The 220668-nt window shown below is 66.3% G+C and carries 206 protein-coding genes, 1 tRNA gene and 1 riboswitch (1 of these 208 only partly in view); of the genes, 86 read left to right on the forward strand and 121 right to left on the reverse strand.

From position 1 onward, the window contains the following. The 4 genes from AB0280_RS02800 to AB0280_RS02815 all read right to left on the reverse strand — a co-directional run. Positions 1–833: the 5' portion of a serine hydrolase domain-containing protein gene (locus AB0280_RS02800; RefSeq protein ID WP_366366140.1), read on the reverse strand. Its footprint begins 277 nt before the window's first position; the window shows 833 of its 1110 coding nt (coding positions 1–833); its start codon is at positions 831–833; its stop codon lies beyond the left edge, outside the window. Positions 834–876: 43 nt separating this feature from the next. Then, positions 877–1965, reverse strand: a complete 1089-nt coding sequence (locus AB0280_RS02805; protein WP_366366141.1) for a glutathione S-transferase family protein — start codon at positions 1963–1965, stop codon at positions 877–879. A 29-nt stretch (positions 1966–1994) separates the two neighbouring features. Then, on the reverse strand, positions 1995–2735 hold the full coding sequence (locus tag AB0280_RS02810; RefSeq protein ID WP_224026081.1) for a M50 family metallopeptidase: 741 nt from the start codon (positions 2733–2735) through the stop codon (positions 1995–1997). A gap of 202 nt (positions 2736–2937) precedes the next feature. Further along, the gene (locus AB0280_RS02815) at positions 2938–3240 is read right to left on the reverse strand and encodes a DUF4193 domain-containing protein (RefSeq protein WP_018761323.1); all 303 of its coding nucleotides are present in this window, start codon (positions 3238–3240) and stop codon (positions 2938–2940) included. 204 nt (positions 3241–3444) lie between these two features. Here AB0280_RS02815 and AB0280_RS02820 point away from each other — a divergent pair, with 204 nt between their 5' ends. The 4 genes from AB0280_RS02820 (at position 3445) to AB0280_RS02835 (ending at position 6219) form a co-directional block, all read left to right on the forward strand. Next, positions 3445–4587, forward strand: coding sequence for a glycosyltransferase family 9 protein (locus AB0280_RS02820; RefSeq protein WP_275180110.1), 1143 nt, complete (start codon positions 3445–3447; stop codon positions 4585–4587). Next, positions 4584–5555 (forward strand): glycosyltransferase family 9 protein, encoded by a 972-nt coding sequence (locus AB0280_RS02825; protein ID WP_224026083.1) that lies wholly within the window; start codon positions 4584–4586, stop codon positions 5553–5555. The genes AB0280_RS02820 and AB0280_RS02825 overlap by 4 nt, the downstream gene beginning before the upstream one ends. Positions 5556–5629: 74 nt before the next feature. After that, positions 5630–5860 carry a hypothetical protein gene (locus AB0280_RS02830; protein WP_159632003.1) on the forward strand — a complete coding sequence of 77 codons (231 nt, stop codon included), beginning with the start codon at positions 5630–5632 and terminating at the stop codon, positions 5858–5860. 167 nt (positions 5861–6027) lie between these two features. Beyond that, positions 6028–6219, forward strand: a complete 192-nt coding sequence (locus AB0280_RS02835) for a three-helix bundle dimerization domain-containing protein (RefSeq protein WP_142133845.1) — start codon at positions 6028–6030, stop codon at positions 6217–6219. Between the two features lie 14 nt (positions 6220–6233). Here AB0280_RS02835 and AB0280_RS02840 read toward each other — a convergent pair whose 3' ends face one another. From AB0280_RS02840 to AB0280_RS02850, 3 genes are all read right to left on the reverse strand, one after another. Further along, positions 6234–7259, reverse strand: coding sequence for an NADPH:quinone reductase (locus AB0280_RS02840; RefSeq protein ID WP_366366142.1), 1026 nt, complete (start codon positions 7257–7259; stop codon positions 6234–6236). An 86-nt stretch (positions 7260–7345) separates the two neighbouring features. Beyond that, positions 7346–7837 (reverse strand): DM13 domain-containing protein, encoded by a 492-nt coding sequence (locus AB0280_RS02845; RefSeq protein ID WP_366366143.1) that lies wholly within the window; start codon positions 7835–7837, stop codon positions 7346–7348. A gap of 29 nt (positions 7838–7866) precedes the next feature. Then, positions 7867–9474 (reverse strand): phospholipase D family protein, encoded by a 1608-nt coding sequence (locus AB0280_RS02850; protein WP_366366144.1) that lies wholly within the window; start codon positions 9472–9474, stop codon positions 7867–7869. Positions 9475–9654: 180 nt separating this feature from the next. Here AB0280_RS02850 and AB0280_RS02855 point away from each other — a divergent pair, with 180 nt between their 5' ends. Then, on the forward strand, positions 9655–10116 hold the full coding sequence (locus tag AB0280_RS02855) for a GatB/YqeY domain-containing protein (RefSeq protein WP_275180115.1): 462 nt from the start codon (positions 9655–9657) through the stop codon (positions 10114–10116). Between the two features lie 206 nt (positions 10117–10322). Further along, a complete protein-coding gene (locus AB0280_RS02860) occupies positions 10323–10685 on the forward strand; it encodes a hypothetical protein (RefSeq protein ID WP_366366145.1) in 363 nt (120 codons plus the stop codon). Between the two features lie 41 nt (positions 10686–10726). Here the strand turns inward: AB0280_RS02860 and AB0280_RS02865 are convergent, their stop codons facing one another. The 4 genes from AB0280_RS02865 to AB0280_RS02880 form a co-directional block, all read right to left on the reverse strand. Continuing rightward, positions 10727–13069, reverse strand: coding sequence for a hypothetical protein (locus AB0280_RS02865; RefSeq protein WP_366366146.1), 2343 nt, complete (start codon positions 13067–13069; stop codon positions 10727–10729). A 507-nt stretch (positions 13070–13576) separates the two neighbouring features. Next, positions 13577–14428, reverse strand: coding sequence for a hypothetical protein (locus AB0280_RS02870; RefSeq protein ID WP_366366147.1), 852 nt, complete (start codon positions 14426–14428; stop codon positions 13577–13579). Between the two features lie 2 nt (positions 14429–14430). Beyond that, positions 14431–14991 (reverse strand): hypothetical protein, encoded by a 561-nt coding sequence (locus tag AB0280_RS02875; RefSeq protein WP_366366148.1) that lies wholly within the window; start codon positions 14989–14991, stop codon positions 14431–14433. 267 nt (positions 14992–15258) lie between these two features. Continuing rightward, positions 15259–15341, reverse strand: a tRNA-Leu gene (locus AB0280_RS02880). A 170-nt stretch (positions 15342–15511) separates the two neighbouring features. Between AB0280_RS02880 and AB0280_RS02885 the strand changes: the two genes are divergently transcribed. Then, complete coding sequence (locus tag AB0280_RS02885) at positions 15512–16816, forward strand: M20/M25/M40 family metallo-hydrolase (RefSeq protein ID WP_159631993.1); 1305 nt, start codon at positions 15512–15514, stop codon at positions 16814–16816. A 12-nt stretch (positions 16817–16828) separates the two neighbouring features. Then, entirely contained in the window at positions 16829–17989 is a 1161-nt protein-coding gene (locus tag AB0280_RS02890; RefSeq protein WP_366366149.1) for an acyl-CoA dehydrogenase family protein, read from the forward strand. 50 nt (positions 17990–18039) lie between these two features. Here AB0280_RS02890 and AB0280_RS02895 read toward each other — a convergent pair whose 3' ends face one another. Then, positions 18040–18273, reverse strand: a complete 234-nt coding sequence (locus tag AB0280_RS02895) for a DUF5703 family protein (protein ID WP_018771130.1) — start codon at positions 18271–18273, stop codon at positions 18040–18042. A gap of 40 nt (positions 18274–18313) precedes the next feature. On the opposite strand from AB0280_RS02895, the gene AB0280_RS02900 reads away from it, so the two are divergent. Beyond that, a complete protein-coding gene (locus tag AB0280_RS02900; RefSeq protein WP_364399391.1) occupies positions 18314–18580 on the forward strand; it encodes a hypothetical protein in 267 nt (88 codons plus the stop codon). A gap of 48 nt (positions 18581–18628) precedes the next feature. Here AB0280_RS02900 and AB0280_RS02905 read toward each other — a convergent pair whose 3' ends face one another. Further along, positions 18629–19564, reverse strand: a complete 936-nt coding sequence (locus AB0280_RS02905; protein ID WP_366366150.1) for an aldo/keto reductase — start codon at positions 19562–19564, stop codon at positions 18629–18631. Positions 19565–19615: 51 nt separating this feature from the next. Between AB0280_RS02905 and AB0280_RS02910 the strand changes: the two genes are divergently transcribed. After that, entirely contained in the window at positions 19616–20449 is an 834-nt protein-coding gene (locus AB0280_RS02910) for an undecaprenyl-diphosphate phosphatase (RefSeq protein ID WP_366366151.1), read from the forward strand. A 15-nt stretch (positions 20450–20464) separates the two neighbouring features. Then, on the forward strand, positions 20465–21742 hold the full coding sequence (gene mshC, locus AB0280_RS02915; RefSeq protein WP_366366152.1) for a cysteine--1-D-myo-inosityl 2-amino-2-deoxy-alpha-D-glucopyranoside ligase: 1278 nt from the start codon (positions 20465–20467) through the stop codon (positions 21740–21742). 91 nt (positions 21743–21833) lie between these two features. Here mshC and AB0280_RS02920 read toward each other — a convergent pair whose 3' ends face one another. Beyond that, entirely contained in the window at positions 21834–22739 is a 906-nt protein-coding gene (locus AB0280_RS02920; RefSeq protein WP_159631987.1) for a PAC2 family protein, read from the reverse strand. Positions 22740–22890: 151 nt separating this feature from the next. Between AB0280_RS02920 and AB0280_RS02925 the strand changes: the two genes are divergently transcribed. The 18 genes from AB0280_RS02925 (at position 22891) to AB0280_RS03010 (ending at position 43408) form a co-directional block, all read left to right on the forward strand. Further along, entirely contained in the window at positions 22891–23622 is a 732-nt protein-coding gene (locus AB0280_RS02925) for an HAD family hydrolase (RefSeq protein ID WP_370871774.1), read from the forward strand. Then, positions 23615–24805, forward strand: coding sequence for a site-2 protease family protein (locus AB0280_RS02930; protein ID WP_366366153.1), 1191 nt, complete (start codon positions 23615–23617; stop codon positions 24803–24805). Before AB0280_RS02925 ends, AB0280_RS02930 begins: the two co-directional genes overlap by 8 nt. Before the next feature lie 95 nt (positions 24806–24900). Continuing rightward, positions 24901–25965 carry a tRNA (adenine-N1)-methyltransferase gene (locus AB0280_RS02935; protein WP_366366154.1) on the forward strand — a complete coding sequence of 355 codons (1065 nt, stop codon included), beginning with the start codon at positions 24901–24903 and terminating at the stop codon, positions 25963–25965. A gap of 82 nt (positions 25966–26047) precedes the next feature. After that, positions 26048–27799 carry a proteasome ATPase gene (gene arc / locus AB0280_RS02940; protein ID WP_159631983.1) on the forward strand — a complete coding sequence of 584 codons (1752 nt, stop codon included), beginning with the start codon at positions 26048–26050 and terminating at the stop codon, positions 27797–27799. Between the two features lie 50 nt (positions 27800–27849). Continuing rightward, on the forward strand, positions 27850–29469 hold the full coding sequence (dop, locus tag AB0280_RS02945) for a depupylase/deamidase Dop (RefSeq protein WP_275180278.1): 1620 nt from the start codon (positions 27850–27852) through the stop codon (positions 29467–29469). Between the two features lie 84 nt (positions 29470–29553). Further along, complete coding sequence (locus AB0280_RS02950) at positions 29554–29757, forward strand: ubiquitin-like protein Pup (protein ID WP_015937113.1); 204 nt, start codon at positions 29554–29556, stop codon at positions 29755–29757. 79 nt (positions 29758–29836) lie between these two features. Beyond that, on the forward strand, positions 29837–30658 hold the full coding sequence (gene prcB, locus AB0280_RS02955; RefSeq protein WP_224026099.1) for a proteasome subunit beta: 822 nt from the start codon (positions 29837–29839) through the stop codon (positions 30656–30658). A 1-nt stretch (position 30659) separates the two neighbouring features. Beyond that, positions 30660–31370, forward strand: coding sequence for a proteasome subunit alpha (gene prcA / locus AB0280_RS02960; RefSeq protein WP_224026100.1), 711 nt, complete (start codon positions 30660–30662; stop codon positions 31368–31370). 9 nt (positions 31371–31379) lie between these two features. Continuing rightward, entirely contained in the window at positions 31380–32744 is a 1365-nt protein-coding gene (pafA, locus tag AB0280_RS02965) for a Pup--protein ligase (protein ID WP_159631981.1), read from the forward strand. 130 nt (positions 32745–32874) lie between these two features. Beyond that, positions 32875–33843 carry an FKBP-type peptidyl-prolyl cis-trans isomerase gene (locus tag AB0280_RS02970; protein WP_275180126.1) on the forward strand — a complete coding sequence of 323 codons (969 nt, stop codon included), beginning with the start codon at positions 32875–32877 and terminating at the stop codon, positions 33841–33843. A 64-nt stretch (positions 33844–33907) separates the two neighbouring features. After that, positions 33908–34303 (forward strand): FKBP-type peptidyl-prolyl cis-trans isomerase, encoded by a 396-nt coding sequence (locus AB0280_RS02975; RefSeq protein WP_159631980.1) that lies wholly within the window; start codon positions 33908–33910, stop codon positions 34301–34303. A gap of 114 nt (positions 34304–34417) precedes the next feature. Next, positions 34418–36403 carry a helix-turn-helix transcriptional regulator gene (locus tag AB0280_RS02980; protein WP_366366155.1) on the forward strand — a complete coding sequence of 662 codons (1986 nt, stop codon included), beginning with the start codon at positions 34418–34420 and terminating at the stop codon, positions 36401–36403. Positions 36404–36413: 10 nt separating this feature from the next. After that, complete coding sequence (locus AB0280_RS02985) at positions 36414–36758, forward strand: hypothetical protein (protein WP_224026103.1); 345 nt, start codon at positions 36414–36416, stop codon at positions 36756–36758. A 32-nt stretch (positions 36759–36790) separates the two neighbouring features. Next, positions 36791–37063, forward strand: a complete 273-nt coding sequence (tatA, locus tag AB0280_RS02990; RefSeq protein WP_159631977.1) for a Sec-independent protein translocase subunit TatA — start codon at positions 36791–36793, stop codon at positions 37061–37063. Between the two features lie 48 nt (positions 37064–37111). Then, positions 37112–37906 carry a twin-arginine translocase subunit TatC gene (gene tatC / locus AB0280_RS02995; protein WP_224026104.1) on the forward strand — a complete coding sequence of 265 codons (795 nt, stop codon included), beginning with the start codon at positions 37112–37114 and terminating at the stop codon, positions 37904–37906. Positions 37907–37926: 20 nt separating this feature from the next. Then, positions 37927–40848, forward strand: coding sequence for a DEAD/DEAH box helicase (locus AB0280_RS03000; RefSeq protein WP_366366156.1), 2922 nt, complete (start codon positions 37927–37929; stop codon positions 40846–40848). Positions 40849–40907: 59 nt separating this feature from the next. Next, the gene (locus AB0280_RS03005; protein WP_366366157.1) at positions 40908–42569 is read left to right on the forward strand and encodes an amidohydrolase; all 1662 of its coding nucleotides are present in this window, start codon (positions 40908–40910) and stop codon (positions 42567–42569) included. Between the two features lie 95 nt (positions 42570–42664). Continuing rightward, entirely contained in the window at positions 42665–43408 is a 744-nt protein-coding gene (locus AB0280_RS03010; protein ID WP_159631973.1) for a polyprenol monophosphomannose synthase, read from the forward strand. A gap of 101 nt (positions 43409–43509) precedes the next feature. On the opposite strand, the gene AB0280_RS03015 is transcribed toward AB0280_RS03010, so the two are convergent. The 5 genes from AB0280_RS03015 to AB0280_RS03035 all read right to left on the reverse strand — a co-directional run bounded on the left by AB0280_RS03015 (position 43510) and on the right by AB0280_RS03035 (position 47304). Further along, positions 43510–43857 carry an RNA polymerase-binding protein RbpA gene (locus AB0280_RS03015; RefSeq protein WP_026266052.1) on the reverse strand — a complete coding sequence of 116 codons (348 nt, stop codon included), beginning with the start codon at positions 43855–43857 and terminating at the stop codon, positions 43510–43512. Positions 43858–44099: 242 nt separating this feature from the next. Next, positions 44100–45047 (reverse strand): SPFH domain-containing protein, encoded by a 948-nt coding sequence (locus AB0280_RS03020; RefSeq protein ID WP_159631972.1) that lies wholly within the window; start codon positions 45045–45047, stop codon positions 44100–44102. Positions 45048–45069: 22 nt separating this feature from the next. Next, entirely contained in the window at positions 45070–45543 is a 474-nt protein-coding gene (locus AB0280_RS03025; protein WP_366366159.1) for an NfeD family protein, read from the reverse strand. 129 nt (positions 45544–45672) lie between these two features. Further along, on the reverse strand, positions 45673–46554 hold the full coding sequence (locus AB0280_RS03030; RefSeq protein ID WP_366366160.1) for a methyltransferase domain-containing protein: 882 nt from the start codon (positions 46552–46554) through the stop codon (positions 45673–45675). 69 nt (positions 46555–46623) lie between these two features. Beyond that, positions 46624–47304, reverse strand: coding sequence for a peptide deformylase (locus AB0280_RS03035; RefSeq protein ID WP_307490702.1), 681 nt, complete (start codon positions 47302–47304; stop codon positions 46624–46626). 53 nt (positions 47305–47357) lie between these two features. Between AB0280_RS03035 and AB0280_RS03040 the strand changes: the two genes are divergently transcribed. Continuing rightward, complete coding sequence (locus AB0280_RS03040; protein ID WP_224026108.1) at positions 47358–47771, forward strand: nuclear transport factor 2 family protein; 414 nt, start codon at positions 47358–47360, stop codon at positions 47769–47771. Between the two features lie 28 nt (positions 47772–47799). Here the strand turns inward: AB0280_RS03040 and AB0280_RS03045 are convergent, their stop codons facing one another. From AB0280_RS03045 to AB0280_RS03055, 3 genes are read right to left on the reverse strand one after another with little or no spacing between them, the layout of a single operon-like run. Continuing rightward, complete coding sequence (locus tag AB0280_RS03045; RefSeq protein ID WP_366366161.1) at positions 47800–48951, reverse strand: FAD-dependent oxidoreductase; 1152 nt, start codon at positions 48949–48951, stop codon at positions 47800–47802. 1 nt (position 48952) lies between these two features. Next, positions 48953–49648: a class I SAM-dependent methyltransferase gene (locus AB0280_RS03050; protein ID WP_366366162.1), complete on the reverse strand. Its 696-nt coding sequence runs from the start codon at positions 49646–49648 to the stop codon at positions 48953–48955. A gap of 15 nt (positions 49649–49663) precedes the next feature. After that, positions 49664–50905, reverse strand: coding sequence for a type III polyketide synthase (locus tag AB0280_RS03055; protein ID WP_366366247.1), 1242 nt, complete (start codon positions 50903–50905; stop codon positions 49664–49666). Between the two features lie 471 nt (positions 50906–51376). On the opposite strand from AB0280_RS03055, the gene AB0280_RS03060 reads away from it, so the two are divergent. From AB0280_RS03060 to AB0280_RS03090, 7 genes are all read left to right on the forward strand, one after another. After that, positions 51377–52459, forward strand: coding sequence for a tyrosine-type recombinase/integrase (locus AB0280_RS03060; RefSeq protein WP_366366163.1), 1083 nt, complete (start codon positions 51377–51379; stop codon positions 52457–52459). Next, positions 52453–52791 (forward strand): helix-turn-helix domain-containing protein, encoded by a 339-nt coding sequence (locus tag AB0280_RS03065; RefSeq protein WP_366366164.1) that lies wholly within the window; start codon positions 52453–52455, stop codon positions 52789–52791. Before AB0280_RS03060 ends, AB0280_RS03065 begins: the two co-directional genes overlap by 7 nt. A 499-nt stretch (positions 52792–53290) precedes the next feature. Beyond that, positions 53291–54298, forward strand: coding sequence for a recombinase XerD (locus tag AB0280_RS03070; RefSeq protein ID WP_366366165.1), 1008 nt, complete (start codon positions 53291–53293; stop codon positions 54296–54298). A 353-nt stretch (positions 54299–54651) separates the two neighbouring features. Continuing rightward, positions 54652–55047 carry a hypothetical protein gene (locus AB0280_RS03075; RefSeq protein ID WP_366366166.1) on the forward strand — a complete coding sequence of 132 codons (396 nt, stop codon included), beginning with the start codon at positions 54652–54654 and terminating at the stop codon, positions 55045–55047. Positions 55048–55713: 666 nt separating this feature from the next. Beyond that, positions 55714–55941 carry a hypothetical protein gene (locus tag AB0280_RS03080; RefSeq protein WP_366366167.1) on the forward strand — a complete coding sequence of 76 codons (228 nt, stop codon included), beginning with the start codon at positions 55714–55716 and terminating at the stop codon, positions 55939–55941. Positions 55942–56015: 74 nt separating this feature from the next. Further along, the gene (locus AB0280_RS03085) at positions 56016–56426 is read left to right on the forward strand and encodes a DUF3054 domain-containing protein (RefSeq protein ID WP_366366168.1); all 411 of its coding nucleotides are present in this window, start codon (positions 56016–56018) and stop codon (positions 56424–56426) included. Between the two features lie 121 nt (positions 56427–56547). Continuing rightward, complete coding sequence (locus AB0280_RS03090; protein ID WP_141160402.1) at positions 56548–56829, forward strand: Lrp/AsnC family transcriptional regulator; 282 nt, start codon at positions 56548–56550, stop codon at positions 56827–56829. A 16-nt stretch (positions 56830–56845) separates the two neighbouring features. On the opposite strand, the gene trpD is transcribed toward AB0280_RS03090, so the two are convergent. Beyond that, positions 56846–57901, reverse strand: coding sequence for an anthranilate phosphoribosyltransferase (gene trpD, locus AB0280_RS03095; RefSeq protein WP_159631965.1), 1056 nt, complete (start codon positions 57899–57901; stop codon positions 56846–56848). Between the two features lie 112 nt (positions 57902–58013). Between trpD and AB0280_RS03100 the strand changes: the two genes are divergently transcribed. From AB0280_RS03100 to AB0280_RS03115, 4 genes are all read left to right on the forward strand, one after another. Next, a complete protein-coding gene (locus tag AB0280_RS03100; RefSeq protein WP_217509392.1) occupies positions 58014–58688 on the forward strand; it encodes a cytochrome c oxidase subunit 3 in 675 nt (224 codons plus the stop codon). Positions 58689–58774: 86 nt separating this feature from the next. Further along, a complete protein-coding gene (locus AB0280_RS03105; RefSeq protein WP_224026114.1) occupies positions 58775–59563 on the forward strand; it encodes a c-type cytochrome in 789 nt (262 codons plus the stop codon). A 98-nt stretch (positions 59564–59661) separates the two neighbouring features. Beyond that, entirely contained in the window at positions 59662–60732 is a 1071-nt protein-coding gene (locus tag AB0280_RS03110; RefSeq protein WP_159631963.1) for a ubiquinol-cytochrome c reductase iron-sulfur subunit, read from the forward strand. Then, a complete protein-coding gene (locus AB0280_RS03115) occupies positions 60710–62380 on the forward strand; it encodes a cytochrome b (protein WP_364402946.1) in 1671 nt (556 codons plus the stop codon). Before AB0280_RS03110 ends, AB0280_RS03115 begins: the two co-directional genes overlap by 23 nt. Positions 62381–62491: 111 nt before the next feature. Here the strand turns inward: AB0280_RS03115 and AB0280_RS03120 are convergent, their stop codons facing one another. Then, positions 62492–63262, reverse strand: coding sequence for a GntR family transcriptional regulator (locus tag AB0280_RS03120; protein ID WP_159631961.1), 771 nt, complete (start codon positions 63260–63262; stop codon positions 62492–62494). Positions 63263–63421: 159 nt separating this feature from the next. Here AB0280_RS03120 and AB0280_RS03125 point away from each other — a divergent pair, with 159 nt between their 5' ends. Next, a complete protein-coding gene (locus AB0280_RS03125; RefSeq protein WP_159631960.1) occupies positions 63422–63715 on the forward strand; it encodes an HPr family phosphocarrier protein in 294 nt (97 codons plus the stop codon). A 76-nt stretch (positions 63716–63791) separates the two neighbouring features. Here AB0280_RS03125 and AB0280_RS03130 read toward each other — a convergent pair whose 3' ends face one another. The 5 genes from AB0280_RS03130 to AB0280_RS03150 all read right to left on the reverse strand — a co-directional run bounded on the left by AB0280_RS03130 (position 63792) and on the right by AB0280_RS03150 (position 69013). After that, entirely contained in the window at positions 63792–64193 is a 402-nt protein-coding gene (locus AB0280_RS03130; RefSeq protein WP_159631959.1) for a cytochrome c oxidase subunit 4, read from the reverse strand. Next, positions 64190–65917 (reverse strand): cytochrome c oxidase subunit I, encoded by a 1728-nt coding sequence (gene ctaD, locus AB0280_RS03135; RefSeq protein WP_366366169.1) that lies wholly within the window; start codon positions 65915–65917, stop codon positions 64190–64192. The genes AB0280_RS03130 and ctaD overlap by 4 nt, the downstream gene beginning before the upstream one ends. A 10-nt stretch (positions 65918–65927) precedes the next feature. Next, positions 65928–66800, reverse strand: coding sequence for a cytochrome c oxidase subunit II (gene coxB, locus AB0280_RS03140; RefSeq protein ID WP_366366170.1), 873 nt, complete (start codon positions 66798–66800; stop codon positions 65928–65930). A 185-nt stretch (positions 66801–66985) separates the two neighbouring features. Continuing rightward, positions 66986–67372 carry a HesB/IscA family protein gene (locus tag AB0280_RS03145; protein ID WP_159631956.1) on the reverse strand — a complete coding sequence of 129 codons (387 nt, stop codon included), beginning with the start codon at positions 67370–67372 and terminating at the stop codon, positions 66986–66988. Between the two features lie 183 nt (positions 67373–67555). Further along, positions 67556–69013, reverse strand: a complete 1458-nt coding sequence (locus AB0280_RS03150; RefSeq protein WP_366366171.1) for a dipeptidase — start codon at positions 69011–69013, stop codon at positions 67556–67558. Positions 69014–69105: 92 nt separating this feature from the next. Here AB0280_RS03150 and AB0280_RS03155 point away from each other — a divergent pair, with 92 nt between their 5' ends. After that, the gene (locus tag AB0280_RS03155; protein ID WP_159631954.1) at positions 69106–69708 is read left to right on the forward strand and encodes a DUF3043 domain-containing protein; all 603 of its coding nucleotides are present in this window, start codon (positions 69106–69108) and stop codon (positions 69706–69708) included. 98 nt (positions 69709–69806) lie between these two features. Here AB0280_RS03155 and AB0280_RS03160 read toward each other — a convergent pair whose 3' ends face one another. Next, positions 69807–70877 (reverse strand): quinone-dependent dihydroorotate dehydrogenase, encoded by a 1071-nt coding sequence (locus tag AB0280_RS03160; RefSeq protein ID WP_366366172.1) that lies wholly within the window; start codon positions 70875–70877, stop codon positions 69807–69809. A gap of 93 nt (positions 70878–70970) precedes the next feature. Between AB0280_RS03160 and AB0280_RS03165 the strand changes: the two genes are divergently transcribed. Further along, positions 70971–71936, forward strand: coding sequence for an alpha/beta hydrolase (locus AB0280_RS03165; protein WP_366366173.1), 966 nt, complete (start codon positions 70971–70973; stop codon positions 71934–71936). Here the strand turns inward: AB0280_RS03165 and AB0280_RS03170 are convergent. The 3 genes from AB0280_RS03170 to leuA all read right to left on the reverse strand — a co-directional run bounded on the left by AB0280_RS03170 (position 71933) and on the right by leuA (position 75352). Beyond that, positions 71933–72772: an isoprenyl transferase gene (locus AB0280_RS03170; protein WP_366366174.1), complete on the reverse strand. Its 840-nt coding sequence runs from the start codon at positions 72770–72772 to the stop codon at positions 71933–71935. The genes AB0280_RS03165 and AB0280_RS03170 overlap by 4 nt on opposite strands. Before the next feature lie 2 nt (positions 72773–72774). Then, entirely contained in the window at positions 72775–73527 is a 753-nt protein-coding gene (gene recO / locus AB0280_RS03175) for a DNA repair protein RecO (RefSeq protein ID WP_224026121.1), read from the reverse strand. Positions 73528–73612: 85 nt separating this feature from the next. Then, positions 73613–75352: a 2-isopropylmalate synthase gene (leuA, locus tag AB0280_RS03180; RefSeq protein WP_366366175.1), complete on the reverse strand. Its 1740-nt coding sequence runs from the start codon at positions 75350–75352 to the stop codon at positions 73613–73615. Between the two features lie 253 nt (positions 75353–75605). Here leuA and AB0280_RS03185 point away from each other — a divergent pair, with 253 nt between their 5' ends. Then, complete coding sequence (locus AB0280_RS03185; protein ID WP_366366176.1) at positions 75606–77558, forward strand: M13 family metallopeptidase; 1953 nt, start codon at positions 75606–75608, stop codon at positions 77556–77558. An 82-nt stretch (positions 77559–77640) separates the two neighbouring features. Here the strand turns inward: AB0280_RS03185 and AB0280_RS03190 are convergent, their stop codons facing one another. The 5 genes from AB0280_RS03190 to AB0280_RS03210 form a co-directional block, all read right to left on the reverse strand. Continuing rightward, positions 77641–79227, reverse strand: coding sequence for an LCP family protein (locus tag AB0280_RS03190; RefSeq protein WP_224026124.1), 1587 nt, complete (start codon positions 79225–79227; stop codon positions 77641–77643). A 97-nt stretch (positions 79228–79324) separates the two neighbouring features. Further along, positions 79325–80284, reverse strand: a complete 960-nt coding sequence (era, locus tag AB0280_RS03195; RefSeq protein ID WP_159631946.1) for a GTPase Era — start codon at positions 80282–80284, stop codon at positions 79325–79327. Beyond that, the gene (locus AB0280_RS03200; protein ID WP_366366177.1) at positions 80268–81599 is read right to left on the reverse strand and encodes a hemolysin family protein; all 1332 of its coding nucleotides are present in this window, start codon (positions 81597–81599) and stop codon (positions 80268–80270) included. Before AB0280_RS03200 ends, era begins: the two co-directional genes overlap by 17 nt. After that, complete coding sequence (ybeY, locus tag AB0280_RS03205; protein WP_159631944.1) at positions 81596–82069, reverse strand: rRNA maturation RNase YbeY; 474 nt, start codon at positions 82067–82069, stop codon at positions 81596–81598. Before ybeY ends, AB0280_RS03200 begins: the two co-directional genes overlap by 4 nt. Beyond that, on the reverse strand, positions 82066–83154 hold the full coding sequence (locus AB0280_RS03210; protein ID WP_159635493.1) for a PhoH family protein: 1089 nt from the start codon (positions 83152–83154) through the stop codon (positions 82066–82068). The genes ybeY and AB0280_RS03210 overlap by 4 nt, the downstream gene beginning before the upstream one ends. Before the next feature lie 442 nt (positions 83155–83596). Between AB0280_RS03210 and AB0280_RS03215 the strand changes: the two genes are divergently transcribed. Next, positions 83597–84514: a GerMN domain-containing protein gene (locus tag AB0280_RS03215; RefSeq protein ID WP_366366178.1), complete on the forward strand. Its 918-nt coding sequence runs from the start codon at positions 83597–83599 to the stop codon at positions 84512–84514. On the opposite strand, the gene AB0280_RS03220 is transcribed toward AB0280_RS03215, so the two are convergent. From AB0280_RS03220 to hrcA, 3 genes are all read right to left on the reverse strand, one after another. Beyond that, positions 84507–85280 (reverse strand): 16S rRNA (uracil(1498)-N(3))-methyltransferase, encoded by a 774-nt coding sequence (locus AB0280_RS03220; RefSeq protein WP_224026127.1) that lies wholly within the window; start codon positions 85278–85280, stop codon positions 84507–84509. The two genes, AB0280_RS03215 and AB0280_RS03220, sit on opposite strands and share 8 nt — an antisense overlap. A 2-nt stretch (positions 85281–85282) precedes the next feature. Next, a complete protein-coding gene (dnaJ, locus tag AB0280_RS03225; protein ID WP_366366179.1) occupies positions 85283–86410 on the reverse strand; it encodes a molecular chaperone DnaJ in 1128 nt (375 codons plus the stop codon). Between the two features lie 88 nt (positions 86411–86498). Continuing rightward, a complete protein-coding gene (hrcA, locus tag AB0280_RS03230) occupies positions 86499–87512 on the reverse strand; it encodes a heat-inducible transcriptional repressor HrcA (protein ID WP_366366180.1) in 1014 nt (337 codons plus the stop codon). A gap of 171 nt (positions 87513–87683) precedes the next feature. Between hrcA and AB0280_RS03235 the strand changes: the two genes are divergently transcribed. After that, positions 87684–88535: a DUF3097 domain-containing protein gene (locus tag AB0280_RS03235; RefSeq protein ID WP_159631939.1), complete on the forward strand. Its 852-nt coding sequence runs from the start codon at positions 87684–87686 to the stop codon at positions 88533–88535. Positions 88536–88654: 119 nt separating this feature from the next. Continuing rightward, positions 88655–89065 (forward strand): DUF4870 domain-containing protein, encoded by a 411-nt coding sequence (locus AB0280_RS03240; RefSeq protein WP_366366181.1) that lies wholly within the window; start codon positions 88655–88657, stop codon positions 89063–89065. Positions 89066–89124: 59 nt separating this feature from the next. Here AB0280_RS03240 and hemW read toward each other — a convergent pair whose 3' ends face one another. Together hemW and lepA are read right to left on the reverse strand one after the other, a co-directional pair. After that, positions 89125–90354: a radical SAM family heme chaperone HemW gene (gene hemW / locus AB0280_RS03245; RefSeq protein WP_366366182.1), complete on the reverse strand. Its 1230-nt coding sequence runs from the start codon at positions 90352–90354 to the stop codon at positions 89125–89127. Positions 90355–90379: 25 nt separating this feature from the next. Beyond that, on the reverse strand, positions 90380–92236 hold the full coding sequence (gene lepA, locus AB0280_RS03250) for a translation elongation factor 4 (protein WP_043454334.1): 1857 nt from the start codon (positions 92234–92236) through the stop codon (positions 90380–90382). A 173-nt stretch (positions 92237–92409) separates the two neighbouring features. On the opposite strand from lepA, the gene AB0280_RS03255 reads away from it, so the two are divergent. After that, complete coding sequence (locus AB0280_RS03255) at positions 92410–92958, forward strand: type II toxin-antitoxin system PemK/MazF family toxin (RefSeq protein WP_366366183.1); 549 nt, start codon at positions 92410–92412, stop codon at positions 92956–92958. A 169-nt stretch (positions 92959–93127) separates the two neighbouring features. Continuing rightward, positions 93128–93388 carry a 30S ribosomal protein S20 gene (gene rpsT, locus AB0280_RS03260; RefSeq protein WP_018761400.1) on the forward strand — a complete coding sequence of 87 codons (261 nt, stop codon included), beginning with the start codon at positions 93128–93130 and terminating at the stop codon, positions 93386–93388. 133 nt (positions 93389–93521) lie between these two features. Here the strand turns inward: rpsT and holA are convergent, their stop codons facing one another. The 7 genes from holA to leuS all read right to left on the reverse strand — a co-directional run bounded on the left by holA (position 93522) and on the right by leuS (position 103334). Continuing rightward, positions 93522–94538: a DNA polymerase III subunit delta gene (gene holA, locus AB0280_RS03265; RefSeq protein ID WP_366366184.1), complete on the reverse strand. Its 1017-nt coding sequence runs from the start codon at positions 94536–94538 to the stop codon at positions 93522–93524. Then, the gene (locus AB0280_RS03270) at positions 94472–96331 is read right to left on the reverse strand and encodes a ComEC/Rec2 family competence protein (protein WP_366366185.1); all 1860 of its coding nucleotides are present in this window, start codon (positions 96329–96331) and stop codon (positions 94472–94474) included. The genes holA and AB0280_RS03270 overlap by 67 nt, the downstream gene beginning before the upstream one ends. A 394-nt stretch (positions 96332–96725) precedes the next feature. Then, a complete protein-coding gene (locus tag AB0280_RS03275) occupies positions 96726–97691 on the reverse strand; it encodes a ComEA family DNA-binding protein (protein ID WP_224026134.1) in 966 nt (321 codons plus the stop codon). 196 nt (positions 97692–97887) lie between these two features. After that, on the reverse strand, positions 97888–98325 hold the full coding sequence (locus tag AB0280_RS03280) for a hypothetical protein (protein WP_366366186.1): 438 nt from the start codon (positions 98323–98325) through the stop codon (positions 97888–97890). A gap of 180 nt (positions 98326–98505) precedes the next feature. Continuing rightward, positions 98506–99573: a hypothetical protein gene (locus tag AB0280_RS03285; RefSeq protein WP_366366187.1), complete on the reverse strand. Its 1068-nt coding sequence runs from the start codon at positions 99571–99573 to the stop codon at positions 98506–98508. A gap of 161 nt (positions 99574–99734) precedes the next feature. After that, complete coding sequence (locus AB0280_RS03290; protein WP_366366188.1) at positions 99735–100721, reverse strand: DegV family protein; 987 nt, start codon at positions 100719–100721, stop codon at positions 99735–99737. An 87-nt stretch (positions 100722–100808) separates the two neighbouring features. Further along, positions 100809–103334 carry a leucine--tRNA ligase gene (gene leuS, locus AB0280_RS03295; protein WP_366366189.1) on the reverse strand — a complete coding sequence of 842 codons (2526 nt, stop codon included), beginning with the start codon at positions 103332–103334 and terminating at the stop codon, positions 100809–100811. Between the two features lie 288 nt (positions 103335–103622). Between leuS and AB0280_RS03300 the strand changes: the two genes are divergently transcribed. Continuing rightward, positions 103623–105140 carry an FAD-dependent oxidoreductase gene (locus AB0280_RS03300; protein ID WP_366366190.1) on the forward strand — a complete coding sequence of 506 codons (1518 nt, stop codon included), beginning with the start codon at positions 103623–103625 and terminating at the stop codon, positions 105138–105140. Positions 105141–105256: 116 nt separating this feature from the next. On the opposite strand, the gene glpK is transcribed toward AB0280_RS03300, so the two are convergent. From glpK to AB0280_RS03315, 3 genes are all read right to left on the reverse strand, one after another. Next, complete coding sequence (gene glpK, locus AB0280_RS03305) at positions 105257–106771, reverse strand: glycerol kinase GlpK (RefSeq protein WP_366366191.1); 1515 nt, start codon at positions 106769–106771, stop codon at positions 105257–105259. Positions 106772–106813: 42 nt separating this feature from the next. Further along, the gene (locus AB0280_RS03310; RefSeq protein ID WP_159631930.1) at positions 106814–107563 is read right to left on the reverse strand and encodes an MIP/aquaporin family protein; all 750 of its coding nucleotides are present in this window, start codon (positions 107561–107563) and stop codon (positions 106814–106816) included. A 91-nt stretch (positions 107564–107654) separates the two neighbouring features. Then, positions 107655–109478 carry a glycerol-3-phosphate dehydrogenase/oxidase gene (locus AB0280_RS03315; protein ID WP_224026141.1) on the reverse strand — a complete coding sequence of 608 codons (1824 nt, stop codon included), beginning with the start codon at positions 109476–109478 and terminating at the stop codon, positions 107655–107657. Between the two features lie 125 nt (positions 109479–109603). Between AB0280_RS03315 and AB0280_RS03320 the strand changes: the two genes are divergently transcribed. Genes AB0280_RS03320 through AB0280_RS03335 form a run of 4 tightly spaced genes read left to right on the forward strand, consistent with a single transcriptional unit; the run spans position 109604 to position 113473 of the window. After that, positions 109604–110569: a sugar-binding transcriptional regulator gene (locus tag AB0280_RS03320; RefSeq protein WP_159631928.1), complete on the forward strand. Its 966-nt coding sequence runs from the start codon at positions 109604–109606 to the stop codon at positions 110567–110569. Between the two features lie 19 nt (positions 110570–110588). After that, positions 110589–111458, forward strand: coding sequence for an aldo/keto reductase (locus AB0280_RS03325; RefSeq protein ID WP_224026142.1), 870 nt, complete (start codon positions 110589–110591; stop codon positions 111456–111458). A gap of 9 nt (positions 111459–111467) precedes the next feature. Continuing rightward, the gene (locus AB0280_RS03330) at positions 111468–112397 is read left to right on the forward strand and encodes an alpha/beta fold hydrolase (protein ID WP_366366192.1); all 930 of its coding nucleotides are present in this window, start codon (positions 111468–111470) and stop codon (positions 112395–112397) included. After that, a complete protein-coding gene (locus AB0280_RS03335; protein WP_224026144.1) occupies positions 112394–113473 on the forward strand; it encodes a glycosyltransferase family 4 protein in 1080 nt (359 codons plus the stop codon). The genes AB0280_RS03330 and AB0280_RS03335 overlap by 4 nt, the downstream gene beginning before the upstream one ends. Here AB0280_RS03335 and AB0280_RS03340 read toward each other — a convergent pair. From AB0280_RS03340 to pyrR, 13 genes are all read right to left on the reverse strand, one after another. Then, positions 113470–115554, reverse strand: a complete 2085-nt coding sequence (locus AB0280_RS03340; RefSeq protein WP_366366193.1) for a primosomal protein N' — start codon at positions 115552–115554, stop codon at positions 113470–113472. The genes AB0280_RS03335 and AB0280_RS03340 overlap by 4 nt on opposite strands. Positions 115555–115678: 124 nt before the next feature. Then, the gene (gene metK / locus AB0280_RS03345; RefSeq protein ID WP_159631923.1) at positions 115679–116914 is read right to left on the reverse strand and encodes a methionine adenosyltransferase; all 1236 of its coding nucleotides are present in this window, start codon (positions 116912–116914) and stop codon (positions 115679–115681) included. A 76-nt stretch (positions 116915–116990) separates the two neighbouring features. Continuing rightward, on the reverse strand, positions 116991–118229 hold the full coding sequence (gene coaBC, locus AB0280_RS03350; protein ID WP_366366194.1) for a bifunctional phosphopantothenoylcysteine decarboxylase/phosphopantothenate--cysteine ligase CoaBC: 1239 nt from the start codon (positions 118227–118229) through the stop codon (positions 116991–116993). Positions 118230–118267: 38 nt separating this feature from the next. Next, on the reverse strand, positions 118268–118528 hold the full coding sequence (gene rpoZ / locus AB0280_RS03355; RefSeq protein ID WP_026264487.1) for a DNA-directed RNA polymerase subunit omega: 261 nt from the start codon (positions 118526–118528) through the stop codon (positions 118268–118270). Between the two features lie 15 nt (positions 118529–118543). Further along, entirely contained in the window at positions 118544–119137 is a 594-nt protein-coding gene (gene gmk, locus AB0280_RS03360) for a guanylate kinase (RefSeq protein ID WP_366366195.1), read from the reverse strand. A 44-nt stretch (positions 119138–119181) separates the two neighbouring features. Further along, entirely contained in the window at positions 119182–119499 is a 318-nt protein-coding gene (gene mihF / locus AB0280_RS03365) for an integration host factor, actinobacterial type (RefSeq protein WP_201302514.1), read from the reverse strand. Positions 119500–119609: 110 nt separating this feature from the next. After that, positions 119610–120470, reverse strand: coding sequence for an orotidine-5'-phosphate decarboxylase (pyrF, locus tag AB0280_RS03370; protein WP_366366196.1), 861 nt, complete (start codon positions 120468–120470; stop codon positions 119610–119612). Next, a complete protein-coding gene (carB, locus tag AB0280_RS03375; protein WP_366366197.1) occupies positions 120463–123777 on the reverse strand; it encodes a carbamoyl-phosphate synthase large subunit in 3315 nt (1104 codons plus the stop codon). Before carB ends, pyrF begins: the two co-directional genes overlap by 8 nt. Continuing rightward, the gene (gene carA, locus AB0280_RS03380) at positions 123777–125030 is read right to left on the reverse strand and encodes a glutamine-hydrolyzing carbamoyl-phosphate synthase small subunit (RefSeq protein ID WP_307490609.1); all 1254 of its coding nucleotides are present in this window, start codon (positions 125028–125030) and stop codon (positions 123777–123779) included. The genes carB and carA overlap by 1 nt, the downstream gene beginning before the upstream one ends. Then, positions 125011–125529, reverse strand: coding sequence for a hypothetical protein (locus AB0280_RS03385; RefSeq protein ID WP_366366198.1), 519 nt, complete (start codon positions 125527–125529; stop codon positions 125011–125013). The genes carA and AB0280_RS03385 overlap by 20 nt, the downstream gene beginning before the upstream one ends. After that, positions 125529–126869 (reverse strand): dihydroorotase, encoded by a 1341-nt coding sequence (locus AB0280_RS03390; RefSeq protein ID WP_366366199.1) that lies wholly within the window; start codon positions 126867–126869, stop codon positions 125529–125531. Before AB0280_RS03390 ends, AB0280_RS03385 begins: the two co-directional genes overlap by 1 nt. Continuing rightward, positions 126869–127894, reverse strand: coding sequence for an aspartate carbamoyltransferase catalytic subunit (locus AB0280_RS03395; RefSeq protein ID WP_366366200.1), 1026 nt, complete (start codon positions 127892–127894; stop codon positions 126869–126871). The genes AB0280_RS03390 and AB0280_RS03395 overlap by 1 nt, the downstream gene beginning before the upstream one ends. Then, entirely contained in the window at positions 127891–128478 is a 588-nt protein-coding gene (gene pyrR, locus AB0280_RS03400) for a bifunctional pyr operon transcriptional regulator/uracil phosphoribosyltransferase PyrR (protein WP_224026151.1), read from the reverse strand. The genes AB0280_RS03395 and pyrR overlap by 4 nt, the downstream gene beginning before the upstream one ends. 179 nt (positions 128479–128657) lie before the next feature. Between pyrR and AB0280_RS03405 the strand changes: the two genes are divergently transcribed. After that, a complete protein-coding gene (locus AB0280_RS03405; RefSeq protein ID WP_366366201.1) occupies positions 128658–129935 on the forward strand; it encodes a PrsW family intramembrane metalloprotease in 1278 nt (425 codons plus the stop codon). 70 nt (positions 129936–130005) lie between these two features. Here the strand turns inward: AB0280_RS03405 and nusB are convergent, their stop codons facing one another. From nusB to AB0280_RS03475, 14 genes are all read right to left on the reverse strand, one after another. Beyond that, positions 130006–130416, reverse strand: coding sequence for a transcription antitermination factor NusB (nusB, locus tag AB0280_RS03410; protein WP_141160348.1), 411 nt, complete (start codon positions 130414–130416; stop codon positions 130006–130008). Continuing rightward, positions 130416–130979: an elongation factor P gene (gene efp / locus AB0280_RS03415; protein ID WP_141160347.1), complete on the reverse strand. Its 564-nt coding sequence runs from the start codon at positions 130977–130979 to the stop codon at positions 130416–130418. The genes nusB and efp overlap by 1 nt, the downstream gene beginning before the upstream one ends. Before the next feature lie 172 nt (positions 130980–131151). Further along, entirely contained in the window at positions 131152–131670 is a 519-nt protein-coding gene (locus AB0280_RS03420) for a tetratricopeptide repeat protein (protein WP_159631913.1), read from the reverse strand. After that, positions 131670–132761, reverse strand: coding sequence for a 3-dehydroquinate synthase (aroB, locus tag AB0280_RS03425; protein ID WP_366366202.1), 1092 nt, complete (start codon positions 132759–132761; stop codon positions 131670–131672). Before aroB ends, AB0280_RS03420 begins: the two co-directional genes overlap by 1 nt. Then, a complete protein-coding gene (locus tag AB0280_RS03430) occupies positions 132758–133327 on the reverse strand; it encodes a shikimate kinase (protein ID WP_159631911.1) in 570 nt (189 codons plus the stop codon). The genes aroB and AB0280_RS03430 overlap by 4 nt, the downstream gene beginning before the upstream one ends. Continuing rightward, the gene (gene aroC, locus AB0280_RS03435) at positions 133327–134526 is read right to left on the reverse strand and encodes a chorismate synthase (protein WP_366366249.1); all 1200 of its coding nucleotides are present in this window, start codon (positions 134524–134526) and stop codon (positions 133327–133329) included. The genes AB0280_RS03430 and aroC overlap by 1 nt, the downstream gene beginning before the upstream one ends. Positions 134527–134549: 23 nt before the next feature. Beyond that, positions 134550–135410, reverse strand: coding sequence for a shikimate dehydrogenase (locus AB0280_RS03440; protein WP_366366203.1), 861 nt, complete (start codon positions 135408–135410; stop codon positions 134550–134552). Further along, complete coding sequence (mltG, locus tag AB0280_RS03445; RefSeq protein ID WP_366366204.1) at positions 135407–137161, reverse strand: endolytic transglycosylase MltG; 1755 nt, start codon at positions 137159–137161, stop codon at positions 135407–135409. The genes AB0280_RS03440 and mltG overlap by 4 nt, the downstream gene beginning before the upstream one ends. Next, the gene (ruvX, locus tag AB0280_RS03450) at positions 137158–137757 is read right to left on the reverse strand and encodes a Holliday junction resolvase RuvX (protein ID WP_159631908.1); all 600 of its coding nucleotides are present in this window, start codon (positions 137755–137757) and stop codon (positions 137158–137160) included. Before ruvX ends, mltG begins: the two co-directional genes overlap by 4 nt. A gap of 7 nt (positions 137758–137764) precedes the next feature. Further along, positions 137765–140443, reverse strand: coding sequence for an alanine--tRNA ligase (gene alaS / locus AB0280_RS03455; RefSeq protein ID WP_366366205.1), 2679 nt, complete (start codon positions 140441–140443; stop codon positions 137765–137767). Positions 140444–140569: 126 nt separating this feature from the next. Continuing rightward, on the reverse strand, positions 140570–140800 hold the full coding sequence (locus tag AB0280_RS03460) for a DUF6167 family protein (protein ID WP_307490592.1): 231 nt from the start codon (positions 140798–140800) through the stop codon (positions 140570–140572). Between the two features lie 17 nt (positions 140801–140817). Next, complete coding sequence (locus AB0280_RS03465; protein WP_141160339.1) at positions 140818–141192, reverse strand: DUF948 domain-containing protein; 375 nt, start codon at positions 141190–141192, stop codon at positions 140818–140820. 144 nt (positions 141193–141336) lie between these two features. Then, positions 141337–141963: a 30S ribosomal protein S4 gene (gene rpsD, locus AB0280_RS03470; RefSeq protein WP_009357431.1), complete on the reverse strand. Its 627-nt coding sequence runs from the start codon at positions 141961–141963 to the stop codon at positions 141337–141339. A gap of 169 nt (positions 141964–142132) precedes the next feature. Further along, positions 142133–143602, reverse strand: coding sequence for a replication-associated recombination protein A (locus tag AB0280_RS03475; RefSeq protein WP_366366206.1), 1470 nt, complete (start codon positions 143600–143602; stop codon positions 142133–142135). A 63-nt stretch (positions 143603–143665) separates the two neighbouring features. Here AB0280_RS03475 and AB0280_RS03480 point away from each other — a divergent pair, with 63 nt between their 5' ends. Then, positions 143666–144334, forward strand: a complete 669-nt coding sequence (locus AB0280_RS03480; protein WP_366366207.1) for an acVLRF1 family peptidyl-tRNA hydrolase — start codon at positions 143666–143668, stop codon at positions 144332–144334. 17 nt (positions 144335–144351) lie between these two features. On the opposite strand, the gene AB0280_RS03485 is transcribed toward AB0280_RS03480, so the two are convergent. Together AB0280_RS03485 and aspS are read right to left on the reverse strand one after the other, a co-directional pair. Then, positions 144352–145116 (reverse strand): GNAT family N-acetyltransferase, encoded by a 765-nt coding sequence (locus AB0280_RS03485; RefSeq protein WP_366366251.1) that lies wholly within the window; start codon positions 145114–145116, stop codon positions 144352–144354. Between the two features lie 138 nt (positions 145117–145254). Then, positions 145255–147051 carry an aspartate--tRNA ligase gene (aspS, locus tag AB0280_RS03490; RefSeq protein WP_201302421.1) on the reverse strand — a complete coding sequence of 599 codons (1797 nt, stop codon included), beginning with the start codon at positions 147049–147051 and terminating at the stop codon, positions 145255–145257. 98 nt (positions 147052–147149) lie between these two features. Between aspS and AB0280_RS03495 the strand changes: the two genes are divergently transcribed. Further along, positions 147150–148397, forward strand: a complete 1248-nt coding sequence (locus tag AB0280_RS03495) for an APC family permease (protein WP_366366208.1) — start codon at positions 147150–147152, stop codon at positions 148395–148397. Between the two features lie 9 nt (positions 148398–148406). Here the strand turns inward: AB0280_RS03495 and hisS are convergent, their stop codons facing one another. Beyond that, complete coding sequence (hisS, locus tag AB0280_RS03500) at positions 148407–149777, reverse strand: histidine--tRNA ligase (RefSeq protein ID WP_159631900.1); 1371 nt, start codon at positions 149775–149777, stop codon at positions 148407–148409. A gap of 228 nt (positions 149778–150005) precedes the next feature. Between hisS and AB0280_RS03505 the strand changes: the two genes are divergently transcribed. From AB0280_RS03505 to AB0280_RS03515, 3 genes are all read left to right on the forward strand, one after another. Further along, a complete protein-coding gene (locus AB0280_RS03505; protein ID WP_307490579.1) occupies positions 150006–150824 on the forward strand; it encodes a peptidylprolyl isomerase in 819 nt (272 codons plus the stop codon). Between the two features lie 66 nt (positions 150825–150890). Continuing rightward, positions 150891–152516, forward strand: coding sequence for a DUF349 domain-containing protein (locus AB0280_RS03510; protein WP_364402829.1), 1626 nt, complete (start codon positions 150891–150893; stop codon positions 152514–152516). Between the two features lie 116 nt (positions 152517–152632). Then, positions 152633–153406: a hypothetical protein gene (locus AB0280_RS03515; RefSeq protein WP_366366209.1), complete on the forward strand. Its 774-nt coding sequence runs from the start codon at positions 152633–152635 to the stop codon at positions 153404–153406. Here AB0280_RS03515 and AB0280_RS03520 read toward each other — a convergent pair. The 9 genes from AB0280_RS03520 to pdxT all read right to left on the reverse strand — a co-directional run bounded on the left by AB0280_RS03520 (position 153287) and on the right by pdxT (position 163248). Beyond that, on the reverse strand, positions 153287–155677 hold the full coding sequence (locus AB0280_RS03520; RefSeq protein ID WP_224026167.1) for a RelA/SpoT family protein: 2391 nt from the start codon (positions 155675–155677) through the stop codon (positions 153287–153289). The two genes, AB0280_RS03515 and AB0280_RS03520, sit on opposite strands and share 120 nt — an antisense overlap. Positions 155678–155826: 149 nt before the next feature. Beyond that, the gene (gene secF, locus AB0280_RS03525; RefSeq protein ID WP_366366210.1) at positions 155827–156843 is read right to left on the reverse strand and encodes a protein translocase subunit SecF; all 1017 of its coding nucleotides are present in this window, start codon (positions 156841–156843) and stop codon (positions 155827–155829) included. Continuing rightward, positions 156843–158600 (reverse strand): protein translocase subunit SecD, encoded by a 1758-nt coding sequence (secD, locus tag AB0280_RS03530; RefSeq protein ID WP_159631894.1) that lies wholly within the window; start codon positions 158598–158600, stop codon positions 156843–156845. The genes secF and secD overlap by 1 nt, the downstream gene beginning before the upstream one ends. Before the next feature lie 100 nt (positions 158601–158700). Continuing rightward, positions 158701–159108 (reverse strand): preprotein translocase subunit YajC, encoded by a 408-nt coding sequence (gene yajC / locus AB0280_RS03535; protein ID WP_159631893.1) that lies wholly within the window; start codon positions 159106–159108, stop codon positions 158701–158703. Positions 159109–159318: 210 nt separating this feature from the next. Next, positions 159319–160404, reverse strand: a complete 1086-nt coding sequence (gene ruvB / locus AB0280_RS03540; protein WP_159631892.1) for a Holliday junction branch migration DNA helicase RuvB — start codon at positions 160402–160404, stop codon at positions 159319–159321. Further along, positions 160397–161041 carry a Holliday junction branch migration protein RuvA gene (gene ruvA / locus AB0280_RS03545; RefSeq protein ID WP_366366211.1) on the reverse strand — a complete coding sequence of 215 codons (645 nt, stop codon included), beginning with the start codon at positions 161039–161041 and terminating at the stop codon, positions 160397–160399. Before ruvA ends, ruvB begins: the two co-directional genes overlap by 8 nt. Positions 161042–161131: 90 nt before the next feature. After that, positions 161132–161710, reverse strand: coding sequence for a crossover junction endodeoxyribonuclease RuvC (gene ruvC / locus AB0280_RS03550; protein WP_307490564.1), 579 nt, complete (start codon positions 161708–161710; stop codon positions 161132–161134). Between the two features lie 68 nt (positions 161711–161778). Then, on the reverse strand, positions 161779–162534 hold the full coding sequence (locus AB0280_RS03555; protein WP_159631889.1) for a YebC/PmpR family DNA-binding transcriptional regulator: 756 nt from the start codon (positions 162532–162534) through the stop codon (positions 161779–161781). A 3-nt stretch (positions 162535–162537) separates the two neighbouring features. Further along, positions 162538–163248 carry a pyridoxal 5'-phosphate synthase glutaminase subunit PdxT gene (gene pdxT / locus AB0280_RS03560; RefSeq protein WP_159631888.1) on the reverse strand — a complete coding sequence of 237 codons (711 nt, stop codon included), beginning with the start codon at positions 163246–163248 and terminating at the stop codon, positions 162538–162540. Between the two features lie 88 nt (positions 163249–163336). On the opposite strand from pdxT, the gene AB0280_RS03565 reads away from it, so the two are divergent. Both AB0280_RS03565 and AB0280_RS03570 read left to right on the forward strand, forming a co-directional pair. Continuing rightward, a complete protein-coding gene (locus AB0280_RS03565) occupies positions 163337–164629 on the forward strand; it encodes a MurT ligase domain-containing protein (RefSeq protein ID WP_366366212.1) in 1293 nt (430 codons plus the stop codon). Continuing rightward, complete coding sequence (locus AB0280_RS03570) at positions 164626–165381, forward strand: type 1 glutamine amidotransferase (RefSeq protein WP_366366213.1); 756 nt, start codon at positions 164626–164628, stop codon at positions 165379–165381. The genes AB0280_RS03565 and AB0280_RS03570 overlap by 4 nt, the downstream gene beginning before the upstream one ends. 16 nt (positions 165382–165397) lie before the next feature. Here AB0280_RS03570 and AB0280_RS03575 read toward each other — a convergent pair whose 3' ends face one another. After that, a complete protein-coding gene (locus tag AB0280_RS03575) occupies positions 165398–166771 on the reverse strand; it encodes a ferredoxin reductase family protein (RefSeq protein ID WP_366366214.1) in 1374 nt (457 codons plus the stop codon). 163 nt (positions 166772–166934) lie between these two features. Here AB0280_RS03575 and AB0280_RS03580 point away from each other — a divergent pair, with 163 nt between their 5' ends. Then, positions 166935–168947 carry a M3 family metallopeptidase gene (locus AB0280_RS03580; protein WP_366366215.1) on the forward strand — a complete coding sequence of 671 codons (2013 nt, stop codon included), beginning with the start codon at positions 166935–166937 and terminating at the stop codon, positions 168945–168947. A gap of 280 nt (positions 168948–169227) precedes the next feature. Here the strand turns inward: AB0280_RS03580 and pdxS are convergent, their stop codons facing one another. The 6 genes from pdxS to AB0280_RS03610 form a co-directional block, all read right to left on the reverse strand. Beyond that, the gene (gene pdxS, locus AB0280_RS03585) at positions 169228–170154 is read right to left on the reverse strand and encodes a pyridoxal 5'-phosphate synthase lyase subunit PdxS (RefSeq protein ID WP_159631883.1); all 927 of its coding nucleotides are present in this window, start codon (positions 170152–170154) and stop codon (positions 169228–169230) included. Positions 170155–170291: 137 nt separating this feature from the next. Beyond that, positions 170292–170915 carry a phosphatidylinositol phosphate synthase gene (pgsA, locus tag AB0280_RS03590; RefSeq protein ID WP_275180195.1) on the reverse strand — a complete coding sequence of 208 codons (624 nt, stop codon included), beginning with the start codon at positions 170913–170915 and terminating at the stop codon, positions 170292–170294. Beyond that, on the reverse strand, positions 170905–171492 hold the full coding sequence (locus AB0280_RS03595; RefSeq protein WP_159631881.1) for an HIT family protein: 588 nt from the start codon (positions 171490–171492) through the stop codon (positions 170905–170907). Before AB0280_RS03595 ends, pgsA begins: the two co-directional genes overlap by 11 nt. An 18-nt stretch (positions 171493–171510) precedes the next feature. Further along, positions 171511–173520, reverse strand: coding sequence for a threonine--tRNA ligase (thrS, locus tag AB0280_RS03600; protein WP_307490550.1), 2010 nt, complete (start codon positions 173518–173520; stop codon positions 171511–171513). 127 nt (positions 173521–173647) lie between these two features. Further along, positions 173648–177163, reverse strand: coding sequence for a DNA polymerase III subunit alpha (locus AB0280_RS03605; protein ID WP_366366216.1), 3516 nt, complete (start codon positions 177161–177163; stop codon positions 173648–173650). Between the two features lie 10 nt (positions 177164–177173). After that, entirely contained in the window at positions 177174–177524 is a 351-nt protein-coding gene (locus AB0280_RS03610; RefSeq protein ID WP_366366252.1) for a DUF6504 family protein, read from the reverse strand. 132 nt (positions 177525–177656) lie between these two features. Here AB0280_RS03610 and AB0280_RS03615 point away from each other — a divergent pair, with 132 nt between their 5' ends. Further along, a complete protein-coding gene (locus AB0280_RS03615; protein ID WP_159631878.1) occupies positions 177657–178046 on the forward strand; it encodes a hypothetical protein in 390 nt (129 codons plus the stop codon). Positions 178047–178052: 6 nt separating this feature from the next. On the opposite strand, the gene AB0280_RS03620 is transcribed toward AB0280_RS03615, so the two are convergent. Continuing rightward, positions 178053–178376: a chorismate mutase gene (locus AB0280_RS03620; protein ID WP_159631877.1), complete on the reverse strand. Its 324-nt coding sequence runs from the start codon at positions 178374–178376 to the stop codon at positions 178053–178055. A 16-nt stretch (positions 178377–178392) separates the two neighbouring features. Here AB0280_RS03620 and AB0280_RS03625 point away from each other — a divergent pair, with 16 nt between their 5' ends. Beyond that, positions 178393–178815, forward strand: coding sequence for a VOC family protein (locus AB0280_RS03625; protein ID WP_159631876.1), 423 nt, complete (start codon positions 178393–178395; stop codon positions 178813–178815). Positions 178816–178839: 24 nt separating this feature from the next. Here the strand turns inward: AB0280_RS03625 and AB0280_RS03630 are convergent, their stop codons facing one another. Next, positions 178840–179601: an SOS response-associated peptidase gene (locus AB0280_RS03630; protein WP_366366217.1), complete on the reverse strand. Its 762-nt coding sequence runs from the start codon at positions 179599–179601 to the stop codon at positions 178840–178842. A 133-nt stretch (positions 179602–179734) separates the two neighbouring features. On the opposite strand from AB0280_RS03630, the gene AB0280_RS03635 reads away from it, so the two are divergent. Continuing rightward, the gene (locus AB0280_RS03635; RefSeq protein ID WP_141941622.1) at positions 179735–179992 is read left to right on the forward strand and encodes a mycoredoxin; all 258 of its coding nucleotides are present in this window, start codon (positions 179735–179737) and stop codon (positions 179990–179992) included. A gap of 28 nt (positions 179993–180020) precedes the next feature. Here the strand turns inward: AB0280_RS03635 and AB0280_RS03640 are convergent, their stop codons facing one another. The 4 genes from AB0280_RS03640 to AB0280_RS03655 all read right to left on the reverse strand — a co-directional run bounded on the left by AB0280_RS03640 (position 180021) and on the right by AB0280_RS03655 (position 184073). Continuing rightward, entirely contained in the window at positions 180021–180770 is a 750-nt protein-coding gene (locus AB0280_RS03640; protein ID WP_366366218.1) for a lipoate--protein ligase family protein, read from the reverse strand. Positions 180771–180892: 122 nt separating this feature from the next. Next, positions 180893–182605 carry an ABC1 kinase family protein gene (locus AB0280_RS03645; protein ID WP_159631873.1) on the reverse strand — a complete coding sequence of 571 codons (1713 nt, stop codon included), beginning with the start codon at positions 182603–182605 and terminating at the stop codon, positions 180893–180895. A 5-nt stretch (positions 182606–182610) separates the two neighbouring features. Next, positions 182611–183150: a PadR family transcriptional regulator gene (locus AB0280_RS03650; RefSeq protein WP_159635460.1), complete on the reverse strand. Its 540-nt coding sequence runs from the start codon at positions 183148–183150 to the stop codon at positions 182611–182613. 119 nt (positions 183151–183269) lie between these two features. Continuing rightward, positions 183270–184073 carry a thioesterase family protein gene (locus tag AB0280_RS03655; protein WP_275180199.1) on the reverse strand — a complete coding sequence of 268 codons (804 nt, stop codon included), beginning with the start codon at positions 184071–184073 and terminating at the stop codon, positions 183270–183272. Between the two features lie 161 nt (positions 184074–184234). On the opposite strand from AB0280_RS03655, the gene AB0280_RS03660 reads away from it, so the two are divergent. Next, positions 184235–184912 (forward strand): endonuclease/exonuclease/phosphatase family protein, encoded by a 678-nt coding sequence (locus tag AB0280_RS03660; RefSeq protein WP_224026180.1) that lies wholly within the window; start codon positions 184235–184237, stop codon positions 184910–184912. Between the two features lie 33 nt (positions 184913–184945). Here AB0280_RS03660 and AB0280_RS03665 read toward each other — a convergent pair whose 3' ends face one another. Then, positions 184946–185461 carry an NUDIX domain-containing protein gene (locus AB0280_RS03665; RefSeq protein WP_159631870.1) on the reverse strand — a complete coding sequence of 172 codons (516 nt, stop codon included), beginning with the start codon at positions 185459–185461 and terminating at the stop codon, positions 184946–184948. Positions 185462–185510: 49 nt separating this feature from the next. Next, positions 185511–185702: a DUF1918 domain-containing protein gene (locus tag AB0280_RS03670; RefSeq protein WP_275180200.1), complete on the reverse strand. Its 192-nt coding sequence runs from the start codon at positions 185700–185702 to the stop codon at positions 185511–185513. 73 nt (positions 185703–185775) lie between these two features. On the opposite strand from AB0280_RS03670, the gene AB0280_RS03675 reads away from it, so the two are divergent. Together AB0280_RS03675 and AB0280_RS03680 are read left to right on the forward strand one after the other, a co-directional pair. Then, complete coding sequence (locus AB0280_RS03675) at positions 185776–186282, forward strand: metallophosphoesterase family protein (protein ID WP_366366219.1); 507 nt, start codon at positions 185776–185778, stop codon at positions 186280–186282. A 151-nt stretch (positions 186283–186433) separates the two neighbouring features. Further along, the gene (locus tag AB0280_RS03680) at positions 186434–187327 is read left to right on the forward strand and encodes a glucose 1-dehydrogenase (RefSeq protein ID WP_159631869.1); all 894 of its coding nucleotides are present in this window, start codon (positions 186434–186436) and stop codon (positions 187325–187327) included. Between the two features lie 42 nt (positions 187328–187369). On the opposite strand, the gene AB0280_RS03685 is transcribed toward AB0280_RS03680, so the two are convergent. The 4 genes from AB0280_RS03685 to AB0280_RS03700 are packed head-to-tail and all read right to left on the reverse strand — an operon-like array spanning position 187370 to position 190100. After that, entirely contained in the window at positions 187370–187816 is a 447-nt protein-coding gene (locus tag AB0280_RS03685) for a DUF1810 domain-containing protein (protein WP_275180202.1), read from the reverse strand. A gap of 20 nt (positions 187817–187836) precedes the next feature. Then, positions 187837–188367, reverse strand: a complete 531-nt coding sequence (locus AB0280_RS03690) for a DNA alkylation repair protein (RefSeq protein ID WP_366366220.1) — start codon at positions 188365–188367, stop codon at positions 187837–187839. Then, complete coding sequence (locus AB0280_RS03695; RefSeq protein ID WP_275180204.1) at positions 188364–188723, reverse strand: TraR/DksA family transcriptional regulator; 360 nt, start codon at positions 188721–188723, stop codon at positions 188364–188366. Before AB0280_RS03695 ends, AB0280_RS03690 begins: the two co-directional genes overlap by 4 nt. Before the next feature lie 21 nt (positions 188724–188744). Next, positions 188745–190100 carry a coiled-coil domain-containing protein gene (locus AB0280_RS03700; protein WP_366366221.1) on the reverse strand — a complete coding sequence of 452 codons (1356 nt, stop codon included), beginning with the start codon at positions 190098–190100 and terminating at the stop codon, positions 188745–188747. A gap of 252 nt (positions 190101–190352) precedes the next feature. Continuing rightward, positions 190353–190524, forward strand: a riboswitch (cyclic di-AMP (ydaO/yuaA leader). Between the two features lie 3 nt (positions 190525–190527). Between AB0280_RS03700 and AB0280_RS03705 the strand changes: the two genes are divergently transcribed. Next, complete coding sequence (locus AB0280_RS03705; protein WP_159631865.1) at positions 190528–191373, forward strand: C40 family peptidase; 846 nt, start codon at positions 190528–190530, stop codon at positions 191371–191373. Positions 191374–191481: 108 nt separating this feature from the next. On the opposite strand, the gene AB0280_RS03710 is transcribed toward AB0280_RS03705, so the two are convergent. From AB0280_RS03710 to AB0280_RS03725, 4 genes are read right to left on the reverse strand one after another with little or no spacing between them, the layout of a single operon-like run. Further along, the gene (locus AB0280_RS03710) at positions 191482–192942 is read right to left on the reverse strand and encodes a protein adenylyltransferase SelO (protein ID WP_366366222.1); all 1461 of its coding nucleotides are present in this window, start codon (positions 192940–192942) and stop codon (positions 191482–191484) included. Further along, entirely contained in the window at positions 192926–193873 is a 948-nt protein-coding gene (locus tag AB0280_RS03715; RefSeq protein ID WP_224027156.1) for a ribonuclease Z, read from the reverse strand. The genes AB0280_RS03710 and AB0280_RS03715 overlap by 17 nt, the downstream gene beginning before the upstream one ends. Then, complete coding sequence (locus AB0280_RS03720) at positions 193866–194390, reverse strand: mycothiol transferase (protein WP_159631863.1); 525 nt, start codon at positions 194388–194390, stop codon at positions 193866–193868. The genes AB0280_RS03715 and AB0280_RS03720 overlap by 8 nt, the downstream gene beginning before the upstream one ends. Before the next feature lie 51 nt (positions 194391–194441). Next, positions 194442–194873 carry a hypothetical protein gene (locus tag AB0280_RS03725; protein ID WP_224026189.1) on the reverse strand — a complete coding sequence of 144 codons (432 nt, stop codon included), beginning with the start codon at positions 194871–194873 and terminating at the stop codon, positions 194442–194444. Between the two features lie 100 nt (positions 194874–194973). On the opposite strand from AB0280_RS03725, the gene AB0280_RS03730 reads away from it, so the two are divergent. From AB0280_RS03730 to AB0280_RS03770, 9 genes are all read left to right on the forward strand, one after another. Next, positions 194974–196119: an AI-2E family transporter gene (locus tag AB0280_RS03730; RefSeq protein ID WP_366366223.1), complete on the forward strand. Its 1146-nt coding sequence runs from the start codon at positions 194974–194976 to the stop codon at positions 196117–196119. Between the two features lie 109 nt (positions 196120–196228). Then, positions 196229–197095: a universal stress protein gene (locus AB0280_RS03735; RefSeq protein ID WP_224026191.1), complete on the forward strand. Its 867-nt coding sequence runs from the start codon at positions 196229–196231 to the stop codon at positions 197093–197095. Positions 197096–197158: 63 nt separating this feature from the next. Beyond that, entirely contained in the window at positions 197159–198775 is a 1617-nt protein-coding gene (locus tag AB0280_RS03740; RefSeq protein ID WP_366366224.1) for a DUF4389 domain-containing protein, read from the forward strand. Positions 198776–198849: 74 nt separating this feature from the next. Continuing rightward, positions 198850–199317 (forward strand): universal stress protein, encoded by a 468-nt coding sequence (locus AB0280_RS03745; protein ID WP_224026193.1) that lies wholly within the window; start codon positions 198850–198852, stop codon positions 199315–199317. A gap of 43 nt (positions 199318–199360) precedes the next feature. Then, complete coding sequence (locus tag AB0280_RS03750) at positions 199361–200359, forward strand: polysaccharide deacetylase family protein (RefSeq protein ID WP_224026194.1); 999 nt, start codon at positions 199361–199363, stop codon at positions 200357–200359. A gap of 17 nt (positions 200360–200376) precedes the next feature. Further along, positions 200377–203235 carry a cation-translocating P-type ATPase gene (locus tag AB0280_RS03755; protein ID WP_366366225.1) on the forward strand — a complete coding sequence of 953 codons (2859 nt, stop codon included), beginning with the start codon at positions 200377–200379 and terminating at the stop codon, positions 203233–203235. 141 nt (positions 203236–203376) lie between these two features. Next, entirely contained in the window at positions 203377–203634 is a 258-nt protein-coding gene (locus AB0280_RS03760; protein ID WP_275180210.1) for an SHOCT domain-containing protein, read from the forward strand. A gap of 40 nt (positions 203635–203674) precedes the next feature. After that, on the forward strand, positions 203675–203989 hold the full coding sequence (locus AB0280_RS03765; protein ID WP_159635445.1) for a DUF3040 domain-containing protein: 315 nt from the start codon (positions 203675–203677) through the stop codon (positions 203987–203989). Next, positions 203986–204510, forward strand: coding sequence for a hemerythrin domain-containing protein (locus tag AB0280_RS03770; protein ID WP_275180211.1), 525 nt, complete (start codon positions 203986–203988; stop codon positions 204508–204510). The genes AB0280_RS03765 and AB0280_RS03770 overlap by 4 nt, the downstream gene beginning before the upstream one ends. A gap of 86 nt (positions 204511–204596) precedes the next feature. Here AB0280_RS03770 and AB0280_RS03775 read toward each other — a convergent pair whose 3' ends face one another. After that, positions 204597–205109, reverse strand: a complete 513-nt coding sequence (locus tag AB0280_RS03775) for a universal stress protein (protein WP_275180212.1) — start codon at positions 205107–205109, stop codon at positions 204597–204599. A 248-nt stretch (positions 205110–205357) separates the two neighbouring features. On the opposite strand from AB0280_RS03775, the gene AB0280_RS03780 reads away from it, so the two are divergent. Continuing rightward, entirely contained in the window at positions 205358–206032 is a 675-nt protein-coding gene (locus AB0280_RS03780; protein WP_159631855.1) for a response regulator, read from the forward strand. Between the two features lie 19 nt (positions 206033–206051). Here AB0280_RS03780 and AB0280_RS03785 read toward each other — a convergent pair whose 3' ends face one another. Then, the gene (locus AB0280_RS03785) at positions 206052–207704 is read right to left on the reverse strand and encodes a GAF domain-containing sensor histidine kinase (protein WP_366366254.1); all 1653 of its coding nucleotides are present in this window, start codon (positions 207702–207704) and stop codon (positions 206052–206054) included. 271 nt (positions 207705–207975) lie between these two features. Here AB0280_RS03785 and AB0280_RS03790 point away from each other — a divergent pair, with 271 nt between their 5' ends. From AB0280_RS03790 to AB0280_RS03805, 4 genes are all read left to right on the forward strand, one after another. Next, complete coding sequence (locus AB0280_RS03790) at positions 207976–208434, forward strand: pyridoxamine 5'-phosphate oxidase family protein (protein WP_224026199.1); 459 nt, start codon at positions 207976–207978, stop codon at positions 208432–208434. Between the two features lie 53 nt (positions 208435–208487). After that, positions 208488–209348 carry a universal stress protein gene (locus AB0280_RS03795; protein ID WP_275180213.1) on the forward strand — a complete coding sequence of 287 codons (861 nt, stop codon included), beginning with the start codon at positions 208488–208490 and terminating at the stop codon, positions 209346–209348. A gap of 62 nt (positions 209349–209410) precedes the next feature. Then, entirely contained in the window at positions 209411–211891 is a 2481-nt protein-coding gene (locus AB0280_RS03800) for an HAD-IC family P-type ATPase (RefSeq protein ID WP_425328578.1), read from the forward strand. 13 nt (positions 211892–211904) lie between these two features. Beyond that, positions 211905–212327 (forward strand): Hsp20/alpha crystallin family protein, encoded by a 423-nt coding sequence (locus tag AB0280_RS03805; protein ID WP_275180215.1) that lies wholly within the window; start codon positions 211905–211907, stop codon positions 212325–212327. Between the two features lie 95 nt (positions 212328–212422). Here the strand turns inward: AB0280_RS03805 and ppsA are convergent, their stop codons facing one another. The 4 genes from ppsA to AB0280_RS03825 form a co-directional block, all read right to left on the reverse strand. Then, positions 212423–214861 (reverse strand): phosphoenolpyruvate synthase, encoded by a 2439-nt coding sequence (gene ppsA / locus AB0280_RS03810; RefSeq protein ID WP_366366229.1) that lies wholly within the window; start codon positions 214859–214861, stop codon positions 212423–212425. A gap of 64 nt (positions 214862–214925) precedes the next feature. Continuing rightward, entirely contained in the window at positions 214926–217481 is a 2556-nt protein-coding gene (locus tag AB0280_RS03815; RefSeq protein ID WP_366366230.1) for a cation-translocating P-type ATPase, read from the reverse strand. Continuing rightward, positions 217478–217939 (reverse strand): universal stress protein, encoded by a 462-nt coding sequence (locus AB0280_RS03820; protein ID WP_159631847.1) that lies wholly within the window; start codon positions 217937–217939, stop codon positions 217478–217480. The genes AB0280_RS03815 and AB0280_RS03820 overlap by 4 nt, the downstream gene beginning before the upstream one ends. 131 nt (positions 217940–218070) lie before the next feature. Beyond that, complete coding sequence (locus AB0280_RS03825) at positions 218071–220002, reverse strand: heavy metal translocating P-type ATPase (RefSeq protein ID WP_224026206.1); 1932 nt, start codon at positions 220000–220002, stop codon at positions 218071–218073. 188 nt (positions 220003–220190) lie between these two features. Between AB0280_RS03825 and AB0280_RS03830 the strand changes: the two genes are divergently transcribed. Next, complete coding sequence (locus AB0280_RS03830) at positions 220191–220559, forward strand: DUF5655 domain-containing protein (RefSeq protein WP_224026207.1); 369 nt, start codon at positions 220191–220193, stop codon at positions 220557–220559. Positions 220560–220668: the final 109 nt, after the last annotated feature.

Below are 220668 nucleotides of genomic sequence, written 5' to 3' on the forward strand. Positions count from 1 at the left end.
AGGGTCCCCGCTGTGAGGAACGGCTCACTGCCCTCCACGCCGGTGGTCGCTGCCGCATACAACCGCGCCAGCCCGTCGGCGGACCCTACCCCGCCCGCCGCGGACATGCCCGCGGCGCGCACCGAGCGGATGTTGGGCAGTTCCATGATGGTGCTGACCGGGGCGTTGCCGTTCATGCCATCGAGGCTGAGTGGGTCGACCCACGCCTCCGCCGGGTCTGCTTCATAGAGGACATCCCGATATCTGGCGTCCTGGTCCTCCGGCAGCCCCAGGAAGAAATCCACGTCCCGCGGCTTTCGGATTCTGTGGTCATAGATGTCCTGCAGGGACTCACCCGTAGTCCGCCGGCACAGTTCCTCCATGAGGATGCCGATGGTGAGCGCGTGGTAGCCGAACTGGCGGCCGGGCTCCCAGGAGGGAGCGGCATCCGCGAGTCGGGCGGCAGCCCTGGACGTGGTGAACTCGTCCAAGCCAAAGCCGCCCTCGACACCCAGCAGCCCCGCTTGGTGCGACAGCGCCTCCCTGACCAGGAGCCTGTCCTTTCCGTGCGCGGCAAACTCGGGCCAGTAATGCGCCACGGTCTGGTCCAGGTCAAGGGCGCCGTCCTGGACCAGCAGGGCGATGACCAGTGCGGCGACGCCCTTGGAACAGGAGTAGGCGCCGGTCAACGTATCCGGTGCCATGTCCGGGCCCCCGGTCAGGCGTACCACCGGCACCCCGTTCCGGTAGGCGGCCAGCTGCGCGCTGTAGCGGGAGTCCTCCGCGAGAAAGGACTCAAACAGTGCCAGGACGCCCTCGTACCCCGGCGCCACGAAACCCAGAGAAGTCTGCATGCCTTCCAGTGTAGGAGGAAAGCGGTTTCCTTCAGGGTTTTGCTCAGGCGGCCGCGCCGTGTCCCGCAGCGACTTCCTCGCCCGGCCGGACCGGCCCCGGCGGCGTGCCCCCGCCAAACGGCCGCCCGCCCAGCGACTCCCGCCCGTGGTCCGTCAACCATCCGGACAGGTCCGGGCCGGCCGGCACGATCCCCGTAGGGTTGATGTCCTCATGCACGACGTAGTAGTGCCGCTTGATCTGCACGAAGTCGATGGTGTCTCCGAAGCCGGGTGTCTGGAACAGGTCCCGTGCATATCCCCACAGGTTGGGCATCTCGCTCAGCTTCTGGCGGTTGCACTTGAAATGACCGTGGTACACGGGATCAAACCGTGCCAGCGTGGTGAACAGCCGCACGTCCGCTTCGGTGATGGTGTCGCCCACCAGGTACCGCTGCTGCGAGAGGCGCTCCTCAAGCCAGTCCAAAGCGGTCCACAGCCGCTGGTACGCCGAATCGTAAGCCTCCTGCGATCCGGCGAAGCCGCAGCGGTAGACGCCGTTATTGACCTCGGTGAACACCCGTTTGTTCACTTGGTCGATTTCTTCGCGGAGATGCACCGGGTAGAGCTCCGGGGCACCCGGCCGGTGGAACTCTGTCCACTCGGTCGAGAAATCGAGGGTGATTTGGGGGAAATTGTTGGTCACCACTTCACCACTGTGCACGTCGACGATGGCGGGCACGGTGATTCCCCTCGGGTACCCCGGGAAGCGCTTAACGTAGGCTTCCTGCAGGCGCTCTATGCCCAGGACCGGATCCACTCCGCCCGGATCCAGGTCGAAGGTCCAGGAACGCGCGTCGTGGGTTGGCCCGGGCTGGCCCAGCGAAATGGCTTCTTCGAGCCCCAGCAGCCTGCGGACAATGACCGTCCGGTTCGCCCACGGGCAGGCCCTGGCGGCAATCAGGCGGTAGCGCCCTGCTTCCACTGGCCACCCCGGCTCGCCGTTGCTGCCGGGAGAAGCATCCCTGGTGATGCGGTCCTCTATGTAGTTGGTGTCCCGGGTGAATTCGGCTCCGCCTGTCACATAGGCGCCGCGGGTGCTGTGCCCGTTGGTGTGGTCGGTCGCTGCGGTGGTGCTTTCCGTTTCCTGGCTCATGCCACAAGCCTATGCGCCACCCCTGCGCCCTAGGCGCCTTGCAGCAGGATTACCGAAATGGGCTGCCAGGCCACCAGCCATGCGCCGGCGACCAGGAGCGTGAACAGGCCAATCCAGATTCCGGACGGAACAGACGTGGCACGGTACAGGAGATACGCGTCCGAACTGCTGAGACGGTCCCGGCGGCGGAGGTGCACATGGGTGAGTTTGAGCAGGTCCCGCACCGCGGCGACGAGCAGCGCAAGGCCGAAAATGACGGCCACATGCCCCACGGCGGGAGGCGGCGCAAGGAAGGTGAGGGAGCCTGCTCCGCCGATGGCAGCGCCGGTGATGACGAATCCGGCAAGGTTGCGGAGGAACAGGAGCGTAGCGGCCAGCACCAGCGCACTGACGGCCATGGCGGCGGGTCCCCACCCGTTCAGCCCGCACCAAACAAAGGCGGCGCCCGCCAGGGCGGGCACGGGGTACCCCCAGAAGCAGGACCAGGCGGCGGCCAGCCTGCTTCTGCTGTAGGTGGTGGTGGTTCCGGAGTGGTCAAGCCGGAGGCGGATACCGGACAACCGCTGCCCGGAGGTCAGGGCAGCAAAAGCATGGCCAAGCTCGTGCGTCACCGTGGCGAGGAGGCCGAAGTAGCGCCAACTGCGCCGGGGGATGGACAACCCGACGGCGGCCGCCACCGACAGCAGCATCTCCACCCACGTGACGGTGGGAACGTTCGCCTGGGTGAATGCCGTGGCGAACGTCTCCCATAAGCTGGCGGGGCTGGCCACCGTTGCCTCCTGGCTGCCGGGTAGGCATGGTAGGTGTCGACGTCGTCTGTACTGTCCCCAACGCTACCCAGCTGAGCTGGGTGAAGGCTTAACGGGCACGGGGGCCGGCGGCCGGGCCAGCGTTTAAAGCCGAAAGGCACGCCTGATGCGGCGTGCCTTTCGGGCGGGACCGGGCGAACCTGCCCCTCGGAAAGCTTCTGGACTAGCCTTCGCACTCGGTGCAGTAGCTGTGGCCGTCTTTTTGCCGGGCAATCTGGGACCGGTGGCGGACCAGGAAGCAGGAGTAGCAGGTGAATTCATCCTCAGCCTGGGGGATGACCTGGACTACGAGCTCCTCAGCGACGAATTCGCCGCCAGGGACCCCGGCGCCGTCCAGCCCGTCAGCCTCGTCCAACTCCTGCACAACACTGCGGGCGTCGGGAGCATTCGCTGACTGGAGCTGCTCGAGTGAGTTGTCCTGCGATTCCTTGACGTCGGAACGCAGTTCATCGTAATCGGTTGCCACTTTAGGTGCTTCTCTTTTCTTTGATTGGCTGTCGGGTATGAAACGTACAGCATCAAGCCGGTATTCCCCAACAGGGAGCGTAGATCCACTGCCGATTGGGTAAAGGTTCTAAGGAGCGGCCGCGGGTTTAGAACCGCTGTGCGGCTGCATGGGCAGTGGAGGGGCGGCCGGGCTGTTCCCTCCCGGTGACGGAAGGGGCGGTTTGTGGAGCAACTCACTGCAGAGTTTGGCGGTGCCGAACAAATTGGTGTGGGCGTCGGTCCCGTGCTGGAAAAGTTTGATGATGTGTCCAGGATCGTTGTCCTGCGCGGAGGCGGCCTGGGGGACCTGCTCTTCGCGGTTCCGGCAATGGCTGCGTTGAAGGCGGCCTATCCTGCATCGAGGATCACCTTGTTGGGCACGCCGATCCACAAGGCGCTGCTCGGAGCGGTGGAAAGCCCGGTGGACGAGGTCGTTGTCCTGCCGTTCGCGGAAGGCGTACGGCCCGGGGAAGAGGACGCCGGCGAACTGGACCGTTTCTTTGCTGATATGCGCGCGCGCCACTTTGATGTGGCCGTCCAGCTCCACGGCGGGGGACGGTACTCGAACCCCTTCCTGCTGCGGCTGGGGGCACGCCACACGGTGGGGACCCGGACGGCCGACGCCGCAAGCCTTGAGCGCACCGTCCCGTACCTCTATTACCAGCACGAACCCCTCAGGGCCTTGGAGGTGGCCGGGTTCGCCGGCGCGTTCCCCGTGGACCTTGAGGCGCGGCTTGAACCCTCCCCGCCGGCAGCACCCTCCCAAGTCGACGGCGGCGACGGCGACCAGCCGCTCGTGGTGATCCACCCCGGCGCCACCGACCCCCGCCGTCGTTGGCCCGCAGCCAAGTTCGCGGAACTTGCCGCTGCCTGCGCGGCTGATGGTTCGCGGGTGGTCATTATCGGCGATTCCAGTGAACAGGAGCTGGCAGCGGAAGTTGCCTCCCGGGCGGCCTCCGCGGCAGTTCATTCCGCGGCAGGCGAACTGGAGATGGCAGGCCTGGTGGCGCTGCTGGCGGAAGCCGGCGTTGTGGTGGCCAATGACAGCGGACCGAGGCATCTGGCGCAGGCCCTCGGTGTGCCGACGGTCGGCATCTTTTGGGCGGGCAACGTGATTAATGCGGGGGCGCTGGGGCGGAGCCTTCACCGCGTCCACGCCTCATGGGTCACGGCCTGCCCCACCTGCGGCATCGACGTCACCCAGGTGGGCTGGACAGCACCGCGCTGCGTCCACGACGACTCGGCGGTGGCCGGTATAGGCGTCACGGAAGTCTATGAGGACGTCCGCAGCCTCACCGCCACCACGTTCGCGAAGCAGGACGCATGAGCGGCGCGGTTATGGCGGAGGAGGCCGGTGCTCCGATACCCTCAGACGGCAAACCGGAGCTTTTGGTCCTGCGTGCCTTGAAGCTGGGCGACCTGTTGGTGGCCGTACCGGCGCTGAAGGGCATCCAACGCGCTTTTCCCGGGCACCGGCTCCGCTACGCCGCGCAGGGGTGGCTGTCGGAGGCCCTGGGACTGGTGGGTGGCTATGAGCTGCTGCCTACGCACGGCCTCGACGAACCGCTGGCGATGGATCCCGGCGTGGTGGACGTGGCCATCAACCTGCACGGCAGCGGCCCGGAGAGCCAGGGGAGGATCGAGGCGTTGAGGGCCCGCCAGACCCTGGGCCATCGAAGCGCCTACCGGGACGGGCCGCCCTGGCGGCCGGAGCTGCATGAGCGCGAGCGCTGGGTCCGGCTCCTCGAATGGCATGGAGTGGAAGCCGATCCGCTGGATGTGCAGTTGAACACACCGCACGTCCCCAGTCCCGTCCCCGGCGCAACAGTCCTGCATGTGGGAGCCGCCTACGGCAGCAGGCTGTGGCCGGCGGAGCGGTTTGCCGCGGTGGCGACGGCACTGACCGAAGCCGGACACCAGGTGGTCTTCACCGGAGGTACGTCCGAAAGGGAGCGCGCCGGGGAAGTGTGCCGCCTTGCAGGACTGCCCGGCACGGCCGTACTGGCAGGGGTGCTGGGCCTGGGGGAGTTCGCTGCCACGATTGCCGCCGCGCGCCTGGTGGTCTCGGCCGACACAGGGGCTGCACACCTGGCATCTGCGTACGGCACCCCATCCGTGGTGCTCTTTGGTCCGGCCCCGCCTGAGATCTGGGGACCGCCGCCGGGACCCCATGTTGTCCTGACCCGGGCCGAACTGCGGCGCGGGGACACCTTCGCGGCCCAGCCGGACCCTGCCCTGCTGGCTGTCCAGGTCTCCGATGTCATGGCTGCTGTCAAAGGACTGGGGTTGCTCTGAACCCTGTGGGTTTACGCGTCCATGCTGTGGGTCTGCAGGGGCTGGATCCTGCGCCGCGGGCCTAAAATTGATGCATGAGCACTGAGCTGGAAATCGCTTTGGTGTTGGGGACGGCGTTCCTGTGGGTCACCGTGACGCTGACCATCCTGTCCGCCATCGACCGGCCCGAAAGGAAGGCGCGGCGGCAGGAACGGCGCGACATCCGGACGGAAAAGCGGCGGATTGAGTACCGTCCAGTGGCGGCGGGGCCGCATGCCCAGGGACGGAACCGGCACCCGCGGTCCCGGAGGCTCCACCCGCACTGACCGACGACGTGACTGTCGCGGGTGGGCCGGCGTGGAGCGCGGGCCCGGACCTCCGCGCGCGGCCGCCCGGCCGTCGTCGTACTCTGCCCTGTGGTGGGCGCGCTCGACGTCCCTGCCCCCGTTAGTCAAGTCTTGACGGGGTTGGCCGGATCCCTGACACTTCCCCAATGGGAGTAAGCGAAGAGTTGCGGGCTCTGGGCGATGTGGTGGACAGGCTCGCGGCGAAGTTTCCCGCCCTGTCCAGGGAGCACATTGAGGATGTAGTGCAGCAGGAACACAGCCTCCTGGACACGGGCAGGGTCCGGGCGTTCATACCGGTCCTGGTTGAGCACGCAGCCAGGGACCGCCTCTCGCGTTGATTCGCGGTAAGGCCTCAGGTGGCCGGCATGACGTCGATAAGCACCTTTCCGATGGTCTCCTGTTCCACCGCATCATGGGCTGCGGAAGTCTGCTCCAGCGGGAACCGCGTCAGTGGCAGCCCGTGTTCTTCACCCACCCGGAGCGCACCGGCGGCGAGCGCTTCGGCGACGGCGGCCACGGCGTGCTGCTTCTGTTCGTCGGTGACTGTGTACGTGAGGATGAACTGGTACCGGACGTTCTTGGTCATGCTCTCGCGGATGGGGACCGTCAGTGATTCTCCGGGGTTCGCGGCGTAGATGGAGATGGTTCCGCCCGGCTTGAGGATCTGCAGGTCCGTTTCTATGTTGGCGGGCGCGTTGACGTCCACAATGATGTCGACGCCCTCCGCGGCCACTTGGTGGACGGCGTCGACAACCTCGTCCGTCCGGTAGTTAATGACCGTTCCGGCGCCGGCACGGCGGGCAAGCTCAGCTTTGCGGTCCCCGCTGACGGTCGTGATGACGGCGGCACCGGCCCATCGTGCGAGCTGGATGGCCGCATGGCCTACGGCTCCGGCGCCTCCCGTGACCAGGACGGTGCGCCCCGCCAGGGCACCGGGGGAGAGCCGGGCCGGCCCGTCCTCGTTCGAGGTCAGGGCCCGGTGCGCCGTCAGGGCCGGGATCCCCAACGAGGCGCCGGTGTCGAAGGACTCGGCGTCGGGAAGGGCCACTGCTTTGTGGCTCGGCACCACCACGTATTCCTGGGCGGTACCTTCGTTGCCGCCCCAGGCGACATCCCACAGCCAGACGCGATCGCCCACGGTGAAGCCGGCCACTCCGGCACCCAGCTGGTCGATGACTCCGGCTCCGTCCTGGTTTGGAACCTTCGGGGCATCCAGCTTCCTGCTTCCGCTTCCGGACCGCGACTTCCAGTCGGTGGGGTTCACTCCGGACACCACCACCCGGACGCGGACCTCTCCCGCTCCTGGCTCCGCCAATGGCCTGTCCTGGAGCTTCAGCACGGATGCGGGCCCTGTTTCCTCGTACACGATTGCCTTCACGTTGTCTCCCATGTCCGGTTGCGGATGCCCTACCGCTCCAACCTACCGAAAGCGCCGCACGGGAGCAGCGCCCAGTCCATGGGCGTTCAGTCTTCCTGCAGGTTGGCGGTGCCCACGGCGGCCTTCCCGGCGCAGTCATAGATCACTACGCTGCGAATGGGTTCCCGCAGGGCGGCCCACCTGGCGGCGTCCATTTCCACCCGCTGGCCCGCGCCCGTGAGCGGCCCCAGTTCGATCAGCTTGGCGGAGGACAGTCCAGCGCCGCCGCCCGTCCCTGGGACCAGCACGCCCGGGCTCAACATCAGGCGGAGATCGTCGCCGGCGCCGGTTGCAAGGTTCTCCAGTCGCAGGACAGCGCCGGCCTGGGTGATGTGGATCGTCACCGTTCCCGTCGTGACTGCTCCCTGGGACTGGAACTGCCCCCTCAGAGTCACGGGCCCCGCAGAGGAGGGAACACCGGGAGCAGGTTCCACCGTGGGGCCTTGCTGCTGCGGCCCGGGCGCCGGCCCGGAATCAGTGCAGCCGGCCAGGCCGGCCGCCAGCACCACCGAGAGCGCCGCGGACTGTATCGCCTTCATTTTTCCCCCAATGATTTATTCCCGTCTTCCTAGAACCGGGTCGTGCCACGCAGCGTGCGCGGCCGGCCATCCGGGTCCACAATGAACCGGTAGATGGGCTCGGCCCACAAGCGGTGAAACGGCGGGACGGGCTGGGGTGTGTGGTGACGCACCTGCCCGGCCGGGCGGGGTGTGGAACGGCCGGTGCGGTGCCACTGGTCCAAGCCATCGGCCGCGCTGTTCCACAGCTCCAGTTCGCCCCCGTCCGCCAGGAGACGGGGGTCGTCCTGGTCAAGGCCCAAATGCTCGGCCCAGAGCTGGAGCCGCAGCTTCCCCGCGAGCGGGTGGGTCCCCATCCCGCCCTTGTTGTCGCCGGGCGTCCCGCCGGCCGATGTGTCGATTACCGCACAGGTGAGCTCGCTGTCGGTTGTCCAGGACCGGCGGTTGAAGTTGTCCGACCCGCAGGTGAACCAGGTGTCGTCGATGATGCAGATCTTGGCGTGGACGTAGACCGGCGTCCCGTCGCTGTTCTCCAGGTCGAACACCCCCACCCGGTCCGGAGCGGCCCGGCGGAGCATGCCGATGGCACGCAGTTGCCCCAGGCGCCTGGGCGGTCCGCCAAGGAAGCCGTCAGAGTCCGGGTACCGGGGCACCACGACGATGACGTTGAGCCTGTGGTTGCGCTGTAGGGCGTCTGCAATGCCGGCGGCGACTTCCGTTGACCACAGGTACTGGTCCTCGATGTAGATGAGCGAGCGGGCCTGGGCGAAGGCCTTCGCATACGCCCTGGCTATGCTTCGTTCTCCATTGGGGGCGAACGGGAAGGGCGGATGCTTCACACCGTAGGTGCGCAGCAGTTGGACGGCGTGAGGGCCGGCCGGCGGCGGGGGCGGAGCGGCCTCCGGCAACGGCTTGGGGTGCCTCGGCATGCGGGCCAGGCGCTGCAACAGCATCCGGTAAGGAGTTTTGCGGTCCAGCGGGTGGGGGTCGTTCCACCGTTCTGCGAACACTGCGAGCACATCGGCAACGATGGGGCCGCGCAGTTCAAGGGCGGCATCGTGCCAAGGAGGCCGCTGCCCGTAGCGGGAATCCATCTTCACTGCCTGCGGGTCTCCGGCATGGCCGGCATCATCGCGGCGGCTGTGTGAAAGGTCGATTCCCCCGACGAAGGCTACGTCGCGGGAGGGGTCGTCACGACGGCGGATGACCACCAGTTTCTGATGGTGGGAACCGAAGATCCGGACGCGCTGATCCAACAGCGCCTCCCCGCCGGCGTCGTTGATCTGGCGGCTGAGGAGCTCGTTTGAGCGTCCACTGATGGGGGCTGACACGCGTTCGCCGTGTGACCTCCAGACAAGGCCGCGTACCTCGACGCCGGACCGGGCCAGTTCCGCGAGCAACCCGCCAATCGTCGTGCCACCCGGTTCCAACTGCTCGTCACCGTCGCCGCGCCAGTCGGTGAACCATACCCGGTCTCCGGCCTTCAGGCCGGACAGTTCCGCGTGCAGCCTGGAGAAATAGGCAGCTCCATGCACCAAGGGCCTGACCAGGTTGCCTTCCGACCAGGGTGGAGATTCTGCACCGCCGGCATGGATCAAGGAGGCCGGGTTTCCGCGCTCGGCCCGGTTCAGGAACCACTTGCCAACAGTGCTGTCCACTCGGTGCTCCTTTCGGGGCCCGGGGGACCAGGCCGCTGCGGATTCCAAACTAGCCTATGGCCGCGCGCAAACTGTCTGTTCCCCGGGGGGCCGAAGAAGCCACGATGCGGCAGTAGTCCGGCCAAGTGGGAATAGGCTTGTCCAAAGCCGCTTCCACACCCCTGAAGAATGAGGCAGAACATGTCATTGAAGGAAAAGCTGAAGGGCGACGTCGTCGCCCACATGAAAGCCGGCAACAAGGTCGCCCTCACCACGGTGCGCAACGTCCTTGGTGAGATCGAAACGCGGGAGAAATCAGGAAAGACCCCGGTTGAGCTCGATGACCTCCAGGTCACGGCGTTGCTGCAGAAAGAGGCCGCCAAGCGCCGTGACACGGCCGCCACCTATACCGCCGCCGGGCACGACGACCGGGCACAGGCCGAGATCGCCGAGGCTGAGGTCATCGAGGCCTACCTGCCCAAGGCCTTGACCCGCGAGGAAGCTGAAGCCATCATCGACGGGGTCATCGCTGAATTGGGAGCCGGGGGCACCGCCCTGACCATGCGTTCCATGGGTACGGTCATGAAGTCCGTAACCCCCAAAATCGGCGGACGCTTCGACGGCAAAGCCGTCAGCGAGATCGTCAAGGAACGCCTGGCCTGACGACAGGGCGACAATGCAGTGCGGGCCTGACGGATTTCCCGCCGACCTGCGCATAATGCCGACCTGCGCATAATGAGGCCATGGGGTTCCGGGCTCACCGAGCCGATCAGTCGCGGAAAAGCTTGGCAGTGATGGCCACTGCCGGTGTGATTGTGTCGTGTCTGTCGTCTGCCTGCGGCGGGTCGTGGCAAGGGGAGCCGCCCTGTTTGCCCCCAAGCTATGCCGTAACCCCGGCCGTCGCGAAACCCGGTGACGCCGTCACAGTCCACGCGGCCGACGCTGACTGCAATCCCCGGTACGGCCAGGACGCCCGGATTTACGTCTCGGTCACCGACGCCGCCGGCCACACCGTCTTCAGCACGACTGCCGCGATGAACGATGCCGGCGGGTTTTCTTACCAGTTCGACGTGCCGCTGGCGGCAGCGCCGGGGGAGGCCAGTGTTGAGGCCTACCCTTTCGGCGTGGATTGGTGTGACGATACCGGGACGAACAACCGTGTTCGCCATGCGGAAGGTTTCAGCCGGGCCTCGTGCGCTGCAAGGACGAGGCCGCTGACAATTACCCCCTAGCCGCCCAGTCCGCGCAGGGATCGCATCCCTGTGACGGGGGTTCAGGAGGTGCCGTAATCGATCCTGGCCGTGCCGTCCTTGGGAACGGTGATCCGTCCGCCCTGGAAATCCTGGACGGTGCTGCCGTCTGCCGTCACGTAGTTATCCGTGGTCGGGTAACCAAGCCTGCCCCACTCGAAACCGGTCCCTGCCCAGGCGTCGCGGGTCTTGCCGACGGAGAGGCGAACTCCGGTGGCCGGGCTGGAGATCAGGGCGCCCTTCTGGAAGTTGATGAAGGAGCCACCGTCCTTCAGCCCGGTCACCCGGTTGGTTCCGGGAAACCCCAGGGTGGCTGGACCGTTCACAGCATCGAATGCGGCGCTGAACTCTGACGGCATGGAGAAGGCTCCGAGGGCTGCGGTCCAGTAGATGGATCCGCCCTGGTAGGTCTGTTTGACGCCACCGCTGACCGGTATTTCGTCACTCGTGGGGTAGCCGAGGAACCCGTTCTCGTAGCCGGCCTGGGCCCAGGCTCCGCGGGTGGCACCAATGGACACGTGGGCGCCGGTGGCAGGGGACCAGAGGATGGAGCCGTTCTGGAAGTTCTGGTACAGCCCGCCGTTCTTGATGGCCACCTGGGGACTGACGGCAGCGCCGAGTGAGCGGCCCATTGCCTCATGCTTTGTGAAGATGGCCCCGGATACCGCGTAGGTTCCGACGTTGGGCACGAAGCAGATGACGCCGCCCTGGTAGTTCTGGGCAACAGCGCCTCCTGGCGTGCCGTACTCATCCGTGGTGGGGTAGCCGAGGACACCGTGCTCGAAGTTCTGTCCGGCCCAGACGTTGCGGATGGCTCCCACGGAGATGATGGCGCCGTTTGCCGGGGTCCACAGGATGGAGCCTCCCTGGTAGTTCTGGAAGGCACCTCCTTCTTTTAGGCCGGTGATCACATCGGTGACCGGGTAGCCCAGGCTGCCCCACTCAAAACCCGTGGAGGCCCATTTGTCACGGATCGGGCCGGCGCTGACTGCGGCTCCGGACGCTGGGGAAAACATGATCGCCCCGCCCTGGAACCCCTGCCAGGAGCCGCCATTGCGGAGCCCGCGGAACTCATCGGTTGTTGGGTATCCCAGGGGGCCACCTTCGGCCCCCTGGGAGCGCCACTTGCCGTAGATGCCGGCTGTGACGGCGTGCGTTCCCGCAGCGGGTGAGGAGAAGATCGCGCCATTCTGGTACGCCTGATAGGAGCCGCCGTCCTTCAGGCCGGTGATGACGTCACTGACGGGGTATCCCAAGGCGCCGTATTCGAATCCGGTTTCTGCCCACTTGTCCCGGATTGGCCCGAAAGACGAAAGGTAAGCGCCGCTGGCGGGGGAAAACATGATGACGCCGCCCTGGTACACCTGGTAGACGCCACCGCCACGCAGGCCTCCAACTTCGTCCGTGACCGGGTAGCCGAGGGGGCCGTTTTCATAACCGAGGGAGGCCCACTTGCCGCGGGTGGCTCCCCACGAGAAATGGGCTCCGGAGAGGGGAGACCAGATGATGGCTCCTCCCTGGTAGTTCTGGAAGGCGCCACCGTCCCTCAGTCCACCCACCTCGTTGGAGACCGGGCTGCCAAGCTGGCCGGCCGGCCCTCCGCCCTGGCTGTATTTCTGCGTGATGGCGCCAAAGGGATCCGCTGAATACGGGGTGAAGATGTCATCGACTGCGCCCATGATGATTCGATCGCCGGGGCGGCTGCTGCGCAGGAATCTGTTGACCGTCTCAAGGCTGGTGGACAGGCAGCCGGCGGACGTGGTGCGGCCGGCGTGCAGGAAGATTGCGTAGGAGGCCCCCTGCACGGTATTCATGTCCGGCTGGCGGTTGTAGTTGATGACCGCCGCCTGTTCGTAATACCCCTGGTTCATGTAGGTGTAGAGGTTCTCGTCAGAGGGACCGCCGCTGCCTTCGAAGTACTGGTTGTAGGTAGGTCCGTACTCACCGCCCCAGCGGGAGTTTGCGTTGACCGTATGGTAGGCAAGGGCCGTGCCCGGGTTGGAGCGGCCCAATGCCTCGGTGACGCTGTACGAACCGGTGGGTGACTTGAATGTGTCCTCCCAGGTCAGTCCCGGCGGAGCGAAGCCTTTTAGCCCCGCGTAGCCCCAGTCCTGCCATTCCTGGACATAGCCATTGCCGGAACGAACGCACCCGGTGATGGTGACGACGTTGGATTCACGGCCGGTGGCGGTAGCGAACGTTACCCGGTTAGCACCGAAGCTGTTGTACTTCACCTGTCCCGCAGACAGCCGCTGGCAGGGGTTGTTCTCCTGGGGCCCAGCCTGGGCACTGCCGGTGCCAAGGAAAGCACTGCCCGCGACTGCGATCACCGCCAAGGCGAGTGATAGTGGCCTGGTCCTCTTCACGGGTCCTTCTTCCTGGAAGGCGCAGCATGGCGCCTTGGTGACAAATAGTCCATGCCAGGACATAAAACCCGCGTTGACGTGGGACGATGCCGTATCTGGCGCGGCTGCCCCTAGGCTACCGGGCTGATTGCGAATCCCACGGCACCAGGTGTGGATACGCGAATGAGCGAGTCGGCCCGCGCTGTCCACCGTTGTGCTGATGAGGCAGGACATCAGGCTCGCTTTAGGCCATCTGCCTGGCGCTTGCGGCGCTCGCCGAATTGGCCCCGGGTGTGGACTACGGATGGCGACGAGCCTGTCGCTACCGGTGCCTAGGGCCAACCGCTGTAGGGATCGGCGTTGTAGTTCGTGGGCGGCGGGTCCTTGCACACCCGGCCTCGTTGGGACTGCGCATTGCCCCGGTGCCTGGGCGGCCGGGTACGCCAATGCTTGCGTTGCCAGTGGGCGTCAGCAGCCGTAGCACCACCACGGCAAGAATGACGGCAAGGAAGCCGTAGAGGTACTCCATCAGTTCCCCTGTCCGTTCGTTTTTTCCCGTTCGCGCAGCCAGCGGCGGCGCTTCACGGCGGTCCTGAACGCGAAGGCGGACATCACCAGGCCACCGGTCCCCACGCCAAGCCCAAGGAGGGCGGTGCTCAGTTCGCCGCCCTGCGCGACGACGAGAATCCCGACCGCCAGCATTCCCCCGCTGAGGAGGGCGGTGAAGACAGCAATGCCCGTGATCAGGGCTGGGCTCTGGACGGGTGTGGTGGCTGCCATCGACCATCCCTCGGGGACACCGCCGGGGCCGTACTGTTCCTCGTACTGGCGCACGTTGAAGCTGCTCGGGTCGTAGGGCGTTCCGTCGGGCTTGCGGAATTGCTTGTCCTGGTTGAACACGGGTCGAATCCTACCGGGACGCGCCGGCTGGTCGCCGCGGTTCTGGCCCAGCTCAAGGAGGTTGATGTCGACGCTGCCGCTGGAGCTCGGCTTCGGGGAACCTCGGAGCTTGCGCAACTGGGTGGCCTTGTACTCGTCACGGGCGAGGAAGAACGTATAGAGCGTCAGGAACCCGGCGAAACCGATCAGCCACAGAGCGCCCCACTCCGGCAAGTCGCCATCCCACAGCGGACGCTGGAACAGCCACACGCCGGTGGCCAGGATAAGAACCATGACGACCATCACGATTCCCATGCCCCACCAGGTGCTGACCTGGGCCTGTCCGCCACCGGGCGTGAACCCGATCTCATCGGCCGGGTAGCTGTGCAGCTCGCCCGTGCTGGTCTTGCGCAGGACGCGCTTCTCGCCGGCGGCGACCGCCTGCTTGTGTTCGGCGTAGACGGCGTCCTCGCGTGCAAACCGTTCCCGGTCGTAAACCATCGTCAGGCTCGTTTCTCTTGGCTGGGCAGGTACTCGGGTTCATCCGGGAACGGGCGGGTGCTGAGCGGGAAGTTTTCCCGGCTGATCTCCAGGGTTCCTGGGTGCTCCTCGAACCAGCGCCGGGCCTGGTCGTCGGTGACACCGTGCGTTGGCTTGGGCAGGCCCCTGCCCTTGCGGAGCTTTCGGGCCTTGAGCTCTCGCCGGAGGGCGTGGAGACTCAGCAGCCAGCCGCCGGTGAACAGGACCGTGCAGACAACGGACATGGCGAACCAGATCAGTCCCATGCCCATGTCGCCCAGGTCAGGGGTGGAGGTGATGATCGCGTAGATGCTGACCAGGATGAAGAGTGGAGCGAGGATTGCTGGGATGGTTGCAATCAGGGCGACGATGGCCAGGCCGGTGAATGTCCTTGCCTGGTAGTTGCCTCCGCTGGGCAGGGAGCCGCCAAGCCCCCATTCTTCCTGGGTGTAGGCGTAGATGACCGTTTCCCTGCCCCACCCACCGGTGGCGTAGAAGTACTTGGGGACCTGACCGTCCCTGGTGTTCCGGGTGCCGGCCATCATTCCCCCCTGCTTCCGTCCCGAGGGCCCGCGTTAAGTGCGGGCTGCGAACTCTGACGCGTGCGGCCCACAGGGGCCGTTCCCCTGGCTTCCGGTGTAGCTCCCACCCTAACGAAAACCAAAGCGAAACTATGTTCCTGGAGACCTCCGGTTCGATGCTCCGCTCGTGTAGAGAATCAGGAACGGGGCCACGGTTGGATTCCGGTTGCGACGTGGTTGGAGACACAAAAAAGCCCCGGAACATCATTGATGTTCCGGGGCTTCCCATTGTGCGCGGAGGGGGACTTGAACCCCCACCCCCTTTCGAGGACTAGCACCTCAAGCTAGCGCGTCTGCCATTCCGCCACCCGCGCAGGTGGTATTTCGGGAAGCGTCTCCGCCTTTCAGCGTTTCGCGCCTCTCCGAAGCAGCGAGAAAAACTCTAACACGAACTTTCCGGGAACAACGAATCGGGCCAAGTAGGTAGGCTGAGGGCAGCGATTCAGCTCGTGCCAACCAGTCATTCCCTACCAAGGAGCCATCAATGCCTGACGTCCTGCCCGAGGATGAAGTTGTCCGGATCTGCCAGGAACTCATCCGGATCGACACTTCCAACTACGGCGACGGATCGGGGCCGGGGGAGCGGGCTGCGGCAGAGTATGCCGCCGGGCTCATCGAGGAAGTGGGGCTGGACGCCGAGATCTTCGAGTCGGCTCCCGGCCGTGCGAACGTTGTCACCAGGATGGCGGGGGAGGACCCCTCGGCCAGTGCGCTGGTGGTCCACGGCCACCTGGACGTCGTTCCAGCGCTCCGGGACCAGTGGTCCGTTGACCCGTTCGGGGCAGAACTGAAAGATGGCCTCATTTGGGGACGCGGCGCCGTCGACATGAAGGACATGGACGCCATGATCCTTTCGGTGCTGAGGAGTTTTGCCAGGGAGGGCCGGAAGCCCAAGCGGGACATCATCTTCGCTTTCTTCGCGGATGAGGAGGCCGGCGGCGTGTATGGCGCCCGCTACGCCGTCGACAACCGGCCCGAACTTTTCGAAGGCGCCACCGAAGCCATCTCCGAGGTGGGCGGCTTCTCGGCCACTATCGGCGGCCAGCGGACCTACCTGCTGCAGACTGCGGAAAAGGGCATCTCCTGGCTCCGCCTCGTTGCGCACGGACGTGCCGGCCACGGTTCGCAGATCAACACCGACAATGCCGTGACCCGGTTGGCCGCTGCCGTGACCAGGATTGGTGAATACAAGTGGCCCATCGAACTCACTCCCACCACCCGGCAGTTCCTCGACGGGGTGACTGAACTCACCGGAGTTGAGTTCGACGCCGACAACCCCGACCTGCTGCTCAACCAGTTGGGTACGGTGGCACGGTTCGTCGGCGCGACCCTGCAGAACACCACGAACCCCACCCTCCTCAAGGGCGGCTACAAGCACAACGTCATTCCCGAGTCCGCCGAAGCACTGGTTGACTGCCGGACCCTCCCGGGCCAGGAACAGCAGGTCCTCGAAATCGTGCGCGACCTCGCCGGCAACGGCGTGGACGTCAGCTACGTCCACAACGACGTCTCGCTGGAGGTCCCGTTCGCCGGCAACCTGGTGGACTCGATGATCGACGCTCTCCACAAGGAGGACCCCGGCGCCAAGGTGCTGCCCTACACGCTCTCCGGCGGTACGGACAACAAGTCACTCAGCCGCCTGGGCATCACCGGCTACGGGTTTGCACCCCTCATGCTGCCGGATGAGCTGGACTTCACCGGCATGTTCCACGGGGTGGACGAGCGCGTCCCGGCGGATTCCCTGAAGTTCGGTGCCCGGGTCCTGGACACCCTGCTCACCAACTACTAAGAGGAGCCCGCCGTGAGCCCAGAGGAACTGCTGCCGGATGAGCTCCTGGAGCGCATCCGCAGCCGCGCCGCCGGATATGACCGTGACAACGCCTTCTTCCACGAGGACCTGGAGGAGTTGGCAGCGGCAGGCTACTTGAAGCTTTTCGTACCAGCGTCCGACGGCGGCGCAGGGCTTGGGCTCGAAGCGGCGGCGCAGTGCCAGCGCAGGCTGGCAACGGCTGCCCCGGCCACCGCTTTGGCCGTCAACATGCACCTGGTCTGGACCGGCGTCGCGCACGTCCTGGCGGCGCGGGGCGACAACTCGCTCGATTTCGTCCTCAAGGAAGCTGCCCAGGGCGAGGTCTTCGCCTTCGGCAACTCGGAAGCCGGAAACGACTCGGTCCTCTTCGATTCACGGACCACCGCCACACCGGAACAGGATGGCGGCTACTCCTTCACCGGTACCAAGATTTTCACCAGCCTGTCGCCGGCCTGGACCCGTCTGGGCATCTTCGGGAAAGATGCTGGAGCCCGGGACGGTGCCGGGGAACTGGTCCACGGATTCATCACGCGGGAAACTCCCGGCTACCGGATCCTGGACGACTGGGACACCCTGGGCATGCGGGCCAGCCAGTCCGCCACCACGGTCCTGGAAGCCGTCAGAGCTCCAGCCGACCGCATCTTCCGCAAGCTGCCCGTCGGCCCCAACGCCGACCCCCTGATCTTCGCGATCTTCGCCTGCTTCGAGAGCCTCCTGGCTGCCGTCTACACAGGTCTCGGCGAACGCGCCCTGGCCGTGGGCGTGGAGAACGTGAAGCGGCGTACCTCCTTCAAAAACGGCGGGCGAAGCTACGCGCAGGACCCCGACATACGCTGGAAGGTGGCAGACGCCGCCATGGCCATGGACGTCCTGTACCCGCAACTCAGGACCGTCACTGCCGACGTCGACGCCCTGGCTGACCACGGAAGCCAGTGGTTTCCCAAACTTGTTGGACTGAAAGTGAACGCCACCAAGACCGCCCGCCGCGTGGTGGACCTGGCCATCCGGGTCAGTGGGGGATCAAGCTATTTCCGGGGCTCGGAACTGGAACGGCTCTACCGGGACGTGCTGGCGGGGATGTTCCACCCCTCCGACGACGAATCAGCCCATAACACCGTAGCCAACGCGTGGCTGGGACCGTTGGAAGACTAAACGATCCGCTGGACCGCGCATTTCTAAACGGTCCGCTGGACCACACATTTCTAAACGGTCCGCTGGACCTGCATCACCCGGCGCCGCAGCCAAAAGCGCCTGCCGCCACCCACGTACAGCTTGCTGCGCTCCAGCTCCCACTTGCCGTATTCGGAGTGTTCAACGAGCCGGCGCCGAGCCTCCGGCAAGGAATCATCAGGGCTGACGGTCAGTACGAGGTACTCGTACTGCCGCAAATAATCCCGCTCCCGCTGGACCGAGCTGGTGAGAAATTGTTCCTTCATTTGCTCTCCATTTTCGTCCTTTTCCGGCTAACGTGAAGTCATGAGCATCGATCCGCGTGTCGCGCTTTCGTCCCTGACCACCGCTTTGGAAGAACACCTTATAGCAGCATCGAACCGCCGCGGGGACGGTGATCCCTCCGTTGAGGCAGCGTTTTTCGCGGTTGCCGATGCTTTCGAGGTTTACGAGGACGCCCTCTACGAGGCCTACAACGAAGTAACGCCCCTGCAGGTCTTTGACGACGAGGATGAAGAGGACGAAGAAGCCGACGTGGACGAGGACGAAGATCTGGAAATCGTCGACGAGTAGCAGGGCCGCCCGAACCGCCCCAGGACCAGGGAAGTTGCGGAGCAGAAGCTAGGACACCGCGGAAACATCCTCCAGCGCGCGTGCAATCTGCGGCGGCAGGGGCGTCAGCTGGGAATCGAGGATCTCCTTCAACTGCACCGGTGTCCGGGCGCCAACGATCGCCGTGGCAACTCCGTGCTGTGACAGCAGCCAGGCGAGCGAAACATCCTGCGGAGTCCGGCCCAGCCCGTTGGCAGCCATGCACACCGCATTCACGATCCGCGACGGCTTCTCCTCCAGATACGGCTCCACGTAGGCGGCTTCGCTGACCGAGGCGCCCCGTGAACCGGCGGGGATGCTGCCACGGTACTTCCCCGTGAGCACCCCCCGGCCCAGCGGAGCCCACGCCATCAGCCCCAGGCCGGCATCCTCAACGGCGGGGATCAGTTCCGCTTCCGCCCGCCGGTTAAGGAACGAGTATTCGGCCTGGATGGCCACCAGTGGCACACTGCTCGTGGCGGCGGCCTTGGCGGCCTGCCAGCCCCTGTAGTTTGAGATGCCCGCGTACCTGGCCCGGCCGGTGCGGACCGCGAATTCCAGTGCCGCCAGGGTTTCATCGAGGGGAACGTTGCTATCCCACGCTTCGGCGAACCACAGGTCCACATAGTCGGTGCCTAGCCTGGCCAGGCTTGCATCCAGCCCGGTGAGCATCGCATTGCGTGAGGCGTCCACCGCACGCCGGCCATCCGGCGTCGTCATCCCCGCTTTCGTGGAGATGGAAATCTCCGTGCGGGACACCACATCGCCCAGGAGTGAGCCAAGGATCGCCTCCGAGCCGCCGCCCGCGTAGGACGCCGACGTGTCCACGTGCCGGCCGCCGGCATCAAGGAAAGTGCGCAGCAGTTCCGAGGCGTCCTGTTCGTCAGTGTCGCCACCCCAGGACCGGGTGCCAAGGGAGAGGGCTGAAACTCGCAATCCACTGTTGCCGACGTAACGCTGCTGCATAGCAGCAAGCTTACGGCCAGGAGCGGCGCTGCCATGCCGTAGGGTCTTAGCGTGAACTGGTTTGAAGCGGCCCTGCTGGGCCTAGTGCAGGGACTGACCGAATTTCTACCGATTTCATCAAGCGCACACCTGCGGATCGTGGGCGAATTCCTCCCCAACGCAGAGGACCCGGGGGCAGCCTTCACGGCCATCACCCAGCTCGGCACGGAGACCGCCGTACTGATCTTCTTCTGGCGTGACATCGTCCGCATCGTCAAGGCCTGGGCCGGCTCCCTTACGGGCAAGGTGTCCCGGCAGGACCCTGACGCCCGGATGGGCTGGCTGGTAATTCTGGGCAGCCTGCCCATCATCGTCCTGGGGCTCCTCTTCCAGGACCAGATCGAGTCCGTGCTCCGCAGCATGTGGATCGTGGCCACCATGCTCATCGTCTTCGGCCTCATCCTTGCCGTGGCAGACGCAATCGGCGCCCAAAAGCGGGACCTTGCCCACCTGACCTACAAGCACGGCATGCTGTACGGCCTGGCGCAGGCCCTGGCCCTTATTCCCGGCGTCTCCCGCTCCGGCGGGACGATCACCGCGGGCCTGCTGATGGGCTACACCCGTGAGGCAGCGGCCCGGTACTCGTTCCTGCTCGCCATCCCCGCGGTCTTCGGCAGCGGGCTGTACCAGCTGTACAAGGTGGTTACCAAGGAAGGGGTCTCCGGCCCCTTCGGCCTGCCGGAGACCGCGCTTGCCACCGTGATCGCCCTGCTAGTGGGTTACGTCATCATCGGCTGGTTCCTGAAGTTCGTGTCCACCCGCAGCTACCGGCTCTTTGTCTGGTACCGGATCTTCCTTGGACTCGCGCTGTACCTGCTCCTCGGTTTCGGCGTCATCAGCGCCTAGGACTAGGCTTGGCATGTGAAATCCTGGACTTCCCGCCCTGTGCCTGCCCTGCCCGGAAACATCCCCGCCATCCGGTTGTTCGATACCGCGGCGGGCCGAGAGGTGGCCCTGGAACGGGAGGCCAGGCCTTCCATGTATGTCTGCGGCATCACGCCCTATGACGCAACCCACATGGGGCACGCGGCCAGCTATGTCGCCTTTGACCTCCTGAACCGCGCCTGGCGCGATGCCGGCAGCGAGGTCTCTTACGTACAGAACGTCACTGACGTGGATGACCCCCTGCTGGAACGTGCCACCGCCACCGGCGTCGACTGGCGCGACCTCGCCGCGGAACAGGTGGAACTCTTCCAGACCGACATGGAGGCGCTGAACGTCCTGGCGCCGGACAACTACGTCGGCGCCGTCGAATCCATTGGCCTGATCGTCCCCGAAGTGGAACGCCTGGTCAGCATGGGGCTGGCATACAGGGTGGACGGCACCAACGGCGAACCTGACGGGGATGTCTATTACGACGTCGAAGCCGCCGGCAAGCAGTCAACGGCACCTGATGCCTGGGCCCTGGGATCCATTTCCCACCTTGGCGAAAGCGCCATGCTGGAGCTCTTCGCCGAGCGCGGCGGGGATCCGGGCCGCGCCGGAAAGCGGCAGGCCCTTGACCCGTTGCTGTGGCGGGTGGAACGCGAGGGTGAGCCGAGCTGGCCCGGTGGAAGCCTGGGACCGGGACGGCCCGGCTGGCACATCGAGTGCACCGTGATCGCGCAGAAGTACCTGCCCGCACCCTTCACCGTGCAGGGCGGCGGATCGGACCTGATCTTCCCGCACCACGAAATGGGCGCCGGCCACGCTTACTCCCTGGCCGGGGTCCCCCTGGCCAAGCACTACGCCCACGCGGGCATGGTGGGCCTCGACGGCGAAAAGATGAGCAAGTCCAAAGGCAACCTGGTGCTGGTCTCCAGGCTCCGCGCAGCCGGCGAGGACCCGGCAGCAATACGGCTGGCGATCCTGGCCCACCACTACCGCTCCGATTGGTCCTGGACCGACGAAGGCTTCCAGGCCGCCAAGGCCGACCTTGCAGCGTGGCGGAAAGCCCTTGACCACGCTCCCGAGGGCTCAGGCCAGCAGCTGCTGGCCGAGATGCGCGAGGCGCTGGCAGCCGACCTGAATGCGCCGGCAGCGGTTGCCGCGGTCTCGCGCTGGGCACGGAACGCGAACGACGCCGGTGCTGCCGCCAGCCCCGCTGACGCGGCCCTGGTAAAGGACGCGGTGGACGCCCTCCTGGGCATCCGGCTCTAACGCGTCCGCACATTACGGCAGACGGGAAGGGCCCGGCCGGGGATTGCTCCCGGCAGGGCCCTTCCTGTTAAGGCAAGTCAGTGCGTCAACGTCAGGGGCGGTCCTGGCCCCGCCGCTTCAGGTAACGCTCAAATTCACGGGCAATGGACTCGCCACTCGCTTCAGGGAGGTCGGCGGTGTCCTTCGCTTCCTCCAACTGCCGCACGTACGCAGCGATCTCCGGGTCCTCGGTAGCGAGTTCGTCCACGCCGCGCTCCCATGCATCCGCTTCCTCGGCCAGCTCGTGGGTGTCCAGCGGCACCTGCAGCAACTCCTCGATGCGGTGCAGGAGGGCAAGCTGGGCCTTGGGGGAGGGCGCCTGGGCCACATAGTGCGGCACGGCCGCCCACAACGACACAGTAGGGAGTCCCGCCAGGAGTGCCACCTCTGACAGGACACCCACAATCCCCACCGGGCCCTCATACTGCGACGCTTCCAGGTTCATGCGCTCCCGGAGCGGAGCGTCATCCGAGGACGTGCTCACCGGAATCGGGCGGCTGTGCGGAACATCCGCCAGCAGCGCGCCCACCAGCACCACATAGTCGACATTCAGCGCCTCGGCATGGACCAGCAGCTCCGCCGTATAGGCCCGCCACTTATAGGACGGCTCCGTCCCCTGCACAAAAATGACGTCCACATTGGAGTTGGGTGCACTGGCCTTGTAGATCCGGGTGGAAGGCCATTTGATCTTGCGCTCACCGGCAGCATTCCTGCGCACCGTGGGCCGCGTGAACTGAAAGTCGTAGTACTCGTCTGCATCAATGGAAGCGACCTTCTTGCCGCCCCACAGTTTGTTCAGGTAGCGCAGCGAATCGCTGGCTGCTTCTCCGGCATCGTTCCACCCCTCAAAGGCGGCAAGCATCACAGTTACGCGCTGTCCGTCAGCCACTGGCTGCAGGAACCGTTCCCGCTCGGGTCCGGCACCCTGTTCGGCGGTGTCTCCCTCGAAGCTATTCATTTCTTCACCCTACGTCCAAGGTGCTTGCCCGCGCATGGAATGAAGCGCCGCAAATCCCCTGAAACCCGTCCACAGCAGGCCCGGTCCATGGCATATTCGCCAAGGGCGTAGCCCACAGCCTCCGCCCAGCCACGCACCGTAGACTGGCGTTATGCCATTTCCTGCCGCCAGTTCCCCGCTCAAAGCCGTCCTGTGGGACATGGACGGGACCATCGTGGACACCGAGCCATACTGGATTGCCGCGGAGCACGCGCTGGTGGAGGCCCACGGGGGAACATGGAGCCATGACCAGGCAATGCAGCTGGTTGGCCAGTCACTGACATTCTCCGCGGGCCTGCTCCAGCGGGCCGGCGTCGAACTGGAAATCCGCGAAATCATCGACACCCTGACTGCGCAGGTCATCAGCAGCGTCCAGCAGGAAGTGCCGTGGCGTCCTGGCGCCCGCGAACTCCTTGAGGAACTGCACGTCGCCGGCGTGCGCTGCGCCCTGGTCACCATGTCCGAGGGCCCGCTGGCCCGCGAGGTGGTGGCGAACCTTCCCCGGCCGTACTTCGACGTCGTAGTCACCGGTGACACCGTGAGCCAGGGCAAGCCGCACCCGGAGGCGTACCTGACCGCCGTCGAGCTCCTGCAGGAGAACGATCCCGACCTCGGAATCCACCACTGCGTAGCCCTCGAAGACTCCGTACCCGGCGTGGCTGCGGCCGTAGCCTCCGGCGTCGCCACGGTTGCCGTGCCTCATATTGTCCCGCTGCCTGAGCACCACAGCTACGAGCTCTGGGACACCCTTTCGGGCCGCAGCCTCACCGAACTGGAGGCCTTGCTTCCGCAGCCCGGCGCCGCGGGCGCTCCCGCGGCTTCCACCGGTGACGCCCGTGGCTGAACCGGATGCCCGGCAAAGCGCCAAACCCGACTGCCCGGCGCGGCGTGAAGGCATTCCGCTGGGCCGCATCGCCGGCGTGCCTATTGTCCTCGCGTACTCGTGGTTCGTGATCGCGGCCTTCACGGTGATCGTCTATGGGCCGGTTCTGGCGCGGAACAACCCCATGCTGGGCGTGAGCGCCTACCTCGTGGCCTTTGCCTACGCCGTCCTGCTCCTCATCTCTGTCCTCGTCCACGAGCTCGCCCACGCCCTGACGGCGAAAATCTACGGCTGGCCGACCCAAAAGATCGTCCTGAACCTTTGGGGCGGCCACACCCAGTTCGAAAGCTTCACCTCTTCACCGGGACGGTCTGTGCTGGTTGCGCTGGCCGGGCCGGCCGCCAACTTCGTCCTGGCCGGCGGAGCCTGGCTGCTGCTCGGCACGAACAGCCTGGGAAGCGTCGCCGAAATCCTCACGAACATCTTCATGTGGGCCAACTTCCTCATCGGTGTCTTCAACGTTCTGCCCGGCCTGCCGCTGGATGGCGGCCGGCTGGTCGAATCCATCGTCTGGAAGGCCACCGGCAGCCAGGCAAAGGGAACCGTCGCGGCCGGCTGGGGCGGCCGGATTATCGTCCTCGCCATTGCCTACTGGTTCCTCCTGCGTCCGTTCCTCGCCGGTGACCAGCCGGACTTCAGCCTCCTCATGATCACCATCCTGGTGGGCGGGTTCCTGTGGATGGGCGCGTCGGCGTCCATCCAGCAGGGCACGCTGCGCGGCCGGCTGCCGCTGGTCAGCGCCGCAGCCCTGGCGACGCCGGCTGCCGGCGTTCCTTCCACCGGCACGGTCCGGGACGCCCTCCGCCTGGGCGCAGCGGGAACAAAGTCCGTGGTGGTCTGCGGACCGGACGGACGGCCGCAGGGCGTGGTGGACCCGGGAGCCCTCGCATCCGTACCCGGCGCTGCGGCGGATACCACGCCCGTCACCGCCATTTCGTTCCCCCTGGCTGCCGGAGCCTACATTCCGGAATGGTCCAAAGGGCAGGAGCTGATCCAGTTCCTTTCCCAGCTTGAGGGACGCCATTACGCTGTTGTGGACCACAACGGAACGGTCACCGGGCTGCTGACGCAGGAGGCTGTCCTCGCAGCCATCACCGGAAAGCGCCCCCGCAACGATAGGCACCCGCAGGGCCAGACCCGGTAGAGTTACCTGCCGGTCGTGCATTGCCGCGGAAGCCCAGCGTCCCCAGGGACCATCAGGGCCGCGGCACAACAGGTTTACAGGAGCGAGGAAGAATCATGAGCAGCGAAACTGCCGTCAACGACGCCAAGGGAGCAGCGCAAGCCGGTGCTGCCGCCAGCGGCTCGCAGCCGGTGGGCGCTGCCCGTCGCCGGGGCCCTTTCCGGGAGGGCGAACGCGTCCAGCTGACGGACGAACGCGGCCGCATGAACACCATCACGCTGGAACGCGGGGGTGCCTTCCACACCCACCGCGGTTTCCTGAACCACGACGAAATCATCGGCAAGGTTGACGGCTCGGTCGTGGTGAACAACGTGGGCCAGCAGTACCAGACCCTCCGGCCCCTGCTGTCTGATTTCGTGCTCTCCATGCCGCGCGGTGCCGCCGTCGTCTATCCCAAGGACGCCGGCCAGATTGTCACCATGGCGGACATCTTCCCCGGCGCACGCGTAGTGGAAGCCGGCGTGGGCTCCGGTGCCCTGTCCATTTCCCTGCTCCGCGCGGTGGGGGACAACGGCTACCTGCACTCCTTTGAGCGGCGTGAAGAGTTCGCTGACATCGCCCGCGGCAACGTTGAAACCATCTTTGGCGGCCCGCACCCCGCCTGGCAGATTTCCCTCGGCGACTTCCAGGACGACGTGGTCAAGGCCGAGGAACCGGGCTCCGTGGACCGCGTCGTCCTGGACATGCTGGCACCCTGGGAGTGCCTCGACGCCGTCGCCACGGTGCTTGCCCCCGGCGGCGTCTGGATCAACTACGTCGCCACGGTCACCCAGCTCTCCCGTACCGCGGAAGCCATCCGGGCCGACGGCCGTTTCACCGAGCCCGACGCCTGGGAGTCGATGGTCCGCGGCTGGCACCTCGAAGGGCTCGCCGTGCGCCCGGACCACCGCATGGTGGCCCACACGGGATTCCTCCTGGTCACTCGGCGGCTCGCAGACGGCGTCACCGGCATCTCGGTCAAGCGCCGCCCGTCAAAGACAGAGTTCAACGAAGAGGACGTCAACGCCTGGACTCCCGGCGCGGTAGGGGAGCGGGCTGTCTCGGACAAGAAACTCCGGCGCGCCGCCCGGGACGCCATCGCCGGGACCAACGTGGTGGACAACCCCGAGGTTACGAACTAGTCCACATTTCGGGAGTCTCCATCCCTACCCGCCCTCTTGGGACTAATGTCTTAAGAGAAGCGCAGGAAGGGGCTGATACATCATGGAGACACCAAACCAGGACTCCGGACGTACACCGGCAGAGCAGTCTGCCGCCAACGACCTCTCGGTTGCTGACCGCCAGGTCAACATACTTCGGGACAAGCTCAGGCACATCGACCGCCAGTTGGCAGCGGCAACGCAGAACAACTCCAAGCTGGTCAGCATGCTCGAAACCGCAAAGGCGGAGATCCTCCGGCTGAAAAATGCCCTGGACCAGGAAGGGCAGCCGCCCTACAGCTTCGGCACCATCCTCCAGATCAACCCGAAACGGCAGCCGGCTCCGGGCAACAGCGGCCAGGCCGCCACGGAGGAGTCGGTGGACATCTTCAACGCGGGCCGAAAGATGCGCGTGGGCATCAGCCCGCTGGTGAACATCAACCAGCTTTCCGTGGGCCAGGAAGTGCTGCTGAACGAAGCCCTCCTGATCGTCGCGGGCCTGGGCTACGAACGCGCCGGTGAACTGGCCACCCTGAAGGAAATGCTGGGGCGTGACCGCGCCCTGGTGGTGGGCCGCGCGGACGAAGAACGCGTGGTGCGGCTTTCCGGTGCCCTCCTGTCCGAGAAGCTCCGGGTTGGCGATGCCCTGTCCGTGGATTCACGGACCGGATACGCGCTGGAGAAGGTGCCCCGCTCAGAGGTGGAGAACCTGGTCCTCGAGGAAGTTCCGGACATCACCTACGAGGACATCGGTGGCCTCGGCCCCCAGATCGAGCAGATCCGCGACGCCGTGGAACTGCCCTTCCTGCACCCGGACCTTTACCGGGAGCATGGCCTCAAAGCCCCCAAGGGCATCCTCCTGTACGGCCCTCCGGGCTGCGGCAAGACGCTCATTGCCAAGGCCGTTGCCAACTCCCTCGCTGCCCGCGCCGCCGAGCGCTCCGGGAACGTGGACCTCAAGAGCTACTTCCTGAACATCAAGGGGCCCGAACTCCTGGACAAGTATGTCGGTGAAACGGAGCGGCACATCCGCCTGATCTTCTCCCGCGCCCGGGAAAAAGCCTCCGACGGCAGCCCCGTGGTGGTGTTCTTCGATGAAATGGACTCGCTGTTCCGCACCCGCGGCACCGGCATCTCGTCCGACGTCGAAACCACCATCGTGCCCCAGCTCCTCAGTGAGATTGACGGTGTGGAACGCCTGGACAACGTGATCGTCATCGGCGCGTCCAACCGCGAGGACATGATCGACCCCGCAATTCTCCGTCCGGGACGGCTGGACGTGAAGGTCAAGATCCAGCGGCCTGACGCGGAGGCAGCGGCCGATATTTTCAACAAATACATCACGCCGGACCTGCCGTTCCACGAATCGGACCTCGCCGAACACAACGGTGACGTCCAGGCCACCGTTGACGCCATGGTCCAGCGCACCGTGGAAGCCATGTACTCCACGGACAAGTCCAATGAGTTCCTGGAGGTCACCTACGCCAACGGTGACACCGAGATGCTGTACTTCAAGGACTTCAACTCCGGCGCCGTGGTGCAGAACGTGGTGGACCGGGCCAAGAAGTACGCCATCAAGGACCTGCTGACCTCACACCAGAAGGGGCTCCGGATCGAGCACCTGCTGCGGGCGGTGGTGGACGAGTTCCGTGAGCATGAAGACATGCCCAACACCACCAACCCTGACGACTGGGCACGCATCTCCGGTAAGAAGGGTGAACGGATCACCTATATCCGGACCATTGTGCAGGGCAAAGCCGGCCAGGAGCCCGGCAAGTCCATCGAAACCATGCCCACCACAGGACAGTATCTGTGACGGGTTCACACGGATCCGCCGGCGGGGAAGCCCTCCCCGCGGGCGGGGCCATGCGGGTCATGGGAGCCGAAACCGAGTACGGCATCCACGCTCCGTCCGCCCCTTCCGCCAACGCCACTATGATGAGCGCCCGGGTGGTCCAGGCCTACGCCCAGGTCACCCGCCAGCGGGCGGCCGGCGGAGCGGAGACCCGGTGGGACTACACGGATGAAGAGCCGCTGCACGATGCCCGGGGCTGGACCGTGGACCGCGGTGCCGCCCATCCCAGCCAGCTGACCGACCAGCCTCCGGTGCTCGACGCGGAGGCGGTGGCCCTTGCATACGGCCGCGAGGAGTTGGAGCTCGACGGGCAGGATGAATCGGGGACCCTCCTGATGAACATGGTCCTCGGCAATGGGGCCCGGCTGTATGTCGACCACGCCCATCCCGAGTACTCCAGCCCGGAGGTCACCAATCCCCGTGACGCGGTGACCTGGGACGCTGCCGGCGATCTGGTGGGTCTCGCCGCCGTTCGCCGGCTGGCCGCGGATCCGGCGCTGCCGCCGGTCAACCTTTACAAAAACAACACGGACAACAAATCCGTGTCGTACGGTTCGCACGAGAACTACCTGATGCCCAGGTCAGTACCGTTCGGAGACATCGTGCGGGGGCTGACACCGTTCTTCGTCAGCCGCCAGGTGGTGTGCGGGGCCGGCCGGTTGGGAATAGGCCAGGACAGCTCCACCCCGGGCTTCCAGATCAGCCAGCGGGCCGACTTCTTTGAGGCCGAGGTGGGCTTGGAGACCACCATCCGCAGGCCCATCATTAACACCAGGGACGAGCCCCACGCCACAGCGGACAAATACCGGCGCCTGCACGTGATCATCGGGGACGCCAACCTCAGCCAGGTGTCCAATTACCTCAAATTCGGCACTACCGCCCTTGTCCTCAGCCTCATCGAGGCCGGGCTCGCTCCCAAGATCGAGGTCTACGAGCCCGTCGCAGCACTCAAGACGGTAAGCCACGACACCTCATTGACCGCCAGGCTTCGCCTGCTGGACGGCAGGCGCGTGACGGCCCTGGACCTTCAGTGGATGTACCACGAGGCCGCAGCAAAGCTCGCCCAGGACACCGGAGTGGGTGACGCCGTGGACGGCGACGGCCATACCCATGAGGTCCTGGAACGGTGGGCGTCGGTTCTGACCCAGCTCGACAGTGACAGGGCTGCGGCCGCCACCTCCGTGGAGTGGCTGGCCAAACTTTCCCTGTTGGACGGCTACCGCCAGCGCGACGGACTGGAGTGGAGCGACGCCCGGCTGGGCCTGGTTGACCTCCAGTGGGCCGACATCAGGCCCGAGAAGGGCCTCTACTACCGGCTCCTGTCCCGGAACCGGATGCAGCGCGTCGTTGATGATTCCGCCATTGCCGCTGCCGTCGCGGAGCCTCCGGCCGATACCCGGGCGTTCTTCCGGGGAAAGTGCATCAGCAGCTTTGGCAAGGACGTTGTAGGCGCCAGCTGGGACTCGGTGATCTTCGACGTGCCCGGCTACGGGAGGCTCCAGCGCGTGCCCACCAGGGAGCCACTGAGGGGAACCAAAGCACTGACCGGAGCGTTGTTCGAACGCTACCGGGAAGCGGGACCGTTCCTCGGCGAACTGCTGGGACACAACAGCACTCCGCCTGCGGCGTAAACCGCGCCGGAACGCCCGTCCCGTGGCAGGATGGGCATATCGGAGGATCCGCCGGATCCACCGACGGAAGAAGGAGGGAAACCAATGGCAGGCCAGGAGCAGCAGCAGCCGCAGTCACGGGACAGCCAGGTCGACGAAGACATCCCCGAGGCACCCCCGGCACCGCCCGAGGCACAGGCATCGGCATCGACCGAAGGCGTGGACGACCTTCTCGACGAGATCGACGGCGTCCTGGAATCCAACGCCGAGGAGTTCGTCCGGGCATTCGTCCAAAAGGGCGGCCAATAACCCGGACGGCTGGGTGGCGGAAGCCGCGGACGGCCGGGATCTGTACCGACGTTGAAGTACCACGTTCAAGGAGTGATGAGTGCAGGAATCAACCGCCAACCAGGTAGCCGCCAACGCCACCTCGTCCTTTACCGAGCACCTGCAGCGGGACCGGCCTGAGCTACTGCCTTTCAGCCGGTCCCTCCAGGGTGGTGCGTCGGTGGCTGCCCCGGTTCAGGTTCCCCATGCCACCACCATCGTTGCCATGAGCTACGGCGGCGGCGTCCTGATGGCGGGCGACCGGCGGGCAACCATGGGGAACGTCATTGCGAGCAGGCACATCGAGAAGGTCTTCCCGGCTGACCACTTCTCCGTCCTCGGCATTGCCGGAACAGCCGGCATAGCAATTGACCTGACCCGGCTTTTCCAGGTTGAACTTGAGCACTACGAAAAGATAGAAGGAACCCAGCTCAGCCTTGAAGGCAAGGCAAACCGGCTGGGTGCCATGATCAGGGGCAACCTTCCCTTGGCCCTGCAGGGCCTTGCAGTGGTGCCCCTGTTCGCCGGTTTCGACACCAGCGCAGGCGTCGGCCGGCTGTTTTCCTATGACGTCACCGGCGGCAGGTACGAGGAACACGAACACCACACCGTCGGCTCCGGCTCCGTCTTCGCGCGCGGTGCGCTGAAGAAGCTTTGGCGGCCCAATCTCACGGCCGAGCAGGCCCTTTCCGTTGCGGTCGAATCGCTGTATGACGCTGCCGACGACGATTCCGCAACGGGCGGCCCGGACACGGTCCGGCAGTTGTGGCCGGTGGTCTATACGGTGGACAGGACAGGCGCCCGGCGGGTGCCCGAGCCGGAACTCGCGGCTGCGTCGCGCAGCGTGATCGAAGCGCGCACCATCGCCGGACGGGAGGCCTGAGATGACCCAGCAGTTCTATGTCTCACCAGAACAACTGATGAAGGACCGCGCGGATTTCGCGCGGAAAGGCATCGCCCGCGGCCGCTCAGTGGTTGTCATCAGCTGCGCCGACGGGATCGCCCTCGTAGCCGAGAACCCTTCGCCATCCCTGCACAAGATCGGCGAGATCTACGACAAAATCGCGTTCGCCGCCGTCGGCAAGTACAACGAATTCGAAAGCCTCCGCCAGGCCGGCGTCCGCTACGCCGACGTCCGCGGATACTCGTACGACCGCGAGGACGTCACCGCCCGCGGCCTGGCCAGTGTGTACGCCCAAAGCCTGGGCGCTGTCTTCACCGCCGAGCAAAAGCCCTTCGAGGTGGAACTCGCCGTTGCCGAAGTAGGGTCCTCGCAGGCCGAGGACCACCTCTACCGGCTGACGTTCGACGGCTCGATCGCCGACGAGCACAGCTTTGTCGTCATGGGTGGACAAGCTGAGAAAGTGTCATCGGCCATCGATGCAGGATGGCAGGCTTCGCTGGGCTTCGCCGACGCCGTCCGGCTGGCCATCAAGGGACTTACGCCCGTCCAGGAGGGTGAGCAGCCCGCGGCGCCGTTGCCGCCCAGTGCATTGGAAGTGGCCGTCCTGGACCGGCTGTCCGAAAGCTCCCGCGGCACCCGGCGTGCCTTCCGCAGGCTGAACGACGCGGACATCACAGCACTGCTGGCCTAGGAGGACCACATGGACAAGAGAATCTTCGGCATCGAAACCGAGTTTGGGATCTCCTACTCGAGCCCCGACTCGAGGCCTCTTGCCCCGGAGGAGGTGGCGCGGTACCTGTTCCGGAAGGTGGTCAGCTGGGGGCGTTCCTCCAATGTGTTCCTCACCAACGGTTCCCGGCTGTACCTCGACGTCGGATCCCACCCCGAGTACGCGACGGCGGAGTGCGATGACCTTGCGCAGCTGATCGCCCACGACCGTGCCGGCGAACTCATCCTTGACGACCTGGTGGATGAGGCCCAGGCGCGCCTTGCCGCTGAAGGCTTCAACGGCACCGTGTACCTGTTCAAGAACAACACCGATTCCGCAGGGAACTCGTACGGCAGCCATGAGAATTACCTGATTCCGCGGCGCGGGGAATTTTCCCGCCTGGCTGAAATCCTGATTCCGTTCCTGGTCACCCGGCAGCTCATCGCCGGCGCAGGGAAGATCCTGAAGACGCCCCACGGTGCCACCTATGCCTTCTCCCAGCGGGCCGACCACATCTGGGAAGGCGTCTCTTCCGCCACCACCCGTTCCCGGCCCATCATCAACACCCGGGACGAGCCGCATGCCGACGCCGAGTTCTACCGGCGGCTCCACGTCATCGTGGGGGACTCGAACATGTCCGAGGCCACCGCGCTGATGAAGGTCGGCACCGTGGACCTGGTCCTCCGGATGATCGAGGCCGGCGTGATCATGCGGGACATGCGGATGGAAAACCCCATCCGCAGCATCCGGGAAATCTCCCACGACCTCAGCGGCCGCGCGTTGGTCCGCCTGGCCAACGGACGTCAGCTCACCGCCCTGGAGATCCAGCAGGAGTACTTGACCAAGGTGACCGCCTTCGTCAAGGAGCATGGCGCCCACAACCCGCACGTTCCCGTGATCCTGGACTTGTGGGAGCGGACGCTCCATGCGATCGAGTCCGGCGATACCCGGGGGATCGACACCGAAATCGACTGGGCCATCAAGAAGAAGCTGATGGACAACTACCGCGAACGCCACGGCCTGGGCCTGGAGGCGCCGCGGATCGCCCAGCTTGATCTGACGTACCACGACATTTCGCGCAGCCGGGGGCTTTTCTATCTCCTGCAGTCCCGGGGTGCGGTGCGCCGCATTGTCGACGACACCGTCATAAAGGGTGCCGTGGATGCGCCGCCACAGACCACCCGCGCCAAACTGCGCGGGGACTTTGTCCGGCGTGCGCAGGAACTGGGGCGGGACTACACCGTGGACTGGGTGCACCTGAAACTCAACGACCGTGCCCACCAGACAATCCTGTGCAAGGACCCCTTCCGCAGCGTCGACGAGCGGGTGGATGCGCTGCTGGACTCCATGGGTTGATCGGCTCCGGGCTGACGTCCAGCTTCAGGGTCTATTCTTGATAAGGTCCCTTTTAAGGGGGCCTCCCACGGCATTGTCCGCCGCCTGGCGGAAAGCCGTCTCCACCCTGCCCCGACGAAAGTTTTACTACGTGCGCCGACTACTAGCAATCCTCCTTCCCGGCCTGCTGCTCCTGACCGCCTGCGGCGGTACAGCCCCGCAGCCCCAGCCGAGCAGCCAGTCCGCCGGGGAGACTGCAAAGTTCGACTCCCTCAAGCTGACCGACAACGGGGACAAGAAGGCCCCGGGTGTGGATTTCGACAAGCCCCTGGCCGTTTCCCAGCCGACCATCAAAGTGGTCTCTGAAGGCAGCGGCGACACCGTCAAGGCAAACCAGGTGGCCAAGATCTCCATCCTTGCCTTGAACGGTACGGACGGTTCCCAGCTGGAGGACACTTTCCCCAACGAGCCTGAAAGCCTTGAGCTGAACGATGAGCTCAAAACCGGCAGCGCCGTCATCTACAACGCTTTCGTGGGTGCCAAAGTAGGTTCAAGCCTTGCCCTGGCCGTCCCCGGCCAGCAGAGTGCTCCTTCGGCAAGCCCCAGCCCCTCCGACGGCGCCAGCCCCAGCCCCAGTGCCGCAGCTGCACCCACCCAGCTGCTGATCATCAAGGTACTCTCCGCTTCGGACCCCACTCCCGTCCTGGACAAGCCGCAGGGCGACGCCGTGACGCCGCCGGCCGGCCTGCCGACCGTGACGGAAAAAGACGGTGTACCTGAGATCAACGTTGCAGGTGCACCCGCCCCCACGGCACTCGTGTCGCAGGACCTGATCAAGGGCACGGGCGCCACCGTCAAGGAATCCGACACGCTGACAGTGAACTACGTGGGCGTCAACCTCTCCGACGGCACCAAGTTCGATTCCAGCTTCGACCGCGGCCAGCCCGCCACCTTCCCGCTCTCGGGCGTCATCAAGGGCTGGACCCAGGGCCTCGCGGGTAAGACCGTGGGCTCCCGCGTCCTGCTGGTCATCCCCAAGGACCTGGCCTACGGAGACGCCGGCCAGGGCCAGGCGAAGGGCGACCTGGTCTTCGTAGTGGACATCCTCGGGGTCAAGTAGCAAGACTTACAGGGACGCCGCGTCCTTCGCGGCACCCATCACCACTCACTCAATAGGAGCAAGCATGTCGTTTGGACAGCGGGAATTCGACCGCCAGAAGCCCGAGATCGACTTCCCGGAAGGCGACGTCCCCACGGAACTCGTCATCACGGACCTCATCGAGGGTGACGGCAAGGAAGCCAAGGCAGGGGACACCGTCTCCACCCACTATGTCGGCGTTGCCTGGTCCACAGGCGAAGAATTCGACGCCTCCTGGGGCCGTGGCGCACCGCTGGACTTCAGGGTCGGCGTCGGCCAGGTCATCCAGGGCTGGGACCAGGGCCTCCTGGGCATGAAGGTCGGCGGCCGCCGCCGCCTGGAGATCCCCTCCGAGCTGGCCTACGGCTCGCGCGGTGCCGGCGGAGCCATCGCCCCCAACGAGGCACTGATCTTCGTCGTGGACCTCGTGGCCGTCCGCTAAGTCGACGGCACACGCGGAAACTTATCGCACCGTGAAGCGCGGCAGCAGGGAGGACAACCTCCCGCGCTGCCGCGCTTTCTGCTTTCACCGGGGGAGTTTAGTAACGTAACCAAGGTGTCCGTATCCCGCACTGAACGACTCCTCAACCTGCTGATTGCGCTGCTCAACACCCGCTACGGGTTGCGCCGCAGCGAACTGCGCGAGAAGGTCTACCACGACACCTCCGGCAATGACGTCGCCTTCGGGCGGATGTTCGAGCGGGACAAAAACGACCTGAGGGCCATGGGCTTCGAGGTGGAAACCCTGACGGACCTGGGCTGGAGCGAGGATGACCCGGCCACCACCAGGTACCGCATCGGCAAGGAGTCCAGCCGCCTCCCGGACGTCCAGCTGGGCCCGGACGAATGGACGGTCCTCCTGCTCGCTTCCCAACTTTGGGAGCGCGCCGCATTGGGGACCGCTGCCCAAAGCGCCCTCCGCAAGCTCCAGGCCTCAGGAAGGCTGGCCGAGGTGGAACTCCCGGCCGGCGTCCAGCCACGGATCAAGCCGGCCGGACAGGCCTTCGATGACGTCGTCGCAGCCATGCACGGCCGCCATCCAGTCACCTTCACGTACCTCGCCGGAAGCACCGGCAAGGAGGAGGAACGGTCTGTAGAGCCCTGGGGATTGGGCAGCCGGTTCGGCCAGTGGTACCTCATGGGATACGACCGCGGCCGAAACGCGCCCAGGCATTTCCGCCTGTCCCGCTTCACGAGCGCCGTGACAACCCTCGACAGGGAGCAGTACGTTCCGCCCGCCAACTTCAGCATCCGCGCCGAACTCGACCGGTTGCCTGAACTGCCGCTGCGCACCGCCGTCGTGGACGTCAGGCAGGGGCGCCTGCTGGCGCTGCGCAGCCGGGCCGTTGAAGGCGGCCGGCACCAGGTTCCCGGCCGGCCCGCCGACGGCGACGACCGGCTGGTCGTGGAATACCGCGATCCGGAAGTCCTCGCCGAAGAGCTGGCCAGCTACGGACCCGACGCCCTGGCAGTGGAGCCCGCAGAGCTGGCAGGGGCAGTGCGGCGCCGCCTGCAGGCTGCAGCGGACTTCACCGCCGCGCCCGTCCCCGCCTATGCCTTCTCCGATACCCGTCCCCGGGCAGCCCGGAAGGGGACCTCGGAGGACCAGCTCAAGCGCATGCTGCAGCTGGTCCCGTTCCTGGTCCACAACCAGGGCCTGCACATCCAGGACGTGGCGAAGCACTTCGGCGTCACCCGGGAAGAGCTGGAGGCAGACCTCCGGATCCTCATTTGCTCCGGATTGCCCGAGGGGTACCCGGATGATCTGCTCGATATCCAGTGGGAGGACGACCACGTCTTCATCACCCAGGACCTTGACCTGAAGAAGCCGGTCCGGTTCACGGTGGCGGAGGCGTGCGCCCTGCTGACCGGCCTTGAGACGCTCAATGGGCTGCCGGACCTGCCCGGCGGCGGCGCCCTCGAATCGGTCACGTTGAAGCTGCTGGCCGCGGCCGGGGAGGAAGGACTCCGCGCCGCCTCCATCGCGGGGCCGCAGGTGGCTCCCGCGGACGCCGCGACCCATGCCACGGTCCGCCAGGCAATCGGGACCGGCGCGCAGCTCCGCCTGAGCTACCTCTCACCCCAGCGTGACGAGGTTACCGAGCGCGACGTCGACCCGTTGCGGCTGTACTCCCTGGACAACACCTGGTACTTCGAAGCCTGGTGCCACCTGGTGGACGGGCTCCGGAATTTCCGGCTGGACCGGGTCCAGGACGTGCGCCCCAATGGCCGGCCCGCCACCGTGCACGGGCCGCCCGATGGCGGCGTTCCGGCCAAACTCTTCACAGCGAACGACGACGACACAACAGTCACCGTCCAGCTCACCCGGCAGGGGAGGGGGCTGGCGGACGACTACTACGCCGAGCGCACCGCAGAGTTGCCCGACGGCGGGCTGGTGGCCCAGATCAGGTTCGGCAGCACCGCGTGGCTGCCGATGTTCGTGGCCCAGCACGGCGGTTCGGCCCGGATCCTGGCTCCTGCCGGGCTGGCTGACGCCGCGCGGGACTGGCTGGCGGCATCGCTGGACAGGTACGCCGGATAGACTTCTCAGCATGCCTTGGTGGTCCTGGATTCTCATATGGGTTTCGCTCGTCGCAGTGTCCCTGCTGTTCTATGTCCTGCTGGGCATCCGTCTCTTCCGCCAGTTCATGGCGACCGTCAAGGACCTCAGTGCTGCCGGTGAGAAGCTGGGGCACCTGAATCCGGTCGAAGCACAGGAATCCCCGGACCCGGAACGGCCGCTCCCGGGTTCCGCCGTTTTTGCCTCACCCGCCGTGATGCGACATGATTACGAGGCATCCAAATTGGCCCGGCGCGAAGACCGCCGCCGCCGGCGAGTGCAGCGCAAAAAGGACCGGGGCCAGCCGCAGGCGCTCGGAGATCTCGACTTCACATAGAAGTAGGATGTATTTAGAGGAAAGGATTTCCCGTGGGAAGACTCTTTGATGGCCCCTGGCCGATCGTAATCATTATCGTCGTTGCTTTGCTTCTCTTCGCCGCCCCCAAGCTTCCGGCCATGGCCCGCAGCCTGGGACAGTCAATGCGGATCATCAAATCCGAGGTCAAGGAAATGAAGAACGACGGCAAAGCCGACTCCACCGAGGCCACCGGCCCGATGGAAGGCACCATCGTGAACCACCCCAAGGCGAAGCCCGGTGAGCCGACAGACGGCACTGACGTTCCGCCGTCAACCCGCGCCTGACCTCCCGTGGCACTGTCGCGGGCCCGTAAAGCCAATCCCGAGGGGCGGATGTCCCTCTGGGAGCACCTCAAGGAGCTGAAGAACCGGCTAATCAAGTCGGCCATCGGCGTCGTCATCGGCGGTATTGGGGGCTGGATACTTTACGATCCGCTGTTGAAGGCGCTGGCCGAACCGGTAAACCGGATTTCGAGTGAGACCGGGGGCCTGGCGGCCATCAACTTCGGCACCATCGCGTCGCCCTTCGACTTCAAGCTGCAGATGTCGCTCCTCATCGGGGCGGTCATCTCCAGCCCCATCTGGATCTACCAGCTCTGGGCGTTCATCACGCCCGGGCTGACGTCCAAGGAACGCCGCTACACCCTGGGCTACATGGCTGCTGCCATCCCCCTGTTCCTTGCCGGAATCTGGGTGGGGTGGCTGGTGGTTCCCCAGGTGGTCCACGCCTTGACCCAGTTCACTCCGGAGGGGTCCTCCAGCGTCATCGACGCCAGGACCTACATCGAATTCGTCACCCGCATGGTGCTGATGCTGGGACTGGCCTTCCTGGTCCCCGTAGTGCTGGTTGGCATCAACATGGCGGGCATCGTTTCGGGCCGCACCATTCTGAAGGCCTGGCGCATCACGGTCTTCCTGGTGTTTGTCCTGGCAGCAATCGCAGCGCCGGGTGCCGATGCCATTTCGATGTTCATGCTGGCCGGACCGCTGTTGGCGCTCTTCTTTGCAGCGATCGGCATCTGCATCATGAACGACAAACGCCGCGAACGCCGGCAAGCCCGGCAGGTCGAAGAGACCGAGGCCACAGCCGATATCGCCACCCCCGGCAGTGAACTCAAGAAGCTGTAGCGTGCCGCTAGGCTTGGGGTATGTCCTCCACCACCGGACCCTTCTCCACCGGCCCCGTCGATCCTGAAGAACTTTCTCCAGCCGAGAGATACCGTGCCAGCGCCGAGCGCAGGGCAGAGGCGGCCACGTACCTTGGGTCCTTTATCCGGACCCTGGAGTTCGAACTCGACGACTTTCAACGGCAGGCGTGCCGTTCGCTTCAGGAAGGCAGGGGAGTCCTGGTGGCGGCCCCGACCGGAGCCGGGAAGACCATCGTGGGGGAGTTCGCCATCTACCTCGCCCTGCAGCGGGGCCTGAAGGCCTTCTACACCACCCCCATCAAAGCCCTCAGCAACCAGAAATTCACTGAACTCAGCGAAAAGTACGGTGCAGAAAATGTGGGCCTCCTGACCGGCGACACCAGCATCAACGGCGACGCGCAGGTGGTGGTGATGACCACCGAAGTCCTCCGGAACATGCTGTACGCGGATTCTGCCACCCTGGAGGACCTCGGCTACGTGGTCATGGACGAAGTCCACTACCTGGCTGACCGGTTCCGCGGGGCGGTGTGGGAGGAAGTCATCATCCACCTGCCCAGCGAGGTCCAGGTCGCCTCGCTCAGTGCAACCGTCTCCAACGCCGAGGAGTTCGGCGCCTGGCTGGACACCGTCCGCGGGGACACCGACATCATCGTCTCCGAGCACCGGCCGGTGCCGCTGTGGCAGCACGTCATGGTGGGCCGGCAGATCATGGACCTTTTCGCCGGGGAGACCACCTTCGACGAGATCGCCCCGCCCGTCGAGGAAGAGGGCCGGCAGCCTGCCACGCCCGGCAAATCCGTCGACACCGCCAAGGGCCGCGGCTTCGACGTCAACCCGGACCTCCTCACCGTTGCCCGCAGCGAAAGCCAGCAAAGCTTCCGCAGCCGTCCCGGCGCCGGCCGCCGCGGCCAGCGCGGCCGCAACGGTTATGACCGCCCGGGCAGGAGCGAACAAACCGGGGTCCGCCCCGCCAGCCGTCCGCAGGTGATCGCCAGCCTGGACCGGATGGACCTGTTGCCTGCCATCACCTTCATCTTCTCCCGTGCCGGCTGTGAAGCGGCCGTGGCGCAGTGCGTCGGTTCGGGCCTGTGGCTCACCACAGAGAAGGAGCAGCGGATCATCGCCCAGCGGGTGGACGAGGCCGGGCAGGACATCCCGCCGGACGACCTCGACGTCCTGGGTTTTTGGACGTGGCGGGACGGCCTGCTCCGGGGTTTCGCAGCCCACCATGCCGGCATGCTGCCCACCTTCAAGGAGGTGGTGGAAAAGCTTTTCGCCGACGGCCTGGTCAAGGCCGTTTTCGCCACTGAGACCCTCGCCCTGGGCGTCAACATGCCCGCCCGCTCGGTGGTCCTGGAAAAGCTGGACAAGTTCAACGGGGAAGCGCACGTGGACATCACCGCGGGCGAGTACACCCAGCTCACCGGCCGGGCCGGGCGGCGCGGCATCGACGTCGAGGGCCACGCCGTGGTGCTGTGGCAGCCGGGGACGGACCCGACGGCGGTGGCAGGCCTTGCGTCGCGGCGGACCTATCCGCTGAACTCCAGTTTCCGGCCCACCTACAACATGAGCATCAACCTCCTGGCACAGTTTGGGCGGGCCAGGGCCCGGGAAATCCTCGAATCGTCCTTCGCCCAGTTCCAGGCCGACCGCTCGGTGGTTGGGCTTGCCAGGCAAGTGCGGAGCCGGGAGGAGTCCCTCGCGGGCTACGCCAAGTCCATGACCTGCCACCTGGGCGACTTCACAGAATATGCCCGGCTGCGCCGGGAACTCTCCGATGCCGAAAGTGCCACCTCCCGGACCAAGTCCCGGGTCCAGAAGTCACTCAGTGACGACTCCCTGGCGCGCCTCCTGCCCGGGGACGTGGTCAACGTTCCCGGCGGGCGCGCCCCGGGGCCCGCCGTCGTCCTCAGCTCTGACCACAGCAGCCGCGAACCCCGGCCTGCCGTGCTCACCCTGGACAACCAGCTGCGCCGGATAGGAACCGACGACCTGGAAGGACCCATCGCGCCGGTTACCCGGATCCGCATTCCCAAATCCTTCAATGCCAAGGTGCCCAAGTCCCGGCGGGACCTTGCCTCCAGCGCACGGAACGCCCTGCGCGAGAACCGGCCGCCTGCTCCCGGGCAGAACCGCAACCACGATTTCGGCCGCGGAGCCGCCTTTCCAAACCAGGAGCGGCGCATCGCCGAACTGCGCCGGGCCCTCAAGGCACACCCCTGCCACGGATGCAGCGAACGCGAAGACCATGCCCGGTGGTCGGAGCGGTGGTGGAAACTGCGGCGTGAAACGGATGGCCTGGTCCGCCAGATCCAGGGCCGCACCAACACGATCGCCAAAACCTTCGACCGGGTGTGCGACGTCCTGTCCGCCTACGGATACCTCGAAGACACCGGCGACGGCCGCCTGAACATCAGCCCGGACGGCCAGCGGCTGCGCCGGATCTACGGCGAGAAGGACCTGCTGATCTCACAGTCGCTGCGGCTCGGCGCGTTCGATGACCTGGACGCCGCCGAAGTCGCTGCCCTGGCCAGCGTGCTGGTCTACCAGGCCAAACGCGAAGACCGGGGCCTGCGGCCGCGCATGCCCAGCGTCTCCCTGGAGACCTCCGTGGACATCGTGGTCAAGGAATGGTCCGTCCTTGAAGACGTGGAGGAGGAGAACAAGCTTCCACTGACCGGCGAACCTGAACTCGGACTTGTCTGGCCCCTGTACAAGTGGGCCCGCGGACGCCACCTCCAGGACGTCCTGAGCGGCACCGACCTTGCCGCCGGTGACTTTGTCCGCTGGGTCAAGCAGGTGGTGGACCTGCTGGACCAGCTCGCCAAGATCCCCGGCCTCGATCCGCGCCTGGCACGGCTCTGCGCCGAAGCGATCAACCTCATCCGCCGCGGCGTCGTGGCCTACTCGTCCGTCCTCTAGTCACACCTCACCCCTTGCCGGCTGCAACCGGCCTGCACTATCCCAGGAGTCCTGCCTTTATGCCCCGCCCTGATCCCGCACCCCGCAACGCCGACCGTCCCGCCCCGGTGCTGTACCGCAACGGATCCGTGTACACCGGGGCTGACCCGTTCGCCACGGCAATGCTTGTGGATGGGGACACTGTTGCCTGGGTCGGATCGGAGCAGGCGGCTTCGTCCATTGCCGACAGCTCCATGGAAGTCATCGACCTCCGCGGCGCCCTGGTTGCGCCGGGCTTCGTTGACTCACACATGCACCTGACCGAGACCGGAATCGCCCTGGAGTCACTCCAGCTGGGAACGCTCAAGTCGGCCCGGGAAGTGCTGGACGCAGTCGCCGGGGCCGCCGGGAATGGACCGGTGCTCGGCCACGGCTGGGACGAGGCCACCTGGGCGGACCCGGCCCTGCCCAGTGCAGAAGAACTCGACCGGGCCGCTGGAGGCAGGCCGGTCTATCTCTCCCGGGTGGACGTGCACTCGGCGCTGGTGTCAACGTCGCTGGCACAGTCCGCGGACCTTCAGAACCGGGACGGGTACGACGGCGGCGCCCGGGTGACGCGGGCCGCCCACGAGGCAGCACGGCTGGCGACCCGGCAGCTGCCGCAGGATGAGCTGAAGCGGCTCCAGGCCCGGGCCCTGGCGGAAGCGGCCGCCAACGGCTACGTCGCCCTGGCCGAAATGGGTGCACCGCACATCGGCGGCGCCGAAGACCTGCGGCTCGCGGCAGCATGGAACGCCGCCGGAACCGGGGAGTCCGGTTTTCCCGAAGTCATGCCGTACTGGGGCGGGCTGGTCTCCTCCGAGGAGCAGGCCCGCGCGCTGGTGGCAGAGCTGGGGGCGGGAGTCCGGGGCCTTGCAGGAGACCTGAACATCGATGGTTCCCTGGGCTCGCGCACCGCCGCCCTGCGCGCCGGTTACAGCGATGCCGGACAGGAGCGCGGCACCTTGTACCTGAGCGTGGACCAGGCAGCAGCCCACCTTGCCGCCTGCTCCGTTGCCGGGATCCAGGGCGGGTTCCACGTGATTGGTGACGCTGGACTGGATGCTGCGCTCGAAGCGCTGGACCGTGCCGCCAGGGAAGTGGGGGAGCAGCGGGTGCGCGCCGCAGGCCACCGGTTTGAGCACGTGGAGATGGCCGATGCCGAAGCCGTGGCCAGACTGGCGCACTACTCCGTGACCGTCAGCGCACAGCCCTCCTTCGACGCTGCCTGGGGCGGCCCCGGTGGCCTCTACGAGCAGCGGCTGGGGGACCGAAGCCGGTCGATGAATCCGTTCGCCGCGTTCTACTCGGCCGGAGTTCCCGTCTGTTTCGGCAGCGACAGCCCCGTCACGCCCCTGCGTCCCTGGTCCAGCGTGCGCGCCTGCGTGGAACACCACAACCCGGACCAGCGTATTTCTGCGCGGGCAGCCTTCCTGGGCCACACCCGGGCCGGCTGGCGGGCCGCGCGGCACCCTAACCCCATGGCCGGGCAACTGGTGCCCGGGGCTCCCGCGAGTTTTGCCGTATGGGAGGTGGAGGAACTGATGGTCCAGGTGGCTGACGGGCGCGTTCAGTCCTGGAGCACCGATCCGCGCGCCAGGACCCCCTTGCTGCCGGCGCTGGACACGGGCTCAGACCCGGTATGCCTGCAAACCGTAAAAGACGGTGCCGAACTGTTCGCCAGCCCGGCCCTGCGTTCCTGACCCGGGAATCCTCCGCCCTATAATGGGGAGTTGCGCCTGCGGCCGGCATGCCCGGCACCAGGTGCACCGACCACTTCCACCAGGAAAGGCCCTCTGTGCGCGTCCTTACGATCATTCCCACCTACAACGAACTGGAATCGCTGCCCAAGACGCTCCAGCGCCTGCGGAAGGCCGTTCCGGCGTCGGACGTGCTGGTGGTCGATGACAACAGCCCTGACGGCACCGGCCAACTTGCCGACGGCTTCGCTGCCGAGGACTCCCAGGTCCACGTCCTGCACCGCAAGGGCAAGGAAGGCCTGGGCGCTGCCTACATCGCAGGTTTCAAGTGGGGCCTGGATGCCGGCTACGACGTCCTGGTGGAAATGGATGCAGACGGTTCCCACCAGCCGGAACAGCTTCCCCAACTGCTTGAAGCCGTGGAACAGGGCGCAGATCTGGCCATGGGCTCGCGCTGGGTCCCCGGCGGCAGCGTGGTCAACTGGCCGCTGTACCGCCAGGCGATTTCCCGGGTGGGCAGCACCTACGCCCGGTTGATGCTGGGCCTGCCGATCCGGGACGTGACCGGCGGATACCGCGCGTTCCGCAGGACCACCCTGGAAAAGCTCAACCTGGACCAGGTGGACTCTGTGGGCTACGGCTTCCAGGTGGACCTGGCCTGGCGCGTGGCCAAACTGGGCCTGCGCATCGAGGAACGCCCCATCACTTTCGTCGAACGGGAGCTCGGCGCATCCAAGATGAGCGGCAACATCGTGGTCGAAGCCATGATCAACGTCACCAAATGGGGTCTGGCCGCGCGTTGGAACACGCTGGCCGGAAAGCTGAAGAACAAGCAGGCATAGCCTCGCGGGACTGCTGCCGCTGACGATGTCCGGGCGGTGCCAAAAAAAAGGGGGCGGCCCCGCACCTTCGTGCGGGGCCGCCCCTTTTTTGGCGGCTGGCCTTATGCCGAGCGGCGCTCTCCGCGGCGTTCGCGCAGGATGGTCAGGCGGTCCTCGAGGATCTGTTCGAGTTCAGGCAGGGAGCGGCGTTCCAGCAGCATGTCCCAGTGGGTGCGGACTGCCTTGTCGTTGCTGGTGTCCGGCTTTTCGCCGTCAACCAGGAGCGCTTCCTTACCGGTCTTGGAGACCCACACCGGGGGAATTTCCGCCTCGGAGGAGAACGTGACGAAGACCTGCTCGCCATCCGCGCAACGGTATTCGACCCGCTGGCGCGGAGCCGGCTCAACTCCGGACTCGGTCTCCATGCTCTGCGCACCAAGGCGCATGCCCCGCAGGCTGCGATCGCTCATGATTTCTCCCTCTGGTCGGTTCGCGGATGAAATCTCCGCGCTAGCCGGTGGCGCCGTGGCACCGCCGGACTACTTTGTGCACTGTGCTGCATCATAGGATTCAACGCATTGCGAAGCTTGGTTGTTCCAGCTGGTAGTCTCCTGCCGGACAAATACCCAATTATACGTTGGTTATCACTGTTGGAACAAAACGGGGAGGGTTCGGCGTCAACCGCCAAGCCCTCCCCGTTTTCCCGTTCAGCTTATGGCTGGGCGCGTTCGGTGGGTGCGTCCTGGAAGAGCGGCTTGCCGGCTGTGCCTTCCGCATTGGTGCCTCCGAGGGCGTTGCCAATGCCCTTCAGGGCTTCCCCGACTTCGCTCGGGATGATCCAGAGCTTGTTGGCGGAGCCTTCTGCGAGCTTGGGCAGCGTCTGCAGGTACTGGTAGGCCAGCAGTTTCTGGTCCGGGTTTCCCTTGTGGATGGCGTCGAACACCTTCTGGATGGCCTGCGATTCGCCGTCCGCCCGGAGGATGGCAGCCTTGGCTTCGCCCTCTGCGGCCAGGATTGACGCCTGGCGCTGCCCCTCGGCGGTGAGGATGGCCGACTGCTTGGTACCTTCGGCCGTGAGGATTGCTGCGCGCCGGTCGCGTTCGGCACGCATCTGCTTCTCCATGGAGTCCTGGATGGAGTGGGGCGGATCGATGGCCTTCAGTTCCACCCGTGAAACGCGGATGCCCCAGCGGCCGGTGGCCTCGTCCAGGACGCCGCGCAGCTGTCCGTTGATCTGGTCCCGCGACGTGAGGGCTTCCTCCAGGTTGAGGCCACCCACCACGTTGCGCAGGGTGGTGGTGGTGAGCTGTTCCACGGCCTGGATGTAGTTGGCGATTTCATACGTGGCCGCCCGCGGGTCCGTCACCTGGAAGTAGACCACAGTGTCGATGGACACCACCAGGTTGTCCTCGGTGATGACCGGCTGCGGCGGAAAGGACACCACTTGTTCACGCAGGTCCAGGAGCGGCAGGAGCCGGTCCACAAAAGGAATCAGGATGGTCAGGCCCGGATTGAGTGTCCGCTGGTACTTGCCGAGCCGTTCAACGACACCGGCGCGGGCCTGCGGAATGATCCGGACGGACCGGACCAAAACTATGATGACAAAGACGATCAGAACCACCAGCACGATGGCCAGTGCGGTTCCGCCTGCGTTTTCCATACAACTCCTTGTTCCCCAATTGTCAGGCTGTATCAGGCCCGGTGGCCGCCGTGGGCGGTACCGAAACCACTGCTGTTGCGCCGTCGATGGCCGCTACGACCACCGTCTGTCCTGCGGGAAGCACTCCCGCAGCGGAGCGCGCACTCCATATATCGCCGCCGATTTTCACCAGGCCGCCGTCGGACGTCACGGCCTCCATCACCACGGCCGGCTCACCGATCAGACGGTCCACGTTGGTTCGCTGCTCGGAGGGGCCCTTCTTCAGGTGGGACAGTGCCACGGGCCGGACAAAGGCCACCATGAGCAGCGACACGATGCAGAAGATGACTACCTGGAGCCAGGCCTCGGCGCCGGCAAAATCGGCTACCAGTGCGGCGAGCGATCCGCCGCCAAGCATGATGAAAAACAGGTCAAGGGTGATCATCTCGATCACTGCAAACGCCAGGAAAGCCGTGAGCCACAACGCCCACCAGTTTTCCCCAAGCCATTCGAACATTCCTGCTTCCCCCTTCGTCACGGGGGAGCCGCGTCCGCGGACCCGCCAGCAACTGTCTTTTCATCCTAGTCCGCGGACCTGGCCTGTGGGCCGGTTCACAGCGGGTGCCGGGGGATAGTGGCCAAGTCGTTACGGGGCGACGTGGGCAGTAGGCCGAAACACGGACAGCCTGAATTTTGCGTCGGCTTCCACCGGTTCCGGTGAGTCTTCGAGGCGGGCGGCGATCTTGTCCCGGTCAAGGTGGTGGCCCGCCGGTCCCATGAACGCCAGGTCCGCGGCGGCTGCGCGGCCCAGCTTGAGCGGTATGTCCACGTCCAGGGCCTTTTCGGGCTCGAAGTGCCCGGCAATCGCCTCTGCCAGCCGCTCATCCTTGCCCTCTTCAATGCCAAGCATTCCGGTCACGGCCGCGATGCCCGCCAGGTGTCCGGGCCGCGGTGTCACCACCGCCAGCACCCCCTCCGGGCGCAGGACCCGGGCGAACTCGGCGGGGTTCCGCGGTGCGAAGACCACGGTGACCGCGTCCACCGAGTTGTCCGCCACCGGCAGCGGCCGCCAGATGTCCCAGACCAGGTTCACGGCTTCCGGGTTGAGGCGGGCAGCCCGCCTGAGGGCGAATTTCGAGATGTCCAGGCCAATGGCGGAAGCCTTCCGCCCCCCGGCAGCTGCAGCATCGAGGATTGCCCGCAGATAGTGTCCGGTCCCCGTTCCCGAGTCAAGCACCACCGCGCCTTCCGGCCGCAGGACGGGTACGACGGCGGAGGCCAGGGCCTGCTGCAGCGGCCCGTAGTGCCCGTTCCCCAGGAAGGCGTACCGTGACGCCACCATCGCGGCACTGTCCGGTTCGAAAGGTGTGCCTTTGCCCACCAGCAGGTTGAAGTAGCCCTGCCGCGCGGCATCGAAGCTGTGCCCGGACGGGCACAGCAGGCGCGGCTGGCGCGTGGCCTCCGCTTCCAGGTACTCCAGCGGACGTGAGCAGACGGGGCACAGGAGGGGAAGGTCCGCGGAAGGCATGGGAACCAGTTTAGGGCGGGCCGGGTATTCAGCCCTGCCCGCCCTGCATGCGGAGGGAAGCGGTGACCGTCAGCCGAGGGAGATCCCCGCAGGGCCGTCGTCGAAACCCAGCCCTTCCCGTGCCTTGTCAATGCCCGCTTCTGCCCAGTGCGCTGCGTATTCGGCATTGCTGCTCAAAGAGCGAAGCTGGGCGCGGTCTATGTACAGGATGCCGTCGAGGTGGTCCGTCTCGTGCTGCACGATGCGCGCCTGCCAGCCGGAGAACTCACGCCGCTCCGCCGCGCCGTCGGGTGTTGCGTACTCCAGCAGCACGGCCTCCGGACGCGCCACCACCGCCTGCAGCCCATTGAGGGAAAGACAGCCCTCATAGAACGACGCGTGCTCCTCCCCAAGCGGCGTGTAATGGGGGTTGAGGATGGCCAGGAAATCCAGCGGACTCCGGTTGCGCAGGGCAGCGGCAGCGGGATCGATGTCGAACTGGTCCTCCAGGACGGCGAGCCGCAGGGGGATGCCCAGCTGCGGCGCGGCAAGGCCCACGCCGGGCGCTTCGTGCATGACCTGCCGCATGATCCCGATCAGGCGGTCCAGCTGGTCCGCTGACAGCTGGCCGTCAAAGTCCGCGGCACGCTGGCGGAGCGCCGGGTGTCCGGCCTGGACGATGGGCGGGAGGGATCCGGCGGCCAGGATCCGCTCGACAATCTCACGGATCTGGCCGGCGCCGGCGGTGGTTGGGGGAACAGTCTGGGTCATGGGGACAGCCTACTGGCGGAGGGCGGGCGGGGACGTTGGGTAGGGTCTACTCCATGGCTGAAGATCCGCTCCCTGCAGCGTCCCCGCTGGAACACGTCCTTGAATTCATCCGGGTCCTCGAATCGGGTGGCGGGGCGGCGGACATCCGGCCGTTCCTCTCTGCAGAGTTCGTGCTGACGGAAGCACCGCACCTGTTGGCCCCGGAAGGCTCCACGCGGACGCTGGCGGCGGTGCTGGCCGGTGCTGACCAGAGCCGCGACGTGGTGGAGGACCAGCAGTTCACTGTCCGGCGGACCACATGTGAAGGCGGCCGGGTGGTGGTGGAGGCGGATTGGTCTGCCACAGTGCTGATGGATCTGCGGTATTGGGACCGCGGCGAGACAATCCGGGCCAGGACCTCGTCCGTCTTTGAGGTCAGCAACGGCGTGATCGTGAGCCAGGACAGCTACGACTGCTACTTCCGGTAACCCGGCAAACCGGTCGGTGGTGCGGCCGCTAGTTCATGGTGAAACGCCTGGCGGCCCACTGGTTCACTGCCGGAATTGCGGCGGCCGCGGCAACACCGGCGGTACGCATCCGCAGGAGCGGGCCCGGCAGCGGCCTGCCCAGCATCATGTTGATTTCGGCCTGCCGGCGTGCCAGGACGGCAGCCCGCCGCCGGCTCTGCTCGAAGTGCCTGAGTTGAGTGCCCGGATCTTCACCGGCCAGTGCCGCGCAGGCCACCGGCACCAGGTCCCGGGCGCCCAGCCAACCGAGGTTCATGCCCTGGCCACCAATGGGGCTGATCTCGTGGGCCGCGTCACCGAGCAGCACCGTCCGTCCGGCGACCGTCCGTTGGGCGATACCGGACTGCACGTTGAAGGCGCTGAGCATGGAGTTCGTGGCCGGATCCGGGCGAATCCCGGTCCTCCTGTGCACCAGCTCCGCGAGATCGCCACACCCGGCCGCCGGTCCGGCCGGCGCACCCAGCCGCACCACCCAGCGCCGGACGCCACCGGGCAGCGGGAAGGACTCAACGATTCCGTCCGGTTCAAGGAACAGGACAGCTTTGTCCCCGTAGTCCGTGCCGTCGTCGAAATCCCCCATGAGGTAGTGGTCGGGATACGTCTTCCGGACCATCGGGACCCCGAGCGCATCCCGCAGCCGTGACCGGGCACCGTCGGCCAGGACCAGCAAAGCCCCCGTCGCACTGCGGCCGGGACCCGTGGCACCCGCGCCGGCATCCACCGCGACGGTGACCGTGCCGGCGTCGTCGCTGACACCGGTGACTTTCGCACCCCTGACAATTGCCCCGGGGTCCAGGGCGAGGACGCGCTCTTCCAGGAACTGCTCCGTCCTGTACTGCGGGAGTGCCAGCACGAACGGAAAGTCCCTGGAGACGTCGTCGAACGCCATGGTGCCCACCGTCTTCCCGCGGCTCACCGCCATGCCGGACCGGATGCGGACACCCTCCTGCACCATGGCAGAGGCCACGCGCACGGCGGCCAGGGCCTCCAGGGCCGGCGGGTGGATGCCGATGGCCCGGGTATGCCGGTTCCGCTGCTGCCGTTGCTCAAAGACCCTTACCGAAACGCCTTCCTGCAGCAGCGCGGCCGCCAGGTACAGGCCCACGGGACCGCCGCCGGCGATCAGGACATCGGCATCCATCTCAGCCCTTCCGGCAGGCCAGGACCTGATGGAAGACCGATGAGTGCTCCACGGACCACCCCGGGGGAGCGGCTGCGGCAAGCTCGGCATGGGTGTAGCTGCGGCGGATGGACGTCAGCCCGTCTTCCCGGATGAAGGATCTCCGGAACGGCAGCGCGGCCACACCGAAGAGGGAGAATGCGATGGTGCTGCGGATGAGATCGTTGTGCAGCGCCTTGTGGCCGGCGAGGGATTCCGAATCTGCCAGCAGTTGCTTGAGCTCCCCGGACTGGAGGTGGTGCAGCACGTGGTTGGAGATCACGACGTCGAACCTGGCACCTTCGCGGACCAGGTCACGGCTGTGCGCCTGGCGGAATTCGACGCCGGGCATGGGGGCGCGCCGGCCGGCGAAGGCGGCAGCGCGGGGATCCGGATCGATGCCGGTCACGTGCATGGACGTGCCGTCCCGGTGTGCCCAGCGGGCCAGCATGATGGCGAGGTCGCCGCCGCCGGACCCGATGTCCAGGACGGTCACGGGGCTTTTGTCCGGTTTGACGATGGTGCGCAGTTCCCTGTTGTACAGGCCCCGCCAGCCGGACAACACCCGGTTGATGACCCAAAACTGCCGGTAAGTATTGTCCAGGAGCTCTTCATCGCAGTCCGTGCGGTCCATCTGCTCGATGTCCCCGGCGGCGCGCGTTCGCAGCAGAATCCCCATGGCCTGGCGTTCCAGTCAGGCCACGGGTGCTTCTGTGGGCGTCCGGTCCTGGCGCGCCTCCGGGGCGAATCCGGCAGCGTGGTCCTGCCGTACGAGGTCCTGGGTTGCGGCGATGGACTGCCGGAGCTTGGTGAACAGCCCCGTTTCCACGGTCAATCCCGGGCCGAAAGCCATGGAACAGATACGCCCGCCACCGTTGGAATCCCCGGGCAGCAGCGGCTGTTCCAGGATGTATTTGAGGACAAAGAGCACCGTGGCACTGCTCATGTTGCCGTAGTTCCGGAGGATGTCCCGCGCCGGAACCAGTTGCGCGTCGCTGAGGCCAAGCCGGGACTGGACCTTGTCCAGGATGCTGCGGCCACCAGGGTGGATGGCCCAGTGGGGGATCGCGGTGTAGGGGAGTGCCGCCAATTCCGGGTCCTTTGCCAGCAGTGGCTGCAGGGCACCCACGATGTGGTCATCGATGATGTGGGGCACATAGGTGCCCAGGACCATCTCGAACCCATGGTCGCCGATGTTCCATGCCATGGAGTCCTCACCGACCGGGGTCAGGACTGTTTCGAAGTGGTCCAGCTTCAGCAGCGCGGCTTCTTCCGCGCCGGGGCGTGCGGTCACGACGGCGGCGGCGGCGCCATCGGCGAAAAGGGCCGAACCCATGATGGTGTCCGGATCATTGGACGTGCGTACGTGCAGGGAGCAGAGTTCGGCGCAGACCACCAGGACCACCGCGTCCGGGTCGGATTCACAGAACAACTTCGCAGCGCGGAGCGCCGGAAACGCCGCGTAGCAGCCCATGAAGCCCAGGTGATACCGCTGGACGGAAGGACTAAGCCCGAGCTCGCGCACCACCTTGTAGTCCGGGCCCGGATTGAAAAAGCCCGTGCACGACACCGTCACGAGGTGAGTTATGTCAAGTAAATCCAGTTCGGGAGCCGCCTGCAGGGCAGCGCGGGCAGCCTCAACGAACAGCTTGGTGGCTTCCCGGGCGAAGATGTCGTTGCGGACCTTGGTGCTGGGATTCAGCAGGAGCCCGGTGTCCGGGTCATAGAACTGAGGATTGTCCGAGCGTGAGGTGTTGGTGAGTTCGCTGACTGCCGTAAATCTCGTGTCTATGGCTGCGCCGTCAAAGCAGGTGGTGACCAGGCGTGAACCAAGCCGGGAAAGACCCGGCTGCGCGGCGAATACATCACGGGCTTCGGACTGGATCAGCTTTGTCGTCGGAACTGCAGTTTCAAGTGAACGCACGTAGACCGTCATCACGTCATTCTTGACGTGCGCTTTGATTATGACAATGGTCCCGGCGGAATTGAACAGCGGTTTCGCCATGCATTTGTCCCGGGAAGCAGGCGCAAGTGTCCTGGATTGCAGGGCCTGGATTGCTTCGCATCCTGCCCGCTCCGAGCCTCATCCCATTGCGCCGATAATCTACATTATGTCAAGTAGTACTCTGCGTATTGCATCAGATGAATCAATCGTCCCGATCCCCCGCTGCCGCAAGAAGTTCTCACACTTCGTTGAGATACCGCGGAAATTGCGGCCTGACAGCTGGGATGTGCCGCTGTCCAGGTGTCGTCTGACGGCTGCAACGCCGAACCTGGAAACGGTTGAGATACGCGTCTGACCTGCAGTTTTGTGCTGGTGATGCATTTAATGAATCATTGATTCAGGTATTGAATGCGTCTAAGGCCGATTTGGGGGCAAGTTATGGCAGTTGATGGATCCGGGCGCGTGCTACAGCTGAGTGCCGTTTCATTGCTGCATCCCGAGGAACAAACGCTCGAGGACATGTTCACGGGCTGGCGTAACCAGCAGCTCTCCCGGAACCTGCAGTTCGACACGATTGATAAGGGCATCGGGTGCGTCCGGCGGTTCGTGGACCATGTGAACGAGTTCCCGTGGAACTGGTTGCCTGAGCATGTCGAGGAGTATTTCGGGGATCTGCGCTCGATCCATCAGCTCAAGCACTCCACCATCCGTGGTTACCAGTCAACCCTCCGCCGCTTTTCGTCTTACGTGTCGAACCCGGACTATGGCTGGGACAGGGTCTGTGAGCAGCGCTTCGGGACGCACCCGTCCCAGGTCTTCTTTGACTGGAACACCGCCTCCCACTCGCAGGAGTACGAAGGGCGCCCTGCCAAGCGGCCCTTCACCAAGGCCGAACTTCAGATGCTGTTCGACCACGCCGACGACCAGGTCGAACTCATGGCAGCCTCGGGCAGAAAGGGTTGGAAAGCTGCCTACAGGGACGCTGTCATGCTGAAAGTGACCTACTCGTACGGGCTGAGGTTCAATGAGCTCCGGCACCTGCAAACCGTCGATTTCGCGACCAACCCGCAGGCGCGCAGGTTCGGGAAAGCAGGTGTCTGCAAGGTCCGTTTTGGCAAGTCCCGCAAGGGCTCCCCCTTCAAACCCCGCAGCGTCCTGACTGTCTTCGACTGGACTGTCGGTGTCATCGAGGACTGGCTCGCCAACGGGCGCGGCACGCTTGAAACACTGGACCTGTTTCCCAGCGAACGCGGCGGCCTGATCTGTGAATCGACCCTGCTGCGCCGGCTCCGGCGTTACCTGGCCGAGTTGGGATTGCCGATGGATGGCCTGGACCTGCATTCCCTGCGACGATCTTATGCAACGCACCTGCTGGAGGACGGATGGGATCCTAGATTCGTGCAATATCAAATGGGCCACGAACACGCCTCCACCACCGGGATCTACCAGTTCGTCAGCGACGACTTCCGGAACTCCACCCTGCGGGCTGCACTGGACCGCACCATGGACGAAGTCCTGGGCGTGCAGATGAGAGGCCAATGGTGAGACGCGACGTCGAATACAGATGGCGCCTTTCTGAGCTCATGGCAGCACGGGGTCTCCACAACACCACCGATCTCATCCCGTTGCTAGCCGAGCGCGGCATCACTTTGTCCCGGCCGCAGGTCTACCGGCTCGTCAACCAGAAACCCGAACGCGTCGCACTGCAGGTTATCGCCGCGATCTGCGACATCTTCTCCTGTGGACCCGAGGACCTCATCACCGTCACCGCAGCCGATGCCCGAGCGCGCAAAACAGGCACCAGCGCCCCCAACGTCGTCGACCTGAACCGCACCGTCCGCCCACGACGGGCACGCATCATCGACGATGACCACTGACCAGCCCCACGGTCTCAGCCCACGAAGCACCAGCCGCGGCCGGCCCCGCACCACCGGAACGGCAACCTGCGCACGCTGCGGTCGAACTGCCGGCCGAACACGCGCCACCTGGCCCGAAGGCCGAATCTGCGGCCCCTGCTTCACCACCGCCACCCGCACCCACGGCGTCTGCCCCGACTGCGGTCAACACCGACTGTTACCCGGGCCGCCCGCAGCTGTCGGAGGGCCCCGCTGCGCGCCCTGCGCAGGCATCCTCCATGACTTCCACTGCAGCCGCTGCAATGTTGAAGGCGAGTTCTACCGGCGCGGTATCTGCGCCCGCTGCGCCCTCCGGGAGGACCTCAACGAACTACTGCTCACGCACCCTGCCGACCCGGACACTGCCGGCAAAATCGTCGATGTCCTCTGCAAAGCAGACCGGCCCGAAAGCATCATCACGTGGAAGCGCTCCCCCAAAGTCCAAGCCCTCCTGACTTCTCTGTCATGCGGGGAAACTCCCTTGACGCACGAAGGACTCGATGCCGCGGCTGAGTCAGCGAACCGCGAAGCCAGTCACCTGCGCGCCCTGTTCATTCATCATGGGCTCCTCCCCTACCAAGACCCGTATCTGGCCCGGTTCGAGACTTGGATTGAGAACAAGCTCCGCGACTTGCCCGAGGAGGTCACCAAACCCGTCGCACAGTTCGCCACCTGGCATCACCTCCGGCGCATCCGGTCCATGACAACACCGGAGAAGAGCGCTCAGGCCCCGGTGCACTCTGCCAAACAGGAGATCACGGAAACCGTCAAGTTCCTGGACTGGCTCTGGGATACCCACCAGCGGACCGCGGCGAACTGCACCCAGCAAGACGTCGAAACCTGGCTCGCCACCGGCCCGACGACCAGAAAAGCCATCCGCACCTTCATCGTCTTCATCAAGAACACCGGAACAAATTACCGCGTGGAAATGGGCCACTACACAGCCAAAAGCCGCCCAGCAATTACCCAGAACCAGCGCGTGGCCTGGCTCCGGGAACTACTCACCGGCGCGAGCGAGTCCATCCCCTACAGAGTCGCCGGCATCCTGCTGCTTCTCTACGCCCAGCCGCTCGTGCGGGTCGCTAAACTCCGGACCAATGCCGTCGAAATCAATGAAACCACGGGCAACATGCGGATCACCTTCGGCGCGCGCCCAGTGCCCGTTCCCGAGCCTTTCGCCGACTTGCTTCGAGAGCACCTTGAAAGCCGTCCGAACCTCAGAACAGGATCAGACACCCAAAGCCCTTGGCTCTTTCCCGGAACCCGAGCCGGACAACCCCTACACCCCAACGGCATCATGGACAGGCTCCGTAGCCTGGGCATCGACCTGCGTGGCGCACGAAACACTGCCTTGGACGAACACTTATTAGTCTCACCGCCGCCACTGGTCGCCGACGCCCTCGGCTATAGCCACCAAGTCGCTTTCCTCCACGCCGACGCGGCAGGCGACGCCTGGTCCCGGTACGTCAACCTTCGCATCAAGCCCTGACCCTTGATCTAGGTTCACAGCCGAGGTTCTCAACGCTACCCGGCCCAGCCAAGTGTCATTAGAAAGCAGCGATGGCGGCTTCCCATGGCCCTTTATCCTCACTGAAACTATGCTCACGTCATGGACACCGGCGGGTTTCAACTGGGCGAGATCTTCATAGCAACGAGTACAAGATCGCCTCGATTTATCGAGCCGCGATGACCAGCCTGCCCCGATCCCAGGGAGTCCGGCCCGGTGTCATCGGATTGATTTCTCTTATTGCGGTTTGTCTCGCCGGGATCGCATACGTGACGTCGCAACTGTTAGTCCGACCCAACGGATGGGCTGGGATTCCCTTCCTCATCCTGTTAAGCATGGGAATCGTCAGCTTTGTGCGAGGACTCGTGACGAGAATTAGGACCCTCACCGCGGTGAACAAGGGCGACTACGCAATTCAGAAAACTCTTTCACTGACCGAGGCCTTCGTTAACCTGCACGGAATGTCTCCCCAGGAGGCGCTTCACCGTTGCTTTGATGAGATGAATGCCGCGAACGGCTACGAGGGCCGCGTTATGGAAGCCAACCGATTGACTGCACTCCTGAAGCGGACTTTTGCTCGTAGCCATGTTCGATGTTCGGTTTCCGTCGTAGAGAACAGCCTCAGAATCAGCTTCGAACTGGTGGAGGGCGGCGCAATCTGGGCAGATGGCGGAAGATTCGAACGTGAAATTCATCGGCTGGCTCGACGACTTCACTCACGGGCTCAGTAACTCGTCCGGGGACGGCGCCAGACAGAACCTACTTCTCACGACCGGCTTTGGTTCCTATCGTCTACTTGGAAGCCGGCGTTAACGGACGAATACGCCCACATGCAATCCGCAGGGATGCCAGTAATGTTTCGAGCGCTGCTGGTAGAAGCCATTCCGGCGAGGTCCCCCGCGCTGGTGGTCAATGACGCCTTTGCATCGAGGCCCCGACCACAGCTCCGACTCCGAGCCCCAGCGCAAAGCCCCAGAATGGCGTGTGGAAAATCGCCAGCCCCAGGCTGATTCCCAAGGCTGCACCCACCAGGCTGCAAATCCATAAGGCTTTGTTCACGATCTCTCCGTTATGGGCGGGTGGGCTCAACTACTGCAGCGACCTTACTTCATCCCTATCCGGTACATGCTTAAAAACGGGGAGATCCTCATCGAAATTGGGTAGCTCCCACCCATGCGCCAACGGCCTTGGGCGTCCTAACCTTTTGGACATGGCGGCAGGCCCACCCGGCCCGCCGCGGGCGCGCGATGGGGCGGTCCCTGGATCCTCCTTTGGTCATGCAGACGGCGGCGGCGCCCGGTACTCCTTTTACTCCCCAGGACGCCCCCATGCGCGAACTCCCCCGCCCCCACACCTGCCCGCATTCCACGGCTACCTGCCCGGCTTGCCGTTCCGAGATGCGCGACGAAGCCCTGCGGCAGGCTCCCGGCAGACCCATTATTCTGCTGCGCCCCGCACCCGTCACGGTGCGTTCCATGCCGGCAAACGCCTTGGCCTACACCGTGACCGATGTCCTCATTGAGTGGGACGCGGACATGGATTACCACCTGCGGTGGGAGGCAAGCTGGCTTGTCCACCGGGTACAGGCAGCACACAAAGACCGCCGCCTCCAGGAAACAGTCTGACCGCCCGCTCCCCCACCCCGGGCACCGGGACATCCCAACATGGCAGCCTCCCGTCGGCGGCTAAGCTCGAAACCATGAGTTCGTTGAAAACCAAGCCTGCACAGACATCACCGGCACGGGCAGCAGTGGTGGCGGCAGCGGTGGATATGGTGCTGATCCTCGTTTTCGCCGCGATTGGCCGCGATGCACACCACCGTGAGGAGCCCATCCTCGGTGTGCTGTTGACTGCCTGGCCGTTCCTCGCCGGCGCGGCCGCCGGATGGCTGATCGCCCGCGTATGGCGGAGCCCCTTCTCCATCACCCGGGCAGGGGTTCCAGTCTGGCTCGGAAGCCTGGTGGGCGGCATGCTCCTACGGGCATTGACCGGGCAGACAGTGGTCCTGCCCTTCATCATCGTTGCCACGATTGCCCTGGCGGTGTTCCTTGTGGGCTACCGCCTCCTGCTGGCAGGCGCCTCACGCCTCCGCCGCAGGCCGGGCAGGTAGCGGGCACCAGAAGTTGGGCGGCAGGGTGGCGGCAGGGGAAACGGCACCCGTGTAATAGGCTGGCTGGAGAGAAAAGCCTGCCGTTCCCCAGTGCGGCGGCACCGATTGAAGGGGTACAGACGTGGTTACCGCATTTGTTCTGATCAAGACCGACGCCGCCCGCATTCCGGAGACGGCGGAAGAAATTTCGGCCATCGAAGGCATCAGCGAAGTGTATTCCGTCACCGGCGAATGGGACCTCATTGCGGTAGCCAGGGTCCGCAGGCATGAAGACCTCGCGGACGTCATTGCGGACAGGCTCTCGAAAGTTCCCGCCGTGGTCCACACCACCACGCACATCGCCTTCCGGGCGTACTCACAGCACGACCTCGACGCCGCCTTTTCGCTGGGTTTCGAACAGTAATCCGGCAACCCGGCCGTTAGGCGCGGGAGAGGGACACCCAACGGTCCAGGACGGCAGCGGCAGCACCGGAGTCGATCGAATGCGCGGCACGCGCGAAAGCCTCCTGCATCCGTGTCAGGAACGGGCCCTGTGCTTCGAGGTCGAACGCAACAAGGCCGGCCGCGGCGTTCAGCAGGACCGCATCCCGAGCGGGACCCTGGCTGCCGGCAAGGACGTCGCGGACCACTCCCGCGTTGGCCGCCGCATTGCCGCCGCGAAGCTGTTCAACAGTAGCCAGGCTGATGCCGAGGTCCTGCGGCGAGAAGTGCAGTTCATTGACGGCTCCGTGCCGGATTTCCCACACGGTTGATGGGCCAGTGGTGGTCAGCTCGTCCAGGCCGTCGTTGCCACGGAAGACCAGTCCCCTGCTCCCCCGGCGGGCCAGGACGCCCGCCACCAGCGGCGCCATCCGTGCGTTCGCAACGCCCACCGCCGAAGCCTGGACATTGGCGGGATTGGTCAGCGGTCCCAGGAAATTGAACGCAGTGGGCACTGCCAGCTCCCGCCGGGGCACGGCGGTGTGGCGGAATGACGGGTGGAACACCTGCGCGAAGCAGAACGTGATTCCCGCCTCTTCAGCGTTCCGGGCCACCCGGGCGATAGGCAGGTCAAGCCGGACACCGAGCGCTTCAAGAACGTCAGCAGACCCGGACGACGACGACGACGCCCGGTTGCCGTGCTTAACCACCTTCGCGCCGGCCCCGGCAGCGACCAGGGCGGCCATGGTGGAGATGTTGATGGTGTTAAGTTGGTCACCACCCGTGCCGACGATGTCCAGTTTCTCCCCGGTGATTGTCACAGGGTTGGCGTGGGCGAGCATTGCCTCAACCAGGCCGGAAAGCTCGTCCACCGTCTCGCCTTTGGCACTGAGGGCCACAAGGAATCCGGCAATCTGTGCAGGCGTGGCTTCACCGGACATGATGGTGTCCATGGCCCAGGAGGTGTTCTCCGCAGTGAGGTCATTGCCCTTGATCAGGGCCGAGATCAACCGGGGCCAGGTGTTGCCGGACGCTGTAGTTGCCTGAGAAGTCACTTGCTGATGCTATCGACCGACGGCGGCCACTGACCAATGTGAACGGTTGCGGGAACTTTTCCCGGCGATTTCGCGTCTTTGTAGAAAAAGTCCCCCGAAAAGGCGGTTTGCGTTGGGCAGCACGGACTTTTACAGACATAATGTCTATGTGACATCTGCGACCCATGCCCCCAGTACCCCGGCGCACCCCACGCTGAACCGCCCCAATATGGTTTCTGTTGGAACCGTTGTGTGGCTGTCCAGCGAGTTGATGTTCTTCGCCGGTCTCTTCGCCATGTACTTCACTCTGCGCTCCACCAGTGGGCAGATGTGGGCGGAAGAGACAGCCAAGCTCAACTTCCCCTTTGCGCTCGTAAACACGATCGTCCTCGTGGCCAGTTCCTTTACTTGCCAGATGGGCGTCTTCGCCGCAGAGCGGCTGCAGCCGCGGCGCACCGGAGGTGCACTGCAGTTCGCCCGCTGGGGAATGAACGAATGGTTCACCCTGACGTTCCTCATGGGCGCGTTCTTCGTTGCCGGCCAGACCACCGAGTACGCAATGCTGGTTTCCGAGCACGTCTCGCTCTCCTCCAACGCTTATGGCTCGGCCTTCTACATGACCACCGGCTTCCACGGCCTCCACGTCATCGGCGGCCTGATTGCCTTCCTGCTCATCATGGGCCGGTCCTTCGCGGCGAAGAAGTTCGGGCATTTCGAAGCAACGTCCGCGATCGTCACCTCTTACTACTGGCACTTCGTTGACGTCGTGTGGATTGGCCTCTTCCTGGTCATCTACGTACTCAAGTAGCCAGCTTTGATTCTTTTTCTACAAGAGGCAGAATTTCAGGTAGCGGCTCCCGGAGCCGGCGCAGGATCGAATAAAGGAACCACCACGTGAAGGCACTCTCACAAAAGCGGCGTCACCCACTTGCAGCAATAGCGCTGCTTCTGATGGGGCTCCTCATCACGGGTGGGCTGTACGCCGTGGCAACCACCGTCAACCAGGCCAAGGCTTCGACCACCACGTTCAGCGCAAGCGACACAGAGGAGGGCGGCAAGCTCTTCGCCGCCAACTGCGCCACCTGCCACGGCATGGGCGCCAGTGGTTCCAAGGACGGTCCCTCGCTGGTGGGTGTCGGTGCAGCCGCTGTTGATTTCCAGGTGGGCACCGGCCGCATGCCGATGCAGATGAACGGCCCCCAGGCCATGAAGAAGCCCGTCCAGTTCAATGACGAGCAGACCCACCAGCTTGCAGCCTACGTCGCCTCCCTGGGAGCCGGCCCGGCAGTTCCTGCAGAAGACCTGACAAACGGCGGCGGCGATGCAGCTGCCGGCGGTGAGCTCTTCCGGACCAACTGCGCCATGTGCCACAACGCCGCCGCTGCCGGTGGCGCGCTGACCCGCGGCAAGTTCGCACCCGCCCTTGCCGATGTATCCGGCAAGCACATCTACGAGGCCATGGTCACGGGCCCGCAGAACATGCCGGTCTTCAACGACGCGAACATCACTCCTGAAGGCAAGAAGGACATCATCACCTTCCTGAAGCAGATCGAGACCACCGGTTCACCGGGCGGTGCCGACCTCGGCTCGCTGGGTCCGGTTGCTGAAGGCCTGTTCGTTTGGGTTGCCGGTCTTGGCGTCATCATCGCCTTCACCATCTGGCTCACCTCCAGGACGTCCTGACGTTCCGCAGGAACACACAACTTCTGCTGCCCTGTCAGCAGCTTGAAATTAGAAACTAACCCGGCAAATGCCGGGACGAGAGAAGGATGAGGCGAATTATGGGCAACCATAGTGACGGCAGTCCGAACCACTCGGGCACCGTAGCTACGGCTGGTCAGAATGAGGTGGAGAAGTTCCAGGATCCTGGAATTCCCCCGCATCGTTTGCGCCTGGCTGACACGGACCCGAAGGCCGCAAAGCGGGCAGAACGGCAGGTCGCCTTACTATTTGGCATTTCTGTTGTTGGAACCCTGATCTTCCTGGTGGCGTACTTCGCCATTGATCTGGGTGATGACTCCAGCATCGCCACCATCCGGCTCCAGAACGCCCTGCTCGGCGTTGGCACTGCCTTCGCAATGCTGGGTATCGGTACCGGTATCGTGCACTGGGCCAAGGCCCTGATGCCCGACCACGAAGTCTCCGAGGAACGCCACGCCATCCGTTACGAAGAGGACCGCCAGGCTGCGGTGCGCATCGTTGACGACATCGTGGAAGAGACCGGCATCAAGCGCCGCCCGCTGATCCGCAACACCCTCCTGGGTGCGGTCGCACTTGCCCCGCTTCCCGCCGTCGCCATCTTCGGTGACCTCGGACCCCGCCCTGACGACAAGCTCGCGCACACCATGTGGGCTCCCCAGGACGGAAAGCGCAAGCGCCTTACCCGCGACCCCGATGGAACCCCCATCAAGGCCTCGGACGTCACCATCGGTTCCGCCTTCCACGTCATTCCCGAGGGCCTGAACGAACTGCAGGAGGGCAAGCTCAACGAGAAGGCAAAGTCCGTTGTGCTCCTCATGCGCCTCGATCCCGCGTCGCTGAACCCCTCCAAGGGCCGCGAAGAATGGGGTTACAACGGAATCGTTGCCTACTCCAAGATCTGCACCCACGTTGGCTGCCCCGTCGCTCTGTACGAGCAGCAGACGCACCACCTGCTGTGCCCGTGCCACCAGTCCACCTTCGACCTCACGCAAGAGTGCAAGGTGATCTTCGGCCCCGCCAGCCGTCCTCTCCCCCAGCTGCCCATCGCAGTTGATGACGAGGGCTACCTCGTCGCTACCAGCGACTTCCATGAACCCGTAGGACCAAGTTACTGGGAGCGTGATTCGCATGAGCGCAGCATCAACAGCTGAGCCGGCATTCGTCGCCAAAACCAAGGCAGGCCGGATCACCGACTTTGTCGACTCACGAGTTGGCGGCTCCGGGATCCTCCGCGAGTTCGGCCGCAAGGTCTTCCCCGACCACTGGTCATTCATGTTCGGTGAAGTGGCGCTGTACTCCTTCGTCATCCTGCTGCTGTCCGGAACGTTCCTGACGTTCTTCTTTGATCCGTCCATGGCGGAGACCCACTACGACGGCGGCTACATTCCCCTTAAGGGAGTGGAAATGTCGGTAGCGTACAGCTCCTCGCTGAACATCTCCTTCGACATCCGCGGCGGATTGTTCATGCGCCAGGTGCACCACTGGGCTGCCCTGCTGTTCGTGGCATCCATCGCAGTCCACATGCTGAGGGTCTTCTTCACCGGCGCATTCCGCCGCCCGCGTGAAATGAACTGGGTGGTGGGCAGCGTCCTGCTGATCCTGGCCATGGCTGCAGGCTTCACCGGGTACTCGCTTCCTGATGACCTGCTGTCCGGCAACGGCCTGCGCATCATCGACGGCGTCATCAAGTCCATCCCGGTCATCGGAACGTACATCTCGTTCTTCCTGTTCGGCGGGGAATTCCCCGGCACGGCCATCATCAGCCGCCTCTACATGCTGCACATCCTGCTGGTGCCGGCGTTGATCCTGCTGATGATCGTCCTGCACCTGTTCATGGTCGTGGTGCACAAGCACACGCAGTACCCCGGTCCCGGTCGCAACGACAACAATGTTGTCGGTTACCCCCTGGGTCCTGTTTACGCAGCGAAGGCCGGTGGATTCTTCTTCATCGTCTTCGGCGTGATCGCCCTGATGGCGGCATTCTTCACCATCAACCCCATCTGGAACTACGGTCCGTACGACCCCTCCCCGGTGTCGGCCGGAACCCAGCCTGACTGGTACATCGGTTTCGTCGACGGTGCCCTGCGACTCATGCCCGGCACACTCGGCAACTGGCACGTGGAACAGATCTTCTTCGGTCACGTGTTCACGTTCAACGTGCTCCTCCCGGCCCTGGTCCCCGCTGGCATCCTGTTCACCGTGATGTTCACCTACCCGTGGATCGAGCGCTGGATCACCAAGGATGACCGCGAGCACCACGTCCTGGACCGCCCGCGCAACGCCCCGACCCGTACGGGCATCGGTGTTGCCGGATTCATCTGGTACTGCGTGATGTGGGCAGCTGCAGGTTCCGACCTCATTGCCACCCACTTCCACGTGTCCCTGAACGACGTCACGTACTGGCTCCGGGCCCTGTTCTTCGTCGGACCGATCATCGGCTTCATCGTTGCCAAGCGTGTTGCCCTTGCACTGCAGCGCAAGGACCGGGAAATCGCCCTGCACGGCCGCGAGACTGGCCGTATCGTCAGGCTCCCGCACGGCGAATTCATCGAGGTGCACGCCCCGCTGGATGAGTACAAGCGCTACAAGCTGGTTGGCTTTGAATCACCCGAGGTCATCCCGGCCCTGCCCAACGAGCACGGTGTCGTGACCCGCAAGGAGAAGCGCCGCGCGTTCCTCTCCCGCTGGTTCTTCGAGGACCGCGTTGCTCCTGCTACCCCTGCAGAGCTTGAAGCAGCCCACGGCCACGGCCACGAGGCAGTTGAAGCAGCAGAAGGTTCCAAGAGCCTGACGCACTAAGCGACGATTGATACAGGAAGGGCCCGATCCTATGGATCGGGCCCTTCCTGCTTTAAGAGTTCTCCTGCGTGCGCCACCAACGGCCCATGGCTGTGGCCTCCCGGCGTGCTGTCAGTGGTTGCGGGCGCGGCGCGCTCCCGGCCGCTGCAGTGGCACCCACAGCTTGTACCGGTCGGCCCTGTAGTACGACACGGAATAGTCAACCATCGCCCGTGCCACAAAGGCGTGCCGCTGGATCTTCAGCAGGGGCGCACCCACCTCCACGTTGAGCAGGCGTGCCGTGGACGGGGAGGCGGCGGTCGCCTCAATCATGTCCTCGCCCCACTCCATCACCAGGCCAAACTGTTCGCTCAGGACGTTGTAGAGCGACGTGGGTGGCTCGCCGTCGAGCAGGCCCGGGACGCGGTGTGCCGGGATGAAGTTCTCGTCCACGCTCATCGGTTCCCCGTCGGCCAGCAGGAGCCTGCGGAACCGGACCAGGGGTGTGCCCTCGTCCAGCTGGAGTTCGCGGGCCAGGAACGCGCTGGCGCCGATCTGCTCAAAGCTCAGCACCTTGGCAGCAGGCACCATGCCGCGCCTCTGCATCTCTTCGCTGTAGGACGTGAGCTTCACCTGCAGGTCGAGTTTCGGGCGCCGGACAAAAGTTCCCAGGCCCACTACGCGCTCGATGACCTCCTCCCCCACCAGGGCGTCGATGGCCTGCCGGACCGTCATCCTTGCCAGTCCAAACCGTTCGGCAAGGTCACGTTCTGATGGCAGCGCCGATCCGGGCGGGCACGACTGTGCGATGTAGCTCCGCAGGATCTCCCGAAGTTGCACGTAGATGGCCGTACCGCTGGTGCGGTCTATTTCACCCGTGATTGCCGTGGCGCCAGCTGCCATGATCTTCTCCTGCCGTTGGTTTCCCCTCAATTTTAGGACGGTCTAGACCAGTCCCGGGACGCGGACGCTCTTTCGCGCGGCAGGCATGGCGGCCGCTATATTTGGTCTGGAAATTTTGCCAGCAGACGGATGGGGCCGTCTTTCGTATAAGGAGTCCCTTTGCCAACACAGAAGGCCGTGGTGGCAGCGCCGGTAGGCCTGCATGCACGTTCCGCCGCGGTATTTGTCCGGGCTGTCACCGATACAGGGCTTCCGGTCACCATCAGCAAGGCGGGCGCGGCGAAGGTGGACGCCCGGTCCCTGCTCCAGGTGATGGCCGCCGACTTTGCACAGGGGTGTGAGGTGGAGCTGTCCGTCAGCGAAGCCGCGCTCGAGGACGACCTGGGACGTGAAACCGTGGAGGCGGCCCTTCGGGACCTTCGCGTACTTTTGGAGTCCCAGGGGGCCGGCTGAGGGCCGTAAAAACCCCTTAACGACGTCGGGCCCCACCATATTGGTGGGGCCCGACGTCGTTATTCTTATTGCTTGCCTAGTGTGCGTGGTCTCCGCGGCTGTATTCGTACACCCAGCCGACGAGGGCTACGATGGCGATCCCGCCGGCGATGAAGATGACCCAGGCGCCAACTGCCAGGCCCAGGAAGCCAGTGGCGCAGGCGATACCCAGGACCAGGGGCCACCAGCTCCAAGGGCTGAAGTGCCCCTGTTCGCCGGCGCCCTCGTGGATTTCCGCATCGCTGCGGTCCTCGGGACGAAGGCCTACGCGCTTGCCGGTGAAGCCCAGGTAGGCGCCGATCATGCCGGCCAGGCCGGCCACGAGCAGGATGCCCAGGATGCCCACCCATTCGCTCCAGTTGGTCAGGAATCCGTAGACCAGCGAGACGGGAACGAAAAAGAAGACTCCGGAGCCAAAGATCCAGGATTCGATTTTCACTGTGCGGTGTCCTTCTGGTCGGCGTTGCCGAGTACTGCCGCTGCGGGAGCCGGCGAGTCAACGGTGTGGACTTGGCGGAGTTCCGGGTGGTGCAGGTCCAGGGCGGGACGCTCGGAACGGATCCGGGGCAGGGACGTGAAGTTGTGGCGTGGCGGCGGGCAGGACGTGGCCCACTCGAGCGAAGCACCGAAGCCCCACGGATCATCGACCTGGACCTTTTCGGCCTTGCGCCAGGTGATGTAGACGTTCCAGAAGAACGGGATGAGGGACGCGCCCAGCACAAAGGATGCCACGGTGGAGAACTGGTTCATCCACGTGAAGTTGTCCTCCACGAGGTAGTCCGCGTACCGGCGCGGCATGCCTTCGACACCCAGCCAGTGCTGGATCAGGAAGGTGCCGTGGAAGCCCAGGAACAGCAGCCAGAAGTGAATCTTGCCCAGGCGCTCGTTGAGCATCTTGCCGGTCCACTTGGGCCACCAGAAGTAGAACCCGGCGAACATGGCGAACACCACGGTGCCGAACACCACGTAGTGGAAGTGCGCCACCACGAAGTAGGAGTCCGAAACGTGGAAGTCAAGCGGCGGCGAGGCCAGGATGATGCCGGTAAGACCACCGAAGAGGAAGGTGATCATGAAGCCGAGGCTCCAAAGCATGGGCGTCTCGAAGGTCAGCGACCCGCGCCACATGGTGCCGATCCAGTTGAAGAACTTCACGCCGGTGGGCACTGCGATGAGCATGGTCATGAACGAGAAGAACGGCAGCAGGACGGCGCCGGTGACGTACATGTGGTGGGCCCACACGGTGACCGAGAGGGCCGCGATGGCGATGGTGGCGTAGACCAGACCCTTGTAGCCGAAGATCGGCTTGCGGCTGAACACCGGGAAGATCTCCGAGACGATGCCGAAGAACGGCAGCGCGATGATGTACACCTCGGGGTGTCCGAAGAACCAGAACAGGTGCTGCCAGAGGACGGCACCGCCGTTCTCAGGATCGAAGATGTGGGCACCGAACTTGCGGTCCGCGCCGAGGGCGAACAGGGCGGCGGCCAGCGGCGGGAACGCCATCAGGACCAGGATCGCGGTGATCAGGGTGTTCCAGGTGAAGATGGGCATACGCCACATGGTCATGCCCGGAGCGCGCATGCAGATGATGGTGGTGATGAAGTTGACCGCACCGAGGATCGTGCCGAAGCCGGACAATGCCAGGCCGAAGACCCACAGATCGCCACCAATGCCCGGGGTGAACGTGGTGTTGGACAGCGGCGCGTAGGCGAACCAGCCGAAGGATGCAGCACCCTGCGGGGTGATGAAGCCGGAGACGGCGATGGTGGAGCCGAACAGGAAGAACCAGAAGGCCAGTGCGTTCAGACGCGGGAACGCGACGTCGGGCGCGCCGATCTGCAGCGGCATGATCACGTTGGCGAAGCCGGCGAACAGCGGGGTAGCGAACATCAGCAGCATGACGGTGCCGTGCATGGTGAACAGCTGGTTGTACTGTTCCTTGGTCTGCAGGATCTGCATGCCGGGCTCGAAGAGTTCCGCACGGATCAGCAGGGCCATGACGCCGCCGAGGCAGAAGAACACGAAGGACGAGATCAGGTACATGTACCCGATGGTCTTGTGGTCAGTGGAGGTGATCCAGTTGACGACGATGCGCCCCTTGGATTTGGGTACCACGGGAGCCGACAGGACCCCCGTGGGTGCGGATTGGGTGTACGTAGCCACGTCGCTCCCCTTACTTGGTTTCGTTCAGGTTCGGGTTGCGGTCGTACTCCACGCCGAGCAGGCCGGTGTTGCCTTCAGCCTTGAGCTGGTCCATGTGGGCCTGGAATTCAGATTCCGACACCACCTTGACGCGGAACAGCATTTCGGAGTGGTACTCGCCGCAGAGTTCGGCACACTTACCGTCGTAGGTGCCCTCTTTAGTGGGGGTGAACCGGATGTAGTTGGTCTTGCCGGGAATCATGTCGCGCTTCTGCAGGAAGGCGGGAACCCAGAAGGAGTGGATGACATCGCGGGCGTTGAGCTCGAGGTCAACGGACTTGTTCACCGGCAGGTACAGCGTGGGGAGCTGTTCCTTGTCGATGGTGTTGCCGGTGAGGTGCGCCTGGACGCCGGCCTCGTGGAGGTCTTCCTGGATGACATCGCCGGACTTGTAGTTGAAGTCCCATGCCCACTGCTTGCCGCGGACGTCCACGACGACGTCGGCAGGCTGTGAGCGGTCATCGATGGCCTGCTGGTCACGGTCCGTGAAGTAGAAGAACACCAGGACCATGAAGATCGGGATGGTGAGGTAGAAGACTTCCAGCGGAAGGTTGAAGCTGGTCTGCCGCGGGAAGCCCACGGTTCCCTTGCGACGCCGGTAAGCGACCACGCACCAGATGATCAGGCCCCACGTGATGGCGCCGACCACGAGCGCAGCAATCCATGAGTTGACCCAGAGGTCCATGATGCGGTCGGTGTTGCTGGTGGTGCCACGTTCAGTGGGCATCCACCCTTTCTCTACCTCTGGCGAACATCCGGTCAAAACCAACGCGCCGGCTATAGCCAAGCTTGAGATCGTGGTGATCGTGTTGCGTCGGCTGCCGGTTCGGTTCTGCGAACTCACAGACGGCCCTTCCTACTTGTTGCTGTTGTCCGGGCAGCCATCGGCGCTCCGGGCACAAAAAAGTTTTACTACTCGGTGTAGAGCTTACCGCTCCCCCGGGCGTTTCGCCCACATGTCGGCGCCGAGCCCCCGTGCCGTTTTATGCGGCAGGAAGCCCGGCGCCGACATCAGGCGAAATAACCGGCCTAGTGGAATGAATCGCCGCAGGCGCACGAGCCGCCGGCGTTCGGATTGTCGATGGTGAAGCCCTGCTTCGAGATGGTGTCCTCGAAGTCGATGCTTGCGCCGCTCAGGTACGGCACGCTCATTTTGTCGACGACGACCTCGACTCCGTCAAAGTCGCGGACGGCGTCTCCGTCAAGGAGCCGCTCGTCGAAGTAGAGCTGGTAGATCAACCCTGAGCATCCGCCGGGCTGCACGGCCACGCGCAGGCGCAGGTCCGTGCGGCCTTCCTGCTCGAGGAGGCTGCGGACCTTGCCGGCGGCGACGTCGGTCAGGTTGACCTCGTGAACGGGCAGTTCGTCGCTGGCCACGGTGGTGGCGGTGCTGTTTTCGTTGGTTGAGGTGCTCATTGGCCTACCTTCTTAGGACGGTCTGGCGGCGTCGCCGTAACGGCGCCTGCCCCTACAAATACGGTATGGGCTATAGCTACATGCTACGCGCGGCAGTCCTGTAGCTCTAACTCCTGGCGTAACCGTCAAAGCACGCCGGTTGTTCCCTGGAAGCAGGGCGGCCGCCCGCACGCCGAAAGCTGCTCACTCCCCTGCGGTGAGGCCCTCGCTGTTCAACCGGGCCAGCATGAGCGCCTCCGCCAGAATGGCATTGCGGAAGTCACCGATGTGCAGCGACTCATTGGCACTGTGGGCCCGCGAGTCCGGGTCCTCCACGCCTGTAACCAGGATCTGCGCGTTGGGATACAGGTCGGTGAGGTCGGCAATGAAGGGGATGGACCCGCCAATGCCGGTTTCCACGGCCGGAACCCCCCAGGCCTCCCCCAGTGCCCACATGGCCACCGTTGCCGCGGCGGATGACGTATCGGTCTGGAAGGGGTTGCCCGCCTCCCCCGGCGTGAAGACCACCTTTGCACCGAAGGGCGCGTTGGCCTCGACGTGCCTGCGCACCGCTTCCATGGCCTCGGCGGGAACCTGGCCCGGCGCCAGCCGCAGGCTGAACTTTGCCCGCGCACGTGGAAGCAGTGTGTTGGATGCCACGTCCACGGCGGGGGCATCGAAGCCGATGATTGACAGCGCCGGCTTGGTCCACAGCCGCGAGGCGATGCTTCCCGTTCCGGCAAGGCGGACGCCGTCGAGTACGGACGCGTCGGCCCGGTAGTCCGCCTCCGGCATCTCGACGGCAGCCGTGTCGGTGGCCACCAGCCCTTCGATGGCAACGTTTCCGTCGGCGTCGTGAAGTGTGGCAATCAGGCGGGACAGCAGGATGGGCGCATCCAGGACCGGCCCACCGTACATGCCGGAGTGCACCGCATGGTCAAGTACCTGCACCTCGATGGTGCCGTCCACCAGGCCGCGAAGGCTGGTGGTCAGGGCCGGTATCCCGACTTTCCAGTTGCTGGAGTCAGCCACCACAATGACGTCGGCCCGCAGCAGTTCACGGTTCGCCTCCAGGAACGTCCGGAATGTGGGTGACCCCGCTTCTTCCTCGCCTTCGATGAAGAACGTCACGCCCAGCCCCAACGAGCCGGCGACGACCTCGGCAACGGCGGCGTAGGCGGCGACGTGGGCCATGATCCCGGCCTTGTCGTCCGCGGCGCCCCGGCCGTAAAGGCGTCCGTCTTTTTCGACGGCGGTGAAGGGCTCCGTTTCCCACAGGGATTCGTCGCCCACCGGCTGGACGTCATGATGGGCGTACAGCAGGACGGTGGGTTTTCCTTCGACGGCAGGACGGCGGGCGACGACGGCCGGCCCACCGGGCGTACCGTCGGCTTTGTCCACGGTCAGCACCTGGACCTCTCCGATCCCGGCACCCCGAAGGAGTTCCGCGACGGCCTCGGCGCTTCGCTCCAGGGGGGTGCGCTCAAAGCTGGGCCAGGCAATCCCGGGGATGGCAACGAGCTCCTTGAGCCGTGCAAGTGTCTGGTCGAAGGAACGGTCTACCGCTGAACGAAGATCTTCCGTCCTTCCGGTAGCTTCAGGGCCTGGTCCTGCCGTGGTGGTGGTGGTGCTGTGCGGGGTTGCCGCGGGTGATGGAGTCATGGCCAAAACATTACCCCCGTCACATTCGGGTGCCGGCCGGGGCAGGCGCGGAAGCAAGCAGCGGGCACGCCGCTGCAAGGTATTCTGGTCAGGTGTTCGGACGTAGAAAAGAAGCGCCCTCGGCGCAGGAAACCATAGACCAGCAGGCAGCGGAGGCAGCGGCGCGGCAGAACAGTGTGGCGGGCAAGGGCGCCCCGACCCCCACGCGGAAGGCCCAGGAGGCCGCCCGCAAGCGGCCGCTGGTGCCCGAGGACCGCAAGGCCTCCAAGGCCGCCGAACGCCAGGCCGTGCAGGACCAGCGCCTTAAGATGCGCCGGGCCCTGGACACCGGTGACGAGAAGTTCCTGCCGCTGCGCGACAAGGGGCCCCAGAAACGCTTCGCCCGCGACTTCGTGGACGCGCGTTTCAATCTCGGGGAATACCTGATGTTCGGTGCGTTGGTGTTCGTGCTGGTGTCCCTGGTGGTCCCGGCTTCCAGCGACATGATGATCTACGTCCTTGGCGCTTTCTGGGTCATGTTCCTGGCGGTCTTCGTGGACGTCTTCATTCTGTCCCGCAAGCTCCGCAAGCGCCTGGCGGAAAAGTTCGGGCAGGTGGAGGGCGGCACCGTCTGGTACGGTTCCATGCGGTCCCTGCAGTTCCGGAAGCTGCGGCTGCCCAAGCCCCAGGTCCAGCGCGGACAGTACCCGGCCTGACCCCACAAAATTAAACAACAGACACCCCGGCGGAAATACCGCCGGGGTGTCTGGTTTAAAGCGCCTTCCCCGTCACGGGAGGCATCCGGCAGGGCGCGTCAGGACCGCCACGTCCGCGCAAGCTGCTTGTTGATCCGGGCTGCCCAGAACGGGCCCTCGTAGAGGAAAGCGGTGTAACCCTGCACCAGGGTCGCGCCGGCGTCGAGCCTGTCCTGGACATCCCGGGCCGACTCCACGCCGCCCACCGACACGAGGGCCAGGGCGTCGCCGGTGGCGTGCTTGAGCCGCTTCAGCACCTCGAGGGAACGCTCCTTCAGGGGAGCGCCGGACAAGCCGCCTGCGCCGCATTTCTCCACCTCTTCGGCCGGCGAGGACAGTCCTGCGCGGGCGATCGTGGTGTTGGTGGCAATGATGCCGTCCAGTTTCAGGTCCAGGGCAAGGCGCGCCACGTCGTCGATGTCCTCGTCGCTGAGGTCCGGTGCGATCTTAACCAGCAGCGGTACGTGGCGTCCCGCGGCACGGTCAGCTTCCTGTCCTACGGCGGTCAGCAGCGGACGGAGCGTTTCCACGTCCTGGAGCAGCCGCAGTCCCGGGGTGTTGGGAGAACTGACGTTGACCACCAGGTAGTCAGCGGCGGGCGCCAGGCTGCGGGCGCTCACCAGGTAGTCGTCCACGGCGTCGGCAAGTTCCACCACCTTGGTTTTGCCGATGTTGACGCCGATGACCGGACGCACCGCCGGGTAGCGGCGCTGAAGCGCGGCCCGCGCGGCCTTAAGCCTGGGCGCAACGGCCGAGGCGCCGTCGTTATTGAATCCCATGCGGTTGATGACGGCCCGGTCCTGGACCAGGCGGAACAGCCGCGGTTTTTCATTGCCCGGCTGTGCCTGCCCGGTGATGGTGCCTACTTCAATGTGCCCGAATCCAAGATCCGTGAGCGCCTCGATGCCGTGCCCTTCCTTGTCAAAGCCGGCAGCCAACCCGAACGGCGACGGGAAAGTGACGCCAAAAGCGGTGGTCTGCAGGGACGGAGCAGGGTCGGTCAGCTTCTGCAGGACCCGTCCGGCGCCCGACGCATGTGCGAGACGGATGCCCTTGAATCCGATCTTGTGGGCGCGCTCGGCGTCCATCCATGAAAAGGCCAGCCTGAAGAAAGTGGGATAAACGCGCATGCCTCCAGTTTCCCGTCTCCGGGGGCGCCACACCAAAACGGAGAAGCTGCCCCACGGGCGGCGTGCCCCGGCGCGCCGGTCTAGCATGAGGCCATGCAGTGGCAGCAGGACATCCTGGGCGGGGATTTCGAGTCCCACACTTTCGCGGCCGCCGGCCCCGACGGGGTGGCACGGACGGCAACCCTGGTACGGCTCCGGCCGGATCCGGACAGCCGCGTCGCCGACGGCCACCGCCGTGCCGTGCTTTTCCTGCACGGCTGGAGCGATTATTTCTTCAACGTGGACCTGGCGCAGTTCTGGGCCTCGGCCGGTTACGACTTCTACGCACTGGACATGCACAACCACGGACGGAGCCTGCGCCCGGAGGCTCCGGGCGGTTATGTGGCGGACCTTGCCGCCTACGACGCCGAAATCGAAGACGCAGCCCGCATCATCCGCCGGGAGGGTGCGCCCGGACCGTTGGCGCTGATGGGCCATTCCACCGGGGGGCTGGTGGCGGCCCTGTGGAGCAGCGGGCATCCGGAAGCCGTTTCACTGCTGATCCTGAACAGCCCCTGGCTGGAGATGCACGGGAGTTCGCTGGTGCGGCGCGCCGCGTCCAGCATGGTCCGTCCCGTGGCCCGCTTCCGCCCGCAGGCGGTTCTCCGGCTCCCGGAGCGAGGCCACTACTGGCGCACCATCAGCAGCGCGGCCGACGGCGAGTGGCCGGTTGATGAGCGGTACCGGCCCCGCATGGCATTCCCGGTGCGCGCAGGCTGGCTGCGGGCGGTACTCGCCGGGCATGCCCGGGTGGCCCGCGGCCTGGAAATCGAGGCGCCGATTCTGGTCCTGCTCTCCAAGGGAAGCGCGAACGGCCTGCTCTGGTCCGAGGAAATGCGCCGCACCGATGCCGTCCTGGATGTGAATATCATCGGTACCCGCGCACTCACGCTGGGGCGCACGGTGACCATCGAGCGGATTGACGGTGCCCTGCACGACGTCTTCCTCTCGCCTGAGCCGATCCGCACCGATGCCTACTCGCGGCTGGCCCGGTGGCTGCGGGCCTATGGGCAGGGCTAACCCGCCTGGGGATCCGCCGGTGCAGGGGCTGCATCAACGGCACCGCCATACCGGCGGTCCCGCCTGGCATATTCTTCGACGGCGGCCCAGAGGGTCCGCCGGTCAACATCCGGCCACAGCGTGTCCATGAAGACGAACTCCGCATACGCGGACTGCCAGAGCAGGAAGTTGGACAGCCTCTGCTCCCCCGAACTGCGCAGGAAAAGGTCGACGTCGGGAAGATCGGGTTCATCCAGGTACTTCTGGATGGTCCGCTCGGTGATGGCGCCCGGCTTCAGCCTGCCGGCCGCCACGTCTTCGGCAATCGCGGACACGGCGTCGGTGATCTCGGCCCGGCCGCCGTAATTAACACACATGGTCAAATTACAGGTGGTATTTGCCACCGTGAACTGCTCGGCCTCCTCCAGCTCCCGTATTACTGAACCCCAGAGGCGCGGCCGGCGCCCCGCCCAGCGTACCCGGACACCCCAGTCGTCCAGCTGGTTCCGCTGCCTTCGAAGCACGTCCTTGTTAAATCCCATCAGGAAGCGCACCTCCTCCGGTGAACGCCGCCAGTTTTCGGTGGAGAACGCATAGACGCTGACATATTCGATGCCCAGTTCGATGGCTCCTGCCATGACATCGAGCAGCGCGGGCTCCCCCGCCTTGTGCCCCTCGATCCGCGGCAGCCCGCGCTGGTTGGCCCAGCGGCCGTTGCCGTCCATGACGATTGCCACATGCCGGGGAATGAACTCAGCCGGGATGGACGGTGCCACCGCACCGGAAGGATGCGGGTAAGGGGCCACCACGGGGTGGGTACGCTTCCGGGGGGCGTTGTTCTTTTTTCCCAGGGCCACTGTCAGCTACGCTCCACATGTTTGAGGGACTTCAATACTCGTTCCAGATGCCACTGCAGGTAAGCGGCCACCAGGCCGGCGGCCTCCTTGCGGTGCTGCAGCAAGGACGCGTCCGCGGTGCTCCAGTCCCCGGTCAGCAGGGCCGCAAGCAGGACCACGGTTTCGGCTGCGGGGGCCGGTGACCCGGGCGGCCGGCACTGTGCACAGACCATGCCGCCCAGGGGCGCGGAGAACGCCGTGTGCGGGCCCGGCATGCCGCAGCGGGAGCAGTCGGTGAAGCTGGGGGCCCAGCCGCCGGTGGCCAGGGCGCGCAGCAGGTAGGAGTCCAGGATGAGGCCCGCCGCATGTTCGTCACGGCTCAGCGCAGCGAGGGCTCCCACCAGCAGGTTGTACTGCGCGGTGCCGGCCTCGCCGTCCACGTCCGTCAGTTTCTCGGCGGTCTCCGTCATGGCGGCGGCAACCGTGTACCTGCCGTAATCCGCGGCGATGCTTCCGCCGTAGGCCCCTTTGGCGACGGCCTGCGTGACGATGTCCAGCGTGCGGCCGGAGACCAGTTGCAGGTCTGCCACCATGAAGGGTTCAAGCCGGGCACCGAAGCGGCTGCTGGTGCGGCGCACACCCTTGGCGACGGCGCGGACCTGTCCATGGTGCTTCGTCAGGAGGGTGATGATCCTGTCCGCCTCGCCCAGCTTGTGGGTACGGAGCACCACGGCGTCGTCCCGGTAGGCCCGGGAGGCAAAAGACTGTTGGACCACGCTCTATCTTCCCATCCTGCCCGGCGGCGCGCTGCCACGCCACGGTGGTGCCGCCGGTTGGTCCCGGCGGCACCACCTGCAGGTATCAGGCCCGGGCATCCCGGATGGCGCGGTTGACTGCCGAGATGACGGCCTTGAGGGACGACATGCTGGTGTTCGCGTCGATGCCGACACCCCACAGGACCCGCTCCCCCACGGCGCATTCGACGTAAGCAGCCGCCGCGGCGTTGCCGCCTTCAGACAGTGCGTGCTCGCTGTAGTCCAGCACCCGGACGTCCACGCCGTCCTCGTGGAGGATGTTCAGCAGTGCGGCAATGGGACCGTTGCCAGTGCCGGTACGGCTGACCTGGGCACCATCGATGGTGAGTGCGGCGTGAAGCGTCATGCCGCCGTCGGCGTCCGTTTCCGTCTTGACCCCGCCCAGGGAGTAGCGTCCCCACTGCCCGTCAGCCTGCCCGGAGGGCAGGTACTCGTCCTGGAAGATCTGCCAGAGCTGGGCGCCGCTGACTTCGCCGCCCACGGTGTCGGTGCGGCGCTGGATGACGCCGGAGAACTCGATCTGTGCGCGGCGGGGCAGGTCCAGGCTGTGCTCGTTCTTGAGCAGGTAAGCCACACCGCCCTTGCCGGACTGCGAGTTCACGCGGATAACGGCCTCATAGCTGCGGCCCAGGTCCTTGGGGTCAACCGGCAAGTACGGAACCTGCCAGGTGAAGTCGTCCACGGCCTTGCCTGCAGCGGCGGCGTCGCGCTCCAGGGCTTCGAAGCCCTTCTTGATCGCATCCTGGTGGGAACCCGAGAATGCGGTGAATACCAGGTCGCCACCGTACGGCGAACGCTCCGGTACCGGCAGCTGGTTGCAGTACTCAACGGTCCGGCGGACCTCGTCGATGTTGGAGAAGTCGATCATGGGGTCGATGCCCTGGACGAACATGTTCAGGCCCAGGGTGACCAGGTCCACGTTGCCGGTCCGTTCACCGTTTCCGAACAGGCAGCCTTCAATGCGGTCGGCGCCGGCCATGTAGCCCAGCTCGGCGGCAGCCACCCCTGTTCCGCGGTCGTTGTGCGGGTGCAGCGAGAGGATGATGCCTTCGCGCGGGTGCAGGTGCCGGCTCATCCACTCGATGGAATCGGCGTAGACGTTGGGGGTGGCCATTTCCACTGTGGCCGGCAGGTTGATGATCACCTGGCGGTCGGCGGAGGCTTCGAACACATCGGCCACCGCGTTGCAGACCCGGACGGCGTACTCGAGTTCGGTACCGGTAAAGGACTCCGGCGAGTACTCGTAGGTCACGTGGGTGTCCGCGAGCGTTTCCTCATACTTCTTGCACAGGCGGGCACCCTGCAGGGCGATGTCCAGGATGCCGTCTTCGTCCTGGTTGAACACGACGCGCCGCTGCAACACGGACGTGGAGTTGTAGAGGTGGACGATGGCCTGCTTGGCGCCGACGAGGGACTCGTAGGTCCGCTCGATCAGGTGTTCCCGGGCCTGGGTCAGGACCTGGATCGTGACGTCATCCGGGATGTGGTTGCCCTCGATGAGCTGGCGGACAAAGTCGAAGTCCGTCTGCGATGCCGACGGGAACCCGACCTCGATCTCCTTGTAGCCCATGCGGACCAGCAGGTCGAACATCTTCATCTTGCGGGCGGGGCTCATGGGGTCGATCAGTGCCTGGTTGCCGTCGCGCAGGTCAACGGCACACCAGCGCGGGGCCTTGGTGATCACCTTGTCCGGCCAGGTGCGGTCCGGCAGCTCAACTTTGATCTGGTCCTGGAACGGCGTGTACCGGTGGGCGGGCATTCCTGAGGGCTTCTGTGCGTTTCGCATGATGTTCGTGGCCTTTTCTATCGATCTTCAGTGAAAGGGTGGCCGGGCAACACAAACTCCGCAGCGAGGGTGGGCCGTGCGCTAGATAGCGTCTGTGGCCTCGCCGCGGCAGCTAAGGAGAAGGAGCTCTGCACGCACACTTTGAGGGTAACACGGGTGCGTAAGATGAAAGGGCACTACCGTCCGTAAAGTCCAGCATGCAGACGCCTTCCGGTGTTCCGCCCGGCAGCAGCGTCCCAGCAAAGGAGTTGCAGTGCCCATTTCGGGGATCGATCTTTCCACCATTGATCACACAGTCCGGCCGCAGGATGACCTCTACCAGCACGTCAACGGCGCGTGGCTGAAGGCCACCGAGATTCCGGATGACCGGCCCTTGGAGGGCACCTTCACCGCCCTGCGTGACGGGTCCGAGATCGCCGTCCGGGACATCATCGAGGAAGCGGCGGCCAAAGGCGACGACGCCACGGGGATCGAGCGGAAGATCGGCGGGCTGTACAACAGCTTCATGGACGAAGCCACCGTTGAGGGCAAGGGCATGGAGCCCATCCGCGGGCGGCTCGCGGAGGTTTTCGCCACGCCCTCGGTCCCGGAGCTCATTGCCCTGGCGGGCCGGTTGTTCCGCGCGGACGTGGGCGGCTTGTTCTACATCTATCCCGCCCCTGATGCGGGCAACCCCGACCGGGTCCTGCTGTACACCGGGCAGGGCGGCCTGGGCCTGCCCGACGAGTCCTACTACCGGGAAGAGAAGTTCGCCCCGATCGTCGCCGCCTACACGGCGCACGTGGAGAAGATGTTTGAACTGGCCGGCCTGGCGGATCCGAAGGGCGCCGCGGAGCGCGTGGTCGGGCTGGAGACAAAGCTGGCATCCCACCACTGGGACAACGTCACCCTCCGGGATCCGCAGAAGACCTACAACCTGAAGACGGCAGACGAAGCCACCGCACTCTTCCCCCTCTTCGCCACCTGGTTCGAGGCCGCGGGAATCGACGCTGGCAAGCGCACGGAAATCGTCGTCAGCACCCCAGACTTCTTTGCCGGCGCCGCCGGGCTCCTGGACGAAGTCCCGGTGGCCACCTGGCAGGAGTGGCTGGCCATGCGCGTCGTCAGCGCGGCGGCGCCGTACCTGTCCTCCGGGTTCGTGGATGCCAACTTCGCGTTCTACGGCACCACCATCAGCGGCACGCCCCGCAACAAGGACCGGTGGAAGCGCGGAGTGGCCGTCGTCGAGGCAGGGCTCGGGGAGGCCGTCGGCCAGATCTACGTAGCCCGGCACTTCCCCGAGTCCCACAAGGCACGGATGCAGACCCTGGTGGCGAACCTCATCGAGGCGTACCGCCGCAGCATCAATGACGTCAGCTGGATGGGCCAGGACACCAAAGCCGAGGCCCTGCGCAAGCTGGAGGCGTTCCGCGCGAAGATCGGCTACCCGGACGAGTGGATCGATTACTCGGCCGTGGAGATCGACCCCGACGACCTGCTGGGCAATGTGGAGCGCGCGCACAATGCCGACGTCGACCGTCACCTTGATGAGGTGGGCAAGCCGGTGGACCGGAACAAGTGGCTGATGACGCCGCAGACGGTCAACGCCTATTACCACCCCATGATGAATGAAATTGTGTTCCCCGCGGCCATCCTGCAGCCGCCGTTCTTCACCGCCGACGCCGACGACGCCGTGAACTACGGCGGAATTGGGGCCGTGATCGGCCACGAGATCGGACACGGCTTTGATGACCAGGGTTCACAGTTCGACGGCGGCGGGGCCCTTCGCAACTGGTGGACGGAGCAGGACCGCCGGGCCTTCGAGGCGCTGACGGCCCGCCTGGTGGCACAGTTCGATGCGCTCTCCCCCACGGCCGCGTCCGGGCACCACGTCAACGGCCGGCTCACGCTCGGCGAGAACATCGGCGACCTGGCAGGGCTGACCATCGCCTACAAGGCATACCGGATCAGCCTGGACGGCAAGGAGCCGGAGGTCCTTGACGGCCTGACCGGGGAACAGCGCTTTTTCGCGTCCTGGGCAGCTGGGTGGCGCCAAGTCATCCGGCAGGAGGAGGCCATCAGGCGGCTTGCCACCGATCCCCACTCCCCCAACGAATTCCGGACCAACGCCATCGCGAAAAACCTCGACCCGTTCCACGAGGCATTCGATGTTACCGAGGACGACGGAATGTGGATGCCCCCCGCTGAGCGCGTGAGCATCTGGTAGCTGAACAGCAAAAATGGGCCCCGCCATTGGCGGGGCCCATTTTGTTGCGGGACAGATTTGTCCGCGCAGGGAAGACCGGCTGTTACTGCCGCACGATCAGGTCAGGATTCGCCTGCTGGCACACCTTGTCCCCTGCCGTCTGGTTCACAATGTCCTGGGGCAAAGCCGCGGCGGCTCCGCCTCCTGCCCCAAAGGCAGTGCCGGTGGTGAAGTCGCTGCCGACGTACACCTGCACGCCTGCCACGCCCGGAGCAGGGATCATGAGGGTGGCAGGAATTCCCAGCAGTGCCGCCACATCGGCAGCAACGTCGGCAAAGCCATTGCCGTAATACACCGCGGTCTTTGCCACCGGCTGCGCGAGGAACTGGCCGGTCTGGGCGAAGCCGCCTGCAACCAGCGCCTGGACAAGCTCCTGGGCACGGCCGTTGATGCCACTTCCGTTGGCGACGGTCACGGGCTGGATCGCTTTGTTGTAGGGCGGCACGGGCGTCGCCGTCTCAGTGGGGGCAGGAGGTGCTGCTGTTTCGCTGGGCGACGGCGTGGTGGGCGCGGTGGGATCCGTCAGGTCCACATTCTTGCGCATTGCCGAAAAGAGCTGCGCACCTGCGGGTTCTGCGATGACCAGCCTGTTGGGGTCCACGGGCGCCGGTGTGGTGGGCACCGCGACAAACGCCACCTTGCTGATGTCGATGTCCTTGAGCCGGTTTCCGATGGTCAGCAGCGTGGGAACGGACGCAAGACCGTTGTCCACTGTCAGGTTCTGGGTCACGACGTCGGCGATCTTCAGCATTTTCGCGGGGTCGGATAGGGTCCCGTCGTCCTTGATCTTGCGGGTCAACGATGAGAGGAAGCCCTGCTGCGCCTTGATGCGGCCCAGGTCGCCGCCGTCGGCAAAGGCATGACGGGTGCGCAGGTAGGCAAGTGCCATTTCGCCCTGGACGGACGACGTTCCGGCGGGCAGCCGCAGCCGGGAGTCGGGATCGTACACCGCGTCGCTGATGCACACATCCACCCCGCCCACGGCGTTGGACAATTCCTTCACGGCGTTGAAATCAGCCATCATGAAGTGGTCCACCTGCATGCCGGTGAGCTTGTTGACCGTGTCCACGGCGCAGCCGATGCCGGCCTCGCTCATGGCCTCATTGATCATCACGCCGGTGCGGGCAGGGTAGTCCTTGTTGGTCTTCCGGTCCTTGCAGTCCGGAATGTCCACCAGGAGGTCCCGGGGAAAGCTGATGACGTTGACCCGCTTGTTGTCCTCGGAGATGTCCATCAGCATCATGACGTCCGACTTGCCGTAGCCGGTGGAATCGTCGGCGGTTCCGTACTCTGAGTTCTTCCCGTCCCGGGTGTCCGAGCCGAGGATCAGGATCTGCAGGCGTCCGGTGGCATCGTTCCCCGGGGACTCGGTGCTTTCGCCGCCGGCGTTCAGCGGGGCCTTGGAGATGTTGTTCTGGAGCCGGAAGAACCAGAACCCGGCGAACGCGGCAGCCGCCACCAGGACCAGGGCCACCACGCCGGTGACGGCCTTCAGCCACAGGGGCATGCTGCGCAGGGGGCCAAGGTGCCGTGCGGCACCGACGTCATGGCTGTCCGCGTGACGGGACGCCGGTCCCGGTCCGGCTGACAAGTCAGCCTCGTTGTCGCGGTTATCGCGGCCTCGACCCACGTGGTGAACCTTCCTCTAAAAACGAAATCCGGTCCATTTTAGTGGTCCAGTCTGGAGAACATGCCGGGAACGCCCCAGGGCGGGGCGTTTGTACGGGTCAGAAACCCAGTTTGACCAGCTGTTTCGGGTCGCGCTGCCAGTCCTTTGCCACCTTGACGTGGAGGTCCAGGTAGATGCGCGTGCCCAGGAGGGCTTCGATGCCCTTGCGGGCGTTGGTGCCGACTTCCCGCAGCCGGGCCCCGCCCTTGCCAATGATGATGGCTTTCTGGGAGGGACGCTCGACGTAGAGGTTGACGCGCACGTCCAGGAGGGGGTTGTCGTCCGGCCGGTCCTCCCGGGGGACAATTTCCTCCACCACGACGGCGAGGGAGTGCGGGAGCTCGTCCCGGACCCCTTCCAGGGCTGCTTCGCGGATCAGTTCAGCCACCATTACGGCTTCGGGCTCGTCGGTCAGTTCCCCGTCCGGATACAGGGGAGGCGACGGCGGCATGTGGCTGATCAGCACGTCGGCGACCGTTTCCACCTGGAAACCGTCGGCAGCGGAAACGGGAACGATGTCCTTCCAGCCATCCTCGCCCATCACCTCGCGGCCGAGCGCCGCCACGGCAAGGAGCTGTTCGGTGAGCGCCTGCTTGTCCACCAGGTCAGCCTTGGTGACGATGGCGATCACAGGTTTGCGGCCGACGGCGGCAAGCTGGGCGGCGATGAACTTGTCGCCGGGTCCGATCTTCTCGTTGGCAGGCAGGCAGAATCCGATGGCGTCCACCTCGGCGAGGGTGTCTGCCACGAGGTCGTTCAGGCGCTTGCCGAGCAGGGTCCGGGGACGGTGCAGGCCCGGTGTGTCCACCAGGATCAGCTGGGCGTCGTCGCGGTGGACGATGCCGCGGATGGTGTGCCGCGTGGTCTGCGGTTTGGCGGAGGTGATGGCCACCTTCTTGCCCACCAGGGCGTTGGTGAGGGTGGACTTGCCCGCGTTGGGCCTGCCGACCAGGACGGAAAAACCGGCGCGGAAACCGCCAAAGTCGTCCGGTTCGGCAGCCTTATTTTTCTTGCTCACGTGGAACTCCCTGCTGGGTTGCTTCGGCCTCTTCCAGGAGGCCTTCAAGGTCAGTCTCTACTCTTGGTGCGGGTGCCGCAATGATGTGGCTGACCCGGTTCCGCCGGCCTTCCAGCCGGTCCGCCCGCAGCGATACGCCCTGCACGTCCACGCTGCTGCCCACGATGGGAACGCGGCCCAGCGCCTTGGCGAGGAGGCCACCCACGGTGTCCACCTCGTCGTCGTCGATCTCCAGGTCGAACAGCTCGCCCAGGTCGTCGATGCCCATCCGGGCGCTGACCCGGTAGGAGCCGTCTCCCAGGGCCACGGCTTCGGCGCTCTCGGTATCGTATTCGTCGACGATCTCGCCCACGATCTCCTCGATCAGGTCTTCGAGGGTCACCAGGCCGGCAGTGCCGCCGTACTCGTCGATCACGATGGCTACGTGCGTGGACTCCTTTTGCAGTTCGCGCAGGAGGTCGCTGACGGGTTTCGACTCCGGCACGTAGCGGACCTCGCGGGCCAGCGACTCCACCAGGGGCGGCGCCTGGTCCGCTCCCAGCTGGTGGATGACGGCCGCAACGTCCTTGAGGTAGACGATGCCGAGGATGTGGTCGGTGTTCTCGTTGATGACCGGGATTCGCGAGTATCCCGAGCGCAGGAACAGGGACATGGCCTGGTGGAGGCTTGAGCCGGCGTCGATGCTGACGATGTCCGTCCTGGGAACCATGACGGCTCGCACCAGGGTGTCCCCAAAGTCGAAGACCGACTGGATCATTTCGGCTTCGGTGTCCTCGATCATGTCGGACTCACTGGCCCGGTCCACGAGTTCCCGGAACTCCTGTTCGCTGAAGAACGCGTCGTCACCGCCGGGCGCACCGGGAGCCGCGGAGCTCCCCAGGGCCACGAGCCACCCTGGAATGGGCCCCAGCACGCTGGTGAGGAACCGGACCATCGGTGCGGTGAAGCGGACCACCGCGGTGGAGTGCAGCCTGCCAAGCTGCCTGGGTGAAACACCCACGATCACGAACCCCAGGAGGGCCATGATGCCGGTGGCCACCAGGCCGGCGACCCAGACGTTGTCCAGCAGGCTGGCGATCAGGACGGCGACGGCAACGGCCGAGGCCATCTCGAACCAGACGCGCCAGAAGCGGAGGGCCCGGGTGTGGGCAACCGGTTCTGCAAGGATGCGGCGCATGGCGGTGCCGCGGCTTCTGTGGAGCGCCTGTTCAGCGTCGTGCCGGGGAAGGAAACTGAAGGCGGCCTCGGCCGCTGTCAGCAGGGCCGCGACGGCAAGGAAAACCAGTGCCACCGCGACCAGGAGCAGTTGCGTCACTGGGTCGTCTCGGCAGGTGCTTCTTTGCCGGTGAAGCCGGACAGGAGTTCCCGCTGGAGCCCGAACATCTCCGCCTTCTCTTCCGGTTCGGCATGGTCGTAGCCCAGCAGGTGAAGGATCCCATGCGTGGTGAGCAGCAGCATCTCGTCCTGCAGCGAGTGGCCCGCGTTCCGGGCCTGCACCGTGGCCACCTGCGGGCAAATGGCAATGTCGCCCAGCATGCCCTGGGGTGTGGGCCGGTCAGGGGTCCCTGGAGTCAGCTCGTCCATGGGAACCGAGAGCACGTCCGTGGCTCCCGGTTCGTCCATCAGCTCGATGTGCAGCTTCTCCATGGCCGGTTCATCCACCAGGAGGATGGAGAGTTCAGCCTGCGGATGGATGTAGAGCTGCTCAAAAATGTACCGCGACAGGGCCACGAGCCCGGACTCATCCACCTGGACGCCGGACTCGTTGTTCACCTCGATGCTCACGCGTGTTCCCCCCGTTTTTCGCGGCTTGCTGAATGTTTGACGCGGTTCCGCTGGGCTTCATCCCAGATGCTGTAGGCGTTGACGATGTCGCCAACAAGCCTGTGCCGCACAACGTCGGCGGCATCCAGGACAGAGAAGTTGACGCCCTCGATGCCCTGCAGGATTTCTTCGACGATCCGCAGCCCGGAACGCGTTCCGAAGGGCAGGTCCACCTGGGTGACGTCTCCGGTGACCACCATCCTGGATCCGAAACCGAGCCGGGTGAGGAACATCTTCATCTGTTCCGGCGTGGTGTTCTGGGCCTCGTCAAGGATGATGAAGGCGTCGTTGAGGGTGCGGCCGCGCATGTAGGCGAGGGGCGCCACCTCGATGGTGCCGGCCGCCATGAGCCGCGGGATGGATTCCGGGTCCATCATGTCGTGCAGGGCGTCGTACAGCGGGCGCAGGTAGGGATCGATCTTGTCGCTGAGCGTGCCGGGCAGGAACCCGAGCCGCTCCCCCGCCTCCACCGCAGGGCGCGTCAGGATGATCCGGCTGACCTCTTTCTGCTGCAGTGCCTGGACGGCTTTCGCCATGGCGAGATAGGTCTTGCCGGTGCCGGCCGGGCCGATGCCAAAGATGACCGTGTTGGCATCGATGGCGTCAACGTAGTTCTTTTGGTTCAGCGTCTTGGGCCTGATGGTCCTGCCGCGGCTGGAGAGGATGTCGTGGGTGAGCACATCCACGGGATTCTGGAGTGACTGGGTGCGCAGGAGGGCAACCAGCTGCTGCAGCACCGCGGGCGTGATGACTGTGCCCCGGGCCACCAGGCCACGGACTTCCTGGAGGAGCCGCATGATGCGGGGAACGTCACTGACGGGGCCGCTGATGGACAGTTCGTTGCCGCGGGCATGGAAGTTGACGTCCGGGAACTGCTCTTCGATGAACCGCAGCGCCTCGTCATGGCTGCCGAGCGACTGAACCATTTGGTCGGAGTTCTCAAAGAGGACTACTTCGGTCCGGATGCCAGGCAGGGAGTGCGGGAATTCCCCCGGACTGCCGTCGCCCGTGTTGAGCCGGCGCTTACCATTTGCTGATTCAGTCATGGTGCTGGCCCGCAGGCCCGTGGTCCCCTCGAAGATCGACATCATTTGTTTGCTTCGGCTGATGCCGGCGCCCCTTGCACGGTGCTCCTTGCCCAGCGATCCCTTTATCTTACGCCAGCACCCGCCCTGACCGGGCACTGGAACGCATACCAGGCCGGTCACCCGGCTGCCCGCGGCACCGGCCCTTCAGCCAGGGAAGTGGACCCGCAAACGGGTAAGAATGCAGCGTTAGGTATCAACTTCATATCGGCCTCATATCGTTCCCGTTGCAGTTGCGGCCGGGGAGGCCAAAGAGCGGCTGGAGGCACCCTCCCCTGTGCAATGCTGGAAATCCAGCGTCTGCTGGAACGCCAGGCCGCCAGGGGGATCGGCCCGCCACGCCAGGAAAGGACTAGGCAGGACAGTGCCGGAAACCTCTGTGCCCGAACGGGCAGGACGACCGATGGGCCGAGTGCGCCCTGCCGTCCTCGCAGGAATCCTGGTGCTCGTTCCCGCCCTTGCAGCCTGCACCGCCGAGAACGGACCAACGCCCTCCGCCACCTCCGCCTCAGTCCCGGCCACAGGCGGCACCATGCCGGACGCGCCGGCCACCAGCGCCCCACTGGAAACCACCCAGTCCTCCAATAAGGCCCCGGTGTACTGGATTGGCCGCAGCGGCGGGAACATCTTCCTCTACCGTGAGTTCCGGGACGTTCCGGAACAGGAGAACCCGGTGACACGGGCACTCCGCGCCATGATGTCGGAGAAGCCGCTGGACCCCGACTTCTTTACGCCCTGGCAGAACCCGGACAAACTTGCCACCTCCATCTCGGGCAAGGACATCATCACGGTCGACGTCTCGGCCGACGCCTTCAACAGCAACCTCGACGCCGACATGGCCGCCCGCGCCATCCAACAGCTGATCTACACGGCGACCGCCGCCGCTGCCAGTTCGGGCCTGATCGACACAGGGCAGCAGGTCCGGGTGCGGATCCTCGTGGACGGCCACACGGACTATGTCGCGTTCGGAAAAGTCCAGCTGGGCGCACTGATGACCCGGGCAGCCGGGCTGGTGGCGCCGGTGTGGATCATTGATCCGCAGGAAAGCACCGAGGTACCTGCCGGCAGCGTAAAGATCACCGGCCGCAGCACGTCGCCGGGAGCAAAGCTCCGCTGGCAGATCCTGCAGTCCGGGGACGGCGGCAGCAAGGCCCCGTTCCTGACCGGTGAAACCACGGCCGGCGCCGGGCAGGGGCAGGCGGGCGTCTTTACGCTGGCACTGACCTTGCCGGCCGGCGACTATGAGCTCCGGGTGGCGCAGGCAGGGTCCGGCGGGGAGCCGGACCGCAACGAGGACACCAGGTCCTTCAAGGTCAGGTAGCCGTCCACCGGCCGAGGATGTCGCTTGCAAGCACGACGGCGGCAGGCCCGGCCGTGGAGGACCGCAGGACGTGGTGCCCCAACAGGGCGGTCACAGCGCCTTTGTCGCAGAGTTTCGTTACTTCCCGCGGGCTGATTCCGCCTTCCGGGCCGACGATCAGCAGGACTTCCCGGATTCCGTCGTGCCCACTCCCCTGCCACGCTTCCAGGACGGTCCGTAGCGGACGCACGGCATCTTCGTGGAGGATGACGGCCAGGTCTGCACCCTCCACGGCGGCGGAAAGCCCGGCAGTATCGACGGCGGCCCGGACCTCGGGGATCCAGGCGCGCCGCGCCTGCTTGGCGGCGGCGGCCACGGTGGACTCCCACTTGGCGTGGGCGCGGGCGGCCCTGTCACCTTTCCAGCGCACGATGGACCGCTCCGACTGCCAGGGTATGACGGCATCGATGCCCAGCTCGGTGGCCGTTTCAATGGCCAGTTCGTCGCGGTCGCCCTTGGCCAGGGCCTGAACCAGCACCAGACGGACGTCCGGCCTGTCTTCCATTGCCAGTGCGCCGCACTCCACTTCAAGTCCCGTGGGCGCGGCGGAGGCGACCTTGCCGCTCATGCGCGCGCCGGCGCCGTCGACAATGTCCACGGCCTCGCCCGGAGACAGGCGTTTGACGGTGACTGCATGCCGGGCCTCCGCCCCTTCGAGGACAAAGAGCTGGCCGGGCACCATGCCCGCCAGTGAACCGGCGGAGGTGAAGAAGACGGGGTTGCTCACCGCTACAGGTTACCGAGCCGGTCCCGGAGCTTGGCGAACATGCCGCCGCTGGCGGCGAGCTTGCCCTCGGTGATCTGTTCGCCGCGGAGCTTGGCGAGCTGCCGGAGGAGGTCCTCCTGTGCCGGGTCGAGCTTGGCCGGAGTGTCCACCTGGAGGTGGACCTTCAGGTCCCCGCGGCCGTATCCCCGCAGGTGCGTGACACCCAGGCCACGCAGGGTGATGATCTCGCCGGACTGTGTTCCGGGCTTGACGTCGATGTCCTGGGTACCGTCGAACGTTTCCAGGCTGACGTCCGTGCCCAGTGCAGCCGCCGTCATGGGGATGTGCAGGGTGGCGTGGAGGTCATCGCCTTCCCGCACGTAGGTGGCGTCATTGTTGACGCGGATTTCCACGTACAGGTCACCGGTCGGTCCGCCTGCAGGTCCGGCTTCGCCCTGCCCGGCGAGCTGGATCCGGGTTCCGGTGGCCACACCAGCGGGAACCTTGATGGTCAGCGACCGCCGGCTGCGGATACGGCCCTGGCCGCTGCACTCGTTACAGGGATCCTTGATGACCGTGCCGAAACCTTCGCAGGTGCCGCAGGGGGCGGCCGTCATGACCTGGCCCAGGATGGAACGCACGGCCCGCTGGACCTGGCCGCTGCCGCCGCAGATGTCGCAGCGCTCGGGGTGGGTGCCGGGCCGGCAGCAGGATCCGTCACAGGTGGGGCAGACCACGGCAGTATCCACTTCGAGCTTCTTGTTCACGCCGAACACGGCGTCGCGAAGGTCGATCCGGACGCTGATAAGGGCGTCCTGGCCGCGGCGGACGCGGGAAGCCGGGCCGGAGGTGCCACCGGCGCCGAAGAAGGTGTCGAAGATGTCCTGGAAAGCGAAGCCCTGGCCCGCGTAACCGGCACCGCCGAAGCCGTTGTCCGTGCCGTTCTCGTTGCCTGTGGTGTCGTAGATCCTCCGCTTTTGGGGGTCGGAAAGGACCTCGTAGGCGTGAGTTACTGCCTTGAAGCGTTCTGAAGCGTCCGCACCGGGGTTTACATCCGGGTGAAGGCTGCGGGCCAGTTTGCGGTAGGCCTTTTTGATCTCTTCGCCCGTAGCTTCGGGTGAGACTCCAAGGACGTCATAGTGGCTGCTCAAAGTTCGTATCTCTTCCTTGTTGTACTGCGTTCAGTTTGGGCGGCCCCGCTCTGTGTTCCGGTCCGGAAAAGGCTCCGGCGGCGAAGAGTCAGGGCCCCAAAATCCTGGAAAGGTAGCGGGCCACAGCCCTGACGGCGGCCATGGTGGTGGGATAGTCCATCCTGGTTGGGCCGAGGATCCCTACCTTCGCGGCGCTGTCCGGGCCGTAGCCGGTGGCCACCACGGAGGCTTCGGCAAGGCCGTCATAAGGGTTTTCCCTTCCGATACTGACAGCCACTCCCCGGTGGTCCTGGGCCATTTCGCTCAACAGCCGCAGCATCACCACCTGTTCCTCCAGTGCCTCGAGCACGGGGCCGATGCTGAGGGGGAAATCCACGTTGGACCTGGCCAGGTTCGCCGTTCCGGCCATGACCATCCGGTCCTCCCTGGTGTTTTGCGCCAGCCCCTCGAGGCCAAGTGCCAGGGCGTGCGCGGCCTGGCGCTGGCCGTGCGCGGTGCCGGCCACGACGGCGGGGAGCGCCTTGGCCAGCTGGCTGAGCGGAGTTCCGGCCAGTGCGGCAAGGAAGCGGGTGCGGAGCGCGGCCAGGGCGTCGTCGCCAAGGTCCTGGCCGACGTCGATGACCCGCTGCTCCACCTTGCCGCTGTTCGCAATCAGCACCACCAGCACCTTGCGGGGGGCCAGGAGCACGAACTCGATGTGGCGCACCAGTGCCTTGCTGAGGTGCGGATACTGGACCACAGCCACCTGGTTGGTCAGCTGCGACAGCAGCCGGACGGTGCGGTCCAGGGCGTCGTCGAGGTCGTCTGCGCCTTCCAGGAGGGACTGGATGGCCCGGCGCTCCGCTGCCGACAGGGGCTTGACTGCCGAGATCTGGTCGACAAAGAGCCGGTAGCCCTTGTCCGTGGGAATCCGGCCTGCACTGGTGTGCGGGGCCGTGATCAATCCCTCGTCTTCAAGGGCCGCCATGTCATTGCGGATGGTTGCGCTGGAAACGCCAAGATGATGCCGTTCGACCAATGCCTTTGACCCGACCGGTTCGCGGGAGTGGACGTAGTCCTCCACGATGGCCCGCAGCACTTCCAGTTTGCGTGGCTCGCTCACTCTCCACCTCCATCCATGGTCCGGGGCGCATACCCCGCCAGGTGCCACCAGTGTTAGCACTCGACATGCCTAAGTGCTAACAGTCTATTATGCCTCGGCCCGTTGTTAGCATTGGTACCGCTCCGGGCGAAATTCCGGTGCGGAGGACCTAGCGCTAGGCGGATTGAATCCATGGATTACCAAAACTGGGGGCCCCGCGGCATTTCCGCCCCGGCCAAGGCGGAATTGCCCGAGGTGCCGGTGGAGCGGGGCATGGTGCTCGAGGATGTCCAGTCGGGCTGGGTAGGCGCCGTCACCCGGGTGGAAAAGTCCGGCGGCATGCACGTCGTGGCGCTGGAGGACCGCCGAGGGAAGTCCCGGTCCTTCAAGCTCGGCTTCGGTTTCCTCCTTGAGGGCCGCCCCATCCGGCTGATGCCTCCCGCCGCCCGGCCGGCAGCCTCCGGCCCCGCCGCCGGCAGGACAGCCTCAGGCTCCGTCCGGGTCGCCGGCCAGCGGGCCCAGGTCGCCAAGGCAAGCCGAATCTGGGTGGAAGGCAAGCACGACGCCGAACTGGTGGAAAAGGTCTGGGGAGACGACCTTCGGGTGGAAGGCATCGTCGTCGAACCCCTGCACGGCATTGACGACCTCACCGCTGCAGTTGCCGCCTTCAAACCGGGGCCGGGCCGTCGCCTCGGCGTGCTCGTTGACCACCTCGTCCCTGACTCCAAAGAGTCCCGGATAGCCGACGCCGTCATGGCATCCCCCGGCGCGGCCGGAAATGTCCTGATCGTGGGCCATCCCTATGTGGACGTCTGGCAGGCAATCCGGCCCGCGGTCCTCGGGATCGACAAATGGCCTGCCGTGCCGCGCGGACAGGATTGGAAGACTGGAATTCTGAAGGCCTTTGGCTGGCCGCACGCCACCAAGGAGGACATCGGGCTGGGGTGGCAGAAACTGCTGGGCGCGGTCCGTACCTATGCGGACCTGGAAGCGTCGCTGCTGGGGCGGGTTGAGGAAGTCATCGACTTCCTCACCGTCCCCTGAAGGCCGGGCCCCGGCCCGGGAGCCAGTATTCTTGGTAGTGCAGCGCCTTTTCCGAAGGCCGCTGCACACCGCGCCCGTACATGAAGTCAGCACCACTTGCACCTCCGAAGGAACAGACTGTGGCAGAAAACGCACGTGATCACAGGGACGGCCAGGGCCGTTCCGAGTACCATGGCGTCCCCGCCAATGCGCTGCCGCTCACGGCCAGCGAAGACCGCCAATGGGCCACGCTCGCGCATTTCGGCGGGATACTGGGGTGCGTCCCCTCGCTGCTGATCTACCTGATCTTCCGTGACCGCGGCCCGTTCACCGCGCAGGAATCCAAAGAAGCGTTGAACTTCAGCCTGCCGCCCACCATCGCCGCCGTGCTGGCCAACATCCTGGTGTTCATACCTTATGTGGGAAACATCTTCGCGGTCATCGCCACCCTGATCTGGGTGGCGCTCACCTGCTTCTCCGTGGCAGCAGGGATCCACGTCAACAAGGGCCAGCCGCACCGTTACCAGTTCAACCTGCGCTGGATTAAGTAGCCGCGCCTCCCCGCGGGGCCACCGGCCCCGCGGGGAGGACCCGACGGGCGTGGGCCCAGTCAGTCGGGCAGGATACGGCGGACTACCGCGTCTGCCAGGAGCCTGCCCTTGAGCGTGAGGACCAGGCGGCCCTGGAAGGCAGCGGCAGGTTCCACCAGGCCGTCCGCGATGAGGCCGGCCACTTGATGCCGTCCGGCTGCGCTAAGAGTGGAGACTTCAAGCCCTGACTGCAGGCGCGCCTCCAGCATCACCCGCTCCAGGTTCCTGGTTTCGGCACCCAGGGTCTCCCTGCCCGCCGCAGGCGACAGGCCCTGGGACAGGCGGTTCGCATAAGCGGATGGGTGCTTCACGTTCCACCAGCGCACCCCGCCCACGTGAGAGTGCGCGCCGGGGCCGATGCCCCACCAGTCGTCGCCACGCCAGTAGGCCAGGTTGTGGCGGCACGCGTGCTCCGGGCTCCGCGCCCAGTTGCTGACCTCATACCAGCCGAGCCCGGCTTCGGTGATGAGCTGGTCGGCGAGTTCGTACTTGTCGGCGTGGTCGTCGTCGTCAATTCCCGGCACCTCGCCGCGGCGCATCTGCGCGGCCAGCTTGGTCCCGTCCTCGACAATCAGGGCGTAGGCGCTGATGTGGTCCGGCTGGTAGGAGAGTGCCGTCTCCAGGGAGTGGCGCCAGTCCGCCAGCGACTCCCCCGGCGTGCCGTAAATCAGGTCCAGGCTGACATCCAGCCCGGCCTCCCGCGCCCACTGCACCACCTGCGGAACGCGGCTGGGCGTGTGGGTGCGGTCCAGGACCTTGAGCACGTGCGGGACGGCGGACTGCATGCCGAAGGAAATCCTGGTGAAGCCCGCCTCCTTGAGGACGGCGAGGGATTCGGGGGTGACCGAATCGGGGTTGGCTTCGGTGGTGACCTCGGCTCCGTCCTCGATGCCCCACTGGTCAATGGCAGCGCGAAGGATCAGGGCGAGGTCATCTGCCGGCAGCAGGGTGGGCGTGCCGCCGCCGAAAAAGACAGTGCCGAGCTTCCGCTCCGGCAGCCCTGACCGTGCCATCACGGTGCCGGCCAGGGACACTTCCGACACGGCGGTTTGGGCGTAGGCATCCTGTGACGCGCCGCCGCCCAGTTCCGTGGCGGTGTAGGTGTTGAAATCGCAGTACCCGCAGCGCACGGCGCAGAACGGGATGTGGACGTACAGGCCAAAGGCCCGGGCCGCCGCACCGTCCGCCGCCTGTGCAGGCAGCAGACCGTCCGACGGCGCCGGGTCGCCGAGGGGAAGAACGCTGGGCATCAGCGGGTCCCCTGCTGCGCAGTGGTCACTTCTTCTTGGCCTTGTCCTTTGATTCGTCGGTGGTGAGGGCCGCGATGAACGCTTCCTGCGGTACCTCCACCGTTCCCACCATCTTCATGCGCTTCTTGCCTTCTTTTTGCTTTTCCAGCAGCTTGCGCTTTCGTGAGATGTCACCGCCGTAGCACTTGGCCAGCACGTCCTTGCGGATGGCCCGGATGCTTTCGCGGGCGATGATCCTGGATCCGATGGCCGCCTGGATGGGCACCTCGAACTGTTGCCGCGGGATGAGTTCGCGGAGCTTTCCGGTCATCATCACGCCGTAGGCGTAGGCCTTGTCCCGGTGGGTGATGGCGCTGAAAGCGTCCACTTGCTCGCCCTGGAGCATGATGTCCACCTTCACCAGGTCGGCAACCTGCTCGCCGTCGGCCTTCCAGTCCAGGGAGCCGTAGCCACGGGTCTTTGACTTCAGGATGTCGAAGAAGTCGAAGACGATTTCCGCCAGCGGCAGCCGGTAGCGGATTTCCACCCGGTCCTCGGAGAGATAGTCCATGCCGCCCATCACGCCGCGGCGGGACTGGCACAGTTCCATGATGGCGCCGACGAATTCGTTGGGGGCCAGGATGGTCGCCGAGACCATCGGTTCGCGGACCTCGGCGATTTTGCCCGTGGGGTACTCGCTGGGGTTGGTCACGCGGACTACCTTCTTATCCTCCAGGGTCACCTCGTATTCCACGTTGGGTGCCGTGGAGATGAGGTCCAGGTTGTATTCGCGTTCCAGGCGTTCGCGGGTGATCTCAAGGTGCAGCAGGCCCAGGAAACCCACGCGGAAGCCGAAGCCCAGCGCAGCGGAGGTCTCCGGTTCGTACACCAGTGCGGCGTCGTTGAGCATGAGCTTTTCGAGGGCGTCGCGCAGCACCGGGTAGTCAGCGCCGTCCAGCGGGTACAGGCCCGAGAACACCATGGGTTTGGCATCGGCGTAGCCGGGCAGGGACTCGGCGGCCGGCTTGGCCAGGTTGGTGACGGTGTCGCCCACTTTGGACTGGCGGACGTCCTTCACACCGGTGATCAGGTAGCCCACTTCGCCAACACCGAGGCCCTTGGAGGGTGTGGGTTCCGGGGAGCTGACGCCGATTTCCAGGAGTTCGTGCGAGGCCCTGGTGGACATCATCTGGATGCGTTCACGCGGGTGGAGCATCCCGTCCACCACGCGCACATAGGTCACCACGCCGCGGTAGGTGTCGTAGACCGAGTCGAAGATCATGGCACGGGCCGGCGCGTCGGGGTCGCCCTTTGGCGCCGGGAGGTCGCGGACGATCTTGTCCAGGAGGGCTTCCACGCCAACGCCGGTCTTGCCGGACACCCGCAGCACATCCTCGGGGTCGCCGCCGATCAGGCTGGCGAGCTCGGCGGCGTACTTTTCAGGCTGCGCCGCCGGCAGGTCGATTTTGTTCAGGACCGGGATGATGGCGAGGTTGTTCTCCATCGCCAGGTACAGGTTCGCGAGCGTCTGGGCCTCAATGCCCTGGGCTGCGTCCACCAGCAGGATTGCGCCCTCGCAGGCGGCCAGTGACCTGGAGACCTCATAAGTGAAGTCCACGTGCCCCGGGGTGTCGATCATGTTCAGCGCGTAACTGACACCGTCCACCTCCCACGGCATGCGGACGGCCTGGGACTTGATGGTGATGCCGCGTTCGCGCTCGATGTCCATGCGGTCCAGGTACTGGGCCTTCATGTCGCGCGCCTGGACCACCCCGGTGGACTGCAGCATACGGTCAGCCAGGGTGGACTTGCCGTGGTCGATATGCGCGATGATGCAAAAGTTCCGAATAATTGCCGGATCTGTCGCGGCGGGCACCGGTGCGGTGCGGGCCATGGGAGACACGCAGGGTCCTTACTGTTGGCTTTTCTGCAGCCATCCGCCAGGCACGCGAAAGGCGCCTGCGGTCCAGCCGCACATCTTCAACGTCCAGTGTCCCACGTCCGCGACCCCGCCACCGCATCCTGGCTGGCCCATGCACGCTGTTTCAACGGCAGCCCCGCCGATAGGCTGTCGGGATGGCCATAGATCTCCGCTCCCTGGGAAACGCCGTCCGCCGCGGCCTGCGCATGCTGCAGAAACGGTCCATCGCCCCGCGGCCGGTCCAGGACCAGCGCCCCGGCGGCAATCGGCGCGCCGACGGCCAAGGTGTTCCCGGCGAAGCGGCGGCCTATCCCGGCGATTACCGTGGCCGCGCCTCTGTCCGCTACGCTCCGCAGCCCGACGGCGACCCCGATCCGGGCGAGGTGGTGTGGGCCTGGGTGCCCTATGAGGAGGATCACGGCAAGGGGAAGGACCGGCCCGTGCTGCTGGTGGGGCACAACGGCCCCTTCCTCCTGGGGCTCATGCTGACCAGCAGGGACAGGGTTCCTGCCGGGACGTCGTCCGGGGACTACGTGGATCTCGGCTCCGGGGGTTGGGACAGGCAGGGCCGGGCAAGTGAGGTGCGGCTGGACCGGATCCTGCAGATCCGCCCGGACAGCATCCGGCGCGAAGGCGCGGTATTGGACAAGGCGCGGTTCGAGAAGGTGGCGTCCGGGCTTCGGCGGCGACACGGCTGGGCCTGACCCGCTGAAATGGCCAGAGCCGCCGCTGACCTGCTAGTCTTTATTGCTGTGTGTCCGTGCAGGTCGACGGTCACTGATGGTTGGCCGCCATAGGTATCCCCACGCCGCTCAGTCAAGGCCAGCCTGAAAGCCCTCTAGACCATTTCCGCATTACAAAGAGAGTTCACACGTGGCGAATATCAAGTCCCAGAAGAAGCGCATCCTGACCAACGAGAAGGCCCGCCTGCGCAACAACGCAGTCAAGTCCGAGCTGAAGACGGCCATCCGCGCCGTCAACACCGCTGTTGAGTCCGCTGACAAGGAAGCTGCTACTACTGCGCTCGTTTCTGCCAGCCGTAAGCTGGACAAGGCTGTCAGCAAGGGTGTTCTGCACAAGAACAACGCAGCGAACCGTAAGTCGGCGATCTCCAAGAAGGTCAACGCACTCTAAGGTTTCCAGTTCCCACGAACTGATGGTGTGGCCGGTACCCTCGGGTGCCGGCCACACGCCTTTAAGCCGGCAGTCCGCGAGCCGCGGCAGCTCGACGCCAGGAGCGTCCGGGCCTGCTGGGCGCTGCGGGGGTCTATCTGCCCTGGACGGACATGGCAATCACGGTGACGGCGTGCTCCACGGCGTACACCGGATCCCGGGACAAGCCTTTGACCTGCGCGTCGGCTTCCGCCGTGGCCTGGATGGACCGCACCAGGCCTTCAGGGGTCCAGCGCCGCACGTCGCGCTGCGCCTGCTCCACCAGCCACGGCTGCATGCCCAATTCCGCAGCGATCTGCGCGGACGGCCCTGAGGCGCCCGCCACCCGCGCCACCGTCCGCAGCTTGGAGGCAAGTGCAGCGACCAGCGGTACCGGATCAGCACCGGTGGCGAGGGCGTGGCGCAGCGTCGACAGTGCAAGGGGGGCGTTTCCGGCCATGGCGGCGTCGGCCACCTTGAACGCGGTGGCTTCGACCCGTCCGCCGTAATACTTGTCGACGGTGTCAGTGGTGACCGTGCTCCCTGCATCGGCGATCAGCTGGGAGCAGGCGGCAGCGAGTTCTGACAGATCTGCTCCCACGGCATTCACCAGGGCCTGCACGGCGTCCTGGTTGATCCGGCGTCCGGCCGCCTTGAATTCCGCGGCGACGAACTGGACCTTGTCCGCGTCCTTCTTCAGCGGCTGGCACTCCACTACCGGCCAGCCCCCTTTCCTGACGGCGTCGAGGAGCTTCTTGCCGCGGACCCCGCCTGCGTGGCGCAGCACGACGACGGCGTCCTCCTCCGGGTGCTGCAGGTAGCCGAGGGCATCGGCAAGGAAGGCGTCATTCATCCCTTCCACAGCCTCCACCTCGATCAGCTTGCTCTCGCCAAAGAGAGATGGACTCACCTGCATGGTCAGGGTGCCGGCCTCATATGCCGCCGCGTTGATGCGGCTGACCTCCACGTCCGGCCCGGCCGCCCTGACCTGGGACCGGATCCTGTCCATCGCCCTGATACCCAGGTACTCTTCGGGACCGCTCACCAGTACGATCCGGGCCGGGGTTACGTCCCGCCAGGAGGCTGTGTTCGACGCCGGGGAGCGGGGTGATCGCTTTTGCGCAGCGGCCATCGACAGTTCCTTCCGGAGGTTTTATTGCAGGATCCCAGCCTGCCACGTCTGTGCCCGGGGTCCAAGCTGCGGACACCCCGGAAGCGATGCAGGCGCGACTCCAGCAACTCCAGGAATACGACAGTTCCTGCGTGCGCCGACCGGACCCACCGGATGAGGCGGACCGGCCTTGCCGCCGCCCCGACGCAAGCCAGCGACAGGACCGACAGCAGCACCATGGACAGCATCCCGGGCACCCCTTCCGGCCATGGGAGCGCGGACCCCGGCAGCTGGGCCGCGGTCCTTGCCGCAGCCGCGACGCCCCCGCTGAAAGTCCCGGCAACGGCTATCAGCGCTGCGGCGGCCCACGGCAGGACGACCACCAGGGGCACCGCTGCTGTTCCCAGCAGGGTCACGGGAGCCACCAGGGGCGAGGCGACGACATTGGCTGCCAGGGAATAGGTTGAAAACTGGGGCTGCAGAAGCACGATGACGGGCCCGCACAGCAGCTGGGCGGACAACGGAACCGCTACCGCGGCAGCGAGCCACCGTGGGACCGCCGCGGGAATCCAGCTGATGATCCGCCGGCCTATAAGAACGATTCCCAGTGTGGCCAGGACAGAAAGCAGGAAGCCAAAACTCGTGCCAAGGGCTGGATCCGCCAACAGCAGCCCCAGGACAGCCAGGCAAAGGAAGCTCAGTCCACGCCCTGAACGTCCACCCGCCAGCGAGGCGATGCCGATGGCTCCCATCAGCGCTGCCCGCAGAACGCTGGCATCAGGCCCTACCAGGACCACGAACAGGGCCAGGCCGCCAAGGGCCGCAGCTGCGGCAGGGGCACGCGGCATCCGGAACCACCGGCACAGCAGCAGCAGCGCCCCCAGCACCAGGCTGCAGTTTGCCCCGCTGACTGCCGTCAGGTGCGTCATGCCAACGGCCTTCATGGCGTTGTTCAACCCCTCATCCAGCGCACTGGTGTCACCGGTGACCATCCCGGGGAGGAGCCCGCGGGCATCCGGTTCGAGGAAAGCCGAGGCGGAAACGAATCGCCCGCGGAGCTCCCTGGCTGACTCTTCCAGCAGTGAGCCACCCGAGGGCTTGCCTGGAGCCGTCGATGCGGCCAGGTTTCCCGCCTCCTGCCCACCGGGGTCTGCCGGCCGCAGCTTGCCGGCAGCGCGCAGCGTCTGCCCCGGCACCACGCCGCCCCACCCCTGCCCGCCCATCACCACGAGCCGGGCGCGGGTGCGAACCAGGATGCCACCCGTTGTCACTTCCTGCGTCCACACCGGGACCGACCACCTCTCCGCCGCCCCTCCGGGTCCGGCCAGGGCCCGCGGGTTTCCGGCTACCTCGACAATGACGACGGCCGACTTTCCGCCCGCGATGGCCTCAGCGAGCGGCCCCTCGGACCGCTGGCTTGAGGAGGTCGCGGAATGGGCTGCCGCCGCGGCGGCCAGCATCAGGGAGACGCCCAATGCTGCCCGAAAGCTTCGGCCCCGGACACCGAGCCTCCATCCCGGCCCCGAACCGCGGGCGGCGGCACGCAGGCTTCCCCTCCGTCCTCCCTTCGCGGCACGGGCCAGGAAAAGGCCGCCAACTGCCGCAAGCGCGCAGCACACAGTAGCCAGCCACGGGGGCGGCAGCCAGAGCCCCGCTACCGAGGCAGCCCACACCGAAACTGCGGGGAGGGCAAGCCGGAGGTCCGTGCGGCGTCCCGGTCCTACTGAGCCGGAGTCGCTTTCCTCCCGCTCGTGGCCGCTTTCAACCAGCCGCCGGCGAACGCGGCCCAGGCACTGCGCCCAATACCCTTTCATGTCCCCAAAGGTCAGCGCCCGGCAGGTCAGAGCCCCGGCTTTCAGGGCGCGGCCCTTCGGGGTTCGGCCTTTTGGGGCCAGGCGTTTCGGGGTCAGGCGTTTCAGGGCGCCGCAACGGCGGCGTGCGGGCAGACCTGGCGGTTGCAGGCGTGCCCGTCCCACCGACGGTGGGACTGCTCCGGGACGCGAACAGGATCCGGACGGTTGCGTTGTCGATGGGTGCACCGTCCGTGCGGGAGCCCCGGTGTTTGGCCTTCGGCCGGGCCCCTGAACCGCGGATTCCACGAACCGGCTCCAAGGGCTCGTGGCTCCCTCTCCCCCGGCGGGGCCTTCCCGCCTTTGCGGGCCGTCGGCCCTGCCTGGCCTGCCCCTTTCCGTCGCCATCCGGGATGCCTTAGACCGTCACCAGGGGCAGCAGGGCCTCGAGCATCTTCGGTCCGACGCCATCCACCGCGTCCAGTTCCTCGACGCTTTTGAAAGGTCCATGGTCTTTTCGCCAATCCACGATCCGCTGAGCGAGTACCGGCCCGACCTTTGGCAGCGTGTCCAGTTCCGCGGCGCCGGCGGTATTGAGGTTGATCTTCCCGCCGGCTGCCCCTCCTGCCTGGCCGGTGCCGGTGGACCCAACGCCGCCCGGGTCCATGCCACCCGGGCCCGTTCCCCCGGAACCGGAGGATTCGGCTGCGGAGGACGCCGGCTCCCCTTGCCGCGGGACATAGATCTTCTGCCCGTCCTCCACCGCCAGGGCAAGGTTGAGTCGGTTCACGTCCGCGTCCGGGGCAGCCCCGCCCGCGGCAGCAATGGCGTCATCAACCCGGCTGCCCTGCTGGAGCCTGATGACACCGGGCGCGGCTACAGCCCCGGCCACGTGCACCACTACAAGGCCGCCGGACGCGGGCTGCCCCGGGCCGCGCCCGGATTCCCCGCCGCCAGGTCCCCCACCGTCTTGATCCACCGGCGTAGTGCTGTCCGCGGCGGCTCCTCCGCTGCCCGGGGCCTTGCCGCCGGAACTGGCGCCGCTCAGGGGCAGGACCTCCGGGGATGCCGCCCCGGCCTGCCACCAGAACCAGGCTCCCGCAGCCACTGCCAGGACACCCAGCAGCAGGGCAACCCGCAGTCCCACCCGCCACCGGAGCGACGGCACACCGCCGGAACAGCTCCCGGATCCGCCCTCAGGGCCCCTGCCGGTTTCGGATCCGCCCGTTACCGTGCCTGTTTCGCCGGGGCCGCTGTACTCGAAACCGCCGGGGCCGGGCCCGTCCTCCAGGAGCCCGGGGGGCGCGTCCCCCAGGGTGGCCTGCAGCCGGTCCCTCGCATGCCGGGCCTGCTGACGTGCTGCTCCAGCATCCCGGCGTGACATAGCTCCACCCTAGGAACCTCCCCCGCTGCGCGACACACTCAAGGCCGCTATGTGGAAAGCTGCGCACGCCGTACAAGTCCGGCAGTGGCGGCTACTGGTTCCTTGCCGCGTCGATAAACTCCTTCGCAATCTGCGTCATCACGCTAAGGGCCTCTTCCTCGCTTATCGCCATCCCGGTGTTGGAGCCCATGTCGAGCTACACTGTTCCGGCAAGGACGCGGAACCCGACGCCGGTGATGTTGCCGTTAGAGGATTGCCTGGTCGCGTAGGACTTCTCGCCGATGTCCGGACCGGGAAGAAGTTGAATGGTGAGCTTCTGGGGTGCGGTGGCGCCGGTCACTGTCTGGTCGAACGTGGCGCAGCGAGCCATCAGCTCCTGGCTGTAATCAAAGTCGGCTTTGGCGAGGGTGTCCCGGGGCGCGCTTCGCACATCGAAGAGGATCATGCCGACTCCATGATCGCCAAGGTTGGACACTTCCCCCAGCGCAAAGCCCATGGAGAGGTCCAGCTGTGCCTCGTGCTGCCACGACCTGTGGAATACGTCGCATTCTGCTGGTTCGGTGGGACCCAGAGGGGACGACCCGGACGCAGGTGGCTGGGTCATCAACGCGTACGACTTGCGTGCCATGGCCATGTCAGCTGGCTGGCCGGACCCGCATGCGGTGAGGATCAACAGCGCAGCGGTTAGCACTCCAACGCTTCGGAACCGACCCGCGCACGTGGGCTTTTGCACGGAGCTGGCTTCCCTGGCCATCCGGATCCCCTCCTACGTGTACAGCCCTGGAGTTTGTTGGCGCAACAGGCACAGGCTGGCTTAGAAGTCGATGCCCTTGACCAGCGTGACGAACTGTTCCTTGATCTGCTCTTCGGTGGGCCCCTGCGGTGAAATCAGGAGCTGTGCGGTGAAGATTGCCATGTTGTTGCCGCGTGCCACCATCAAGGTCATGGAGGTGACCGGAACGCTGCTTTCCGGCCTGAGGGACTTCGGTCCGCCCGGATTTGAGCTGATAATGAGCGTTGCTTTGTCGCCAACGCCCTGGATGTTTTGTCCATGCGGCGGCAAAATGCCGGACAGCAGGGACGCGCCGCCTTCGTGGAGTTCGATGGCGAACACGAGCGAGTCCGGACCGGGTGTGCCCAACGCGCCAAAGCGGTACCGGCAGCTGCCCTCCCCCGGGAGAACCTGCGCCTGGGTGGTGGTACCAAAGGCCTGCTTGAGGGCATCAGCACTGACCAGGGCGCATACGGGGCTGTTTGTGGACGTCTGCGGACCGGTAGATGGCGCCGGCGGAACCCGAAGTTCAGTGCCGTTGCCCCACCCGGCCTCGACAACCGCCTGCGCCAGGGCGTGTGCGGACACGTTGCCGTCCGGTACCGGGGTTCCTGCTGCGATGGGCGGCATTGCCACGATGCGGAGGTCAAGGGATTCCTGGCCCTTGACGGCCTTAAGCACGGTGTTCGCCGATGCCCCGCCGGGCTCGCCGCGGAACCATCCCGTCCACTGCATGCAGGCGAAGTCCCCAATGCCATCCACCACAGAGCAGTCGGGGGCCTTTTTCGCGTCGGTGATGTCGGCGGCCGATGCGGGCGAGATGAGCGAGACGGAGAGCGCAAGGACCTTCTCGTACTTGCTCATGTAGCTGCACAGATAGGCCGGGCTTCCCGCCGGTTTCCCGTTTTGCCCCATCTGGACCAGGCCGGGATCGACCTTGGCAGCGATGGCAGGCGTGATCAGGTCGCAGGCCGGGTTCGGCGATCCGCTTGACGGGGCTTGGGTGGGCGATGGCTGGCGGCTTTCCTGTCCGCACCCGGCCAGGACGAGAGCCAGTAGGGCCGGGAGCGCAAGGACGGCCCGGAAAGTGCGAATTCCGTGAACACGCATGCTGGTCCTCCGGCCCCCAAACTGCCGTCCCGAACCGAAACGGCGACGCTGATGCGAACGCTACGGATCCCGGTGAACTCCCACCAGAGGCCAAGGACCCGGCGAAAGACCTGCGGGCGCTCAGCCTGCGTGGAGGCCTGCGGGCCCCCACCTGCCAGGGCTTACCCTGGCAGGTGGGAGCCGGTGGTCCTGCCAACAATCACCGCAAGGACCCCAAGGCCGGCGTGCGCTGCCAGGACGGCAGGAAGGGAACTGATCTGGGCCGGTGGGCACTGTGGAAGGGCCGCCTCCAGCCGCACAGCCAGGCTCTCCGCTTCCTCAGGATTGCCGAAGTGGTGGACGGCCAGGACCACGGAGTCGCCGGGATGCGCCTCCGCCTCCGCCACGACGATTTCCTCAAGCCGGGCCACAGCCCTGGCACCTGAGCGCACCTTTTCCAGCGGAACTATCCTGCCGCCGTCGACCGCCAGAATTGGTTTGATGGCGAGCATGGTCCCCAGGAGCGACGCCGCCGCCCCGATCCGCCCGCCGCGGCGCAACTGCTCAAGGGTGGGCACGTAGAAGAAGACCTTGGTGCGTGCTGCCTGGGCCGTTGCCGCGCCGGCCACCGCGGACCGGTCACCGCCGGCTGATGCTGCTTCCACCGCTGCCCGTACGGCCATGCCCTGCGCCATGCCCACGGTTCCCGTGTCCACCACGTCCACAGGAATCCCCACCCTGGCCGCAGCCAGGCGCGCGGCGTCCGCGGTGCCGGAAAGTCCGCCCGAGATGTGGACCGAAACGATCGCTTCGTATCCCCGGAGTTCAGCGGCCCGGTAGGCCTGCTCAAACTGCCCGGGTGAAGGCCTGGACGTCTTGACCGGCGTCCCGGCGGCCAGGGCCACGGCGATGGTCTCCAGGATGTCGTCTTCGCCCTCACCGTAGATTTCAGCGCCGACCATGACAGGCATCGGAGTCACCGTCAGGATCCCGTCCCGCGGCAGTCCGGCAACGTAGTCCGCAGGCAGGGCAGCAGCAGAGTCCGTGACGACGGCGGTGCGGGCGACAGGGCTGGCACCCGGACGCCGTGTTCCCGGCCGGGCCGCAGGACGGAGGCCCGACAGCCGGGCACGGACCCAAGGCCAGGCGGCGGCGTTACTGTCGGGCAAGGGGCCTCCTGGAGACGCTGTCCGGCTCAACCGGCACCGGCCGCCGGAAAGTTTCCGGCGGCCGGTGCATCACTGCGGGTGCAGCAACTAGGCCGGAACGATGTTGACCAGCTTAGGCGCCCGGACGATCACCGTGCGGATGCCCCGGCCGTCCATTGCGCGCTGGACGTTCTCCGACGCCAGTGCCAGTTCGCGCAGCTCGTCTTCGGAGACGTCCGGGGACACCTCCAGCCGGTCGCGGACCTTGCCCTGGACCTGGACGACGGCGGTGACCGTGTCCTGGACCAGCAGGGCGGGGTCGTGGGACGGCCAGCCGGCGTTGGCAACCGATGCAGGGTGGCCCAGCAGGTTCCACATGTCCTCTGCGGTGTACGGCGCGAACAGGCTGAGGATTACGGCAACCGCATCCGCGGCCTCGCGGACTGCGGGATCCGCTGCGCCCGCACCGGAGTCGATCGCCTTGCGGGTGGCGTTGACCAGCTCCATGAGCTTGGCCACCACCACGTTGAACTTGTTGGCGTCCAGCAGTTCGGCGGCATCGGCGATGGTGCGGTGCGTTACCGAACGCAGCCCGCGGTCTCCGGCGGCGGCATCCACTCCAGGTTCACTGGTGACGTCCTGTGCCAGGCGCCAGGCCCTGGCCAGGAACTTGGCGGAACCGGACGGCGACACGTCGGCCCAGTCCACGTCGTCCTCGGGCGGGGACGCGAACACCATGGTCAGGCGGACAGCGTCCACGCCGTATTTGTCCAACTGCTCGCCGAGGTCAACGCCGTTGCCCAGGGATTTGCTCATGGCCTTGCCGCCGTTGAGCACCTGGCCCTGGTTCAGCAGCGCACTGAACGGTTCGTCGGCATCGATCATGCCGAGGTCGTGGATGACCTTGGTGAAGAAGCGTGCGTAGAGCAGGTGGAGGATGGCGTGCTCCACGCCGCCCACGTACTGGCCCACCGGCATCCAGTCATTGATCTTCTGCGGATCGAAGGGCCCCTCGGTGTAATGCGGGGAGACGAAGCGCAGGAAGTACCAGGACGAGTCCACGAACGTGTCCATGGTGTCGGTGTCCCGCTTGGCGGGCCCGTGGCAGGTGGGGCATTCCACATTGACCCAGGACTCCGCCGCAGCCAGCGGCGAGGTGCCCTTCGGTGCAAGGTCCTCACCACGGAGGTCCGCGGGCAGGGTAACGGGCAGCTGCTCATCGGGCACGGGGACTTCACCGCAGGACGGGCAGTGGATGATGGGGATGGGGGTGCCCCAGAAGCGCTGGCGGCTCAGCAGCCAGTCGCGGAGCCGGAAGTTCACGAACTTCTCGCCGGTACCCTGCTGTTCCAGCATGGCAATGGCGGCAGGAATGGCCTCAGCCTTGGGCAGGCCGTCCAGCGCGCCGGAGTTGATCAGGGTGCCCTCGCCCGCTGTCGCGGTGCCGGAGACGGCCGGGTCTTCTTCGCCGGTGTCCAGGACAGCGCGGACCGGCAGGTCGAAGGTCTTGGCGAAGTCGAGGTCGCGCTGGTCGTGGGCCGGGACGGCCATGATGGCGCCCGTACCGTAGTCCGCCAGGACGTAGTCGGCGGCCCACACGGGCAGCTTCTCCCCGTTCAGCGGGTTGATGGCGTAGCGGCCGGTGAAGACGCCGGTCTTCTCGCGTTCCGTCGACTGGCGTTCGATTTCCGAGAGTGCCTTGACCCGTTCACGGTATTCGTCCAGGGCCGCGGCGTGTTCGTCCGTGACAAGTTCGACGGCGAGCGGCGCGTCCGCAGCGACCACGAAGAACGTTGCCCCGTACAGGGTGTCCGGGCGGGTGGTGAAGACCGTGACGTCCTTGGCGGGCCTGCCGCCATCGGCCTCGATCACGAAGTTCACGTGCGCACCCTCGGAGCGGCCGATCCAGTTCTTCTGCATGGCCAGGACGCGTTCGGGCCAATGGCCGCGGAGCTCGTCCATGTCATCCAGCAGGCGGTCCGCGTAGTCGGTGATCTTGAAGTACCACTGGTTCAGGGACTTCTTGGTGACGGTGGTGCCGCAGCGCTCGCAGGCGCCGTTGACAACCTGCTCGTTGGCCAGGACGGTCTGGTCCTTGGGGCACCAGTTGACCGGGGAGTTCTTCCGGTATGCCAGGCCACGCTCGTAGAAGCGCTTGAACAGCCACTGCGTCCAGCGGTAGTACCCGGGATCGGAAGTGTGCAGGCGGCGCGACCAGTCGGCGGAGATGGCGTACCGCTTGAAGGAGGCTGCCTGGGTGTCGATGTTGGCGTACGTCCACTCGCTGGGGTGGGCGTTGCGCTTGATGGCAGCGTTCTCCGCAGGCAGGCCAAAGGAGTCCCAGCCGATGGGATGCAGGACGTCGAAGCCCTTCTGCCGCAGGTAGCGGGCTACCACGTCGCCCATGGCGAACGCCTCGGCATGGCCCATGTGCAGGTCGCCGGACGGGTACGGGAACATGTCAAGCACGTAGCGGCGCTCCCGCGACCCGTCGTCCACCGGGGTGAAGACCTTGAGGTCGTCCCACACCTGGGGCCATTTGGCCTCCATGGCGGCGAAACTGTAGGTGCCCTCTTCAGGCTCCGCCGATACTGTTGTTGCTGTTCCGGTCTCTGTCTCCGGCTGAACGCCCACTGCTGCCCTCTTCTGTTCTGTTACGGCATCTGTGCTGCCATAACGGCCTGATCCTCCTGCTGCCGGCCCGGCGCCATGCCCCGGACACACAAAAGCCCCTCTCCATGGAGGGGCTGCCGCTCAGCTGTCCGATAATCGGAGCCGGCGGCTAACTAAGCAGAAGGATCGCACGCATGGATCTACTTTAGCGCACCGGCACGTCCCCCGCCTCAGCCAGGCCGAACGGCCCTTTGCATTGGCCGGGGCAAGTGCGCATGATCGTCCCACAACGTTGGGAGGCGGCACACCATGTCAGAGGAAACCACCGCCGGGCCTGCTGAAGGACAGCCCCTCTCCCTGTGGCTGGCAACCGCCGGCGCCACCGATTTCCCGCAACTTCATGGCACCGTGGAAGTGGACGTGGCAGTCATCGGCGGAGGCATCGCCGGGCTGACCGCAGCACTGGCCCTGAAACGTTCGGGACACTCGGTGGCAGTCCTGGAGGCCGGCCGGATCGGCACGGGCGTCACTGGCCACACCACCGGCAAGGTGACCTCACTGCACCGCCTCGCCTACACGGACCTGCAGCGCAGTCACGGCGTTGCAGCGGCCAGGAGCTATGGATTGGCGAACCAGGCGGCGGTGGAGTACATCGGTGCGGTGGTGGACGCTGAGAACATTTCCTGCGGTTTCCGCCGGGTCGCCAACTACACCTTTGCCGCAGGCCCTGACGCGCTGCCACAGGTGCGGGCCGAAGCCGGGCTTGCGGCGGACCTCGGCCTTCCGTCAACGTTCACCGTCGACGTTCCCCTGCCGTTTCCCGTAGCCGGTGCCGTACGGTTTGACGGCCAGGCCCAGATCCATGCCGTCCAGTACCTCCAGGGGCTCGCCGGACGGGTGGACGGAAACGGCAGCTTCGTCTTCGAACGCACCCGTGCACTGGAGCTGCGCGAGGGCCGTCCCGTCACGGTGGCCGCCGCCGACGGCACCGTGCTCGCCCGGGATGCGATTGTGGCCACGAATGTTCCCTTCGCCGACCACGGCCGATTCGAAGCACTCTGCCGGCCGCACCGCTCCTACATCGTCGCCGCGCCGATCGATACCCCTCCCCTGGACGCCACCTTCATCAGCGCGGATGAGCCCATGCGTTCGCTGCTGACGGTCCGCCTCAACGGGGTGACGTACCTGCTGACGGGCGGCGAGGGCCATCCCGCGGGCACGCAGGTAGACCCGGCACCGCGCCAGGCGAGCCTGGCCCGTTATGCGCGCGTCCAGTTCGGGGCCGGCGGCGTGGCCTACCGTTGGTCCACCCAGGACGCGCTGCCCCTCGACGGCGTGCCCTACGCCGGGCCCCTGAACCCGGACAGCCGGCACGCGTTCGTCATCACGGGCCTGCGTAAGTGGGGCCTGACCAACGGTACGGCCGCGGCGCTGATGCTGGCGGATCTGCTCAACGGCACGCCCAATGAGTGGGCGGCCCTGTTTGACACCAACCGTGCGACGTCGCGGGCCGCCACGGCCCCAGGGCCACCAGCAGCGCCCGGGGACACCGTTCCCCGGCAAAAGGCCGCACGCCGGACAGCGGACCTTGCTCCCGGCGACGGCACTGTCATTGAAACGGACGGGACCAGCACCGCGTGCTACCGGGATCCTGCAGGACAGGTCCACGCGGTGTCCGCGACCTGCACCCATCTTGGCTGCACTGTCGGATTCAACCGGGAAGACCGCACGTGGGACTGCCCCTGCCATGGCTCCCGCTTCGATGTGGACGGCAAAGTCATCCAGGGGCCGGCCACCGAGGACCTGCCGGGGCGCCCTGCGCCGTGACGTGCCCGCACGCTGCCGGCCGAACCCGGCCTGGCACAAATCCCGGAAAGGTCCGCCGGACACGGCAGGGGCCGCCCTGCCTTTCCAGGCAGGGCGGCCCCGAGGTGTGAAGGACGTTACCTGACGTCCTCGTCCACCCACTCCATGGACTTGGTGACGGCCTTCTTCCAGAGACGCATCTGGCGTTCCTGTTCGGCCTTGTCCATCTGCGGCTCCCAGCGCTTGTCCTCGGACCAGTTGGCCGAGCACTCGCCCAGGTCCTTCCAGAACCCGACGGCCAGGCCTGCCGCGTAGGCAGCCCCCAGCGCCGTGGTCTCAATGACCTTGGGACGGATGACCGGGACGCCAAGGATGTCCGCCTGGAACTGCATCAGGGCGTCATTGGCAACCATGCCGCCGTCGACCTTCAGCTCGCTCAGCGGCACGCCCGAGTCAGCGTTGACCGCGTCCAGCACCTCGCGGGTCTGGAACGCGGTGGCCTCCAGCGCTGCGCGGGCGATGTGGTTCTTGTTGACGAACCGGGTCAGGCCCACAATCGCACCCCGCGCATCGGAGCGCCAGTACGGGGCGAACAGGCCGGAGAACGCCGGGACGATATACACGCCGCCGTTATCCTTGACCGACGCGGCAAGGGTTTCCACCTCGGGGGCGCTGCTGATCATGCCCAGGTTGTCACGCAGCCACTGGACCAGTGAACCGGTGACGGCGATGGACCCTTCCAGGGCATAGTGCGGTTTGGCGTCGCCCAGCTTGTAGCCCACCGTGGTGAGGAGCCCGTTCTTCGAGTGGACGATTTCCTCGCCTGTGTTGAAGATCAGGAAGCAGCCCGTGCCGTAAGTGTTCTTCGCTTCGCCGGCGTCAAAAGCGGCCTGGCCGAAGGTTGCGGCCTGCTGGTCGCCCAGGATGCCCGCAACCGGTGTCTCGCGGAGCAGCTGGGAGCTGTGCACGGTGCCGTACACCTCGGAGGAGGACTTGATCTCAGGCATCATGCTGCGCGGTACGCCCAAGATGCCGAGGATCTCGTCGTCCCACTGCAGGGATTCCAGATCCATGAACAGGGTGCGGGACGCGTTGGTGACGTCGGTGACGTGGACGCCGCCGTCGACACCGCCGGTCAGGTTCCACAGGACCCACGCGTCGGTGTTGCCGAAGACCAGGTCCCCGGCCTCTGCCTTTTCCCTGGCGCCGTCAACGTTGTCCAGGATCCACTTGATCTTGGTGCCGGAGAAGTAGGTGGCCAGGGGCAGGCCCACCTTCTGTTTAAAGCGGTCTGCCCCGCCGTCCTTGGCCAGCTGGTCCACGATGTCCTGGGTGCGGGTGTCCTGCCACACGATGGCGTTGTAGACCGGCTTGCCCGTGGTCTTGTCCCACACCACGGCGGTTTCGCGCTGGTTGGTGATGCCGACGGCGGCAATATCGTGCCGCGTCAGGTTCGCCTTTGACAGGGCCGAACCGATGACCTCACGGGTGTTGTTCCAAATCTCCGCGGCATCGTGCTCCACCCAGCCGGCCTGCGGGAAGATCTGCTCGTGTTCCATCTGGCCGGAAGAGACGATCGCGCCGCTGTGGTCGAAGATGATGGCGCGGGTGCTGGTGGTGCCCTGGTCAATGGCGATTACGTACTGGTTCATAATGACGTCCTTGTCTTGTTGTTCGAACTGGGTGCCGGGGGTTTAGGAAGCGGCGGTGACGATGATCGGGGCGATCCGGGCAACAACTCCGGCCAGGGCGCCGCCGACAAGCGGCCCCACCACCGGAATCCAGGAGTAGCTCCAGTCACTGGAGCCCTTGCCCTTGATGGGAAGCACTGCGTGGGCAATGCGGGGTCCGAGGTCACGGGCGGGGTTGATGGCGTAGCCGGTGGGGCCGCCGAGGGATACACCGATGCCAACCACGAGCAGTGCAACGGCCAGCGGGCCGAGCCCCGAGGGGGTGCCACCGAGGGTGAGGATGACGAAGACCAGGACAAAAGTGCCGATGATCTCGGTGATCAGGTTCCAGGGGGTGGACCGGATGGCCGGGCCGGTGGAAAAGGTCCCGAGCTTGCCGGCAGGCTCCGGCTCGTCATCGAAGTGCTGCTTGTAGGCCAGCCAGCAGACCACGGCGCCGAGGAAGGCGCCCAGAAGCTCGCCCCCGAAGTAGGTCAGGGTGGAGGCGAAGTCGACGGCGACTCCCGGAGCGTATTCCGGCTTGCCGTTGAGCAGCAGGCCGAGGGTGACGGCCGGGTTGAGGTGCGCGCCCGACTTGGCGGCGACGAAGACACCCGCGAAGACGGCGATTCCCCACCCCCATGTGACCATCAGGAAACCGCCGTTGTTGCCTTTTGTCCCCCGCAAAGCCACGTTGGCAACGACGCCGCAACCCAACAGGGTCAGCATGCCCGTGCCAAAGACTTCGGAGAGGAAGACTATTCCTAGAGACATCTTTGACTCCTTCTTTGTTTAGTTGTCGGTCCTCCGCGGGTGAAGGACCGTGGGGCCGGGACGCTGGCACGCCCCGGCCGGCCGCCTGGCCTTAGGAGACCAGGCTGTGCGTTTCCACGCGGTGGAAACGCTGCAGCACGTCCTGGGCGTGCTTGATCTCAGCGGCGCGGGTTGCGCTGTCCCACTTGAGCGGGACGGACAGCACCTCCGCCACTTCGTTGAGCAGCTCTCCGGTCACGAGCCCCCGGAATGCAAGGGAGGTGCGCCGGACGAGGACATCCACCAGGTGCCCCACCTGCTCGTTTGCCGCCATGAATTCCAGTTCGCGGACGCTGAGTTCCCGTGTGGACCGAAGGGCCTGGTCAGGCTCGGCATCAAGGTATTCGATGACGGCTTCGGCCCGGGTCCCGTAGCGCGTCAGCAGCCCGGCCGTGCGGTCTGCGTCGCGGCCGGCGGCCATGTGGGCCTTGATCCACTTCTGAACGCCTGCTTCGTCGGCAGGGAAGCCCGCACCGCCGCCGATGGGAAGCTGCGCGGTCGAAAGCCTGCGCTGCACGCCGAGTTCGGAGAGGACATCGTTGGTCAGGTGTTCTGCGAGGGCGCGGAAGGTGGTCCACTTGCCGCCCACCAGGCTCAGCACGACGGCGCCGGTTCCGTTTGTTCCGGACGCGCGGCGTTCGATGCGGTAGTCCCGGGAGACAAAGCCCGGCTGGGTGGCGTCATGGCTCGGCAGGGGGCGGACGCCCGAGAACGTATAGACGATGTCGTCTGGGGTCACGTCGATGGACGGGAAGACGTGGCCGATGAGGTCGAAGAAGTATTCGATTTCCTCGTCCGTGCAGATGGCGTCCTCTGACATGTCCGCGTCGACGTCCGTGGTGCCCACAAGCACCCGGTCACCCATGGGGTAGATGAGGACAATCCGGCCGTCAGTGTGCTCAAAGAAGATTTCCCGGCCCCGGCAGGCGGCGAGCAGGCCCGGGTGGTCCAGCACGATGTGGGAGCCCTTGGTTCCGCCCATGAAGGCGGAGGCTGCGCCCATGGCCCCATTGGTCAGGTCCACCCACGCCCCGGTGGTGTTCACGATGATGTCCGCAGTGAAATCGAACTCTTCCCCGGTGAGTTCGTCGCGGAGCCGGACAGTGCTCCCCCGGCCGGTGCCCGGGTTCGGGGTGGAAGACATGGACTGCAGCGAGAGGTAGTTGCTGGCACGGGCCGTGTCACCCTGCGTGCTGGTTCCCTGCGCGTTGCCTGCCCGGCCCGCCTTCTCGCCATCCTGCAGGACGTCGAGGGTCAGCCGCTCAGGGTTGTGCACCGAGGCGTCGAAGTAGGTGGCGGTGTACTTGACGTCGGGCCGGAGGGCGGGCAGTTCCTGAAGGGCTGCCTTGTGGGTGCGGAACTGGTGCCGGGGCACCGTGCCGCCGTCGCGGGAAAACGAATCGTAGAGGCTGAGGCCCGCCTTGATGAGGAACGCGCCGCGCTCCTTGGGCTTGCCCTGTTGCTTGTGAGTGAGGAAGCGCAGCGGCGCGGAGAGGATGCCGGAGAAGGTGCTGAAGATCGGGATGGTGGTCTGCAGCGGCTTGACGTAGTGCGGGGCGATCTTCAGCAGGCGGTTACGCTCCACCACGGATTCCCGGACCAGGCGGAACTCCCCGTTTTCGAGGTAGCGGATGCCACCGTGGATCATGTGTGAGGACGCGCCGCTTGCACCCTGGCAGTAGTCACCGCGCTCCACGAGCGCCACATCGACGCCCTGCAGTGCCAGGTCACGGAACGTGCCCACTCCGTTGATGCCGCCGCCAACCACCAGGACTTTTGCGTGCGGCCGGCGCCGCAGGCTGTGGACCGATGCGCGTTCGGCTCCTGGCCGGGGCGCACTGACAGATGGTTGGACAGTTGAATCCTTGGGTCCCAAAACGACTCCCTTGGGGCTTTGTGTGATGCGGTCACCGCTGGGTGGCGCCGCCGTTCTGCTCTATTGTTTGGAGAAATGGAAAATGGAGTCAAGCACTATGCACAAACGTGCAGAACGGAAGTGAGATGGCACTTTCCCGGGACCAGGATGCCCTCCGAGCTGCACAAATGTATTACCTGCAGGACCTCACCATGGATGCGATCGCCCGCGAGCTGCGGACGTCCCGGTCCACCGTTTCCCGGCTTCTGTCCTCGGCACGGGAGTCGGGACTGGTGCAGATCCAGATCCGCAACCCGCTGGACACCGGACCCGAGCTGGAGGGCATGATCCGGCGCCGGTACAACCTGGATGTCCACGTGGTTCCCATCCTCGGAACACTCAATGAGGCTGAGACCCTGGACCGGGTGGCCATGCAGGCTGCGCGGACCATCGGACCCCTGGTGGACTCCAACGCCATCATCGGCGTGGCCTGGGGATCGACGCTCAGCGCGGTGAGCCGGCACCTCACCCGGAAGATCACCCACGACAGTGTGATCGTCCAGCTCAACGGGGCCGGGAACATGCACACCACAGGCATTACCTACGCAAGCGACATCATGCGCCGGTTCGGCAGCGCCTACGGGGCACGGGTGGAGCAGTTCCCCGTCCCGGCGTTCTTCGACCATGCCGCCACCAAGACAGCCATGTGGAACGAGCGCAGCGTGCAGCGCGTCCTGGAACTGCAGGCAAAGATGAGCATCGCCATATTCGGCGTCGGATCCGTGCACGCCGACTATCCCAGCCACGTGTACGCCGGCGGGTACCTCGACGAAGACGACCTCAATGCCCTGGCCAACTCAGACGTGGTGGGCGACGTTGCCACAGTGTTCTTCCGGGCCGATGGGTCCTCTGACGGGATCGTCCTGAACGAACGGTCCACCGGCCCGTCCCTCGCCCAGCTCCGGGAGGTGCGCCGGAGGATCTGCGTGGTGTCAGGGGTCTCGAAGATCAACGGCCTGCGCGGGGCACTGGCAGCACGGCTCGCCACGGACCTGATCCTCGACGAAGCCACCGCACGCCGCCTGGTGGATTACGAGGGCCTCACCAGCTGAAGTGGGTAGAGTCGTTGCCATGAGAACCTCACCCCGGCTCAGCCTGAACAACGGCGTGCTGATAGACCAGCTCGGCTTTGGGCTGTACAAGGTGCCGGCAGCAGACGCGGAAGGGCTGGTGGCCACCGCGCTCGCCGCCGGCTACCGGCATTTCGATACCGCCGCCATGTATGGCAACGAAACCGGCGTGGCGCGCGGCATCAGTTCCCAGCTGGACGCGGGGACCGGCAGCGGCGGCTCAGGCGAACTCTTTCCGTCCCTGACCCGCGAAGACGTGTTCATCACCACAAAGGTGTGGAATGACCACCACGGCTACGATGCGACGCTGCGCGCCTTCGACGATTCCATGGTCAACCTTGGACTGGATTATGTGGACATGTACCTCATCCACTGGCCGTGCCCCCGGCGGGGCCTGTTCCCCGAAACCTACCGCGCCCTGGAGACGCTCTACCGGGAGGGGAGGGTCCGCGCCATCGGCGTCAGCAATTTCCAGCCCGCCCACCTTGACCGCCTGCTGCAAAGCGCCGAGGTAGTCCCCGCCGTCAACCAGATCGAACTCCACCCATGGCTGCAGCAGGAGGAACTCCGCAGCAAGCATGCGGAACTGGGCATCCGGACCGAAGCGTGGAGCCCGCTGGGCCGCGGCCAGGTGCTGGCCGATCCCGTCATCCAGGCCTGCGCCGCCGAGCACGGCCGGACCCCTGCGCAGGTGATCCTCCGCTGGCACATGCAGCTGGGACATATTGCCATCCCCAAGGCCAGCTCTGAAGCCCGGATCCGGGAGAACCTCGACGTCTTCGGTTTCGAGCTCTCCGGGCGCGACCTGGTGGCCATCAAGGCGCTGGACCGCGGGCAGCGGACCGGGTCGCATCCGGACAACGTCAACTAGGCCTCCGCCATGGATACCGTGAACCCGGGGCCTTCCCCTGCGCCTGCGTACCTGAGTGCCGGCCTTGCCGCCCGCACCTCCGCGTCCACCGTGAGCCTTGACGGCAGCACAGTGGCTTTTTGGACCTATGAGCCCGTCGAGGAGACCCCGGAAACCCGCACCATCCTGGTGGTCCACGGATTCCGCGGCGACCACCACGGACTCCTTCGCGTGGCCGACCAGCTTCCGGACATGCGCATCATCATGCCGGACCTTCCGGGCTTCGGCAGTTCGGACGCATTTGCCCGGGGCCCCCACTCCGTGGAGCGCTACGGACAGTTCATCAGCGGCTTCATGGCCAGCCAGGGCCTGGGGCCAGACACCGTGCTGCTGGGACACTCGTTCGGGTCCATCGTGGCCTCGCACTTCGTGGCCAACAACCCGCAGGCCGTGCGTCCCCTGATCCTGATCAACCCCATCGCAGCTCCGGCTTTGGAGGGTCCAAAGGGCGTGATGACCCGCCTGGCCGTGCTGTACTACCAGCTCGCGGCACGGCTTCCCCGCGGCCCGGGACTGGCTCTGCTGCGCAATCCGCTGATCGTCCGGGTCATGAGCGGGACCATGGCCAAGACCCGCGACCGGGAGCTGCGGGCCTTCATCCACGGCCAGCACTACGCCTACTTCAGTTCCTTTGCCGACCGGGACAGCCTCCTGGAGTCCTTCACCGCCTCCGTCAGCAACCATGTGGCGGAGGTGGCCGGCCAGCTGGACCTGCCCGTGCTGCTGGTCGCCGGCGAAAAGGATGAAATCGCCACCCTCCCCAACCAGCACCGCCTCCTGGAGCTGCTTCCCGACGGGGAGCTGAAGGTGATTCCCGGCGTCGGGCACCTGATCCACTACGAGACGCCTGAGCCGGCCGCCCGTTACATCCGCAGCTTCCTTAAGGACCATCCCGCGTGAAGATCGTCATTGATGCACGGTTCACCCGTACCGACCACCACGACGGCATCAGCCGCTATGGAGCCAGCCTGATTGCTGCCACGGCAAAGATCGCGGACGTCTCCATGCTGGTGTCCGACGAGCGGCAGCTTGCCCTGCTGCCGGACGTTCCCTACACGCTCATCAGCAGCCCGCTCTCGCCGCTGGAACTGTTCGTTGCCCGGCAAGTCAACGCCACAGGAGCGGACGTGGTGGTCTGCCCCATGCAGACCATGGGCACCTGGGGCCGGAAATACGGGCTGATCCTGACCCTGCACGACCTCATCTATTACGAGCACCCCGCTCCCCCGGGGTTCTTGCCGGCCCCGGTCCGGCTGCTGTGGCGTCTCTACCACAAGGCTTTCTGGCCCCAGCGCGTGCTCCTCAACCGGGCCGATACCGTGGCAACGATCAGCCAGACCACGGCGGCGCTGATGGCCAAATACCGGCTGACGCGCAGGCCCGTGCGCATCATCGCCAACGCACCGCAGCCGGCGCAGGAACCCCGCGACCCCGCCGCCGGCGCGGACAAAACGATCATCTACATGGGGTCGTTCATGCCGTACAAGAACGTGGAAACCATGGTGGCCGGCATGGCCGGGCTGCCCGGCTACACCCTTCACCTCCTCAGCCGGATCACGCCGCAACGCCGGGCTGAACTCGAAGCCATCGTGCCTGCGGGCGCCTCGGTGATGTTCCATAACGGTGTGACCGATGCTGAGTATGACGGGCTCCTGCGACGGGCCACGGCCCTGGTGAGCCTGTCCAAAGCGGAGGGGTACGGCCTTCCGCTGGTGGAGGCGATGGCGGTGGGTACGCCCGTGATCGCCAGCGAGATTCCCATCTTCCGCGAAGTCGGGGCGGACGCCGCGCTGTACGTGGATCCGGAGTCCCCCGGGCAGTTCGCGGACGCTGTGGGTCAGCTCCAGGACGACGTGCACTGGCAGGACATGTCCCGGCGTTCGATTGCGCGCGCGGCGGAGTTCAGCTGGGATGAATCGGCGCGCCAGCTGGTGGATGCCGCGCATGAGGTCGTGGCGAAAAGGCGCCGGGCCTAGAGGACGTCCACGCCATCGAGCCGCAGCTGCACGGGGTCCAAGGTCCGCTTTGCAGCCACGGCTGCCCGGGTTACCCGCAGGACGCGGACGACGGCGGCAGCCTGGCCGTACGGGAAGAACAACAGGGTCCGGACGTCCTCGGCCGTGCGCCTGCCGGAGGGCGGTGCGGTGAGCAGCAGCGGCGCGGGGCCAGCCGTACGCACCGCGATGCCCGAGCCAGCCAGGTCCGCTTCCACCGCACCCGTGTAGTGTTCGACGGCGGCCCGCGGCCCTGTCACCGATGCGATGCGCACCGCCGGTGGAAGCTGGAGTTCCATCCGCAGGGACAGTTCACGGTGGGCGTAGCCGGCCGGATCCCACCGCAGCAGCGCCCCCGTGGCAGCGGTGTCCGTAGCCGTGACCACCACCAGTCCTTTGTCCGGGGCGGGACGCACCAGGGCGGCTGCGTTGAACCAGCGGCGCACGGTGTCCTCGCCCGCGCGGAGGGTTTCGCGGCGCAACAGGGAATCGCCGTCCAGCAGCAGTGCGGCAGCGTACCCGCCGTCTGCAACGGGTTCGGCCCCCACCGTGGCCACCACCAGGGCCTTGCCGGCACCCACTGTGGCCTTCACCTGGTCCCCCGAGGACGTGATGACCGTCGTCCCGGGAAACGCGCGGCCAAGCTCTTCGGCGGTTCGCAGGACGCCGGTGGCACCTTTTCGCAGCCGCCTGCCACTGCAGTGCGAGCACTTCCAGTCCGGGGCGGGGGTGGAACACCAGCGGCATTGGGGCAAAACGGAGGTGCCGGCCAAAGCCAGGGGCCCCTGGCAGTGCGCGCACCGGGCGGGTTCACGGCACGTCTCACACACAAGGGAAGGTGCATAGCCCGCCCTGGCGACCTGGACCAGGACGGGACCACGCTCCAGCCCCTCCTTGGCCGCCTGCCACGCGGCATGCGGCAGGCGGGCGATGGTGGCCAACGGGTCCCGGCCCTGCTCGAAGCTGTCGGCAGTGCTGACGACGCGCGGAACCGACGCACGGACAGTGGACCGCCCGGCCTCCACGGGGACGGCCCAGCCGGCCTCCACCAGGCGCTGGACTTCGGTGCTGCGGGCGTGTCCGGCAAGGAGGCAGGACGTACCCTCCTGTTCTGCCCGCAGGAGCAGGACCTCCCGGGCGTGGGCATACGGTGCGCGCTGCTCGATGTGGAGGTCGTCGCCGTCGTCCCAGCAGGCAACCAGCCCCAGGTCCTGCACCGGGGCGAAGGCCGCCGACCGCGTTCCGATTGCAATTTTGGCCCGGCCGGCCAGCAGGCGCAGGAAGTTCCGGTAGCGCGGCGTGGGACCGTCGTCGGCCGTGAGCCTGGCCACGGCCTCCTCCGGCACCAGGCCCTTCAGGGCATCCTCGACGCGGTCCAGGTCCCTGTAGTCGGGCACCACCAGGAGCGCGCCCCGGCCTGAGGCATAAGCGGCAGCTGCGGCCTGCGCCAGCAGGTCCGGCCAACCGGTGGGCCCGTACCCGTGCAGCGGATTGATAACGGCGCGGGGGGCGCCCCCTGCGGCCAGGTGCTTGAGGAAGGCAGCGCCGGTGCGGTACGGTGCCCACGATGAAACACCGGGGGCACCTGGCAGAACGGGAACGCCTTCCGCGTCCCCGGTGTCCAGGGACGCAGGGTAGTCCTTCTCCAGCCTGGCAACCCGGGGCGGCACCGCAAGGCGGAGGACGTCGCTGACGGTGCCGGCATACCGTGCAGCAACGGCAGCAGCGAGGTCCTTGACGGCAGGCGTGAGGACCGGAACCGGCGACACCACTTTTGCCAGCGGCACCAGGGTGTGTCCGGCGTCGGACTCAGCGACCCGTTCAAGGAGGAATCCGTTGAGGTCCTGGCCGTTGAACTTGACCTTGACCCGGACACCTGGCTGGGCTGCCTGGTCCAGCGCAGCCGGGACCGCATAGTCAAAGGGCCGGTCCAGATGGGGCAGCGAAGACTCAACAAGGACCCGGGCCACGGGAAGGTGCCCTGCCACGGCAACGCCAGTGGGGAGGGTGCGTGCCGGGAAGCCCTGCAGCAGGGACGGCTGCACGGAACTGTCAGCAACCACTGCGGTTACCTCCGTTCAGCTGCCGGGTTGGACAGGGACAGCAAAACACGGGGCACTGACAGTGGACTTCCAGCCTGCCCCGAGGGATTCCTGCCTGCGCCGTGGGACTGTAGCTGCAGCGCGGCTAGGCGTTGAAGAAAGCCTTCAAATCATCCACCCGGTCAAGGCGTTCCCACGTGAAGTCGGGTTCGTCGCGGCCGAAGTGCCCGTGGGCAGCCGTCTTGGCGTAGATGGGGCGCTTCAGGTCGAGGGCGTCGATGATCGCCCTCGGACGGAGATCGAAGATTTCCGCGATGGCTTCGCTGATGCGGGCCGGGTCCACGGTCTCGGTGCCGAACGTCTCCACGTAGGTTCCCACGGGCCGGGCCTGGCCGATGGCGTAGGCGATCTGGATCTCGGCACGCTTCGCCAGTCCTGCGGCCACCACGTTCTTGGCGACCCAGCGCATGGCGTATGCAGCGGAGCGGTCCACCTTGGACGGGTCCTTGCCGGAGAAGGCGCCGCCGCCGTGGCGGGCCATGCCGCCGTACGTGTCGACGATGATCTTGCGGCCGGTGAGGCCGGCGTCTCCCACGGGGCCGCCGATAACGAACTCACCCGCAGGGTTGAGGATGTTCGCGGTGCGGGAAATGTCCAGGTTGGCGGCGGCGAGGACCGGCTCAATGACGATGGCGGCGAGGTCGGCGCGCAGCTGCTCAAGGCTCGCACCCTCGGCGTGCTGGCTGGAGATCACCACGGTTTCAACGGATACCGGAACGTCTTTGTCGTAGCCCACGGTGACCTGGGTCTTGCCGTCCGGGCGGAGGTAGGCCAGTTGACCCGTCTTCCGGACGTCGGTGAGGCGTTCGGAGAGCCGGTGGGCCAACCAGATGGGCGTGGGCATGTAGGAAGGGGTCTCGTCGCTGGCGTACCCGAACATCAGGCCCTGGTCGCCCGCACCCTGGAGGTCATAATCGTCTTCCTGGCGGCCTTCGCGGGCTTCCAGAGAGTTGAAAACGCCGCCGGCGATGTCATTCGACTGTTGGCCGATGGATACGGACACGCCGCAGCGGGCACCGTCAAAACCGTTGGCTGAAGAGTCGTAGCCGATGCCGAGGATGGTCTCGCGGACGATCTGCGGGATTTCGACGTAGGCGTCGGTGGTGACTTCGCCCGCCACGTGCACCAGGCCGGTGGTCGCCATGGTTTCCACGGCAACACGGGATTCGGGGTCGGCGGCCAGGAGCGCGTCCAGAATGGCGTCGCTGATCTGGTCACAGATCTTGTCCGGGTGGCCTTCGGTGACCGACTCGGACGTGAAGAGCCGGAGCGCGGAGGGCGTGGCCCCATGGGACTGGGGAAGGTGCAGCGGTAAAGTCACTCAACTACCTTACTGGTTGGAGCACGCCGGCCCTGCGGGAGATGTCTTCCCGCGAAGCAAACGTGGTGCGGAACACTCAGGTCCGGGGTGAAACCCGGTTCAGTTCAAAGCTGATGCGGGTAATGATGGTCTCGGCAACCTCAGTCTTGGTTCCCGACGCTTCCTGTGGTTCGGAGCCGGAGCGGGAGAGGATGACCACGGAGTTCGAGTCCTGCCCGAAGACCTTGTCCGTCCCCACGTGGTTGACCACCAGCAGGTCGCAGCCCTTCCGCTGCAGTTTTGCCTCCGCATACTCCAGGACGTCGCCCTCGCTGTCCCCGGTTTCCGCGGCGAAGCCGACGATGAGTTGCCCGGCTGCCGACGCAGCGGCATTGCGCTGTTCCACGAGCTCCTGCAGGATGTCGGGGTTGCGGAGCAGGGTAATGACGGGATCTGCGGTGTCGTCCCGCTTTTTGATCTTGGTGTCCGAGACATCGGCCGGGCGGAAGTCGGCCACAGCGGCGGACATAATGACGACGTGGGAGTCCGCAGCGGCGTCCAGCGCAGCTTCCCGGAGCTGCAGGGCGGTCTCCACGCGGACCACCTCCACCCCGGCCGGGGGCGCAACGTCCATGTGGGCGGCCAGCAACCGCACGGTGGCGCCGGCGTTCCGGGCAGCGACCGCCAGGGCCACGCCCTGCTTGCCGGAAGAGCGGTTGCCCAGGAATCGTACGGGGTCCAGCGGTTCGCGGGTGCCGCCGGCGCTGATGGTTACGGTGCGGCCCGCAAGCGGCAGCTGGTAATCGGACTGTCCCTGGACCAGCGCCATGGCTGCGTCGAAGATCACTTGCGGTTCCGGGAGCCTGCCCGGGCCTGAGTCTGCGCCGGTCAACCTTCCGGAGGCCGGCTCCAGGACGGCGGCGCCGCGGCTGCGGAGCGTTTCGACGTTGGCGCGGGTTGCCGCGTGCTGCCACATTTCGGTGTGCATCGCGGGTGCGAACAGCACGGGCCCGTGCGCCATCAGCAGCGTGTTGGTCAGCAGGTCCCCGGCCTGGCCGGTGGCAGCTTTTGCCAGGAGGTCCGCCGTGGCCGGTGCCACAACCACCAGGTCTGCCTCATGGCCCAGGCGGACATGGTTGACCAGGTGCACGTCATCGAAAACGCTGTTGCTGACCGGGTTTCCGGACAGCGCCTCCCAGGTGGCGGTGCCGATGAAGCGGGTGGACGCCTCCGTGGGAATCACGGTGACGTCATGGCCGGCTTCAGTAAAAAGCCGGAGGAGCGATGCCACCTTATAGGCGGCAATCCCTCCCCCGACTCCGAGGACTATGCGCACGTGACCTCCGTCAACAGCAAGTCAGTTCAGCGGCAGGATTACTCTGCGGCTTCGATCGGCGTGGAAACCAGCTTGCCTTCGTTGATCTCGCGCAGTGCGATCGAGAGCGACTTTTCGTTCAACTTGGTGTCGACCAGGGGGCCGACGTATTCGAACAGGCCCTCGTGCAGCTGGGCGTAATAAGCGTTGATCTGACGAGCGCGCTTAGCACCGAAGATCACCAGGCCGTACTTGGAATCAGCTACCTTCAGCAGATCGTCGATCGGCGGGTTGATGATGCCTTCAAGGTTCGTGGACACGAATTCTCCAAATTCCTAGCGGGCTGACGGTTCCGGCAGGTGTGGATGCGGTGTCAGCCCCATGAGTGAAACAAGCTCGTCCGCTGCCCGGCGGACGTCGTCATTGATGACGGTATGGTCGAACTCCGGTTCAGCAGCAAGTTCCAGTTTAGCGGTTTCCAGGCGCCGCTGCTGTTCTTCGGGAGTTTCGGTGCCACGGCCCACCAGCCGGCGCACCATCTCGTCCCAGGTGGGCGGGGCCAGGAAGACGAACTGGGCGTCCGGAACGGCTGCCTTGACCTGGCGTGCACCCTGCAGATCGATCTCCAGCAGCACGGACCGGCCTTCCGCGATGGCCGCATTCACGGTGCTCTTCAGCGTGCCGTAAGTGTTCTGGCCGTGCACAACAGCCCACTCCAGGAGTTCACCCTCGGCAATGAGCCGCTCGAACTCGTCCTTGCTCTTGAAGAAGTAGTGGACACCGTCCACCTCGCCCGGCCGGGGCGCCCGGGTGGTGGCTGAGACGGAAAGCCAAACCTCCGGATAATTGTCCCGGATATAGGTGGACACGGTGCCTTTGCCAACAGCCGTCGGACCTGCGAGGACTGTCAGTCCAGGTTTCTTGCTCACGTATTCCTTTTGCCACGGTTGGGGAAGGGCAGGCGCCGCCTGCCTCAGTGCTCGTCTATAAAATCTACCAGCGCCCGGCGCTGGTGGACGCCCAGGCCCCGGACCCTGCGGGACGCTGCGATCCCCAGCTGCTGCATGATGGCTGCGGCACGCACCTTTCCGATGCCGGGCAGCGCTTCGAGCAGTTCAGAAACCCGCATGCGGGCCAGGGCGTCGTCCTCCAGCGCGGAGCTGATGATGTCCGCCGCCGACCTGTCGCCATTCCGGAGGCTTTCCTTGGCGGCGGCACGGGTTGCCCTGGCTGCTGCCGCCTTGCCCAGGGCGTCGGCCCGTTCAGACGCAGATAGAGGTCGCAGGACCATCACGGACACCCCCGAAGTCGGCGGATTCATCCAAGGGCGGCCGCCCTTGGACCTGTCCTGAAACTACCCTCTGGTGCAGCCTGAATCAATGCATCCGGACAATTGCAGGCCTATTCGCCCCGCAGTCCGTCCAGCGTCCGCAGCGCGGCCTCGCGCAGGCCCCGGGTTTCCGGTCCCGCCGACAGGATGTCGCGGCTGGACGTTCCCAGGACCAGCGGGTAGGCAGCGCCGAAGGTGGCCCGCAGGTCAGCCGGTGTTGCCCCCTGGGCCCCGAGGCCAGGCGCCAGGACGGGGCCGCGGACCGCAGCAAGGTCCAGTCCCAGGTCTTCCAGGGCGCTGCCGACCGTAGCGCCGACCACCAGGCCAACGGAACCGAGGCTTCCGGGATACCGGGAGTTCTCCGCTGCCGCGGACTCCGTGATCCTGCGGGCCACGGAATCCTTTCCGCCCACGTGCTGGACGGAGGCGCCCTCGGGGTTGGACGTCAATGCCAGCACGAACACACCCCGCCCGGTTTCCGCCGCGAGGTCCAGCGCGGGGCGAAGGGACTCGAAGCCGAGGTAGGGGCTCAGCGTGACGGAGTCCGCCGCGAGCGGAGACTCGTCGCGCAGCCACGCGTCGGCATAGGCGGCCATGGTGGATCCGATGTCGCCGCGCTTGGCGTCGGCGATGCTGAGTACGGATTCGTCCCGGGCCGTGGCCAGGACCTCCTCCAGCACCGCCATGCCGGCAGAACCGTGGCGTTCGTAAAGTGCCACCTGGGGCTTCACGGCGGCAGCGAGCGAAGCCACTGCCTCCAGGACCGTCAGCGAGAACCGCCGAAGCCCCGCGGCGTCGTCGTCCAGTCCCCAGCTCTTCAGCAGCGCCGGGTGGGGATCAATGCCAACGCAAAGGGGACCACGGGCGGCCATGGCCGCGCCGAGCCGGGAGCCAAAGGACTCCCGGCCGGCAGTGGCTGCCTGCTCAGGCATGCTGCAGGGCCGCCTTCTGCGAATCGGCCAGCGCTGCTGCGTGCTCCTGCAGGCTGGTGACAGACCACTCGTAGGTGCGCATGGCTTCGATGGCCTGGACGGCGGCGTTGAACTCGGCCACCGTGGTGATGCACGGAATGCCGATGGACGTTGCCGCGGCGCGGAGCTCGTAGCCGTCGCTGCGGGCTTCGCCGCCGGAGGGCGTGTTGAAGACCATGTCGATCTCGCCGGCCACGATGAGGTCGGCAATGGTGCCCTCCCCCTCGGCGCTGCTGCCCTCGGCAACCTTGCGCACCGGGGTGGCCTGAATGCCGTTGCGGCGCAGGACGTCGGCGGTCCCGCCGGTGGAGACGATCTCGAAGCCGAGGTCGGAGAGCCGCTTGACGCCCATGATCACGGAACGCTTGTCGCGGTTGGCCACGGAGACGAACACCTTGCCTTCGGTGGGCAGGGCGTTGTTGGCGCCGGCCTGGCTCTTGGCGAAGGCGGTGTCGAAGTGCTTGTCGATGCCCATGACCTCGCCGGTGGAGCGCATTTCCGGTCCGAGCAGGGAGTCCACCACCTTGCCTTCAAGGGTGCGGAACCGGCTGAACGGCAGTACTGCTTCCTTGACGGCCACGGGGGCGTCGAGCGGCAGGGTTGAGCCGTCACCGGTTTCCGGCAGCATCTTGTAGGCGCTGCGGAGCTGGTTGATGGTCACGCCGGTGCCGATGAGGGCAGCGGCCTTGGCCATCTGGACGCCGGTGGCCTTGGACACGAACGGCACGGTGCGCGAGGCGCGGGGGTTGGCTTCCAGGACGTACAGCACGTCCGAGGCCAGCGCGAACTGGATGTTGATCAGGCCGCGCACGCCCACGCCTTCGGCGATGGCACGGGTTGCCACCCGGACGCGTTCGACGACGTTGCTCCCCAGGGTGATGGGCGGCAGGACGCAGGCGGAGTCGCCGGAGTGGATGCCGGCTTCCTCGATGTGCTCCATGATGCCGCCCAGGTACATGTCGGTGCCGTCGAAGAGGGCGTCGACGTCGATTTCGACGGCGTCCTCCAGGAACCGGTCGATCAGTACCGGGTGGTCAGGGGTAATCTCGGTGGCGTTGGCGATGTAGCGCGAGAGGTTGGGCTCGTCGTAGACGATTTCCATGCCGCGGCCGCCCAGGACGTAGGACGGGCGGACCAGGACGGGGTAGCCGATCTCGTCGGCGATCTTCTTGGCGTCCTCGAAGGAGACGGCGGTGCCGTTCTTGGGCGACACCAGGCCGGCCTTGTCCAGGACGCGGGAGAACGCGCCGCGGTGCTCGGCGAGGTCGATGGCCTCCGGTGAGGTGCCCAGGATCGGCACTCCGGCATCGGCGAGCTGCTGCGCGAGCTTCAGCGGGGTCTGGCCGCCGAGCTGGACGAACACGCCCATGACGCCGCCGGTGCGTTCCTCGGCCGCGATGACCTCCAGCACGTCCTCGAGCGTCAGCGGCTCGAAGTACAGGCGGGTGGAGACGTCGTAGTCGGTGGAGACGGTTTCCGGGTTGCAGTTGACCATGACGGTCTCGTAGCCGGCCTTGCGCAGCGCCATGGAGGCGTGGACGCAGGAGTAGTCGAACTCGATGCCCTGGCCGATGCGGTTGGGGCCGGAGCCGAGGATGATGATGGACGGCTTGGAGTGCAGCGCGACCTCGTCCTCCTCGTCGTAGGCCGAGTAGTGGTACGGCGTGTAGGCGGCGAACTCCGCGGCGCAGGTGTCCACGGTCTTGTAGACGGGGCGGATACCCAGGGCCTGCCGGACGCCGCGGACCACTGCCTCGGAGTTGTGGGTCAGGGCACCGATCTGCTCATCCGAGAAGCCGTGGCGCTTGGCGCGCTTAAGCATGTCGGCGGTCAAGGCGCCGGCCTGGCGGATTTTGTGGGAGATCTCATTGAGCAGCTGGAGCTGGTCCAGGAACCAGGGGTCGATCTTGGTGGCTTCGAAAAGCTGTTCCACGGTGGCGCCGCCCAGGAGGGCGCGCTGGACCTGGTGGAGGCGCTCCGTAGTGGGGCGCTTCGCCTTCTCGATGAGTTCGGCGACTTCCCATTCCGGGACGCTGCTGAAGTCCAGCTGCGAGCCCTTCTGCTCCAGGGAGCGCAGGGCCTTCTGCAGGGCCTCGGTGAAGTTGCGGCCCATGGCCATGGCTTCGCCGACGGACTTCATGGTGGTGGTGAGGGTGTTGTCCGCCGCCGGGAACTTCTCGAAGGCGAACCGCGGGACCTTGACCACCACGTAGTCCAAAGTGGGTTCGAAGGACGCAGGGGTCTTCTGCGTGATGTCGTTGGGGATCTCGTCCAGGGTGTAGCCGAGCGATAGCTTGGTGGCAATCTTGGCGATGGCGAAGCCGGTGGCCTTTGACGCCAGTGCCGAAGAACGGGATACGCGCGGGTTCATCTCGATGACCACCACGCGGCCGGTGGCCGGGTCGATGGCGAACTGGATGTTGCAGCCGCCGGTGTCGACACCCACCTCGCGGATGACGGCGATGGCAACGTCGCGCAGCTTCTGGTATTCGCGGTCGGTGAGGGTCAGCGCCGGGGCCACGGTGATGGAGTCGCCGGTGTGCACGCCCACGGGGTCGAAGTTTTCGATGGAGCAGACGACAACCACGTTGTCGTTCTTGTCCCGCATCATTTCGAGCTCGTATTCCTTCCAGCCCAGGATGCTCTCTTCGAGCAGGACCTCGCTGGTGGGGCTGTACTGCAGGCCCTGGCCGACGATGCGGCGCAGGTCATCCTCGTTGTAGGCCAGGCCGGAGCCCAGGCCGCCCATGGTGAAGGACGGGCGGACCACCATCGGGTAGCCCAGGTCCTGTGCTGCCGCGAACGCCTCGTCCATGGTGTGGATGATGTGGCTGCGGGCGGATTCGGCACCGCAGCGCTCAACGACGCCCTTGAACTTCTCGCGGTCCTCGCCGAGCTCGATCGCGGCGATGTTGGCACCGATCAGCTCCACGTTGTACTTCTCCAGTACACCGTTCTTGTCCAGGGCGATGGCGGTGTTCAGCGCGGTCTGGCCGCCCAGGGTGGGCAGTACGGCGTCGGGGCGTTCCTTGGCGATGATCTTCTCCACCACCTCGGGGGTGATGGGCTCAACGTAGGTGGCGTCGGCGAACTCGGGGTCGGTCATGATGGTGGCCGGGTTGGAGTTCACGAGGATGACGCGGAGGCCTTCCTCCTTGAGGACCCGCAGGGCCTGGGTGCCGGAGTAGTCGAACTCGGCGGCCTGGCCGATGACGATCGGGCCGGAACCAATGACGAGGACGCTTTTGAGGTCTGTACGTTTCGGCATTACTTCTTGTCCTCAGTCTTGTTGTCGGTGGCGGTCTTGGTGTCAGCGTTCTTGGCGTCGCCCATGAGGTCGATGAACCGGTCGAACAGGTAGGCGGCGTCGTGCGGGCCGGCCGCAGCCTCGGGGTGGTACTGGACGGAGAAGGCCGGGATGTCCAGGCAGGCGAGGCCTTCCACGACGTCGTCGTTCAGGCTGATGTGGCTGACTTCCACCCGGCCGTAGCGTGCCTCCGGAGCCTGGGTGGCGCCGTCGAGCGGGGCGTCCACGGCGAAGCCGTGGTTCTGGGAGGTTATTTCCACCTTGCCGGTGCGGCGGTCCATCACGGGCTGGTTGATGCCGCGGTGGCCGTAGCGGAGCTTGTAGGTGCCGAAGCCCAGGGCCCGGCCCAGGATCTGGTTGCCGAAGCAGATGCCGAAGTAGGGCAGCTTCTCATCCAGGACGGAGCGCAGGAGCTTCACCTGGGCGTCGGCCGTGGCGGGGTCGCCCGGGCCGTTGGACATGAAGAAGCCGTCCGGGTTGACGGCATTGACATCCTCCAGGGTGGCGGTGGCAGGCAGTACGTGGACGCGGACGCCGCGCTCGGCGAACCGTACCGGGGTCATGGCCTTGATGCCGAGGTCGATCGCCGCGATGCTGAAGCGGGGTTCGCCCTCCCAGCCGTGGTCCTTCGGTTCCACCACGTAGGCTTCGTCGACGCTGACTTCCTCGGCCAGGCGCGAACCCTCCATGGGGGCGCTGGCCAGGACGGCGTCGAGCAGCTCCTTGTCGGTGCCCTGCGCCGCCTCGCCGGAGAAGATGCCGGCGCGCATGGTCTTGTGCTCACGCAGGTGCCGGGTGATGGCGCGGGTGTCCACACCCTGGATGCCGACGATGCCCTGGGCCACCAGTTCCTCATCCAGCGACCGCTCGGAACGCCAGTTGGAGGGCCGGCGCGCTGCGTCGCGGACAATGTAGCCGGCCACCCAGATGCGCCGGGACTCGGCGTCGTCATCATTCACGCCGGTGTTGCCGATGTGCGGGGCGGTCTGGACCACCAGCTGCCGGGCGTAGGACGGGTCGGTGATGGTTTCCTGGTAGCCGGTCATGCCGGTGGCGAAGACGGCCTCGCCCAGGGCGGTGCCGGTGGCGCCGTAGCTGGTGCCGCGGAAAATGCGCCCGTCTTCGAGAACCAGCGCAGCCGGGGCTGACACAGGAGCGGAGGTGGTTGCTGTCAATGTATTCGCTTTCACTGTCTTACTTTCCACTGGTGGCACCAGCCGCTGGGGCTGACGAAATCAATTCCTGAAGGGCCTGGTACAGCACGTCCTTGTCCGCGGCGAGGCGGGTCCGGAAGCCGGTGTCCAGTTCATGCTTGCCGTGCGTCCACGCGATCACCAGCAGGCCGTCCTTTTCCACGAACTTCCCTGCCATGCCGCTGTCCTGCCGGACGCCGGTGAGGGACGCCGCCGGGATATACAGGGCAGGAGCGCCGGAGCGTTCATAGAGGACGCCGTGGGGGTAGACCGCTAGGGTCGAGTTGGTGCGGATGCCCAGCCCGTGCACCGCGATCCGGTCCAGCCAGTCACCGGCCGTCGTGGTGGCCACGTACTGCCCCTCGGCGGCGGCTGTCGGCTCGCCGGGGGCTGTGGGCACCTGGGGAAGCTGTTCGACGTCGGACTGGCGCCTCAGGCGGTTGCGCCACCCCACGGCGATGAGGACAAACACGACGCCGGCCACCGCCAGCATGGCAAGTCCGGGAAGGATCTTGTCCATCAGGCAACGCCTGCCGGTGTTGCGGCGGCATCCGGGTGCGGGCTGTTGAGGGCGCCGTCCAGGACGGTGGGGTGTCCCTTGAAGAAGGTGGCCACCACCTTGCCGGGCAGTTCGCGGCCCTTGAACGGCGAGTTGCGGCCCATGGTGGCCATGGTGAAGGGATCAACCGTCCACCGCGCCTCCGGGTCCACCAGGATCAGGTTGGCGGGTTCGCCTGCCTCGATAGGGCGGCCCTGGTCAGCCAGGCGGCCGATCTTTGCGGCTGCGGTGGAGGTGACCCTGGCGAAGTCCGCCCAGGTCATCAGGCCGGTCTCGATCATGGCGTGCTGGACCACGGACAGAGCCGTTTCCAGTCCGGTCATGCCCATGGCGGCCTGCGCCCACTCGCATTCTTTGTGCTCGCTGGGGTGCGGTGCGTGGTCGGTACCCACAACGTCGATCGTGCCGTCTGCCAGGCCTGCGCGCAATGCCTGGACGTCGGCGTCGGTGCGCAGCGGCGGGTTGACCTTGAAGACGGGGTCGTAGCTGCGGACCAGGTCGTCGGTCAGCAGCAGGTGGTGCGGGGTGACCTCAGCCGTGACGTCGATGCCGCGTTCCTTGGCCCAGCGGATGATTTCCACCGAGCCTGCCGTGGACACGTGGCACACGTGCAGGCGGGAACCGACGTGCTGGGCAAGGAGGACATCGCGGGCGATGATGCTTTCCTCGGCCACGGCTGGCCAGCCGGTGAGGCCGAGGACGGCGGAGACGTCGCCCTCGTTCATCTGGGCCCCGGCGGTCAGGCGGGGTTCCTGCGCGTGCTGGGCCACCACGCCGTCGAACGCTTTGACGTATTCCAGCGCGCGGCGCATCAGCACGGGGTCGTGGACGCAGATGCCGTCGTCGGAGAACATGCGCACCCGGGCACGGGAATCGGCCATGGCGCCCAGCTCAGCCAGCTGCTCCCCCGCCAGGCCAACGGTGACGGCGCCCACCGGGCGCACGTCCACCCATCCGGCGGCGCGGCCCAGCGTGTAGACCTGTTCCACCACACCCGCGGTGTCGGCGACGGGCGTGCTGTTGGCCATCGCGTGGACCGCGGTGTAACCGCCCAGCGCCGCGGCACGCGTTCCGGTTTCCACGGTTTCGGCATCTTCACGGCCGGGTTCGCGGAGGTGCGTGTGGACGTCAACCATGCCGGGGAGTGCCACCAGGCCGGCGGCGTCGATGACGGTGGCACCGTCAGCGGAGAGCCCGTGGCCGATCTCGGCGATGATGCCGTCGCGGACCAGCAGGTCCGTGGGGTCGCCGCCCAGGATGGCGGCGCCCTGGATAAGGTACGTTCCGGTGTTGCCTGCCATCAGTTGCTCTCCTTGGTGGACGGGGCGGCGGCGTAAGCCGGCGCCCGGGTTGCGGCTGGTTCCCGGGTGTCCCCGGAGAGCAGCAGGTACAGTGCGGCCATCCGCACGGACACGCCATTGCGGACCTGGGCCAGGACGGTGGAGCGGGGTGAGTCCGCGGCGGCTGCGCTGATCTCCAGGCCACGGTTCATGGGGCCCGGGTGCATGATGATGGTGTCCGTCATGCCGAGGTCATCGAGGGCCCGGAGCCGGTTGTCGTCGAAGCCCCAGCGGCGCGAGTATTCGCGGGTGCTCGGGAAGAACGATGCGTTCATGCGTTCGCCCTGGACCCGGAGCATCATGACGGCGTCAACGCCGTTTGCGAGGGTTTGGTCCAGGTCGTAGCTGACGCTGCAGGGCCATTTGTCGACGCCGACCGGCAGCAGGGTGGGTGGCGCCACCAGTGTGACCTCCGCGCCAAGGGTACGGAGCAGCCACACGTTCGAACGCGCCACTCGGGAGTGCAGGACATCGCCTGCGATGGCGACCCGCATGCCTTTGAGGTCTGTTCCCTGGGAATCGGTCCCGGCCAGGCGGGCCCAGTGCCGGCGCATGGTGAAGGCGTCGAGGAGGGCCTGCGTGGGGTGCTCATGGGTGCCGTCGCCGGCGTTAATGACGGCGGCGTCGATCCAGTCGGTGGCAGCCAGCCGGTGCGGCGCGCCGGAAGCCCAGTGCCTGATGACGACGGCGTCCGCCCCCATGGCGGACAGGGTCTGGGCAGTGTCCTTGAGGGACTCGCCCTTGGAAACGGATGATCCCTTGGCGGCGAAGTTGATGACGTCCGCCGACAGCCGCTTGGCCGCGGCTTCGAAGGAGATGCGGGTGCGGGTGGAGTCCTCGAAGAAGAGGTTGACGACCGTGCGGCCGCGCAATGCCGGAAGCTTTTTCACTTCCCGCTCCCCCACGGCCGACATTTCCTCGGCAGTGTCCAGGATGCGGATGGCGTTCGAAAGGCTGAGGTCCCCGGTGGACAGGAGGTGTTTCATGCGCCGCCCTCAATCACGACTTCGTTGACGGGCGCTCCGGCCTCGGACGTGTCCGTTTCCTCCAGCCGGACCCGGACCTTCTCGGCGGAGGAGGTGGGCAGGTTCTTGCCTACATGGTCTGCGCGGATGGGAAGTTCGCGGTGGCCCCGGTCAATCAGGACCGCGAGCCGGACAATACGGGGGCGGCCGAGGTCGACGAGGGCGTCAAGGGCGGCGCGGATGGTGCGGCCCGAGTACAGGACGTCGTCGATCAGCACCACGACTTTGTTGTCGATGCCGGTGCGGGGCAGCCTGGTGGGGTACGGCGGCCGGGTCCCCTGGTGGGAGAGGTCGTCACGGAACATGGTGACGTCCAGCTGGCCCACAATGGCAGCGGCGTCAACGGTGTTGTCCGCGGCGGCGATCTTTTCGGCCAGCCGGACAGCCAGCGGGTAACCGCGGCGGGGAATGCCCAACAGGACAAGGTCCCGGGATCCCTTGTTGGCTTCGAGGATCTCGTGGGCGATACGAGTGAGGGCCCGGTCAATGTCCGCCTGGCTGAGGACAACCCTGGCTGGAACCGGTGCGCTGGTGACAGATGTCAACGCTCGTCTCCCCTTTCCCCGCCTCACAGGACGGAATTAAAAAAGGAATGTTTGCTGTTCAAAATTACCACACGGTCCCTGCCGGGCCGGTGCCCGGACAACGCGGCGCTGATCACATTCCAGCGGCCCTGGAGGCCGGGTCCTTTGTGGTCCGGCAGCACCCGCTTAGGCTTTCGGGTATGCCGACGTACCCGCAGCAGCCTCCTTCCGGCCTCCCCGACGACCACTACCGCGCCGGCTACCGTCCCCTGCCCCAGCAGGCCAACCCCAGCTGGATGGGCCATGTGCAGCCGGAACACTACCAGGCTGCCCCGGGCCACCAGGGCCAGCCGCTGGCCGTGATGGTGCCGGCCCAGGCCCAGGGGACGGTGCTGCATGCGACGCGGGCCCGTGGCGGCCTGGTGGGGTTGTCGGTTGCCGGCGGCGTGCTCGCTTTCCTGAGCCTGTTCCTGGTGGTGCCGTTCCTTTTATCCAACACGGGCGCCGCCGGATTCCTGATCGGTTTCCTGGCATCCCTGGTTCCGCTGGCTGTGGTCCTGACGGCGGTCCACATCATCGACAGGTGGGAGCCGGAGCCGAAACGCCTGCTGTTCTTCGCCTTTACGTGGGGCGCGGCGGTGTCCGTGGCCGTCACCCTGCTGATCCAGCCGTTTTTCGTCATCGCATTCCAGTTCACCGACCAGCCTGACCTGCAGACCTATATGGCAACGGTGCAGGCGCCCATCGTGGAGGAATTCGCCAAGTCCCTTGGCCTGCTGATCCTCCTGCTCGCGGCGCGGCGGCATTTCGACGGCCCCGTGGACGGCGTGGTGTTTGCCTTCACCATCGCCGGCGGGTTCGCGTTCACCGAGAACATCCTCTATTTCGGCCGGGCCATCGCGGAGTCGGCGTCACCGGCCAGTGACTTCGCGCAGGTCTTCTTCCTCCGCGGAGTCATGTCCCCGTTCGCGCATGCCATCTTCACCGGCACCACCGGACTTGTCATGGGCTTCGCCGCACGGCGCTGGCACACCGGCGCGTCCATTGGCGCCTTCTTCGTGGGCCTGCTGCCGGCCATGTTCCTGCACAACAGGTGGAACAGCATGGGCCAGGGCTTCCTGCTGGACTACATCGTGGTCCAGGTGCCGATCTTCGTCCTGGCCGTGGGCGGCATCATCTTCCTGCGGGTGGCCGAAAAGAGGCTGACGCGCCAGCGGCTGATGGAGTACTCGGCGGCGGGCTGGTTCACCCCGGCCGAGGTCCAGTTGCTGGCCACGTTGGGCGGCCGGCGCACTGCCCTGGCCTGGGCCGCGAACTCCGGCCGGAAGCCGCAGATGAAGCAGTTCATGAAAGCCGCCACCCAGCTTGCCAATACCCGGCAGCGCATCCTCAGCGGGCGGGACGTGCCGCTCCACCAGGCCGAGGAGCGGCAGCAGCTGCAGCGGATCCTCGCCCTGCGCGCGGCCGTGGCCGGCTGAACCTGCACCCGTGGGAACGCGAAAGGGCCCCGCCTGTGGCGGGGCCCTTTCGCGTTGTCCTGCGGGGAGGCTAGGCGAGCAGCGAAGGCTTCAGCTGCTGCAGCCGGCCCAAAAGGCCATTGATGAACTGCGGAGACTCGTCCGTTGACAGTGTCTTGGCCAGCGCAACAGCCTCGCTGACCGCCACGCCATCGGGGACGTCGTCGTTGTACAGGAGCTCCCAGGTGCCGATGCGCAGGATGATACGGTCCACGGACGGCATGCGCTCCAGGGTCCAGCCCTGCGAGTAGGTCTCCAGGAACTCATCGATGGCGGCCTGCTGGGACACTACCCCTTCGACAATTTCCAAGGTGTAGGGGTTGACCACCTGGTCGGTCTTTTCCCGGCGTGCGCGAAGCACGTCGAACGCCGAAACAGAGCGCTGCTCCGCTTCGAAAAGAACATCCAGTGCCCTGCTGCGGGCTTTACCGCGGGCGCTCACTACTCAGAAACCCGGCCCAGGTAGCTGCCGTCGCGGGTGTCCACCTTGACCTTGGTGTTGTTCTCGATGAACAGCGGGACCTGGATTTCGTAACCGGTCTCCAGGGTGGCGGGCTTGGTGCCTGCAGAGGAGCGGTCGCCCTGCAGGCCCGGCTCCGTGTAGGTGATTTCCAGGACAACGCTCGGCGGCAGTTCGATGTAGAGGGGGTTGCCGTCGTGGATGGCGATGTTGACCATCTGGTTCTCGAGCATGAAGTTGGTGGCGTCACCAACCGTGGCGCCGGACACGGTGATCTGGTCGTAGTCCGAGGTGTCCATGAAGACGAAGTCTGCGCCGTCCTGGTACAGGTACTGGTAATCGCGGCGGTCAACGGTTGCCGTTTCGATCTTGAGCCCGGCGTTAAACGTCTTGTCAACAACCTTGCCGGACATCACGTTGCGCATCTTGGTCCGGACAAAGGCGCCGCCCTTGCCGGGCTTGACGTGCTGGAATTCGATGACGTTCCAGAGCTGGCCCTCGAGCTTCAGGACCGTTCCGTTCTTAATGTCGTTAGTGGTTGCCACTGGTTTCCTCTGGTTTCTTTGTCTGGCCGCGTGGTCAGATGCTGTATGCCGGGCGGGCACGCCACAACGGCCCGCCTGCACGTGTTTGTCAAAAATCGCGTGGATGCAAAAATTCCACAACCATTCTACCGGTAAATCCCGGGCAGCCTTTCCGCGGCCACCCGGCTCCGGATCAGCAGGCCAGGTCCAGGACGTCCCGGGCGCGCTGCAGGGCCACCGTGGAGGAGTAGATCTGGGCGGCATCGGCGGACTGCGCCACCCGCAGGTCAAGTGCCTTGGAGAAGGATTCAACGGCCGCGGACGTGTGCCCGGCCGCATACTGCGTCCGTCCCAGGTATTGCAGGGCCAGCGCTTCACGGGAGGTGCCATGCACCTCCGCCACAAGCTGGCGGAACAGTTCGATGGCACGGTCCATCCGGTGGGAGACGCTCAGCACCTCGGCCTCGAACACGCGCAGCCGGAACGATTCCGGGTCCTTGAAGCGGGCTTCGGCCAGCAGTTCGGCGGCGTCGGACGCGTGGCCCTCAACCAGCAGCACGAAAATCGGGTCTGCGGGATCGGTGGAGGCGGCCAGGGCGTCGCGGACAGCGTCCTCGTTCACGATCTGCGGCCGCAGGGTGTCCGGGTTGATCCGGATACCCGGGAACCCTGCCTCGGGCCAGTCGCCGGTGCCGCTCATGTCGCCCTTCATCAGGAAGCAATTTCCTGGTAGGCCGCAAACAGCAGCGACGTGTCCGGGACGTCGAGGATTCCCGGCTTGGCGATGCCGTCCAGGACAACAAAGCGCAGCAGGTCGCCACGGGACTTCTTGTCGCGGCGCATCCCGTCCAGCAGGCCCTGCCACCGGTCGCGCCGGTAGGTGACCGGAAGCCCAAGCCCGTCCAGGATGCTCCGGTGCCGGTCGGCGTCGGTATCGCTGAGCCGCCCGACGCTGCGGGCAAGTTCCGCGGCGAACATCATGCCCACGGAGACTGCGGCCCCGTGCCGCCAGGAGTAGCGTTCCACCAGTTCGATGGCGTGGCCCAGGGTGTGGCCGTAGTTCAGGATTTCCCGCAGCCCGGACTCTTTGAGGTCCTCGGAGACCACCCTGGCTTTGACGGCGATAGCCCGCTCGATCAGCTCGCGGAGCGCGTCGGAGCGGGGGTCCACCACTGCGGCGGGGTCCTTTTCCACCAGGTCAAGGATGGCGGGATCGGCGATGAAACCGCACTTGATGACCTCGGCCAGGCCTGAAATGATCTCGTTCTTCGGCAGGGTGTCCAGGGTGTCCAGGTCCGCCAGGACGGCGGCGGGCGGGTGGAAGGAGCCTACGAGGTTCTTTCCTTCGGCGGTGTTGATGCCGGTCTTGCCGCCCACGGAGGCGTCCACCATGCCCAGCAGGCTGGTGGGCATGTGGATGACCTTGACTCCGCGCAGCCAGGTGGCGGCGACGAAGCCTGCGAGGTCGGTCACTGCTCCCCCGCCCACGGCGACAATGGCATCCGAACGGGTGAAATCGTTCTGGCCCAGGACCTGCCAGCAGAAGGCGGCCACCTGGATGTGCTTGCCTTCTTCAGCGTCCGGGATTTCGGCGGTGAGGGACGTGAAGCCGGCGGCTGCGAGTTCGTCGCGGACGGTGTCACCGGTGAGGCGCAGGGCGCGGGGGTGGATCACCAGGACCCGGCGGACCCGCTCTCCGAGCAGCCCGGGAAGGTCACCAAGCAGGCCGCGCCCGACGACGACGCCGTAGTTGTTGCCGGCACCTTCGCCGGTGACGTTGATGACTGTTGATTGCGTGTTCACTTTTCAACTTCCTGTTTGGCAGCTGCGTGGTTCCGCAGTGCTGCTTCCAGCCGGCCGCCAAGCTCGGGTACCGAGCCGTGGCGGACGTCCAGGGTGATGTCGGCCAGCCTCTCGTAGACCGGCCTGCGGGTGGCGAACATTGCTGTCCAGCGGCCCATGGCGTCGCCGGCGAGGAGCGGGCGGCCGGAGTTCCGGGCGATCCTGTCCGCCACGGTATCGGCGTCGCACTCCAGGTAGACAACCGTGCAGCGGCTGATCAGCTGCTGCGTGCCCGAGTCGAGCACCGCACCGCCGCCCAGCGAAATAACGGTCAAGGTCCCTTCGGCTTCCTCCACGGCGTCAGCGACGGTGCGGGCTTCGATCTCCCGGAACGCGTGCTCGCCGCGGCCCGCGAAGATATCGGCGATGGAGCCGTGGCCGGCAACGATGACCGCGTCGGTGTCAATGAACCGGGCCCCCAGCTGCTGGGCAAGCTGCTGGCCGATGGCCGATTTGCCCACCGCCATGGGACCGATGAGCACTATCGGCCGGCCGCCGAGGGGTGCGGGACTGCTGCGGTGGAGCACTACTGGCCGATCGAGTCCAGGGATGCCGGGATGTTGTCCAGGTAACCCTTGATGTTGCGCGCGGTTTCCGCCACTGAGTCACCGCCGAACTTTTCGATGACGGCCTCGGCGAGGACCAGGGCCACCATTGCCTCGGCCACCACTCCGGCGGCCGGTACTGCACAAACGTCCGAACGCTGGTGGTGTGCCTTGGCCGGTTCGCCGGTGCTGACGTCGATGGTCCGCAGGGCGCGTGGAACCGTGGCGATGGGCTTCATGGCTGCGCGGACGCGGAGGACATCACCGATGCTCATGCCGCCTTCGATGCCGCCGGCACGGTTGCTGGCGCGGACAATCCGGCCGTGACCGTCGCGGACGATTTCGTCGTGGGCGGCGGAGCCGCGGCGGGCAGCGGTCAGGAAGCCGTCACCGACCTCCACGCCCTTGATGGCCTGGATGCCCATGAGTGCCGCGGCCAGCCTGGCGTCGAGCCGGCGGTCCCAGTGCACGTAGCTGCCCAGTCCGGGCGGGAGTCCGTATGCCAGGACCTCCACTACGCCGCCCAGGGTTTCGCCTTCCTTGTGCGCAGCGTCCACCTCGGCCACCATGGCGTCGGAGGTTTCGCGGTCGAAGCAGCGCAAGGGGTCTGTGTCCAGGGCAATGACGTCGCCGGGCACGGGCAGCGGGCGGCCTTCGGGCACCGTCACGCTGGCAATGGACACGGTGTGGCTGACAAGTTCAATGCCGAGGTGCTTGAGGAACTGCGCGGCCACCGTGCCCAGCGCCACGCGGGTGGCGGTTTCGCGGGCGCTTGCACGCTCCAGCACGGGACGGGCCTCATCGAAGCCGTATTTCTGCATGCCCGTGAAATCGGCATGGCCCGGGCGGGGGCGTGTCAGGGGTGCGTTGCGTGCCTGGTCGGCGAGGAGTTGGGGGTCCACGGGGTCGGCGGACATGATCTGCTCCCACTTGGGCCATTCGGTGTTCGCCACCTGGATGGCGACGGGACCGCCCTGGGTCAGGCCGTGGCGGACGCCGCCAAGGATAGTGACCACGTCCTGCTCGAACTTCATCCGGGCGCCGCGTCCGTAGCCAAGCCGGCGGCGGGCCAGGGAGTCTGCGATGTGGCCGCCGGTGATTTCAACACCGGCGGGGACGCCTTCAATAATTCCCATCAGAGCCGGGCCATGGGATTCACCGGCAGTCAACCAACGCATAATTTCCATCCTGCCACGTAGGGCGGTCACAACGCCCGTCGGGCAAGGCCGACTGCGTCACACATCACATCTATGACAGGTGCGTTAACGTCTTCCCCGCGGCGGGTGAAGAGCCGCACCTGTTCCACGGCCTGGTACAGCAGCATCTCCAGGCCCGGCACTACGGCGCCCCCGCCGGCCTGCCACACCGAGGCGATGAGGCTGGGCCACGGATCGTAGGCAACGTCCAGCAGGACGCCGGGCGTCCTGGTCTTCAGCGCCGCAATGTCGGCGGCGAGTCCATCTGCGGCGCGGGGCGGCAGGGTGGAAATGACGACGTCGGCATCCGCCGTGGGGCGGGCCGCACCCGCCAGCGGGCGCACCTCAAGGGCCACGCCCAGGCTGTCCGCGGCGGAGCGGACGTCTGCTGTCCGCGACGCATCACGGACAAAGACCTGCACGCTGCCGGTGCCCAGTTCCTTCAGGGCCGCGACCGCGGATGCCGCTGTTCCGCCGCCGCCGAGGATGACGGCGGACGGTGCTGCCCGGGTACCGGCGTGGCGCAGGGCGTTGACGATGCCGGTCACGTCCGTATTGGAGCCCACAGTCTTCACTCCACCGGCGGATTCCTCGAAGGTGACAGTGTTCACCACTCCGAGGGTGCGTGCCACGCCCCGCACTTCGTCCACCTCGCTGAGCATGGCCGTCTTCAGCGGCATGGTCACCGAGAGCCCGCGCCAGCCCGGCTGGTTCCGGATCTGGCGCATGAAGGACGGCAGCAAGGCCTCCGTGACGTCGATGGCCGTGTAGCTGATGCCCGCACCCAGCCGCTCATAGGCGGACAGGTGCAGCGCCGGGGACTTCGAGTGGCTGATCGGGTGGCCCAGGACGGCAGCCCGCAGGCTCATGTGCAGCGGCCCGCGTTGGCCTGGCACCACGCGTTGTACTGCTCGACGTAGGCGTTGTGTTCGGCCAGTGTCTTGGCGAACTTCGTCTCCTTGGTGTCCAGGTTGATGGTCACCCAGTACAGGTAGTCATTCGCCTTCGGCCGGGCGGCCGCATCAATGGCGGTCTTGCCGGGTGAGCCGATGGGTCCTGGCGGCAATCCGGGATTCGCGTAGGTGTTGTACGGGTTGGACTTGTCCTGCCGCTGCTCATCCGTGAAGTTGAAGCTTCGGGTGCCAAGGCCGTACGTGACGGCAGAGTCAACCTGCAGGAAACCGCCGGTCTGGTCGTTGGGCTTGAGGCGGTTGTAGATGGCACCGGCCACGTCGCCGTAGTCGGCCTGGCCGCCCTCGGCCTGGACGATGCTGGCCACAATGACGGCCTCGTACTGCTTGGCGGGGTCGGTGATGCCCTGCGATACCAGTTCGTCGGTGGTGGCCTTGACCAGGGCCTGCAGGATGTCCTTGGCTTGCGTGCCCAGCGGGAAGCGGTACTCGCCGGGGGCCAGGTAGCCTTCTAGGTTTTTCGCGTTGGGAGGCAGGCCGAACTGGGCAGGCTGGTTGCTGAGCGCCTGCAGGGTCTGCATGGACACTCCGGAGCCCTCCGAAATTGCCTGCAGGGACTCGTTGACCCGCAGGCCCGCGCTCAGGGCGAAGTAGATGACTTTGGTCTTGTCCTTGCCGAGCAGCACATTGACGGCGTCCGCGTTCTTCATCTCGGTCTTGAAGGTGTAGTCCCCCGGTGACAGGGTCCCGCCGGAGGCGTGGAACGCCTGCATGAAGGTATCCGCGTTGGCGACCACGCGCTGGTTTTCCAGCTCGGTGGCGACAGAGCGAGTCCCTTCACCGCTGGCGACGGTCACCTGGACCTCACCCGACCCGGGGCCGGGGAAATCCGAGGGCTTGCCGCTGCCCAGGAGCGGCTTGAGGAACTGGGCGCCCACGGCGACTGCCGTTACAAAGACAGCGAGGGTCAGGAACAGGGCCAGCAGCCTGCGGCGGCGCCGGACCTTTTTGGACGGCCGCACTACCGGGGCGGACGATGAGCCTGGGAGCAGTTCGTGGCCTGCGTCCTGGTGCGGGACCTCCGCGTGGGCGTCCTCGTGGTATCCGGCGGAGTGGTACGCATGGTCGTCGTGCACGCCTTCCTGGTGGCCGTGCACGACGGCCTCGTGGTGCAGGTCCGCCTCGTGGTGCGCGTCGAAGTGCTGCTCGTGCGCGTCGAAGTGGTGGTTGTCCAGTGGGTGCGAAACGTCGTCGTGTTGCGCGGGGTCATCGTAGTCCACCCCGGCGTGGTGGACGTCGTCCGGATGGTGCCCGACGGCGTCCGGGGTGGCGTGGTGCGCAGCGTCCTCGTGCCCGGGGAAGGCGTCGCGGTGCTGGAGAGGGGCCGGCACACCGGTGCCGGCATCGCTGCCGAAGGAACCGGGCGCTGGCTGGTCTTCCTGGATGGACGGCGGTGTCTCCGGAACAGCCGGAACGTCTTCGGCGGCGGGGAGCGGAGCGAAGGTGGATTCGGCCGCGGGAGACGCGGCCGCGGGAGGAGCTGCGGGCGGCGGCGGGACGTCACCGGTTTCGTAGGCCTGCTCGGGCACGGCGTCGTGGCCTCCGGTGTTGAGGCTCTTCTCCCGGGCCCGCAGTTCCTTGCGGGTCAGCGGCCTCGCGGCCCCGGGGTCCAGCGGACCGGAGGTGTCGTCAATGTTGGCAGGGCTCACTGTTGCCTTCCATTATGTGAAGATTGGGCCGTGTCTGCGGGCATGGCGCGGACGGGCTGGTCCGCCCCACCAGCCCCCAGGTCCACGGACGGGGATGGCGCTGTCACGCGTGAGCCGACATCCGCTCCCCTGGCTTTCTGCATGTCGATGGCGTGCTGGAGAATCCCCGCCGCCGCGACCTGATCAACTACTTTACGGTGATCCCTGCTGCTCATGCCAGCTTCGTGCAGGTTGCGGTGGGCCGAGACACTGCTGAGGCGTTCGTCCACCAGGTTGACCGGGACTGCCAGGCCGCGGGCGGCGAGCTCGGCCGCCAGGAGCAGGGCGTAGTCCGTGGCCATCCTCGCCGAGGAGTGTTCCTCGCCCTTCATGGTCCGCGGCAGGCCAACGATGACCTGCACGGCTCCCAACTCCTCCGCCAGTTTGGCGATGACGCGTACGTCGGAGTTTTTCCTGGCATTCCGGTCGAGGGTTTTGTAGGGCGTGGCCAAGATGGAGTCCCGGTCGCAGATGGCCACCCCTACGCGGACGGTGCCGACGTCCACCCCCAGTTTCACACCCTGGGGGTAGCCGCCGGCAGCAACAGCATCGGTCATGGCTGGGTTATCGCCCCGCGATGGCGTCGACGACGGCGGTCAGGGCAGCGCCGACCTTACCGGCATCGGTACCGCCACCCTGGGCAACATCGTCCTTGCCGCCGCCTCCGCCGCCGAGCACGCCGGCAGCGACGCGCACCAGGGCACCGGCCTTGACGCCGGCCTCCCTGGCCGCTTCGTTGGTGGCGACCAGGATCAGCGGGCGGTCGTTGGCGACGCCTGCCACGGCAACCGCGGCAGCCGTGGAGCCGAGGCGGTTGCGCAGGTCAAGGGCCAGGCCGCGGAGGTCGTCGGCACCGCTGACGGTTCCCGCATCGTGGGCCACCACCCGGACGCCGGCGGCATCCTTGGCGGTGTCCACCAGCTGCGCGGCAACAGCGGTCAGTTGTTCCTTGCGGAGCCGGTCCAGTTCCTTCTCGGTAGCCTTCAGCTTGGCAAGGGTGGCGGAGATCCTGTCGGCGAGCTGGCCGGAGGGCACCTTCAGCAGGTCCGTGAGCTCGGTGACCAGGGCGCGCTCAGCCGCGAGGTGGCGGAACGCTTCCATGCCCACAAACGCTTCCACGCGCCGGTTGCCTGAACCCACGGACTGTTCGCCCAGGAGGGACAGGCTGCCGATCAGCGAGGTGTTGGCGACGTGGGTGCCGCCGCACAGTTCGCGGGACCAGGCGCCGTCGATTTCCACGACGCGCACTTCGCTGCCGTAGTTCTCGCCGAAGAGGGCCATGGCGCCCATGGCCTTGGCTTCGGCCAGGCCCATGATCTTCGTTTCCACGGAGTAGTTGTTGCGGATCGCGAGGTTGGAAACCTCTTCGATCTCGGACCGTGTGGCTGTGCTCAGGCCCTCGCCCCAGGCAAAGTCGAAGCGCAGGTAGCCGGCCTTGTTGAAGGAACCGCGCTGGGTGGCTTCCGGGCCAAGGATCTGGTGCAGGGCGGCGTGGACGATGTGCGTGCCTGTGTGGGCCTGCTCGGCGGCATGGCGGCGTTCACGGTCGACGGCGGCGCGCACCAGCGAGTCGGCGCCGATTTCGCCCTCGCGGACAATCGCCTTGTGCACGCTCAGGCCCTTGACGGGGCGCTGGACGTCGAGGACCTCGACGACGAAGCCGTCGCCGGTGATCAGGCCCGTGTCCGCGGCCTGGCCGCCGGCCTCGGCGTAGAACGGGGTTTCCGCGAGGACCAGTTCAATCTCGTCTCCGGTGGCTGCCTGCTGCACCTGGCGGCCGGCGCTGAGCAGGCCGCGGACGCGCGACTCGCCTTCGAGCTCGGTGTAGCCCGTGAAGACCGTCTCGCCTTGGCCCAGGAGTTCCTGGAAGACGCTGACGTCCGCGTGGCCGCCCTTCTTGCCCTTGGCATCGGCCTGGGCGCGCTGGCGCTGTTCCTGCATCAGGCTGCGGAAAGCCGCCTCATCCACTTTCAGCCCGGCTTCTTCGGCCATTTCGAGGGTGAGGTCGATGGGGAAGCCGTAGGTGTCGTGCAGCGCGAAGGCGTCCTCGCCGGACAGCGGCTTGTTGGCTGCCTTGGATTCCTTGACGGCGTCCTCGAGCCGGGCAGTGCCGGAGGCGATGGTGCGCAGGAAGGCCTTCTCCTCGGCGTAAGCGATGCGGCTGATCCGGTCAAAGTCGGTGGCCACCACGGGGTAAACGCCCTTCATGGCGTCGCGCGAAGCAGGCAGCAGGTCAGGCAGGCAGGCCTGTTCGACGCCAAGCAGGCGCATGGAGCGGACGGCCCGGCGGATCAGGCGGCGCAGGACGTAGCCGCGGCCCTCGTTGGAGGGGGTCACGCCGTCGGAGATCAACATCAGGGCCGACCGAACGTGGTCCGCCACGACGCGCATGCGGACGTCGTCCGTGTGGTGGGGATCGTCCTCGGACTCGGCGGAGGTGTACTCCTTGCCGGAGAGTTCTGCGGCTTTGTCGATCACGGGACGGACCTGGTCGGTCTCGTACATGTTCTCGACGCCCTGCAGGATCATCGCGAGGCGTTCCATGCCCAGGCCGGTATCGATGTTCTTCTTGGGCAGCTCACCGACAATGTCGAAGTCGACCTTGGAGCGGACGTTTTCGATCTGGTACTGCATGAACACGAGGTTCCAGATCTCGATGTAGCGGGTCTCGTCAGCCAGCGGTCCGCCTTCGATGCCGTAGGCCGGTCCGCGGTCATAGTAGATCTCGGAGCAGGGACCGGCCGGCCCGGGCTGGCCCGTCGACCAGTAGTTGTCCGACTTGCCCATGCGCTGGATGCGCTCAGCGGGCACGCCGGTGTTCTTCAGCCACAGCTCCTCGGCTTCGTCATCCTCCTCGTAGACCGTCACCCACAGTTTCTCGGGCGGAAGTCCGTAGCCGCCGTCGTCAACGCTCTTGGTGAGCAGCTCCCAGGCGAACTTGATGGCGTCTTCCTTGAAGTAGTCGCCGAAGGAGAAATTGCCGCACATCTGGAAGAACGTGCCGTGGCGGGCAGTCTTGCCCACTTCCTCGATGTCGCCGGTGCGGATGCACTTCTGGACGCTGGTGGCGCGGGAGTAGGGGGCTTCCTCGCGGGCGGTGAGGTAGGGAATGAACGGGACCATGCCGGCCACCGTGAACAGCAGCGAGGGGTCGCTGGAGACCAGCGATGCGGAGGGAACCGCGGTGTGGCCCTTGCTGACAAAAAAGTCCACCCAGCGCTTTGTGATCTCCTGCGACTTCATGAGCTGTTTTCTTACCCTTCTTGGTCCGCGCCGAGGGGTGGCACGGGTATTTCGTTCAAGTGGCGGGTCCCTCAACGGGGACCTGCCGGTTGTTGGCTGGCTGCCTGCGTGAAGCCCCTGAGGGCCTTAGCGGCGGACCACTTCAGCGGACTCGATGCCCAGGGCGGACCTCAGGTCGGTTTCCCGTTCATGCATCCCTGCGCGGACGGCGTCGGCGAAGTCGTAAACCCCGTCGGCCAGCCGTCCCACGGTGCGGTTGAGGCCCTCCGGCCCGAGGCTGGACTGGGCCTGGCTCACTTTTCGGAAGGCAATGACGCCAATGGCCACGCCGATTCCCATCCAGACAATTCTTTTCATGTTTGTTCTTTTCGGATCTAGCGGCTGCGGCGCCCGGCGGCGGGCTTCCGGCGGTTGGCGAAGGCGCTGCGGACGCCGTAGCTGAAGGCGGCAACCTTGATGAGCGGGGAACCAACCGTTGCGGCCACCAGCGAGGACAGCGCTGAGATGTTGGCGGACGCATCCGAGACGTTCGACGAGATGCCGTCAACCTTCTTCAGCTGCTGGTTGGTGGTGGAAACGGTGGCCGTGACCTCGTCCATCAGGGGGGTGGCGCCGTCGCTAAGGGACCTGATGGTGGTCCGCACCTCATCGAAGACTTTTCCCAGCTTCAGGATGGGCACCGCCAGCAGCAGGACCAGGAGCGCGAACACCCCGGCAGCGATCAGGCCGGCAATATCGCCACCAGACATAGACGTTCATCTCCTCGAAATTCCGTGGGTGGGTCCCATCCTGCAGGCGCCCGGAGGGGGCGCGCGCAGATGTCCCCCAAGTACCTTACATACAAAGAAGCCCGCGGCGCTTGCCACGGGCTTCTTTGGGTACGCTGCTGGGATTTAGCGTGCGTAGAATTCGACGACGAGCTGCTCTTCGCAGGTCACCGGGATTTCGGAACGCTTGGGGCGGCGCACCAGGCGGGCCTGGAGGGCTTCCAGCTTGACGTCCAGGTAGGCCGGAACGGCAGGCAGGACGTCGCGGTGGGCACCGGCGGCGGCAACCTGGAGCGGAACCATGGTTTCGCTGCGGCTGTGGACGTGGACCAGCTGGCCCTCGCCGACGCGGAACGACGGGCGGTCAACGCGGACGCCGTCAACCATGATGTGGCGGTGCACAACCAGCTGGCGGGCCTGGGCGATGGTGCGGGCAAAGCCGGCACGCAGGACCAGGGCGTCAAGGCGCATTTCGAGCAGTTCGATGAGGTTCTCACCGGTCAGGCCCTTGGTGCGGCGGGCTTCTTCGAAGGCACGGGTCATCTGTGCTTCGCGGATGCCGTACTGGGCGCGCAGGCGCTGCTTTTCGCGCAGACGTACGGCGTAGTCGGAGTCCTGCTTCTTGCGGGCACGGCCATGCTCACCGGGGCCGTACGGGCGGCGCTCCATGTACTTGGCGGCCTTGGGGGTCAGAGCAATGCCGAGGGACCGCGAGAGGCGGGCCTGACGGCGAGCACGAGTGTTGTTAGCCACTTGTGTCCTTCCAATATCTGCGGTGTGTCAGTGTTACTGGCCTCCACGATGGAGAGCATCGGCCAACCGCTGCCTTTTGCTACTGGGCGCAGGGCATAACCTTGCCAACCTGAATTGGGGAGATTGTGCGTCCGCGCCTTGCCAGACAAAGATTCAGCTTACCACGGCATTACGTGCCCCGGACAATCCTCCGCAGGCGTTCCAGCCGTTGGGCGATATCCCGTTCGGCACCGTTGCCGGTGGGCTGGTAGTAGTCGCGGCCCACCAGGTCATCCGGCGGGTACTGCTGGGTGGTCACTGCGTGCGGCGCATCGTGGGCGTATTTGTAGCCAACGCCGTGGCCCAGCTGCTTGGAGCCCGGATAGTGGGCATCGCGCAGGTGCGCGGGAATTCCGACGCCGAGGCCCGCCCGCACGTCCGCGATCGCTTTGTTGATGCCCATGTAGGCGGCGTTCGACTTTGGTGCGGTGGCGAGGTGGACCACGGCCTCGGCCAGGATGATCCGGCCCTCGGGCATACCGATCAGCTGGACCGCCTGTGCTGCTGCCACGGCGGTCTGCAGCGCGGTGGGGTCTGCCATGCCCACGTCCTCCGCCGCGGAGATGACAATCCGCCGGGCGACGAACCGGGGGTCCTCCCCCGCCTCGAGCATCCGGGCGAGGTAGTGCAGGGCCGCGTCCACGTCGGACCCCCTGATGGATTTGATGAAGGCGCTGGTTACGTCGTAGTGCTGGTCGCCGGCGCGGTCATACCGGACGGCGGCCGCATCGAGGGCGCGCTCGGTGTGGCGCAGCTCCACGGTGACCGGCTCTTCGGCGGCAGGCGCGGAAGGTGCGCCTTCCTCCCCCACGGAACGTTCGACGTCGTCCGCGTCACCGAACGCGACGCCGGCCGCGGCCTCCAGGGCCGTAAGGGCGCGGCGGGCGTCGCCGCCGGACAGCCGGACCAGGTGTTCCAGCGCTTCATCGCTGAGCCGGACCTTGCCGCCCAGCCCCCGCGGATCCTCCACGGCCCGGACCAGGAGGCCCTCGATGTCCGCATCGGTCAGGGGCTTGAGCGTGAGGAGTAGGGAACGGGAGAGCAGGGGCGAGACCACCGAGAAGGAGGGGTTCTCCGTGGTGGCAGCCACCAGGACCACCCAGCGGTTTTCGACGCCGGGCAGCAGGGCGTCCTGCTGGGCTTTGTTGAAGCGGTGGATCTCATCGAGGAACAGCACCGTGGTGGTCTTGTACAGGTCGCGGGCCGTCAGGGCGTCGTCCATGACACGCCGGACGTCCTTGACGCCTGCGGTGATGGCGGACAGCTCCACGAACTTGCGGCCGGGTCCGCGCGCAATCACATGCGCCAGCGTGGTCTTGCCGGTACCCGGAGGGCCCCAGAGGATCAGGGAGCTGGGTCCGGCCGGACCGGCGGCATCCGCGCCCGCCCCGGCTGCCAGCTGGCGCAGCGGCGACCCCTGGCCGAGCAGGTGCTGCTGGCCCACCACTTCGTCCAGGGTGCGGGGCCGCATGCGGACGGCCAGCGGGCTGCGCGGCGAACCCTTGCCCCGCGAACCCTGTCCCCGGGAACCTGCGCTTTCCCCCGCGACGGGACGATCGTCGTCGTCGTTTTCTGGCCCGTTCCCGAAGAGATCATCCACATAGATAGGCTACTTCCAGTCCAGCACCTGCTTTTCCCCCTCCCCCAAACCCAAGGAACCGCCATGCCCGCCCCAAGTCCAACCGGTGCCCCGCCGTCCGTGAGGACAGCATTCGTGTCCGGTCCGCGGCTGGCGGGCTGGGCGGAACGCTTCGGCACCTCCCACGGCGGCTACCGGCTGCAGGATGGCGACGACGGCCTGCTCCTTGTGGCGGCCGACGGCACGGAGGCACTCCTGCAGGCGCCGTGGCCGGCTGATGGGCGTCCGGGACGCGGCGCCGGCCCGCTGGAGCGGCTGGCTGCATTGGCCTCGCAACCACGCCGGCTGGGACTGCTGCTGGCGCGGCGGGGTGGATACGGCATCGGGGTGGCAAGCGAAGGCACCCTGCTCGCGTCCAAAGCCGGCACCCGGTACGTCCAGGCCCGAACGGCGGCTGGCGGCCAGTCCCAGCAACGGTTTGCCCGCCGCCGTTCCAACCAGGCGGATGCCCTGGTGGCGGCCGTGGCGCAGCAGGCGGCGGAGGTGTTCCGCGCGGCCGCCTTCGAATATGTGGTGCCCGGCGGCGACCGGGCCCTGGCTGACCTGGTCCTCCAGGACCCCGCCCTGCGTGATTACGCGCGCCTGCCGCGCCTGCCCTACCTGGACGTTGCCGAGCCCAGGGCCGCCGTGTTGAAGAAGGCTGCGGCTGATGCGTGCTCGGTGCGGGTTACGGTAACGGATCCGGCGGGTTAGCCGGCCGTCCCTGGTTGTCAGCAGCCGGTCAGGGCTCGCCGCGGGCGTTCCTGCCGGTACAGGTAGCGGCCGGCCTCACGGAACCCTGCGTGAGCGTAGAGCTCCTGCGCGCCACGGTTCGCTGCCGTGACCAGCAGCCAGAAGCCATCCACGCCCCGCTCGCTACCGGCCTGCAGCAGGGCCTGCAGGATGGCGGCCGCGAAGCCCTGGCGGCGCGCGTCCGGAAGGGTAGCCATGCAGTACAGGCCGCCCTGCCCGCTGCCGCGCGGGAGGGCAAGGCGCCCGACGGCGGAAGCCCTGCCATCGCCGTCCCGCACCAGGGCATACACGGACGGACAGCCCCTGAGGATGGTTTCCGCGACGGCCAGGGAGTCCTCCCCGCCGCGGCCGTCCACCTCCCACCAGACCCGCAGCCACTCCCCTGACGGCTCCGTGGCGAGTTCCACCGCCGGCGTGACGCCTGCGGGAATCCGGGCGTCCATGGCGCTGCGGGTCATGACCAGGGTCTCGGACTGGCGGGTGAAGCCCTCCGCGTCCAGCAGCTCATGGAGACCGGACGCTGCCGGGGTGTCGAAGACTTGGAAGATGACCGGCAAGCGGCGGCTGCGGTACCAGGCCCTGGCCTCCCTGAGCAGGCCCGGGAGGTCGTCGCTGCACCGGTCGCCACCGTACTCTTCACTGCGTGGCCAGATGGAGTTGGCCCGTTGGGTGACGCCTGCGGCCGCACGAAGCGTCCAGCTGCCGGCCTCGTGGCGGTCCGGTGCTGGCCATGCTGCGTCCATGGCGGCTTCAAGGCCCGGGGGTGCGGGTTGGACCGGGCTCGGTGTGGTCACGGGGCTGTTCCTTCCTTAACGGCAGGAGGTCCCCCGGGCGAACCGGGGAACCTCCAATGATTGCGGCCTGGAGCCACTAACCGTGCACTACTGCTTGTCTTCGGGCTTCTTCACTTCGGGCTTTTTGGCCTCGGGCTTGAAGTCCACGCCTGCTTCCTTGCGCTGCTGCGGCGTGATGGGGGCCGGTGCTTCCGTGAGGGGGTCGTGGCCGCCGCCGGACTTCGGGAAGGCGATGACGTCGCGGATGGACTCCACTCCTGCCAGCAGCGACACCACGCGGTCCCAGCCGAACGCGATACCGCCGTGCGGGGGTGCGCCGTACTTGAAGCCTTCCAGCAGGAACCCGAACTTGGTCTGGGCGTCCTCCTTGTCCAGGCCCATCAGTTCGAAGACGCGCTCCTGCACGTCGCGCTGGTGGATACGGATGGAGCCGCCACCAATTTCGTTGCCGTTGCAGACGATGTCGTAGGCGTAGGAGAGCGCCGACTCGGGATCCTTGTCGAACGTGTCAAGGAATTCCGGCTTGGGTGAGGTGAAGGCGTGGTGCACGGCAGTCCACTGGCCTCCGCCGACAGCAACGTCGCCGGAGGCAACGGCAGCGGCGGCGGGCTCAAACATGGGCGCGTCCACAACCCAGCAGAAAGCCCAGTCCGTGGGGTCGATCAGGCCGGTGCGGTGGCCGATTTCCACGCGGGCGGCACCCAGCAGGGCGCGCGAGGGGGTCTTCTCACCTGCGGCGAAGAAGATGCAGTCGCCGGGCTTCGCGCCCACGGCGTCGGCCAGGCCGGCACGCTCGAACTCGGTGAGGTTTTTCGCCACCGGTCCCGCGAGCTCGCCGTCCTCCTTGTACAGGACGTAGGCAAGGCCCTTGGCACCGCGCTGCTTGGCCCATTCCTGCCACGCGTCCAGGGCACGGCGTGCCTGCGAAGCACCGCCGGGCATGACCACGGCACCCACGTAGGGAGCCTTGAAAACGCCGAAGTTGGTGTCCTTGAAGAATTCGGTGAGCTCGGTCAGTTCCAGCCCGAAGCGGAGGTCCGGCTTGTCGGAGCCGTACCTGGCCATGGCGTCGGCGTAGGTGATGCGCTGGATGGGCGTGGGGATGTCCGCCCCGATGAGCTGCCACACTGCCTTGACGATGTTTTCGCCCAGCCGGATGATGTCGTCCTGGTCAACGAAGCTGGCCTCGATGTCCAGCTGGGTGAATTCCGGCTGCCTGTCGGCGCGGAAGTCCTCATCGCGGTAGCAGCGCGCAATCTGGTAGTACTTCTCGAACCCGCCCACCTGCAGGAGCTGCTTGAAAAGCTGCGGGGACTGCGGAAGGGCGTACCAGGAACCCGGGGCCAGGCGTGCCGGAACCAGGAAGTCACGGGCGCCTTCCGGCGTCGAACGCGTCAGCGTGGGCGTCTCAATCTCCACGAAGCCCTCCTGGTGGAGCAGGTCGCGCGCCACCCGGTTGGCCTCGGAGCGCAGGCGCAGGTTGCGGCTGGGGCCGGGGCGGCGCAGGTCCAGGTAGCGGTGCTTGAGGCGGGCTTCCTCGCCGACTTCCACGTGTTCGTCAATCTGGAACGGCAGGGGGTCGGAGGTGTTGAGGATGGTGACGTCCTCGGCGATGACCTCGATCTCTCCGGTGGCGAGGGCGGGATTCTCGTTCCCCTCCGGACGCTTGGACACGGTGCCCGTGACCTGAAGGACGTACTCGTTGCGCAGTCCGTGGAACACTTCTTCCTCGCGGACCACCACCTGGGCCACGCCGGAAGCGTCGCGAAGGTCAACGAATGCCACACCACCGTGATCACGACGGCGGCCCACCCAGCCGGCCAGGGTTACGGTTTGTCCAATGTGCTCGGAACGAAGGGATCCGAGGTCATGTGTGCGCAGCACAGCACGCCTTTCTGCGGGAAAACAGTGGGAAGTTTCAATATGATCGTTGCGGGAACGATCCCGTCCGAGTTTACCCGCTGGAAAGGGAATGCCGCCGCATGAGCGAACCGCAGCAGCTGCAGCGCAGGCTCGGGACCTTTGACGCCACCGCGATCGGACTGGGTTCCATGCTGGGTGCCGGCGTGTTTGTGGTCTTCGCTCCGGCCGCCGCGCTGGCAGGGAATCTCCTGGTCCTGTCGGTGCTCATCGCGGGAGTAGTGGCGTACTGCAACGCCGTGGCCTCTGCCGCCCTCGCCGCCAAATACCCCACCAGCGGCGGTACTTACGTGTACGGGCGGAACCAGCTCGGCGAGTGGCCGGGTTTCCTGGCCGGCTGGGGTTTCGTGACAGGCAAGACGGCGTCGTGCGCGGCCATGGCGTTGACGTTCGGCAGCTACGTGGCGCGGGATTATGCGGTCCCGGTGGCTGTGGCCGCCGTCGTGGCGCTCACCGGAGTCAACCTGCTCGGCATTACCCGGACCGCCCTGCTGACACGCATCCTGCTGTGCATGGTCCTGGCGACGCTGGTGTTCGTCGCCGTGGCCGCGTGGCTGGGCCCGCACACCGCGGCGGTACTGGCCGGGCCGCCGTCGGGCAACCCGGCGGGAGTCCTGCCGGCAGCAGGGCTCATGTTTTTCGCTTTCGCCGGCTACGCCCGGATCGCCACGCTGGGCGAAGAGGTCAAAGACCCCACACGGGCCATCCCGCGGGCCATCCTGGCGGCCCTGGCAGCCGCTTTCGCCATCTACCTGCTGCTGGCACTGCTCCTGCTGAACCACCTCGGAGAGCGGCTTGCCGCGTCCGGAACTCCCCTGCTGGACGCAGTATTGGATTCCCGCCTTGCCCCTGCCGCGCCGCTGGTGCAGGCGGGCGCAGCCGCTGCATGCCTGGGTGCCCTCCTCGCCCTCATCACGGGCGTGGGGCGGACCACCCTGGCCATGGCACGGGAACGCGACCTGCCGGGTCCGCTGGCAAAGGTGGGCGGCACCCACACCGTCCCGTTCGTTGCGGAACTGGCTGTGGCCGTCGTCGTCATCCTGCTCCTGCTGACCACCAACGTGATGACGGTGGTGGGCTTCTCAAGCTTCGGCGTACTGGTGTATTACGCCGTGGCGAACGCGTCCGCCTTCACCCTCACGGCCCATCCCGGCTATGCCCCCCGCTGGCTGAACGCCGTGGGATTCCTGGGCTGCGTCGTCCTCGCCTTCACCCTGCCGCCGGCGCCCGTGCTGACCATGGCCGCGGTCCTCGCAGCCGGGGTGGCCGGGCGCTGGCTGGCGCTGCGCCTCCGGCAGCACCAGTCCTGAGTTGCCGGGCTACACGGAGGCTGCTGCGGGGGCGGTGGTTTCAACCTGAACCGTCAGGTCCTCCAGCGGCGGCATCCAGGTTTCGGGCGCGGCCAGCACCTGTTCGCCAGTACGGATGTCCTTGACCTGGTGGGTGCCGTCCTCGTCGGTGAACCAGACGAACGGGATGCCGCGCCGGTCCGCGAACTTGATCTGCTTACCGAACTTTTCTGCCTTGGCCGCCACTTCCGTGGGGATACCCCTGCTGCGCAGGAGCGCGGCGACGTCCTGCGCACCGCCCCAGCTGTCGTCGTGGTTCAGGGCCACCAGCACCGCCGTGGGAACCGAACGGGAGGCCTTGGCCAGGTCCTGGCTCAGGATCCGGGAGACCAACCGGGTCACGCCGATGGACAGCCCGACGCCCGGGAACTTCCGGTTTCCCTTGGACGCCAGGGCGTCGTAGCGGCCGCCGGAGCAAATGGACCCGAGCTGCTCGTGGCCCACCAGCACGGTTTCCACCACGGTGCCGGTGTAGTAGTCCAGGCCGCGGGCGATGCTGAGGTCGGCCAGCACCTTGCCGGGAGCCCGCTGCACGGCGGCATCGATAACCTGCTCCAGTTCGTCGAGGCCTTCATCCAGGAGCTCGTTGGTGACGCCGAGGGCACGGACCTGCGCCACGAAGGATGTGTCGTCCGTGCGGATTGCTGCCAGCTGCAGCGCCTTGGCGGCCTGGTCATCGGAAGCGCCCAGCTCGGACTTCAGCAGCTCAGCCACCTTGGCGGGACCGATCTTTTCAAGCTTGTCGATGCTGCGCAGCACGCCTGCGGTGTCATCGAGGCCGATGCCGCGGTAGAAGCCTTCGGCGAGCTTGCGGTTGTTGATCCGGAGGCGGAAGTCGGGGATGGGCAGGGCACTGAGGGCCTCGGCGATGACCAGTGCAATCTCGACGTCGTAACGGAACGGAAGCTCGCCGTCGCCCACAACATCGATGTCCGCCTGGGTAAACTCACGGGCCCGGCCTTCCTGGGGCCGCTCGCCGCGCCACACTTTCTGGATCTGGTAGCGGCGGAACGGGAAGGCGAGGTAGCCGGCGTTTTCGACGACGTAGCGGGCAAACGGCACCGTCAGGTCAAAATGCAGGGCCAGCGCGTGGGGATCCGCTTTACCGCCCTTTACCGGGTTGTCGCTCTCATCCTCCTGGAGCCGGCTGAGTCCATACACTTCCTTGTCGATCTCGCCCTTGCGGAGCAGCTGGCCCACCGTCTCCACCGCCCGGGTTTCGATCGAGGCAAAACCATGCAGCTCAAAGACCCTGCGCAGGGTATCGAGCACATGCAGCTCCACCAGCCGCTCCTCGGGAAGCCACTCGGGGAATCCGGACAGGGAGGCGGTGCGTGCCATGGGGAAGGTTCTCCTTAGGGATGGAAGGCGCGGCGCATTGCCGGCCACACCGTTCAGGGACGGCGTACGGCGGCAGCACAGCCGGCCATGCATAAACTATGTGCGGCAGCCAGTTTATGCGTTCATCCGTGTGCATCTCTAATACGGCGGACGGCACGGACTGGCCGCTGAATTCTTCGCGCCGCGGCCAACCGCGGCACACCAGCAGCCCGACGATGAGGAGGACCCTTGCCGGCCAGTTCACGCAGTGCCCGCGAAACGAAACGGCGCATCCAGCAAATGGAAGCCAAGCGTGACCTCCGGCGCGACCAGGAAAGGCGGCGCAAGCGCGACAACCTCGTGGCCGCCGGCGCGGGAACCGCCGCCGTAGTGCTCGCCGTCGTCCTCCAGCTCACGGCGTTCGCCGGAAACCCGACCGAGGACGAGTATGCTGCCGCGCAGGCAGGCCTGACCGAGCCATCGGCCTCGGCCAGCGCCTCCCCCACTCCATCCGCTGCTGCAACCAACGGGCCGAACATCCCGGCCGCAGACTCGGCGGCCGGCAAGACTTTCACGGGCCAACTGCTGCTGAACGGCAGTCCTCTGGGCGTGGAGGTGGACGGAACCAAGGCTCCCCAGGCCGCGGCGGTCTTCAAGTCCCTCAGCGACGAAGGCTATTTCAACGGAAAGACGTGCCACCGGCTCACCACCGCAGACCAGTTCGGCGTGCTGCAGTGCGGTTCGCCCACGGGCGACGGCCAGGGAGACCCCAACTACACGTGGGGTCCGCTGGAGAACACCCCGGCGGACAACATGTACCCCGCCGGCACCATCGCCGTGGCCCGTACCGGCAACAACGCCTACGGCAACGGGACACAGTTCTTCATTGTCTATAAGGACACCGCGATTCCGGCAGACGCAGCGGGGGGCTATACCGTGGTGGGAAAGGTGACCTCGGGGCTTGATGTGGTGTCCAACATTGCTGCCGCCGGCATCACGCCAGGTGCCAGCGACACGGACGGCGCACCAAAACAACCAGTCACGATAGACTCGTTTTCTCTGAAGTAGGAGCCGGGCCGGCAAGGCCGCGGTGCAGTACGTGAGTATTTCCCTCCAAGCGAAAGACTTTTAGCGGTGACAGACAGTCAGAAATCCGACGAAACAGCAACAGGCGTAACCGAACCAACGGCTCCGGCCGAGGACGCTGCCGATACTGCTGCACAGGCCGGGCACGCACCTGCGGCCCCCGAAGCAACCGCTTCAGAGGAGGGCACTGCTGAAGAAAGCCCTGTTGACGAGGACACTGCTGACGCAGCCAGTGTTGACGCGGCCAGTGGGCAGGATGCAGAGGGCCAGTCCGGGGTAGCCACTGCCGCGGAGCCGTCCGTGCCTGCTGCCGCACCCGGCCCCCGGCCGTCAGCACCGTCGCCTGCTGCCTTCGCATCGCGTCCCAAGCCCGCTGCCGCCGCTCCCGCTGCCGCACCGGTGCCCGCTGCGCCCAGCACGTCTGTCGCCGAGGCCTCCAAGTGGGGCCGAGTGGAAGGGGACGGCCACGTCTACCTGAATATCGACGGCGGCGAGCACCCCGTGGGACAGTACCCCGGCGTGAGCGGTGACGAGGCGCTGATCTACTTTGCGCGGAAGTACGACGACGTCGTGGCGCAGATCGTCCTCCTCGAACAGCGTGTCAGCTCCAAGGCTCCCAGCACGGACATGCAAAAGACGGTGACGCACCTGCGTGAACAGCTCGCCGAACGGAACATGGTGGGCGACCTGCGGGCAGCCGAAGCGCGACTGGACAAGCTCGCCGTCGAAATCACGGAGCTGGAGAAGGCCGAGAAGGCCGAGCACGATGCCGTGCGTGCATCCGAGCTTGCAGCGCGTGAGGCCATCGTCACCGAGGCGGAGCAGATTTCCGGCCAGGATCCCGCCCAGACGCAGTGGAAGACCTCCAGCGCCCGGATGAACGAGCTGTTCGAGAACTGGAAGGCAGCCCAGAAGAGCGGCGTGCGGCTGGGCCGCAGCAACGAGGACGCCCTCTGGAAGCGCTTCCGCGCCGCCCGCACCGTCTTCGACCGCCACCGCCGGGCCTATTTCTCCCAGCTGGACAGCAACAATTCCGCAGCCAAGGCTGCCAAGGAGAAGCTGATCGCCGAGGCCGAAGCCCTATCCACGTCCACCGACTGGGGCTACGCCGCCGGCGAATACCGCCGCCTGATGGACCAGTGGAAGGCATCGCCTCGGGCAAGCCGCAAGGACGACGACGCACTGTGGGCCCGTTTCCGCGCCGCGCAGGACGTGTTCTTCACCTCGCGCCAGGCTGCCAACGACGAAATTGACCAGGAGTACGCCGCCAACCTTACGGTGAAGGAGGCGCTGCTGGCCGAGGCCAACGGCATCCTTCCGGTGAAGGACCTGGCAGCGGCCAAGAAGGCGCTCCAGTCCGTCCGCGACCGTTGGGAAGAGGCCGGCAAGGTACCCCGGGCCGACATGGGCCGGATCGAAGCCGGGCTCCGGAAGGTTGAAGACGCCGTCCGCCACGCCGAAGAAGAGCAGTGGCAGCGGTCCAACCCCGAACGCAAGGCACGCACCAACAGCGCACTCTCGCAGCTGGAATCCGCCATTGCCGGACTCCAGGAAGACCTTGCCAAGGCCGAAAAGAGCGGTGACCAGCGCAAGATCAAGGCCGCCCGCGAGGCCCTCGAAGCCCGCCAGGCCTGGCTTGACCAGATCCAGCGCTCCGCCAGCGAGCTGTCCTAGGCTTCTCGCGCTGAGCTTCTCTGGCTTGGGCTGGAAGTCACAGGCCCGGTCCCGGTTATCCACATAACCCGGACCGGGCCTGTGCCCGTTAACCACGGTCCGGGCAGGATGGGGGTATGGCCACACCACCAGCATCCTCCGACGCCGGACCGGGCAGGGACCCCTCCGCTTCCCCACCGGGGCCAGGGTGCCCGGCAGGCGGAGCAGACGCGGCCGCGGCGCCACGCTTTCCCGAACTGTACGCACCCGGGGTCCCCTTCGCCGGTCCGGAACTCCAGTCCCTGGCCGCCGACGGACTGCTGGCCCGGTTCCACCAACACGGTTACACGCTTCCGGGGTTGCCGGCGTCCCCGCAGTTGCGGGCAAGGGCGGCCGCGGGTGCTGTGCCGGCGGCCATCCGGCAGCGGGTCGTCGCGGGGCGGATGACTGCGGCGTGGATCTACGGCTGCGCGGCGGAACCGGACAGGCTGGCACTCCTGGTTGATGCCAAGCGGCGGGTATCCAGCCTGCGGAATACCCGCGGCTGCACGCTCCACGAGGTGAGGCTGGGGCCGTTCGACGTGATCAGCCTGGGCGGCCTGATGGTTTCCAGCCCCTTGCGGACCGCCCTTGACATCGCCCTGCACGTGGAACCGGAACGTGCCGTACCGGCCCTCGCCGGCTTGCTGGCCCGCCCGCAGCAGGACGTGCGGTTGCGGCTGCTGGTGCGCGCCATCGAAGCAACACCCAGGGTGCCGCACAAGCGGGCTGCTTTGGAAAAGCTCGCCCTGTTAGCTCCGGCGTTTGTTGCCGGTGGTGCGGTAGACGTCGAAGACCCCGTCGATCCTGCGAACCGCGCTGAGGACGTGGCTGAGGTATTTGGGGTCGCCCATCTCGAAGGCGAACTTTGAGATGGCCACCCGGTCCGTGGAGGTGTGGACACTGGCCGCGAGGATATTGACGTGGTTGTCGGAAAGAACCCGCGTCACGTCAGACAGCAGTGATTTGCGGTCCAGGGCCTCCACCTGGATCTCCACCAGGAAAACGCTCGACTGGGTTGGCGCCCAGTCCACGTCCACGATCCGGTCCGGCTGGTCCTTCAGGTCCGAGATGTTGGTGCAGTCGGTGCGGTGCACGGAGACGCCGGATCCCCTGGTCACAAAGCCCAGGATAGGGTCCGGTGGAACGGGCGTGCAGCAGCGGGCCAGCTTCACCCAGACGTCGCCCACGCCGCGGACCACAACACCGGAGTCGGAGAAGCGGGCCTTGCTGACCTGGGTGGGGATGCTGACCTCTTCGACGTCATCATCGGCACTCTCGTTGCCGCCCAGGCTTTCGATCAGCTTTTCCATGACCGACTGGGCAGATGTGTGCCCGTCGCCCACGCCGGCGTAGAGGCCGGAGATGTCCGTGTATTTGAATTCCTCGGCCACGGCGGCCAGGGCCTCGTGCGTCATCAGCCGCTGCAGTGGCAGGTTCTGTTTCCGCATGGCACGGGTCAACAGCTCCTTGCCGCGGTCAATGGCCTCTTCGCGGCGTTCCTTGCTGAACCACTGGCGGATCTTGTTGCGTGCCCTGGCACTCTTGACGAAGTGCTGCCAGTCCTGGCTGGGTCCGGCCCCCTCGGCTTTGGAGGTAAAGATTTCCACCCAGTCGCCGTGGTTCAGCTCGCTGTTAAGCGGGACCAGCTTGCCGTTGACCCGGGCGCCAATGGTGCGGTGGCCTACCTCCGTGTGCACGGCGTAGGCAAAGTCCACGGGCGTTGATCCTGCCGGCAGCGCCATGACTTCGCCCTTGGGCGTGAAGACGAACACTTCGCGGGCGTTGATTTCAAAGCGCAACGAGTCCAGGAACTCGCCGGGATCCGAGGTTTCCTGCTGCCAGTCCACCAGGGAGCGCAGCCATCCCATGTCGCCGTCGCGGGGGCTTCCGGGGCCCACCGCGGTGCGGTTGGGCTGGTCCTTGTACTTCCAGTGGGCCGCCACGCCATACTCGGCCCGGCGGTGCATCTCGTGCGTGCGGATCTGGATCTCCACCGGTTTGCCGCCGGGGCCGATCACGGTGGTGTGCAGGGACTGGTACATGTTGAACTTGGGCATCGCGATGTAGTCCTTGAACCTGCCGGGCAGGGGGTTCCAGCGCGAATGCATGGTGCCCAGGGCGGCGTAGCAGTCCCGGACGGAGTCCACCAGGACACGGACACCCATGAGGTCGTTGATGTCGTCGAAGTCCTTGTCGCGGACAATCATCTTTTGGTAGATGGAGTAGTAGTGCTTGGGCCGGCCGGTAATAGTTGCTTTGATCTTGGCCGCGCGCAGGTCCTCGGTGATCTGGTCCCGGATGACGCCCAGGCTCTTTTCCCGCTCGGGGGTCCGGTCCCCCACCATCCTGACGATTTCCTCGTACACCTTGGGGTAGAGGGCCGCGAAGGACAGGTCCTCGAGCTCCCACTTGATGGTGTTCATGCCCAGCCGGTGCGCCAGCGGGGCGAAGATTTCGAGGGTTTCACGGGCTTTGCGGGCGGACGATTCGGCTGATACGAAGCGCCAGGTACGGGCGTTGTGGAGCCGGTCGGCCAGCTTGATCATGAGGACGCGGATGTCCTTGGCCATGGCCACAACCATCTTGCGGACCGTTTCCGACTGGGCGGCCTCGCCGAAACTGACCTTGTCCAGTTTGGTCACGCCGTCCACCAGCATGGCCACTTCCGGCCCGAAGTCCCGCTTCAGGTCCGCGAGGGTGTACGGGGTGTCCTCGACGGTGTCGTGCAGCAGGGCCGCCGCCAGGGTTGTGCCGCTGAGGCCAAGCTCGGCGAGGATGGTGGCCACAGCCACAGGATGGGTAATGTACGGGTCCCCGCTCTTGCGCTTCTGTCCGCGGTGGCTCCGCTCAGCTACGTCGAAGGCGCGCTGGATGAGGTCGAAGTCCTCTTTGGGATTGTTGGCCCGGACAGTGCGCAGCAGCGGCTCAAGGATGGGCGAATAGGTGGCTGCTCCACGACCGGTCAGGCGGGCAAGGCGCGACCGGGTGCGCTCCCTTCGGCCGGGAAACGTTGCCCGTGATCCCGAATTGTCAACAGGAACCAAGGACCCTGGGCGCGCAGAGGATGCCGCACCGGCTTGTACACCGGCAGGACTTTTTTCTTCCTCTGCCGTTGGCACCGACGCCGAACGTTCTTCCAATGAAGCACCCCTCACCACCGTTTAATTACTCCAGTCTATTCCCCCGGGCAGCCACTTTTATAACCGGGCGCGGACAGCCAAAGGCCGGGCAGCGCACGGTGTGCGTTGCCCGGCCTTTGAGGGAATCGCGGGTGCCTGTAGCTGGCAGGTCAGGCTTTAGCCGGCGATGCCGGAACTGCCCGTTCGGTTGACGCGGCCCGCCGCTGCTGGACGCGCCGCGCCTGCTTGACCAGGTCCGGTTCACCCTGCCGGAGCCAGGCGTACATCGGAGCTGCGACGAAGATGGTCGCGGCGGTGCCGATGAGGATCCCGACGAACAGGGCCAGGGACAGGTCGCGCAGCGTTCCGGCACCCAGGAGCCCTGCACCGATGAACAGGATGGCGCCCACGGGGAGGATCGCCACCATCATGGTGTTGATGGAACGCACCAGGGTCTGGTTGACGGCGAGGTTGACTTCCTCACCGAACGTCCGGCGTGTGGAGGCGTCGATTCCGGTGGTGTTTTCCCGGATTTTGTCGAAGACCACCACGGTGTCGTAGAGGGAGTAGCTCAGGACGGTCAGGAATCCGATGATGGCCGACGGTGTGACCTCAAAATCACTGAGCGCATACACACCGGCCGTGATGAACATGGTCACGGCCATGCCGGCAAGCGCCGACAGGGACATCTTCCAGGTCCGGAAATAGAGGGCCATCAGCAGGGCCGCCAGCAGCACGAACACCACCAGGCCGATCAGCGCCTGCTTGGTCACGTCAGCGCCCCAGGTGGGGCCAACGAACGTGGAGGTCACCTCGTTGTCGGTGACACCGTAGGCGCCGGTGAGGCCCTGCTTGATCCGAAGGGTCTCGTCGTCGGTCAGCTTGTCCGTCTGGATGCGCATGGTGTTGCCGGCCACGTTCGCAACGCGCGGAACACTGCCGGCAACCACGTCAGTCACGGCCTTTTCGCCGATGGTGGCGTCCGTGGTCTTGACGTTCGAGACCGTGAATTCGGAGCCCCCACGGAATTCGATGCCGAGGTTGAAGCCACCCTTGGCCGCCGGGATGATGATGGACAGCGCCACTCCCACCGCGGCGATGATGAACCATATCTTCTTGGCCCCTACAAAGTCGTAGGAACGCTTTCCGGTGTAGAGCTCGTTGCCGAACGTAGCGAGGCCTGACATTACTTGTTCTCCTTCGCGGAGGTCTTGGACGAGCCGGCCAGCTGTTCCTGCTTCTCTGCCAGGCGCCGTTCAGCGATGGTCATGCGGCGTTCGGCCTCGGCCGCTGCGCCGGTGTTCTTGGTACGGACCACCGCGGGCTTGTCCTCGGGAGTGCGGACCCGGCCGGCACCGCGGTACAGCGGCACGGCGCCCAGACGTTCGGGGTCCAGGCCGGAGAACTTGTGGCCTTCACCGAAGAACCGGGTACGGGCCAGCAGCTGCAGCGTGGGGTGGGTGAACATGAACACCACGATGAGGTCGGCGATGGCCGTCAGGCCCAGTGTGAACGCAAAGCCACGGACGTTGCCCACGGCCACGAAGTACAGGACCAGGGCGGCCAGGAGGTTGACGGCCTTGGAGGCAAGAACCGTGCGCTTGGCCCGCTTCCAGCCGTTTTCCACGGCGGACACCAGGCCGCGCCCTTCGCGCAGTTCGTCGCGGATGCGTTCGAAGTAGACGATGAAGGAGTCGGCAGTCTGGCCGATGGCCACGATGATGCCTGCAACACCTGCAAGGGACAGCCGGTAGTTCTCCGTCCAGCCCAGGATCGCGATGGCCAGGTACGTCAGGGCACCGGCCACCACCAGCGAGGCGATCGTGACGAAGCCCAGGGCGCGGTACTGGAACAGGGAGTAGACCACCACGAGCAGGAGCCCGATCAGGCCCGCCAGCAGGCCCATGCGCAGCTGTTCGCCACCAAGCGTGGCGGAGATCTGCTGCTCGCTCTGGATGTCGAAGCTGATGGGGAGGGCACCGAACTTCAACTGGTCGGACAGCGCCTTGGCGGTCTTCTCGGTGAAGCCGCCGGTGATCTGCGGACGTCCGTCGGTGATGACAGCCAGCGACCGCGGGGCGGAGATGACCTGGTCATCCAGCACAATGGCGAACTGGGACTTGGGGTCGGTGCCGGACTCGCCGCCGGCGGCCACGTAGAACTGGTTGAGGCGTTCGGTGACGGATTTGAACTTGGCCGTGCCGTCGGCGTCGAACTGGATGTTGACGGCCCAGTCGTTGGTCACCGCACCCTGCGCACCCTGCTGCAGCTGGAAGGACGAGGTGACGATGTTGCTGCCCTTCACCTCCACGGGACCCAGGATGTACTTGATGGCAGGAGACTTGTCGGTGGCAGGCTCGCAGGTCACCAGCGGCTTGGTGGGATCTGACCGCTTGGATTTCTCGGCTGCGGGGCTGTTGCAGTCCAGCGCCTCGAACTGCTTGTAGATCTCCGGGGTGATCCAGTTGGTGTCACTGCTGTTGGCCGGCTCAGCTGTGGGTTTGGGCAGCTGGTCCTCCGGGGTCTGCGACTCCGGCGGCACGGGGGCGCCGTCACCGTTGAGGAGGACGGGGCGGAAGTTCATGTCCGCGGAAGCCTGGATGAGGTTCCGGGTTTCGGCGGAGGGGGTGCCGGGAAGGCTGACCACCACGTTGCGCCCGGACTGGGTGCTGATTTCCGCTTCGGAGACGCCGGAGCCGTCAACGCGCTGCCGGATGATCGCCACGGCCTGGTTGAGCTGCTGTTCGTTGATGTCCGAACCGCCCTCCACCTTCGGCGCCAGGATCATCTGGGTGCCGCCCTCGAGGTCCAGGGCCAGTTTGGGTGCCCAGCTGGCCTGCCCGGCGACGGTGCCGCCGGCCAGGACGGCTGTCAGCGCTGCCAGGAGTACGCCAAGCCAGACCAGGACGCGGAGCCCTGGTTTCTTGCGGCCAGTTCGTGCCATTGTCGATCTTTCTCTTATTCGCGGAAGAACCGCCGGCGCGGGTTGTTACCTGCGCCGGCGGTGGTCCGCAGCGGTAGAGGGAGGAAAGGGGCCAGCGGGCCTAGCTGTCCTTCTTGCCCTCGTCGTTGAGGCGCTTCAGGGTTTCTTCCGGAGTCTCGGTGCCCGTTGCAGTGCTTCCGGCTTCCGGCGTGGTCAGTGAGGATGCGTCATCCGGCACCACGGGTGAGGCAGCGGCGGGCTCGACCGTGGCTTCCGCGGCAGGCTCGACAACCTTGGTGACCGCCTGGCGGTGCACGGTGGCCAGGTTGCCGGGGGAAAGTTCAAGGGTGACCTTGTTGTCGGCGTCGTCGATGTCCACGATCCGGCCGAAAAGGCCAAAGCTGGTCATGACCTCCACGCCCGGGGCGAACTTCGACTGGAGCTCTGCCTGCTGCTGCTGCGTCTTCTTGTTGCGGCGGAACATCATGAAGATGAACACGCCGAGCATGACGAACAGGAGAATTGACATTGGATCCAAGGGGGAATTCCGTTCTTTTGCGTGGTGCTGCTGGTTTTCCAGCGACGTCGGCTTCGCTTCAGCCGGGGCGGTTGGTGGCACAGGCAGAACGCCTGACATTTCCTTCCCCAAGCGACGGGGGCGTCAGGGCCACCCGCGAAACAAAGACCCGAACGTGCCGGGCGTCATACCAGTCTAAAGGGAAAAGCTGAACGGAGCCTGCTATTGGCTCTCCGGGGCCCAGTCCCCCGCCGCGGGGGCGTCCCCGCCGGGCTCGAAAAGGTCCAACTGCTCCTGGGCGAAGACCCCGGATGGAATGGCGTATCCGAGGTGCGTCCACGCCGGCGCCATGGCAATCCTTCCGCGGGGCGTCCGGCCCAGCAGGCCTTCCCGGACCAGGAAGGGTTCGGCCACGGTTTCCACTGTTTCGGTTTCCTCGCCAACGGCGATGGCCAGGGTGGACAGGCCGACGGGGCCTCCGCCGAATTTGGTGATGAGGGCATCGAGGACAGCACGGTCCAGCCGGTCAAGGCCTTTCTTGTCCACTTCGTACATGTCCAGGGCGGCGGACGCAGCCCTGGCATCGATTTGTTCGACACCATGCACCAGCGCCCAGTCCCGGACCCGGCGCAGCAGGCGGTTGGCGATACGGGGGGTCCCGCGTGAACGGCCGGCGATTTCAGCGAATCCGGCAGAGTTGACCTTCAGGTCCAGCAGCCCGGCTGACCGGCGCAGGACCAGTTCCAGTTCCGGAACGGAGTAGAACTCGAGGTGCCCGGTGAAGCCGAACCGGTCGCGCAGCGGGCCCGGAAGCAGCCCGGCGCGGGTGGTGGCGCCCACCAGGGTGAACGGCGGCAATTCCAGTGGAATGGCGGTGGCACCGGCGCCCTTGCCCACGACGATGTCGACGCGGAAGTCCTCCATGGCCATGTACAGCATTTCCTCGGCGGGCCGGGACATGCGGTGGATCTCGTCGAGGAACAGGACCTCGCCCTCGGAAAGCGAGGACAGGATGGCCGCAAGGTCGCCCGCGTGCTGGATGGCGGGCCCGCTGCTAAGGCGCAGCGGAGCGTTCATTTCCGCGGCCACGATCATGGCGAGGGTGGTTTTGCCGAGGCCCGGCGGCCCGGAGAACAGCACGTGGTCCGCTGTGCGCCCGCGCATCCGGGAGGCCTGGAGCACGAGCGAAAGTTGCTTGCGCACCCGGTGCTGGCCCACGAAATCGTCGAGGTTCTTCGGCCGGAGCGCAGCCTCGATGGCCCGCTCCTCCGGTTCCTCCCCCGCGGCGACCAATGAAGGTTCAGCCACGGCTGCCTACGCGGTTGCCGGCGCGGGCGCCGTCCTGCCCCAGCCAGCGGAGGGTGGTGCGGAGGATTTCGGCCACATTGCCGCGGAAGGACACTTCCGGCTCGTCAGCCAGGGCTTTGTCGATGCTGGCGGAGGCATCCTTCTCGGACCAGCCCAAGCTGGTCATGGCGGCCACCACCTGCGGCTTCCATGCGGCCGCGGCAGGGGTGGCGGCGCCGGCGGGTGCGGCCGTTCCGTGCGGTACCAGCTTTCCGGCCAGCTCCAGCACGATCCGGCCCGCGACCTTGGGCCCGATGCCGGGAACCTTGGTGAAGGTCTTGCTGTCCTCCGTATGGGCCGCAACCCTGATTGCTTCGGGGTCGTGGACCGCCAGGACTGCGAGGGCAAGACGGGGGCCGACCCCGCTGACACTCAGCAGGACGTCGAAAACCTCACGTTCGTCGTCGGATGCAAAACCAAAAAGGGTGAGCGAATCCTCCCGGACAATCAGGGACGTAAACAGCTTGCCCTCTTCCCCCACGCGCAGCCGGCTCAGGGTCTGCGGGGTGGCGTTGACGCTCATCCCGGCACCGTTGAGGTCAATCACGGCCGTTGACAGGCCAACGTGCGCTACGGTTCCGCGGAGGAAACTGATCAAGGCCGGGCTCCCGTTGTACTGCGGGCCTCCCCACTGGGAGCCCGGCTATCCGAACATATCTACGAATACCCTAGCAAGCGGCAGGGACAATCAGCGTGCACGGCGCGCTTTCGCCTCTGCTTCCGCCCATGCCCGCTGGGCCGGCGTCAGGGAAGAGCGGCCGGGACCGGTGGTGGCCACGGCAGCGCCACTCCCGGCCCGCCACGCATGGGTGATGGCCAGCGCCAGCGCATCGGCCGCGTCGGCGGGACGCGGCGGAGCGTCAAGCCGGAGGATCTTGGTGACCAGTTTGGTCACGGCGTCCTTGTTCGAGGACCCGCTTCCGGTCACCGCGGCTTTAACTTCCGACGGCGTATGCAGCGCCACCGGGATTCCCCGGCGGGCCGCCGCCGCTATCACCACGCCGGACGCCTGGGCGACGCCCATCACCGTGCTGACGTTGAGCTGCGAGAAGACGCGTTCGACGGCGAGGACCTCGGGCTCGTAACGGTCCAGCCACTCGTCGATGGCCGTGGCGATCACCAGCAGGCGGCGGTCAAGGGTCTCGTCCGGCGAGGTGCCGACAACCCCTACCGCCACCATGCTGGCCCGGCGGTTGCGTTCAACATCCACCACGCCGATGCCGCAGCGGGTCAGGCCGGGGTCAACGCCCAGGACGCGGAGCGTCACTTCTGCCCCGCTGCGGGCGGCAGGGCCGGCTGGAGCTCCCGCTGCGGTCTAGCTGGCAAGGCCGGACGTCACTCGGATTCCAGGGCGGCCTGGACTTCGTCGCTGAGGTCGGCGTTGCTGTACACGTTCTGGACGTCGTCGAGGTCTTCAAGAGCGTCCGCCAGCTTCAGGAACTTGCGGGCGCCGTCGACGTCGAGTTCCACCTGCATGGAGGGCACGAATTCAACCTCGTCCGTGTCGTACTCAATGCCGGCTTCCGCCAGGGCCTCCCGGATGGCCTGGAGATCGCCCGGTTCCGAGTGGATCTCGAAGGTCTCGCCGTTGTCCTTGACTTCCTCCGCGCCCGCATCCAGGACGGCCATCAGGACGTCGTCCTCGCTCAGGCCGTTCTTAGGCAGGTTCACTACGCCCTTGCGGGTGAAGAGGTAGCTCACGGAACCGGGGTCGGCGATGGTGCCGCCGTTGCGGGAGATGGCCAGGCGGACTTCGGAGGCTGCCCGGTTCTTGTTGTCCGTGAGGCACTCGATCAGCAGGGCCGAGCCCTGGGGGCCGCGGGCCTCGTACATGATCTCGGTGTAGTCCACCACTTCGCCGGTGAGGCCGGCGCCGCGCTTAATGGCACGGTCGATGTTGTCGTTGGGAACCGAGGTCTTCTTGGCCTTGGTCACCGCAAGTTCCAGGCCGGGGTTGCCGGCGAGGTCCGGTCCGCCCATCCGGGCGGCAACTTCGATGTTCTTGATCAGCTTGGCAAACGACTTTGCGCGGCGGCTGTCAATGATCGCCTTTTTGTGCTTGGTCGTTGCCCATTTGGAGTGGCCTGACATGCTTTACGCTTCTCCTCTGATCATGCGGATAAAAAGTTCGTGTACGCGTTTCTCGCCGGTCACTTCCGGATGGAAGGAGGTGGCCAGCAGCTGGCCGGAACGCACTGCGACAATTCTAGCCGCCCCTGGCAGCGGTACGGCGTGCGAGGCCTGTCCGGGATCTGCCGGTTCCACCTGGGCCAGGACCTCCACGTCCGGCCCCACGCGTTCCACCCAGGGCCCGCGGATGAAGACAGCGTGCACCGGTTCCACGCCCGATTCGGTGGCACTGAAGTCCAGCCCCTTGAAGTCCAGGTCGGTTTCGAAGGATTCGCGCTGCCGGCCGAAGGCATTGCGGCGGACGGTGATGTCCAGGCCGCCGAACGTCTGCTGGGGGGCGCCGGACAGGTCGGTTGCCGGGTCGGCGATGTCCGACGCGAGCAGGATCATCCCCGCGCATGAGCCGTAGACGGGCAGGCCCTCGGCGATGTACTTGCGCAGCGGGTCGGCAAGGTCGAAGGCCCGCGCCAGCTTATCGATCGTGGTGGATTCGCCGCCGGGAATAATGAGGCCGTCCAGGCCATCGAGCTCCTCCGGGCGGCGGACGGCAACGCCCTGCGCGCCGGTGGCCTCTGCGGCACGCAGATGCTCGCGAAAGTCTCCCTGGAGAGCCAGGACACCGATCCGCAGGCCTGAGCCCACGCGCGCAGGATCAGCAGAAGGGGGGTTTGTCATCCCTCCAGCATACGGCCCCGGCCTCCGCCCGGTGCGGCGGGCCGGGGCCGGCAAAGGTTGCATGCCGCTGCTGGGATATATTCGAAACATGGTCTTCTTCACTGTTCCGCTCGGCAAGCTGGTCCGCAGGGTATCCCGGCTGCGGGGCGGCGGGTCCGCACTTCCGGGCCTGGTGGTCGAGAAAATCGATCCCGGCTTCATGCGGCGGACGCTCACCACCCTGCCCCACGGCGTGGCTGTGGTCAGCGGCACCAACGGAAAGACCACCACCACCAAAATGGTGGTCGAACTCCTGGAAAGCCAGGGCCTGAAGGTTTTCACCAACCGGACCGGCAGCAACTTCACGCGGGGCGTGGCAGCGGCCCTCCTGGGCGAGGTGGACTGGCGCGGCAGGCTGGACGCGGACGTTGCCGTCCTGGAACTCGATGAAGCCCACGCCGTCCATTTCGTGAACAGCGTTCCGCCCCGGTACTGCCTCCTGCTGAACGTGCTTCGCGACCAGCTGGACCGCTTCGGCGAAATCGACAAGACCGCACAGCTCCTGCAGCACATCGCCGCCAAAACCACGGGAACAGTGGTCCTGAACCGCGAGGACCCGCGGGTTGCCCGGATCGCCGACACGCTGACGGGACAGGACGTCAGGTACTTCGGCCTGGACGACTCCCTGCTGGGCACCTTCCCGAACGATGACGACATGCGCGCCGCTCCCGGCAGCCCCGCCCCGGCGGGCCTGCCCGCCAAACCGCAGGCCGACGTCGTCCTCCGCAAGGTGGGCGCAGACAGCGCCGAATTCGAGTACGACGGCGGCACGGTCACCACGGCGATGAAGCTGCGCGGCGTGTACAACATCTTCAATGCAGCTGCTGCTCTTACCCTCGCCCGCAGCATTTGCGGCGGCGGGGCCGCCACCGCGAACCACGAGACCCTGCTGCAGGCGCTGTCCCAGGTGGCGCCGGCCTTCGGCCGCGGCGAAAGCCTGACCGTGGACGGCCAGCCCCTGGACCTGGTTCTGGTCAAGAACCCCAGCGGGTTCCGGCTGGGACTGAAATCCTTCCCCGCTGCCGGTTACGCCACGATGATCGCCATCAACGACAACTACGCCGACGGCCGGGACATGTCCTGGCTGTGGGACGTGGAATTCGATTCGCTTCGCGGGGGCGGGGTGGAGGTGCTGACCGGATCGCGTGCCTACGACATGGCGCTGCGGCTGCAGTACGACGAAGTCCCCGTTGGCGCCGTGGACACCGACATTCCCGCCGCCCTTGCCGCCTTCATCCGGGAAGGCCAGGGCAAACCCAAACGGATCTTCTGCACCTACACCGCCATGCTTGCAATCCGCCGCGAGCTGTCCAAAATCACCACCGTGGAGGTTGTCTCGTGAGTCCGGCAGAAGCAGCAGAAGCTGGCGACCAGTCCAAGGGCACGCTGCGCGTGGTCCAGCTGTACCCGCGGGACATGAACATCTATGGCGACTGGGGCAATGCCCTGGTCCTGCAGCGCCGCATCCAATGGCACGGGTACACCCCCGAACTGCTTGAGTACAACGTGGGCGATCCCTTTCCCGAAGGCGTGGACATCATTGTGGGCGGCGGCGGCCAGGACAGCGGCCAGCTGGTCATCCAGGACGACCTGCAGGCCCGTGCCGGCCAGCTGAAGGAGTTGGCCGAGGACGGCGCACCCATGCTGATCATCTGCGGCCTCTACCAGCTTTTTGGCCGTTTCTTCAAGACGCGGACGGGAACTGTCATCCCGGGCATCGGCGTCCTGGACGTGGAAACCCACGGTACCGACGAGCGCCTGATCGGCAACGTCAAGGTCTCAACCACCGAGTTCGGCGAAGTCCTCGGTTACGAGAACCACAGCGGCCAAACCACCCTGGGCAGCGGGGTGCGGCCGCTCGGGACGGTGGCCAAGGGAACGGGGAACAACAGCAACGACGGCCATGAGGGGGCGCGGTACCGAAACATCGTTGCCAGCTACCTGCACGGCTCGCTGCTTCCCAAGAACCCTGCCATTGCCGACTACCTCATCCGCACAGCCGCGGAGCGCAAGTTCGGCAGCTTCTCCCCCGGCACCCCTGACGACGCCTACGCGGTCCTGGCACGGGAGCACGCCGCCCGCCGGCCCCGCTGAACTGCGACCGCCTGGATCACCGCCACTGGAAGTACTCCCGGTGGATGTTGAGCCTGCGGACACCCGCTGCCCGGAAGGCTTTGCGGAACTGCCGCAGCATGGCGTCGGGCCCACCCATGAAAACTGACAGCAGGCGCGGTTCGGTGCCCACCGCGGCCATGACCGCGGCCGGGGTCAGCCGCCCGTCCCTTTCGGTGTCAACCACATGGACCTTGAGCCGCGGGTGGTTCCTGGCGATGGCGATGATTTCCTCGGCAAAAGGCGACGGGCCCGCCGAGGTAACGAAGAAGTCGACATCTTCCTGCAGCCCGCCGCCCGGGTCTGCGTCCAGCGACCGCAGCCAGCTCAGGAAGGGCGTGATCCCCACCCCGCCGGCGATCCAGACCTGGTGGGCAGTGCCCTTGTGCCGGTCAAAGCGGCCGTAGGGGCCGCCCACCACGGCCGGCATCCCAGGCTGGACCACGTCGGGAAGCCTTGTGGTGTGGTCACCCAGAGCCTTGACCGTGATGCTGATGCCGCCCTCCTGGGCGGGCCCGGAAATGGAAAAGGGGTGCCGCTGCCAGCCATCCGCTGTTTCGAGGTAAACCATGGCGAACTGGCCGGGTTTGAACGCCAGGGGCCGGCCCAGGGGACGGAGCGCCACCTCCACCAGATCGGCCGCGACCGGGCGGACCCCTGCGACCTGGTAGTCGTGATGGGGCAGGAAACGGCGCGCCAGCAGCTCCCGGTAGACGTAGAACGCCAGCCCCGTTCCGCCGAGGGCCACATAGCTCCACCGCAGAACGGGCGCCGCTTCAAACGCACTGGCATCGAGCAGTCCATGCAGGAATCCGGCAGCCACAAACAAGCCTGTGAGGCGGTGGAAGCCGCGCCAGCGCTCATAACCACCCAGCAGACGCACCACCAGGCGGACCCCCTTGGTCTGCAGTGCGGCGAGCACCACGCGGCGGACGGGCGCCGGCAGCATAGTCCGCCAACGCGGCAGCACCGCCCACACCACCAGTGCGGCAAGGCCGGAAATGGCCACCACGGCCAGTGTCTTACCCGCGCTGGTTGCCTCCGGGTTGGACGCAAGTTCTATGTGCGGCAGCAACAGGACAGTAGCCGTAACGGCGGCCCTGCGGTGCCAGATCGCGGCATGGTCTATGCCGCCGAACACCGGCTCAACGTGCGGGAGTGTGCTGACCAGGACCAGGGCGATGGAGTACAGCAGCACGGATTCGCCGCCGAACAGCTGGCCCACATGGCGGAGTACGGGTTCACCTTCCGGGCGCGCGAAGTACCAGAAGATGCCGTAGGCCAGGGCCAGGACCGTGACAGCGCCCGGACCCACCCACCGTAAGGGCACGCCCAGGGATGCAGCCGCCTGCGTCGTGGCACTTTTGCTCATGGACCGGTGGCCCCCTCGTATAGCCGAACCCGTGTACGCCTTCCAGCACGTGCGGAATGGGGCCCGGAACGGACACCATAGCGGCAATTCTAGGGATGTGACCTGGGAGGCAGCACCATTTCCATCAATTGAGAACCGCGTCCCGCTGTGAAAGGTTTAGCCCATGACCAACCCCCTCCTCACCGCCAGTCCCCTGCCCTACGGGCTTCCGCCTTTCGAGGCCCTCACAGCAGGCCAGTACGGCGCCGCCATCGAAGCAGGACTGGCTGCCCACCTGGACGAGATCCGGGCCATCAGCAGCAACGCCGCACCGGCCACGTTTGAAAACACGGCACTGGCCATGGAACGCTCCGGGCAGCTCCTCAACAGGGCGGCTGCGGCATTTTTCACCTTGGTGTCGGCGGATGCCTCCGCGGAAATCCGGGAACTTGAAACAGAGCTTTCGCCGCGCTTCCAGGCCCACCAGGACGAAGTCTTCCTCAACAGTGCACTGTATGGGCGCTTTGCCGGCATAGATACGGACACCCTGGATTCCGAGTCAGCCCGCCTGGTGGAGGAGTACCTCAAGGAGTTCCGCCAGTCCGGGATCCAGCTCGATGCGCCCGGCCAGGGGCGGCTGCGTGCCATCAACGCTGAACTGGCCCGGTTGGGCACGGAGTTCGGACAGCGGGTCAAGGAGGGGATGAAGTCCGCGGCGCTGCTGCTGGAGGACGCCGGCGACCTGTCGGGCCTGCCGGCGGACGACGTCGCCAGTGCCGCGGAAGCGGCACGCGCCGCCGGGCACGACGGGAAATTCCTGCTTACCTTGATCCAGCCCGGCAACCAGCCGGCACTGGCCTCGCTCGAGAACCGGGACGTCCGCCGTCGTCTGTTCGAAGCATCCGTGGCCAGGGGCAGTGGCGGCGGGAGCCTGGATGTCCTGGACCTGGCCCGGGAGATGGCCGGGCTGCGGGCGGAAAAGGCCCAACTGCTGGGTTTCGCCAACTACGCCGAACTGGTGGCCGACCGGCAGACGGCGCCGGACTTCGAAGCCGTCCGGACGATGCTGGGCCGGATGGCGCCGGCGGCCGTCCGAAATGCCGACGCCGAGGCGGCAGCCCTGGCCGACGCCGCCGGGCATCCGCTGGAGGCCTGGGACTGGGCCTACTACTCGGCAAAGGTACGGCGGGAGAAGTACGACGTCGACGAACAGGCCCTGCGTCCCTACTTCGAACTCGACCGGGTAATCGAGGATGGTGTGTTCTTCGCCGCCACGTCGCTGTACGGGGTCACCTTCCACGAGCGGCATGACCTCCGCGCCTATCATCCGGACGTTCGCATCTGGGAGGTCCGGAACGGGGACGGAACCGGCCTGGGGTTGTTCCTGGGCGACTACTATGCGCGTGAATCCAAGCGCGGCGGTGCGTGGATGAACTCGCTCGTGGACCAGTCGGGTCTGCTGGGCACCCGGCCGGTGGTGATCAATACGCTCAACATTTCCAAGCCGCCCGCGGGTGAACCGACGCTCCTCACCCTGGACGAGCTGCGCACGCTTTTCCACGAGTTCGGCCACGCCCTGCACGGCTTGTTCTCCGACGTCACCTATCCCCGCTTTTCCGGCACTGCCGTGCCCCGGGACTTTGTGGAGTATCCGTCGCAGGTGAACGAGATGTGGATCATGTGGCCGGAAGTGCTGTCCAATTATGCGCGCCACCACGTCACCGGCGAACCTCTTCCGCAGGACGTTGTGGACAGGCTGGAGGAATCCCGGCTCTGGGGCGAAGGCTTTGCCACCACAGAGTACCTGGGCGCAGCCCTCCTGGACCTTGCGTGGCACACGCTGGAGCCAGGCGACGTTCCGGACGATGCCTTGGAGTTCGAGGCTAAGGCCCTGGCTGCGGCAGGGATTGCGCACCCCCTGATCCCGCCCCGGTACCGCACAGGCTACTTCCAGCACATCTTTGCCGGTGCCGGCTACGCCGCAGGCTATTACTCCTACATCTGGAGCGAGGTCCTGGACGCCGAGACCGTGGACTGGTTCAAGGAGAACGGCGGCCTGTCCCGCGCCAACGGCGAACGCTTCCGGCAAGAGCTCCTCAGCCGCGGCAACAGCCGGGACCCCCTGGAGTCCTTCCGGATCCTGAGGGGCCGCGAAGCCAACCTGGACCCCCTGCTGAAGCGCCGCGGCCTGGAGTAACCCCCATCGATTGCTGAGTACTTGTCGTTTTGAGCCCCGAAAACGACAAGTACGGAGCAACCGATTTAAAAGAACGACGCCGGTCCCCCACCAGAAAAGGTGAGGGAACCGGCGTCGTAAGTTAGAAACAGAGCCGAAGCGGCAGGCGGTGGTGATCCGGCAGCGTGCGTAAAAGGGGCCCTGCGTCCCGGCTCGCCGCGAAGCGGCTTCAGCGGGACGCGGGGAATAGCACGCAGAGGATCAGCGCCGCCAGGCGCCCAAAGTGGACGCGAGGAGAGACTTACCAGCCGCGCTCAGCCAGGCGGTGCGGCTGGGGGATCTCGTCGACGTTGATGCCCACCATGGCTTCGCCGAGCCCGCGGGAGGCCTTGGCGATGACGTCGGGGTCGTCGAAGAAGGTGGTGGCCTTGACGACGGCGGCGGCGCGCTGGGCGGGGTTGCCGGACTTGAAGATGCCGGAGCCGACGAACACGCCGTCGGCGCCGAGCTGCATCATCATGGCAGCGTCAGCGGGGGTGGCGATGCCGCCTGCAGTGAACAGGACGACGGGGAGCTTGCCGGCAGCGGCAACTTCCTTGACCAGTTCGTACGGGGCCTGGAGTTCCTTGGCGGCGACGTACAGCTCGTCCTCGGGCAGCGAGGAGAGCTTGGCGATCTCGGAGCGGATCTTGCGCATGTGGCCCGTGGCGTTGGAGACGTCGCCGGTGCCGGCCTCGCCCTTGGAGCGGATCATGGCCGCGCCCTCGTTGATGCGGCGCAGGGCCTCACCGAGGTTGGTGGCACCGCAGACGAAGGGAACCTTGAAGTTCCACTTGTCGATGTGGTTGACGTAGTCGGCCGGGGTCAGGACCTCGGACTCGTCGATGTAGTCGACACCGAGGGACTGCAGGACCTGGGCTTCCACGAAGTGGCCGATGCGGGCCTTGGCCATCACCGGGATGGACACGGCGTCGATGATCTGGTCGATCATGTCGGGATCGGACATGCGGGACACGCCGCCCTGGGCGCGGATATCGGCCGGAACACGCTCCAGCGCCATGACTGCCACGGCACCGGCGTCTTCGGCGATGCGGGCCTGCTCGACGTTGACGACGTCCATGATGACGCCGCCCTTGAGCATCTCGGCCATGCCACGCTTCACGCGGCTGCTGCCCGTGACGCTGTTCGCGGACGAACCGGCCTCGTTGCTTACATCAGGTGTAGACACAAAAACCCCTATGGGTAGACAGATGATCTTCGCCGGGCATGCGGCGGCAGCTGCCGGCGGTGCACGCACGGATTGCCGGGTCGCTTGACCGGGCACTTATATACTAGTCCCCCGCCGCACGGCCGGCTTAATCATGCTTAATCAGCGGGCGTGGGTTCCGCCAGTGACTGCCGGCGCACGGAAACGACGCGCTGCACGACGGTGATGAGGCTCGCCGCAGCCAGGAGGACCAGGGTGGCCAGGAGCACCACCGGTGGCAGTCCCAAACCGGTCAGGCCGGTGACCACCAGCACGGAGACCAGGCGTTCGGCCCGTTCTGCGATCCCGACGTTGGCGGTGAACCCCAGCGACTCGGCCTTGGCCCTGGCGTAGGACACAACCATGCCCAGGACCAGGCACAGCAGCGCGCTGACGGCGATGGCGGTGTTGTTTCCACCGGTGAAGAACCATACGGACACGCCGGCGAAGAGGGCGCCATCAGCGACCCGGTCAAGGGTGGAGTCGAGGAAGTTTCCCCACCGGCTCTTGACGTCCTGCATCCGGGCCATGATGCCGTCCAGGACGTCGGAAAAGATGAACGCGGTGATGAAGACGGTCCCCCAAAAGAGTTGACCCAGGGGGTAGAAGATGAGGGCTCCCGCGGCAACACCCGCGGTTCCAAGGATGGTGACCGCGTCCGGGGAGACACCAATTTTCAGGAGCCAGCGGGCCAGTGGGGTAAACAGCGCGGTGAAGAAACCGCGGGCATGCCTATTCAGCATCCGACTCCCCGGGCCAGGCCTCAGCCACTTGTTGCCGGACCTCATCAAGGGTCTGGGTGATGGCTTTGGTCTGGGCGATGATGGGGAAGAAATTACCGTCCCCGCCCCACCGCGGCACAATGTGCTGGTGCAGGTGTGCGGAGATACCTGCACCGCCCACCACGCCCTGGTTCATGCCCAGGTTGAAGCCGCCGGGATTGGACACTTTCCGCAGGACCCGCATGGCCGTCTGGGTCAGCTCGGCGAACTCCGCTGTTTCTTCAACCGTAAGGTCCGTGTAGTCCGGAATGTGCCGGTAGGGGCAGACCAGCAGGTGGCCCGGATTGTAGGGGAACAGGTTCAGCACCACGTAGCAGGTCCGTCCGCGGTAGACGATGAGCGCCTCTTCGTCGGTGCGGCCGGGGCCTACGCAGAACGGGCAGTCGTTCTCGTTCTTGAACTGGTGCTGGCCGCCCTTGATGTAGGCCATGCGGTGCGGAGTCCACAGGCGCTGGAAGGCGTCCGGGACACCGGCGAGGGCAAAGTCGTCGGTAACGCCGGCATCGCCTGGATATCCTGCGCCTGTGTTCTCCTGCACTGTGCTGCTTCCGTTCGGCTAGCTGGTCCGGTTGCGGACGGCTTCGGTGATGCGCTTGACCGCTTCCGCGACGGGCACGCCGTTGTCCTGGCTTCCGTCCCGGAAGCGGAACGAAACAGCGCCCGCCTCTGCATCGTCTCCGCCCGCGATCAGCACGAACGGGATCTTGTCCTTGCTGGCGGTGCGGATCTTCTTGGGGAAGCGGTCCGAGGACGTATCCACCTCGGCGCGGATACCTGCCGCCTTGAGCTGGCCAACGACGTCGAACATGTAATCGTTGAACGCCTCCGCCACGGGTATGCCCACCACTTGGACCGGAGCCAGCCACGCGGGGAACGCCCCGGCGTAGTGCTCGGTGAGGACGCCCATGAAGCGCTCCACCGATCCGAAGAGCGCGCGGTGGATCATGACGGGACGCTGGCGGCTGCCGTCGGCGGCCTGGAATTCCAGCTCGAACCGTTCGGGCAGGTTGAAGTCCAGCTGGATGGTGGACATCTGCCAGGTACGGCCCAGGGCATCCTTGGCCTGCACGGAAATCTTGGGACCGTAGAAGGCTGCTCCGCCTGGATCGGGCACCAGCTCCAGCCCGGACTCCTGGGCTACCTCGGCGAGGGTCCTGGTGGCTTCCTCCCAGGTGGCGTCGTCGCCGACGTACTTCTCGGGGTCCTTGGTGGACAGCTCGAGGTAGAAGTCGTTCAGCCCGTAGTCCTTGAGCAGGTCCAGGACGAAGGTGAGGGTCTTGGTGAGTTCGTCCTTCATCTGCTCGCGGGTGCAGTAGATGTGGGCGTCGTCCTGTGTCATGCCCCGGACACGGGTGAGGCCGTGCACCACACCGGACTTCTCGTACCGGTACACGGAGCCGAATTCGAACAGCCGCAGGGGCAGCTCACGGTAGGACCGGCCGCGGGAGCGGAAGATGAGGTTGTGCATGGGGCAGTTCATCGGCTTCAGGTAGTAGTCCTGGCCGGGCTTGCGCACTGTGCCGTCCTCATTGAGTTCAGCGTCGACGTGCATGGCAGGGAACATGCCGTCCTTGTACCAGTCCAGGTGCCCCGAGACCTCGTACAGGTGGCCCTTGGTGATGTGCGGGGTGTAGACGAACTCGTAGCCGGCCTCGACGTGCCGCTGCCGCGAGTAGTCCTCCATCTCCTTGCGGATGATGCCGCCCTTGGGGTGGAAGACGGGCAGGCCGGAGCCCAGTTCGTCCGGGAAGGAGAACAGGTCCAGTTCGGAGCCGAGCTTGCGGTGGTCGCGGCGCTCGGCTTCGGCGATGCGTTCCTGGTAGGCCTTCAGGGCGTCCTTGGTGGGCCAGGCGGTGCCGTAGATGCGCTGCAGCTGCTGGTTCTTCTGGTTGCCCAGCCAGTAGGCCGACGACGAACGGGTCAGGGCGAAGGCGTTGGAGATGAGCTTGGTGTTGGGCAGGTGGGGGCCGCGGCAGAGGTCGCACCAGACGGTGGTGCCTTCCTTGCGTTCCACGTTGTCGTAAATGGTGATGTCGCCGGCGCCGACTTCGACGTTCACGCCTTCCCCGGCTTCGGCGGCTTCGTTCTTTTTGCCCAGGAGCTCGAGCTTGTAGGGCTCGTTCTTCATGGCTTCGCGGGCCTCGTCCTCATTGACCACGCGGCGGACGAACTTCTGGTTCTGGTTGATGATCTTCTGCATCATCTTTTCGAGGGTTTTGAGGTCCTCGGGAGTGAACGGCTCGGCAACGTCGAAGTCGAAGTAGAAGCCGTCGGTGATGTAGGGGCCGATGCCGAGTTTGGCGTCGGGACGGAGCTGCTGCACGGCCTGGGCCATGACATGGGCGGTGGAGTGCCGCAGGACGTTCAGGCCGTCGGGGGAATCAATGGTGACGCCTTCCACCTCGGCGCCTTCAGGAAGTTCCTGGTCCAGGTCCTTCAGTTCGCCGTTGACGCGGGCAACAACAACGTCACGGCGCTCAAAGAAGAGTTCCGCACCGGTTGTCCCGGTAGTCACCTTGGTCTCTTCGCCATCGACGAGAAGGGTGATCTGCTGGGCATCTGACACGGGTGTCTCCTATTCAAAGTTGAGGCTTCATAGCTTGTGGCATACGGGGACCACAGCCAGCCACCGTCAATGCTATCGGTTCCGGTATGGGCCGACCAACGCGGCGCACGGGGGTGCGGAACCGCGGTTACCCGTTGAACCCGGTAATCGCCAGCGTCCTGCTGATGCCATCGAGGGGATGTGGCACATCGCCGAAGGCCTCCGGGCTGGACACCCCGGTGGACCCGCCGATGGACTCCGGCAAGGGCAAACTGTCCGTTTTGCCCAGGTCCCAGGCCATGCTCGCGCTGATGCTGATGCCCCGGGGACCGGTCCTTCGGGTGGTCCCGCGGATCAGCAGCAGGCGGGTTCCAAACAGAAGCGGACCGGCGTTTTCCTGGGCCTCGTGGAAGAAGACCGAATCCACGCAGCCGGTGCCGTCGTCGATGCTGATGAACACCACCCGCCTGCCGCCGCGCATGGGAGGAGTCTGGGTGGCCACCCGCACCCCTGCCACCAGCACTTCGGTCCCGTTGCGCAGGCTGAGAAGTTTGTCGGCAGTGGTGACGCCCAGCCTTTCCAGCAGGGGCCTGTGGCTGTCCATCAGGTGGGAACTGACATCGACGGCCATGAGATCCAATTCCGCCCTGACGTTGTCCACCATTGTGGGGGCGGGAAGTCCAGGTTTGATGTTACGCAGTTCGACGTCGCCCAGGGGAAGGGACAACTGCCCCTCCAGCACCTCAAAGCCTTTCCGCTGGCCATTGGCTGATTGAAGCTGCTGCAAATGGTGCACCAGGTCCGCGCGGTTGGCGGTGCCTCCGGCTTCGCGGTGCAGGGAATCAAAGGCCCCCAGCTGCGCAAGGCGCCTAATGCTTGGCTTGCTGAGCCGCGAGCGCGCCCGGAGATCCGCCAGTGAGTCATATGGCTGGCCGGCGACAATCCGCTTCAGTTCTGCAGCAGACAGGCCGTAAATCCCGTTCAGGCTTAGCCTGATTCCCAGCCTGCCGGCGTCCGTGCCTGTCCCGATCCGCTCCACCCGGTATTCGGCTTTGCTGCGGTTAATGTCCAGGGGAAGGATGGGAATGCCCAGCCGGCGGGCTTCGGCCACGAGCAGCCGTTTGGGGTACATGCCGGGGTCGTGCTCCCATAAGCCTGCAAGGAAGGCTTCGGGGTGGTGTGTCTTGAGCCAGGCGGACTGGTAGGTGGGGACAGCGAAAGCAGCCCCGTGGGCTTTGCAGAAGCCGAAGCTGGCAAATGACTTCAACGTCCCCCACACCTTGTCCACCACCTCGGGGGTGTACCCCCTGGCTTTGGCGTGGCGCCGGAAGTACTCCTCCACCCGCGCTTCTCCGGCCTCGCTGCTGAGTGCCCGGCGGAATTCGTCGGCTTTTGCCAGGCCGCAGCCGGTCATGACGTGGAGGGTTTTCAGGATCTGCTCGTGGAAGACGGTGACCCCGTGGGTTTCCTGCAGCACCGGCTTGAGGTCAGGGTGGGGGTAGACCTCAGGGGCGAATCCGTGCCGGTGTTCCAGGAAGGGCCGCACCATGTCCGATTTCATCGGTCCCGGGCGGAACAGTGAAATATCGATGATGAGGTCGTTGAACTCCCGCGGCGCCATTTTGCCGATCAGTTCCCGCTGCCCGGGTGATTCGATCTGGAAGCAGCCAAGGGTATGCGTGCTCCTGATCAGTTCATAGGTGGCTTCGTCGTCGAGGGGGACGGCGTTGAGGTCTATCCGGCCGTTGGCGGCAATGTAGTCGGGGCCGGAACCTTCCGGGCCCGCAGGGTGGTTCCCCGCCTTGACCACTTCCTCCTTGGAGGGATGGATCCTGATGATCTCCCGGACCGCAAACGCCATGGCGCTCTGCATGCGGACACCCAGGACATCGAGTTTGAGCATGCCCATGGGGTCCATGTCATGTTTATCGAACTGGCTCATGGGCAGTCCAAGACCGCTGGGCTGGACCGGGGTGCGGTCCAGGAGGGTGGCATCACCCAGGATGACACCGCATGGGTGCATGGATATGTGGCGGGGCAGCCGGTCGAGCCGTTCGGTCAGGTCCACCAGCAGGTCCAGTTGCTGGTTGCCATGGGCGTCGCGTTGCTCCACCCGGCCGGCAAACTCTCGCAGTTCCGGTTTTTCCTGCAGTGCTTCCCGGAATTTCCGTGCAGAGAACCGCCACAGCTGCTTGGCGATCTCCCCCACCTCGTCGTCGTCCATGCCCAGCGCCAGGCCGGCGTCGCGCACGGCACCACGGGCGCGGTATCCGTTCTGCATGCTCATCAGGGTTACCCGTTCAGAGCCGAAGCGTTCGAAGATCCGGTGGTAGACGTTGTGGCGTTCAGCGCTTTCGACGTCGATGTCGATGTCCGGAAGGGTGGCGCGGTCGTTGGAGAGGAAACGTTCAAAGATCAGGTCGTGCTGAAGGGGATTCACATGGCTGACGTCGATCAGGTAATTCACCAGGCTGGATGCTCCCGAACCTCTTGCTGCCGCCCTGACCCCCATGTCCTGGATCATCCGGGACACCTCGGCAACAGTGAGGAAGTACGAGGAGAAGCCCAGGTTGTGGATGATCCCCAGCTCATGGTCCAGGCGGGCCAGGATCTCCTTCTCCGTGTTGCCAGTGGCGCCCGGGAACCTCCGGCCGATTCCTGCATGGCAGCGCTGGATGAGTTCAGCGTGCGGATCCTGGCTGATGCCAATAACGGATGCTTCGGGAACCACGGGCTGTTTCCATCCCATGTCTGAGGTGGGATCGATCCGGCAGAGATCGGCGAGCGCCTCCGTCTGTGTCATCAGCTGCTTGAGGTCGGCTGCACCATAACCGGCAGCGGAAATGATTTCCTTACCCAGCCCCAGCATCTGCGCCGGGGTTTTCAGCCACCCCTGGCCGGTGGGCTGCAGGAGTGGTTCCCCTGCCAGTTCGGGCAGGGACTTCAATGTCCGGGCCGAATCCAGGACGTCAGCGGTTGGTGCTCCGTCCGCAGCGCAGTACCTAACGGCATTGGACAGGACCGCCGGTACCTGGTGTTCCTCGGCGAGCCTGAGCATGCGCACAGCATGCGCCGTGCTCATCGGGGTACCAGGTGCGCTGAGTTGGGAGACGATTTCAGCCACCACGGTTCCGGCGGGCATGGCGTCGAGCCACTGCTTGAAGAGGGTCCGGGGCCGCAGGTAGCGCCGTCCGCCCATGGCCCGGCCCACATCCGAATCAGGGCCGAGCAGTACGGTGAGCACCGGCTTAAGGGTTTGGGGGTCCAGGGTGCGGGAGGCCAGTTCGGCGCGGGTGACAGCAGCGGGCACCGCTCCCCCGGCTTTCCCCGAGGTCCTTGCGTGGGCGTCGGAAACCAGGCGGCACAGCGCACGGTATCCGGCACCGTTGTTTTGGCCGCGGGCCAGCACCACCACCCTGCCTGACACCTGCGTTCGGTGATCGCCGTCGTCGTCAAACACTGCAAGGTCCACCCCCACAATGGGGTCGATGCCCGCGGCCATGCAGGCCTTGAGGTGCTTGATGGTTCCGTAGAGGCCATCCCGGTCTGTACAGGCGAGGGCTGTGGCACCGTCGGCGGCGGCAGCCATGGCCAGTTCCTCCGGCCAGGAAACACCGTAATGGGCGCTGAACGCCGTGGAAACGTGAAGGTGGGTGAAGCTCATGCTGGACTGGTCAGGCTGTTCTGTGGCGGAGGGCGTCATGGATCCGCAGCAGCCGCCAACGGTTGCTGCGGAGATGGCGGGTCAGGTCAAGGGTGAGGGGTTCTGCGCCGGCCGGTTCTTCCGGCGCAGCGGAACGGGAGGCTGCCCGGGAGGGCAGAACCTGCACGCGCCAGATTTCGTGATCCACCACGCCCTGGCCGCTTCCCAGCGGTGCCCTGCTGTCCTCCGCCCACCATTGCCGGCGTTCGTACCACCGGAGGGGTTCGGCGCAGACGGTGTAGGAAGCCCCGGCCCAGCTCAACGATTCCGGCTGTCCGGCTTTGTTGCACACCACGTCAACAGACTCGCTGAACATGCCCATGCGCACCTCCCGGACGATTCTCCCCATAACAGGTATTCGAATATGTATTCGAATAAAACCAGTCTACGCCGGGATGGCATCAAAACATAGGCGGGGGTGGACGGGGCGTGCGGCAGGGAGCAGGATGTTGGCATGAGTACCGATGACGCACTCCTGAAGCAGGCCAGCATCAAGACCGAGGACTCCACCCTGGTCGCCACGTTCGATATCGACGGCACCATACCGGTATCCGGTGCCTACGTGGTGGGGTTGATGGGAGCCTCGCCTGATTATTCGGCGCAGCGCCGGCTGTGCATTGAGTTCATGAACGGGGAGGCCATCGCCTGCTACGCGTTCAACCGGGACCAGGGAATCGAAGAGGATTACGACCTGTCCGGCGTCACCCACTCACAGAGCAGCATCACCGGCAGCTTTCCCCTGACGGCGTTGAACGGGCTCGGGCAGGGGCATGTCCTTTCCGCCTTCAGTGAGGCGGACGGACGGGAGTTCCAGCACGGGGTGCCGGTGGAGGAAGCACTCTAAGCTTCCTCAGCTGTTTTCTTTATGGATCCGCAGTTCAAGTTCAATGAACGCGGAGATCATGGCCCGGTAGGTTGACTCCACGATGTCCGGGTCAATGTCCTTTTTCTCGGCAGCAGCCCGCACGTGTTCAATGATCCGCTCCACCCGGCCCGGGGCGCGCACCTCGGCGTCATCACCCTTCAGCGTGCCGGCGATCCTGATCAGCCTCTCGCGGCGGGCGATGAGGGTGACAATCTGCTCATCCACCTCGTCAACAGCAACCCGGACGGCAGCGAGCTGTTCCCTGTCGGCCCGGGCATCCCTATCGTTTCCTTGAATTGTCGCCATCATCTGACAGTATCGAAGCATGGAGCCCAGAGTCGACTTTATCTCCCTCGGTGTCCGCAGTGTCGAGGCCTCGCGCGCCTTCTACGTGGACGGCCTTGGCTGGCCCGTCCACCGCGAGGTTGCCGGGGAAGTCCTGTTCATCCAGGTGAACCATGGGCTGGTGCTCTCCCTCTGGGACAGCACCCAGATGCAGGCCGAGGCCGGCACCAGTCCTCCCGCCGGCGTCCCCGGCATCACGCTCAGCCACAACCTGGGAAGCCCGCAGGAAGTGGACAGCGTCATGGAACAGGCTGCGGCGGCCGGTGCTGCCATCGTTGCCGAGCCCGTCACCAAGGCGTGGGGCGGCTACGCAGGATATTTTGCCGACCCTGACGGGTTCCGCTGGGAAGTGGCGTACAACCCCACCTGGGCAGTGGACGACGCCGGCACGGTCACCGTCTGACGGGCGGCGGCCCGGGCGGGGCTGCTAGAACAGGGCTTCCACCGGGCGGATCAGTTCCGGGCCGTTGTTGCGGACATTGCCCACTTCCTTGCCCACGGAGTCCACCTGCCAGTCGGCTGCGGCCTCCTTAACCCCTGACCGCACCAGGTCAACGAGTGCAGCGGCATCGTCCGCCTGCGGGTCCAGCCAGGCCTCCATCGTGGCCTTGTCCATGGGCAGCGGCACCCTGTCATGCAGCTCGGTCAGTTTCCCGAAGATGGTGGATTCCGTCCCTGGCGGCGGCGTGTCGGCCGTGAGGATCGACGTGGACAGCAGCCAGCGTCCGGGCTCCCCCTCCTGCACGGACGGGTCCTTCCACCACTCGTAGAGGCCGGCGAAAACCAACCCATGGTCCCCGCCCGGGTGCACGTAGTAGGGCTGCTTCGATTTCCCGGGCCCCTGCTTCCATTCGTAATAGCCGTCCGCCGGGACGGCGCAGCGGCGGGACTGCACAGCCTTCCGGAAGGCCGGCTTCTCCAGCACGGATTCGCTCCGGGCATTGATCATGCGGGATCCGATTCCGGGATCCTTTGCCCAGGACGGGACCAGGCCCCAGCGCGCCACATGCAGCTGGCGGACCTGCCGGGGCTCGGCATCGCCATCCACCAGCCGCTCCAGCACGATGGGGACCGCGTCGGTGGGTGCCACGTTCCAGGACGGCGTGATGGTGACCTCGTCCTCCAGCCCGGCGTCGAATTCGGCCAGGAGATCACCCACGGCGCGTGCCATTACGTAGCGTCCACACATGCCACCAGCTTGCCACCGCCCGCCACAAACTGTCATCCAGGCACCGCAGCGGCCACCCGGCACGGGGGAATACCGCCGGCCACGCTACGGTTGACAGTAAGGAAACCTTTCAAGCGACGTATAGGAGATCCCTGTGGACTTCACTCCCGAATCCGGCACCATCACCATGTTTTCCACCACCTGGTGCGGCTACTGCAACCGGCTGAAGAAGCAGCTGGACGCACAGGGCATCGGCTACACCGAAATCAACATCGAAGAGGTGGACGGCACGGCTGAACTCGTGGAGCAGCTGAACGGTGGCAACCGCACCGTCCCCACGGTCCTCTTCCCGGACGGCACCGCGGCCACCAACCCGTCCGCCGCGGAGGTCAAGAGCCGCCTGGCCGCCTGACCGGCCGCCGCGCCGGAACTGTTGCGGGTCATGCCCCCAGGCTGCTGAAGGAAGCAGCTTCCAGGGTGGCATGGCCCGCATACGTGTTAAGGATGGCCTGCTCGACGGCGGCGACGTCCAGGCCTGGCACCAGATCGTTGGCGGCGCCGGCGGTGGCGGGATCCCAGTCCAGGCCGAGCGCGGCATAGCTGTCGGTAAGGACCTTCCGGATCGGGGCGGAGTCCTCCACCACAATCACCGAGCTGAAGAGCCAGCCGCCGGAGACAACCCGCTGGGCGGTGCCCACCAGTTTCACCCTCCGGGAGCTGTCTGCGGGGTCGGTACCGTGGACACTGAATTCGCCGGGACAGTATTCACCGGGAATTTCACCCACGGCCGCCTGCACGCCCACGCTCCGCAGCGCCTCCGCAAACAGGTCCCCGAAGTAGCCGAACCGGGCTTTGGATCCGGCGACGGCGTCGGTATCCGGTTCAATGTGGTCCACCACCAGGGTGCCCCGGTGGTAGGCGGCAGCGCGGCCGCCCGCCCTCCGGACCAGGGGTTCGAAGCCGTTGTCCCGGCAGGCCTGGGCTGCGGCGTCGAATCCCGGCAGCCGGGTATCCCGCTGCCCGAACGCCACGGTGGGCGAGGGCCGGTACAGCCGCAGGGTGGGACCAATGGCGCCGCTCCGTGCCCTTGCCAGCAGCTCCAGGCCGAATTCGAGGTCCCGGCCCGCGCCGAGCGACACGTCCTGCCGCACCACGGTGAGCGTGCTGGATCCGGTACCGGTGTGGTGCATTGTGGCGAAGCTCCCATGGTGTGGCGGCGACAATTTCAACGTCGACAGGTTTCAGTGGCGGCGGTTCATGGCCCGCGGACGGGCAGGCCACCCCTAGGTTACGCCCGACGGCGGCAGCCGCCTTATCGTCCCCGCCGCCCCACCCACAGCGCGTGCAGCAGCGGAAGGGCCGACGCGGTCATCAGCACATTGCCCAGCGCAAGGTCGTCGGGGCGGACAATGGCTCCCGCGAGCAGCAGGGCCCCGAAGACCAGGGCCGAGGCTGAGCGGCGCACAGCCCGGTCCAGCCGCGCAGCCTGGCGCTCCAGGCGTGGGACGGAAACCTGCAGCGATCCTTCCTCCAGCCTCCCGGCCAGGGCATCCAGGCGGCCCGGGAGGCGGAGGGCAACACCGGCAGCGTCGACAGCCTGCCGGGCAACGTCCTGCACCACGTTGCCCCGTTCGTTCCGCAGCAGCTGCGCGGCGTAGGGCTCCACCGAATCCCAGAGGTTGAAACGCTCATCCAGGGCACTGCATACCCCGGAGGTCAGGGACATGGCCCGGATGATCAGCAGGAAGTTCTCCGGCAGCTGGAACGGCAGCGACCGGACCACGTCGCCGAACTCCACGGCAAAGTCACGGAACTCCCGCGGGTCGACCTCGCGCAGTTCGGCGAATCCCATGCCGCCGAAGCGGGCGAAGAGCTGCGTCATGGCGCGTTCCAGGCCCACGCTGTCGGCTGACGGCATCAGGACGCCCACGTCATTGATGGCCGCCACGAGCCCCTTGCCGTCCCGGGCGGCGGCTGCGATCAGCAGCTTCCGCAGGCCGCTGCGCGTGGAGGCCGTGACTTCGCCCATCATCCCGAAGTCGATGAACGTCAGCTTCCAGGGAAGTCCCCCTGCGTCCGGGGGGACCGGGGTGACGAAGATGTTCCCCGGATGAGGGTCGGCGTGGAAGAAGCCGTTGGTGAACAGCTGGTCGAACATGATGGACGCGAATACCGGTGCAACCGCGGCGGGATCGATGCCGGCGGCACGGAGCGCCCGGACGTCCGTGATCTTGATGGCTGTGACGTCCTCCAGGGTGAGCACACGGCGGGTGGTCCGTTCCCACACCACGCCCGGGACTTCCACGCGGTCGTCCCCGGCGAAATCCGCGGCGAACCGCTCGGCGTTGACGGCCTCGTGCAGGTAGTCGATTTCCAGCAGGCTGGTCTGGGCGAATTCCTCCACCAGCGCCGGCATGTCGGCGCGGCGGGAAACGAGCCGGATGTGGCTGAGCCAGCCGGCAACCTTGCGCAGGGCGGCAAGGTCGACGTCGACAATTGCGCCGATGCCCGGGCGCTGCACTTTCAGGACCACGGCGTCGAGTCCGGTGTCCCCGGCGTCGGCAGGATTCAAGCGGCCGCGGTGGGCCTGGCCCAGGGAGGCAGCCGCAATCGGCGCTGGGTCCACCGAGGCAAAAACGTGCTCCAGCGGTGTTCCCAATTCCCTGGCGGCCAGGGCGGAGATGGCCGGGAAGTCGACCGGCGGCACCTCGTCCTGCAGCCCCTCCAACTCCTTGGTGATCTCGGGCGGAAGGACATCGAGCCGGGAGGACAGGAACTGGCCCACCTTGATCATGAGGCCACCGAGGTCCACGGCCAGGTCATGGAAGCGCTGGGCAAAGCTCCGCATCCGCCGTGACCGCGTCCTGGCGGCCACCCGGCCGAGGCCAATCCGGGGCAGGAACAGCTCGAACCACCACGTGGCGGCGAGGTTCCAGGCAGCGAAGCGCAGAATCCGCCGGTAGCGGCCGCGGTGTTCCCGCAGGGGCAGCTGGGGGTTCGCCCTGTCCTGGACGGTGGACGCCACCCCCGTCAGTCCTGGGCGAGGATCGCGTACAGGCGGCGGCGGGCCTCGTCCAGCACCGCCACCGCCTGGTGCACCTGCTCCTGGGTGCCGGTACGGCCAACCTGCGCCGCGGCCTGGGCCAGCTCGATCCCGGCTTTGGGCAGGGAAGCAACGCCGCCGGGCAGTGGGCCGGCCGGATCCCAGGGCGCAGCCCCGGGGTGGGCCGCCACTTCCTCGCGGCCGGCTTCGGTCAATGAGTAGATTTTGCGGCCGTTGGATTCCTCGGCAGTGATTGATCCTTCATCCGCCAGCAGCTGCAGGGTGGGGTAGACGGAGCCCGCGCTCGGTTTCCAGCTGCCCCCGCTGCGTTCTTCGATCTCGCGGATGATCTGGTAGCCGTGCATGGGCCGTTCGGCCAGCAGGGCCAGCACCGCCGTCCTGACCTCACCTTTCCCGGCGCGGGTTCCGGCCCGCTTTTCGAACCGGGAGCGCAGTTCCTCGACGGCCTGCCACATACCGTCAAGATTGTTCCCGCCGAATCCGCCCGCAGGGTATGAAGCACGCATCATGAACTCCTTTGCCAATCGTGAACGATATACAACGATACTCAGCGATACATGCCCGCACCATAGGTCAGGACCCGCGCACGGCGAGGACCAGTCACAAGGTCAGGGAGTGGGAATCATCAGGATTTGCGCAGGGTCAGGATCTGTTCAGCCCGCCCGAACGGCCCCTGCCGGTCGTGCAGGACGGTGGATGTCAGCCCAATTCCGTCGCTGCCGAACGACACCGCGTTGTCCAGTCCCAGCCATTCCCCCCGGGGCCGGCGGTACATGTGGATCTGCAGGTCCAGGTTGGGGAACGCGTAGCTGCCTTTCCCCGGCGGAACCCTGGCCGCGATGCCGTTGGCCGTGTCCACCATGCCCATGAGGCGGGCCAGGTCGCCGCTGTCGGCGCGGTCGGTCAGGGGGTGGTCGGTGCGGAGCCACACCTTGCCCGCTCCGGGCCGGTGGCCCTCGGCCACCCTCATTTCGAGGGAGCGGATGTAGCCGCCGGGCCAGACGGCGGCGCCGTCGTACGGCTTGCATTCGTCGGGTCCGGGGATCGCTGCGTCCTCGACGGCGGCGACTTCAGCGGTGTCACTGGTCAGCATGCGCCACCCGGCGGCACGGATGGCGGTGCGGCCGCCGGCCACCAGCTCCGCCTGCACCAGTTCGATGGTCCTGCCGGGACGCAGCGTAGTGGTCTCGATCCGGAACTCGCCGCCCGGGATCAGTCCTAGGATCTCGTAGCTGAGGCGGGCCATCCGCATGTCTTCCCGCGGCTGGTGCCGTTCCAGGGCATCTGCCATGAGGCCCGACGCCGGGGCCATGTGCTGTTCGTGGACGTTCCAGGCACCCTGGGCGTGGATGGTGGAGCGGAACCGCCCGCCGCCCAGGTCCTGGTAGTAGGAATTGCCTTCGGCGAGTTCAGGCAGGTCTGCAGTCAAGGCTGGCCCCTTACGGAAATTCAGTGAATTGCCACTAACTCTATCCCCCGTGGACACCGCACGGCGCGGCGGCGCGGGCAACGAAATGTTGGAGGGTGCGGGTGGCAATCGGACTAGAGTAAGGAACTGGTCCTGTCAGCAACCCTCAAAAGAGGTGTTTCATGCGCGTCATCAGCTACAACCTCCGCAAGCACAAGGCCAGCGGCGAACTTCTCGCCCTGGCCCGCAACCATGACATCGATGCGCTGTGCCTCCAGGAAGTGGACGCCAGCGACCTCCCGGAGACCCTCGGCCCGCTGCACCTGGCGGATGCCACCAAGGGCAACCGGCTGGGCCTGGCCATCTACTACCGCACCAGCCGCTTCACCGCACTGGACACGCAGTCCTTCGCGTTGAAGAAATCAATGCATGACAGGGTGCTGGCTCCGGCCCATGAACGGCTCATCGGCACCAGGGTGATGGACACCGAAACGCAGCACGAGCTGGTGATCGGTTCCTTCCATGCAGCCCCGCTGACGGCGTCGAACTCGCTGCGGCGCAAGCAGATCCACGCAGCCCACGCGGAACTACTCAGCATGGGCAAGGGCCTGATGACCCTGATGGTGGGTGACTTCAACTACCCGTTCTTCACCAAGAACCTGGACATGCACATGAAGAACTCCGGGTATGCCCTCTCCCTGAGCAACCGGCGCACGTACACCCGCTACAAGGTGTTCAAGGGCCACTTCGACTTCGCCACCTCGCTGGGCCTGGACATCGCCAGCGTGGAGACGCTCCCGCGCGGAAATTCAGACCACCTGCCCATCCTGGTGACCGCCGAGTACGGCGAAGGCTACTAGCCGGAAGCTCCCGGGGAGGAGTCCGGGGCCGGCCTACCAGGGTTCGCCGGTGTCCAGCTGCGCCAGCAGTTCCGGCCACGCCGCCGCGAAACCGGGGTGCAGGTCCAGGGCTTCCACCTCTGCCACCGGGATCCAGAGCAGGGCGATGCTTTCGGGGTCGCTGATCACCGGCTCGAAGGATTCCCGCACCCTCACTACCACCGTGGTGTAGGACCAGTAGCCGTGGTCCAGCACGGACGTGAACAGCACTTCCACGCTCTCCGATGGGACGGCGGCTTCCTCGTACGCCTCGCGGAGGGCACCGTCAACGGGTTCTTCGCCTTGGTGCAGGGCACCGCCGGGCAGCCCCCAGGTTCCACCGTTGTGGCTCCAGACCGCACGGTGCTGCAGGAGCACGCCTTTGGCGGGGTCCCAGGCAAGGACGCCCGCGGCGCCGAAGCGGCCCCAGTACCTGCCGCGGTCCCCTTCCACCCAGGCGTCGCCCGGGTCGCGGGGACCGGTGCGCTGCGGCGGGGTGGAGGACATGCCTGCGGACGGAAAATGATCCATTGCTCCAGTCTGACAGGTGAAGCGGCGCCGGTGCTGTCCTGCAGGAGCGTCAGGTGCTGTGTCCGTGCTCGACGGCGAAATCGCCGCCGGGATACATGACGGTTTCGTGCCCGTCGTCGAAGCGGACGACGTACGGCGGACTGCCGCCCTCGCCGCGGACCTCCAGAATCACCCCGTGCCGGTCCGAGGACCCCACCGTCCTCCCGTGCACAACGATGCGGTCGCCTTGGGCTGCCTCCATGGCAATCACCTCCAAGCCCCCAGATTACGACTCCCGGCCGTACGGGAACAGGGCACCGTGGCAGGATTCGGGTATGCCATTGAACCTTGTCCTGCTCGCCGATACCCACGTGCCCAAACGGGCCAGGAGCCTGCCCGGACAGGTGTGGGGCGCGGTTGACCGCGCCGATGCGGTCTTCCACGCCGGCGACTGGGTGGAGGCGGCACTGCTGGACGAGTTCGAACGCAGGAGCAGGCGCCTGCTGGGGGTTTTGGGCAACAATGACGGCCCGGAGCTGCGGAGGCGGCTGCCCGCGACCGCCACCGCAGTCCTGGATGGTGTCCGTTTTGCCATGGTCCACGAGACCGGCCAGGCAAAGGGCCGGGAACAGCGATGCGACGCGCTGTTTCCCGACGCCGACGTCCTGGTGTTCGGGCACAGCCACATCCCCTGGGATACGGTGTCGCCGAACGGGCTGCGGCTGTTGAATCCAGGATCGCCCACCGACCGCCGCCGCCAGCCGGCATGTACCTTCATGGAGGCCGTGGTGGACGGCGGGCGGTTGGCGGAGGTCAGGCTGGTGGAGGTCCGCCGCGACTGAGCCCGCGGAGCAGCTTGGCAGGGCGGCGGATTTCTGCCTAGGGTAGGAACCGTAAGCATGCTTAGTTTTAGTGGTTGCCCCGGCAGCCCGGGGCTGCTGCACCATCCGGGCGAAGAACCAGCCCGCGTCCAGCACGAACAGGAGTACCACCATGACTGACCAGTACACCTTCCGTAATCCCGTGACTGCCTACGAAAAGATCTCCCCGCCCAAGCAGCACCAGCCCGAGCCCGGACTCGATGCTGAGCTGGCGCCCAAGGCCGACCTCGGGGAAGAGACCTACCGCGGCACCGGGCGACTGGAAGGCCGCCGGGCCATCGTGACCGGCGCGGACTCGGGCATCGGGGCAGCAACGGCGATCGCTTTCGCACGGGAGGGCGCCGACGTCGTGCTTTCCTACCTCCCGCAGGAAGAGGAGGACGCCTCGCGCATTGCCGGACTCATTGAGGCCGCGGGCCGCAAGGCCGTCAAGGTACCCGGCGACCTGAAGGACTCCGCCGTGTGCCGGGAACTGGTGGACACGGCGGTGGCCGTGCTGGGCGGGGTTGACATCCTGGTCAACAACGCCGGAAAACAGGTTGCGCAGGAGGACCTGCAGGACATCAGCGACGAGCAGTTCGACCACACGCTGAAGACCAACGTCTATGCCATGTTCTGGGTGACCAAGGCCGCCGTGCCGCACATGCCGGCGGGCTCAACCATCATCAACACCACGTCGATCCAGGCCTACAACCCGTCCCCCACGCTGGTGGACTACGCCACCACCAAGGCCAGCATCAACAACTTCACCAAGGGCCTGGCCCAGCAGCTGGCGCCCAAGGGAATCCGGGTAAACGCGGTGGCCCCGGGGCCCATCTGGACGCCCCTGCAGGTCAGCAGCGGCCAGCCCAAGGAGGAACTGCCCGAGTTTGGCCAGTCCACTCCCCTGGGCCGCGCGGGCCAGCCCGCCGAGCTTGCCCCCGCCTATGTCTTCCTGGCCTCGCCCGAGTCCAGCTACGTCGTGGGCGAGACGCTCAACGTCAACGGCGGCAGCCCAACACCGTAGCGCGCCCCGGGCTCCCCGCAGCAGCGGGGCAGCCGCCGGAGGTCAGCCGGCCGCGTCCTGGCCGGCCAGGAGCTCGTCCGTGGCCGGGTCCGGTTCCCCGTTGAAGAACTGGGCGAGGACGGTCTTGAACACTGTTTCTCCGGGCGCCGCCCGGAGGAACAGTGTCATGCTGGAGCGGAGTTTCCTGGCGTCGATACCGCCGAAAATGTCTTCGGCCGACCGGTCGGCGTGGTTTGCCAGGACCAGCGCGCACTCCAGGAGCCGCGGACCCAGCACCTCGTGGTCCAGGTAGGCGCGGGCCTCCGCCAGCGAGGAAATGGCGTACTTGCGGGACGTGTCGCTCTGTCCCAGCCCGGCAATCTGCGGGAAGACAAACCACATCCAGTGCCCGGACTTCCTGCCGACCTGCAGCTCGCCCAGCGCCTGCTCATAGGTTCCGCCGGTGTTTTGGGCGGCAACAAAACGCTCAAGGTCAAACGGTTCATTCATGTGGATCTCCTCGGTACGTTTCAAATGGACAAGTCTTTTTCAAGGGCGCCGGCCGCCTCACGCAGCTGGGGGTCCGGGTCTTCCCGCCACCGCGCCAGGACAACGCCTGCCCGCTGCCGCTCGCGCTTCCCCAGCCCCGCCAGCCACGGGACCAGGACGTCGGTAAGAAGGGGCCCGGTCAGGTCGGCCGCCTGCGCGGAGCGAAGGAAGCCCTCCAGCCGGGTCAGGTCAGAGTGACGGAGCAGCCGCACCCGTGACTGCAGCAGCACCACCGCTGCCAGGCGGCGCTCGAACACCGGCCGGGAACCGGGCCGCGGCTGACCCCACAGGGCGGACGCCAGCATGACCGTGCCGTCATGGTCCAGGTCCTTGAACTTCCGCAGCGCATCACGCACGGTCCCGCGGACGGCCCCCACGGACGAACCATAAGAGGCCAGTACCCCGCCCAGCCGGGCCCCGACGTCGTCCGCCCGGTACCAGGCGCCCTCGTTTTGGAGGGTCCGGTCCACGAAATCCGCCGCCGCGGACACAACGTCCGCCGTGCCGGTCACCGCCCGCGCCCGGACGCCGCATGCCGGATGCAGTACGGGGTCCAGGGGCGGGCTTCCAGCCTGCCCTCGGCGATGGGCTCCCCGCAGACGGCGCAGGTGCCATAGGTCCCCGCCGCCAGCCGGGCAAGGGCCGCCTCAATCTGGTCCAGGCCCGCCGAACTCTGTTTCAGGAGCGCGGAGGCCTGTGAGAGTTCGAAGGCGATGGTGGCACCCTCGGGATCGTGCTCGTCGTCGACGTTGGAATCCTGGCGCGCCGAGTTTGCTGCCTCGATGTCCGCCCGCAGCGCCGGCAACAGTGCCAGGCGCCGCGCCCGCTCCTCTTCGAGCAGCGCACGGAACCGTTCGAAATCTGGCATGTTGACAGCCTAACGCGTCAGTCAGTACCAGTTCAGGGATGCGGAGTGGTTCCAGGCCGCGCACGGGGAACCGTAGCGGTCGCGGATGTAGCCCAGGCCCCATTCGATCTGGGTGCGGTAGCTGGTGAGCCAGTCACCGCCGGCGCTGGCGTACTTCCCCGGGGGCAGGGCCTGCGGAATCCCATAGGCTCCGGAATAGGCGTTGGTGGCGGTGGTCAGCCAGTTGGACTCCTTGGTCCACAGCTGGGCCAGGCACAGGAACTGGTCCTGGCCCCACCCGTAGGCGGGCAGGCGTCCGGACGCGTAGCTTTTGGCCCCGGCGGGGTCGTTCACCGCACCGCCGGGAACAGAAGGCACGACGACGGCGGGAGGGCTTGGCGGGGCCGGTGCCGGGTCTTCCGGAGCGGGAGGGCCGGGGTTGCTGACGCCGGGATTGCTGACGGCGCCGGGGGCCGGACCGGGTTGGGCCGGATTGGCCTGGCCAGGGTCGGCAGCGGGTGCGGGCGCCTTTGGCTGCCGGGCTGCCACTGCGGCCGCCCTGGCTGCAGCCTCCGCCTGCCCGCGGGCCTGCTCCTCAGCGGCGGCACGTTTGGCCGCCTGGGCCGCCTCGTAGGCGGCCAGTGCGGCCTGGCCCTGGCGGTACTCACCCTCCATGGCCGCCGTCGTACCTTTCAGGGTGGCGAGCTGGGCGGTCAGCTCGCTGCCGTGCCGCTGCTCCTCTGCGACGCGCCGGGCCAGCGAATCCTGGGCGGAACGTGCGGCGTCCAGTTTTGCTTTCGCTTCCCCGGACAGGCGTTCCCGCTCGCTCCTGGCGGCTTTTTCCTGTTCGGTGAGGGCGGTGGCCGTCTTTTCGGCGGCGGCAGCATTGGCGACCAGGGTGGCAGTCTTGTCGCCCACGAGCTTGACCAGGTTGAGCCCCTGGACGCTGTTGGTTTCCAGGGCGTCCAGCGCGACGAAGAATCCTGCATTGGTACCGCCGGTCTTGTAGGACTGGACGGCCAGGGCACCGATGTCCTTCCGGTGCCGGGCCAGCTCCGCGTTGGCACGGGCAGCGTGGGCGGACAGGGTATCCAGGCGGGAGGTGGCTGCCTGCAGCGCGGCGTCTGCGGCGGCATAGTCGGCGGCCGAGCGCACGGCCATCCCGCCTGCTGCCTCCGAATCCGCCTCAAGGTCCGTCAGGAGTCCATTAATGGTGGCGATTTCTGCGGCTTTTGCCGCTTCGGACGATTTCGCCTCCTGCACGTCCGCCCAGGAGGGATACCCGCCGGGCGGTGGCGGCTCGTCGGCCGCCGCCGGCAGCATGGTGCCTGCGGCCAGGGCAAGGGCCAGGAGGCCTCCCTGCCAAGGGAGCCTCGCGATGGTCACGAACAGGGGCATAGTCCGGAAGCTTACCGCCGGATTCCCGCGCAACGCAGGCTGCTGTTTCCACATTGTTACCGTGCTCAACAGGAAAAGTATCAGCAGAGGTCCGCCCAGGAACGCCCTGGAATGTCCAGACGTTTGCGCAATGCGAGAGAAGAACCTCGTATGTTATCCAAATGTGACAATTGCGATGCACCTGGGTTATGGTCGACTGGTGTCCCTCTCAGACGGGACATTCCCGTCAGCATGCCGAGCCCTGCCGCTGATCATGGGATCCAACCGCTCCAGTTGGCAGGGACGGGGGAACCAAGTTTCCACGGCCATATTGTGGCCTAGGGGTTAAGTCGAATGCGCTTCCGCCTACCGCGGAGCCGCTTCCGGCCGGGTATCTCCAGCCCGAACCCGACAGCTCACCCCGCAGGCATGGGAGAGGCGATCAACCGTGTCAAAAAATTCCATTTCAGCCCGTCACCGCGCGACTCCGGCCCGCTCCATTGTGCTCGAGGGCCTCGCCGTAACAGCAAAATCCCAAGCCCGCTCGCTGGGCCGCCCGGCGCTCGCCGTTGCTGCAGCGTCCGGCATTGCCTTCGGAGTCGGCGCCCCGGCCCATGCAGGTGTATCCGGCCCGGACACCACTGAGCAGACCAGCGTCCAGGCCACCTCGGCACCCGCTGCCCCGGCCGCAGCCCCCGCTGCAGCAGCAGGCAACGTCCACACCGTCGTTTCCGGCGACACCCTTGGCGCCATCGCTTCAGCCTACGGCGTCAGCCTCAATGACGTGCTGTCCGCCAACGGCCTGGGACTGTCCTCGATCATCTACCCGGGCGACCAGATCCAGATTCCGGGCGCAGGCTACACCGCAGCCCCGGCGCCGGCCCCTGCAGCAGCACCCGTGCAGGCCGCAGCCGCCACCGCTCCGGCGAACACCGGCATGAACATGTCTTACGCCTCGGCAACCCCCGTGGCATCAACCACCGGCACCGGCACCGGCGCAGCGATCCTCGCCTCGGCCTACGGCCAGCTGGGCGTCAAGCAGGATTGCACCGCCATGGTCGAGAAGGCGCTGCGTTCCGTCGGCAAGTCCGTGGGCGACCTGGCCCCCACCCAGTTCTTCCAGTACGGCACCGTTGTAGGCGCTCCCGCCCCCGGCGACCTGATCATCACCTCCGGCCACGTGGGCGTTTACGCAGGCAACGGCCAGGTTGTCAGCGGCGGCGTCAACGGCTTCGACACGCAGGTGCACTCCATCAGCTGGCTCGGCGGCTACTCCGCTGTGCGCGTAGCCTAGTCTTCGCACTGTCCGGTGCCCTTGGCGGCCCCGGACGAAGCAGGAGGGTGGCAGCCGGGAATACCGGTTGCCACCCTCCTGTCGTTTTGCCCCCGCGGCCCGCTGCGGTCAGGTGCCGCAGAAGGTCATGTAGCTGCCGAAGTCGTCGGGCGCCCCCTGCAGGTAGCGTTCCAGGCCGGGCCGCTCGGTGAAGGGGGCGCTGACCGCCTCCAGCAGTTGCTGCAGTGGAGCCAGGTTTCCGGCGGTGGCAGCGGACAGCGCCTCTTCCACCAGGTGGTTCCGCGGAATGTAGGCCGGGTTCACGCTGTCCATCAGCTCCGGGTCAGGTTGCAGCGCCTGCCACCGGTCCAGCCAGGCATCGAGGGCGGCCAGGTCGAGGACCATGCCGCGCACGGGACGAAGGTCCCCGCGGGCCGCTTTGCCCAGGTTGCGGAAGAACAGGGTGTAGTCCACGGGTCCGTCCTTAAGAAGGTCGAGGACATCATCCACCAGGGCCCCGGCGCCGTTTTCATCGACGCTGTCCAGTCCCAGCTTGGCCGTCATCCCGCGGGTCCATGCCTGGCTGTAGTGGCCCCGGAAACTGCCCAGGACCTCCACTGCCGGGGCCACGGCCTTCTCCTGGTCCTTGTCAATCAGCGGCAGCATGGCCTCGGCGAGCCGGGCCAGGTTCCATTCGGCCAGGACAGGCTGGTTGGCATAGGCATAGCGTCCGCCGACGTCAATGGAACTGTAAACGGCGGCCGGGTTGAAGGCATCCATGAACGCGCACGGGCCGTAGTCGATGGTTTCCCCGGAGATGGTCATGTTGTCCGTGTTCATGACCCCGTGTACGAAGCCAACGAGCATCCACCGGGCCACCAGCTCCGCCTGGGCGGAGACGACCGCCGCGAACAGCGCAAGGTAGGGGTTGTCGGCATCCGCCGCGTGGGGGTAGTGCCTGCCGATGGCGTGGTCCGCCAGCCGCTTCAGGAGGTCCATATTTTCGGTGGCGCGGGCGTACTGGAAGCTGCCGACGCGCAAATGGCTGCCCGCAACCCGCGCCAGGACGGCACCGGGCAGCATGTCATCGCGCCGGACCTGCCGGCCGGTGGCCACGACGGCGAGTGAACGGGTGGTGGGAATGTGCAGTGCGTGCATGGCCTCACTGACTATGTACTCACGCAGCATGGGCCCGACCACGGCACGGCCGTCCCCCGCGCGGGCGAAGGGCGTTCGCCCCGAACCTTTGAGATGGACGTCCAGGAGGCGGCCGGCCCGGTCAGTGACCTCGCCCAGCAGCAGGGCCCGTCCGTCGCCGAGCAGGGGCGAATACCCGCCAAACTGGTGTCCGGCGTACGCCTGCGCCACGGGTGTGGCACCGGCCGGCACATGGTTTCCCACAAGGAGCCGCACACCCTCGGGGCTGCGCAGGTACTGCGGGTCGAGGCCCAGGTCCGTTGCCAGTTTCTCGTTCAGGACGAGGAGCTCAGGGCTGGGCGCTTCCTCGGCCTGCCAGGGCACGGCGAGTTCCGCCAGTTCCCGGGCGAAACGGCCATCGAAAGTGACCGTGGATTCAGCTGCTGCCGTCATGGTTCAACCCTATCGCCGTTGTTGGGGCCGCAGCCTCTGCCGCTGGTTGCCGCCGCCGTGGGACGGGGATGCGGTCAAGGTCGTTGGCGGCGATCACGGTAACCCCCGGAGCCCGTGCCTGCGCCTGTTGTTCCAGCACGGAAACGTCGTCGCCGTACCGTGCGGAGAAGTGGGTGAGCACCAGGGTGCGGGCCCTGCCGGAGGCCGCCAGCTCCCCGGCCTGCCCGGCAGTGAGGTGCAGGTATTGCCGTGCCAGGGCGTCGTCGTCGTCACTGAACGTTGACTCGGTGACCAGCAGGTCAGCCCCGTCCGCCAGGTCCTCGGCGCCCGGGCACGGCGCGGTGTCCATAATGAAGGCGAAGCGCTGGCCCGGCCTGGGTACGCTCACATTCTCCAGCCTGACTGCCCCAAGGACGCCGTCGCGTTGCAGCCGGCCCACATCCGGCCCTCCGATTCCTGCCGCCCGGAGCCGCTCCGGCAGTAACGTGCGTCCGTCAGGCTCCCTTAGCTGGTAACCGTAGGTCTCGATGCGGTGCCTCAGGGGCTGCACCTCCAGGCAGTCCGCCACGGGCCCGGCGCCCGAATGCGGGTGGAGCCGCAGGTCGATGCCGGGCGAACCCACTGCCACCAAGGCCTGCACCACCGGGTCACCCGACGCCGGATAGTGCAGGTGGACGGGGTGTGGCACACCGTCAAGGGCCATCCGGGACAGGACCCCAGGCAACCCGTAGCAGTGGTCACCGTGCACATGGGTGAGGCAGATCCTGGTGATGTGGCCGGCCGCGACGCCGGCGTGGATCATCTGGCGCTGGGTTCCCTCACCGGGGTCGAAAAGCAGCCCCTCGCCGTCCCAGCGCAGGAAGTAGCCGTTGTGGTTCCGGGTCCGGGTGGGAACCTGGGAAGCGGTGCCCAATACCACCAGTTCACGCACCGCCGGCGCCTGCCGTTCCGCCATGCAGCCCCTTGGCGTAGGCGGCCTGGCCGATGTGCTGAAGGCAGTCCCCCAGAATGCTGACCAGCCGCACTCCGAGGGTCACAGGTGGATTCCAGTGCCTGTCAACCACGCGGTCCAGGTCCGGATCAGCAATGTCTTCCAGGACCTTGGCGGTCTGCCGGTGGACGGCTTCGTAGTACTCCTGCAACAGCTCCCGCGGCGCCCTGACGGCGTCCACCTGTTCACTGGAGTGGCCGTAGCCCGTGTCGCGTTCCCCCAGCGGAAGGCCGAAACGCTTAACGAAACCTTCAGCGGTCCACACCTGTTCCAGGCCCGCAGCGGAGGCTACCTGCGCATCCTCCACCCGGCCCGTATGCCAGATCAGCCACGCGATGGAATTGCCGTTGCCACCCGGCCGGCGCTGCAGCTGCGCCGCGTCCAGCCCGTCGAGGGCCTCCCGGACCAGGCCCGGGAGCCGGTCGAAGGACTCCAGCAGCAGTTCTTTGGATTGCATGGGTCTCCCTCCCCTGCCGGCCGGGCCACGCCGGCTCGGCCCGCGGGGTTGCTAGCGTTCCAGGTCGTCGGGCTCAAACTCGCTGAGCGGCGAGCCGCCAAAATTCTCCTCGTCGTCGCTGCCGTCAGCCTCGAGGCCGGTGGGGGCTTCCCCAAAATCGACATCCGCTGCGGCCTCCCCCAGGGTGGGGGTGTCCGGCGATACCTGCTCATCGCCCGAACGGTACCGCGCCCGGGCGCTTTCATCCCGCAGCGCCTGGTCGCTCAGGAAGTCCTCCTCTTCACCGGAGAGGGCCTCGTCCTGCAGCAAGGGGTCCTCCTGCCAGCGGTCGGGGTTGTTTTCGGCAGCACCCGGGTAGCTGTCAGGCTCCCCCGATACGGGGTCCAGTTCCAGGGACGACGCCGCGCCGGGAGTTTCGTCGAGAAGCACGTCGTCCTGCTCCACGACTTCCAGCTCATCGTCCGGGACGTTCTGTTCAGTCATGATGGTGCCTTTCTCGTTGCGGTGGGCAGACAATAGTAAGCATACTGACCAACTAATGCTGATGGAACCTCAGGTGCACCCGGCAGCAAGGAGAAAGCCCATGGAAGGCAATGAACCCCTGGACGGGGACGCGGCAGATCGCTCCCGTCCGCGGTCTTTTAGCGGCCGGATGTCCCTCCTGTGGACCGACGGCCTGGGCCGGGCAAGCATACGGGCAGTCCAGACGCTCTCCCTACTGGCGCTCGCCTGGGCAGTGGTGACGGCCGCGACCAGGGTTCCCCTGGTCACCATCCCGGTGATGGTGGCCTTGATCCTGGCCTCGGCCATGGCTCCCGCGGTCCGCTGGCTTGCTGCCCGCGGCTGGCCCCGCGCCCTTGCCGTCCTGTCGTCCTTCCTGGTGATCCTGGCAGGGGCGGCCGGCGTGGTGGGAGGCATCATCACACTGGTCAGGCAGCAGGCCTCCGTCCTGGCAGCCCGGGCAGAAGCCGGTATAGGCCAGCTTCAGCAGTTCGTTACCACCGGCCCCGTGGCGCTGACGAACGACCAGATCAATGCCGCGCGGGAGGAGTTCCAGAAGTTCCTTGCCGGCGGGAGCCTGGGGGCCGACGCGTTGACAGGGCTGAGAACGGCTGGTGAGATTGCGGCCGGCTCGGTGCTGACAGCAGTCATCCTGTTCTTCTTCCTCAAAGACGGCGAGAAGATCCGGTCCTTCCTGATCGGGTTTCTCCCGGCAACCCGCCAGGGCAAGGCACATCTGGCGGCCGGGCGAAGCATCGTGGTGCTGGGCGGTTACGTCCGCGGGACGCTCATCATCGCTGCCATTGACGCCGTGATGGTCCTGATCGGACTCCTGGTCCTGCGGGTCCCCCTGGCAGTGCCGCTGGCCGCCGTGGTCTTCCTGGGTGGTTTCATTCCGATCATCGGAGCAACCGCCGCCGGCAGCCTCGCGGTGCTGGTGGCCCTGGTGGAAAACGGGCCGGTAACCGCCCTCATTGTCCTGGTGATCCTGGTGGCCGCCAACCAGTTCGAGCACCACATCCTCCAGCCCCTCTTCATGGGCCGGGTCCTGCGGATCCACGGGCTGGTGATCATCCTCGCCCTGGCCGCCGGGGCCACCCTGGCCGGCGTCATCGGGGCCCTGCTGGCAGTGCCGCTCACCGCCGTCGGCTGGACCATCTTCAAGACCCTCGCGGAAAAGGACACTCCGGGCCCGGAGCCCGTCGCTCCGGCAGAACCGGGAGCGTAGAAGCGCCTGAGCAGCGCTTCCGTGACTTTTGGCCCTAGAGTGCCGCCAAGGCCGGGGCCAGTCTTGAAAGGCAGGAAACCCCAGTTCACGACGAGCAGGAAGAGCGGCCATGACATCGCAAAAACCCATAGCTGCGGGCACCAACGACTCAGCCCAAAGCCAGGCCGCGGTCCTGTGGGCAGCCCGCCGGGCCCACCGGGCGGGCCTGCCACTGGTGGTCCTCCATGTGGTGGACGACCGCTGGGTTGCCGAACCCTATCCGTGGTTCGGAACCCTCCAGCAGGCGGGCGAGGAACTCCTCAAGACCGCCGCCAGGCGCCTGGAAGGAGCGGTTCCCATCACGCCCGCCACGGAACTGCTCACCGGAAGCGTGGGCGGCTCCCTGGCCAAGTACTCCAAGAAAACTTCGATGATGGTCATTGGGTCCGGCAGCGGCCACCTCGGCGGCGCCCTTGCCGACCGCGCCCTCCAGGTGGCCACCGCTGCCAAGGTCCCCGTCGCCGTCGTCGGAACCCAGGACCTTGAGGGCAGGTCGGGAGTGGTGGTGGGCGTTGACGGGTCACCGGAGGCCACCCAGGCCGTTGCCTTCGCAGCCGCTGAAGCAGACCGCGAGGGAGACGAGCTCACGGTCGTGTACGCCGTCAGCGTGCCCGATCCCATCATCGATGCCGGTCTGACGCCGGGTGCCCTCGCGGACCTCATCGTGGACGAGGACCGGGTTGTCCTCTCCGAAACCGTCGCCGGGCTGAAGGAAGACTACCCCGACCTCACCGTGCACCAGCGGCTGGAAACCGACAAAGGCCCCGTGGACGCCCTCGTCGAAGCCGCAGCAGGAGCCCGGCTCCTGGTGGTGGGCAGCCGCGGCCGGGGCGCCTTTAAACGCCTCCTGCTCGGCTCCACCGCCCACGGGGTCCTGAAGCACCTGCCCTGCCCCACCATCATCACCCGGACCCAGGCAGTAACGAATGCCATCTAGGCAGCACCGCCCGCTGATCCTCCCACCGCCCTGCCCGCATACCTAACGCGGAAGGTTCACCCCATGAAGAAGCCCGCAGCCATCATCATGCTGATCCTCGGGATCCTGATAACGCTTCCGGGCCTTGCCGCGCTGGCGGGCGGGGCCGTGGCGTCGGCGGTGGGAACCATCCAGGGGGACGGATACCTGACGTCCGGCTCATCGCGTTTCTCCGTGAGTTCATTCGCCCTGACCTCGCCGCGGGCAGACGCCATTGGAGACGACGTTCCCGGCAGGCTGCCCTTCGACGTCGGAACCCTGCGGCTGCGCGTTGAATCAGTGACCCCGGACAAACCGGTGTTCATTGGCATCGGCCGGCAGGCCGACGTCGAACAGTACCTCTCAGGCGTGCACCACTCGGAGCTGCTGAACATCCGCCAGCGGCCGTTCCGCGCCGAATACCGCGATGTACCGGGCGGCAACCCGGCATCACCGCCCGCGGACCAGCGCATCTGGACCGCCTCCGCGTCGGGAACGGGACAGCAGGAGCTCACCTGGAACATCACGCCGGGCGCGTGGGAAGTGGTGGTGATGAACGCCGACGCCTCCCCCGGGGTTGATGTCCAAGCGCAGGCCGGCTTCCGCTCGGACCTGATCCGGCCGGCAGCCACGGGCCTGCTGGTGGGCGGGATCATCGCCCTGCTGATCGGCGTTCCCCTCATCATCTTCGGGGCCGCGGGTCTGGGCCGGCACGCCGCACGCCCTGACGGCGGGCGCCCCATGGGTGGTCCGGACATGGGTGGTCCGGGCATGGGTGGGCCGGTTTATCGGGAACCGTCAATGAATGGTCCGGCCGCGGCCGGACCGCCCTACCCTTCTACAACGCCGGCATCATGGACCCAGCCGGGAGCGGCCGTAACGCCGGGAACCGTCCCGCCACCACCGCCCCAGCAGTACAGCCCGGCAGCTGCCGCCCGCCCCGGCTACCCCGCGCGGCTCTTTGGTGAGCTCGATCCCGGGCTTTCACGCTGGATGTGGCTGGTCAAATGGTTCCTGGCCATACCGCATGTCATCCTCCTCTTCTTCCTCTGGTTCGCGTTCGCCGTCACCACCATCGTGGCGGGGTTCGCCATCCTCTTTACCGGCCGTTATCCGCGGGCACTGTTCGACTTCAACGTGGGCGTCCTGCGGTGGAACTGGCGCGTGGCCTTCTACGCCTACGCCGCCGTGGGCACCGACCTGTACCCGCCGTTTACGCTCAAGCGCGCCAATTACCCGGCCGATTTTGACGTGGAGTACCCGCAGCGGCTCTCGCGCGGACTGGTCCTGGTGAAATGGTGGCTCCTGTCCATCCCGCATCTGCTCCTGGTGGCCGCTTTCGCAGGGAGCACGGAAAGCGTCTGGCGGTGGCAGTCGGAGGACAACGTCCTTGGGGCCACCTACGAACGGGTCTCCGGGCCGTCCCTGCTGGGGCTGCTGGTGCTGATAGCGGCAGTGATCCTGCTGTTCACCGGCCGCTACCAGCGGCCGCTGTTCGACTTCATCCTGGGCATCAACCGCTGGATTTACCGTGTCCTGGTGTACACCGCGCTGATGCGTGACGAATATCCGCCGTTCCGGCTGGACCAGGGCGCCACCGAACCGGAGGGGCCCGGAGATGTGGTTCCCACCGGGGGCGTGCCGCCTGCGGGTGCGCCATGACCTTCGGCCCTAGCCCCGCCGCGCGCCTGCAGGCATGATGGGCCTGACACCGCGGGTCCGACGAGGGAGCAAACATGAGCATTGCCGGGGCACCAATAGCCAGGATCGTTGTAGGCGTCGATGGGTCGGAGGCGTCCGTGGAGGCGCTTCGGCAGGCCCAGCGGATGGCCACTCCCCTTGGCGCCAAGGTCCAGGCCATTGCCTGCTGGGAGTACCCGCAAATGTACAGCGGTTACGTGATGATGGGCGTCGAGGGCTTCGAGGAGGGGGCCCGGAAGGTCCTGGACGATGCTGTGGCGCAGGCCTTCGGAGACGAGACACCGGCCAACGTCAGCTCGACCCTTGTGCGCAGCCATCCCCGGGAAGCGCTGATCGATGCCAGCCGGGACGCCGACATGATCGTGGTGGGGCGCCGGGGACACGGCGGGTTCGGCGGCCTGCTCCTTGGCTCGGTCAGCTCCGCCATCGTTGCGCACGCCCATTGCCCCGTCCTTGTGGTCCACACGGCGGAGACCGAAGCCGACGGTTCCAAGGGTTCCTGAACGGAACATCGGCGGCAGGCACGGCTGACTTCCAAGGCAGGTGATGGTGGTGCCGGCCAGTGACGCACGACGACGGGCGCCCGCCATAGCGCTCGCCGCCGCCCTGGCGGTCCTCGCCATCATCCTGGCCCTGTTCCTTCCGGCACCCACGTCCGGGCCGCCGTCGGCCTCCCCGTCCCCATCACCGGCGCTCCCATCGCCGCTGCCGGGACCAACAAGTCCGCCGGCCCCGGGCAGTTCCCCGCCGGCAGAGGAGCCGCAGGAAACCGATACCCCCGAAGCAGGCCAGGCTCCGGTCGAGCCACCTGTGACCGTTCCGCCGGTGCCAGTGCCACCGGTTCCCGAACCGGAGCCGCCTGAAGCGCCGGCCCAGCCTCCGGAACCGGCCCGGCCGGCGCCGTTTCCGGAATCCCTCCGCGGCCAGGACCTGACCGTCATTCCAGGGGCAGGCCGTGTCGTGGCCCTGACCTTCGATGCAGGAGCCAACGCGGCAGGGCTGCCAAAAATCCTGTCGGCCCTTGCAGCCCGGGGCGTTGCCGGGACTTTCTTCCTGACCGGCAACTGGGCGGCGAACAACCCGCGGGCCGAGGCGCAGATCGTGGCCGCCGGGCACCGTGTGGCAAACCATTCGATGACCCATCCGGGGTTCACCAGCCTGGGAGATGACCTGATCGCGCAGCAGGTGCGCGGCGCCGAGGAGGCCATCCTGGCTGCCGGGGCCGACCCCAGGCCGCTGTTCCGGTTCCCCTACGGCGAACGCGACACCCGCACCATCGCGGCGGTCAACACCCTGGGGTACGTGTCCGTGAGGTGGACCGTGGACACCCTCGGCTGGAAAGGCACCAGCGGCGGCGCCAGCATCCAAACGGTGGCCGACCGCGTCCTGGCAGGGCTGCAGCCCGGCGAAATCGTCCTCATGCACATCGGGTCCAACCCCGACGACGGGACGACGCTGGACGCCGACGCCCTCCCCCAGGTCATCGACCGCATCACGGCCGCGGGGTACGGTTTCGCCACCCTCGACGCCGTGCTGGGACACTGATCAGGGCGGCGGCACCCGTGGCGAAGCACAGGCCCTCCCGGAACAGCCACGTGACGGCCCGGCAGCCGGACCCGTCCGGCAGTGGCACCGGACCCGGAGACGCCGGGGATACGGCCCACCACGGATTGCCCGTCCACGAGGTGGTGTTGCTGCTTGAGACGGATGCCGCCAGGGGCCTTGACCAGGAAGAGGTGGCGCGCCGGCGTGCCCAGTTCGGCGTCAACGAGCTGCCGCGGTCACAGCGCGCAGGCATCGCGCGCAAACTCGGACGCCAATTCAACAATCCGCTGGTCTATGTGCTGTTGGCCGCTGCCGTGGTCACCGTCTTCCTGGGCGAATTCCTTGATTCCGCCGTTATCCTTGCAGTGGTCCTGGTCAACACGCTGATCGGCTTCGTCCAGGAGGTCCGGGCAGAGGCGGCCCTGGATGCCCTCCATTCACTGGTCCGCACGCATGCGGCCGTGATGCGCGGCGGCGAACGGAAGCATGTCCCGTCCGAGGACCTGGTCCCCGGCGACCTCGTCCTGCTGGAAGCCGGCGACAAGGTACCGGCCGACCTCCGCCTGGTACGCCTGTCCGCCCTGCGGGTGGACGAATCCGCACTGACGGGCGAATCCGATCCCGTAGCCAAGGACGAGGTGGTGCTGCCTCAGGTCACGCCCGTGGCGGACCGGCGGAACATGCTGTACAGCGGCACTCTGGTGACCGCGGGAACCGGTGCGGGAATCGTGGTGGCCATCGGCGGCGAAACCGAACTCGGCGAAATCCACCGACTCATGGGTGCCGTCCGGCCCGTGGCCACGCCGCTGACCTTGAAACTGGCACGTTTCAGCACCACCCTCACCGTCGCCATCCTGGCCCTCGCCGCCGTGGCGTTCCTCGCCGGACTGGCACATGGCGAACGGCCGGGACAGATGTTCACGGCCGCCGTCGCCCTGGCCGTGGGGGCCATCCCCGAGGGACTTCCCGCCGCAGTGACGGTCACGCTTGCCATCGGCGTGCGGCGCATGGCCCGGCGCCGTGCCGTGGTGCGCCGGCTGCCCGTGGTGGAAACGCTGGGCAGCACCACGGTGATTTGCTCGGACAAGACGGGAACCTTCACCGAGAACCAGATGACAATCCGTGCGCTGTGGACGCCCTCCGGGTGGTACGACGTGACAGGCTCCGGCTACGGGCCGGAAGGACACATCACCCCGTCGGCCGGACAGCACCCCGCCCCACAGCACCCGGACGGCCGGAACCTGGCCGCCGGTGTGACACGTCCCGGCGGTGCCGCGCAGCCCGGGGATGCTGCGCTGCCCAAGGATGATGCGCTGCAGTGGTCGCTGTTGGGCGGAGCAGCCTGCAATGACGCCAGCATCCGCAGGGAGGGGGCCGGCTGGCAGGTGCGCGGTGATCCCACGGAGGCCGCGATGCTTGTGGCGGCAGGAAAGGCCGGCATCAAGGTGCAGGACTTCCTGGCTGCCAACCCGCGGCAGGCAGAGCTGCCCTTCACGTCCGAGCGGCAGTTCATGGCCACGCTCCACGCATCCACGCTCCCGGAGGACGGCGGCACAGTGTTCGTGAAAGGCGCCGTGGAACGTGTCCTGGAGCTCTGCGCCCACGAAATGGACGGCCAGGGCGCCGACAGGCCCGTTCGCAGGCACGCCGTGCTCGGTGCAGCCCACGCGCTCGCGGACGACGGGCTCCGGGTCCTTGCCACGGCCATGATGAGCCTTCCCGCCGGTTCGGGCCCCCTCTCCGCCACGGAGTTGCGGGGCCGGATGACCCTGACCGGGCTTCACGCGATGCACGACCCACCGCGGGAAGCAGCCGCAGCCTCGGTGAAGGCGTGCCAGCGCGCAGGCGTGGGCGTGAAGATGATCACCGGGGACCACGTGCGCACCGCCGTCACGGTGGCAGCGGCCGTGGGGCTGGCTGCTGACAGCGCCGCGGGGACAGCCCTGACCGGGGCGGACCTCGATGCCATCCCGGCGGACCGGCTGCCGGAGGCCGTAGAGCGGGCCACGGTGTTCGCCCGGGTTTCACCGGAACAGAAGCTTCGGCTCATCGGTGCCCTGCAGTCCCGCGGACACGTGGCCGCCATGACCGGGGACGGCGTCAACGATGCACCCGCCCTTCGCCAGGCAAACGTGGGCATCTCCATGGGGCGCAGCGGAACGGAAGTGGCCAAGGAAGCATCGGACATTGTCCTGACGGACGATGACTTTGCCACCATCGAGGCGGCTGTCGAAGAAGGCCGTAACGTCTTTGACAACCTGACCAAATTCATCGTCTGGACCCTCCCCACCAACATGGCCGAAGGCCTGGTGATCCTCGTGGCCATCCTGCTGGGGGCGACGCTGCCCATCCTGCCCACCCAGATCCTCTGGATCAACATGACCACCGCCGTCGCCCTTGGCCTGATGCTCGCCTTCGAGCCGAAGGAACCGGGACTGATGTCCCGCCCGCCGCGCCCACCGGACCGCCCCCTGCTGACGTGGGCGCTCACAGTGCGGGTCCTGCTCGTTTCAGCCCTCCTGGTGGCCGGCACGTGGTGGCTCTTTGAACACGAGGTGGCCACCGGCGCCTCTGTTGCCCAGGCCCGCACGTCGGCCGTGAACCTGTTCGTGGCCGTGGAAGTTTTCTACCTTTTCAGTTGCCGGTCCCTGACCCGGCCGGCCTGGCGGATCCATCCATTCCGCAACCGGTGGCTCCTCGTCGGCGTCCTGGTCCAGGCAGGCGGCCAACTGGCCCTCACCTACACACCGCTAATGAACGGGCTCTTCCACACGGCCCCCATCGGAGCCGACGCCTGGTTGCGGATCCTTGGGCTGGCCCTGCTCGCGTCCCTGGCCGTCGCCGTGGACAAGCGGCTCCGGCGCCGCGGCTTCTAGGACCCGGTCCCACCGGAAAGCCCTGCAGCCGCGGGCCGAAACAGGACCAATGACTCTCCCCCGGACCCCTGCGGGAGCCCAATACTGGAACGGAAAGCAGACGGCTGGCGTCCGCCTTTCAGTGGACCGGAGGTCGCGGAAGTGTACGGCTGGAACGACGGCATGGGCCTGTGGGGCTATGTCCTGATGAGCATCAGCATGGTGGTGGTCTGGGGAGCAATCATCACCGGCATTGTCCTGCTGGCCCGTTCCCTGCGGGCACCCTCCCCGTACGGTGCCCACCCTCAACCCCCTCGGGTGGCAGAAGACGTCCTGGCTGAGCGCTTCGCCCGCGGGGAGATCGACGCTGCCGAGTACCAGAACAGGCTGGCCGTCCTGCGCGGCCACCCGGGTACCTGAGTCCGCGGCTCCCGCAGGCAATGGACAGTGGGGTGCAGCGATGCTCTCTGAATTCGAAAAACGCGAACTCGACCTGATCAGCCACGGCCTGGAAGCGGAAGACCCCAAGCTGGCAGCCCTGCTCAACAAGGATGCCTTTGCGCTGACACTCCGTACCCGCTTCCGGCGGGGGCTCGTCCTTGTCGCAGTGGGCGCCTGCCTCCTGCTTCTTGGGCTGGTGGTCCGGGTCCCCTTGCTGGGCATCGCAGGTTTTGCGGTGATGAACGGGGCTGCCTATTGGGCAATCAAGGACCTCCGCTGGTCCCTGCGCACCACGAACCGGCATGTCACCCAACTGGAAGGCAACAGCGAATGAACGCGGTGAACGGAAAGGATGCCTCCGCCGAGGCCCAGGCGCTGCAGGCAGTCGAGGCGCACCACGCCGACATGCTGTGGCACCTGAACGGTCTGGTGGGCCTGCTCACGGAGGCCGTGGAGGCGGGCGATCCCGGCGCCGGGCAGGAAACGCAGGCCGCCCTGCTGGACTGGTGCGACAAGGAGCTGGTGCCGCACGCGCTGGCAGAAGAAGGACCCCTCTACAGTGGGCCGCACGGCATGCCGGAGGCCCGGCTGCTGGTGGACGGCATGCTGGCCGAGCATCAGGTCATCGTGGGCCTGGTCGATGAACTCAGGACGGCCGATGGCGTTGCTGCAGCGGTGGCAGCCGGCGCCATCCAGCGGATCTTCGCCCTCCACCTGGACAAGGAGAACCGGCTCCTGATGCCCTTCGTCGTCGCATCCCCTGGCCTGTCACTCGCCCAGGCGGTCGAAGGACTTCACGAACTGGTGGGGGAAGGTGCGGCCCACCACCACGGGCAGGGCCACCACGGACACTAGGACAACCGGGCACACGGACGACGGCGGCGGGCCGGGTCCCGGAGCCAGGGCCCGTGGGCGTCAGGTCACCGCGGCGTCAGGGCAGCTCAGGGCAGCACAGCAGACTGGGCCTGGGCAGCATTGTCGCCGGCTCCAGCCTCCGGGGCGTGTACCACCAGCACAGGGCAGTGCGCGTGGCTCACGCAGGCAGAACTGACGGACCCTGGCACGAAGTTCCCATGCCCCCTCCTGCCGACAATCAGCAGCGACGCGTTGCGGCTCGCGTCGATCAGCGCGGGGCCGGGCTTGCCGCGCACCAGGCGTGGATGCACAAACGCCGGAATTTCCCCGAAAGCGTCCGCCAGCGCCTGCTCCAGCACCTGGTGGGCGGCATACTTGAACCCCTCGATCCCTACGGCCAAATACACGCCGTAACCGGCTGGAACGTCCCAGCAGGCCCAGGCCTCCACAGTCGCGGACATGGGTTCCGCCATTGCCCTGGCCACCCGGAGCGCGGCGACGGATGCCTCGGAACCGTCCACCCCCACAATGATCCTGGGGCGCCGATCGGGGCGCCGATCGGAAGCAGGCACCGCTGCCCCGTTCCCTGCTGTTGCCACGTTGCCTCCTGTCGCCGTCCCACCCCAGCGTGTCCCTGAACCGCTGCCTCGAACAGGGCCAAAGGTCATCACGGGTGCACCAGTGCCATGGTGCCATGCGCAGCACCGGCAGCGACATGGGGTGCCCGGCGGACTTTGGTCCCTTCCGGCACAACGCCCGGCAGGGAACAATGGGACCCAGGCCCTTCCGGGGCCTGGCCCGCGCAGGCGGGACGGGGTGGTGAAGATTTTGGGAGCGTTCGGTGCAGATGCATGAAACTGGGGCTGATGAAGCGGCAGGATCTTCCGGGCAGGTCCGCGTGTTCATCCTTGATGACCACGAACTTGTCCGGCAGGGGCTGAAGGACCTGCTGGAAGGCGAAGGGTTCCTTGTGGTCGGCGAGAGCGGATCCGCGGCCGAGGCCACGCGGCGCATCCCCGCCCTGCACCCTGACATCGCCATACTGGACGGCCGGCTTCCGGACGGCACCGGGATCGAGGTCTGCCGGGATGTGCGTTCACTCGATCCCCGGCTGCGCTGCCTGATCCTCACCAGCTACGACGACGAACAGGCCCTCCGTGGGGCGGTCCTGGCCGGCGCGTCAGGGTACATCCTGAAGCAAATCAGGAGTGATGACCTCCTGGCGGGTATCCGCCGGGCCGCTGCGGGCGAGTCCCTTTTTGATCCGGGAGTCGAACAGCAGATCATTGCGGGGCTGTCCACGGTGCCCACCGACCCCCGGTTGGACGGCCTGAGCGCGCAGGAGAAAAAGGTGCTGGCCCTGATCGGCCAGGGGTTGACCAACCGCCAGATCGGCGATGACCTGTTCCTGGCCGAGAAGACCGTCAAGAATTACGTGTCGTCCATCCTGGCCAAACTGGGTTTCGAGCGCCGGACACAAGCCGCCGTGTACGTTACCAAGAGCTCCACGGACTCTGCCTGAACCGCACCCTGGCCGGGACTTACGCCAGCGGCACGGACCATTTCACGCAGGTGCCCCCGCCGGGGACACTCTCGATGACGCAGCTGCCCTTCAGTTGCCCGGCGCGGTTGCGCATGTTTGCAAGGCCGCTTACCTGGACAGGTTCGGTGAAGCCGTGGCCGTTGTCACTGATGAGGAGCTCCACCTGGTCCTGGCCAACGGCGACCGAGACCTGGATTTCGTCTCCGCCGGAATGCCGCAAAGCGTTACTGAGGCCCTCTGACGCCACCGACAACAAATGGACAGCCACGTCTTCCCCGATCGAATCGACCGGTCCGTCCAGGGAGACCTTGGGAGTGACGGCGTAACTGCGTGAGCTTTCCCGGACCACGCGCAGGATACGGCCCGTCAGGGGTTCGCGTTCCTCATCCGCGGTCCTGAGCGAGTAGATGGTGTCCCTGAGCTTTCGGATGGTGTCATCGAGTTCGGTGGTCACGGCGGCAATCCGTTCGTGCGCCACCGGGTCCAGGGTGTAGCGGCGCAGGGTCTGGATGCTGAGTCCGGCAGCAAACAAGCGTTGGATCACCAGGTCATGGAGGTCCCGGGCGATCCGCTCCCGGTCGGTGAACAGGAGGTTTTGTTCACGCAGGGCATTCACCCGCGCCAGGTCCAGCGCCAGCCCAATCCGGCTCCCGAAGATGGCACTGGACTCCGCCTCAGCCTGGTTGAATGCGGGCGCTCCTTGTGCGCGGGCCAACAGGAGGACCCCGTTGTCGCCGGCGCTGTGCCCCAGCGAAAACACAAGGACGGAGCCGAGCTTCTCTGCCATCTTGTCTTCGAAAACCTGCCGCGGGTCCTGTGCCACGAACGACCCGCCGTTCTGGATCACGCCGGAGACCGCCTCGGAGGCTATCAGTTCCTGGCCTGTCTGGAGGCCCTGCACGCCAAGGCAGGCCCTGCACCGCAGCGCACCATCGCCCGCCGGCACGGCAATCACCGCAAGCGCCGAATCGGACACCTTCAAGGCGGTCTCGGCAACGGCGTCCAGGCTGCCCGCGTCCCCCGGTTGCGGGGTCATGATCAGGCGGCTGCTCAGCTCCATGCCTGCCTCCAGCCATTTCTGCCGGCGGCTGCTGTTTTCAAAGAGGCGGGCGTTCTGGATTGCCACGCCGGCCGCGGCCGCCAGGGCAACGGCAAGGTCCTCATCCTCCACGGTGAAGTCCTCCCCGCCCTGTTTCTCGGTCAGGTAGAGGTTTCCGAACACTTCATCCCGGACGCGGACGGGGACGCCCAGGAAGGTCCGCATGGGCGGGTGGTTCGGGGGAAAGCCTGAAGTGATGGGATGCCGGCCGAGGTCGTGCAGGCGCAACGGCTTTGGGTCACGGATGAGCAGGCCCAGGACGCCATTGCCCGTGGGCAGTTCGCCGATGGAACGGATGTCTTGTTCGTCGATGCCCACAGTGATGAAGTGGCTCAACCGGCGGTCCTCGCCGATGACACCCAAGGCTCCATACTTGGCGCCCACCAGGGCGCAGGCGGACCGCACCAGGCGGTCCAGGACGGTTTCCAGGCTGAGGTCCTCGGCGAGGGCCACCACCGCGGCCAACAGGCCGTTAATCCGCTCCTGGTTGTCCGGCAGGCCATCTCCCCGGACGGTGAAGTCCCGCTGCAGGTCTTCCACCGGATCCCTCATCGGAGAGTGCCAAGGCCGCTCAGTGCTCACGTCCCACCTCCTGCGGCAGGAACCTGCGGCGCTGCGGGTCCTTGGCGCGGTCTAAGTGCACGAAACGGAAGTGCCGGCCTCCGCCCCCAGTGCCGCCTTCACCTGGGCATGAAGACGCTTCGCCTCCCATTCTAGGAGAGCCGGGGGGAAAATACCCTCAGTGAGCTTGGTAATGGGGGGCATGCGGGGTGCGGGACCTTCTTCCCTATCCTTGGCAAGCCGGCCGCCCTAGGCTACGGCCATGAACAGCGCAGCGGCAGAACCGGAAATCAAGGAACTCGGCGTCCACGATTGCTGGCGATACCTCAGGTCAACGTCCCTTTGCAGGATTGCCTTCACCGACGGCGGCACCGTGGAGAACTACCCGGTGAATTTTGTCCCCACCAACGGCACGTTGCTCATGCGTACCGGCGAAGGAACAAAGCTTGCTTCCCTGACGGACCGGAAAGCGGTCGCCGTCGAGGCGGACGGAATGAACCAGTACGGCACCATCGCCTGGAGCGTCGTCCTGAAGGGCCATGCCATGGTGGTGTCCGATGAAGAGGAAACCAGGGATGCCATGGAGGCCGGCCTGTCCCCCTGGCAGCCGGGTCAAAAAAATATCCTGATCCGGATCACGCCGGAGAAGATCACCGGCCGGAGGTTCGTGATCGCCGCTCCCACCCATTGGTGGCCGCCGCGGGAGCCCACCGCAGACTAGCCACCCAGCCCGACCTGACACCCCTCACCAGAACCCCCAAAGGATGGTTTCCCATGGCACCTGCCAAGCCAATCGCCGTCGGCATCTCAGACACTGCGGCGTCCAATGCCGCCCTGTTGTGGGCAGCAGCCCGGGCCAACCGGCTCAAGTGTCCCCTCGCCGTCGTGAACGTTGTGGACGACCGGTGGATGGCGGCGGAAGTGCTTCCCTACCTCGAAGTCCTGCGTGAATCAGGCCTGGGCCTCCTGAAGGAGGCCGGCGAAAAAGCCGTCGCCGCCGAACCCGGCCTGCAGATTTCGCTCCAGCTCCTCGAAGGAGGAGTGGGGGCGGCACTGGGTGACTATTCCAAGAACGCCTCCATGCTTGTCCTGGGCACCAGCGGGCACAACCGCGGTGCGCTGACGGACCGCGCGCTGCAGGCGGCTGCCACGGCTGAGTGCCCCGTTGCTGTCATCGGTGAGGGCCAGGCGGAGGGCCGCGGCATCCTGGTTGGCGTGGATGGGTCGCGGGAGTCAACGCAGGCAGTGGCGTTCGCGGCCGCCGAAGCTGATGCGCTCGGTGAGGAACTGACGGTGCTCTACGCTTTCACCGGCCCCAACCGGTGGATCGCGGCCGGGCTCCCGCAGAGCAGCTTTGCCACCCATGTGGTCGAGGAAGAGCAGATCGTGCTCTCCGAAACCGAGGCGGGACTCCGGCAGGACTATCCGGACCTGGTGGTGCACACCGTGATGGAAACCGTGCTGGAGCCGGCGGACGCCCTGCTCCGGGCTGCCGCAGGCGCCCGGCTGCTGGTCCTGGGCAGCCGCGGAAAGGGCGGCTTCGAAAGACTCGTGCTGGGTTCCACGGCGCACGCGGTGCTGACCCAGCCGCCGTGCCCCACCGTGATCACCCGCATGCACAAGCACAACGGCTGACCGGGCCTGCTGCCTGCCGCACCATGCCACCAGCCGGGGAAAACGGGACGCCGGTCCCGGGAATGGACCTGCGCCATGCCCGGGACGGGCTCTCCACGGCCGAAGTACGCGAACGGACCGCTTCCGGCCGCATCAACAGCGTGCCCACGGCAACCAGCAGGAGCGTCCGTGAAATCGTCCAGGCCAACGTGTTCACCCTCTTCAACGGCGTGGTGGGCGGGTGCTTCATCCTGCTCCTGTTCCTTGGCCAGTGGCGTGATGCGCTCTTCGGCCTGTCAGCCATCAGCAATTCGCTGATCGGCATCGTCCAGGAGTACCGGGCCAAGCGGTCGCTGGACCAGCTGGCCATTCTGCAGGCTGCCCGGAGCACGGTGGTCAGGAACGGGACCAGGGAAAGCATTTCCTCGGAAGATCTTGTGCCGGACGACCTCGTTGTCCTCAACGCCGGAGACCAGGTCACGGCGGACCTGTTGCTTCTGGGCGACAGCCCGCTTGAGGTGGACGAGTCCCTGCTGACCGGCGAGTCGGAGCCCGTCCCCAAAACCGGCGGCGCGGTGCTGCTGTCCGGGTCGCTGATCCTGGCAGGCAACGGCCGGGCCACGGTGCTGCGGGTAGGGCCGGACACGTTCGCCTACCGGCTGGCCGCCGAAGCACGACGGTTTTCCCTGGTCACGTCTGAGATCCGCAGGGGCCTGGAAAAAGTCTTTACCGTCATCACCTGGTTGCTCCTGCCCACGGCCCTGCTCCTCACCAATGCGCAGATGCAGGACCAGGGCGGATGGGCTGGCGCTCTCGGGTCGGGGCGGTGGATACCGGCCGCCGTGGGGGCGATCGCAGGCATCATGGCCATGATTCCCCTGGGCCTGCTCCTGATGACCAGCGTGGCGTTTGCCGTGGGCGGCCTGCGCCTGGCCCGCCAAAAAGTCCTCATCCAGGAACTTGCCGCGGTGGAGGTCCTGGCCAGGGTGGACGTCCTCTGCCTCGATAAGACAGGCACGTTGTCCTCCGGTTCAATCGTGTTCGACGCCATCCACGATGCCGGGACGGCCCGGGCGGCCGGCTGGCGGGCCGCACTGGAATGGTTCGGCGCCAATGCGGACGCCAGCAGCACCGCCGCTGCCATCGGCGCATCCTTTCCCGTCCAGCGACCGCTGCAGGAGCAGGATTCCGTTCCGTTTTCGTCAGCCCGGAAGTGGAGTTCGGCAACGTTCGGGCCGGAGTCAGCCGCGTCCGGCACCTGGATCCTGGGAGCACCGGATGCGGTCCTCGGTTCTGCCGGAAGCGCCCGGGCCCATGGCAAGGCCGCCGCCCTCGCCTCCACCGGCCTCCGGACTTTGGCCCTGGCCCACCTCCCGGCGCCTTTGCCGTCCGGCGCCGCGGACAGTGGCCTGCCCACGGACCTGGTGCCCGTCATGATCCTGACCTTCCGCGAGAGCATCCGCCGTGATGCCGCCGCGACGCTCGACTATTTCCGGCGCCAGGGGGTTTCCGTCAAGATCATCTCCGGTGATGATCCCCGGACAGTGGCGGCCCTGGCAGGTGCGGTGGGTTTTGGCTCCGGTGCTGCCTATGACGCCCGCACACTGCCCCGGGACCGGCTCCAGCTGGAGGAGGCGGTGGAAGCCTGCGACCTCTTTGGAAGCGTGACGCCGTCCCAGAAGCGGGACCTGATTCAGGCCCTGAAACGGCGGGGGCACACGGTGGCAATGACTGGGGACGGGGTGAACGACGTCCTGGCCCTCAAGGAGGCGGACCTGGGCATCGCCATGGACTCGGCCTCGCCGGCGACCAAAGCCGTGGCCCGGCTTGTGCTCCTGGACGGGCGGTTCGAAAGGCTGCCGGCGGTGGTGGATGAGGGGCGCCGGGCCATCAGCAACATTGAGCGTGTCTCCCTGGTCTTCCTGAGCAAGACCGTCTACGCCACGGTCATCTCCATAGTGACCGGCATCCTGTTGCTGGCCTTTCCGTTCCTTCCCCGGCAACTGTCCGCGCTGGACGGACTGACCATTGGCCTGCCTTCGTTCTTCCTGGCCCTGCAGCCCGGCGGCCAGCGTTACGCACCGGGATTCCTCCGGCGCTCGCTTGCCTTCGCCGTACCGGCAGGAATCTGCGGAGCCCTGTGCGTCCTCGCGGTCAGCGGCTATGCCCAGATCTGGAGCGGCCACAGCCAGGAAGCCGCGCAATCGGCGGCCACCGTGACCCTGGGCCTGGCGGCGGCGTGGATCCTGGTGATGGCATCCCGTCCCCTCAACCTGACCAAGGTCCTGATCCTCGCCGGGATGTACGCGGGCCTGGTCCTGCTGTTCACCGTGCCGTTGACGCAGGAGTTCTTCCGCGTGGACTGGCCGCCAGCCGGGCTGCTGGTGCCCGCGGTTGCAGTGGCCGCGGCAGGGTGCGCGGCCATCGAAATCATCGGCCGTCTGACCCGCCGCCGGCCCGCCGCCGCCGATGGGCCGGGGCTGGGACCTTTGACTCTGGAACCGGCATCCCGGGAAGCGGATGGTGGAAATGCCGGGCACCGCGATGGTCCGGTATCCAGATGAGCAGGAGGCAACAATGACTGACCTGATGAAATGGTTCGAAAGCCGCCGTTCCCCGATGGATGTCATCGAAAGGCTTTTCGAAGGCGACGTGGGTTCCTCGGCCATCCGGGTTGAGGAGATGGTGGACGGCAACACACTCGTGGTGCGCGCCGAACTGCCCGGCATCGATCCGGAAAAGGACGTCGACGTGACGGTTTCCGACGGCGTGCTGTCCATCAAGGCGGAGCGGCAGGAGAAGAAGGAGCAAAAGGACAAGGACAGCTACCGGTCCGAGTTCCGGTACGGGTCCTTCGTCCGGCGGATTCCCCTTCCCGGCGGCGTCCAGCAGGGTGACGTCACCGCCTCCTACAAGGACGGCGTCCTTGAAGTCCGGGCGCCCATGCCGGACCAGGGACAGGCAGCCGCGGCGTCGAAGATCCCCATCAGCAGGGGTTGAGGACAGCCAGGGTACGACGCCGGTGCCTGGCTCCCTGAGGGGACCATCCCTTGAGGTGCCAGGCACCTCAGCCAGGCACTTTCAGCCGGGCCCTTTCACGGCGACGGCCGGCCAGCCGCCCGGACCCTGTCAGCGGCGGCCTCCGCCGCTGCAATGACGGGCAACGTTTTTACGTAGGTATCAGGGTTAAGGGACACCGAATCGATCCCCTGGCTGACCAGGAACTCCGCCAGGTCCGGATGGTTGCTTGGCCCCTGCCCGCAGATGCCGATTTTGATGCCGGCGGCGTGGGCCTTGCTGATCGCCTGGCCCATCATGGACAACACCGCCGGATCCCGCTCATCGAACAGTCCGGCAAGTTCCTCCGAGTCGCGGTCCACGCCAAGCACCAGCTGGGTGAGGTCGTTGGACCCGATGGAGAAGCCGTCAAAGCGCTTGGCGAATTCCTCCGCCAGGACCACGTTGGCAGGAATCTCGCACATCATGTACAGCTGCAGCCCGTCCACGCCGCGCACCAGACCGTGCTCTTCCATGGCCTGGATGACCTGGTCCGCTTCCCGCACCGTGCGGCAGAAGGGCACCATGACAATGACGTTGCTGAACCCGGCCTGTTCCCGTACCCGTTTGATGGCCCTGCACTCCAGGGCGAACCCCTCCCGGTAGTGGCTGCTGTAGTAGCGGGACGCCCCGCGGAACCCCAGCATGGGGTTTTCCTCCGGGCGCTCAAACGCGCTGCCGCCGATCAGGTGGCTGTACTCGTTGCTCTTGAAGTCGCTGAGCCGCACAATCACCGGCTTGGGATGGAACGGTGCGGCGATTTTGGCGATGCCGGTGGCCAGGACGTCAATGAAGTACTCCTGGGGGTCCTGGTAGCCGCTGGTGAGCTTCCGGATCAATGCCGCCTCTTCCGGGTCCGCCACCCTTTCCGGATGGACCAGGGCCATCGGGTGGACCCGGATCAGGTTGTTGATGATGAACTCCATCCGGGCCAGGCCCACGCCGGCCGCGGGCAGACGCCACCATTTGAACGCGGCAGCCGGGCTGGCGATGTTGATCATCACGGCCGTGCGGGTGGCGGGAAGTGCCTGCATGTCCACTTCCTCCACCGAAAATTCGAGCAGCCCCTCGTAGACGTGGCCCTCCTCCCCTTCCGCGCAGGACAAGGTGACCTGGGCGCCGTCGGGAAGTACTTCGGTCGCGTTGCGCGTCCCCACGACGGCGGGCACCCCCAGTTCGCGGCTGACGATCGCGGCGTGGCTGGTTGGGCCGCCGTGGTCGGTGATGATCCCCGCGGCCCGCTTCATCACGGGCACCCAGTCCGGGTCAGTCATGCGGGTAACCAGGACTGAGCCGTCCACGAAGGATTCGATGTCCGTCGCATCCCTGACTACGCACGCCTGGCCGCTGGCAATGGAGTCACCGATCGCGGCACCGGTCACCAGCACCCGGCCGGGCCGGTCCAGGTGGTAGGTCCGGAAGGTGGAGGTGCTGCGGCGGGCCTGGACCGTTTCCGGCCTTGCCTGGACCATGAAGAGTTCGCCGGTGATCCCGTCCTTAGCCCATTCCATGTCCATCGGACGCCCGTAGTGGTCCTCCACCGCCACCGCCCAGCGGGCCAGCAGGACAATCTCCCGGTCGTCCAGCACCAGCGAGCGCTGTTCCCGCCCGGTGGTCTCGACCGTCCGGGTCCGCGCATCCCCTCCCTGGCTGTAAACCATCTTGCGTTCCTTTGCACCCAGTTCCCGCTCGATGACCGGGCTGAAGCGCTGATCCGCCAGGAGCGGCTTGAACACCTGGTACTTGTCCGGGTTGATGGTCCCCTGGACCACGGTCTCCCCCAGCCCCCAGGCGGCGCTGATGACCACCACGCCGGGAAGACCAGATTCCGTGTCGATCGAGAACATCACCCCGGACGCCCCGAGATCCGATCGGACCATCCGCTGGACCCCCACGGACAGGGCAACGTCCAGGTGGTCATAGCCCTTCATTTCGCGGTAGCTGATGGCCCGGTCCGTGAACAGGGAGGCGTAGCAGCGCCGGCATGCCTCGAGGACGCCGCGTTCCCCTGCCACGTTCAGGAACGTTTCCTGCTGGCCGGCGAAGCTGGCGTCCGGCAGATCCTCGGCGGTGGCGCTGCTGCGGACCGCAACAGCGGCCTCAGCCTGCCCCGCGCGTTGGCACAGGGCCCGGTAATGTTCCTGGATGCCGCCGGCGATGTCCTCCGGGAAGGTGGCCTGCAGGAACAGTTCGCGGATTGCCGCCCCGGCCTGGCGAAGTGTCGACCGCCCGGCCCGCTGGTCCTCGATGTGTTTCCGGATCCGGGGTTCCAGGTTGTTGGCGGCGAGGAACGCGCGGTAGGCGGAGGCCGTGGTGGCGAACCCCTCAGGAACCCTGACACCGGCGGACTTCAGTGCCCGGCTGAGTTCCCCGAGGGAAGCGTTCTTGCCTCCCACCGAGGGGATGTCCGCGATCCCGGTGTCTTCTATCCACATCACGTTGACGTTGGCCAGGGACGTTTCTGCGGAGGCGCTCATGGCTTGATTCTTGCCCGGGGCAGCAGGGGCAGTCAGAGGCTTTGGTCCCGGCGGCCGGCCACGCCTAGATGCGGCGCAGCCGCCCCCGGACTGATTTATGGATCCAGTCCGCAAGCAGGACCGCCGGGGCTGCGAGGAGTGCAAGGAGGAGGCCTTCCGGGGGTGGCGGGGACTGGCCCAGCAATGCGGCGAGGGAAGGCACGTACAGGCACACCGCAAGGATGGACGCTTCAGCCAGCACAGCCCACACCAGCAGCTTGTTCGTGCCCCAGCCCAGCTTCCAGGGGGGCACCGTAGCGCTCCGGCACGCGAAGGCGTTGGCGAGCTGTCCCAGGACGACGGCGGTGAAGGCGGCACCGGACGCGGCCATCAGCAGGGGCGCCGCAGGTACCTGCCCCCGGGTCCAGCCGCCACCGGCCAGGACAGCTGAGAACACTGCCATTTCCACGGCGGCTTCCACCGGGCCCAGGATGCAGAAGACCCGGATGATCAAGCGCCGGTCCATCAGGTGCCTGCGTTCAGGCGGACGGGCCAGCACGCGTCTGCCCGGCGGCTCAGCGCCCAGGGCCAGCGCAGGCAGGAGGTCGGTGCCGATGTCCAGGGCAAGGATTTGAAGGACGCCCAGGGCAAGCGGGAAGTGGCCGCCGGAGAGCGCCCAGATGACGAAGGGGGTCAGTTCGGCCACGTTGTCGGTGAGGTGGTAGGTGAGGAACCTGTGGATGTTGGCGTAGGTTGCCCGGCCTTGTTCGATGGCGGCCACAATGGTGCCGAAGTGGTCATCGAGGAGGACCAGGTCCGCGGCTTCGCGGGCCACGTCGGTTCCGCTCAGGCCCATGGCCACCCCGATGTCGGCTTCGCGCAGTGCCGGGCCGTCGTTGACGCCGTCGCCGGTCATGGCCACCACGTGCCCCCGGGACTGCAGGGCCTTGGCGACGCGAAGCTTTTGCTCGGGCGAGCCCCTGCTGACCACCACTCCGTCACGGTCCAGGAGTGCTCCGAGCACCTGGTCGTCGTCCGGGAGGTCTGCGCCTTCCAGAACGTATTCGGGTGTCCCGGTCAGGCCGATCTGCCGGGCAATTGCCGCCGCGGTGGCAGGATGGTCGCCGGTGATCATGGCTACCCGCAGCCCTGCCTGCCGCGCGGTGCGGATCACGTCCCCAACGTCCGGCCGCGGCGGGTCCTGCAGCCCGATCAGGCCCAGGAGTTCCAGGCCCGTTTCGAGCTCCGCTGCTGACGCGGAGTGCCATGTTTCAGGGGTTCCCCCAAGCCGCCGCCGGGCCACCGCGATGACCCGCAGGCCGCGTCTCGCCATCACCTCCACCTGTTCCTTGACCGGTCCGGGCACGGATCCGCACACCGGAAGGACGGTTTCGGGGGCGCCTTTGCAGTACAGGTCGGGACCCACGATTGCCGATTCCCTGCGCCGCACCGGGTCGAATGGCAGCCTCCGCGACGGTACAGGAGCGGACACCCTACCGGTCAGCCTGCGGGCAAGGACGTCCATGGCCGCTTCCATCGGGTCACCCTGGGCACGCCATTGCCCGTCGTGCAGTTCAGCGCGGCCCTGTGAGGCGGTCCGGGCGGCGAGCGCAGCCTGGGCTGCCTTCTCCACGCCCCGGCCCTCGATTTGCGCCTCCGGGGCATACCCCTCGCCTGTCACCTGGATGGCCCCTTCCGGTGTGAAGACCTCGACGGCGTTCATCCGGTTCTGCGTGAGGGTCCCCGTCTTGTCGGTGCAGATGAAGGTGGTCGAGCCCAGGGTTTCCACGGCCTCCAGGTTGCGCACCAGTCCCTTGCGCGATGCCATGCGTTGGGCGCCCATGGCCAGGGACAGTGTGACGGTGGGGAGGAGTCCTTCCGGCACCAGAGCTACGGCAACGCCAATGGAGAACAGGAATGAATCGCGCCACTGGAAACCCACCAACAGGGATGCCAGGAAGAAGACAGCGGCGATGCCCAATGCCATGCCGGCGGTCACCCGGACAATCCGCCGCAGTTCCATGGACAGCGGTGTGGGCGGTGCAACCGCTCCGCTGGTGAGGGCGGCGATTGCTGCCAGCCTGGTGCCGGCACCAGTCGCGGAAACGGTCGCCTCCCCGTAGCCATTAACCAGGAAGGTGCCGCCCCACGCCTGACCGCCTGGGGCTTTCGGTACCGGATCGCTTTCTCCGGTCAGCATCGATTCGTCCACCGCGCAGGCCGAGGCGGTCAGGAGGACCATGTCTGCCGGCACACGGTCGCCGGCAGCCAGCAGCACCACATCCCCCACCACCAGTTCACTGGCGTGGACCTTGCGCACCTTCCCGTCCCGCCGGACCACCACGTCGGCGGGCAGCAGTCCCCGCAGCTTTGCGGCAGCGTGCTGGGCGCGTTCCTGCTGGATGTGGGCGAACACCCCATTGACTATGACGACGACGATAATCGCCACCGCCAGTTGGGGCATGTCCGCGATGAAGGCCAGCCCGGCGGCGCACCAGAGCATGAGTGCGAAGAAATGCGTCATCTCCCCCCAGAGCTTCCGCCACTGGGATACCGGTTTTTCCGTCGGAAGCTGGTTGGGGCCGGCCTGCCTCAGGAGTTCCGCCGCCCGTTCAGAGCTCAGGCCCTCCGCGGCCCTCACACAGCGTCCGCCTCCTGCCCTACCAGCAGCACCGGGCAGTTGGAGTGGGCAGCGCAGGCCTTGCTGACGGAGCCCATGGACGATTTCAGCAGTCCGCCCTCGCCGTGCCTGCCAACCACCAGCATCTGCGCACGCCGGCTCTCCTCCACCAGCACCTTTGCCGGCGGCCCGAACTTGATGGTGACGTCGATGTTTTCCGGCCGTTCCGCGGTAAAGGCCCGGCCCAGGGCGTCCTCGACCAGGCGCCCTGCAGCATCCTCAAGCCTGGCGGTGAACTGCCGGTCCGCCCCTTCAAGACGCGACATCACCAGGTAGTCCGGCATCCCAACGCATGAGATGACTTCCAGCCTCGTGCCGAGCCGGGCTGCCAGCATGCCCGCGTAGCGAAGGGCGGCAGAGGAGTATTCAGAACCGTCGACACCCACAATGACAGGCTTGGCCCCTGTTTCTGCATTCATGGACACCACGATCCCGGCTGGGAATTACGGTGGGAAGGGCCAAAGGTCATGCCGGGCGGCACCGCTGGGGGCATGCTGCCACGCTGATCGGCGTTGTCTTCTAAGTTTGGCCCTGTCTTTTAGGTTTGGCCTTATCTCTTGGGCTCGGCACCGTGCAGTGCCCGCAGGCCGTTCAGGATGGTTGCCAAATCCACCAGCTCCTGCAGGAGGGCGCCGGCGACGGCTGGAATGTATCCCGTCATGGCGATGGCCATCAGTACCAGGCTGAGTCCGATTCCTGTCCAGATGCTTACCAGGGCCACTGCCACTGTCCGCTTTCCAATGGCGACGGCCTGCGCAACTTTCGAGACGTCGTCGAGCATGACCACCACGTCAGCGGACTCACTTGCGGCGGTGGCCCCCTTGGCGCCCATGGCGATCCCCACGTCCGCCGCAGCCAGGACGGGGGCATCGTTGACGCCGTCGCCCACCATCAGGACGGGCCGTTCCTGGATGCCGGCCACCGTGTTGACCTTGTCCTCCGGAAGACATTCGGCCTGGACCCGGCCGATGCCCGCTTCCTCGGCGATGTGCGCAGCCGTGGCGTGGGCATCACCGGTCAGGAGCATGGTGTTCCGGACACCCAGGCTGTACAGGCGGGCCAGGGTGTCCACGGCGTTGCGGCGCAACGGGTCCTTCATGATCAGTGCGCCGGCGTACTGGCCGTCCACCGCCACGTGGACAGCCAGCTGGCCGCTGCGCACGGCTGCCTCCCGGAATCCGGTTGATGAACTCCGCACCAGCCCTGCTTTCCCCACCACCACCCGCTGCCCGTCGCAAACGGCGTCCACGCCGTGGGTGGCGCTCTCCGTCGCCTGTTGCACCGTCAGCAGTCCAAGGCCGGCGGCCTTGGCGGCTTCAATCACGGAGCCTGCCAGCACGTGCGAGGAGTACTGCTCAGCGGAGGCGGCCAGCTGCAGGATCCTTCGGCTCCCCAGGGCTTCGCCGTAGCCCGGGGCCAGCTGGATGTCGTCCAGGACGGGGTGCCCTGACGTGAGCGTTCCGGTCTTGTCGAAGACTGCCGTTTGTGCCTTCGCAAGTTGCTCGAGGGTCCGCGTGTTCTTGATGATGATGCCTTTGTGGGCGGCCTGGCTGGTGCCGGCAAGAAAGGCCACAGGGGCGGCAATGAGGAGCGGGCAGGGCGTTGCCACCACCAGGACCTGGGCGAAGCGGAGCGGCTCGCCGGACAGGAACCAGGCTGTCCCGGCCATCGCCAGCGCCAGGAGGGTGAAGGGAACGGCATAGCGGTCGGCCAGGCGGACCACCGGCGCGCGGCTGTTGGACGCTTCCTCGACCAAGGCGATGATCCGGCTGTATTGGGAGTCGGCCGCGCTGGCCGATGCACGCATGCGGATGGCGGCCACTCCGTTTACCGCGCCGCTGAGCAGTGCCTGCCCCCTGGTGCGTTCCACGGGCAGGCTTTCGCCGGTGAGCGATGATTCGTCGAGGCTGGCTGAATCGGACAGGAGTTCACCGTCAACGGGCACCAGCTCCGAAGGCCGGACCACAAGGACGTCTCCCGGGGCCACATCACCGATCGGGGTCTCCTCGAGTACGGCACCCGACCCCTCGCGGTGGGCAAAACGCGGGGCCCGGTCCAGCAGGGACCGCAGTTCACGCGCGGCCCGTCCCTGGGCAAAGTTTTCCAGCGCTTCGCCGCCCGTGAGCATCAGGATGACCACCAGCGCGGCGAGATACTCGCCCACCACTACCGTGCTGGCGATCGCCATCAGGGCCAGGAGGTCGATCCCCCAACGTCCTTCCCGCAACGACCGGACCATGCCGGCCGCCCGTACCACCACAATGACGGCCGCGTAGGCCGACGCGAGCACGCGGACCTGGAGTTCCAGGTTGAACGGCAGCAGCACCAGGGTGGCCGCGAGCACCAGGCAGGTGAGGGCGACGACGGGATACCGCCGGACGAAGCCCCTGGCCTTTTCGACGGGCGAGCGGGCAGGTCCCTCGTCGTCAAAGCTGCCGGCGCTCCCACCGGTTGCCGCAGGCGGGGCGGCCTGCTTCCTCATCCGCGACAATTCGGCAGGGGATGGAAACGGTCATCGCACATAGAGCCGAACCTACCCTGATCCTGTCAACCCGGGTAGGGCATTTGGCCCCGCCCACCCCTGCGGCATGACTTTTGGCACTCCCCCGGCGCTGGGTCCCGGGAGAGAGTTGAAGGCGCCCTGATCCGTACGCACAACCGGAGCCCACCATGAATGCCGTGCCTTGGACGGTGGAACGCTTTTTCGACGGCGCCCCGGTGGCCCTGGCGCTTTACCGGGCAGCGGAGCAGATGGCAGCGGAACTGGGTCCCCATGAGGTCCGGGTCAGCAAGAGCCAGGTCTCTTTCCGCCGGCGCCGCGGGTACGCCTACCTCTGGCGGCCGGGGGTCTACGTAAAATCCGCGGTTCCACTGGTGCTGTCCCTTGCCTTGCCCCGCGCCTTGGACTCACCGCGCTTCAAGCAGGTCGTCCACCCGGCACCCGGAACCTGGATGCATCATCTGGAGCTCACAGACGGCAGGGAGCTCGATGCCGAGGTCCGCGGCTGGATGCTTGAAGCGTACGAGGCAGCCGGATGATCAGGGGTGGCCCCCTAGGTGTACTGAGTCAGGACGTTGGTTACATCGTGAATAGGTGAAGACCTCTTAGGTTGGTGGTTACCACACACAGCCAACGACTAAGAGGTCT

Source organism: Pseudarthrobacter sp. 902506025 (assembly GCF_040702325.1).
Classification (GTDB): Bacteria; Actinomycetota; Actinomycetes; order Actinomycetales; family Micrococcaceae; genus Arthrobacter.

Bases quoted from the DNA above. Each gene is read 5' to 3' on its own strand.
- AB0280_RS02900 (WP_364399391.1), top strand. From the start codon at position 18,314: ATGAGCATCGATCCGCGTGTCGCGCTTTCGTCCCTGACCACCGCTTTG.
- AB0280_RS03035 (WP_307490702.1), bottom strand. From the start codon at position 47,304: ATGACCCAGACTGTTCCCCCAACCACCGCCGGCGCCGGCCAGATCCGT.
- AB0280_RS02920 (WP_159631987.1), bottom strand. From the start codon at position 22,739: ATGAATAGCTTCGAGGGAGACACCGCCGAACAGGGTGCCGGACCCGAG.
- AB0280_RS03025 (WP_366366159.1), bottom strand. From the start codon at position 45,543: ATGTTCGAATGGCTTGGGGAAAACTGGTGGGCGTTGTGGCTCACGGCT.
- pafA (WP_159631981.1), top strand. From the start codon at position 31,380: ATGGACAAGAGAATCTTCGGCATCGAAACCGAGTTTGGGATCTCCTAC.
- AB0280_RS03805 (WP_275180215.1), top strand. From the start codon at position 211,905: ATGACTGACCTGATGAAATGGTTCGAAAGCCGCCGTTCCCCGATGGAT.
- AB0280_RS02895 (WP_018771130.1), bottom strand. From the start codon at position 18,273: ATGAAGGAACAATTTCTCACCAGCTCGGTCCAGCGGGAGCGGGATTAT.
- AB0280_RS03065 (WP_366366164.1), top strand. From the start codon at position 52,453: ATGGTGAGACGCGACGTCGAATACAGATGGCGCCTTTCTGAGCTCATG.
- pgsA (WP_275180195.1), bottom strand. From the start codon at position 170,915: ATGCTGAATAGGCATGCCCGCGGTTTCTTCACCGCGCTGTTTACCCCA.
- AB0280_RS03440 (WP_366366203.1), bottom strand. From the start codon at position 135,410: ATGAGCCTGCGGGCTGCCGTCCTGGGCCACCCGATCAGCCACTCGAAG.
- dop (WP_275180278.1), top strand. From the start codon at position 27,850: ATGCGGGTCATGGGAGCCGAAACCGAGTACGGCATCCACGCTCCGTCC.
- AB0280_RS02985 (WP_224026103.1), top strand. From the start codon at position 36,414: ATGCCTTGGTGGTCCTGGATTCTCATATGGGTTTCGCTCGTCGCAGTG.
- AB0280_RS03420 (WP_159631913.1), bottom strand. From the start codon at position 131,670: ATGAAGGGCGACATGAGCGGCACCGGCGACTGGCCCGAGGCAGGGTTC.
- AB0280_RS03015 (WP_026266052.1), bottom strand. From the start codon at position 43,857: ATGAGCGATCGCAGCCTGCGGGGCATGCGCCTTGGTGCGCAGAGCATG.
- AB0280_RS03080 (WP_366366167.1), top strand. From the start codon at position 55,714: ATGCGCGACGAAGCCCTGCGGCAGGCTCCCGGCAGACCCATTATTCTG.
- AB0280_RS03110 (WP_159631963.1), top strand. From the start codon at position 59,662: ATGGGCAACCATAGTGACGGCAGTCCGAACCACTCGGGCACCGTAGCT.
- AB0280_RS03785 (WP_366366254.1), bottom strand. From the start codon at position 207,704: ATGAGGGATCCGGTGGAAGACCTGCAGCGGGACTTCACCGTCCGGGGA.
- AB0280_RS03675 (WP_366366219.1), top strand. From the start codon at position 185,776: ATGCCATTGAACCTTGTCCTGCTCGCCGATACCCACGTGCCCAAACGG.
- tatC (WP_224026104.1), top strand. From the start codon at position 37,112: ATGTCCCTCTGGGAGCACCTCAAGGAGCTGAAGAACCGGCTAATCAAG.
- pdxT (WP_159631888.1), bottom strand. From the start codon at position 163,248: ATGACAAACCCCCCTTCTGCTGATCCTGCGCGCGTGGGCTCAGGCCTG.
- AB0280_RS02885 (WP_159631993.1), top strand. From the start codon at position 15,512: ATGCCTGACGTCCTGCCCGAGGATGAAGTTGTCCGGATCTGCCAGGAA.
- AB0280_RS03115 (WP_364402946.1), top strand. From the start codon at position 60,710: ATGAGCGCAGCATCAACAGCTGAGCCGGCATTCGTCGCCAAAACCAAG.
- hemW (WP_366366182.1), bottom strand. From the start codon at position 90,354: ATGCCCAGCGTTCTTCCCCTCGGCGACCCGGCGCCGTCGGACGGTCTG.
- AB0280_RS03330 (WP_366366192.1), top strand. From the start codon at position 111,468: ATGGATACCGTGAACCCGGGGCCTTCCCCTGCGCCTGCGTACCTGAGT.
- AB0280_RS03085 (WP_366366168.1), top strand. From the start codon at position 56,016: ATGAGTTCGTTGAAAACCAAGCCTGCACAGACATCACCGGCACGGGCA.
- AB0280_RS03395 (WP_366366200.1), bottom strand. From the start codon at position 127,894: ATGAAACACCTCCTGTCCACCGGGGACCTCAGCCTTTCGAACGCCATC.
- AB0280_RS03725 (WP_224026189.1), bottom strand. From the start codon at position 194,873: ATGACTGAACAGAACGTCCCGGACGATGAGCTGGAAGTCGTGGAGCAG.
- AB0280_RS03270 (WP_366366185.1), bottom strand. From the start codon at position 96,331: ATGAAAGGGTATTGGGCGCAGTGCCTGGGCCGCGTTCGCCGGCGGCTG.
- AB0280_RS03650 (WP_159635460.1), bottom strand. From the start codon at position 183,150: ATGCGTGCTTCATACCCTGCGGGCGGATTCGGCGGGAACAATCTTGAC.
- AB0280_RS02830 (WP_159632003.1), top strand. From the start codon at position 5,630: ATGAGCACTGAGCTGGAAATCGCTTTGGTGTTGGGGACGGCGTTCCTG.
- ppsA (WP_366366229.1), bottom strand. From the start codon at position 214,861: ATGAGCGCCTCCGCAGAAACGTCCCTGGCCAACGTCAACGTGATGTGG.
- AB0280_RS02925 (WP_370871774.1), top strand. From the start codon at position 22,891: ATGCCATTTCCTGCCGCCAGTTCCCCGCTCAAAGCCGTCCTGTGGGAC.
- AB0280_RS02855 (WP_275180115.1), top strand. From the start codon at position 9,655: ATGTCATTGAAGGAAAAGCTGAAGGGCGACGTCGTCGCCCACATGAAA.
- AB0280_RS02935 (WP_366366154.1), top strand. From the start codon at position 24,901: ATGAGCAGCGAAACTGCCGTCAACGACGCCAAGGGAGCAGCGCAAGCC.
- AB0280_RS02870 (WP_366366147.1), bottom strand. From the start codon at position 14,428: ATGGTTTACGACCGGGAACGGTTTGCACGCGAGGACGCCGTCTACGCC.
- hisS (WP_159631900.1), bottom strand. From the start codon at position 149,777: ATGGCACGCACCGCCTCCCTGTCCGGATTCCCCGAGTGGCTTCCCGAG.
- AB0280_RS03795 (WP_275180213.1), top strand. From the start codon at position 208,488: ATGGCACCTGCCAAGCCAATCGCCGTCGGCATCTCAGACACTGCGGCG.
- AB0280_RS03830 (WP_224026207.1), top strand. From the start codon at position 220,191: ATGAATGCCGTGCCTTGGACGGTGGAACGCTTTTTCGACGGCGCCCCG.
- AB0280_RS03605 (WP_366366216.1), bottom strand. From the start codon at position 177,163: ATGAGCTTCACCCACCTTCACGTTTCCACGGCGTTCAGCGCCCATTAC.
- secD (WP_159631894.1), bottom strand. From the start codon at position 158,600: ATGGCACGAACTGGCCGCAAGAAACCAGGGCTCCGCGTCCTGGTCTGG.
- yajC (WP_159631893.1), bottom strand. From the start codon at position 159,108: ATGTCAATTCTCCTGTTCGTCATGCTCGGCGTGTTCATCTTCATGATG.
- AB0280_RS03665 (WP_159631870.1), bottom strand. From the start codon at position 185,461: ATGGATCATTTTCCGTCCGCAGGCATGTCCTCCACCCCGCCGCAGCGC.
- AB0280_RS03790 (WP_224026199.1), top strand. From the start codon at position 207,976: ATGAACAGCGCAGCGGCAGAACCGGAAATCAAGGAACTCGGCGTCCAC.
- alaS (WP_366366205.1), bottom strand. From the start codon at position 140,443: ATGAAGTCGCAGGAGATCACAAAGCGCTGGGTGGACTTTTTTGTCAGC.
- AB0280_RS03575 (WP_366366214.1), bottom strand. From the start codon at position 166,771: ATGAGCAAAAGTGCCACGACGCAGGCGGCTGCATCCCTGGGCGTGCCC.
- holA (WP_366366184.1), bottom strand. From the start codon at position 94,538: ATGGCCGCTGCGCAAAAGCGATCACCCCGCTCCCCGGCGTCGAACACA.
- AB0280_RS03710 (WP_366366222.1), bottom strand. From the start codon at position 192,942: ATGACGGCAGCAGCTGAATCCACGGTCACTTTCGATGGCCGTTTCGCC.
- AB0280_RS03145 (WP_159631956.1), bottom strand. From the start codon at position 67,372: ATGAGCACCTCAACCAACGAAAACAGCACCGCCACCACCGTGGCCAGC.
- AB0280_RS03820 (WP_159631847.1), bottom strand. From the start codon at position 217,939: ATGAATGCAGAAACAGGGGCCAAGCCTGTCATTGTGGGTGTCGACGGT.
- AB0280_RS03685 (WP_275180202.1), bottom strand. From the start codon at position 187,816: ATGAATGAACCGTTTGACCTTGAGCGTTTTGTTGCCGCCCAAAACACC.
- AB0280_RS03660 (WP_224026180.1), top strand. From the start codon at position 184,235: ATGCGCGTCATCAGCTACAACCTCCGCAAGCACAAGGCCAGCGGCGAA.
- AB0280_RS03160 (WP_366366172.1), bottom strand. From the start codon at position 70,877: ATGCGCGTTTATCCCACTTTCTTCAGGCTGGCCTTTTCATGGATGGAC.
- AB0280_RS03555 (WP_159631889.1), bottom strand. From the start codon at position 162,534: ATGTCAGGCCACTCCAAATGGGCAACGACCAAGCACAAAAAGGCGATC.
- AB0280_RS03695 (WP_275180204.1), bottom strand. From the start codon at position 188,723: ATGCCAGATTTCGAACGGTTCCGTGCGCTGCTCGAAGAGGAGCGGGCG.
- AB0280_RS03670 (WP_275180200.1), bottom strand. From the start codon at position 185,702: ATGGAGGCAGCCCAAGGCGACCGCATCGTTGTGCACGGGAGGACGGTG.
- AB0280_RS02805 (WP_366366141.1), bottom strand. From the start codon at position 1,965: ATGAGCCAGGAAACGGAAAGCACCACCGCAGCGACCGACCACACCAAC.
- AB0280_RS03800 (WP_425328578.1), top strand. From the start codon at position 209,411: ATGGACCTGCGCCATGCCCGGGACGGGCTCTCCACGGCCGAAGTACGC.
- AB0280_RS03325 (WP_224026142.1), top strand. From the start codon at position 110,589: ATGAGAACCTCACCCCGGCTCAGCCTGAACAACGGCGTGCTGATAGAC.
- prcA (WP_224026100.1), top strand. From the start codon at position 30,660: ATGACCCAGCAGTTCTATGTCTCACCAGAACAACTGATGAAGGACCGC.
- AB0280_RS03750 (WP_224026194.1), top strand. From the start codon at position 199,361: ATGGTGGTGCCGGCCAGTGACGCACGACGACGGGCGCCCGCCATAGCG.
- AB0280_RS03620 (WP_159631877.1), bottom strand. From the start codon at position 178,376: ATGATGGCGACAATTCAAGGAAACGATAGGGATGCCCGGGCCGACAGG.
- AB0280_RS03625 (WP_159631876.1), top strand. From the start codon at position 178,393: ATGGAGCCCAGAGTCGACTTTATCTCCCTCGGTGTCCGCAGTGTCGAG.
- AB0280_RS03310 (WP_159631930.1), bottom strand. From the start codon at position 107,563: ATGTCTCTAGGAATAGTCTTCCTCTCCGAAGTCTTTGGCACGGGCATG.
- AB0280_RS03215 (WP_366366178.1), top strand. From the start codon at position 83,597: ATGGGCCGAGTGCGCCCTGCCGTCCTCGCAGGAATCCTGGTGCTCGTT.
- AB0280_RS03580 (WP_366366215.1), top strand. From the start codon at position 166,935: ATGACCAACCCCCTCCTCACCGCCAGTCCCCTGCCCTACGGGCTTCCG.
- AB0280_RS03045 (WP_366366161.1), bottom strand. From the start codon at position 48,951: ATGGATGCCGATGTCCTGATCGCCGGCGGCGGTCCCGTGGGCCTGTAC.
- AB0280_RS03055 (WP_366366247.1), bottom strand. From the start codon at position 50,905: ATGACGGTCTACGTGCGTTCACTTGAAACTGCAGTTCCGACGACAAAG.
- AB0280_RS03235 (WP_159631939.1), top strand. From the start codon at position 87,684: ATGGATTACCAAAACTGGGGGCCCCGCGGCATTTCCGCCCCGGCCAAG.
- AB0280_RS02835 (WP_142133845.1), top strand. From the start codon at position 6,028: ATGGGAGTAAGCGAAGAGTTGCGGGCTCTGGGCGATGTGGTGGACAGG.
- AB0280_RS03465 (WP_141160339.1), bottom strand. From the start codon at position 141,192: ATGTCTGGTGGCGATATTGCCGGCCTGATCGCTGCCGGGGTGTTCGCG.
- ruvX (WP_159631908.1), bottom strand. From the start codon at position 137,757: ATGACCGATGCTGTTGCTGCCGGCGGCTACCCCCAGGGTGTGAAACTG.
- AB0280_RS03515 (WP_366366209.1), top strand. From the start codon at position 152,633: ATGGCCACACCACCAGCATCCTCCGACGCCGGACCGGGCAGGGACCCC.
- AB0280_RS03740 (WP_366366224.1), top strand. From the start codon at position 197,159: ATGAAGAAGCCCGCAGCCATCATCATGCTGATCCTCGGGATCCTGATA.
- AB0280_RS03255 (WP_366366183.1), top strand. From the start codon at position 92,410: ATGGCCATAGATCTCCGCTCCCTGGGAAACGCCGTCCGCCGCGGCCTG.
- AB0280_RS03210 (WP_159635493.1), bottom strand. From the start codon at position 83,154: ATGACTGAATCAGCAAATGGTAAGCGCCGGCTCAACACGGGCGACGGC.
- AB0280_RS03405 (WP_366366201.1), top strand. From the start codon at position 128,658: ATGCCGACGTACCCGCAGCAGCCTCCTTCCGGCCTCCCCGACGACCAC.
- AB0280_RS03700 (WP_366366221.1), bottom strand. From the start codon at position 190,100: ATGCCCCTGTTCGTGACCATCGCGAGGCTCCCTTGGCAGGGAGGCCTC.
- glpK (WP_366366191.1), bottom strand. From the start codon at position 106,771: ATGAACCAGTACGTAATCGCCATTGACCAGGGCACCACCAGCACCCGC.
- AB0280_RS02825 (WP_224026083.1), top strand. From the start codon at position 4,584: ATGAGCGGCGCGGTTATGGCGGAGGAGGCCGGTGCTCCGATACCCTCA.
- AB0280_RS03720 (WP_159631863.1), bottom strand. From the start codon at position 194,390: ATGCAATCCAAAGAACTGCTGCTGGAGTCCTTCGACCGGCTCCCGGGC.
- AB0280_RS03120 (WP_159631961.1), bottom strand. From the start codon at position 63,262: ATGGCAGCTGGCGCCACGGCAATCACGGGTGAAATAGACCGCACCAGC.
- AB0280_RS03460 (WP_307490592.1), bottom strand. From the start codon at position 140,800: ATGAAAAGAATTGTCTGGATGGGAATCGGCGTGGCCATTGGCGTCATT.
- AB0280_RS03285 (WP_366366187.1), bottom strand. From the start codon at position 99,573: ATGCGTGTTCACGGAATTCGCACTTTCCGGGCCGTCCTTGCGCTCCCG.
- AB0280_RS03680 (WP_159631869.1), top strand. From the start codon at position 186,434: ATGACTGACCAGTACACCTTCCGTAATCCCGTGACTGCCTACGAAAAG.
- pyrF (WP_366366196.1), bottom strand. From the start codon at position 120,470: ATGCCTGAGCAGGCAGCCACTGCCGGCCGGGAGTCCTTTGGCTCCCGG.
- AB0280_RS03745 (WP_224026193.1), top strand. From the start codon at position 198,850: ATGAGCATTGCCGGGGCACCAATAGCCAGGATCGTTGTAGGCGTCGAT.
- AB0280_RS03000 (WP_366366156.1), top strand. From the start codon at position 37,927: ATGTCCTCCACCACCGGACCCTTCTCCACCGGCCCCGTCGATCCTGAA.
- AB0280_RS02950 (WP_015937113.1), top strand. From the start codon at position 29,554: ATGGCAGGCCAGGAGCAGCAGCAGCCGCAGTCACGGGACAGCCAGGTC.
- AB0280_RS03735 (WP_224026191.1), top strand. From the start codon at position 196,229: ATGACATCGCAAAAACCCATAGCTGCGGGCACCAACGACTCAGCCCAA.
- mihF (WP_201302514.1), bottom strand. From the start codon at position 119,499: ATGGTCCTGCGACCTCTATCTGCGTCTGAACGGGCCGACGCCCTGGGC.
- AB0280_RS03825 (WP_224026206.1), bottom strand. From the start codon at position 220,002: ATGAGGAAGCAGGCCGCCCCGCCTGCGGCAACCGGTGGGAGCGCCGGC.
- AB0280_RS03275 (WP_224026134.1), bottom strand. From the start codon at position 97,691: ATGTCACGCCGGGATGCTGGAGCAGCACGTCAGCAGGCCCGGCATGCG.
- AB0280_RS03040 (WP_224026108.1), top strand. From the start codon at position 47,358: ATGGCTGAAGATCCGCTCCCTGCAGCGTCCCCGCTGGAACACGTCCTT.
- AB0280_RS03480 (WP_366366207.1), top strand. From the start codon at position 143,666: ATGCCCGCCCCAAGTCCAACCGGTGCCCCGCCGTCCGTGAGGACAGCA.
- AB0280_RS03005 (WP_366366157.1), top strand. From the start codon at position 40,908: ATGCCCCGCCCTGATCCCGCACCCCGCAACGCCGACCGTCCCGCCCCG.
- AB0280_RS02905 (WP_366366150.1), bottom strand. From the start codon at position 19,564: ATGCAGCAGCGTTACGTCGGCAACAGTGGATTGCGAGTTTCAGCCCTC.
- AB0280_RS03640 (WP_366366218.1), bottom strand. From the start codon at position 180,770: ATGCACCACACCGGTACCGGATCCAGCACGCTCACCGTGGTGCGGCAG.
- AB0280_RS03280 (WP_366366186.1), bottom strand. From the start codon at position 98,325: ATGGCCATGGCACGCAAGTCGTACGCGTTGATGACCCAGCCACCTGCG.
- AB0280_RS02975 (WP_159631980.1), top strand. From the start codon at position 33,908: ATGTCGTTTGGACAGCGGGAATTCGACCGCCAGAAGCCCGAGATCGAC.
- AB0280_RS03150 (WP_366366171.1), bottom strand. From the start codon at position 69,013: ATGACTCCATCACCCGCGGCAACCCCGCACAGCACCACCACCACCACG.
- AB0280_RS03765 (WP_159635445.1), top strand. From the start codon at position 203,675: ATGCTCTCTGAATTCGAAAAACGCGAACTCGACCTGATCAGCCACGGC.
- AB0280_RS03495 (WP_366366208.1), top strand. From the start codon at position 147,150: ATGAGCGAACCGCAGCAGCTGCAGCGCAGGCTCGGGACCTTTGACGCC.
- secF (WP_366366210.1), bottom strand. From the start codon at position 156,843: ATGTCAGGCCTCGCTACGTTCGGCAACGAGCTCTACACCGGAAAGCGT.
- AB0280_RS02845 (WP_366366143.1), bottom strand. From the start codon at position 7,837: ATGAAGGCGATACAGTCCGCGGCGCTCTCGGTGGTGCTGGCGGCCGGC.
- AB0280_RS03630 (WP_366366217.1), bottom strand. From the start codon at position 179,601: ATGTGTGGACGCTACGTAATGGCACGCGCCGTGGGTGATCTCCTGGCC.
- AB0280_RS03615 (WP_159631878.1), top strand. From the start codon at position 177,657: ATGAGTACCGATGACGCACTCCTGAAGCAGGCCAGCATCAAGACCGAG.
- AB0280_RS03165 (WP_366366173.1), top strand. From the start codon at position 70,971: ATGCAGTGGCAGCAGGACATCCTGGGCGGGGATTTCGAGTCCCACACT.
- arc (WP_159631983.1), top strand. From the start codon at position 26,048: ATGGAGACACCAAACCAGGACTCCGGACGTACACCGGCAGAGCAGTCT.
- AB0280_RS03300 (WP_366366190.1), top strand. From the start codon at position 103,623: ATGTCAGAGGAAACCACCGCCGGGCCTGCTGAAGGACAGCCCCTCTCC.
- AB0280_RS03610 (WP_366366252.1), bottom strand. From the start codon at position 177,524: ATGGGCATGTTCAGCGAGTCTGTTGACGTGGTGTGCAACAAAGCCGGA.
- AB0280_RS03020 (WP_159631972.1), bottom strand. From the start codon at position 45,047: ATGGAAAACGCAGGCGGAACCGCACTGGCCATCGTGCTGGTGGTTCTG.
- AB0280_RS03320 (WP_159631928.1), top strand. From the start codon at position 109,604: ATGGCACTTTCCCGGGACCAGGATGCCCTCCGAGCTGCACAAATGTAT.
- AB0280_RS03385 (WP_366366198.1), bottom strand. From the start codon at position 125,529: ATGGACAAGATCCTTCCCGGACTTGCCATGCTGGCGGTGGCCGGCGTC.
- AB0280_RS03780 (WP_159631855.1), top strand. From the start codon at position 205,358: ATGCATGAAACTGGGGCTGATGAAGCGGCAGGATCTTCCGGGCAGGTC.
- AB0280_RS03075 (WP_366366166.1), top strand. From the start codon at position 54,652: ATGGGAATCGTCAGCTTTGTGCGAGGACTCGTGACGAGAATTAGGACC.
- AB0280_RS03030 (WP_366366160.1), bottom strand. From the start codon at position 46,554: ATGCCTTCCGCGGACCTTCCCCTCCTGTGCCCCGTCTGCTCACGTCCG.
- leuA (WP_366366175.1), bottom strand. From the start codon at position 75,352: ATGCGAAACGCACAGAAGCCCTCAGGAATGCCCGCCCACCGGTACACG.
- AB0280_RS03565 (WP_366366212.1), top strand. From the start codon at position 163,337: ATGGTCTTCTTCACTGTTCCGCTCGGCAAGCTGGTCCGCAGGGTATCC.
- AB0280_RS03485 (WP_366366251.1), bottom strand. From the start codon at position 145,116: ATGGACGCAGCATGGCCAGCACCGGACCGCCACGAGGCCGGCAGCTGG.
- AB0280_RS02875 (WP_366366148.1), bottom strand. From the start codon at position 14,991: ATGATGGCCGGCACCCGGAACACCAGGGACGGTCAGGTCCCCAAGTAC.
- AB0280_RS03730 (WP_366366223.1), top strand. From the start codon at position 194,974: ATGGAAGGCAATGAACCCCTGGACGGGGACGCGGCAGATCGCTCCCGT.
- AB0280_RS03390 (WP_366366199.1), bottom strand. From the start codon at position 126,869: ATGGCAGGCAACACCGGAACGTACCTTATCCAGGGCGCCGCCATCCTG.
- AB0280_RS03770 (WP_275180211.1), top strand. From the start codon at position 203,986: ATGAACGCGGTGAACGGAAAGGATGCCTCCGCCGAGGCCCAGGCGCTG.
- AB0280_RS03050 (WP_366366162.1), bottom strand. From the start codon at position 49,648: ATGGGGATTCTGCTGCGAACGCGCGCCGCCGGGGACATCGAGCAGATG.
- carB (WP_366366197.1), bottom strand. From the start codon at position 123,777: ATGCCGAAACGTACAGACCTCAAAAGCGTCCTCGTCATTGGTTCCGGC.